Raw genomic sequence first — 230686 nt, forward strand, 5'->3', positions numbered from 1 at the left:
GACAGGGCGTCGGCTTCGGTCTTCAATACGCGCGAGGCGGTGCGCTGGATGGTCGAATCAGAGCTTTGATCGAATGTAACAGTCATGATATTTCCGGCTTACTAATGAATTCAGCGAGGACATTAGCATAGTCGTTCGCCAACTGCCATTGCCGCTTGAACCATTCGGCGGTGACTCTCCGAGGCGCGTTTTGAGCAGTTTTTCAGCAGAACCACCATAGGGGGAGCTGGCAGCGTCTAGCGACTTGCTTTCGAGGTGAGGCGCGTCTAGGAAAGCGTGCGAACGTACACGAATAAGCCTATTTATCCATATCTAGCAGAAGATTTCAAAGGACCAGACAGCATGCTTAACATTGCTCTCGCCGATTCATTTCACCTGCACGAGAGAAATTTTCCATCCCTTTTCAAAGTGCTGGCGTCGAACCATTATGAAGCGAACACATTGCTCGACAAAAAACAGGACGGTTACGGCCTGATCACCAGTTTGGGCAAATACACCGACCTGGCCGACCGGGTAAGCCCGCTGATGGCGCGCTCTATCCAGACGCAGGCAAGCGTTTTTGCGGCCTACGACGCTGACAGCCTGTATAACGCCAAGGTTGCGCACCTTAACCTTTGGCCTTTGTGCCGGTCTGAAATGCTGGCCTACCTGTTGTCGATGGACAACTGGCAAACCGATGTGATGCCCAAAGACGACCGCATGATCTTCGACAAGGCTTTTGCCGAAGACCACGAGACATTGGCGTTGAACATGGCGGTTGCCAGCCACTGGCTGAACCACTGGTATGACATGCGCGGCCAGATATTCAAAAACCACTTCTGCTGTGTGTTCTCTGGTTCGATGACATACGCTCGGACCTTGCTGGAATTGCTACGCCGTAGTCAGACCCGAGCGATCGTGATGGAAAGCACATTCACTGGCAACGATTTCCTGTTCGAAGAGATGTATCATCCGATCGCCAACAACTGTGGCGCCCAACACGCAACATTGCGCAAGTCGCGGCGCAACCCTGATCTGGAAGTGCCCAGCCAATATGACCGCGAGGTTATCAAGGCGCGCAACAAGGTGATGCAGGCCAACAACAAGAATGTCGTCCAGCCACCGGTACGCGATTTGCCACGTTTCCCCGAGGACCGGCCACAAGCGTTGATCGTGGGACAGGTGGTCAACGACTTTTCCCTGATCGAAAACGGCTTTCCCTTTGTTTCGTCGGTGCCCGTCTATCGCGAAATGATCGACCGGCTGCTGGAAGACACCGAATGCAATATCATCTTCAAGGCCCATCCCTGGGAGATGAAAAAAGTACACCTGCAAACCCCGCGCACCTTCGACGCGCTGGCCGAGCATGTTTCAAACCTGCCGGACGAAAAACGCGCCCGCGTGATGCTGGTGGAAGATGTCAACATGCAGGCGTTGTTGGAAGACAGCCAGTTTTGCCTGACCTTCACCTCGCAGACCGGGATCGAAGCAGCGATGCTGGGACTCAAGCCTATCGTCTTGGGGCACGCATTCTACTCTGAAGCGGGCTTTACCCACGATTGCCAAAGTATCGACGAGATGGTGGCGGCAGTCAGCAGCGGTGAGGGACTTCTTGATCTGGAAGGCTATCGGGCCTTTGACCGGTTCCTTGTCGATCTGTTTCAATACGGCACTGTATCCATCCACAGATCGGGCGAGTTGAAGATCTCGAAAATGCTCATACGCGAAACACCGCTGGAACAAAAAACACCGGTGCGCACCGAGCTGGAGCTGAGCGAGATCGAAATAGGCGCGCGGACACCGGCGCACGTCTGGTCAGGTGTGTTGCGCAAAAAGCTGCCCTTGCCGCCCGACAATAAGGTGGCTGAACTGGCAAGTGGGTTGAAGATTTCTTTTCGGGATTTCCCGACGCATTTCGAAATGTGCGGTTCAATCCATATGGTGGAAATGTCCGTCGTCAACGACACAGAGCACTTCTTTCCGATGGTTAGCCGAGGAAAAAGCTTCAACCTTTCGTATCATATTTTCAAAGCAGATGGGGAGCGGGTCGTGTTGAACGGCCTCAAAACAGCGCTGACCAAAGACCTTTATTTCAATCATCAAGGCCCGATTCAGTTCCAAACCCCTGAAGAGCCCGGCGCCTACAAAGCGGTTCCTGCCGTTCTTTACTCTGGCGTGTGCTGGCTGGACAGCGATTCATCTTGGGAGTTTACCGTTGCATAAGATTGCCACACAGGATTTCAAATCCACCTTGCCCGCCAATGTGAACTATCCGCTCACAATCAATTTTGTTATCACTCGTGATCTTAAGTCAAAGATTTTCCACGATATTTTCAAAAGATACGTGCAGTTTGATCCCAGCCTGATCCAGATTAAGATCAGCGAGGAACCCGTGGAAGGGGCGGATGTGTATCACTACCACCGCCCCCACCTTGAGACCGAGTTGAAAGAACCTGCTGTCGTCACGGTGCACCACGATCCGCGCGACGTGGACCCCTGGCTGGACCCCAAGAAATTCTGGCAGGTCTACTGTCAGACAGCGCGGATTGTGTGTCTGAACTCGCTTCAGGTCGAAGACCTTGCTGCGGTGGATATGCACAATACCGTCGTGATCCCGCACGGGTTTGATACGAACATATTCGCGCGTCAGAAAAAAACCTTTGACCCCACGCGCAAACTGAACATTGGCATCGTGTCAAAACGCTATGACCGCCGGTTCAAGGGCGACGCCTATATTTTCGAGAGCCTTGAATTGTTCGATCCCGATCGGGTGCGCTTTACCTTGGTGGGTGCGGGCCGTGCGCTGGATGCTGCACGCATGCGCGAGCTGGGGTTCGAAGTGGATGTCTTTGAATATCTACCTTACCGCCTGTTCGGCTCCTTGTATGCGCAGATGGATTTCCTGATGATGGTGTCCACCTATGAGGGTGGTCCGGCGAACCTGCCCGAAGCATTGTCAAGTTCCACACCGGTGCTGGCCACCATGTGCGGTATGGTGCCCGACCTGATCCGTGATGGCGAAAATGGCGTGATCCTGTCCGGTGACATCCGGCTCGATGCGCCTGTTCTCAAGGCGATCGTGAACAACACAGATGGCATCACCGACCGCCTTTTTGAAGGGGCGCACACCCTTGATACGGTGATCTCATGGGAGGACGTGATTGCCTTGCATATTCGTATGTACAGCGAGATTGTTCAGGAACTTCAGGACGCTTGACGCGGCACTTGAAAAGACCCGCAACATGTAGGCATGTTTTCAACCTATTGTAACTAGGGGCTGTATCTGTAAATTGCCCTACATGTTGCGGGTCCTCGGCAGTGATCGCTCGGGATCAGCAGCCTTTAGAGAAGAGAGAGCGTATGATTCTGTGTAGTGGCTGTTCCAAATCGGGGACGCATTTTCTAACTAGCCTCATGCTTTCAATGGGCAAGACGCAACAGGGTGGTACGTTGATCAAGCGACCTTCGGCTGAACTTTTTTCGACCAGCGTAACCCCGCTGGCAAAGATTTTTGCCTTGGATGACACGCATTTCATACACTGTCACCTTATCCACCGTCCCCAGCTGGCAGAGCGCCTGAAAGCGCATCGGCATCTGTTCATTCTGCGTCATCCGCGCAACATTGCTGTGAGCTGGATGCGCCATCGTATCAAGCAGAACCCGGAACTCGAAGCCAGCAGTGAATATCTCGAGAACGTTATCCGTGGTGGTATGTTTGCCCATTCTGTACCGGATTTCATTGCCATGCACCTGCCCTGGCAACGTGACGAAAGCACATTGACCGTGCGCTTTGAAGACCTCGTCGCGCGGGACATGCCCACACTTGAAGCGATTGCTGCCTATGTCGGGGGCGAACCTGATCCCCTGCATTACGACAATGCCTTCGGGTCAGGGTCGACCTTTATGGGGACCTTCAGCACCTGGGCTGAAAATCCCTTGTGGAATGATGCGGTTGAAAAAGCCTGGGTCGAAACCGGCGGTCCCAAAGTGGAAGCCGACGCAGGCTACTAACTGCAGCGAAAACCAACAGACATCTGTTGCAGCAAAAAAACGGGCCCCGACACAGCGTCAGGGCCCGTTTTCTATTTGCGGGTCAGGGGACATGCCCCTGACCTGTTGATTCATGCAAATGTGAAGTCCGAGAAGTCGGTCAGCGTAACCCCGACAATGGTGATCGAGTCCGAAGTTGCATTCACATCGACGATGGTGTTGCCACCTGCGTTGCTCAACGTCAGATCTCCTGCGGTAAAGCCCTGCATGATGATATCGTCAAAGCCCATCGTGAAGCCTTCGATCGAGTCATTGCCAAAGCCAGCCGCAAAGATAAAGTCATCTGCGCCGATCCCGCCCAGGATGCGGTCGTTGCCCGCACCGCCAGTGATCGTATCGTTGCCTTCGTTGCCAAAGATTTCGTCCGATCCGTTGCCGCCAAAGATCAAGTCGGATCCGTCACCGCCAGAGATCGTGTCGTTGTTATCCCCGCCAGAGATCGTGTCGTTGTTGTCTCCGCCAAGGATGCTGTCGGCACCGCCGCCGCCAATGATGCTGTCTGCGCCAATGCCGCCGTCAATCGTGTCGGCGCCGTTTTGACCGTTCAACGTATCGCCACCAGTGCCGCCAATCAGTATGTCGTTATCGGCCCCGCCAAGCAGGAAGTCGTTGCCGCTGCCGCCATCAAGCGAGTCAAAGCCATTGCCGCCGCGCAGGGTGTCGTCGCCAAGTCCTCCGATCAGCGTGTCTGACCAATCCCCGCCGTCCAGGCTGTCGGCACCGCCGCCTCCGTCCAGCGTGTCATTGCCGATACCGCCCGAAAGCGTGTCATTCCCGGCATCGCCCGAAAGATTGTCCGAGCCATCTTCGCCAAAGATCAGGTCGTTGAAGGAACCGCCCGAGATGGTGTCGTTGTTGCCACCGCCGCGAATGGTGTCGTTACCGGCACCGCCGGTGATGCTGTCGGCACCGCTTTCGCCAAGAATGCTGTCAGAACCGTTTTCACCGATAAGGGTGTCAGCACCGTTGCCACCTTCCAGCGTATCGCCGTTGCCACCGCCGAACATCAGGTCATTGTCATCGCCGCCGTAAAGCACGTCGATGCCGGTGCCGCCGCGCAGCACGTCATCGCCCGCCTGGCCGTTCAGAATGTCACCACCGTTGTTGCCGATCAGCGTGTCGTTCCCGATCGAGCCCTGCAGCACGTCGTTGTCGTTGCCCCCGTCGAGCCTGTCGTCGCCGGCCCCGCCGTTGAGCGTATCGACTCCGTCACCACCCAGGAGCGTGTCATTGCCGCCGTTACCTTCGATACTATCATCGCCGGCAATGCCATTCAGCATGTTGTCGAGAGTGTCGCCGATGATTGTATCGTCAGCCTGGCTGCCGATGGCATTCTCGAAGTTCATCAGAGAAACAGTCCGGGACCCGACGGTTCCCCAGTCCAGGGTTTGCGCCAGAAGGTTGATGGTATAGGACACACTATTTTCGTTGCTGGCATCAAAGACGTCTGTGCCGGTGCCGCCGTCGAACAGGTCGCCGTCAGCGGTATCAGTGTCACCGGTCACGTTGCCATTCAGCACGACGAAGGTGTCGTTACCGGCGTTGCCCTCGATCAGGCCGCCACCGACAGCCTCGATCGTGTCGTTGCCGTTGCCGCCGCGCATCGTGTCGTCGAAGGTGCTGCCGCCAAAGATGATATCGTTGCCGTCGCCACCTTCGATGTAATCAGTGCCGTTGCCGCCGGACAACGTGTCGTTGCCAGCGTCGCCCATAATAGTATCGCTGCCGCTGTTGCCGTCGATCAAGTCGTTGCCACCGCCGCCCTCGATCTCATCACCAATTGAAGAACCGCTGATCGTGTCGTCGCCGCCGTTGCCGTGGGCATAGGTCAACCCGCCGCCCATGATGATGGTATTGCTGCCATCACCGTCAAGATAGCGTTCAATATTGGCGATCGTGGGCGTACCCGTGTCGAAGTCCGAGGTGATCGTACCCGCAAGGAAATCGAAGATGGCACCATTGACCTGCCCGGCGGAAACCGCGCTGTGATCCAGCTCGTCGACACCAGTGCCGCCGTCAACGTTGTCGAGGAAATCGCCCGCGCCAACAATAATGGTATCGTTGCCGTCACCGCCATCAATGCTGTCGGTATTCAGCCCGCCGTCTATCACATCGTCGCCGGCGCCCCCACTGATCGTATCGGTGAGGGATCCGCCAGAGAGGGTATCGTTGCCGTTGCCGCCGTTGATACTGTCGCTGCCGCTGCCCCCATCGACGACATCGTTGCCGTTGCCACCGTCGATACTGTCGCTGCCGAGGCCACCATCGATGACATCGTTGCCGTCGCCGCCAAAGATTGTATCGACGCTGGTTGATCCGGTGATGGTGTCATTGCCGCCGCTGCCCTGGGCAAAGGTCAGACCGTTGCCCATAATGATGGTATTGCTGCCATCACCGTCAAGATAGCGTTCAATATTGGCGATCGTGGGCGTACCCGTGTCGAAGCTTGACGTGATCGTGCCCGTAATAAAGTCGAAGATGGCTCCGTCCACGTCCGTGGCCAGGACAGCCGTGTGGTTCAGTTCGTCAGTGCCTGCGCCACCGTCGACATTGTCGAGGAAATCACCTGCGCTGACAAAGATACTGTCGTCGCCGTCGCCGCCCTCGATGCTGTCGGTGCTCAGACCGCCGTTGATGGCGTCGTTGCCTGCCCCCCCTATGATCGTGTCGATGCCTAACCCGCCCAGCAGGTTGTCGTTGCCATCGCCGCCGTCAATGCTGTCGTTCCCGCTATTGCCGGAGATGTCGTCGTTGCCACCCACACCAAAAATTACGTCACTAGAGCTCGATCCGGCAATTGTGTCGTTTTGCTGTGTGCCAGTGGTCACGCCATCGCTCGCGTCCACGGTGATGAAATTCTCGCGCGGGTCGTAGATGGCCGTCAGCACCTCAACGTTGTCGGACCAGGTGATCAAAATGCGCCCGTCCGAAGTCAGGCCCAGTTCGGGTGTCGTTTCGACACCCGCAGTGGAAATAGTCACAGTACTCCCTACCGCCACGCCCGAGGCATTGAACCGCCGTCCTTCCAACGTGTTGAGCGTGTCATTGTCCCAAACCACAAAGAACCCGCCATCCTCAAGCCCGATGACATCAGGTTCATTCTGGCTGTCGGTACCAGACGCAATGGTGGCAAGCGCCACCGCCGTTGACCCGTTGGCATTGCGAACCGAGGCAACGATATCAAGGCCGACCTGCCAGACCACAACGAACCCGCCACCCGATAGGGCCGCGATATGAGGGTCGCTGTCTTCAGTGGCATCACTGTTGATGTTGATGCTGAAACCGAGCGTATCGTCGGCGTTAACCGCCCTAACCTCAATGTCGTAGTCCGTGTCATCCTTTTCGCGGAAGACAGTAACGACCACATCATTGGTCAGCGTTGCACTGTCAGGGTCGATCGGGTTGGAAGTGCTTCCACTAGTATCGTCATCGGAACGGATCTGGATCAGCGATCCCACGGTGCCATTCGCCTCGACCACGCGGCCGACGATATCCTCGTCGTTCCCGTTGTCGGATTCATAGGTCACAAGGAAAGAGTTGTCCGACCGCATCGCCACCGATGGGTCGCGAAATACCGTAGCCGAACTTGCATCGATTTCGACAAACCCCGACTGCGTGCGCGTACCGGCGGCATCATAGCGTCCAAAGATAATGTCGTTGTCGGCGCCATCGGAGAATTCATAAACCAAAACGAAGCCGCCGTCGTTGGTGGCGGCGATCACGGGATCTGATTCACTGCGGGCAAAGCCGAAGCCGCTGTTCAGAAACAACGTACCGCTTACCGGATTTCCAAGCGCGTCATAGATCACGCCAACGATGTCCGTTCCCGCACCTGAGGCGGCAGTATCATTTGAATCGGTCCAGGTGACCAGAAAGTTGCCATTGGACAAACCGGTGATCACAGGATCGTTCTGGGTGTCCGTGGTTATCAGGTTGGCGGTGAACTCATCGAGCCAGACAAGGGGTGTAGTTGTCATGGGAATATCCTTTGCATCCGAGCGGCGCCCGGTTTTTTGTGTCCAAATGAAGTGCTAAACCGCAAAATTGTCGGCTTTGTTAATATACGATTAAGGTGCAGGGATCGTACTGGTCTGGCAAGTAAGGAATTCCAGTCCAATTTTTTCGGCAAATATTTGCAAAGGTTGGTGGGGCGCGTCAGTTTGCGTTGACGTAGGGTTAAGACCTTGAATCTGTTGATAAGGTCATTTCCGCGCGCCAGATTCTGCCGAGGGAATTCTGTCAAGAAATTCCCCCCTAATTATCGCCATAGCGTGTGTTTTCTGGTCAGGTTCGCTTCGATTTTTCCTGATTCTCAGGCCGTTTGATCTGCTGAAACATGCTTTTTCATTTGGATCTAAGCGCCTTGCATCCGCTGTTTCGGGCGCATCTTAGTGGTCCGCTAAACCTGCCTGGAGCCGCCACATTGGATGGACACTGCGAGACCGCAAAGATAGGTTGCGTCGATCGTTCATGATAAAGGGTGTGCCACTGGTGTTGCGCAGATTGTACCTGATTTTCCTGCGCTACGCGGAACATAACCTGTCCCTTGACCGCCCCGGCGGGCCGATAGTCGACGAAACGGGCGCAGATTTCGGGCGGATCGAACGGATCGCGCTGCGTGGAAACCGTTTGATCGTCGAAGGCTGGTCCGAGGCCGCGCGCATCGGGCTTGTGCTGAACCGCACGCGGCTGTGGACGGTGCCGGAACTGACCCAGCCCGGATCGGATGCGCGTGGCTTTACGCTGGATATCCCGTTCGAGGTTGGAGACCCGATCGTACAGGCCGACGATGGCGGTGGCGCGGTCAGCTGTGTGTTTGCGGGGTTTTCCGGCGGACAGATCGCGCGTGCACGGGCCAGATTGATCTTTCCGTACATTCTTGCTCTGGTCCGGTTGTTGCCGACGATCTGGCAATGGAAACGCAACGGTGATCTGGGCGCGCGCGAAGTGGTCAAGGAACGGCTTGGCCTTGTGCCCGCGTCGACATCGGCCGAGATGATGGGCGGCGCGCTGGTGCCCGCGCAGCCGGTTGCGACGCCGCATCAGGCCGTTACCATTTTGCTCCCTGTCTATAACGCCTTTGACGTTCTTGGCGAATGTCTGGAACGTCTTGCGGCGCACACCGATCTGGACTGGCATCTTGTCGCGGTCGAGGATTGTTCGTCCGACGAACGTGTCTGGCCGATGCTGCAAGGCTGGGCTGCCGATCAGGGCGACCGCGTGACCTTGTTGCGCAATGACCGGAACCTGGGGTTTATTGGCAGCGTCAACCGTGCGCTGAGCGTGGCTGCAGACCGTGATGCGCCGGTGGTGCTGTTGAATTCCGACGTATTGCTGCCGCAGGGATGGGCAACGCGGTTGCTGGCGCCCCTTGCCGACGACACCGTGGCCACCGTGACGCCAATGTCGAATGACGCCGAGATTTTCACGGTGCCGGTGATCTGCCAGCGCCACCCGTTGCAGCCGGGCGAAGCCGATGCGCTGGATCTTGCCGCGCAAGACCTGAACGGGGTGCTTGGGCTGGTGGATGCCCCCACCGGTGTCGGGTTTTGCATGGCGCTGTCGCGCAGGTTTCTGGATCAGTTGCCGCAACTGGACACGATTTTCGGGCGCGGCTACGGCGAAGAAACCGACTGGTGCCAAAAGGCGCGCGCATTGGGCGGGCGCAATGTCTGTGTGCCGAACCTGTTTGTCGAACATCGCGGCGGGGAATCTTTTGGATCAGCGGCCAAACAGGCGCTGTTGGAGCGCAACGGCGCCGAAATCAGCCGACGTTACCCCAGTTATGACGCCGAGGTGCAAGAGTTCATCCGCGCCGACCCGCTGAACACCGCGCGGCTGGCGCTGGGGCTAAGCTGGGCCGCAGCGCGGCAGGACGAAGTGCCGGTCTATCTGGCCCATGCCATGGGCGGCGGTGCTGACAAATACCTGCAAGATTGCATCGGCCGGCATCTGGGCGCGGGGCAGGCCGTGGTCGTGTTGCGTGTTGGCGGCGGGCACACCTGGCGGCTTGAGCTTTACACCGGGATGGGCACGACGCAGGGGCGCACCAACGACAGCGCGCTGGTCGAGCAATTGTTGACCCGCCTGCCGCGCTTGCGGCTGATCTATTCCTGTGGTGTCGGCGCGCGCGATGCTGTGGTTCTGCCACAGGTGCTGTTGCGCATCGCCCGTGCCGAGGGGCGCACCCATCCTGTCGAAGTGTTGTTTCACGATTTCTTTCCGATCAGCCCGTCCTATACGCTGCTGGGCAAGGGTGGGGCCTATCGCGGGGTGCCGGTGGCAGGCGGCCCCCTGGCGGACGATCCCGCGCACAGCTACACCCGCCCCGGACGGCCCGACGCCACATTGGCAGACTGGCAGGCGGCGTGGGGGGCGTTGGTGGATGCGGCGGACCGCTGTGTGGTGTTTTCCGCCAACAGCGCCGAACTGGTCGCCCGCGCCTATCCAAACGCTGCCAGGTCGCTGGTGGTCGTGCCGCACCAGCTGGTCGACAGGGTTCCACAGATTGACGCGGTCGATGACGGTATTCCCGTGATCGGGGTGCTGGGCAACATCGGCTATCAAAAGGGCGCGGCGGTTCTGCAAAAGCTCAGCCGCGATCTGGCGCGGTCGGGCGCTGCGCGGCTGGTGGTGATCGGGCATCTTGATCCGGCATGGCCGCTGGCGGCCCCTGCGCAGGTGCACGGCAGCTACGAGCTGCGCGACCTTGAAGGGCTGGTGGCGCGTTACCGTATTTCAGGTTGGCTGATGCCTGCGATCTGGCCCGAGACCTTTTCCTTTGCCACCCACGAAGTGCTGGCCACGGGCATGCCGGTTGTCTCTTTCGATCTGGGTGCGCAGGGCGATGCAGTCAAAGCGGCCCTGGCAGCGGGAGCGCCCGGTGCCGTGCTGCCGTTGCCCGAGGCGCGCGACATCGACATTGCCGCGCTTTTGACAGCGCTGCGCCCCACGACCCGAGACGCATGATGACGACTGACCACAAGCCCCGGATGATCCTGCACGTCGGCGCCCCGAAATGTGGCAGCTCCGCCTTGCAAACCGCCCTCAGCGCGACCCCTGACCTGTACGGGCTGGATGGTACGCACTATCGCTACACCTGCGCTTCGGGCTCGCTGACCGGCAAGTGGACCGTGCAATCGGGCAACGCACTCACGAGCGTGGCGCGGTTGTCGGCCTATGGATACGCCTCGTGGCCCAATCTGGGCCCTCAGGAGAACCACGCAAGCCTGTTTGATGCCATGCGCCAGACATTGCAGCGGGGCCGGCGCCGCAACTATGTGCCGATCCTGTCAAGCGAGGGCTGGATCAGCCATCACGCAGCCTTTGCCGAGGCGCTTGCAGCCTGGGGGAATCCGCCGGTGGATGTCGTGGTGTTCCTGCGCCCGGTCATCGACTGGACAAATGCAGCCTTTTATCAATGGGGGATCTGGCACCGGCCCGATCTGGACAGCTGGCTGGAACGCTCGAACATGCCCTACAGCTTTGCCGACGATATCGCCGCATGGGCAAAAATCCCCAATGTGCGGATCCGGGTGCGTGGACAGCGCCCGGATGTGGTTGCCAAATTTGCAGACTTCTACGGGCTGCCGCTGAAGGACGACGTACAGCGCAACACGGCCTCTTCCGCGATTCTGACCGGCTTTTTGCTGCGCAACCGTGCGTTCCGGCCCACCGGCCACGCGGGAGCCATCGAATTTGTGGTGCAACGCTGGTGCCCGCCAGTTCCGGGGCGCAAGCTTTGGGCGGTCCTGTCGCGCCATGTACAGGCCCTGCGTCCTGTGCGTCTGGCGGCAGTGGAAACCCTGAGCGCGGTTCTGGAGGCACAGGATCTGGCGGACATCATGTCAGATTCGCGCTGGATAAGGGAATTACCTTATCACGAAGACATTCGTGAAGGGGTGACGCGCCTGAACGATCCCGCGCAGTTCGGACCGCTGTTCGATGCCCTCAAATCGGGCGTTTTGTCGGCTGCTTCAGCCGCGGGCACGACCCCGCCCGATCTGCCCGATCGCCCCCCCGAAGGCTCTGACATCGAGACGTGGGATGCCGCTCTTTTTGTTTTGCTCGAAGCGTTGCAGGCATTGGATGCTGAAGTGCGTCATCAAAGTATCCCGCGCTGGAAGCGGATCTTGATGGCCTATGCGCCAAAGCTGCGGCGCAGTTGACCTGCACGTTACAGCATCAACAGGTCCTGATGGTAGCGGCGCAGCAACAATAAACCCATGGCAAAGCAAGCCAGTGAAATGCCAACAACATAGGGAATCGAGATATAGCTTGCGTCATAGGTTCCGTAAAAACCCGCGCGCATCAGGCCGACTACATGAACAAGCGGATTGTACCACAGGTAATCGCGATAGGGTTGCGGGATTGCGTTGAGTGGAAGAAGCACGCCCGAGATAAGAAACATGGGTCGCATAAGGATCGACCAGAACCGCTGAACGACATTGAAGCGGGTGAAGGTGTAGGCGTTTAGCGTGCCAACTCCCAATGCCAGAAATGCTGCAAGCGCATAGGATTGAATGATGACGGGCAAATCAAGGGTGGTACGGGTTTCGAACAACAAAAGACAGCCAGAGAAAATGATGTAACCGACCAGAAGAAGCGTGACCATGTTCAGGATGAAACGTGCCATAATCGCATCGACAAAGGTCACTGTCGGGTAGGCAAGCAGCTGTTTGGAAAACATCAGACAGGTTGCGATCTTGCCGTGAATGTCGTTGAACATCATGAATGGCAGCATACCCGTCGCATAATACATCGGAAAGCTGATCCCGACGGGCGGATTGCGAAATCCTGCCGAAAAGACCAGCGATAACAGTGCAATACCTGCGGCAGGTTCGATGACAGCCCATGCGTATCCACCCGGCGAACGGCCATAGCTTGTTGACATCTCGCGCATGATCAGTGCCACAACAGACCGTGCGGTGGCAAATCGCCGCATTGGCCGAGCGTTGCTTTGGGGAATGGAACTCATGTCTGTCATTCTTCATCCATATTGGCTATCTGGTATCGAAAGACCAGACGATGTACGCAATGACCAGTAACTACACGAGAGGTCCTTAGTGGCACAAGAACCAACCGCGACGGGCCAACCGGGTCAGGTCGCAAACGCTGAACAGGCGCAGACCTCTCAGGCAGCAAATGTGCAGGCGCCACAGGCCAAGCCGCAGCAGGCCGCCAATCCGGCACCGCAACCCGCAGCGAAACCGGCACCGCAACCGGCGCCACCCCCTCCTGCCAAGCCGGCCGGGAAACCTGTCGCGACGCCTGCACGGCAGGCGTTTGCGCGCAAACGGCACTTTGGGGTCTTGTTGAGCTTCTTGATCTGCGTGCTGGTGCCCAGTGTTGTGACAGGTGTCTATCTCTACAGCGTGGCGGTCGATCAATATGCGTCCAAGGTTGGCTTCTCGGTGCGCCGCGAAGACGCAAGCTCGACCTTCGAGTTGTTGGGCGGACTAACGAATTTTTCGAATTCCAGCTCGTCCGATACGGATATTCTGTATGAATTCATCCAAAGTCAGGAACTTGTCGCGGATATCGACGCCGAACTTGATCTGCGTGGAAAGTGGTCAAAGCCGAAGGACGACTTTGTGTTTGCCGTCGACCCTGACGCCCCGATTGAAGATTTGCTGGATTACTGGAACCGTATGGTGCGCATTTCCTACGGGGCAGGGGCGGGGCTGATCGAAGTCGAGGTTCTGGCGTTCAGCGCCGAGGACGCAACTGCCATCAGCCGTACCCTGTTCGAAAAAAGCTCGGACATGATCAACGAGTTGAGTGACATTGCCCGCCAGGACGGAATTCGCTATGCGCGCGAAGAACTTGACGAGGCGCTTGTCCGGCTAAAGGATGCGCGCGCCGTTGTGACCAGGTTTCGCAATGAAAACCAAATTGTTAATCCCGAGATCGACATCAAGACACAGTCGGGCCTGATCGGAAACCTGCAAGCGCAACAGGCCCAGACCCTGATCGAGATTGATTTGTTGCGCGGCAGTGTGAACGAGTCAGACCCCCGTCTGTTACAGGCCACCCGTCGGCTTGAGGTGATCGAGAACCGTATCGCGCAGGAGCGCAAGAAACTGGGGGTTGGCGGCGCCGGTGATGACGGCACCGCATTTGCGGACCTTCTGGGCAATTATGAACGTCTGGTGGTTGACCGCGAATTTGCTGAAAAATCCTACGTCTCGGCGCTGGCCAGCTATGATGGGGCCGTGGCGGAATCGCGTCGTAAAACGCGTTATCTGGCCGCCTATCTGGAACCCACCAAAGCCGAAACGGCGGTTTACCCCAAACGGTTCACGATCCTTGCGCTGGTCACTTTGTTCCTGACGCTGATCTGGTCGGTTTTGACGCTGGTGACCGTTTCCGTGCGGGACCGCCGCTGAGGTTTTGCAATGATCCGTTTAGAGAATGTGACCAAGATTTTCTCGCTTGAGGGCAAGCATAAATACGTTGCCGACAACATCAATGCGGTTTTCCCGACGGGGAGATCGGTGGCGCTGTTGGGGCGCAACGGGGCAGGTAAATCCACCCTGTTGCAGATGATCGCGGGCACGTTGACGCCGACATCGGGGCGGATCATTTCGACCGGAACAATCTCGTGGCCCGTGGGTTTTGCCGGATCGTTCCACCCGGAACTGACGGGGGCGCAAAACACCCGTTTCGTGGCCCGCATCTATGGTGTGGATACCGATGATCTGACAGCGTTCGTCGAGGATTTTGCCGGTTTGGGGCAACATTTCCGGCTGCCGTTCCGCAGCTATTCCTCGGGCATGAAATCGCGTCTGGCCTTTGGTGTCTCGATGGGCATCGGTTTTGACACCTACCTGGTAGACGAAGTGACCGCGGTGGGCGATTCAGCCTTTCGGGCGCGGTCAAGCCAGGTGTTTCTCGAACGGTTGAAAACTTCGGGTGCGGTTGTCGTGACCCATGCGATGGCTCAGGTGCGCGAGCTGTGCGACGCTGCTGCGGTGCTGAACGATGGCAAGCTGGAGTATTTCGACGACATCGAAGCGGGCATCGCGCAACACGAACGCAATATGGCGGCGCTAAACGCGGCCTAGCAGAACGGCAAGATACAGCGCAGCAGTGCCCAGCCGTCCCTGACGGGTGATCCCGTGCCGACGAAAAACCCGCAGGCGGGCAGGGCCGCGTTTGTGGCTCTGCAAATCCGACAGAACGGTGCGGGCGCTTGGGTTCAGCACGGTCTCGCACCGGCGCAAGGCCGTCGTATTGGCCGCGACCCATCCGCCAAAGGTAGTGCCAAGAAGCTGTCCCAGACGGGTCAGCAGCGCACGCGTGCCCTGATGTGATCCCATCGTATTTGTGCCGTGTTGACGGTACAGCAAAACCTTGTCAGGACGCACGATAACATGCCCGCCGGCACCGGATATCAACTGGTACAGCCACCAGTCATGATAGGGGATGCCGCCGGGCACCCCCGCGGCGCGCACCAGCGCCAGTGCCGCGGCGTTCATCATTGCGGAATGGCCCGACACGATGTTTTGCACCAGCGCATTGCCAAAGCCCGCCGTGCCACCGCCCAGGCTGTGCCCGATGGGCGTCAGGTCTTCGTCCACATGCACGCTTTGCGCGCCGTACAGGCACGGCGCAGCGCCGCCAAGATCACGCAGACCCAAGGCCAGCTTTTCGGGAAGCCACACGTCGTCCTGATCAGACAGCGCAACCGGCTGCGCGGGCAGGTCGGGGTGACAGAGCAAGGACAGAAAATTCGCGGCCACCCCCTGTTGTGGTCCGTCAATGATGCGGATCGTCCGGCCAGCGCCGTGGTTGCGCGCAAAGGTCTCAAGGATGTCGCGGGTGGCGTCATCAGACCCGTCGTCGCTGACCCAGAGATCCCAATCGCCGTGGGTCTGCGCCACATAGCTGTCCAGTTGCGCGCCAAGATGGGCGGCACCGTTGCGGGTACACAGTGCAATTGTGACGCGGGGTGGGGGGCTGACTGACATGACAAAGTGGTGGCGCAAAACCTGTGGGACTGCAAGCGGTACGCGTTCGCATCGGCAAACAGGGCAGCGCAGATCAGGATCGTGGCGGAAAACCGTCAAACCAGCCCGAACTGGGCATAATCCGGCCCAGATTATCGCCGATAACTGGACCGTGGTGTTTTCTTAAGACATCTACCTTAGGAAACCAGCGTCGAAGGGAAACGAATGACATTGTCCGCCGCCGAACAGCTTTTGATCGAGATGATCAACCGGGCCCGTCTTGACCCCGAGGCCGAGGCCGCGCGCTTTGGCATTGATCTGAACGACGGGCTGGACCCCGGCACGCTGGACGGCACGCCGCGTCAGGTTCTTGCGCCCAATGACCTGCTGAATGCCGCCGCCGAAGCGCACAGCGACTGGATGCTGGCCACCGACACGTTCAGCCACACCGGCGTCGACGGATCGTCGCCGGGTGAACGGATAGCGGCGGCGGGCTATACCTTTGCCGGCCGCTATGCCAGTGGCGAAAACATCACCTGGCGCGGATCGACCGGACCTATCGACACCGATACGCTGATGGAACAGCATCACCACCGCGACCTGTTCCTGAGCAAGGGGCATCGGGTCAATATGCTGCACGACTTCTATCGCGAGATCGGGGTGTCGCAGCAGGAAGGGGCCTTTACCTCGAACGGCAAGAATTACAACGCCGGCATGGTGACCGAGAATTTCGCGCTCAGCGGCGCGTCGGTGTTCCTGACCGGCGTTGTCTATGATGACACCGACGGCGACGATTTCTATTCGATTGGCGAGGGGCGCGGCAATGTCGCGGTTTCAGCGGCAGGCAGCAGCACGCGCAGCGCCGCCGAAGGTGGCTATGCGATCAAACTGTCAGCCGCTGCGGATGTCGGCGTGACGCTGGGCGGCATTGCCCTGCGCGTTGATCTGTCGGGGGGCAATGGCAAGCTTGATCTTGTGGGCGCGGATGTGGTGCTGACCTCGGTTGACACAACGCTGGACAGCGCGGCAGGCAGCCTGCGCGCGTTGGGGGCGGGTGACATCGCGCTGACCGGTCACAACGGCGCGGACCTGTTGATTGGCAACGCGGGCGACAATGCCATCGACGGCCGTGGCGGGCTGGATGCGGTGCAATATGACATGGCCCGCGCCGATGCCACGCTGACGCGTGGCGACGATGGAACCATCGAAGTCCGCTCGGGCGCGGGGGTCGACAGGCTTGCCAACATCGAGCAGGTGATTTTCAACGATGAAACGGTCTCGCTAGAGGTGCTTTTCCCGTCCGTTCCGCAGATTGCCCATTCGGGTGAATTGCTGATTGGCGGGCCGGGGAATGACGCGCTTTATGCGGGCGGTTTTGCGGCAGGTTATGCGCCGGAAATCTCGGCGCAGGTGTTCCGTCTGTATCAGGCGGCGCTGGCGCGCACGCCGGATTCCGCAGGCCATGCCGGTTGGACACAGATGCTGTTCGACGGCGCGCGGTCGCTGGAAAATGTGGCGTCGGACTTTGTCGCCTCGGCCGAGTTTCAGACGACCTATGGCAACCTCGATACCGGTGCCTTTGTCGATCTGCTGTATCAGAACGTGCTGGGCCGCGCAGCGGATGCGGGCGGGCGCGCCGGTTGGGTGTCGCGCATTGACGACGATGGCATGACGCGCGCGCAGGCGGTCGTCGGCTTTTCGCAAAGCCGCGAATTCACCAATGCCACCGACGCAGCCGCAACCGGTTTTACCACCATGCGCACCCCGGCGACATGGAGCGACGACATTTTCCGTCTGTATCAGGCGACGCTTGACCGCGCGCCGGATCGTGCAGGCTTTGATGGCTGGAGCGACCAACTGAGCAACGGCACGGCCTTTTCTGCGGCTGTTGCAGGTTTTGTGAACTCGACGGAATTTCGCACAGTCTACGGCGACCTTGATGACGGGGCCTTTGTCGAGCTGCTTTATCAAAACGTGCTGGGCCGGGACTCGGACGCAGCTGGCCGACAGGGCTGGCTGGAAACGCTGGCGCAGGGCGGGACGCGTGTCGACGTGGTGACCGCATTCGTGCAAAGCGCGGAATTCAAGCGTGACACAGAGCAGTCTGTGCACGACTGGATCGCCGGGCAGGGCGTGCATGACGTGATCGTCGGCGGCGCAGGCGACGATGTTCTGGCGGGCGGCGCGCTGACAGATGCCTTTGTCTTTGACGCAGCACAGGACGGCCACAACACGGTGCTGGATCTGGAGGCCTGGGACCAGTTGCATTTCAACGACTTCGGCTATGCAAATGCCGCAGATGTGCGCGCCCATCTGGTTCAGTCGGGCGCGGATGTGATGTTTGACGATCAGGGGGTCGAGGTCACTTTTGTGCGGACGTCTCTGGACATGATCAGCGATGACATGATCCTGACCTAGCCCTGTCTTTTTGTCAGTCCTCGACGTTCTCAAGGAACCACTGATAGGTCTGGGCCAGCCCCTCTTTGAACCCGATGGTGGGGGTCCATCCCAACGCCTGCAATTTCGCCGCACTCATCAGCTTGCGCGGGGTGCCGTCAGGTTTGGTCAGATCGTGGCGCAGCTCCCCTTGCAGGCCCACAACATCCATCACCAAACGGGCCACGTCGGCAATCGACTGGTCGGTGCCCGAGCCGATGTTGATGTGTTCGAAATCCTCGTATTCCGCCAGCACGAACACGGTGGCGTCGGCCAGATCGTCCACATGCAGGAATTCGCGCAGCGGCGTGCCGGTGCCCCAGATTTCCATGCCGCTTTCCCCCGCCTTTTTGGCACGGTGCGCCTTGCGCATCAGTGCCGGAATGACGTGGCTGGATTGCAGATCAAAGTTGTCATTGGGGCCGTACAGGTTGGTCGGCATCGCCGACACAAAGCGTGATCCGTACTGGCGCATATAGGCCTGACACAGCTTGATCCCCGCGATCTTGGCAACCGCATACCATTCGTTCGTGGGCTCAAGCGGGCCGGTCAGCAGGCTGTCTTCGGTGATCGGTTGCGGGGCCAGTTTGGGGTAGATGCAGGAGGACCCCAGAAACAACAGCTTTTCCACCCCGACCTTATGGGCGGTGGTGATGATGTTGTTCTGAATGTCCATGTTGTTGTACAGGAAATCGACCGGATAACTGTCGTTGGCCAGAATGCCGCCCACTTTGGCGGCCGCATCGACCACCATGTCGGGCTTGTTGGCGCCCATCCAGTCTTCGACTTCGGCACGGTTCATCAGATCGCAGCCGTCGCGGCCCACGGTCAGAACTTCGCAGTCTTCGCGTTCCAGACGGCGCAGCACGGCACTGCCGACCATACCGTTATGGCCTGCCACCCAGATCCGCTTGCCTCTGAGTTTTTCCGAGACGCCTGCTGCCAAAGATCCTGTCACTTCACCACCTCGAATTCCATTTGCCATATCGGGTTTAGCTTGCGCTCGAACGGTTGTCTATCAACCCCTCCAGGTGAAAATTCTGTTCTGAGTCACGAGTTGTCGAAACCGGCGAACGGGTGCCGTGGTCATCCCGCGCACAGGCCGGTTTTGGCCGATTGCGACATTTGCCCTGTCTGTTACCCGTCTAAAAGCGGTGTTCGGCCCCCAGCCGCAGGCTGAAATCCAAGCTGTCGCGCCATTGCATGTCCAGAACCACACGGTCGGCGGGGCGGCGGCGGTGGCCCAGGTCAATGCGCAGAAAGACAAAGTTTTCACGAAAACCTTCCGTGCGGTTTACATCCAGCAAGGCCGAACCGAGATGGCTGCGTGCCCGTATCATATCTGTCCCCAGACCAAGGCTAAGGTCGGTGCGCCAGTTGCCCAGATCGGGAAGCGCGGCGCGCAAGGCCATTGCGGGGCTGAGCGCCAGATGATGCAGATCGACCGTCAGATCATCACGCAGCACCCCGACGCCGTCGGCAATAAAATAGCGCGTGCGCCCGTATTCCAGCCGCACCGACCCCACAAGGTCCAGACGCGGTGTCACTGCCGTTGCGTGGTGCCACCGCAGCGCCAGCGCGTGATGACGCTGCACCTGCACAGGCCCGTTGGCCGACACCGAATCCCCCAGGCTGCCCCCGTGGCCCGCACCGCCACCGCCAGATCCGGGCGGACGTCCAAGAAACTGGTCGACCGCACCGTTCACCGCATCGCCATGATGCCAATAGGCGCCACTTCCTGCGTAAATGCTCCATTCTGCCCTAACCGGCACCGTAAGCCATCCGAGAACAAGGAGCGACACGCATAGGTAGTAAATCCCCCGCAGAGCCCAGTTAGGTGTTTTCATCAGCGGAATCATGCCTAAAGTGTTCCGGTAGAAACCTGCAACTGTACAGAACTAATTCATTTTTTCGCTGCTTACTGCGGCAGCCAGATGACGGAGACGTATTAATGACGCGCCCCAATCTTTTTATCAGTTCCCTGATCAACTCGGAAAACAGCGACGTTTCAAGCCTGTTCAACACAGCGGCCATCGATGCATTCGAGCTGGATTTTCAGGCGCAGATTGACGCGTTGGGGTCTGACGGCAGCCTGACCAGCGCCGCACTGGACGGCGATCCGACCAGCATCAAGGCGAACGAGATTATTTGGGGCAACACCACCAACGGTGCGGTGCTGACCGGCAGCGGGCTGGACCAGATCAACAATATGGACCAGCTTGACCAGGCTTTGGAAAACGGCGTGGCGTCCGGTGCTTTCGACACCATGCGGATCTATGCAGGCGGGCAGAATGTTCTGTCACTGAACTTTGCCACCAGCGCGCTGACGCTGAGTTCGGGCAACCAGTCGGTTGCACTGCTTGGCGTATTGCCAACGTCGCTTCAGGACATTTTCGACTTCCTCACGCAACTGGACAATGTCGCTGACGGGGTGGATCTTGACACGGCCGTGCAGATCCTGCGCCAGTTCGACCTTGGCGGGCTGCGGATCGTGGACAATGGCACAACGCTCTTTGATCTGGCCTTTGACAATGACGGTCTGCGCATCTCGGCCGCAGGGGGACAGTTCCGTATCGACGGCAGCTTTCCGGCGGACAGTCTGGGCGACATCATTGACCTTGTCCGGGACCTGGACGAGCTGGACAAGACCGCCGCAGGCTTTGTCAGCCTCAGCCAGCAACCCGATCTTGAAATAAACAGCATCTCGTTGACCGCCGCCGATGGCACCAAGCTGATCCGCACAAGCGGTGCGCTGGACGAGGTCGACCCGCTGTTCAACAACCTGATCATCGAAGGCACCTCTGGCGATGACCGCGACGTTTTTTCCGATGGCGACTTTGCGGACGCCAACCAGATCGTGATGCAATTGGGGGCAGGCAATGACAGCGCCCTGTTCTTCGGGGGACAGTTCGGGCTGGAAAGCGGTGATACGCCGGTGCGCGTGAACGGCGGCGCGGGTTTTGACACCGTCAGAGTTTACGATTTTGGCTCGCAGCAGGTGGTGGCGGATTTCAACAATCAAAGCCTGTCGGGGCGGCAGCTGGAGGACCATTTCAACTATAGGATTGATCTCGAAGCCGTCGAAGCCGTCGAGATCAACACCGCGCAGCGCGCTGTTGTTCTGGGCGACAACGCCGCCAACACCGCCATTGCGGGTGACGTCTTTGGACGTTTCGAATTCTTTGGCGGCGGCGGAACCGACACACTGGATCTGACCAAAGTGGTGCGCATGTCCACCAATGTCCCCGGCCTCAGCCAGTCCGACCTTGCCGGTTTCAGCGCAATCTATGGTGGTAACAACAGCATCGAGATGTCCCACGGCGATCTGCATGTGACGTTTGTTCTGGGCGACGTCGAACAGGTGCGCGTTAAGGCAGCAGGGGGCGGCACGACGACTGTGTCGCTGACCGAGCTGCTGCAATCCACGTCAAGTCTGGCGCGCTTTATGGTTGGCACCAGCGAGGACGACAGCCTTTCGGGTGACTTCGGGGCGGATGTGATTTTGGGGCAGTCGGGGAGTGATTACCTCTATGGCGACGGCATCCAGGCCAACCTGACAGGCGACATCGCGGGGCAGGTGTACCGGATGTATCAGGCGACGCTGGACCGCGCGCCCGATGCTGTGGGCTATGAAGGCTGGGTGACCAATCTGTACGAAGGCACGCAGACCCTGACCAATCTTCCCAACGGTTTCGTCAACAGTGGCGAGTTCAAGAACACCTATGGCGCGCTGGATGACAGCGGTTTTGTAAACCTTCTGTATCAGAACGTGCTGGGCCGCGATGCGGATGCGGGCGGGTTGCAGGGCTGGCTGGACGCGATGGCCGCAGGCACAACCCGCGCCGGCGTTGTTCTGGGCTTTTCGGAATCGAAAGAGTTCAAGCTGTCGACGGCGCAGGCTGCGGCGGAATTTGCGCTCAGCCAGTCGGAAAGCCACTGGACCGACGAGATTTACCGCGTCTATCGCGCCACGCTGGACCGCGACCCCGACGCGGGTGGCTTTGCCGGCTGGGCCGAAATGCTGGGATCTGGCACGACCTACGGCACGATGGTGAACGGTTTCGTGAACAGCCGCGAATTCAAGAACACCTATGGTGCGCTGGATGATGCGGGCTTTGTCGAGCTGCTGTACCAGAACGTGCTGGACCGTGCCGCGGATGCGGGTGGCTTGCAGGGCTGGCTGGATTTCCTGTCAGGCGGCGGCACCCGTGCGGGCGTGGTCGAAGGCTTTGCCCAATCGGGAGAGTTTAAACTGGGCACCGCGGCCGATCTGACCGCCTGGGTCAAGGCGCAGGGCCGTCAGGACGTGGACCTTGTCGAAGGACCCCAGGACAAGCTGATCGGCGGTCCGGGCACGGGCCACGACGTGATGATGGGCGGGCTGCTGTCAGATGTCTTTGTCTTCGAGGGCAATCAACCCAGTCGCGCCACCATCGTCGACTTCGAGGCCTGGGACGTGCTTCAGCTGAACGGTTACAACGACATCAACAATTTCGTCGATTTCCGCAACGCGCTAAGCCAGCAGGGCGCGGATGTCATGTTCGCAAGTCAAGACACCGAGATTACGTTTGAGAATATGAAGATTGCCGACTTTACCGGCGAACAGGTTGAATTTTTCGCGGGCTTTTAGGCCCGCTTCCGACAGGTTGGGTGCACGGGGAGACCAACCTTTTTGTACAGCGGGCTGAGAAAAACCCGCTTTTTATCTAAAGAGGGAACATATGATTAACATTAAATTTTTCGGAAACACGTTTGATATTCTTGAAGATACATTTGGGGATATCGACGTCACATCGTTTAACAGCACCAGCATTGTTGTGCGTGATAACACAAGCGGATTTGTCACAACGATCAACGGTACAAATTTTGTTCAGGACGCATCGGCCGAGTCTGGTTTTCGCGGCACGGTGACCGGCTTTAGCACGGTGACAGGCACGGGCGCACAGGTTGCAACGGTCACGGGGCTGTCGGTTGAGGCCGACACTTTCGACGCAGCAATCGCGGCAGGGGCCGAGGGCAACAATGCGCTGTTGTCGGCACTGTTCAGCACCGACAATGTGACCGTTGACGCGACCATGTCCAACATTGGAATTGATCTTGATCGGTTTTTTCAAGGTGTGACATCAAACATCACCATCACCGGATCCAGTTTCGAGGACCGGCTGGAGGGGGCGGCGGGCAATGATACGATAATCGTTGCGAACCAACCTGTCGAAGGTGATTTGGTTATCGGGTCAGGCGGAAACGACACCATCGACTTTCGTGGAATTGGCGCCGAGCCGTGGAGCGAAATCGCTTACTTCAGGTCAAATGCGATTGCCGCGACAATCAACGGCGCGGCCAATACAGGGCAGGTAGTCAAATCGGGGCAGGGCACCGACACCTTTCTGGGCGTTCGAAATGTGTTGACCAACGAAGGCGGACTGACCTTGCAGGGCAGCGATCAGGCGGACAGCTTTGTCGTTGATGGCGGCGCCAACAGTTGGATGCAGCTTACGGCGCGGGGTGGAAATGATACCTTCGATATTACACTCAGCGGCGACGTTCGGCTGGCCTTTGATTTCGGCGGCGGTGGCCTTGCGACGCAAGGTGCCGTGGTCAATCTGGCTACTGGCACTGTCTCAAACGACGGAACTGGCGGGATCGACCAGATTTCCCTGACCGACGGTCCGGGCCGACTGGAAATTCGCGGCACCTATTTCAACGACAACATCACCGGATCGGCTCGCAACGAACGCTTTATTCTGTTGGGTGGCAACGACACGCTGGACGCGGGCGGCGGCATTGACCAGCTGCGCTATGACCGCAGTCGGATTGATGGCGGCGTGACCGTGGATCTGGCCGCAGGCACCGCGACTGGTGTCTGGAATGGTCAGGCCTTTAACCACAGCATTTCGGGCATCGAAGAAGTACGCGGAACACGTGATGGTGACGACCGCATCACTGGCAGTATGGGTGACGACACCCTGCGTGGCTATGGCGGCGACGACAGCCTGTTTGGCGGTAATGGCAACGATTTCCTGTCTGGCGGTTCGGGCAACGATTACCTGAACCCCGGTGACAACACCAACTTTGACGAGGTTAATGCGCATTCGGGCAACGACACGGTCGATCTGGGGGATATCGTCAACGGCTACGTCGATGTGCAGCACTATGATCTGGCCTATGCCGCAGGGCAGGTGATCATGCTGGATGGCCGGGCCAACACAGGCAGCATCAACAAAGGGGTGAACGGGACCACCACGATCCTTGATATTCAGAACGCGATGCAGGCTGACGGCCTTGGCGTTCTTGCCAGCAACCTGAACGATACGATCAACGTCACCGTGGCCGAAGACGGTTTTGTGCAGGTTGCAGGGGGACGCGGCAATGACAGTTTCGTTCTCGACTCCCTCGGGGGGCTGATCCGCATCGACCTGCGCAGTGATGCGCAATATCAGCACGCCACCCAGGGCGCGGTTGTCGATCTGGGCACCGGGATCATCAGCAATGACGGGTTCGGGTTTCAGGACACCATCAACAGAACCTCCACAGGGCGCATCGAAGTGCGCGGCACCGATTTTGCCGACAGCCTGCTGGGCGGCGGCCTGCGCGACAGCTTTATCGGACGCGGTGGCAATGACACCATTGATGGCGGCGACGGCATCGACCGCGTGCGCTATGACCGTGGCGGAATGACCTCGGGCGTCAAGGTGGACCTTGAAAAAGGGGTGGCCACCGGCATGTGGGAGGGCGCTGCCTTTACCCATACGCTCAGCAACATCGAGCAAGTGCGTGGCAGCAATTTTGGCGACAGTCTTGCGGGCACCCTGGGTGCCGAGGAATTTGACATCAAAAGCGGCGATGACTTTGTCTATGGCGACGGCATCCAGGCCAACCTGACAGGCGACATCGCGGGGCAGGTGTACCGGATGTATCAGGCGACGCTGGACCGCGCGCCCGATGCTGTGGGCTATGAAGGCTGGGTGACCAATCTGTACGAAGGCACGCAGACCCTGACCAATCTTCCCAACGGTTTCGTCAACAGTGGCGAGTTCAAGAACACCTATGGCGCGCTGGATGACAGCGGTTTTGTAAACCTTCTGTATCAGAACGTGCTGGGCCGCGATGCGGATGCGGGCGGGTTGCAGGGCTGGCTGGACGCGATGGCCGCAGGCACAACCCGCGCCGGCGTTGTTCTGGGCTTTTCGGAATCGAAAGAGTTCAAGCTGTCGACGGCGCAGGCTGCGGCGGAATTTGCGCTCAGCCAGTCGGAAAGCCACTGGACCGACGAGATTTACCGCGTCTATCGCGCCACGCTGGACCGCGACCCCGACGCGGGTGGCTTTGCCGGCTGGGCCGAAATGCTGGGATCTGGCACGACCTACGGCACGATGGTGAACGGTTTCGTGAACAGCCGCGAATTCAAGAACACCTATGGTGCGCTGGATGATGCGGGCTTTGTCGAGCTGCTGTACCAGAACGTGCTGGACCGTGCCGCGGATGCGGGTGGCTTGCAGGGCTGGCTGGATTTCCTGTCAGGCGGCGGCACCCGTGCGGGCGTGGTCGAAGGCTTTGCCCAATCGGGAGAGTTTAAACTGGGCACCGCGGCCGATCTGACTGCCTGGGTCAAGGCGCAGGGCACCCATGACACTATCATTGTCGACGGCGGGACCAATGTTGTGATGGGCGGTATCCTGTCGGACCACTTTGAATTCCGCGCTGGTGGCAACACCACGATCGTCGATTTCGAAGACTGGGACGAGTTGGGTATGCGTAACTTTGGCTATGACAGCTTTGAGACCTTCCAGTCGCATCTGACGCAGTCTGGCAATGATGTCGTATTTGCCGATCAAGGCACGACATTCACGCTGATCGGGACCCAGCTGGGTGATGTGACTGCTGCACATGTCGATTTGTTCTAAAGCGATTGCCAGACTTATCTGAACAAGAAACGGCCCCTGACAAAGATGTCAGGGGCCGTTTTCGCATCTCGTCAGATGTTAAAGCGCGCGCGGCTGACTTCGGCCAGATTGCTGTCCTTGAAGGTGATAGCCTGACCTGCATGGTTAAAGACCACATCAGCACCTTGCTGTGTCATCTTGCCGAGCACATCCGCTTTGGAGGCAAAGCCAAAACCAGACAATTGCAGATTGTCCCACGGCTCGAAGCCATGGATGGTGTCATTGCCGCCTTGACCTGCGCGGAACACAAAGGTGTCAGACCCGATACCACCGTTCATCGTGTCGTTTCCTGCACCGCCTTCAATCACGTCGTTCCATTCGCTGCGGGCTTTGCGCATGAATGCATCCAATCCGACTTCGGTATTGCGACGGTATTCACCTGAATCCGAAAACCCGACCATGATCTGCTCGCGGGTGCCACCACCATCCAGGAAGTCGCTCCAGCCTTTCAGACCACCGGCATCAGCGGTCCGACCCAGGACGTTCTGGTACAGCAACTCGATGAATTCGACGTTCTCAAGTGCGCCGTAGGTGGCTTGAAATTCTTTACTGTTCACAAATCCGCTGGCAACGCGTTCGATGTCATGGGTTCCTGCATTCATGGCATTAAACCAGCCCTCAAATCCTTCGGCATTGGGCATGCGGTCGAAAGCTGCGCCATACATGCGATAGACTTGGCCTGACCGTTCGATATGAACGCGCGAGTCCGGGTCCAGGACAGATGCGCTTTCATCTGACAGGATCTGGTTTCCAGCGTTGCCGCGCAATATGCTGGCATCGTTCGGGTTGCCTGTGATCACGGCTGCGCCCGAGCTTGCGCCAAAGGCGGCTTCCGGTCGAATTCCGAATTTTTCACTCAGGTTGCTGAACTCGCGGCTGCCGGTAAAGCCCTTGAGTACCTCAGCCCGGTCAGCGCCGTCAGATAGCTTTGCCATCCAGGCGTTGAAGCCACCTGTATCTGCTGCGCGGTTGAAGAAGGCAGCATAAAGCGTGTTGACGTATTCGGCATCGCTCGTATTGCGGTTAACAAACTCTTTGCTGTTGATGAAGCCGCGCGCGATGTTTTCACCAGCCAGAACGCCGGTGGCAAGGTTGTCCACCCAATAGTTCGAGCCTGTCGGATCCGAGAACCGCCCGAGGATTGTCTCGTAGAACCGTTCGACAAAATCGCTGATGTTATGCAACGACTGGTTGTTCTGATAGGCTGCGGTGCGATAACTGTCCGAGACGACATCATAGGGGGTCTCCCAACGGTAGATGACCGCCTGATCCTGTGACACGGTGGTCCCGCCCGAAATGATGTCAAGCCGCCCGTCGCCGTCGATATCCTTGACGACCGGCGCCCCGGCATAGGTGTTGAACACCTGATCGGCGCGGGTGAGGCTGGAAAGCTGGGTGCCATCGCTGTCGAGGATAATGGTTTGCGACCCCATGCTGATAAGGATCTCCAGATCGCCATCGGCATTGTCGATATCGACCACAACGGGTTGGCGTGCGATTGGCAATTCGCGCGCTTCGCCCGTCAATGGCCCGTCTTTGTAGATGGAAGGGGCGGCTTCAAAAAGCTGCTGTCCATTGGCATTCCATGCGTAAACATAGCCCTTGATGGTTGTGGCGATGATTTCCAGTGTGCCATCGCCATCAAGGTCAGCCAGCACAGGTGCTGCAAGGGTCTGCCCATTTGTTTCGAGCGTATATTTCAATGAACCGTCGGCATTCCATACCTTGATGTGTTGCCCACGTTCGTCCTGGAAGAAGTTCGAGGTTCCCAACACGATTTCAAGTTTGCCGTCGCGGTCGAGATCGGCAATCTTGGGGTTCGACCAAAGCGGTTGTTCCGAGAATTTACCACGGAACTCCGCATCGCTGGAATTCTGCACCTCATCGGTCCAGCCTTCGATGTTGGCCTGCGCGTAGTTCGACAGAACGTGCAAAATGCCGCCTTGGGTCGTAATGCCCGCATTGCCGTTGTCGGTGATGTCCGCAGGAACAATCAGTTCGTAAAGACCGTCGCCGTCAAGATCTGCAATCCCCGGAGAGGTGGAGGTTGTGTCGTGAAGGTTGAATTCCATTTCCAGCGTGCCAGTGGCACCGTCAACCACATACAACCGGTGATCCCAAGAGGTGAACAAAACTTCGCGTTTGCCGTCGGCGTCGATATCAAAGATACGCGGCGTGCCATAGACTCCTTCGGGTCGTCCGTCGGGGCCATCTTCAACCTTGTCCAAAGCAGTGCCGAAAATGTCGCGAGTCTGGAAAAACCAGAGCTCGTTGCCTTCGGCATCGAGCGCATAAACGCCGCCCTTGTCACCGGGCTGGCCGGGAGATTCAAATTCGACAGCGTTGTCGCCGCCAACGCCGATGACGATATCAATCTTGTTGTCACCGTTCACATCCGAAAAGACTGCCTGGGTCGAAACGGAGGTGGAATTGTATTTTTTGCCGGTGCGGCTGTCGAGACCGTCAATCGCAGCAAAGGTTTTGGTCCATTTTACGGTTCCGTCATCTTCCAGAACGATCAGACCGGCAGGGCGAAGTTCATTGCCCTGCGCGTCAAGCGTCTTGGACGTTCCAACAAAGATCTCGTCCAGACCGTCATTGTCGATATCATAGGCCGACACGGACGCGAAACGCACCGGGCCAAAGTCCAGCTTCTGCGACCATGTGTTGACCGGCAGGTCGGTTTCGAGTGTGTATTTCATCGCCACGCCATTGGGCGTGGTGCCATTGGGATAGGCAGGCGCCGAAACCTGAAGATAGTAGATTCCGCTTTCATTGGCCAGGAAACTGATCCGTTCGGTGCCGCCGCTGACGTTGTTCGCCTGTACCTGATTTCCGTTGGCATCAAATAGCACCATGTTCAGCTCATCCGCCGCCATGGGATCACCGCTGCCGGTCGAGGTCATGGCAAAGTTCAATTCGCCCGGTCCGGTGACAATCTGAAACCAGTCCTGCCCGCTGCCCACAACCTGTTGCGTGCCCGATGTCAGGGGCGTTGCGGTTTCGAGGGTTTCACCGGGGTTGTTCGGCCCGCGCACTTCGGCCTCGGGCAGGTCCACATCAAGCGTATAGCTCAGCCGGCTGCCATTGGGCGCGCCATCGGGAAACCCGTGGGCGTAGACCTTGACGAAATATTCGCCGTCTTCGGGCAACACATAAGTGATTTTCTCGGCGCTGGTGCCGGCGGTCATGCTGGTTTCGTACACAGTGGTGCCGTTGGCGGCATACAGGATCATGTCCAGATCAGCCACCTTGCCCGGGACATCCGGCCCCGCGGCGAGCGTCAGGACAGTCTGGCCAGACAGACTGTCAATCTTGTGCCAGTCCACATTCGAGCCGTGAAAGATACTGGTGCCTTCCGCCAGGGTCGCGGCTCCGGAAATGACGTCGTTGGCCTCGCTCACATCTGCGACGGGCAAGCTGATATCGAGCGTATAATCCAGCTTGATTCCGCCCGAAGTGGCGTTCGGTGCGCCGGCCCAGAATACTTTGATAAAAAAGTCGCCACCCGTGGGCAGGTTGTAGTTTACCGTCTCGCGCCCCGTAGACGTATCGGAAGGTGCGGCCACGACACGGCCCAGACTGTCATAAAGCAGCACATTCAGGTTCTCGGGGTTCGCGCCCGCGTCTGTGGTCAGATCGACCGTCACCTGGCCTGAGACGCTGTTGACGCGAAACCAGTCCACAGCCGCGCCCTGGATGCTATGGCTGCCTGCGGTCAGCGTTTGCGCGGTTGCCTGCGTCTCGTTGCCGTCAACGGCGCTGGCATCGGGCAGGCTGACGTTCAGCGTATAGCTCATTTGCAGGTCTACGGGCGGATTTTCAACAAACTGTGCGGTTGTCACGCGCAGATAATAGGTGCCGTCCTGAGACGCCAGAGGACTAAAGCTTTCGGTGGCGTTGGTCTTGAAGTCTGCCTGAATTGCCTGTCCGGCGGAATTGAACAGCACCATCGCCAGATCACGCGCTTCACCCTCTTGCGACATGGTGAAAATCATCTCGCCCGCGCTTACATCCAAGCGGTACCAGTCGACGCCATCGCCCTGAATTTCATACTGTCCGCTTGACAGTTGCGCCGCAGTTTCAAGCGTTTCGTTCGAGTCAAAACTGGTGACTGCCAGCGTGCCAACGCCGTCTTCAAAAATATCCATGTGCTGTAAAGTACCCTCTGCCCGACTGCCCCGCGCGCGGCATGACATGTAATGTAAGAAATTGATTTGCGTATGAGCCACGCTATTGATGAATATTTTGATGGCATTCTTGCGGCATCCCAACGAAAAAGTGAATCCAATCCGAATTACCAGTGCATTGTGGCCAATCTGCCCGAAACTGCGTCTGCAATTGCGACTTTACGACTGGTGCTGCAATCACAGCAGGACAAGCATCTCTTGTGATACATCCACCAGTTGAGAATCCAGAAATGTCACCCTGACCTCCTGATCCTCAAAGACCACGTTGCTGCCCACCTGTTCGAACTGCGCAAGCGCAGCGTTTTCGCTGCCATAGCCGAAACCCTGCAATTCAATCCGGTCCCAGGCCTCCAGATCAACCACCACATGCGCGCCGCCGTCAAAAGCTGCAAAGACAAAAGTGTCGGACAGGGCGCCGCCATACAGCACGTCGTGACCGCCACCTGCTTCCAGCCGGTCGTTTTCGCCCAGATTGCGCAGGTATTCGGTCAGCGCATCAGCTGTACCTTTGATCAACTCGGCCGATTGGGCAAATCCGCGCACAACATCCGGTCGGCTGTAGGTGCCATCGCGCAGCAAGGCCAGCCAACTGTTCAGACCGGCGCTGTCCGGGGCGCGATCCAGCACGTTGTTATACAGCAGCGTGACGAACTGCCGGTCGTTGGTATCGCCATAGGTGTTCTGGAACTCCGCCGAATTGACAAAGCCCGCAGCGACCTGCGCATAGCTCCAGTCGCCTGCCATCCGTTCGGACCAGCCCAGCAGCCCGGCTTCATCGGGATCACGGTCCAGCGTGGCGCGGTACAGACGGAACACATCATCCACCAGCGCGGCCTGATAGCCCGCAAAGCTCATGCGCAGACTGTCGGCTTCGGTTGCGGCCTTGAACTCGCCCGACTCCGAAAACCCGCGCACCACTTCCGCACGGTTCAGGGTGCCGTCGCCAAGGTGGCCGGTCCATGCCGCCAGCCCCGCCGCATCCGGCGCACGGTCCAGCACGTTGTTGTACAAAAGCGTGACAAACCCTTCGTCGGTTGTGGCCCCGTAGGTGCGCTGGAACTCTGCCGAGCCGACAAACCCCGAGATCACATCCAGCAAGCTTTGTGATCCATCGGCCAGCGCCGTGGTCCAGCTTTTGTGTCCGGTCTCGTCGGGGTCGCGGTCCAGCGTGGCCCGGTACAAACGAAAAACCTGCCCCGCCGGGTCGTCAAAGCGGGCGTCCACCGCTTCGCCGCGCAACATGTCATCGCCTGTTCCGCCGACAAGCACATCGTCCCCACCGGTGCCAATCAGCCTTTGCGCTTGCGGAGTCAGTGGCGCAGTGTCGATGTGCCACAGCCCCATCAGGTCTGTCAGGTGGAAATCGGATTGCTTCAGCGACCGGCCATCATCGCTGAACAGGTGCAGTTCTTCGCCCTGAAAGAAGATCTTGATCCCATTGGATGTGCTCTGAAACCGGAAGGCATCCAAAGAATAGGCCCGCCCCATGCCCGACAGGTCGATGGTGTCCACACCCAGCTGAAAATCGGTGATGATGTCGCGGCTGCCATCGGCCCTGAAAATAAACGTGTCGGCACCCTCGCCCCCGGTCAGCCGGTCTGCGCCCCTGCCGTCGGTCAGGATATCGTCGCCGCCCCGCCCGTCCAGCACGTTGTCGGCACCGTTGCCTTGCAGGATGTCATCGCCATTGGTGCCGGTGCGGTTGGCGTTGCTGGCTGTGGCGGTCACAACCGACCCCAGATTGCCCAGATCCACCGCCAGTTCGCTGACCCGCAGCCCGCCTTCCCCCGAGGCAAAGATGCGCAGCACGCCGTTCTCAAGCAACATGCTCAGCCCGGTGACATCTTCCAGCGCCATGTCCATGCTGTCTGCGATGGTGTCCAGATGCACCAACCGCCCGTCCGGCAACAGGGTCAGCAGCGACAGCCCGTCATCGCCGCCGCCCGCCACGATGAACACACGCCCATCGGTTTCGATCACTTCAAGCTGGGTCAGCGCCTGAAAACGCGTGTTCATATCGTCGTTGACCTGATCCACCAGCGTCAGCTTGCCGGTTGCTTCCAGCTGCATTACCGAAATCGACGATGTGCCCGCGCCCGCCATCAGCACAAATGTCCTGCCGCCCGTCTGCACGACTTCGACGGCTGTCGGGTTGGCCACAGGCAGACCGCTTTGTGCGTCCAGACAATGTGTCAGCTGCACCTGACCGCCCGCGCTGACCTGCAACAGGTGCACCGCATTGCTTTGCGCCGACAGTGTCAGCAGCCATGTGGCCCCATGCGCCGCAACCTGCGCCATATCCGCCACATCGCGCGCGCCGGCGCTTGCGCCCAGATCCAGCGTTGCCTCGAATTCCCAGCTGCCGTCGGCGCGCTCTTGCCAGCAGGTCACGCCGTCGCGGTCCTGACCGGCGGTAAAGACCAGAACCTTGCCGCCCGCCGCCTCGATCCGCTCAAAACAAGTGATGCGCGTGGCGTCTGTCGGCAAGGACACGCTTTGTGCCACGCGGCCATGGGAATTCAGAACATGGGCCGTCATCGCCACGCCCTGCGGGCCAAATGACAACAGCGCCAAAGCGCCATCGTGCAGCCCCAGCTCCAGCCGTCCGGGCGCTGTCAGCCCGTCGCCCGAGTCCACAAACACGCGGTGCAACAACGAGAAATCGGTGTCGGGCTTGCGGATCTCGATCCACTGCCCGTCAGCGCTGATTGTGGCCACCCGCGCGCCGTAATTGCAGGTGAAAGATACAAGATCACTGATGCCCGACACGAATGCATCGGAACCGCCGGCACGGGTGCCGACATGTGTAAGATAAGCCACCCCCGGCCCCCTTTTTGATAGACAGGCCCACCCCTGAGCCCGTGCCATCTGTCTAGGGGGCAGCTGTTAATACGCTCGAAACGAACGGTGGCGGAAATGAGGCGCTTGCGTAAAAGTCGACAGAAGTAAACGCCGGGAAAACCGTTCATGGTTTTGTAACTGTGCCGGCCTTGTCGAAACTGGGGGAAGGTGGCGGAGCGCTGGCGAGACTGCGCAACGCACAACTCTGCTTCAGGTTGTCAGGATTTCACAAGAACCATGGCGACATGCACGCCTGGCCGAAGTTGGACTGTCATGAAAATGCCACTTTAACTTGTGAGATTCACACAGGAAAACTGTGACTTATTTTGCCCACCTCCTGTAAATGAGGCGCGGCGAAAGGCATTAATATTAGACAGACATAGGCATATTCTGTATCAACCAGAGATAGCCATCTGCGGTCGCGCCCGAAAAATGTGGTAACAACATGTCGCGCAACGATTGTCAGGCTAACGCAAACAGGACAGGCCCCTTCAGTGCGCAAGCTGGATATTCTACTTATCGCTTTGTTCACGTTGATAACCGTGGGCCTGGCAACACTGCGCTATCAGACCTCGCAAAACGCCGCCGAGACAGAGTTTTCACGGCTGACAGCGGATGGAATGGAAGCGCTTGACACGCGTATGGAGGGCTATGTTCATAGCCTGACCGGCGTGGCCGCTTTTATTGGTGCATCCCAAACTGTCAGCCCGACTGAGTTTGACGCCTATGTCGGATCACTGAAGATCTCAGATTATTTGCCCGGTATTCTGGGAATGGGACTGATCGAGTCTGTGTCCGACGCCGCGCTTGACGATTTCGAAACAATGCGCCGGAACTTCGGTCAGGCAGGGTTTGATGTGCATCCCGAGGTTGATGCGCACGAACATTTCATCATCACCCTTATCGCGCCGCTTGAACGTTACCGGTCAATTCTGGGGTTGGATCTGCGATTTAACGAAGCCCGCTCGCAAGCTTTGGAAGACGCCCGCGAACTTGGCAGGCCACAACTGTCACAGCGTATCAGCCTGGTGCAGGGCGATCCGTCACGGGTCGCTTTCATGCTGGTGATGCCGGTTGAGAAAAGGGCAGGGCTTACACACGATATGTGGGTCTATGCGCCCTTTGTCGGGGCGGACATTCTGTCCTACCTGACACCAAGCCAGGGCGGCAGTTACGAAATCACGGTCTATGACGGTGACAATACCGATGCGGAAAACCTGATATTTTCCTCGGCCTCCGAAGGGAAGAAGGCGGGTGCGTTCTCCCGGATCTATCGGACGACCAATTGGGGGCGTCCCTGGACCATCGTGTTCCGCAGCACGCCTGCCTACGATTTCCTGTTCAAGAAATATGCCCATATCCTGATCCTGATCGCCGGGGCATTGCTGATTTCGATGCTGTATATCGCCTTGCGCAGCCTGCGCCTGCGTGGCGAGGCCCTGAGCGAAGTTGCCGAGATGCGCGCGCGCAAGCTGGACGCACAGGAGGATGAGAAAAGCTCGATCCTTGAAAACGCGGTGTCGGCGGTGTTCATATTGGATGGCGAAAGCAAAGTGCTGTCCGCCAATACGGCGGCGCTTGAGATGTTCGGCTATGACGCCGACGAAATGCCTGCAAAAGACTTTGTGTCACTGGTGCGCCCCGATCCCGAACGCAAGCCGCATGATCGCCACAACGCGCTTGGCCGCACCAAAGAGGGCACGCGCCTGTTGCTGGATGTGCAGCGCAATGACTGGAAATCCTTCGACGGCCACGTGCGCAAGACGATCATCGTCCACGACCTGACAGACGAGATACGCACCCAGAACGAACTGAAGAACACCAAGACATTGTACGACCTGGCCCTGCAAGGCGCGCAGATTGGCGTGTTCGACGTGGATCTGGTGAATGGAACCTCAGAGGTGTCCGACACATGGTGCCGGATCATGGGGCTTGATCTGGGCGCACATGACGCCGACACGCAGTCGCTGTTCATGGACCGTGTCCACCCCGACGACCGGCACATTATGGACGAAGCCGATGCCGGATGTGTCCGTGGCGACACCGAAAGGTCGATTTCCGAATACCGCGTCCGCTTTGACACGCCGGATGGCGTTGTGTGGCGCTGGATGAAATCCGACGCCATCGTTGTTGCCCGTGACAAGAACGGCCGCGCCACACGGCTGATCGGGACGCAAACCGATGTGACCGACCTGCGCCATTCGCGCAACGCGCTTGAAGCCAGCGAAAAACGGTTCCGCAATGTACTGGCCGTTGCACCTGTCGGCATGGTCATGATGGACGACCAAAGCAACATCACTGGCGTAAACAACGCCTTTTGCACGGTCAGCGGCTATTCCGAAGAAGAGCTGTTGGCCCCCATGCGCATGGCAGACCTGATCCCGCCGGACGGGCGGGGGCCGATCTATCGCGCGGTGGCCGAAATGGTCGAGGCGCGTGCCGAGCTGTATCAGGGTGAACATCAGGTGCTGCATTCCAGCGGCGAGTTGCGCTGGTGTTATTTCCGGGTCAGCTGGGTCTATGACAAGAACCAGGACCGCAATTTCTATGTCGCGCAGGTTCTGGACATTACCGATCAGAAAAAGATCGAGCAGATCAAGAACGAGTTCGTGGCAACGGTCAGCCACGAATTGCGCACGCCGCTGACCTCGATCAAGGGGGCGCTGGGGCTGATCAGCGCCACCGCCGGCGACAACCTTCCACCTGCGATGCTGCGGCTGGTGGACATTGCCACAACAAACGTCGACCGGCTGACATCAATCGTCAACGACATTCTGGATCTTGAAAAAATCTCGTCGGGCGAGGTGACATTCAATTTTGACAATGTCGATATGGGCGCGTTGATCCACGATACAGTGACCGAGCTTTCGCCCTATATCAAAAACCACCATGCCATTGTCGAAACAGACCTGCCTGACACCGCAGTGCAGATCTATGCCGATCCGGGGCGCACCAAGCAGGTTCTGGTGAACCTTCTGTCGAACGCCTGCAAATACTCGCCCGATAACAGCACCGTGCGGATCAAGACCGAAGTGGTGAACGGCATGGCCATCGTCTATGTCCAGAACGAAGGTCCGGGCATTCCGGAACAGTTCCGGTCGCGCATCTTCAAAGCGTTTTCGCAAGCCGATAGCTCGGACACCCGCGCCAAGGGCGGCACCGGGTTGGGCCTGAACATCACCCGCCAGATTGTCACCCGTCAGGGGGGCGAGATTGGTTTCGAAAGCGTGCCCAATCGGGTCACGGTGTTCTGGTTTACCTGCCCGCTGGCCACCCCTCAGCAGGTCGCGCCCGAAACTGTGCCACAACTGCCAGAGCCCATGGCCAAACGCGCCCGGATCAAGGTTCTGCATCTGGAAGACGATCTGGATTTCGCAGAAGTCATAGATTCGGGTCTTGGCAAGGTTGCCGACGTAAGCCACGCCAGAAATATTGCCGAGGCCCGCAAGCGGCTGAAAGATGAACGCTTTGACGTGATTATCCTGGATTGGACCCTGCCGGACGGGGACGCATCCGAATTGCTTGATGAGGTGTACAATCGGGACAAAAATGTCAGATTTGTGGCGTTGTCCGCCGATGGCAGCCGTAGCGACGACAGCCGTCTTTCGGCCAATCTTGTTAAATCGCGTACTGATCTGGCAGACATTTCAGCCCGTATTTTAGGGCTCGAAGCGCGCGCATCATGACCTTCTGGCAAAGGGGCTGTTCCGGATAATCGACATTGCCCTATTTTTGCCAATTTGCATTGCGATAGATGATACACCGCATGTGTGGTCGCGGTATTAATCAGTACAGTATGCCGGTAAGCGGCGTTCTTGAGTTCAGGGATGATGAGTGTGTTAAGTGAAGGGTTTACCGAAAAAACGGGCGTTGGCTTCGTTGTCGGCAGTGCATTGGCAATTGGGTGGTACGCGGCAAGTTCCTCCTTTCTGACAGGCACCGCAGCTGCGAGCCTTCCGATCATTGGCGCGATAGCTTTGGCGGGTCTTACCCCTGCTGCGCTGTCACGGTTCAATCTGCGTCGCGTAACAACGGGGCGCGCGTTGTCTATGGCACAGCGTCTGGGGGCATTGGACCGTCATGCGATGGTCAATATCGTCAATGAAAAACACCAGTTAAGCGAAGTGAACGACCTGTTTCTTGAAAGAACCGGGTACACGCGCGACGAGCTGGTCGGTGAACAGGTTTTGAAAATTTACGATGCCACCAACCGTTCGGTGGCGCTTCAGATTCGCACGGCCTTGCAGCGCGGCGAACTCTGGCAGGGTGAAACGCCTCTGCGCCGCAAGGATGGCTCGGTTATCTACACTCACAGCACAATTGTGCCGTTGTTTGACGCCAAAGGCGCATGGAAAGGCTCGATTTCCGTGCGCACCGACATTTCGCGCACGCGGCAGCTGCTGGCTGAACGCGATGTGGCCGAAAGCTTGCACGAACTGCGCGACGATATTTGGATCGTGCACGCCGAGAGTGAAAAATTCGCTTACGTCAACGCTGCGGCCCGCCGTCGTCTGGGCTGGAAGAACGAAGAGATCGAGCAGCACGCCCTGGGCGAATTCTCCCAGGATCCTGGCGGCAAGGCCATTCGGGCCGCATGTCGCCGTTTGGTAGAGCGTCATGAAACCTCGGTGCAGTTCGAAGAAACGCTGCTGGGTGTACCGTTCCACATCAGCATCAAGTTCGTGCAGAACGACCATGAAAAGGCACGCTTCCTGATTGTTCTGAACGACATCTCGGCGCGGCTTGAGCAGGAACGCCGGCAGGGCGAGTTTATCTCGACTGTCAGCCACGAACTGCGCTCGCCGTTGACGTCGATCAAGGGCGCGATGGGGTTGATGTTGTCCAACGCCACGGGCGATCTGCCCGGCAAGGCGATAAGCCTGCTGGAAATTGCGCACCGCAACGCTGACCGGCTGGTTCTGATCCTGAACGACATTCTGGACCTTGAAAAGATTTCGGCCGGCAAGCTGGAATTCACTCTGGACGACGTCGACCTGAGCGATCTGGTCCGCGAAACCCAACAGGCCAATGCCACGATCGGCCAGCGTTTTGCCATCAAAATGGAAATTGAGGGTGCGGATGCCCCCATGCCAGTGACCACCGATCCCAACCGCGTGATGCAGGTGCTGAACAATCTTGTGTCCAACGCCTGCAAGTTTTCGAAAGCCGGTGACACGGTTGCGATCCGTATCCGCGACGAAGGCGAACATATTCGCATTTCTGTACGCGATCAGGGGCAGGGGATCCCGCTGGAGGATCAGCACAAGATTTTTGAAAAATTTGCTGATCTTGCAAATTCGTCCCGCGCGACCAAGGGCGGAACAGGTCTGGGTCTGAGTATTTGCAAGGCAATTGTCCAGAACCTCGGGGGCACCATCGGCTTCAACAGTCAGGAAGGTGTCGGCACGACATTCTACTTTGTTTTACCCAAGCAACATCCTATAAAGGCCGAAACCAGCAACGAGCCTAAATTGCGTGTGGCCTCTTGATTGGAGTAGAATATGATTAAAATACTGCATGTAGAAGACGACGCCGACATTCGGGAAATTGCCCAGCTCGCGCTTGGCCTGTCCGACGATTTCGAGGTTGTGCAAAGCGCCTCGGGCGAGGAAGCCTTGTTGGTGGTTCAGGCCTTTACACCTGATGTATTGTTGCTGGATGTGATGATGCCGGGCATGACCGGCCGTCAGACGCTTGAAAAATTGCGCCAGATTCCCGCGCTGGAAAAAACTCCGGCGATTTTCATGACCGCACGGGCGCAAAACGCCGAGGTTGAAGAGCTGCGCGCGCTGGGTGCGGCCGAGGTGATCAGCAAGCCCTTTGATCCTATGTTGTTGGGCGATCAGATCAAGGCCGCGCTCAAGGCTTTTGCCTGAGGTCGGCGGCAATCATTGCGATGATGTGACAGGCATCCACCCTATGGTGGGTGCCTTTTTTGTGCCCGCATCATCATACAGGGGCGCAAAGCTCTGCACATCAAGGCGCGCACCAGGCATTCACAGGCAAGCCTGCGTCTGCGTGAACCGCAACGCAAAACCGCGCCGGACTGCGGCGCGGTTTCTGGTCAGCTCCGGGTCCAGACCCTAGCGCAGTAAACCCTTGCATTGTTCTACAAACTCGTCGATCTGCACCAACAGTGCATCAGGGCACAGTGCCAGATCATTGTCGGGACCGTTCAGATGCGAAATGATGTCATTCTCGCAGGTGCGTGCCGCGATCCCCAGATCATCAAATCCAAGCGAACCGGCGGTGCCCGCGATCTGGTGCAGAATGTCACGCGCCGCCGCCAGATTTCCGTTCACCTCTTCCAGTGACAGGCTTTCGTAAGCCAGTACCGCGTGGTGTGCGATGCTTTGCTGGCGCGTCACCAGAAGGTCAAGAAACCGTTCCCGGATCTTTTCCAGCCCCGAGACCATGTCCATAGTGCCATCCATTATGCGCGCTGCGGCTCGGTCAGCCAAAAGTCGTGACGGTTGCGTTCGTATTTGATTGCCGCATCCTTGGCGCTGGAATGGGCTTCGCCCAAGGCATCCATCACCGCGTTTCCGCTTTTCCAGATCATGCGCACTGCATCACCGGTGCTGACGCGCGGTTCCAGTGGCTCGCCTGCGTTGTTGAACATCTCCATGCGCGACAGCGCAAGGTTCACATCGTCCATCAGCAGTTCGGGGTCGGGCCGCCAGCCGCTTTCGGTAACACAAACAAAGGTGCCGTCGCCGCCATAGGACATCAGGAACTGATGCGATGCCAATGTGTCCGAGATCACCTCGGCCACATCCGTGATCAGACTGTTGAATTCAAAGGCGTTCAGCGCTGCATGAAACCCCTCGATGTTGCGTATCGAAAAGCCGAACGCAGTGGACCCGAACAGCGCATTGCGCGTCAGCTGGGCCACATAGTTTTCCATCGCAATGAAATCAATCACGTTGTCCACGTCATAGACGGACAGCGGTTCATGCAGCTCCAGCGTCTGGGGGATCGCCGCGACGGTCTTGGCGGCAAAGATTTTCTTGGTACGGGATTGGCGCGTGGCGGCCAGTTTTTCGACCATGCCGACGCGCGCGCGCAGCTCGTTCACTTCAAACGGCTTGGTCACATAGTCGGTGGCGCCAGCCTTGAAGGCGGCGTCGATATAGCGTTTTTCGGACATGGCGGTCACCATCAGCACCGGCGTGTCGGCATAGCGTGCCATGTCGCGGATACGGGTCATCAATTCAATGCCGTCCATCTGCGGCATCTGGATATCCAGCATGAAACAATCAAACGGTGCCGCGCCTGGTCGCTTGAGAACTTCCAGAGCTTCGGGGCCGGATTCAGCAGTTGTCAGTTCGTGTTCGCCAATAGCCGCGACAAACTGCGTTAACAGCTCGAGAATGATGGGATCATCGTCCACAGCAAGAATACGCACCGTTAAAGCATTTCTAATTTAACCTGAGGCATATCCGGCAGCCTGAAAGTAGTTTGTACACTCCTGCGGGGAGTACATTGCGCAGATTTCGCCAAGGGCTTCGAACACCGAGGTGAATGATCGCGCACTGATGCGTCTGAGGTGAGCCTTCAATTTGGAGAAAGCCAACTCAATCGGGTTCAGGTCTGGCGAATATGGCGGCAGATAGAGGAACCAGCATCCATGAGCCTTGAGCGCCGCAGCGGCTTCTTTGTTGTGATGCGTCGCGAGGTTGTCGAGAACCACGGCTGTGCCTGGCGCGATCTCAGGGATCAGGACCTTTTGCACATAGGCCGCGAAGGCAGGACCATCCATCGCGCCTTTGATCACCCAAGGTGCGATCAGAGACTCATGTGTTAGCCCCGCAATCAGGGTTTGGGTTCCCCAACTGCCGAAGGGCGCATCCATCGTCAGGCGTTCGCCACGCGGGGCCCAGCCGCGCAGCCGGGCGAGGTTCGTTTTGACCGCTGTTTCATCAAGAAAGACAACGCGTTCCGGCATCCGCGCAATGGCTGGCAAACGGTGTGTGAACCAGTCCTCACGTCGTCGCCTCACCTTGGCACGGTGACGTTCGGTAGCGACCAGTGACTTTTTTTGTGCGTGAACCCGAGACGCTTTAGCAGATGCCCGATAGCAGAGTGCTGGACCTGCAGTCCGGTTGCATCAGCAAGCGCATCACGCAGCTCAAACAGTGTGATATCAGGGTCTTGAGCAATCAACTCTTCGAAAAAACCAACATGGGGTGCCAATTTTCCTGACCCTTTTGGACGACCCTGTACGGCAGGATCAGCCCGGCCCGTCGTTTGGATCTGATGCCGCCACCGGGCGCCCGTTGCTGGCGACAGCTTCAAGCGTGCTGCCGCCGCTCGCCCGCTTAACCCTTCCTCAATATATCTCTGAAACCGCGCACGTAGCGCTGATGGCAAAGGTGCTGACATTGTTCATCCTCCCAAACAGGATGAATCACAATCAGGCCAGTTTGGGAATCCCCAGCGATTCAGGTTTTGTTAGAAACGCTTTAGTCTCCATTTTCTTGATCGTCAGAGGGCCGCTTGCCCCCACAACTCAATAACAACCCTACGGGGAAAGGTGGCATGAATAGGGCAAATAGCGAAACAATAGAAGAAATTTTTAAAAAATTGTATCTCTTGGCCGGGATAGTTGACACTTAAGACGTGAAGCTGGCCAGGCCTCAAGACGGATTCAGAAACAATTGCGCGACGGTTGCGGGCCCGTTGCCTGCAACCGTCGTTGGTATTTTCGATAGGTCTGTTGCCAATTGCCTAGTCGCGTGCGTCAACATAGCTTTCAAATTTGGCGAACAGGTTGGTTTCTTCTTCTTCCACGCTTTCACGGAAAGGGTCGGTTTTCAGGCTGGTTTCACGCAGCTTTTCGCTGGCCGACATTCCTGACCAATAGCGTTGGTTGCCCACTGAATCTATGCGCACCTTGGGTGGTTGCTTGATCTGGCTGGTTTCATCGTCCCAGTTGCGTTTCAGATCTTCCGTCATGGTGCGTCGCAGTTTGTTCAGGTCCAGACGTCTGCGCCCGATGGTCAGGCCCAGGAACCGTCCCGATCCGACATAGGCCACATGCGCGGCAAAACCGTTCAGTGAATCCAGTGTGATTTCGGCAAGCTGTTCGATCGCATTGCGAAAGGCGGGGGCCGACACCGTGGCGTGTGCGGTTTTCATGCCCTGCGCTTCGACACTGAACAGGTTCATCGCATAGCAACCGGTTTGCAAACGCAGCAGATGGTTTTCCATTTCCAGCAAGTTCGACATGCCCGGCACGTCCAGCTTGAACGCTTCTTCAAAGCGCACCTTGACCAATGCGGTCAGCTCGCCCAGCGTATGCTGTGCTTCGCGTTCGCGCAGAAGGCTGGCGTTCAGCAGGCCCGCAGAGTTGATCCGCGCGCCCAGTTCGACACCTTCCAGCGGCTTCGAGATGTAATCGGTGGCACCTGCGAAGAACGCGCGCTGCATCAGGCCCGCTTCGCGGCTGGCCGTCATCATCAGGATCGGCGTGCTGCGATATGCGGCACAGGCACGGATCATTTCGCACATTTCAATCCCGTCAACACCCGGCAGCATGATGTCCACAAGGAAACAATCAAACAGCCGCGGCGACTCGCGCACAATGTCCAAAGCTTCCTCGGCCGATGCGGCACAGGTCAGCAGGTAGTTTTTTTCTTCGGTCAGGCTGCCGCGTAGCAGGTCCAGAATGACCGGATCGTCATCCACAGCAAGGATATGCATCATAGGTTTCATTCCTCAAATTCGTTTCTACCGCTGGCAGAAATTGATCTGCTTTAAGTTGTTCTTAAGACGTCAGGAAAACGGGGCATTTTTGAGACGCATTCGCGAAAAATTAGTGTCGCCGGACGGATTACGGCAATGATTGCGCTGAAAGTCGCCAATAGACCGGGTTGCAAGCCGTCAATTGTGGCAGCATTGCGTTCAACTATGCGTAGAGAACCTTTGTACCGACACTTTCGCAGAATTCGGCGCAGGCCGTCGAAAGGGGTTGATTGGTAAAGAACACATCAACCTCGGCCATCGACGCGATGCGGGCAGGGGCCTTGCGTTCGAACTTGGATCCGTCCGCCACAAGAAACACTTCTTCTGAATGGGCGATGATGGTTTTGCTGACGCCCACCTCCTGAATGTCAAAGTCCATCAGATCGCCGTTGTCACGCAGCGCCGAACAGCTGATCACCGCATGATCGAACTGGAACTGGCGGATCGTCTGTGTCGCCAGATCCCCGATCAACCCGCCATCAGACCGGCGCAGGTTGCCGCCTGTCACCACCACTTCGACGCTGGGGTTTTGCGACAGGATCATGGCAATGTTGATATTGTTGGTCACAACCAGCAGGCCCTGATGATGCAGCAATTCGGCGGCAACGGCTTCGGTTGTGGTGCCGATGTTCAGAAAGACCGAGCAATCATTGGGGATCTGGCGGGCGCAGATGCGCGCAATGTCGACTTTCGCGGCCTGATTCAGCTCGCGGCGTTCACTATACCCGATGTTGGTGGTGGTGGATGGCAGCACCGCGCCGCCATGCACCCGTTCCAGTTTGCCGGAATCTGCCAGCTCGGTCAGGTCGCGGCGAATGGTCTGCGGGGCGACACCAAAGTGATCGACCAGCCCGTCAACCGTCACACGGCCTTCGCGGCGCGCGATCTTGATAATCTCCGGTTTGCGCAAGGATTGACTCATTTTGCCTCCCAAATCTTCGCGAATCGATCAACACGACCTGCGCTATTGTGCGGTTTTCCCCGTGTACTTGTAAATTGCCGCGCGTTTCTGCGTGAAATTAGGTTTGATTTCAGCTTGTTGGCAAAAAACGAGCAGAAACGAACATTTTTACCTTCCAAACGCGCGTGAAACTTGTAACCTCCCCTCCAAGCGGCGGTAACGTCGCAGGGGAGGCTTTGATGAAACCAGACTGTGACCTGTTGATTATCGGCGGCGGCATCAACGGATGTGGCATTGCGCGTGACGCGGCGGGCCGTGGGTTGTCGGTCTGTCTGGCCGAGATGAACGATATTGCCTCGGCAACCTCTGCGTCTTCGACCAAGCTGTTTCACGGCGGTCTGCGCTATCTGGAATATTTTGAACTGCGTCTGGTGCGCGAGGCGCTGATCGAGCGCGAAGTGTTGCTGCGCGCGATGCCGCATATTGCCTGGCCGATGCGCTTTGTTCTGCCCTTTCACGACTCTGCCCGCTTTGACATGACCACGCCCACGTCGAAACTGCTCAGCGTGGTGATGCCGTGGATGCGGGGCCGCCGCCCGGCCTGGCTGATCCGTCTGGGGCTGTTCCTGTATGACAATCTGGGCGGGCGCAAGATCCTGCCCGGCACGTCCAGGCTGGACCTGCGCAGCGCACCCGAGGGGCGGCCGCTGGACCCGAAGTTTGAAAAGGCATTCGAATATTCCGACTGCTGGGTCGAGGATTCACGTCTGGTGGTTCTGAACGCCCGCGACGCCGAAGCGCGCGGCGCACGGATCATGACGCGCACCAAGGTCATCAGCGCCACGGTGGTCGATGGCCTGTGGCAGGTGACCCTGCAAGAGGGCGACACAACCCGCACCATGACCGCCAGGATGGTGGTGAATGCAGCCGGCCCATGGGTGGGCGACGTGCTGCGCGGCACGCTGAAAAGCAATTCGCAAAGCGGCGTGCGTCTGGTGCGTGGCAGCCATATCGTGACCAAGCGGCTGTTTGACCACGACAAATGCTATTTCTTTCAGGGCACCGACGGGCGGATTATCTTTGCGATCCCCTACGAGACCGACTTTACCCTGATCGGCACCACCGACATGGACCATACGGATGCGGATGTGAAACCGCAGATCACGCCCGAGGAACAGTCGTATCTGATCGACTTTATCAACGGCTATCTGGCGAAACCGATTTCCGACGCGGATGTGGTGTGGACCTATTCCGGTGTGCGTCCGCTCTATGATGACGGTGCCAGCAGCGCCAGCGCGGCCACCCGCGACTATGTGATCAAGACCGACACCAGCCGGGGCGCACCGGCCCTCAGCGTTTTTGGCGGCAAGATCACCACCTACCGCCGGCTGGCCGAAACCGCGATGGAACAGATCGCGCATCATTTCGATGGGGTCGACAAGGTCTGGACCGCAGGCGTGCCGCTGCCCGGTGGCGACTTTCCGGTGGACGGGGTGGACGATCTGGTAACGGGCCTGAAGCAGGCGTTTCCCTTCCTCACCGACCGCTGGGCGCTGCGACTGGTGCGCGCCTATGGCACCGAGGCAGCCGAGATGTTGCAGGGGGCCAAGACGCCCGCTGATCTGGGAACGGATTTCGGCGCGACACTGACAGCCAGCGAAGTCGCATGGCTGATGCAAAAGGAATATGCGCGCACCGCACAGGATGTGGTCTGGCGGCGCAGCAAGCTGGGCTTGCGGATGGATGCAGCGGACATCGACCGCTTGCAGGAATGGATTGAGGCGCATGCGCAGCAGGCAACTGCCGCAGCGGCGCAATAGGGGGGCGACATGACGCTTGAGTTCAAAAACGTGTCGAAGGTGGTGAACGGCGAGGTGCACATTCACCCCACCGACCTGACACTGGAACGCGGCACGATGAACGTGCTTCTGGGGCCGACCTCGTCGGGGAAAACATCGTTGATGCGGCTGATGGCCGGTCTGGATGCACCCACCACGGGCCGCCTGTTCTGGGAAGGTCAGGACGTGACCGGCATGCGCGTGCAGGACCGCAAGGTGGCGATGGTTTACCAGCAGTTCATCAACTACCCGTCGATGACGGTTTATGACAACATCGCATCCCCCATGCGGCTGATGGGCAAATCGAAATCCGAAATTGACGTGGCGGTGAAACAGGCCGCCGATCTGATGCAGCTGGGTCCGTTTCTGGACCGCAAACCGTTGGAGCTGTCGGGCGGGCAACAACAGCGCTGTGCGCTGGCGCGCGCGCTGGTCAAGAATGCGGGGCTGGTGCTGCTGGATGAACCGCTGGCCAACCTCGACTATAAACTGCGCGAGGAATTGCGCGTCGAGATCCCGAAGATCTTTGAGGAATCCGGTGCGGTCTTTGTCTATGCCACCACCGAACCCGAAGAGGCGCTGCTGCTGGGCGGCAATTGCGCGACCCTGTGGCAAGGCCGCGTAACCCAGTTCGGCCCCACGCCGCATGTCTACCGCCAGCCGGTTGATGCAACCACCGCGCGGGTGTTCAGCGATCCGCCGATGAATTTCATGACCATCAGCAAGACCGGCGGCAGCCTGATGTTTGGCACTGGTCAAACCGCAGCGGCCACCGGCCCGCTGGCCGATCTGGCCGACGGGCGCTATCTGGCGGGCTTCCGGCCCAACCACCTTGAAATTGCGCACCACGCCGAGGGCGCCTTGCAATTCGACGCCCGCGTGATCGTTACCGAGCTGACGGGCTCCGAAACCTTTGTCCACCTCGACCACCACGGCGACACATGGGTGGGGCTGGTGCACGGCGTGCATGACCTGAAACCGGGGGCGGAACAGGCGGTGTTCCTGAACCCCGCCCACGTCTACATTTTCACCGAAGCCGGCGACCTAGTTGCGCCCGCTTCTTATGCATTGGCGGCTTGAGACATGGCAAAGATTACCCTCGACAATCTGGCACATTCCTACCTGCCCAAACCGACATCCGAAGCCGACTTTGCGCTGAAAGAACTGAACCACGACTGGGCCGACGGCGAGGCCTATGCGCTGCTGGGTGCCTCGGGCTGTGGCAAGTCGACTTTGTTGAACATCATCTCGGGCCTGCTGCACCCCAGCCAGGGGCGCATCTTGTTTGATGGCAAGGACGTGACACAGGCCAGCACCGCAGATCGCAACATCGCGCAGGTGTTCCAGTTTCCGGTGGTCTACGACACGATGACCGTACACGACAATCTGGCCTTTCCGCTGCGCAACCGCGGCGAAAGTGCTGCCTATGTGGCCGAGCGGGTGCAAAAGATTGCCGAAATGATCGGGATGCAGGACGTTCTGAACAAGCGCGCCCGTGGTCTGACGGCGGATGCCAAGCAAAAGATTTCGCTGGGCCGCGGCATGGTACGCGAGGACGTGAACGCACTGCTGTTCGACGAACCGCTGACCGTGATCGACCCGCATATGAAATGGGAACTGCGCACGCAGTTGAAATCGCTGCACCACGAATTCGGGCACACCATGATCTATGTGACCCACGACCAGACCGAGGCGCTGACCTTCGCTGACAAGGTGGTGGTCATGCACGATGGCCGCGTGGTCCAGATCGGCACACCGCAAGAGCTGTTCGAGCGGCCCGAACATACATTCGTGGGCTATTTCATCGGCTCGCCCGGCATGAACCTGATCCCGGCATCGGTCGACGGCACGCAGGCCACCGTGCACGGCGCGCAGGTTGCGCTGGGGCAGCATTACGGCGCGCTGAACGGTGACGTGAAACTGGGCGTGCGCCCCGAATTCGTGACCCTGACCGAGGGCGAGGGCCTGCCTGTCAAGGTGCGCCGCGTCGAGGATGTGGGCCGCCACAAGATCATCCGCGCCGACCTGTTCGGCAACGAAATCAACATTGTCGCCGCCGAAGGCACCGAGATCACGCCGGACATGACCCGCGTGGCGTTCGATACCGCGCAGGTCAACGTCTATGTCGACGACTGGCGCCAACAGGGGGAGGCCGCCTGATGAACAAGACAGTCAATCAAAAAGCATGGTTTCTGGTGTTGCCGGTGCTGCTGCTGGTCGCCTTTTCCGCCGTCATCCCGTTGATGACAGTTGTCAACTATTCGGTGCAGGACACCTTCGGGCAGAACCAGTTCTTCTGGGCCGGCCTCGAATGGTTCGAGGAAATGCTGCATTCGGACCGCATGTGGGATGCGCTGGGGCGTCAGCTGATGTTCTCGGGGATCATTCTGGCCATTGAAATCCCGCTGGGCATTTTCGTGGCGCTGAACATGCCCAAATCGGGGTTCTGGTCCAGCTTCTGCCTTGTTGTGATGTCGCTGCCGCTGCTGATCCCGTGGAACGTGGTCGGCACCATCTGGCAGATTTTCGGGCGCGTCGACATTGGCCTGCTGGGCTATACGCTGGACAAGCTGGGCATCTCCTACAACTACACGCAGGACATCTTTGCCGCATGGACCACGGTGGTGGTGATGGATGTCTGGCACTGGACATCGCTGGTGGCACTGCTGGCCTTTGCCGGGCTGAAATCCATCCCTGACGCCTATTACCAAGCCGCCAAGATTGATCAGGCAAGCCGCTGGGCCGTGTTCCGCTTTATCGAACTGCCCAAGATGGCAGGCGTGCTGATGATCGCCATTCTGCTGCGCTTCATGGACAGCTTCATGATCTACACCGAACCCTTCGTGGTCACCGGCGGCGGTCCGGGCAACGCCACCACATTGCTGTCGATCGATCTGGTCAAGATGGCGCTGGGGCAATTCGACCTTGGACCGGCGGCCGCGTTCTCGTTGATGTATTTTCTGGTGATCCTGCTGATTTCATGGGTGTTTTACACTGTCATGACAACGCTTGACGCGAAGGAGGGATAAGATGACCGATACCGCAACATTCCCCGCCGACAGGGCCGCCCAACCCGCCGCAAAACGCCGGGTGCGGATCAAAGGCTCTGCCGTGGTGATGACCCTCTATCTGCTGTTTCTGATGCTGCCGATCTATTGGCTGCTGAACATGAGCCTGAAGACCAACACCGAAATCCTGAACAGCTTTACCCTGTTTCCGCGCGATCTGACGTTCGACAACTATGCCACGATCCTGACGGATCCGGCGTGGTACATGGGCTATGTCAACTCGCTGATCTATGTGGTGATGAACACCGTGATCAGCCTGACCGTGGCGCTGCCTGCGGCCTATGCGTTCAGCCGCTACAGCTTTATGGGCGACAAACACCTGTTCTTCTGGCTGCTGACCAACCGCATGGCCCCGCCGGCCGTCTTCGCGCTGCCGTTCTTCCAGCTGTATTCCTCCGTGGGCCTGTTCGACACCCACATCGCCGTGGCACTGGCGCATTGCCTGTTCAACGTGCCGCTGGCGGTGTGGATTTTGGAAGGTTTCATGCGCGGCGTGCCCAAAGAGATTGACGAAACCGCCTATATCGACGGCTACAGCTTCGGGCGCTTCTTTATCAAGATCTTCATGCCACTGGTCGCCAGCGGCATCGGGGTCGCGGCGTTCTTCTGCTTCATGTTCTCGTGGGTCGAACTGCTGCTGAGCCGCACGCTGACCACCGTGGACGCCAAGCCGATTGCCGCCATCATGACACGGACCCAAGGCGCCAGCGGCATCGACTGGGGCGTGCTGGCGGCGGCGGGCATCCTGACCGTCGTGCCGGGGGCCTTGGTCATCTATTTCGTGCGCAACTACATCGCCAAGGGCTTTGCCCTGGGCCGGGTTTAAGAGGAGAGCCGACACATGGACTGGATGGCTTGGACATGGCCGACCGCGATCTTCTTTATGGTCATCGCGTCGCTGCTGGTCACCTTTACGGTGCTGGCGATCAAATTCCCCGAAACGCCGCGCCGCGGCGTGCTGGGGATGGAAACCACGCGCGGGGACCGTTTGTTTATCACGCTTCTGGGCAGTGCCTTTATCAACCTCGGCTGGCTGGGGTTGGTGGGGGCAGCGCAGCCCTATGCGATGATTGTCTGTCTGATCTACGCCGCAGCGGTGTTTCGCTGGGTGTAAGTGATGGGCGCAGGGGCATGTGGGGCCCTGCGACCACGTTAATTTCCACATTCATAAGGGAGGAAACATTATGAATTTATCACTGAAATCCTCAACGGCCGTGGTCGTTGCGCTGGGACTGCTTGGCAGCCCGGCCTTTGCCGACATGGAGGCCGCCAAGGCGTTCCTCGATGCCGAGATCGGCGATGTCTCGACCCTGTCGCGCGCCGATCAGGAAGCCGAGATGCAGTTCTTTGTCGACGCTGCCAAGCCCTATGAGGGCATGGAGATCAAGGTCGTCTCGGAAACCATCACCACGCATGAATACGAAAGCCAGGTGCTGGCGCCTGCCTTCACCGCGATCACCGGCATCAAGGTCACCCATGACCTGATCGGCGAAGGCGACGTTGTCGAAAAGCTGCAAACACAAATGCAGTCTGGCGAAAACATCTATGACGCCTATATCAACGACAGCGACCTGATCGGCACCCACTGGCGCTACAAGCAGGTGCGCAACCTGACCGACTGGATGGCGAACGAAGGCAAGGACGTGACCCTGCCCACGCTGGATCTGGACGATTTCATCGGCACGTCGTTCACCACCGGCCCCGATGGCAAGCTGTACCAGCTGCCGACCCAGCAGTTCGCGAACCTCTATTGGTTCCGCTATGACTGGTTCAACGACGAAAAGAACATGGCCGATTTCAAAGAGAAATACGGCTATGATCTGGGCGTTCCGGTCAACTGGTCGGCCTATGAGGACATTGCCGAATTCTTCACCGGTCGTGACCTCAGCCACATGGATGTCTCGGGCGAAGTCTTTGGCAACATGGACTACGGCAAGAAAGACCCCAGCCTGGGCTGGCGTTACACCGATGCGTGGATGTCGATGGCCGGCATGGGCGATGTGGGTGAACCAAACGGTCTGCCCGTCGATGAATGGGGCATTCGCGTCAACGAACAATCCCAGCCCACAGGCTCGTGCGTGACACGCGGCGGTGCCACCAACTCGCCCGCTGCCGTCTATGCGGTGACCAAGGCAATCGAATGGCTGCAAAAATACTCGCCACCCGCCGCGGCCGGCATGACCTTCTCCGAAGCGGGCCCGATCCCCGCGCAGGGCAACGTCGCGCAACAGATGTTCTGGTACACCGCCTTTACCGCCGACACGGTGAAACCCGGTCTGCCCGTGATGAACGAAGACGGCACGCCCAAATGGCGCATGGCCCCTTCGCCCCACGGTGCCTATTGGAAAGAGGGCCAGAAGATCGGCTATCAGGACGCAGGCAGCTGGACGCTGATGGAATCGACCCCCGTGGACCGCGCACAGGCCGCTTGGCTTTATGCACAGTTCGTGGTGTCGAAAACGGTTGATCTCAAGAAATCGGATGTGGGCCTGACCTTTATCCGTGAATCGACCATCGACAGCGAACACTTCACCGAGCGCGCACCGCGTCTGGGTGGTTTGGTCGAATTCTACCGCTCGCCCGCGCGTGTGGCATGGTCGCCAACGGGTACAAACGTGCCGGATTACCCCAAGCTGGCCCAACTGTGGTGGCAGAACATCGGCGACGCCATGTCCGGTGCGAAAACACCCCAGCAGGCTTTGGATGCGCTTTGCGCCGATCAGGAAAAAGTGCTTCAGCGTCTGGAACGTGCCGGCGTGCAGGGCGATCTTGGTCCCAAGCTGAACCCGGAGGAAAGCGCCGAATACTGGTTCGAACAGCCCGGTGCACCTTATCCCAAGCTGGCAAACGAGGACGAAGAGCCCAAGACCGTCGCTTATGACGAGCTGATCAAATCCTGGGAATAATCCCTGATTGCATGATACTGCGGGGGGCCATATCTGGCCCCCCGTTTGCCCATTTGATCCAGAGCGTGTGACTGCAATGAAATACATCCTGTCGATCGACCAAGGCACCACATCCAGCCGTGCCATCCTGTTTGACGAAACCCTGAACCTCAAAGCGACCTCGCAAGAGGAATTCCCCCAGATTTTCCCCAAATCCGGCTGGGTCGAACACGATCCCTCCGACTTGTGGAGCACCACCGCAGGCACCTGCCGCGCCGTGATCGAACGCGCAGGCATTGACGCGCAGGACATCATTTCCATCGGTATCACCAACCAGCGCGAAACCACTGTTGTGTGGGACAAGAAGACTGGCAAGCCGGTCTATAACGCGATTGTCTGGCAGGACCGGCGCACCGCCGATTTCTGCAAATCCCTGCGTGATGCGGGCCACGCCGACATGGTGGCCGACCGCACCGGCCTGCTGCTGGACCCGTATTTTTCCGCGACCAAGGTCAAATGGATCCTCGACAACGTCGACGGCGCGCGCGCCGCCGCACAGGCGGGCGATCTGCTGTTCGGCACTGTCGATTGCTATCTGATCTGGAAGCTGACAGGCGGCGAGGTGCACGCCACCGACGCCACCAACGCCGCGCGCACCATGCTCTATGACATCCGCAAGGGACGCTGGAGCCAGACCATCTGTGACCTGATGGGCGTGCCCATGTCGATGCTGCCGGATGTGCGTGACAGCGCCGCCGATTTCGGCACCACCCGCGCCGATCTGTTTGGCCGCCCGATCCCCATTCTGGGCGTGGCGGGCGACCAGCAGGCCGCGACCATCGGTCAGGCGTGTTTTGAACCCGGCATGATGAAATCGACCTATGGCACCGGCTGCTTTGCCTTGCTGAACACGGGCGACACGCCGGTACGCTCGAACAACCGGTTGCTGACGACGATTGCCTATCAACTGGACGGCAAGCCGACCTATGCGCTGGAAGGGTCGATTTTTGTGGCCGGCGCCGTGGTGCAATGGCTGCGCGACGGGCTGAAGATCATCCGCGAGGCGTCGCAGACGCAACCGCTGGCCGAAAACGCCGACCCCGCGCAGGACGTGATCCTTGTGCCCGCCTTTACCGGCCTTGGCGCGCCCTACTGGAACCCCGATTGCCGTGGCGCGATCTTTGGCCTGTCGCGCAATTCCGGCCCCGAGGAGCTGGCCAAGGCGGCGCTGGAAAGCGTTGGCTACCAGACCCGCGATCTTCTCGAAGCGATGTATGCCGACTGGGCCGATGATACGGGCCGTGGGGTGCTGCGCGTTGACGGCGGGATGAGCGCGTCGGATTGGGCGATGCAATTCCTGTCGGACATCATCGGCGCACCGGTGGACCGGCCCAGGGTTCTGGAAACCACCGCCTTGGGCGCTGCGTGGCTGGCCGGTATGCAGGCCGACGCGCTGCCCGATCAAAAGGCATTCGGCCGGCAATGGGCGCTGGACCGACAGTTCACGCCAACACTGTGCGAAGAGGCCCGCGCCACCAAATACGCGAATTGGAAACGCGCCGTCGACAGCACGCTGCGGTATTGACGCGATGACGCCCTTTGCCATCGACTGCCCTGTGCAGATTGCCTTTGGCGCGGGCAGCGCTGCCAGGTTGCCGGATCTTGTACATAATCCAGTGGTTTTTGTACAAGGTGCCAGCGGCGCGGCCTCTGATCCGGTGTTGCAGATGCTGGGCGATGTGGCCTGTGTGATCCGCTGCACGGGCGAACCCTCGGTGGACAGCATCAACGCGGCCCTCGATGCGCTGGAGGGCATTGCTGTTGGCACGGTTGTTGCCTGCGGCGGTGGCTCGGTTCTGGACACGGGCAAGGTGCTGGCGGTGCTGGCAGGCACGGGCGTGCGGCTGAGCGATGACTTTTCCCGCATTGATCCTGCGCTGCTGGACCACCGCGCCGATCTGCGCCTGATCGCGCTGCCCACGACGGCAGGGACGGGGGCCGAGGTCACGCGCAACGCGGTGCTGGACGTGCCGACACTGGGCACCAAGCTGAGCATACGCGGCCGCGCCCTGTTTCCCGATCACGCGCTGGTGGACCCAGACCTGATGGCCGGAGCACCCCGTGCCATTGCCCTGCACGCGGGGCTGGACGCGGTCACCCAGCTGATCGAGGCGCAGACATCGGTCGCCGCCACCCCCTTTACCCGCGCGCTGACGGCGCAGGCGCTGCCCGGTGCCTTGCGTGCCCTGCGCGACGTGGTCGCGGACGACAGGGCAGGCTGGCCCGCCATGGCCTGGGCGTCGCTGGCCAGTGGCATGGCGCTCGCCAACGGCGGGCTGGGGGCGGCGCATGGTCTGGCGGCGGTTCTGGGCGCACGGCTGGGCGCGCCGCACGGGGCGCTGTGCGGACGGTTGCTGGTGCCGGTGATGCGCGCGAATGCCACCGCAGGTGCCAGTTGCGTGGCCGGTTGCGCCGCCGAAGTGGCCGATGTCTTTGCCCCCGAACAGGGCGGCGACGCGCTGTCGGGGCTGGCCGCGTGGATGACCGCGCAGGGCTTGCCGCGACTGGCCGACTATGGCGCTACCGATGCAATGCTGCCCGATCTGGCCGCCCAGGGCCGCGCCGCATCCTCCAGCCAGAAGAACGCCGTGCCGCTGCCGGTGAACACCTACGAGGACATCCTGCGGGCGGCGTTGTGAGCAACCAACGCCCCGACAACCGCGCGTGGCTGCTGATGCTGCCCGCGATGTCGGTGCTGGGGATCGTCGGTTTGGTGCCGCTGATCGCGGTGTTCAACTATGCGTTCTTCGACATCTTCACCCTGCAAAGCCGGTTCTGGGTGGGCACAGAATGGTTTGCCGAACTGGTCGGCACGCCCGACCTCTACGCCGCCCTCGGGCGCAGCCTGTTGTTCTCGGCGCTGGTGGTGCTGGTGCAGTTTCCGCTGGGCATCGCCATCGCGTTGATGATCCCGCGCGGGCGGCTGGCGGGCAGTCTGGTGCTGATGCTGGTGGCGATCCCGCTGGTGGTGCCGTGGAACCTGATCCCGATGATCTGGCTGAACCTGCTGCACCCGACCTACGGGACCGTGGCGCAGATGTTCGACGCCATCGGGTTCGATTTCGACTATAAGTTCAACGCCGTTCACACCTATGCGTTGCTGGTCACGGTCGACACATGGCACTGGATCGGGCTGGTGGTGATCCTGGCCTATTCCGGCCTGTCCGCGATCCCGCCCTCCTATTATCAGGCCGCCCGCATCGACGGCGCGTCGCGCGCTCAGGTGTTCTGGCACATCCAGCTGCCCAAGATCCGGCCCGTCCTGCTGATGGCGCTTTTGTTGCGGGTGATCGACAGCCTGATGATCTATGTCGAAGCCTTTGGCATCAACGCAGGCGGACCGATGGGGGCCACTGCATTCCTGTCGCTGGAGCTGGGCGAGGAAATCAACGCCTTCAACTACGGCCCTGCCGCCGCGCGGTCGGTTCTGTATTTCCTATTGGTGCTTACGGTGGCATGGCTGTTCCGCGTTGCCATGCAGCGCGAGGTCAAATGAGCATGCGGGGCATCTTGCGCACGCTGGCCCTGCTGGCGCTGGCCGTGTTCATCATCGGGCCGCTGGTGCAGGCGATTGTGCTCAGCCTGACCGTGACCCTGCCGCATCCGGGGGTAACCGTGGGTGACTGGTCGCTGGTGAACTACCGCAATATCTTTGCCAGCCCCGCGCTGGTCGCATCCTTGGGCAATTCGCTGACCTATGTGACCGCCAATGTGGTGCTGACACTGTCCGTGGCGCTGCCTGCCGCCTATGCGCTGTCGCGCTACCGCTTTGTCGGGGACCGGCATGTGTTCCTGTTGCTGCTGGCCTTTCGCATCACGCCGCCCGTGGTGCTGTCGCTGCCGATCTTCCTGCTGTTTGCGCGGCTGGGGCTGCTGAATTCCCCCTTTGGCATCGCGCTGGTGCATTGCCTGTTCAACATCCCGATCGCCATCTGGATCTTGGAAAGCTTCATCTCTGCCGTGCCGCGCGAGTTTGACGAAACCGCCTTTCTGGACGGACATTCGCTGCCGCGGTTCTTTGTTGGCCACCTGTTGCCGGTGATTGCGCCGGGGGTCGGGGTGGCCTGTTTCTTCTGCTTTATCTTCTCCTGGGTCGAGGTCGTCTTTGCCCGTATCCTGACATCGACAGGGGGCAAACCGATCACCATGGCCATCGACGCGCTGTTTACCTTCCAGACCGACATCGGGCTGGTGATGGCGATGATGGTGCTGTCACTGGTGCCGGGTGTGGCGCTGATCTGGTTCGTGCGCGACCACATCGCGCGGGGGTTCCAGTTGCGGGCTTAGCGCCCCTTGGCATAGCGTGCCAGCCCGTCTGCAAGCCGGCCCACCACAATGTGCAGCGCCACGGTCAGCACTGCCAGCACGATCAGGCTGGCAAACATCAGGTCAATCTTGGCACGCCCGTTGGCCAGCAGCATCAGGTAGCCCAGCCCTTTCGAGGCACCCACCCATTCACCGATCACCGCCCCGATGGGCGCATAGACCGCCGCCAGCTTCAGCCCCGTTGCCAGACCCGGCAGCGCGTTGGGAATTTGCATGTGGCGCATGAACTGGTATTTGCCGGCACCCATCGACACCGCCAGATCGCGATAGCCCTGATCAATGCGCACCAGCCCGTCGTGAAAGGCCGAGGTGACGGGGAAATAGATGATCAGCACCGCCATCACCACCTTGGACCCCATGCCATAGCCGAACCACAGCGTCAGCAACGGCGCCAGCGCAAAGACCGGCACGGCCTGTGTGAACACCAGTATCGGCAGCATCAGCCGCTCGGCGGTTTTCGACAGGGCCAGCTGGATCGCGGTGACGGCCCCAAACAGGGTGCCCAGCCCCAGCCCCAGCAGCACTTCGGTTGCAGTGACCCATGTGTTTTCGGCAATTATCGCACGGCTGCGAAAGGCCGCCTGCGCCACCCGCCACGGCGAGGGCAGGATGAAATGAGGGGCACCCGTCAGCATCACCAGCCCTTGCCACAGGCCCAGCCCCAGCAGCACCGCCAGCACAATGTCACGCGCCCTCATGCCGCTGCCCTCAGATGGGCCAGCAGGCGGGTCTGGCAGTCAAAGGTTTGCCCGTCGTCAATCGCGCGCAGTGCAGGTGTTTCGGGCACCGGCCAGACCTGCGCGCCTGCGGCGGTCATGACGATGATCTGATGCGCCAGACGCGCGGCCTCGGCCGGATCGTGGGTGACCAGCAGCACGGTGCGCCCCTGCAAGGCTTCGGCGGCCAGTTCCTGCATGTCGGCGCGGGTGCCGGCGTCCAGTGCCGAAAACGGCTCGTCCAGCAGCACCAGCGGGCGGTCTTCGAACAGGGTGCGGGCCAGCGCGACCCGCTGGCGCATCCCGCCGGACAACTGGTTCGGTGTCTTGTCCGCATGGGCCAGCAGCCCGACGCGCGCCAGCAGTGCCTGCGCACGGTCCAGATCAGGCGCGCGCCCGCGCAGGCGCGCGCCGATACAGGTGTTCTCCAGCACCGACAGCCACGGCAGCAACAGGTCGGACTGCGCCATATAGCTGATGCGCCCGTCCAGCGCTGCACCGTCCGTGGCGGTGATGGTGCCGGCGAACTGCCCGCCGGTTTCCAGCCCCAAAATCAGCCGCAGGATGGTCGACTTGCCCACCCCCGAGCGGCCCAGAAGACAGGTCCACTGACCGGCGGGCAGCGTGAGGTTGGCATCGAACAACAGCTGCCCGTCAATGTGGTGCCGTCCGGCAAGGTGAATGCCCGGAACCTCGGTCATCGCCCGTCAAATCCCATCTGCCAGAATCCGACCTCAAGCGCCGTGGCCCGTGTGAACCGGTCTTGCACCGTCTGTCTGCGCGGCGAGGTTTCCAGATCGCCAATGCGCCGCGCCACGGCGCTGTCGATCATCGCGCCGACGGTGGTGCAGACCTGCTGATAATCCGCCCCGCCATAGGTGCTGATCCAGTCGGCATAGGGCGTGTCGGGCACCTGTTCGCGGGCCAGTCGCAGGCCGATTTCGCCATAGCCGAACACACAGGGCGCAAGCGCCGCCATCAGGTCGATGAAATCGCCCTGAAGCCCCGCGTCGATCACATAGCGGGTATAGGCCAGGTTCGCGACCTCTTCGGTGGCGTTGAACAGGGTCTGTTCGTCAATGCCTGCCGCCGCGCAGGTGCGCACATGCAGCGACATTTCGCGGTTGGTCAGCGCATCCACCGTGGCGGCGCAGACCTTCATCTCCTCCAAGGTTTCGGATTTGATCACGCCCAGCGACCAGGCGCGGGCATAATGTACAAGATAGACGTAATCCTGTACCAGATAATGCAGGTACGCACTGCGCGGCAGGGTGCCGTCGCGCAGCCCTTCGACAAAGGGATGGGTCATGTAATCATCCCAGGTGCCCGCTGCACCGGCGCGCCACAGCGCGTAGGTGCTGCCATAGTCCGGGGCGCTCATGGTGCGGTCACGTCGATTGCGATGTCCGAAACCGGGGTCATCCGGGTGGTCAGGCCTGCTTCGTTCAGAAAGGTCTCGAACGCGGCGTAGCGGCCCACGTCCATCGCGCCGGGGCGCAGGGCGAAACGCGGCACCGTGTCGGCCCATGCGCGGGCGTTCAGTTCGTCCTGCAATTCGGCGGATGTGCTGGCGAACAGCGCCCAGCTTTCGTCGGGATGATTGACGATATACTGCGTTGCCTTCTCGGTCGCGGCCAGAAAGCGCGCGATCATATCCTTGTCCATGGTGTCGGCATTGGCGACATAGATCAGCTCGTCATAGGCGGGCAGGCCCTGTTCCTCGACGTAAAAGCATGTGCCGGGCACGCCTTCGATCTCCATCTGGTTCAGTTCGAAATTGCGATAGGCGCCGATCACCGCATCGACCTGACCGGACATCAGCGAGGGCGACAGCGACCAGTTGACGTTGACCATTTCAACCGCGTCCATGGTCAGCCCGTTGTGGCGCAGGATCGTGCCCAGAACAGCCTCTTCGACGCCGCTGACGGAAAAGCCCACCTTCTTGCCCGTCAGATCGGCAGGTGATTTGATCGGCCCGTCGGCCAGCACCAGCAGGCAGTTCAGCGGTGTTGCGACCAATGTGCCGACGCGGCGCAGCGGCAGGCCCTCGTGGATTTGCAGGTGCAGGTGCGGTTGATAGGAAATTGCCAGATCGGCCTTGCCCGCGGCGACCAGCTTGGGCGGGTCGGCAGGATCGGCGGGGGCGATGATTTCGACGTTCAGATCCTGCTCGGCGAAATAGCCCAGCTCTTGTGCCACGATGATCGGCCCGTGGTCGGGGTTCACGAACCAGTCCAGCATCAGGGTCATGTCGTCCGCAGCCAGCAGCGGGGCTGCGGCCAGCGACATGGCGGTTGTCAGGGCGGTGAGTTTCATCAGGTTTGCCTTTCGGTGGGGGGCGTGTCGCCCATTGCAATCAGGGTGATTTCTCCGGCCCAGTGGCTGCGCAAATGCGCGCCCGCCTGCCATGCCCGCAGCCCCGAGCGGCAGGCAAAAACGGCGCGCTGTCCGTCTTTTGGGGTGGATTTCTGTTGGCGGAATTCCGCAACGCTGGTGCGGTGCGCGTGTTGGGATACGGGAACAGGCGCTTCGTCGCTGTCGCGCAGTTCAATGACGAAATCCTGCGGTGTCAGGTCACGGGGGGCGATGAATTTCGGGCCGTCCGCAGGCTCGGGGGCACCGTCGAAGCGAAAGCCGCTGCTGCGCATCCCTTGCATGTCGAACTGCATCAACTGGCCCAGCGGTGACGGGGTTTGACCGATTATCACACCCAAAGCCATCTGCGCCTGCGCTGCGCCGATCATGCCCACAACCGGCCCCATCACGCCGGCGGTCGCACAGGTGGCGGCGCGGTCGGGCAGGTCGGGAAACACGGCACGCAGTGACGGCGCGGCGCCACAGAACCCGCCCACATAGCCCGCAAACCCCAGCGCCGAGGCGCTGACAAGCGGCACGCCAAGATCAAGGCAGATGTCTGACAGGATATAGCTGGCGGCAAAGCTGTCGGCGCAATCCAGCACCAGCGTTGCGCCCGCCACAAGGTTTGCCGCGTTCGCCGGATCAAGCGCACAGGGCAGGGGGGTAAAGGTGCAATCGGCGTTCATCGCCCGCAGGGTTTCGGCAGCCGCCTCGACTTTCGGACGGCCCACATCTGCCTCGCGGAACAGGGGCTGGCGGTGCAGGTTCGACAGCGACACGACATCGCCGTCAACCAGCGTCAGATGCCCCACGCCCGCGCCGGCCAGATAGTGCAGAGCGGGCGCGGCAAGGCCACCGGCGCCCACCACCAGAACACGGGCGGCGGCAATGGCGGCCTGTCCGGCGCTGCCAACTTCGGGCAGCAGCATCTGACGGGCATAGCGGCTCATCTTGTGGCCGCCAGCCACGCGGCAATGCGCGCTTCGGGATCGGCGTTCAGGGTGATGTCGGTGACAGCCGAGACCACATCGGCCCCGGCGGCAAAGGCACCGGGCGCACGGTCGATGTTCATACCACCGATGGCGATCAGGGGTGTCGCACCGATCAACTCACGCCATGTGGTCAGCTTTTCCACGCCCTGTTGATGCCATTTCATCTGTTTCAGAATGGTCGGATAAATCGGCCCCAGCGCGATATAATCAGGCTTGAGCGTCAGGGCGCGGGCCAGTTCGGCCTTGTCATGGGTGCTGATGCCCAGTCGCAGACCCGCCGCGCGGATGGCATCAATATCGGCGCCATTCAGATCTTCCTGTCCCAGATGCAGCCAGTCACAGCCGGTTTCGATGGCCGTCGACCAGTGGTCGTTCAGCACCAGCGTGCAGCCATGGGCGGCACAGACTGCCTGAGCCCGTTTCACATGGGCGCGGATGGTTTCGGGGTCGGCGTCTTTGATGCGCAGTTGCACCAGCTTGATGCCCAGCGGCACCAGCCGTTCGATCCAGTCGGCGCTGTCAAAAATCGGATAGAAACGATCCAGTGTCATTGCAAAAACGCCTTGCCAATTACGGGGGTTGAGGGGGCGGCCATATCGCGCGGCTCCATCGGGTCGGCGGCGTGGGCCAACTGGCCTGCGCGCAGGGCTGTGGCAAAGGCCTCGGCCATTGCTGCCGGATCGCCTGCCTTGGCCACAGCCGTGTTCAGCAGCACCGCGTCAAAGCCCAGCTCCATCGCCCGCGCCGCCTGTGACGGCAGGCCCAGACCGGCATCAATCACCAGCGGCACATCGGGAAAATGCGCCCGCATAGCGCGCAGGCCAAAGATGTTGTTCAGCCCCAGCCCCGAGCCGATGGGCGCGCCCCATGGCATCAGCACTTCGCAGCCTGCTTGCAACAGGCGGTCGGCCACCACCAGATCCTCGGTGGTATAGGGGAACACCTGAAAACCGTCCTCGGTCAGGATGCGCGCGGCCTCGACCAGCCCGAAAACATCGGGTTGCAGGGTGTCTTCCTCGCCGATCACTTCCAGTTTGATCCAACTGGTGTCAAAGACCTCGCGGGCCATATGGGCGGTTGTCACCGCTTCTTTCACGCTGTGGCACCCGGCGGTGTTGGGCAGCACCTGCACGCCCAGATCGCGGATCAGCTGCCAGAAATCCTGCCCCGCCCGGTCCTGCCCGCTTTCGCGGCGCAGCGATACGGTGGCCACGCTGGCGCCGCTGCGCCGGAAGGCATCGGCCAGAATGGCGGGCGACGGGTATTGCGCGGTGCCCAGCATCAGGGCGTTGGCGAGCGTGGTGCCGTAAAAATCGCGCATCGCTCAGCCCCCCTGCATCGGGGCAAGAACCTCGATCAAATCGCCATCGGTCAGCCCGCAGGCGGTGCGGGCGCCGGCGGGGACAAAGCGGCCATTGACGGCGGTGGCCACCTTGGCATCGCCAAGGCCCTGTGCCGTCAGCAGATCGGCCAGCGTGTCGGCCTGCGTGTCAATCGGGTCTCCGTTAAGTTGTAGTTTCATCCATCACCTCGGGGGTTGTGTTGTCATAAATCAGGCCGGCCACCATGCGGGCGAGGGCAGGGGCCAGAAGAAAACCGTGCCGGAACAAGCCATTGGCGCGGATCAGGTTGCCGTGCCGGCGGATGCGCGGCAGGTTGTCGGCAAAAGCGGGGCGGCTGTCGACGCCGATCTCGATCACCTCGGCCTCGCCAAAGGCGGGGGTCAGCGCATAGGCGGCGCTGAGCAGTTCCAGCAGGGCGCGGGCGGTGACATGGCGGCCTGCCTGGCCTTCGATCATCGTCGCCCCCAGCATGAACACACCATCGCCGCGCGGCACGATGTACAGCGGCATACGCGGGTGCAGCAGGCGCAGGGGGCGGGACAGCGTGACGTCGGGGCAGGACAGCACCAGCATCTCGCCCTTGACGCCGCGCAGGTCGGGGATTTGCGCGCGGGCCTGAAAGCCACGGCAGTCTATGGTCAGGCCTTGGCGGGCCAGCGCATCGGGGTCGGCATCACCCTGTTCAAAGATCACCCCGTCACGGATCAGACCCGCGCGCAGTTGCGCAAGGGCGTCGCGGGGGGCAAGGTGGGCCTCGTCCTTGAAGAACAGACCGCGTGTGAAACGGTTCGCCAGATCGGGTTCCAGTGCTGCGATTTGTTCTGCGTCCACGGGGCTGTGATTGCGGGTGCGGCGGGCAAAGCGGGTCAGTTCGGCAGTGTCGCGGGCGGGCGAGATCACCAGCGTGCCGTTCCTGTGGACGGCCTGCGTGTGGGCGGCCCACCAGCCGACGGCCTCCTGCCCCAGCCGCACCACGGGTTCTTCGGCGCTTTCGCCCTCGCAGAACGGGGCCAGCATACCGCCGGCCCACCACGAACAGGATTGCGGGCCAAGGGTGGCCTGACGGTCGATCAACGTGACCCGCGCGCCGCGATCCAGCAGGGCGCGTGCCACGCACAGGCCCGCGACACCGGCGCCGATGATGGTAATGCGATGCATCACCACTGACCGTGGAAATGGTGGACGGGACCGTGGCCCGCGCCGATGTCCAATGTGTCGGCAGCGGCAATCGCCCCTTGCAGATAGCCATGCGCAGCGGCGACGGCGGCGGGCAGGTCCACCCCACGGGCAAGCTGCGCCGCAATGGCTGCGGAATAGGTGCAGCCGGTGCCATGGGTGTTGCGGGTGTGCAGGCGCGGCGCGGACAGGGTGGCGATGGTGCCGCTGGCGTCGACCAGCACGTCGGTGCAGGTTTCGCCTGCGCCATGTCCCCCCTTCATCAGGACCGCTCGCGGCCCCATCGCCAGCAGGCGCATGCCCTGTGCGGCCATCTCGTCGGGGGTTTTCGCCTCTGCCGCGCCCAGAAGCCGCGCGGCTTCGGGCAGGTTGGGGGTCAGCAGCGTCGCCAGCGGCAGAATCCGGCGCGCCAAGGCGTCAACCGCAGTGTCATGCAACAACGCATCGCCCGATTTGGCAATCATCACCGGATCAACGACAACCGGCCCGGCAAAGCCCGCTAGTCCCTCTGCCACGGCTGCGATGACGGCAGCGCCCGACAGCATCCCCAGCTTGACCGCCGCCACATCCAGATCATCCAGAACCGCCGCAATCTGCGCGGCGACCATGTCGGCGGGCACCTCGTGAACAGCCGTTACCGCCATGGTGTTCTGCGCGGTGATGGCGGTCAGGACGCTGGCAGCATAGACGCCATTGGCCGACATCGCCTTGATGTCCGCCTGAATACCGGCGCCACCGCCACTGTCGGAACCGGCAATGGTCAAGGCAATCGGGGGTCTGTGGGCCACGGGCATCTCCAACGTATGTGGGACTGCCGACGTGGAAAAAGAGCCTGCGCGATGTGATGCGCAACCTACCCGTTCCCTACGCCGGTATGACCCGGATCAGGTTCGACGGGTCGGTGCATGCACCTCTCAGCCCCAAGGGGCCCCCCGACGGATATTATGTCGTGCGTCGGGCCGCGCGGTGCGGTCTGACGCTGTTCGCCTCTAGGGCTAGAGTGTATTTTCGCGGATCACAACCGGTTTTTTTCGCGGCCGGGTTGTGCCGCAATCAGCCGGTTTCAGCGCGCCCCTTGCGGGTCAGCCGCGAGATGACGACGAAAAAGAACGGCACGAACAGCACGCCGAACACGGTGGCCGAAATCGTACCCGCCACCACGCCGCTGCCGATGGCCGTGCGCCCGCCCGAGCCTGCGCCGGTGCTGAGAAGCAGCGGCAGAACGCCCAAAGAGAAGGCCATCGACGTCATGATGATCGGACGGAAACGCTGTTTTGCAGCGTCTACGGCGGCTTCGATCACCGTCTCGCCCTCGGCGCGGCGGTCGCGCGCGAATTCGACAATCAGGATCGCGTTTTTCCCTGTCAGACCGATCACCGTCAGCAGACCGACCTGAAAGAACACGCCGTTTTCAAACCCCCCCAGCCAGGCCCCTGTCAGCGCGCCCAGCACGCCGATGGGCATGGCCAGCATCACCGCAAAGGGGATCGACCAGCTTTCGTAAAGCGCGGCCAGCGCAAGGAAAATTGCCGCCAGCGACAGCCCGTACAACAGCGGTGCCTGACTGCCCGATTCCTGCTCTTCCAGCGACAGGCCGGTCAGCGCGATCTGAAAGCCGGGGGGCAACTGCTCGGCCAGCCGATAGATCTCGGCCAGACCGTCGCCGGTGCTGACGCCGGGTGCCGGTGCGCCCTGAAGCTGCATCGCAGGCACGCCGTTGTAGCGGGTCACACCCTGCGGCGCAAAAGCCCATTCGGCATCGGCAAAGTTCGAAAATGGCACCAGACCGCCGCTGGCATTGCGCACGCGCCATTTGGCCAGATCCGAGGGCAGGGCACGGGCATCGGCCTCGCCCTGAACATAGACGCGCTTGATCCGCCCTTCGTCGATGAAATCGTTCACATAGCGGCCGGCCCAGGCAATCGTCAGCAGGTTGCCCACATCTGCCGCGGTCACTCCCATGGCGCCGGCGCGACGCCAGTCGATGTCCAGTTTGAACTGGGCGGCGTCCTCCAGCCCGCTGGGGCGCAGAGAGGCGATCAACGGGCTTTGTGCGCCCATGCCCAGCAACTGGTTGCGTGCATCCAGCAACTGTTCATGGGTCTGCCCGCCGCGTGCCTGTACATAGAAATCAAAGCCGGACACGTTGCCCAATTCGATCACCGAAGGCGGCACCACGGGGAACACCATCGCATCCTGTATCTGGCTGAACGCGCCAAAGGCACGGCCCGCCAGCGCCTGCGCGCTTTGGTTTGCAGCTTCGCGGTCGGCCCAGTCTTTCAGGCGCACAAACATGATGCCGACGTTCTGGCCCTGACCGGCAAAGCTGAAGCCGACAACGCCGAACACCGAATCCACGATGTCGGATTCCTGTTCCAGGTAGTAATCCTCGACCTGCTTGAGTACATCCAGCGTGCGTTCGCTGGTGGCCCCTGTTGGCGCCTGGATAAGGGTGAACAGAATGCCCTGATCTTCGTCTGGCAGAAAGCCCTGGGGGGTGCGCACGAACAGCAGGCCCATGGCAACAAAGATACCGATATAGGCCAGACCGGTCAGGAACCGCCAGCGCACCAGCTTGCCCACAGTCTTGCCATAGCCTGTCATCAGCTTGTCAAAGCCCTTGTTGAACAGGCCGAAAAATCCGCGCCGCTTGGCGTGGGTTTTCGGTTTCAGCAGCGTTGCGCACAAGGCAGGTGTCAGGGTCAGCGCCACCAGAACCGACAGCGACATGGCCGAAATGATCGTCACCGCAAACTGTTTGTAGATTACGCCGGTTGATCCGGGAAAAAAGGCCATCGGCACGAAAACAGCCGACAGCACAACGGCAATGCCGATCAGCGCGCCGGTGATCTGGTCCATCGACTTGCGCGTCGCCTCGACCGGGCTCAGCCCTTCCTGCTCCATGATGCGTTCGACGTTTTCGACCACAACAATCGCATCATCCACCAGCAGGCCGATGGCCAGCACCATGGCCAGCATGGTCAACGTGTTGATCGAAAAGCCGAATGCCGCCAGCACCCCGAATGTGCCCAGCAGCACCACGGGCACCGCCAGTGTGGGCACCAGCGTGGCACGCAGGTTTTGCAGGAACAAGAGCATCACCAGAAACACCAGCACGATCGCCTCGACCAACGTCTTGACGACCTCCTCGATTGAAATCCGCACAAAGGGCGTGGTGTCATAGGGGATCACATAATCGACCCCATCGGGAAAGAATTCCGCCAGTTCCTCAAGCCGCGTTTCAACAAGGGCGGCGGTGTCCAGTGCGTTGGCACCGGGGGCAAGGCTGATCGCCAGGCCGGCAGAGGGGTTGCGGTTGTAACGCGAGATGGTGGCATAGCTTTCGGCGCCGATCTCGACCCGTGCAACATCATTGACCAGCACCAGCCCGCCGTCGGTTTCGGCGCGCAGCACGATCTGGCGGAAATCTTCGGGCGTGCGCAACAGGGATTGCGCGGTGATCGTGGCGTTCAGCATCTGCCCGTCGACCGAGGGGCGCGACCCGAAAGCCCCTGCGGAAATCTGTGCGTTCTCGGCAGAGACTGCGGCCACGACATCCGACGGCGTCAGTTCAAAGGCAGCCAGCTTGGCCGGGTCCAGCCAGATGCGCATGGCATATTGCGCGCCAAAGACCTGCGCACTGCCCACGCCTTCGACTCGGCTGAGTTCGTTGACCAGATTGGTGGACAGATAGTCGCCCAGATCGGTTGCGTCATAGGTGCCGTTGTCGGCAATCAGCGACACGACCATCAGGAAGCCGGCCGAGGATTTTTGCACCGTCACACCCTGCCGCTGCACCGCTTCGGGCAGCAGGGCAGTGGCCTGTGACAGCTTGTTCTGCACCTGCACCTGCGCGATGTCGGGGTCGGTGCCGGTTTCAAAAGTCAGTGTCACGCTGGCGCTGCCCGACGAGGTCGACGACGACGACACATAGCGCAAACCGTCCAGGCCGGTCATCTGCTGCTCGATCACCTGCGTGACGGTATTGGCAACCGTTTCGGCCGAGGCCCCCGGGTAGACTGCGCGCACCGTGACCGTGGGCGGGGCAATCTGCGGGTATTGGGCGACGGGCAGCGATTGAATCGCAAGAATGCCGATCCCCATGATAAAGATCGAAATGACCCATGCAAAAATCGGACGGTCGATGAAAAAGCGAGCCATGGCGGGGTCTGATCCTGATTTATTCGGTTGCTGCCGGAGCAGAGTCTGCGTCAGCGGGCGCTTGTTCTTGCGGGGTCACGGTGGCACCGGGGGCGGCTTTTTGCAGGCCAACCACAATGACACGGTCGCCCGGATTCAGCCCGTCGTTTACCACCCAGTCGCTGCCCCGGTCGCTGATGACCGAGAGCTGGCGCATTTCGACAACATTGTCGGCGCCGACAACCAGAACCGTCGGCTGATCACGCCGGTCGCGGCTGATGGCCTGTTGGGGCACCAGATAGACGTCCTTGGCGGTGGTCGTGGCGATTTCGACCTGCACATACATGCCAGGCAGCAGCAGCTTGTCGGGATTGGCGAATTGCATCCGCAGCACCACAACGCCGGTTTGTTCGTTCACGTCCGGTTCGGCGGCGGTCAATGTGCCGGTCTGGTCGAATACGCTGCCATCGGCCAGCGTCAGGGTCACATCGGTTGGCAGGTCTTCCAGACGCGCACCGATGTTGTCGCGCCGCCATGCGATGATTTCGGCGGCTGACTGGGTCACATCCACATAGACGGGATCAATGTTGCGGATCACGGCCATCGGTTCGGCCTGACTGGCCGTCACCAGCGCACCCGGACTGGCCAGCGAACGCCCGATTTCACCGGACAGACGCGCCCGGATCTGGGTGCGGTCCAGCTGGATCTGGGCGGTCTGCAGTTGCGCCTGTGCAGCCTGCACAGCGGCGGCGGCAATGTCACGGTTGGCCACGGCACTGTCCAATGCCTGTTCGCTGGCCACATTGCGCGATTGCAGTTCTTGCAGGCGGGTCTCTTCTTTCTGGGCCGCTTTCAGCTGGGCATTCGCCTGCGCCACCGCCGCATTGGCCTGTGCCACGGCGGCCTGATAGGTGGCGGCGTCGATTGTGTACAAAACATCACCCTCTTCGACAGGCCCGCCCTCTTTGAACTTCCGCTCGGTGATGATGCCTGCCACCTGCGGGCGCACCTCGGCCTGCGCCGAGGCCAGAACCCGGCCCGGCAGGGTCGTCGTCAACGGCACGTCCTGGGGCTGCATGGTCATCACCGTCACGGCGGCTGGCGGGCGGCCCTGTTGCTGGGCAGCAGCTGGCAGAGCGGACGCCATCAAGGCAATGGCCAGCACGACGGGACGCAAGCGGATATGAGGAAATGGCATGGTCAGGATCCAGTCTGGTACAAGCGCGAACAATCAGTCAGCTATACTAACCTAATGCGGCGTCGCAGCAAGGGCTGCGTTCACCCCATTCAAAGTTGGCTGGCCGGATAAATGGGCCCCGACCCTAACGCTACACCGGCTTGCTGATCAGGCGGCCCGCTGTCAGCCCGTTCACTTTTTCGACAATGCCCGCAGCGTCGATGCCAAAGTGGCGGTACAGGTCGGCAATCGTGCCGGTCTGGCCAAAATGTTCGACGCCCAGCGACACGGTCTGATGCCCGATCACCGATCCCAGCCACGCCAATGTGGCAGGGTGGCCATCAATCACCGTGACCAGCTTGCAATCGCGCGACAGCCCGCCCAGCAGGGTTTCGATATGCGACCGCGCCGCCCGATTGCCCCGCGCCCGTGCCCGCTGTGCCGCTGTCCAGCCCGCGTTCAGCCGGTCGGCCGAGGTGACGGCCAGAACCGCAACATCGCGGCGACCCTCGCCAATGATCCCTGCGGCGCGGATCGCTTCGGGTGCGACGACACCCTGATAGGCAATCACCACCTCGCAATTGGGTCCGGGTTTGCGCAGCCAATAGGCGCCGTCGATGGCCCCTTGCCGGAAAGCGTCGTCCACACGTTTGCCCGGCTGCTCAATCGGGTTGGTGGACAGCCGCAGATAGACCGACCCGCCGGTTTCGTCGCGCAGCCAAGTGCGTTCGTCCGGGTCACCGTCGCCGCTGCGTTGCAGGTATTCAAACGCCCACTGCATGATGACCGACAGCTCGTCGACAAAGGCGGGTTCGAACGCGGCCAGACCGTCCTGACTCATCCCGATCAGCGGGGTGCCGATGGACTGGTGCGCGCCGCCTTCGGGGGCCAGCGTGATGCCGGACGGGGTGCCGACAATCATGAAACGCGCATCCTGATAGCAGGCGTAGTTCAACGCATCCAAACCACGCGCGACAAAGGGATCATAGACCGTGCCGATGGGGATCAGCCGCTTGCCGAACAGCGAATGCGACAGGCCCGCCGCTGCCAGCAGCAGGAACAGGTTCATCTCGGCAATACCCAGTTCGATGTGCTGCCCTTCGGGCGTGAATTCCCATTTTGCGGTCGAGGGGATTTTTTCGTTGATGAACGTGTCCTGCTGTTCGGTGCGCGCGAACAGCTTGCGGCGGTTCACCCAAGGGCCAAGGTTGGTGGTGCCCGTCACGTCGGGCGATGTGGTCACAATACGTTCGGCAAGCGTGCTGTCGCCCTTGGACAGATCGTCCAGGATCTTGCCAAAGCCCATTTGCGTGGACAGTTCACGGTCGGTTGCAATCTCGATCTGGGGCACGTCCAGAACATCGTCGGTATAGCGGCGCGGTCCCTTGGCAAAGAACGGCACCTGCCCCAGGAAATCGCGCAAGCCATCGGGGTCCTCGACCGTGGCAAAGGGGTCCCATTCCTGTCCCTGCGGCACGCCCATCACCTTTTGCCATTCGGCCATCTGGGTCTTGTTCATCAAGCCGCCGTGGTTGTCCTTGTGGCCCGCAATCGGCGTGCCCCAACCCTTGATCGTATAGGCCAGGAAACAGACGGGGCGGTCGTGGTCGATGGCGGCAAAGGTGTCGGCCATGGTCTGCACGCAGTTGCCGCCCAGATTTTCCATCAGTTCGGCCAGTTCATCGTCGCTGCGACTGTCGATCAGCTGGGTCACGTCGCCCTGATCGCCAAGGCTGTCCATCAGCCGTTCACGCCACGCAGCCCCGCCCATGAAGGTCAGCGCCGAATAAAGCTGGTTGGGGCAGTTGTCGATCCAGTCACGCAGCGTGTCGCCGCCCGGTTCCTTGAACGCGGCACGCTGCAGGTGGCCGTATTTTACGCGGACCACATCCCATCCGAAGGCTTCGAATATCTTCTCGACGCGCTGGAACAGTCCCTCGCGGACCACGCCGTCCAGCGACTGGCGGTTATAGTCGATGATCCACCACGCATTGCGCAGGTCGTTTTTCCAGCCCTCTTGCAGACATTCGTAGATGTTGCCTTCGTCCAGTTCGGCATCGCCCACCAGCGCCACCATACGGCCCAGGGGGATGTCGTTGCCCCAGCGTTTGGCGTGAATGTAATCCTGCACCAGCGACGCGAACGACGTGATCGCCACGCCCAAGCCCACCGATCCGGTGGAAAAATCCACATCGTCGATGTCCTTGGTGCGCGACGGATAGGATTGCACCCCATGCAGCCCGCGAAAATTCTGCATCTTCTCCAGCGTCTGTTCGCCCATCAGATATTGCATTGCGTGAAACACCGGCGAAGCGTGGGGTTTGACGGCGACGCGGTCCTCGGGGCGCAGGGCGCTGAAATACAGGGCCGACATGATCGACACCATCGACGCAGACGACGCCTGATGCCCGCCCACCTTGATCCCGTCTGCCTTGGGGCGGATGTGGTTGGCGTTGTGGATCATCCAATGCGACAGCCACAGCAGGCGTTGTTCGATTGTTTTCAGGTGGGCGGCGTGTGTCATCTGGATTCCATCCATTTTCAAGCTTTGATGCTGTATATCGCGTGCATTGCCGCGCGTTTCTGCTTTCTTCCGTCAAATTTGGCCGATATTGGCTGATATAGCCAACAAAGATGGATATTGTGATGATTTCAGCCAATCTTGATTCCTTTGACCATGCCATCCTGCGCGCATTGCAAGGCAACGGGCGTGCGTCGATTCAGGACATTGCCGCCAGCGTCGGCCTCAGCCCGTCACCTGTGGCGCGGCGGCTGCGGCTGTTGGAGGAGGCGGGCATTGTCACCGGTTACAGCGCCCTGATCGACGAGGCGGCTTTGGGCTTTGGCTTTTCGGTGTTCCTGTCGGTCAAACTGGAAAAGCAGGTGGACGATGCGCTGGCGCGGTTTGAACAGGCGATTGCGGGCCACCCCGAGGTTGTCGATTGCTGGCTGATGACGGGAAACCGCGACTATCTGCTGCGTATCGCAACCAGCGGGCTGGAAGAGTTCGAGCGGTTTCTGGTTGGCACCTTCACCAAGATTCCCGGCGTGGCTTCCATTGAAAGTTCGATCCCGCTGCGGCGGGTGAAATCGGGGCAGGCGCGGTTGGGCTGAGGGCGCGCGAATACCGCGGCTTACCCCTCCAGCATGGCACGCAGATCTGCTGCGCTCAGCACGTCCTTGGACGGGGCAGCGGCGCGGGCCGGGGTCAGGCTGAGACGCGGGGCAGGGGCGGGCATGGTCAGGCCGTCGGCGGTGACAAAACTGCCGCGTGCAACAGCGTGCGGATGCTCTGCCGCTTCGCGCAGCGACAGCACGGGCGACACGCAGGCATCGGTTCCCTCAAAGATCGCTGTCCAATCGTCCCGGGTTTTCTGGCGGATGATGTCGGCCACGCGCTGCTTCAGCGCGGGCCACGCGGCACTGTCCAGATGTGCGGCCAGGTCTGCGTCGTCGCGCGCCCCGATCCCGTCCAGAAGGGCCGCGTAGAATTTGGGTTCGATGGCCCCGATCGCCATATGTTTCCCGTCAGCGGTTTCATAGACCTCGTAAAAATGCGCGCCGGTGTCCAGTATGTTGACCCCGCGCTGGTCCTGCCAGCTGCCCTGCGCCATAAAGGTGTGCAGCATCGACGCCAGCAGCGCCGACCCTTCGGTCATCGCGGCATCAACCACCTGCCCCTGACCCGTGGCACGCGCGTGCATCAGCCCCGCCAGCATCCCAAAGGCCAGAAACATCCCGCCTCCGCCAAAATCTCCCACCAGATTGACCGGTGGCACCGGCGCCTCACCGGCCCGACCCAACGCATGCAACACGCCGGAAATCGCGATATAGTTGATGTCATGCCCCGCCGTGTGCGCCAGCGGGCCGGTCTGGCCCCAGCCGGTCATGCGCCCGTACACCAGCCGCGGATTCAGCGCCAGCATCGCGTCGGGGCCAAAGCCCAACCGCTCTGTCACGCCGGGCCGATAGCCTTCGATCAACCCGTCTGCGGTGGCGATCAGGTCGCGCAGCGTGGTACAGTCGGCGGCGTCTTTCATGTCCAGCGCAACCCGTGTGCGACCGCGCAGCAATATGTCCGTTTCGGCGGGGCTGTCTGGTCCGCCCAGTCCACCGCCGGGGCGTTCGACACGGATCACCTCGGCCCCGTGATCGGCCAGCATCATGCCCGCAAACGGGCCCGGCCCGATGCCTGCCAGTTCAACAATACGAATGCCGGAAAGGGGGCCTTTGGTCATGTGCGGGTCCAGTCTGTGAAAGGGGTCAGGATGCGGTGAACGCTACGAAACCGGTTGTAATCTGTACACCTTCTTGTCTGATTTGTACCAGACAGGCCAGTGCGCGTGATCCGCGCCATGCCGGCCGCCACACCCGACATGCAGAAAGAGAGAACGCAAAATGATCCGCAGACGTATTTTCGAGCCGGAGCACCAGATGTTCCGCGACACGGTCCGCAAATGGGCCGAAGCCGAAGTGTACCCGCGCAGCGCAGAATTCCGTCGCGACGGTATGGTCGCGCGCGATGTCTGGACCTCGGCGGGCAAACAGGGGTTTCTGGCGATGTATGCCGATCCCGAATACGGGGGGCTGGGGCTGGATGATTTCCGCTTTGACATGGTGTTGATGGAGGAATTGGCCGCGCGTGAAAACGGGCTGTTTATCCCGCTGCACAACCGCATCGTCGGCCCCTATCTTCACCGTTTCGGCACCGAGGCGCAAAAGCGTGCCTACCTGCCGGGTGTGGTGTCGGGCGACACCATTCTGGCGATTGCGATGACCGAACCCGACATCGGATCTGACCTTGCCGGTATGCGCACCCGCGCCGAGGATCGTGGCGACCACTGGCTGCTGAACGGGTCGAAAACCTATATCTCGAACGGCATTCTGGCCGGGCTGGTCATTGTCGCCGCGCGCACCGGCACCGGCAGCCATGACATCGGGCTGTTTCTGGTGCCCGACGGCACTGCGGGGTTCACCCGTGGGCGTCGTCTGGAAAAAATCGGGCTGAAATCACAGGACACCGCGGAGCTGCATTTCGAGAATGTGAAGCTGCCCAAAGACGCGGTTCTGGGCAAACCTGCGGGCGGATTTGGCATGATGATGCAGAATTTGGCCGAAGAACGGCTGGTCGGTTCGATCCAGTTTATCGCCCATGCGCAGCGCGCCTTCGACATCACATTGGCTTATATTCTTGAGCGAAAGGCCTTTGGGCGGCCTATCGGGACGTTCCAGAATTCACGTTTCGTGATGGCGGCGCTGAAAACAAAGATCGACGCGGGCTGGGCCTTTGTGGATCATTGCGCGCAGGAACATCTGGAGGGCGCGTTGCCCCCCGATCTGGCAGCACAAGCCAAACTGCTGTGTTCCGAGACTGAGGGAGAGGTCATTGACGCTTGCCTGCAATTGCACGGCGGCGCGGGCTTTATGGAGGAATACGAAATCGGGCGCATGTACGGCTCGGCGCGGGTCAGCCGCATTTATGCCGGCACGTCAGAGATCATGAAAGAGATCATCGGTCGCAAATTGGGGCTGGGTGATCGTGGTTGAATGGAAACGACGGGACGTCTTTCGCGGATAAGAACACAGGCAAGTTGAATGACGCGGGTTGGCCTGCCACACCGTCCTCAACTTGAACCGGAAAGGAAAAGACATGGATATTAAAGGACAGGCCGCCATTGTAACAGGCGGCGCTTCGGGTCTGGGCGGTGCGACTGCCGACATGCTGGCAAATGCCGGTGCCAAGGTCACGATTTTCGATCTGAACGAAGAGATGGGGCAGGCCAAGGCCGCCGAGATCGGCGGCAGGTTCATCAAGGTCAACGTCACCGATGAAAGCGAGGTCGAGGCCGCCATTGCCGAAGCGGAAGGCGTTCATGGCAAGGCGCGGATTCTGGTAAACTGCGCGGGCATCGGCCCCCCGAAAAAGGTGATCGACCGCGAAGGCAACCCGATCCCGCTGGCGGACTTCACCTCGGTCGTCAATGTGAACCTTTTCGGGTCATTCAACGTGCTGTCGAAATTCGCCGCCAGCCTGCACACCGCCGATCCCATCGGGGAAGAGCGCGGCGTGATCATCAACACCGCCTCGGTTGCGGCCTTTGACGGGCAGATCGGGCAGGCGGCCTATGCAGCCTCCAAGGGGGGTATCGTGGGCATGACCCTGCCGGTCGCGCGCGAACTGGCCCGCTTTGGCATCCGCGTGATGACCATCGCGCCGGGGCTGTTCCTGACGCCGCTGATGGCATCGCTGCCGCAGGAGGCGCAGGACAGTCTTGGCCGTCAGGTGCCGTTCCCGCCGCGTTTGGGGGACCCGACCGAATTTGCCGCCATGGTGCAAAGCATCGTCACCAACATCATGCTGAACGGCGAGACGATCCGTCTGGACGGGGCCATCCGCATGGCCCCCAAGTAAGCTTATTGGGCCGTAAGGACCGGCCAAAGGGTGGTGCGCGGGTCCGTGTCAGGCGCACCACCGGATTTCAAGGGAGAAGAGAACCATGGCTGAAGCATATATCGTCACAACCGCCCGCACCGCAGGTGGGCGGCGCAACGGCGCACTGGCGGGGTGGCATCCTGCCGATATGGGCGGCGAGGTGATCAACGCGCTGGTGGATCGCGCGGGCATCGACCCGGCAGCGGTGGATGACGTGATTGTGGGCTGTGTCACCCAGGCCGGCGAGCAGGCCTTTGCCTTTGGGCGCAACTGCGTGATGGCGTCCAGGCTGCCGCAATCCGTGCCCGCCGTGACCATCGACCGCCAGTGCGGAAGCTCGCAACAGGCGGTGCAATTCGCGGCTCAGGCGGTGATGTCGGGCACGCAGGATGTGGTGATCGCCATGGGCGTCGAAAGCATGACCCGCGTGCCGATGTTCTCGAACATCAAGTTCCACATGGAGAACGGTCTGGGCGAGGGCCCGTTTTCAAACCGGATCGCCGCGCGGTTCGGCACCAAGGATTTCAGCCAGTTCAAAGGCGCCGAGATGATTGCGCGCAAATACGGGTTTGACCGCGAGACGCTGGACCGCTTTGCGCTGGAAAGCCACCGCCGCGCGGTGAAGGCGACAGAGGCAGGCGCCTTTGAGGCCGAGATTGTGCCGCTGGCTGTCGAAGGCGGGTTGCACACCCGCGACGAAGGCATACGCGCCGATGCGTCGATGGACAGCATCGGCAGCGTGCGTTTGCTGGAAGAGGGCGGGGTGATCACTGCCGCCAATGCCTCGCAGATCTGTGACGGGGCTGCGGGTGTTCTGGTTGTGAGCGAGGCCGCTTTGAAGAAATACGGCCTGACCCCGACCGCGCGCATCGTCAACCTGACGGTGACGGCGGGTGATCCGGTGATCATGCTGGAAGAACCGATTGCCGCCACACAACGGGCGTTGGAGCGCGCCGGTATGAAGATCGACGATATCGACCTTTACGAGGTCAACGAAGCCTTTGCGCCGATCCCGCTGGCATGGCTGCAAGCGCTGAACGCCGATCCGGCCAGGCTGAACGTCAACGGCGGGGCGATTTCGCTGGGGCATCCGTTGGGTGCATCGGGGGCCAAGCTGATGACCACGCTGGTACATGCGCTGCACGCGACGGGCACGAAATACGGCCTGCAAACCATGTGCGAAGGGGGCGGCATTGCCAATGTCACCATCGTCGAGGCGGTGTAAGGGCGCGCCTGGCGCCCTTCGGCCTTGGTTCCGCGCGGGGAAAAGGTGGAAAGGGTGCGGGCAAGACTTTTGCCCGCCCTGCGTCGAAAGTCCGGTGAGCGGACGAAGCGGACGTTTGAAATGGAGTGCGAAGCCGCGCATCGTCGGGCCGTGGTGCGGCGATCCGACCTCAGTGACTGGCAGTTTATGGCAGCCAAAAACATCCTAACTACCTGTCAGACACTACAGAAGCCAAATCGCCGTGCCGGCGGACGGCCCGGCGATGCGCGGCGGCCTGCGGCCTTGAATCCGCGCAGGTGACAAACGGCAAGGGCTCAAACCGGCCATTCACCGCGGTCCGCGCGAACGGCCGGTTTCGCAAGCGCGGAAAGCAAGCCTGTCGTTAGGCTTGCCCAGCACTGTCGATTTACGCTGACAACGGGTGATGGATTTGCTGTTGCTCAGCGACAAGCCCTTGAAATTTCGTGAGATCGCCGGTCAGCAGGCCTTGGCGGGGCGGGTCTGGGTCAGAGAATCGGCTTGTTTGAAATTCTGTTATGTGTAACACATATCAAACTTCGCGGGCGTGCCTTTAAGATCAGGCGTATCGAATATGGATGGGGACGTGGTTTTGAAGGATGTTGCGCTTTCGACCCTTTTGGGGCCTGCCGGTCACCTTACTGGTGCGGATATGCCCGCGCGCAATCGCACGGACTGGAGCTTTCTACCTGCGACCAGCCCGCGTGCGGTTTTGCGCCCGACAACCACGCAAGAAGTGTCTTCCATCCTGCGCTACGCCCATGGCAATGGCGTTCCGGTCACCCCGCAAGGTGGGCTGACAGGGCTGGTTGGCGGGGCACGTCCGCTGGACGACGGCATAGCGCTTTCGCTGGAACGCATGGTCGGAATCGAAGAAATCGACGCCGATGGCATGACCATGACGGTGCGCGCCGGCACGCCGCTGGAAACCATCCAGAAGGCGGCTGCCGAGGCAGGGCTGTATTTTCCGCTGGACCTTGGCGCGCGGGGCTCTTGCGCCATCGGTGGCAACCTGTCGACAAACGCGGGGGGCAACCGCGTTATCCGCTATGGCATGGCGCGTGATCTGGTGCTGGGTGTCGAGGTGGTTTTGCCCGACGGTACGGTGTTGCCGATGCTGAACAAGATGATCAAGAACAACGCCGGCTATGACCTGAAACAGCTGTTTTTGGGCGCCGAGGGCACCCTTGGGGTTATCACCCGTGCCGTTTTGCGGCTGTACCCCGCGCCGGGATGTACGCAGGCTGTTCTTTGCACCGCAGAAAACTACGACAAGGTTCTGGCAGTGCTGTCGACCGTCCGGCGGCGTTTGGGGCCGCTGTTGTCTGCTTTTGAGGTGATGTGGTCCGACTATTGGACCCAAGCCACGCAAAGGGTTCCGGGCATGCGCGCACCGGTCGAGATCGGGGATGCCACACATGTCATTCTGATCGAGATGCAGGGGCTGGATGATGCCATTGACGGCGCGCGGTTTGCGCAACTGCTGGAAGACATGATGGAACAGGGGCTGATTGCGGATGGCGCTGTTGCGCAAAGTCTGGGCGATGTCGCGGCGTTCTGGGCGACGCGCGATGCGGCTGCCGAATTTGCCAACCCCGCCGTGATCGGACCGCATATCAGCTTTGACGTCGGACTGACCGTCGCGCGGATGGATGAATTTTCCATCCGCGCCAAGCAAGGGCTGATGGACGCGCTTGACGGCCACTCGGTCTATTATGGCCATGTCGGTGACGGGAACCTGCATGTGGTCGCCTGGGTGCCGGGTGCCGACCCCCAGCCGCTGAGCGAGGCCAGCCGGATCGTCTATGACATCATAGGGGACATGGGCGGCACCATTTCGGCAGAGCATGGCATCGGGACATTGAAAAAACCCTATTTGCCGCTCAGCCGCAGCGTCGAAGAAATAGATACCATGCGCCGCCTGAAAGCCGCGCTTGACCCCGGCGGCATCATGAACCCGACCAAGATTTTCGACTGACCAACCCAAGGTTTGCAAGGGCGGGAGGAAAAGACGCGCGCGCAAACCAAATCCCCGAGGAGGATCCACCATGAAGATGACAAGACAGCACTTTCTTGCAGGCGTGGCCGCACTGATGACATCGGTTGCACTGCCGGCTGCCGCGGCAGACTGGCCCGATGGCCCCGTAACCATGATCGTGCCATGGGGTGCCGGTGGCGGCACCGATGCGACTGCCCGCATGATCGGTTCGATCCTGGAAGAGCAGATCGGCGTGCCGGTTCCCGTGCAGAACCGCACCGGCGGCTCTGGTGTGATCGGCCATGCGGGCATTGCGGATGCGGCCCCCGACGGCCAGACCATCGGCGTTGCCACGCTGGAAATCGGCACCATGCATCACCTTGGCCTGACCGAACTGGATTACACCGGCTATACGCCATTGGGCCTGTATAACGCTGACCCTGCCGCAATCTTCGTTCAGGCCAAAAGCGATTACGCCACGATTGCGGATCTGTTGAGCGCGCTCAACGCGGCCTCTGACGGCGAGATCAAAGGCTCGGGCTCGGCGCAGGGGGGGGTGAACCATCTGGCGCTGGCCGGGATGCTGATGGCAGCGGGTATGCCTGCCAGCCGTGTCACATGGGTGCCATCCGAGGGGGCCGCGCCGGGTCTTCAGGATCTGGCTGCTGGCGGCGTTGCCGTTGCCACCGCATCGCTGCCCGAAGCGGCTGCGTTGATGGAGGCCGGACTGATCCGCCCCTTGGCCGTGTTCTCGAATGACCGTCTGGACATCGCACCGGATGTGCCGACCTTCACCGAAGCGACAGGGCATGAGTTTGCATTGGGATCGTGGCGCGGTCTGGTCGCCCCTGCGGGGCTTGATCCTGCGGTGGCGGACAAAATTACCGCCGCGCTTGGTGCCGTTGTGGCCGATCCACGCTATACAGAGTTCATGGCCCAACGCGGCTATGCAATGCAGTGGACCACTGGCGCGGATTTCGAGGCGTTCATGAAGGCCTCTGACGCAAGGCTGGGCGAGACACTGAAAGCTGTCGGCCTCGCGCCGGAATAAGACAACGGCGCGACTGGCCATCATAAAGATTGCCCGTCGCGCCAGCATCCGTGGGGAGGAGGCGGACCCATGAAGTTTCATGACACGGCGATCGGTGCGGTCCTTGTGGTATTCGGTGTCTGGGTCACGGTGACGGCCTGGGGGTTTCCCAAACTTACCGGTCAACCGGTCGGGCCCGGAACTTTTCCAATATTGCTGGGCGGCCTGTGTACCATCGGGGGGGCGGTCATCGCCCTTCGGGGGCTGGGAAGCGGCGCACCCTTTGCTGCGCTGCACGCAGGATGGCGTTGCCCGGAGCGGGCGCTGGCCGCGATTGTCGCGATTGGCGGGGCCTTTGTGCTGGCGCTGACATTTGAAACGGTGGGCTTTCCTCTGGGGGGCAGCCTGTTGATGGTCGCCATCTATCTGGCTGCGGGCTATCGCAATCCCGGCTGGATCGTCTTCTCTGTCGGCTTTGTCACAACCGTCCACCTTCTGCTGACCCGATTCTTGCAGGTGCCACTGCCGTCGGGCGTCCTAAAGGGGTTTCTGTGATGGCGGACAACCTGATGGCGGCACTGCCGCTGGTGTTCACTTGGAACATGGCGCTGATCATGCTGGCCTGCGCGACCTTTGGTCTGTTCGTGGGGGCCGTGCCCGGACTGTCGGCAACCATGGCCACCGCGATGCTGGTGCCGATCACCTTTTTCATGGAGCCCGTGCCTGCCATTGCCGCGATTGTCACCACGGCAGCCATGGCGATCTTTGCTTCGGATATTCCGGCAGCGCTTGTGCGCATTCCCGGCACTGCCGCCTCGGCGGCCTATATCAACGATCTGGATGCGATGACCCGACAGGGCAAGGTCGGACGCGCGCTTGGGATTTCGGTCACCGCCTCGGCCATCGGGGGCATCTTTGGGTCACTTGTGCTGATGGTGGCCGCGCCGCAGCTGGCCATCGTTTCACTGAATTTCACCTCGTTCGAATATTTCTGGCTGGCGCTGCTGGGTCTTTCGGCGGCCGTTATGCTGGGCAGCGGTTCGATCCTGAAATCGCTGATGTCGCTTTTGTTCGGGTTGATGATCGCCTGTATCGGCATGGACACAACCGCCGGCTTTCCGCGCTTTACCTTCGGCTCAACCACGCTGTTGGGTGGTGTGGCGTTCGTGCCTGCGCTGATCGGCATGTTTGCCATCCCCGAGTTGATCCGCACGCTGGTCAACCGCGACCCGGTGCCGCCGGTGGTGCCGGTCGGCAACCCGCTGCGCATGTTCGCGGGGCTGGGCGGGTTGTTGTGGCGTTCGAAGACCAACCTCGCGCGCGGCTCGACCATTGGCACCATTATCGGCATCCTGCCCGGCGCGGGGTCGGACATCGGGTCGTGGATCTCTTACGCCGTGTCGAAACGGTTTTCGCGCACGCCGGAAAAATACGGCAAAGGCAGCGAAACGGGGCTGGTCGAGGCCTGTGCTGCGAACAATTCCGCCCTGTCGGGGGCCTATGTGCCCGCCATGGTCTTTGGCATTCCGGGCGACAGTATCACTGCCATCGTGATCGGCGTGCTGTACGTCAAAGGGCTGAATCCGGGGCCGATGGTGTTCCTGACCTCGGGGGATCAGATCATGGCCATCTTCCTGACCTTCCTGATCGCCAATATCATGATTGTACCGCTTGGCCTTTTGGCTGTGGCGCTGGCCAGTCAGGTGTTGCGGGTGCCGAAACTGGCGCTGGCCGCACCGATCCTGTGTTTTTGCATCGTGGGTGCCTATTCCATCGATTCCGCGGCCTCGGGCGTTGTCATCATGCTGGTGTTGGGGCTGTTCGCCTATCTGATGGAGGAAAACGGTTTTCCCGTGGCACCCGCCATTCTGGGCATCGTCATGGGCCTGTTGGTCGAGCGCAATTTTGTCACATCGCTGATCAAGGCCGATTCCAGCCTGCTGGGCTTTTTCGAGCGGCCCATTGCGGCAGGGCTGGCGGCGGTTGTGCTGATAGTCTGGATCACGCCTGTCCTGCTTTGGCTGCGTGGCCGTCGGACCGAGGTGCGCGCATGACCCTGTCGCGTATCGCCCCCGCTCCCTCTCTTGCCGAAACCGTGGCCGCGCGCATACGCGAGGCCATTCTGGCCGGAACCTTCCGGTTGGGGGAAAAGATCACCGATGACCGGCTGGTCGAACAGCTTGGCGTCTCGCGCACGCCGATCCGCGACGCAATGGCCATTCTGGCCCACGAAGGTCTGGTGGTTGTGCGTCCCAAACGCGGCAGCTTTGTCTTTGAAACCTCGCCCGAGGATATCGCCGCGATCTGTACCTACCGTGAAATCCTTGAGGTGCAGGCTGTGCGCCTTGCCCTTGATGTCGCCCGCGCGGCGTATCTGAAAGAGCTTGGCAGGATTGTCGAGGATCTGGACAGCGCGCTGGGGCAGGACGATGCCGTGCGCTATGGCCAGTTGGATACCGAATTTCACAATGCCGCGTTCCGGCATTGCGACAATTCCTATCTGCGCGATGCCAACGGGCTGGTGGCGGGACGTATTGCCGCGCTGCGCACCAACATTACCGCGCCCTATGCCGACCGCCGCGTTGAATCGATGGCCGAACATCGCGCCATGCTGGACATGCTGAAAACCGGCAACTGGACAGGGTTCCGGGCGGCAATCGCGACCCATATCGGCCGCACCGAGATCGTTTACAGCAAGGCCCTGAGCGACGGCCACCTTGGCACCCGTCCGGCATCAGACAGGAAACAGAGATGAGAACCACAGGGCTTTTGACAGGTGCAGCGAGGCTGCGGGCGCGGCTGGACAGCAGACAGATCCTTGCAGCCCCCGGAGCAGGCGATCCGCTGACCGCGCGGCTGGTGGCCGAGGCCGGTTTCGAGGCTGTCTATATGACCGGCCTTGGCGCGACGGCCGCGCGTCTTGGCACACCCGATCTTGGCCTGATGACGCAGACGGAAATGGCCGAACAGCTGCGCGCACTGGTGCGGGTCTGTGATCTGCCGGTGATTGCAGATGCCGATACCGGCTATGGCGGGCCGCTGAACCTGCGGCGGACCTTTCAGGACTATGCCATGGCAGGCGCGGCTGCTTTGCATCTGGAAGATCAGGAAAGCCCGAAACGCTGTGGCCAACTGTCGGGTGTGCGTCTGGTGTCGCGCAGCGAAGCGGCGAAACGGCTGGCGGCACTGGTGGCGATCCGTGCGGAAATGCAGACCGACCTTGTATTGATCGGCCGTACCGACGCCTTGCAGCCCGAAGGGCTGGACGCAGCGCTGGACCGCGCGCGTGCCTACCGCGATACGGGCGTCGATCTGGTCTTTGTCGATGGCGTGAAAACCCGCGCCGAGGTCGAGGCCATAGCGCGCGGCCTAGAGGGGCCAAAGGTTGTCAGTCTGGTCGATGGCACCGAGGCCGCAAATGTCACCCAGCGCGAACTGGAACAGATGGGTTTCAGCATTGCACTTTACGCGGTCTCGGCGCTTTTCGGCGCGATATCCGGCAGTCGGGCTGCCCTTGCCGCGTTGAAGCAAAACGGACATCCCGACGCAGACCCGACGGTTTCCTATGCCGATTACGCGCAGGTCGTTGATCTGGCCGGTCACCAAAAGTTTGCCCACGACTACGAGGCTTAGGGTCTGGACCCTAAGCCGCAACACGGGGTGCGCCGCGCGCCCGTCAGGCCCTTTCACGCAAATCGGGAAAACTCCATGAAAACCTCTATCGCGACTGTCTCTGTCCCCGGAACCTTGCAAGACAAGCTGAAGGCCATCGCGGGTGCCGGTTTCGACGGAGTCGAGATTTTCGAGCAGGATTTCATCACCGACGCGGGCAGCCCCCGCGATGTGGGTGCGATGATCCGCGATCACGGGCTGGAAATCACGCTGTTCCAGCCCTTTCGCGACTTTGAGGGCCTTCCGGGCGCGTTGCGCACCAAAGCCTTTGACCGCGCGCGGCGCAAGTTCGACGTGATGGCAGAGCTGGGCACCAATTTGGTGCTGTTCTGCGCGTCCTGCCACCCCGAGGCATTGGGCGGCATCGACCGTGCGGCCGCGGATTTTGCGGAGCTGGGTGAAATCGCGGCCCAGCGGGGCATCCGCGTCGGCTATGAAGCGCTGGCATGGGGGCGGCATGTGAACGACCACCGCGACGCCTGGGAAATCGTGCGCCGCGCGGACCATCCCAACATCGGTCTGATTGTTGACAGTTTTCACACCCTTGCGCGTGGCATTGACCCGGAATCCCTGCGCCGCATTCCGGGCGACCGGATCTTTTTCATGCAGCTTGCCGACGCGCCCCGCATCGACATGGACCTGCTCTATTGGTCCCGCCATTTCCGCAACATGCCCGGCGAGGGCGATCTTGATGTCACCGCCTTCACCCGCGCCGTGATGGCGACGGGGTACACGGGGCCGGTCAGCCTTGAAATTTTCAACGACCAGTTTCGCGGTGGAATGCCGGGCAACGTCGCCCGCGACGGTTACCGGTCGCTGATTGCTCTGATGGACGATGTCCGCCGCGCCGAACCCGATTGCGCCAAAGACCTTGCCAGCTTTCCCGCGCGCACGGCGGTTGGCGGCATGTCCTTTATCGAATTTGCGTCGCAGGGGGCGGATGCCGAAGCGTTGGCAACCTTGCTGCAAAGCCTGGGGTTCACCAAGGTCGGCCATCATGTGTCAAAACGTCTGACGCTTTGGCAACAGGGTGACATCCGCATTCTGATAAATAGCGAAACGACTGATCTGGCGGCGTCGATCTACAACCTTCATGGCACCTGCATTTACGACATCGGGCTTGCCGTTGGATCGGCTGGCAATACGGTAAAACGCGCCCGTGCATTGGGGGCCGAACCCTTTGCACAGCCGCTGAGTCCCAGCCAGACCGACATTCCCGCGATCCGCGGTCTGGGCGGCAGCGTGCTGCATTTCATGGACGAAACCGACAGCGCCGCCGATGTCTGGACGTCGGAATTTACCGCCACGCAACAGCCCGCGCCGGGGGTTGGCCTGACCCGGGTCGACCATATCGCGCAGACCATGACCTATGACGAGATGCTCAGCTGGTCGCTGTTTTATACCTCGCTTTTCGACATGAACAAGGCGCCGATGTTTGACGTCACCGACCCTGACGGGCTTGTGCGCAGTCAGGCCCTTTCGACACCGGATGGCACCTTCCGCATCACGCTGAACGGTGCCGAGTCGCATCGCACCTTTGCTGGTGCCTTTCTGGCCGACAGCTTTGGCGCGCCGGTGCAGCATGTGGCGCTGGCCACCGACGATATTTTTGCCACCGCCGTGGCGCTGGGGGAGGTCGGATTTGAAAGCCTGCCGCTGCCGGAAAACTATTACGCCGACCTTGCCGCGCGTTTCGACATTGATCCCGCGGTTCTGGCCGATATGCGCCGCCTGAACATCCTGTATGATCAGGACGACAACGGCGCGTTTTTCCAGCTGTACTCGAAGCCCTTTGCCGGTGGGATGTTCATCGAAATCCTCGAACGCCGCGCCGGCTATGACAGTTACGGCGCACCCAATGCGGCATTTCGGATCGCTGCGCAAAAACGACTGCGACGCAACAATGCGATGCCGCGCGCCGGGTGAGGCGTTTGCAGGCGTGTCGTCCGTGTCCTGGTGTGATTAATTTTACATAATGAAGATTATCAGTATCAGACTTACAGTCTGGTGGATTCACAAACGAAGTGCAAATTCTTTACTAAAACAGAGAGTTGCACGGAGGATGAAGAATGGGAACCCACTACTGTCACCTGAAGCTGGACGAACGTCGCAAGCTTGCAAAGTGGCTTGAAGGCAAAATGCCGATTTCAGAGATCGCGGATCGACTGGGTCGCGACCCGTCCACGATCTACCGAGACATTAAGCGTAATCGGTACACGGACGACGAACTTCCTGAGCTAAACGGGTATCACGCGCTCGTCGCTCAGGACAAATATGAGCAGCGCCGCGCGATCCATCGCAAGATGATCATTCACCCTGATTTGAAAGCCGCGATCGAAGACCGCCTGAAGGCTGGCTGGTCCCCCGAACAGATCGCCGGCCGGATGCGGCTCGAACGGCACCCGATCCGCGTGAGCCACGAGACGATCTATCGCTTTGCCTATTCCAAAGACGGTCGCGAGGAACAGTTCTACCGCCATCTCCCTGAGCATCGCCGTCGCCGCCGGCCGCGTGGTTACCGCAGGCACAACAGAACCCACATATTCGACGTTCAAAGCCTGTCACACAGGCCTGAGCGCGTCTCAGAACGCCTGGAATTCGGCCATTGGGAGTGCGACTTGATGATGTTCCGCAAGGAGCATGGGAAGGTAAACGTGACGTCACTGGTCGAGCGCGTCAGCCGCTATGCCGTCGTGATGCGTAATGAAGATCGCCAATCCAAACCGATCATGGAGTCCCTGATCAACGGGTTGGCTCCCCTGCCCGCCGACGCGCGCCAGTCGATCACTTTTGATCGCGGCACCGAGTTTTCGGCATGGAAGCATCTCAAGGCCGGGATCGGTGCGGATGCCTGGTTCTGTGACCCGCAAGCGCCCTATCAGAAAGGCACTGTTGAGAATACGAACAACAGGCTGCGCCGATACCTGCCAAGATCAACCGCACCGACGGCGCTGACAAATCGATATTTGAGGTCGATTTGCCACCGCCTCAACGCAACGCCGCGCAAGTGCCTTGGCTACCGGACGCCCGCTGAGGTCTTTGAAAGCAACCTGATGGAAATACAGAACCGGTTGGAGTAAAACGAGATATCAAGAACTGCACTTCACCGTGAGTTCACATCTGGCGAGCGCTACCCTCAACTGCGACTCTTGTTAGAAAACAGTAGTTTATCTAACGAGAGGAATCGGTATGGGAGCCGTTTACAAGCAACTGAGTATCACAGAACGACGTAAGATAGAACGCTGGAGGTACGCAAAGGTCCCTGTCGATGAGATGGCGCGCGTTCTGAAGCGCTGCAGATCAACGATATTCCGCGAACTGAAGCGCAATCATTTCGCGGATGAAAGCATGCCAGGATGTGACGGCTATTACGGTGCCGCCGCCCACCTGATGCAAGCGGAACGTCGTACTCGGGAGCGCAAACTGATCAAACATCATGAGCTTCGCAAGCGCGTGATCGAGGGCGCGCGCTACCTTGAAGTGCGACTTTTGCTGTGTCTTTCCCTTCGGCAACGCCGTTTCAGCCTCCGGGCGGAAGGTCAAGTTCGCAGCGGTGCCCCGCTGGGATTGCAAGATCTGGATTTTCCAGATGCAACCTGATGCCAAAGGTGCCAGAGGCCGCATCAAAGACGCGCTCGACAACGTCGATAGGCACCTCGAAAGCACCTTCGACGGGTGGGCCCGGGCGTACTGTCAGCACATCCCCAACCGCGACGTCGCGAAACAGCGAAACAGGTAGATAGGCCTCGACCTTTAGCGGGTTGATCTGGGCGATGGTCACAACATAGCCGTCTTGCGCCAGGAATTCTCCGTCGAACAAAACCCGGTTTACCACGACCCCGTCAACCGGGCTGATAATCTGGCGTTGTTCAAGCTGCTGGCGCGCACGCGACAACTCCAGACCCGCCACCTGTTGGCGCATCTCGGCGATGGCAAGTTCGCGCTTGATCACTTCGGTCTCGGCTTCGGCGGTGTCCAGTTGCTCTTGCGGTGTCAATGCGCCCTCGACCAATGTGCGCACACGTTCCAGCCGCTTTTCCGCCAGCACCAAACGCGACTTCTGCGCCTCGATTTCGGCGGTGCTTCCGGCTTGCAAGGCCAGCACCTCGATCGCCGTGCGCTCCACATCGGCGCGCAAAGTAGCGACAATCTGACCGGCTTTCACGATATCGCCCTGTTCCACCGAAACACGTTCGATCAAACCGGACACAGGTGCGCCCAGCCGTACCGTGACCGCAGGCACGATCACGCAATCGACGCTTTGCGCCTGCGCGGCGACCGGGGCCAGCAGTGGCAGGGCCAACAGAATGGAATGAATACGGCGCAACATCTCGCGGTCTCCTTGAGAGCAAGTCATTCAGGTTTGCCCGAAAAGGCAAGCATAATACCCATCCGCCGGTCCTGATCCAGCAGAATGCGACGGGCGCGGGCATGGGTTTTTTCGGCGCGTTTTTGTGCCGTGCGGAACAGCACCCGCGCGGCCAAACGGCCTGGAAAGCCCGGCACCAGTGCGAGGCGCGACAAGACGGGGCGGCGGATGCGCACGAGCAAGGGATCGTCCAGCGACAGGATCGCCTCGCTTGATCCCGGCTCGCCCCGCCGTGCGGTCCGCCCCTCAAGCTGGCGGTCGATGCGTTTGGAATCGTGGCGTTCGGTCAGGATCACATGCAGGCCGCCGCTGTCGGACACGCCGGGGCCCAGTTCGATATCAACCCCGCGCCCCGCCATGTTGGTGGCTACGGTGATGCTCCCCGGTTGGCCGGCGCGGGCGACAATCTCGGCCTCTTCGGCATCCAGACGTGCGTTCAGTACCGCATGTGACAGTCCCGCAGCCGTCAATCGTGCAGATGCCTCTTCTGACGCGGCAACGGTGCGCGCACCAATCAACACCGGACGCCCCGCTGCGTGCAAGGTACGGGTCCGGTCGATCACACGCGTCCATTTACGGTCTTCATTCGCAAAGACACGCGGCGCCAGACGACGGCGGCGCGACCGGGCGTTGGTGGGGATGCGGACAACATTCAGACGATAGACAGCGTTCAGCTCTGCCGTGACCTCGCGCGCGGTGCCAGTCATGCCGGCAAGCGTGCGATAGCGGCGGAAAAACCGTTGATAGGTCATACGGGCAAGCACATCCTTGCGCGGCGTGACCTCGACACCTTCCTTGACCTCGACCAGCTGATGAATGCCATCATTCCACGACCGTTCGTCCATGACGCGGCCCGTATGTTCGTCGACAATCACAACCTTGCCATCCTTAATGATATATTCCTCGCCGTTCTTGTACAGAAACAGTGCGGCAAGGGTCTGTGTCACGGCCTGTTCGCGCCGGATGCGGTTTCTCCAGATGCCGCCCCGATAATTGCCCATCCGCTCCAGGGTTTTCTTGCCGCGCGCGGTGAGTTCGATCAGCTGTTCGTCGCGATCAATGGTGTAATCCTTGTCTTCGAACAGACCGCGGGCGAGCGTATGTGCCGTTTCTGCCCAGATCCGTTCGGCCTCGGCGTCGGTCTCGCGCGACAGGATCAGTGGCGTGCGCGCCTCGTCAATCAGCACGCTGTCGGCCTCGTCGACGATGGCAAATGTCAGACCGCGCATCACCAGGCCTGACGCCTCTGACGCGGGCAACAAGAACCGTTGCAGCTTGAGCTGCGCATTGCGTGGTGGCCCACCCAGCCGCACGCGGTCGCGCAGATAGTCAAAAGCAATTTCCTTGTTTGACGCATATACAATGTCGCAATTGTAGACCGCAGGACGTTGAGACGGCGTGACCTCATGTTCGATCACCCCGACCGTCAGCCCCAGACGTTCATACAGCGGGCGCATCGTTGCCGCATCGCGGGCGGCCAGATAGTCATTTACGGTGATGATATGCACAGGTTGACCGGCCAGCGCAGCCGTGCCTGCGGCCAGCGTTGCGGTCAGGGTCTTGCCCTCGCCTGTCTCCATTTCGGCGACCGACCCACGGATCATCGCCAACGCACCCAAAAGCTGCACCTTGTGGTGATACAACCCCAATGTGCGGCGTGACAGTTCGCGGATCAGGGCAAAGGCTTCGGCCACCTCGGCGTCGGTCAGGCCATTGCGCCGGATCGCACGGCGGCACAGCTGCAACCGCAGCGACAGCCCGTCATCGTTCAGCGCGGCAATTGCGCCGGATTTGACCAGCACACGACGCAGCAACCACCGAAGCCGCAGCTTCAGGAACGGTGCGTTCAGCCGGTCGCCGACAAACCGGACAACATTCTCTGCCGGATCAAGCCAATGGTGGCGCGGCTCCTCGCGTTCGGGATACAGCACGACTTTTGAAAGTGTCTGCGCGCCATCCGGATGAATGGCGCGCGCTGCAAAATGCGTCCCCGCATCCAGGTTAAGCATCCGTTGGTTGCGGGACCTCTTTGGCGTCGGTGCCCGCGTCTGCGTCGGCTAGGACTTCGGGCGCAGGTGTTGCGGTTTCCTTGGCCCCACCCGCGTCATCTGCCGAATAGCGTTCAGCAATAGACCCGAAGTGGCGCAGCGACGCGAGGTGCAGATAGATGCACTCAAGCTCTTCCGAGCGCAGCATCTTGCCCAGATCCTCGTCCGACACTTCCTTAAGCTTGTCACGATCGACGGTCAGGAACCCCGACAACGACTGACGCTGTCCCGAAGGCATGCTGAACTGCGCTTCCATCGGACGCAGCAACTCAAGCTCAAGCAGGCGTTTGCAGAAAATCTGCGTGCGTTGGAAACGCTGTTGATAATCCTGAAGGAATGCCAGAACGTTCTTCAGATACTGTGTCTGGCTGCCTTCGGAATCAAACAGCCGCTCGCCAAGGTCCTTCTTGTTCACACCTTCGTATTTTTCGTCGATGTGCAGGATCAGGTTCTTGCTGCCTTCGTCGTGCGAAAACACAAACGGATAGCGGCGTACAAACGCGGGCACATATTTGCCGCCCCAGCTTCCATCTTCCTGAACAAACAGGTTCTTGGTGGCCGTGGCCCCAAGGATCGCGCAGGGCATGACGGACTTTTCGTTGCCGGTGAACACAATCGGATATTCGATCGATGCCTGTCCGAATTCGATCGCCGTCAGCGGGACCGAATTGACGTTCTGGGCAAACTTGTAATTGGCCCCGGTTTTGACCGATGTCTTCTTATGTCGCTCTGCACTTACAGGCGTGGCATTTTCGTAAAATAGCAGCTGAGTCATGAAATTCTCCCTCAAGAATGAATGAGTTAGCAGTTTGACGTAGAGTAACCATGCAACACAGCAATTGCGTTGTAAATGAGGCGTTTAGGTCAGATCTACGCCCCTATTTTGTCACAGATCAAAGTTGCGCAAGAACACCTGTCGTGCGGCCCGGTAAATCTGACGGGCGAGAGGTTCATCTGCGTGATCGAAGCGGACATAGACCCTTTCTCCCAGATATCTAAATGTAGTCCCTTCGGCCAGACTGACGTCAATATGAAGAAGTTTTGACAGGGCCAAGCGCTGCCGCGTCGCGGTCGGGTCCATGACAACCCTACCGCCACCCTCGGTCGACAAAGCCATGTTGGGCAAAGTTGCAGACATCGCAGGCACTTCGCGGGTAATTCTTGCCGGTAAAATTCTATCGGGTTCGGATGCAAAACGCAGACTAATCGCAGGGGTTTCGCTGCGTACCAGGTCACTATGCTCTTCTGGAACAATCACGCGGATCAGAGGATTCGTAAAATCGGTCACATAGGCGATTACATCACCCTTGTGTACGAATCGCCCCAAAATCTCTTCACCGCCGGGAATAATCAATGTGCCCTCTGCGCTGGACCGCACTGTAAGATTTTCCAGCCTGCGTTCGGTCAACTGCTTGTCCCCTTCGGCGGCACGCAGTTCTTCTTGCAATACGCGGGCTGCCGAGCGGTCGGTAAAGCTTTGCGCAACCAGACGGCGGCGCAGCTCTTCCATATATCCGTCCAGCATCCTGACCCGTGCCCCGACCAGCGGATCATCCAGCCGCACAAGCGCCGTGCCCGGTTCGACCTGACCGTTGGGTTGCGCGGCAATCTCGGTGATGATCCCGTCGGCCTCGCTGTGAACGATACGTTCGCCCGACACCCAAATGACCCCCTCTGCGATGGTTGCATGGGGCAACGGCACGGCAAAAAGGCCGCCCAGAACCAGCGCCAGCACCCCGCCGGTGACTGCAAAGGCGCGGCCACGGTGCCGCCGCAATCCCGGGTTCGCAATCAGGAACCAGATTTGTTTGGCAAGTGGCCAGCCGAACATCAGTACCAGCGCCCAGATCGCCATGATGACGCCAAGAAAGAAGAACTTTGTGCTGACGAACAGCACAATCGCAAAGGTGATGAACAGCCGGTAAACAAAGGCCCCAACCGCATAGAATACAAACCAGACAGATTCACCGAAACTGTTGGCGGGCGAGTCCTTCAGCTTCATCCCGAAGCCATAGCGTTTGACCAGATAGCCCAGATAGTTTTTCGACCGCTGTGCAAGGTTGGGGATCTCGATGATGTCCGACATCACATAGTACCCGTCGAACTTCAGCAGCGGGTTGCCGTTGAACAAAATCGTCGAAATGCCCCCGATCAGCATGACGTTGAACGCAAAGGCCCGCACAAACCCGTCTTCGGCACCGACCCAGACGATCATTGCAATCGACGCCAGCAGACATTCCACCAGAATGCCCGCCGCCCCCACAAGCGCACGCTGCCACTTGCTGGGAAAGCTGATCGAATCCGAGGCATCCACATAAGGCACAGGCATGAACACAAGGAACATCAACCCGATCTCGTGAATCTCGCCCCCCCATCGTTTGACGACATAGGCGTGGCCCAGCTCGTGCACCGCCTTGACGCAGATATAGCACAGCACCAGCAGTCCGAGATTTTGAGCGGTCAGCACCCGGTCAAAAACGTTCTCAGTCAGCTCGCCCCAATGCGACAGGGCAAGAAATCCGCCATAGCCGACAATGCACATCCACAGCAGCGCGCCAAACCACGAGATCAGCGGCCGCACCAGCGGCATGGTTGCGGTGACAAAATCGTCCGGGTCAAAGACCGGCAATCGCAAGGCCAGCGGGTTCATAAAGCTGGCCATCAGCATCCGTCGGCGCGTGCGGTCCCCGCGATCTGCAATTTCTTCGATGTCGGGGGGCAGGTCGCCAAACAGAACATCGGCAGAGTGAAGCTGGCCGATCATGCGGATCACTTCGTCTTGCGTCAGCGTCTCGTCGTCCAGCTGTTCGGTGGTGGTGTCCCAGATTTCCTGCATCGTCCGGTTGCCATCCAGCATCGACGTGATGCGGTAACTAGAGGGCGAGAACCGGTGAAACCGTCCCGACGTCCGGTCCTGAAGCACATACCAAAGCTGGCCGCGATAGCGGGTCCGGTGCAACGACGCATGGCGGCGCAATCGTGGTTTCAGATGTGCGACGCGATACCAGTTCTGCGAAAGATACTTGCTGGACATCGGCTCAGGGCCTCCAGCGCCAGAAGGCCAGTTTTGCCCAGTTTATCAGCGGACGAGTCCAGACCTGGATCAGCAGGCGCTCGTCGATATCGGTGCGTGCGACGCCCTCCATGCTGGGGCGCAAACGCGGATCACTGTCCAGCAGCGTGGCATCCACACGAAAGAAATTGCGCCCGTCCGCCTGCGCCGAAATCGGGGTGATCCGGTCGACCCGGTAAGCCAGTGGCACATCGGGCAGCGACGACACGCGCAACAGACCGGTCTGGCCCGCTTCGATTTCAGACAGATCGCCTTCGTCCACTTCCATTACCACGCGGTAGGCATCCAGCGGCGCAATCTGGAACAATTGCTCGCCGCGCTCGACCGTCGCGCCAATGGATTGGCTCAGGTCCCCCGACACCACCACGCCCGAAAACGGCGCCTTGACCTCGGTACGCGCAATCTGTTCGTCGACCAGCGCTATCTGGCTTTCGATCTGGCGGATCTGGGTTTCGATGATATTGGCCTGTGCCCGTTCACGGTCGGCCAGCGCCTGATCATATTCCGCCTGCCGTTGCCCGCGCGATGTCACCAGACGCAGCCGTTCGAGTGCAAGATCGCGGTCATCCAGCCGGGCCAGCACCTGTCCTTTTTCCACCAGCGCCCCGGCCTGCACCATTTCATCGGCCAGATAGCCGTTGAACGGCGCCACGATCGTACGCTGAACCGACCCCTGTATCGCTGCCGGTGCAGTGATCGTGAAGGTTGTTGTCGCGGTGTAGAAATACCAGACCAGCGCGACAAAGATAACCGTGGACAGCTTGTAGCCAAAGTTGCTGGGGCCAAGCAGGCTTTTCAACTGGTTGCCCAGCACCTCGAAGATTTTGAACACCAGCCAGCGGTCATTGCGCCGTTTTTCTTCAAGCACAGGGCCGACAATGGTCGCCACCGCGTCCACCAGTTCGACGGTGTCGTCGTCGAACCCGTCGGAGCCGTGTTTTTCAAGGTTCAGCGCGCCAATGATCCGGCCATCGTATTGAATGGGCACGCTCAGCACATGGTCCGCCTTGTGACTGCGTGCCAGTTCTTCATGGGCCAGCGTCACGCGGTAATCCCAGGTGGCACGCGGCGGGTATAGCACGATGGCTTCCTGATCAATCGCCTCGTCCATCGCGCTGCGAATGTTGCGCATCAGGCTCAGCCGCTTGCCAAACCCCGATGCGTGGCTGACCGCGCGCACCCGCGCACCGCCGCGCCGCACAAAGCCGATGCTGACGGGATCGCAGCCAAGCCTGCGCGCCAGTTCCGTCACCAGCGCATTCGTTGCGCCACTGATACCCTTTTGCTCAAGCACGGTCGCCAGCATCTCAAGTGCCGTCGCGGTGCGGGCCTGTAGCTTTTCAAATGACGCACCCTGATCGCGGCGCAGCAGCACCTCGATCCAGCCCGCACCCCAGCGCAAATGACGGATCACCTCGGCCGGCGCCATGCCGTCTGCCGCGACCGTAATCGCGATGCCGCCATACAGTTGGTCATCCAGCAGGAACGGCAGGGCAATTGCATTCTCGCCCTGTTCCTGCGCCAATACCGGCTGGCGTTTGCCAAGGGCGCGCTCTGCGATGGCCATGACCGCAGGGCCAACCGTTTTCTCTTCGGGCCAATGCGCGGCGGGGGCAAAGGGGCCTGTATCAGGATCGCCAAGAACGGCAACCGCCGACACCGCCCCGTTGATATTGCGGCACAGCAGGGCAAGCCAGGTGCCGACAAACTCTTCGGCCGATGCCGCGTTCGAAAACTGCGTCCACAGCGCCTGGTCGAAGATGGCATAGCTGACCTGTCCGGTCGTATCGGCGCGCTTGGCCTGATCGGCGGGCGTATCGGTCGTCATATTTGTCCGGTTTCCCCCCGATCAGGTGCCATTACTTCTTGAACAGTGACCCAAGCCGCTTGAGCAAGCCATTGTTTTCTGACCATGCGATCACGGTTTCATCTACCGTTTCACCCTGGTCCGCATTGGCGCCCTTGCCTTTACCCTTCACCGGCTCTGATTGCGTCGATGTATCGACAGGCGGAGCGTCAGAGCTTTCGACTTGAACAAGCCCGTCGCCGTCACTGTTCAGATCCAGATCAAGCGTGCGACCCGATGTGCTGTGGCGCAGGCCTTCGTCGGTGACAAAACCGCCCAGCATATCGTCATAGATCAGAACCTGACCGCTGCCGGCTTCTGCGGGTTCGTCGCCAAACATCGACAGGCGGGTGCCCGCAGAGAGTTCTGCCGAATACAGCGAGCCATCTTGTGCCGACGCCAGATGTGGCGAATTCAGCATGTGGTTGAACTCGTGCGTCAGAACACTCAGCAGATCGACACGGCCCGCAGCAACCTCTGTCGACAGGGCGCGCAGCACGCCGTTTACATCGGCAGTGTATTCCTCGTTCGACAGCGGCGTCAGATCGACAAACCAACCGTGGCCCGCCGCATCCAGGTCAATCACAATGCCGCTTTCGTCAGTCTCGCCCAGCAGCGTACCGTCCAGATCGCGGATGCTGATGTTTGTCGACCGCAGCATCGCTGCCTCTTGTGCGTTCAGGCCCAGTTCTTCGACCAGCGCGTCAATCGCCACGTCTTTCAGCGCGTCGATATCCTGCGCCGTCACAAGGTTTGCCGACCCGTTGCTGCCGATGCTGGTGGCATGCAGCGCCTCGGGTTCATTGAACGCAGGATCATTGTTACGGATCACGAATTCCTTGAATTCCGTGTCACCGAACCCGATCAAACCAAACGCTCCGTCCACAAGGACCGAATTAAAGGAATGGCCCCCCACTGTCGCGCCATTGACCATAATGGTCAGCGCCGCACCGCTGGTGGTGAACTTCAGGTCGTGATCCTTGTTGTCTTGCAATGATTTGACAAAGGTCTGGTCGATATACAGCCCGCTTTCCTCGTGGTGGCCGACCATGATCTGGTCAGTCGATGCGTCGAGGATCACGAATTTGAAGCGGGTGTCGTCATAGTAATCAAAGACGATACCGCCGGCATTGCCTGCCGCAACCGTGGCTTCCATCTCGATAATCGAGCTGTAGGCCGGAGTCCTGGCAAGATCGACAAGGCTGATCGCAACATCTGCGCCGTTCAGATCCGCTGCGTAGCTGCCGCCTTGAACGGACCAATCTCCGGATTGAGGCGTAAAGATGTTGGCCGCATCCGGGGTCGAGAAGTCGTCTTCGACCTCTATGGTCCAGTCGGGTGGCAGGATTTGTACGGTAAAGTTGTCAACTGTGGCGACGCCGCCGTCAACGCTGAAGCCAACGAACCCTTTGTTCAGCGGGATCGGCAGACCTTCTTCGTCAAGCACCGGCGCATAGTCATACGAGAACCAGTTCACCCCGTCGATTGCCAGCGTCACGTTGTTCCCGTTCACCGCAAGCAGGACACTGTAGAAAGTGTTCGGCTTGATACGGACCGGTTTGTTCGACTGGATCAGCTCGTGATAGCCGGTGGCGTCGCGATACCCCATCTCGATCTTGTTGTTCGAGATGTTGATGCCTGCGTATTTGAAATCAATGTCCGACTGATAGTCGAAGATGATAAACGCATTGGATTTCGCCCCGCCCGTCGGTTTGGCCGACGAGATTTGCGCCGTAACTTCGTAGTAGATCGGCAGGTATTCATCCAGGTTGTAAACCGCCGAGCTTTGGCTGGTGTTGCTGGATGCGGCCAATGTCATCTGACCACCCTGGACGGTCATATTGCCCGTATCGCGGATGAAGATATCACCGGAATTGTTGTTAAAGTCCGATGTCCGCAGCACGTCGCGCCGTCCGCCGGGCACGTTGCCCGCCTGCGGATCGCTTGGCCCGCCGGTCTGATCCTGCCAGTAACCGTGATCTTTCTGGGTCACCAGACCGATTTCGCCACGAATACCGCCCTGCAACAGCGCCACGTTGGAATAACGGTCGTTGTGGTTGGGCAGGTTGCCATCCGCCGTGCGGGTGATGTCTGCACCATCCGAATAGGCCTGTGCATAGAGGAAGTCGAACAGATGCGGTGGCACCTGGCGGCTGACCGTCGCAATCCCGAAGGGCGCGAAGGGCACGAGGTACGAGTTGAACTCGCCCACCCAGTCAATCAGGCGGTCGCCCTTGGTGTTGCCAATCAGGATATCGAGGCCGGCCCCGCCAAACACGCGGTCTTCATAGGTCCAATGCGTGTCGGGCGACTGGTCGGTTGTGTCCAGCGGCAGCTGCCCACGGTTGCCGATCGGCCCGTTGGGATCAATTGTACCCAGCACGTCGTCGGCGTTCATCAGGTCGTTGCCAAATCCACCATAGATACGGTCGCGTCCGGTGCCGCCGACAAGCCAGTCGTTGCCAAGATCGCCAAAGATCACGTCGTCGCCGTCCGACTGGCGATATTCCATCGCCACGCTGTAGTCAGGCGTGCGGCCGTCATTTTTGAAGGCGACATAGCCCAGTTCGCTGACACCCTCGTCATTGGTGTTGTTCAGGAAGTATTGCAGCAAACCGCCCGTGTTGAACGGATCAGCCGGATCATAGGCGTCACCCTTCCAGACGATGTTGGGATCGCTCACATCGAACAGGATCACGCGGCGCGGATCGTATTCGTCATAGAGGAAGAATTCGCCCAGACGCTGTTGGATCGGCTTGGGATCGTTCCACGGATCGGTGTCGTCGCCGAACCGCAGGATATCTGACGGATTGTACGGGCTGTTGAAGTCGGATTTGTAGAGGCCGACAAAGTTGCCCTGCGCGTCAAAGCGTGGTGCATAGCCGCTCTCAAGCGCCTCGGCCCCGGAAATGGCGTCGTCACCGTCGCCACCGTGCAGGAAGTCCACACCAAGCCCGCCAAAGATGACGTCGTCGGCAAACACCGGATTGGTCGCCAGCGGATCGTCGATGATAAAGGCGTCGTCCAGCGCAAAGGGCGTCAGATCGACCGACTTTTTCAGATCGCCCGCGACGTTGATCAATTCGACCTGAACATTGCCCGGCGTGCGGATCAGCTCGCTCAGCACATTGCCCTGGCTGGTGCGCGTGTCGGGATCGCTGTTCAGCAGATAGTCGATGCCATACAGCGTCTCGTTCTGACCGAACTCACCGGCGCGCTGCGCGCTGGTGTTGCGGCTGGTGAAGATACGTCCGTCATCGCCAAGGATACCGTCGATACCGGTGCCGCCCGAGATCCAGTCATGGCCCCAGCCGCCGATGATATCGTCGTTGTCCGCATCACCAAAGACCCGGTCAAAGCCGCCGCCGACGTAGATAAAGTCGTCGCCGGTCTCGCCGTGCACTTCGTCATGGCCGCCGATATCCATCGACCAGAAGCCGGTCTCGGGATCACAGCATTCGCCCCACATCAGATAGGCGCCCGGCTGTTCTTCAAAGAACTTGTCAGGTGCTGCATCGGGTCCGCCCGGCGTATAGTCGATCAGACGCACACCGCGCACGACGATCTTCTCGCCGCCGTAGCTGTCATAATTAAACTCGACATACTGCGGGCTCGACAGGTCGCCCTGCGGGTTCACATCGATGCCGTTGGTGCCCACGATGCGGATGATATCGCCGTTGTCGCCCACGATGGCATCGCTGTCGCGGCCATGTTTGTCGGCATATGCGACACCCAGCGCGGTCACCACGTCACCACCGTATTGCTGTGCTGTGCCGTCGTTGCCCAGTTCGGGATCGAAACCGTTGTTGCGGTCGATCTGGGTTCCGGCGCCGCCGAACAGCCAGTCGTCGCTGTCGGGTCGCAGGAAGGAACCGTTGTTCAGAACCATATCCTGTTGCTGCTGAGTCAGACCCAGTTGCACCAGCAGGCTCTCGGACCCGTCGACGCCGGTTTTCAGATCGTCGCGGATGCCCAGCCCGAAGAAGTCGGAAGAACCGCCCACAATGTCATCCTGACCGAGACCGCCAAAGATCACGTCACGACCGCCGCCGCCCTCGATATAGTCCTGACCGTCGGTCAGCGCCTCAAAGCTGGGAACAACTGTCAGCGGTCCCGTCGGATCGTGGATGATCCCGTCGATACCCGGCACGCGGGCCGCACCCACATGGGCGATGTTGGCCACCGCATCGTCGATCGAACCGTCGCCCTGGATCCAGTCGTGACCCATCTGGCCAAAGATCTGGTCGTTGCCTGCCCCACCGGCGATGTAGTCGTTGCCGAAAGACCCGACACCAGCCAGCCCGTATTCCACTGCAAAGTTGTGGAACAGCGCATAATCGATGTTGTACGAGGCCCACCAGTCCGCACCTGTCGGATCACGATAGTTCTGCGCAATGCCGTTTGTCAGCAGTCGGCCAGAATTGTCCTCGCCCAGCGAAGCCGTGCCGCTGGTGGTATAAGGGAACTCGGGTGTTGTCGCTGCCGACGTGCCCGCGCCCATATAGGTCGGCGTGTTCCGGTCGGTGCGCGAATACAGCATGATACCTGCCAGCGCCTGGAAGCGCAGGCTGGTGATGTCGTCGCCACGGTTGGTCAGGAACACGTTGTCGCCAAAGATCAGGTCGTCATTGGTGCGCCCGTCCAGCATGTCGTTGCCCGCGCCGCCAATCAGCACATCGGGCTGGTCGTCGCCAAAGATGACATCGTCCCCACCGTTCTGGAACTCTTTCGAGTTGATCGCCAGCACAAGGTCGAGGCTGGTGGTCTGGATCCGCTGCGCCAGGTTCGGTGGCAGGTTCGGATCGTCGACAAACATCAGGATTTCACCGTGGTCGCCAAAGATGATGTTGGGCGTATCAGCAAGGCTGCCGCCATTGCCGTCGATCACGTCCTGACCCGCAACCATGTCGTCGCGCATTGGTGTGGCCGCACGGACCGGTTTGAAGGTCTGGTCGGAGGCGCCCTGGAACCGGTCAACTGTCGGAGCCGGGCTGCGGTCTGATGTGGCGATATCAACCGCCCGTGTCAGGATGTTCACGTTCACACCGCTGTCGCCATAGATGTGATCGGTGCCCGCCATGCCCAGGATGGTGTCGTCGCCCGACCCGCCGGCCAGATGGTCACCCGCCTGGCTGCCAACGATCAGATCGTTGCCCGCGCCGCCATAGGCGGTAAAGCCGACGTTCAGGATACCCGTTGGGGCCGGACGCAGCAGGAACAGGGCGCTGGCGTCGATAACATCGTCGCCTGCATAATCATAGGAGTTCGCCAGCGGGAAGACCCACTCGTCATCCTCGTTCTCTTCATCCGGCAGATCAGGGAACGGGTTGAACGGTTTCGGGCCAAACTCAAGCCCCAGCCGGTCATAGGAATGGCCCGAATACCACACGCCGTCCTGCGAGGTGTCACCGTAGACCACCAGCGGGCTGTTCCAGCCGGCCAGCACGCTGTTCATGTCGATATTGGCCTTGACCAGATCGACAATCGCCTGCTCGCCCGCGTCAAGCCCGTCCGAGGGGTCAACGCCGATACCCTGAAGGTTGAATTGACCCGAGAGGATTGACAGTTCGGCATTGTCGACGCCGTCTTGCAGATCGACACCCGCGATGTTCAAGCCGCCAAGCACGGCCAGTTCCTGCGCGTCGATGCCGTCACTGGTATCAATTCCAAACGCGGTCAGGTCAAACTGCAAACCGACAACAAAGTGGTCGCCGCCAACATGGCCGCCCTGCCCTGCATCCTGCGTGACATCAATGCGATAGACAGTGATTTCCGAACCCGGTTCGATCACGCATTTGTGGATTGCCGCACCCGCAAGCGTGATGACATTCGCCTCGACGCTTTCGATGGTAAAGCCGCCGGGGATGCCTTCGATATAGATCACTTGACCCGCTTCGAAATCGTCCCAGTTGCCGCCAAGGTTGGTCAGCTTGTCCGCCAGCAGGGTGACCGTTGTGGTCACTTCTACCCGTGTGGCGATGGATTTGTGTACGTCGGTGGCAAGCAGGTCACCCGCGGCAAAGGGATCGCCAGACAGGATCAGAATGCTGCCCGTACCCCATGTGGCGGCGGCAAAGTCAGGGCTGTCATAGCCGTATGCCGATGCATTCGCGATGCCAAGTACGGTGCGCGTCTCGCCTTCGGCGCCAAGCTGAATGATCTGTCCGACCTCAAAGCCGTCCTCGGCCCAGTTGCGCCCATCCTGCCGCAACAGGGTGTTGTCACCGTCAATTGTGTCAACCGTGTAATCGCCCAGCGTCTCGACCGCCAGGTTGCCACCACCATGCACTGTGGTCAGCGAGCCATGCGGCCCCTGTACCCAGATGTTGGCGGTATAGCTGCCTGCGGCGATCGGTTCGCCCAGGATTTCCATCACGGTGCCGTCGATCGACAGAACGCGGTACTGCACCGCCTCGTCAAAGCTGCCGTCTTCGCCACCGATGTTGATCAGGTGCCCTTCAAGGAAGCCTTCGGCCTCCCAGTCGATGCCTGCCAGCACAGCGCCGGTTGGTGTGCTTTGCACGGTGTAGTTAAAGTTGCCGATCACCAGTGCGTCGATGGCAATCAGGCGCACCTCGGCGGTAAAGGCACTGGTCAGCGCCTGCTGCTGCGCGCTGCTGAGAACAGCGGGCTGGCCCTGACCGTCCACGGCACGCAAGACTAGGATCGAATTGTCATTGGGGTCACGCAGGATGCCACCCAGGCCATCATCCACCGGCAATCCGTCGCCATCCAGATAGACCGCATCCGCGACCTCGACCACTTCGAACTGGATACCGCTGATGCCTTCGACAAAGACGGTCTGACCGGGCAGGAAGCCTTCGGCCTTCCAGTCGATATCGTCCGAACGGACAGTATAGAAGGCGTCAAACAGGTCTTCGCTGTCGGGATCGGCGCCCGGCAGATACAGATCGAATTCATTCTGCGCCGAAACAAAGGGCGCAGGATCAAGGGTGCCGACGATATCAAGATAATCGTTCCCTGCACCCAGCAGCAGGTTCACCACCTCGATGGTCGATTGCGTGCCATCAGTCCCGACGCTGGACGAACCATAGTTCACCTTGCCAAAGCTGATGCCGCCCGGAACCGTGATCGAGCTGGACCCTTCATCACCTTCGCCGAACAGCGGGCCGGAGAGACCTTCAAAGGTCAGATCCTTTGCCATGCCGAACCCGCGCAGGGTGGTCTGGTCCATGATGCCGCTGGTGTCGGCCTGGCTCGAGTCGTTGAAAATGTTCAGAACGTCGATCTGCTGGCTTTCCGGCGGCTGCGCACCAATGGCGATCAGGAAATCGTCTTTCTCGCCCGGCAGTTTGACACCGGCTGTCAGCGAACGGTCGGCACCGGCAGGGCCGCCTTCAACCGCAAGCGGGCCGCGCAGCTTCGACAGCAGATGTGTCGAGACCGGGAAGATTTTCACACCGTCGCGTGTCGGCGGGATGATATAGTCGTCGTCCGAAGACAGCGTGACCTCTTGCAGATCGTACCAGTTTGCATCGGTAAAGCTGACCTCGGCTGCAATCCGCACCACACGGACATTGTCCGCCGTGCCATCGCCCAGCCACGTCGCATCCAGCGTGCTTTCCACACCGTTGATTGTGACGTGGATCAACTGCAACTTGGCATCTTTCGAGTCGTTGTCGCCACGGATCAGCTGAACCTTGGCTTCAATCGTCTCGTTAACACCGCTCAGGTCATAGACACGCACCCACTGCCCTTCAAGGAAGCCATCGGCCAGCCAGCCCTCTTGCGCGCCGGTCACACCGGTGTCGATGAACTGTCCCGGGAAGGACTGCGGATCGGTTTCCTCACCAAACGAAACGGTGCCCTCGAAGAAGGTGTTCTCGGCCAGATCGGACAACACCAGCGGATCAAGGGTCGCACCTTCCATCCATAGCGGTGCGGCACCGGCCAGCGTAATAACCTTGCCATTCTCCGAGACGGATTCCACCACAAAGTCGCCGTCGTTCGAAACAGCCAATGCCACTTCTTCAACGCTTGCACCGGCCTGCGCCCATGTGCCTGCGGCAGTCAGGGTGATTGTGCCGGCACTGACCGACAGAATGGTGTATGTGCCGTTGTTCACCTCGAACCCGTTGTCGTCATCCGCGATCACAACAAGGGACTGATCGGCCAGATAGCCATCATCGACAAAGCTGCCGACGGCCCGTGTCAGGGTCAGGTTGACCCCGTCGTTGCCAAAGGTCACCACATCTTCGAACGGTGCCACAAGGCTGCCACCAACGCGGACGCGCTGGCCGGGAACCACGGCAAAGTCGGAGAGTTGCACATCGTCCTCGGCACCGGCTTTCGCCCATGTGCCGGTCTGCGCAAGAACGATCTGGTTCGCGGACACCGAAAGCACGGTGTAGTCGTCGTTGTTCAGATCAAACCCGTTCACCGAGCCTGCTCGCACCCGCAGGGTTTCCCCATTCGAGAAGCCTGCGCCAACACCCGTGCCGTTGATGGCAAGGTTGCCGCCCGAGGTGGCAAATGTCAGCGACCCGTCAAAGCGGACAGTCGGTTCCAGGCTTTCGCCAAAGAAACCGTCGTCGTGGAAACTGCCAAGATCCGAACCTTCACCGCGGGTCAGGGTCAGAACCCCGCCATCGGTGCCGAACACCACATTGCCGTTGAACATCTGCGTGGCCAGCAAGCCGCCCACATCCGCGTAGTCTTCGGGCGAGATAGTGATGCCGTTGATCGCCGTCACATCGGCCAAACCATCGGTCAGCACCGCAACTGTCACGCTGTCATCAGGCTGGCGAGTCAGACGGATCTGATAATCGTCATCCTTGCCCAAGGCCTCCGGCACCAAAACCGTGTCGCCAGCGGATTCCAGAACCACAGCACCCGAGGTTTCGTTGTCATAAACTTCAACATCCAGCAACTGGAAGCCCGAGCGTTCGTTCGGGAAGGTGTAATCCTTATCACCCGACTCTGCGACGTTGTATTCAAACTCAAGAACTGCGGTTTCCAGATCCTCGCGGACGTAGTCATCGCGGGCCTGAATACCAACGCTGATTTCATCGTCCCAGTTGGTTCCGTCAAAGGTGATCTGACCGATCACCACCATGCCGTCAGCACGCACCGACGTTTCGGCAAACAGCGTCAGACGGTTCAGCGGATCACTGATTTCAAAGAATTCCAGCGCGTTGTTGCTGTCGATGTCGACAACCAGATCGACCACCACAGTGCCCGCAGGCTGCTTGGCCAGCGACAGACGGATTTCGTCTGTCAGCTTGGTGGTGTCATCGCCCTCGACCACAATGGTGCGCCCGTCTTCGACGCCCGGTGTGGTCACGTCCATTTCGCGGACCCGCACGCCGGGAGTGTCGTTGTCGCGCACTTCCACTTCGACGTTTCGCACGTCGATGCCATCGTATTTGGCCACGTTCGACACAACCGAGTGTTGGATCACGGTGACGCGGTCACCCTCGGCACGGAAATCATCCGGTGCGAAGACATTGACCGAAACTTCCGAGTCCCATTTGAACGTGCCCGGTGTCAGGCCATCCGCCGAGAAGGCGATGGTCACAGCGTTCTGTGACACCCAGACGTCCTGACCGTTCACCTGGATCAGACGCATGAACCCGTCGTCTGCCGTGGTGGCAAGCCCGCCATAATTGTTGGTATGAGCGCCTGACAGCCCGTCCAGAGACAGCCAGATCGATTCACCCTGACCGTTCGGCAGCGGTGCCGCGTTCAGCGGATAATCGTCCTGTTCTTCCTGCGGCGAGCGCGCGGCAGAAACGGTCACATAGACCACCTGACTGCCTGTCAGAGCTTCGGCCAGACGGACGGTATAGGTATCTTCGAACTGGGCGCCAATGGTGTCGCGCTCGCCAACCACAGTGCGGCCCGGAGAGGTATCGCCCGCCGCTTCCTCGTTGATCACAACCAGACCTTCACCGTCGCGTGCCACGTTGTAGTCGAACCCGTCGATCACAACACCGTCGTACAGCGCATCACCCGAGCGGACGAGGTGATCGACCGTTCCGGTCGCCCCTTCCAACTCGCGGGTGACAATGTCCTCGGTCACATCGCCGCCGACGTTGATCACATCGGACCCCAGCCCACCGATCACGCGATAGCTGACACCAAAGGCAGTGGAGAGCACAAAGAACTCATCATCACCTTCCAGACCGTCAACCTCGACCACCTCGACCGTGCTGTAGCGCACGTTCAGGCCGGCGCCAAAGATGCCGTCGGCGCGGATCACGATGTCGTCGGCAAATTCTGTGCCAAGGATCACGATCTTGTCGAACCCGGCCCCGCCATCAATCGACACCGGCGCGTTGACGTTATAGCGCACCTCGTCCTGACCGCCCCCGGCGCGGATGTCCGGTGCCTGCGCAACCGAGAATCCGAGTCCGATCTGTGGCGTCGCAACGCCGTCTTCGTCCAGCACGATGACATCATCGGTGATGTCATTCAGCGTTTTGTAAACATCAAGGAAATTGATACCACCATCGCCGTTCAGGTCGTTGTTGGCGGCGATCTGCACGGCCAGACCCGCTTCAAGGTCGGCCTTGTTGATGACACCGTCACCATTCCAGTCAAAGTCGGTCGTTGCGGCCAGCGCAAAGGCACGAACGATGAACAGGTCGTTGTCGTCATCCCCTTCCAGCCGCAGTTCGGCCTGGTTGGAATAGACGCGGAAGGTGTCGTTACCCGATCCGCCCTGCGCCAGCAGCGGCGAGGACGAGCCAGGGCTCAGCCAGCCACGGGTGGTGGCAACCAGTTCGGGGAACACGTCGTTGGGCAGCATGTTGGCGTCCAGCGTCCGGTTCATGCCAAAGATCTGGCCAACCTGGAACGTATCGTCACCCGCGCCACCGTCGAGTGTGGTGATCACGGTTGTGTCGTCCGAATAGAACTGGTCGTCGCCTTCGCGGCCTTCCACGGTCAAACGCCCGTTGATGCCCGTATCGTATTGAATCCGCTGAATTTCGGCGCTGTCCTCGTTGAACTGAACAACGTCCTGATCGGTGGAAACAGTACCATGCAGCAGGGACACAAAGCCCGGACGGTCGACGTTTTCATTGTCGATGTCCTGCATACCGCGCAGCAGGAAAATGTCGTCAGTGCCGTCATCGCCCGCAGGGCTGAGAACAAACAACTCGTCAACGCCGTCGTTCTCGTGACCGCTGTCCAGTACGTTGATGATATAGTTGCGGGTGTCGGTTCCGTTCGACCCCAGCACATAGACCTCATAGGTGTCAGTGTCGGCCTGACCGTCAAGGGTCAGGGTATGTTCGGCAAACTGGCGGCCCAGATCGGTCAGGTCCGGCCCGTAGGCAGGATCGCTGTCATTGGGGTTACTCAGCATCGACGGCGACGTGACGGTCGCCGTGTCCTGAAGATAGAAGACGCGGAACATGTCCTCGCCATCGTTCCCAAGGGTCAGGTTCTTGCCGTTCTGGCCACCCGCACCCGGCAGATCAGCCGAACCATAAACGCGGGTTTTCGAGCCAAGGTAGATATAGCCGGCGTTGCCCTGCACAGCGCCACCGGCAACCCCGCCCGCATCTCCGAACTGGATCATGTCAACGTCGTCGTTGCCAAAGATCCGCGTCATCACAGACCCAGGTGCGGTATAAGTGGCAACTGCCTGACCCAGCGCAGGATTGCCTGTGCCCGTATAGCCGTCGATGCCCGGCGTCATCACATCGGCATTGGCGATGATCCGGCCGCGCAGGATCATGTTGGTGCCCCATGTCACATCGGGGTCCGCCACCGAGATAGCACCGTCGGTCGCATTCGCATCACCACGGATCGTGATGTCGCCGTTCGCCAGCACATCGGCATTGGCGTCAAAGGCAATATTGTCGCCTACGATCAGCGTCACCGATCCGGTTTCCGCAAAAATCGTGCCATGTGCAAAGGTGCGCAGGGAATCTTGCTGGAAGCCCGGATTTCGCAGATTCGATTCCGCGAACCGCGCCGAACCGTGATCCTGTAGATACAGATGTTCGTCTGTATCCGAAGTCTCGCGTACCGTCAGACGTATGACCCCATAGAACGCATGGGCCAGCGCCAGCCGCAGGGCGCCGTCGGTCTCGCTGAGGAAGATGTTGCTGCTGGCTTCAAGCGACACATCGTCAAGCAGCGTGTTGTTCAGCGCCGCATCGCGGGCTGCTTCGTCGGCAAAGTCCACCTCGGAATTGCCGATGTTCGAGTCGATTTCCAGATCGTTGCCAAGCTGACCGATCGAGGCGCCAAACCCGTTTGCGTCCAGATCAATGGTCTGGCCGATGACATCGGCGGTGGTGTCGTCATCTGCGTCCACAATCGACCCTGCAACCGTGCGCAACGATACATTCTCGACCGTCTGAACCAGGCTGACGCGCAGGTCGCCTGTCAACTCGTCGATGTAGATGCCCGTGTGCGTATCGGTCGCGTTCACGTCGAATGCATTCAGCGTGCCGCCCGCGTTGTTGCGATCCACGTTGATCTCAAGGAACGAGCTTTGCGAACCGTTGGCCGTTTGCGTGCCGATGCCGCCCGCGGACGGGCTGGTTGTACCGGTGGGGATCGTCAGACCACCCGCTGTTGTACCGCCACCCGTGGTCACACCGGACAACAGCGTGATGTTGTTGCCCGTGACATCGACCGTCGCCAGTCCGTCCGCATCAAAGATCCGCCCGCCCGAGCGCAGTACAACATCGTCTGCGGTCGAATGGATGTGCCCGACCAGCATATCACCGATCAGTTCGCTGGCGTGGATATAGCCGTTGGTCGTCAGGAATATCTGTTCGACTTCCGTGGCCTGAACTGTGCCACCGGTCCAGTCAACGTCGCCGTAAACCACGAAGTTGATTGTCGTATCCGGCACATCGCTGCTCAGTGTGATCGGCGTTACTTTGGTCATCGGGTCCATCGCGCCATAGCTGATCGCCGTGGTACGGTAGTTGCGGTTTTCAGCCCCGATATAGTTCTGATTGGTGGTGAGGTGGCCGATGTCGATGTCATCGCCCGCGCGCACCTCGGCAAAGGTATAGGTCGAATCCACTTCGGTCGACGTTGTGCCCAGCGTCCGCGCAAGGAAGTCGTAATAGGATGCCCCGCCATCGGCGTCCGGGCTCCAGTAGCGGAAATAGCTGCCGGTCCGCGCAACCGTGTTTGTCAGGTTCGGCGGGTTGTAGGTCTGAACGGTCACACCGTTCAGCGTCGACACAGCATTACCCGCCTTGCTGTCGTTGATCACCAGATCAACGTCGTCGCCGGCAGTGACTTTCTCGATCTCGACAGACAGCGCGCTGGTGCCATCGGTGGTGCGGTCGTGCAGCGTGATGTCCAGAACCGCGTCGTCGCCTGCTGTGGCAACCAGCGACACTTCTTTCAGCTCGACCGGATCTTCATTCTGTACCGCATGGTTGATACGCATCAGCTCGACCGACATGGCCTTGCGGGCACGTGCATCGGTTCCGGTCACAGCAGCATTCTGATTGCCGATGTCGCCGCTTGCATCGACGGTAATCGTGTTGGTGCGGATCAGCCCTTCGTCAAAGATTGCATCGGGCAGCAGTGTATCCTGCACAACCTGATCGCGCTCATCCACACGAATGTCACCACGTTCGTTGATGATGGTTGTGTGGCCGAATGTATTCTCGATCCCGCCCAGCAGGATGATGTCGCTGGTTGGCTCGTTCAGCGCGGTCCCGCTGAAGCTCGGGCCGGTGTAGAAATCGAAATCGGTCAGCGCGTGATCCATGTTCAGAATACGCACTTCGGTTTGCGGGTAGAACAGGTTCAGGCGGAATTCGAATGTATTGCCAACGGTGCCCGCAGTGTTCGAAGTATTGCCTGCGGCTCCGGCACCGTCATATTTGATATCGTCAACTTGCACCTTGACCACTGCGCCGCCGTCGATGGCGTCGATGTGGTTGATCACCAGATCCCAGTCGGATTCATTGATGATGGTGACATGATCCCAGCTGCGCTGGCTTTCGATCAGACCTTCGTTGCCCCAGATGACACCCTGCGACCCATATGTTGAATCTGCGTTGGCATAGAATGTCGCCTCGCCTGCCTGATCAAAAATGATGTCGTCCAGAATGACCTGCTTGTTGGCCAGACTCAGCCGTTCATTGATCTGCTTGCCGGCGTTGGTGCCCAGGAATGCAATATTCGACAACGACCGGATATAGCCATCCTTGTCGATGTGCAGATAGGGGTTGGGTTCACCCAGCAAGATAACGTGCGCTTCCCAGAAAATATGGCGCGTCAGCGATATCGTATCCGACCCGCCGCGATGGCTTGGCCCGATATACGCGCCGCCCGCACTGCGGCTGCGGTTGTTCGAAATGTTCTGGTCAATGGCATTCACATCCAGATCGGCTGTGCGCAAAATCGACTCCCAATGCCCTTCGATTTTCACATCGTTGTCCACACCGATGGTGGCATCCGCTGTGGTCGACCCGCCAATGGCATACAGGCGTGCCTTGGCCTTGGCATAGTTGTCTGTCTGATTGTTCTTGGCCTGAACCAGAATTGACGTGTTCCCGGTGACCTCGGCACCGTTGTTCAGCACAACGCGGTTTTCGCCGACAATATTCGAGGTCGACCGCGACACAGCAGACCCGCCAGCGGCACCGGCTGTCGTATTGGTGTTCGTATTGGCACGGTTGCGGGCCAGCTCCGAATTGATCTGGACGGTCTCGCCCAGCAGATCGGCACTGCCCAGAACCGTAATCTCGGCCCCGCGGAACGCATCATAATAGGCGTTGATCTTGTTCGCGGTGGACCCGCCCGCAGCTTCGTCGCGCAGCAGCGTGATCCGGTGGTCGCCCCAGAAGCCGTTCGACGCGTCGATCTGGTTCGCACGGCGCACCTCGGCGGTCGCGTTCACATTGGTGCTGACACCGAACACACCACCGCCATAGGCCTCGGCCTTGGCCACTGCGTTGTTGTCGACCGAGTTGGTGATGATCAAAGCGTTCCCGGCGGTGATGTCGCCGTTGATCATCTGGTCTACGCCATAATACAGGCGCGACACGGCCTTGCCGTCTGCGCCGGCCCCCAGGAAGCTGCCGCTGGTCGTCTGACCCTCGGACGAGCTGTAGGATTTCAGGATGCCTGAAATCGTGACGTTATTCAGTGCGTTGATATCGGCGTTCTGGCCGATGTTGATCAGGCTGGTGTTCACCACCGTTGCATAGGCCTGGGCATCCCCGATAGAGATGGCCCCGCCGCCGCCGCCATCGGCATTCGCAACCGCATTGGCGTCGCCATCGGTCGTGATCACGATGTCTTTCGCGCTCAGATGTGCATTTGCTGCGACGTCGAAATTCGTGCTGGCAACTTGCGCGGCATAAGTCTGGCCGGTCGCGTTGCTCCAGCCAAGGCTGCCGCCGCTGCCGCCGGCCGAGCTGTTCACAATGCCGTCTGCGGAACTTGGAAGCTGGAAGCCTGCCGCGCCGCCGACACCGTCAAAGGTGCCCGAGATGTTGTTGGCCGTCAGGTCAAAGACCAGCGTCTGACCCGAGGAGGGGCCGGTGGAGGTCAGGTTGATGCCCTCTTTGACAAACCGGTGGCTTCCGCCGGTTCCGGATACGTTGAAGTTGACCGGATTGTTCAGTGCCGCATCGTAATACAGTTCGAACGACGCGCCGCCGCCGCTGCCGACAAAATAGACGCCGCCTTCGGTCAGGACCTTCGGATTGTCGAGCGATGTCAGTTTGTGGACAGTTTTCGAGGCATTGGTGCCTGTGTTCTCTTCGATGTCGATGAATTCAAAAACACCGGTTTCGTCGGTGCCACCAGTGCCCGGATCATCGGTGCCCGTGGCTTTGTAAAAGTCTGTCGACAGACGGATATAATTCCCGTTCACGACGTTGACGTAATAGACCCCGTTGTTCGACAAGCCGCTCAAAGTGACCGGCGAAACACCACTGGCCGAACGTGTGTAACGCACCCTTTCGCCCGTCACAAAGTCGTGGTCGGGCGCATAGATGCGGTCGTTGTCGTTGTAGGAGAAGCTGAACGGATCCGTGCTTGTCAACGTACCGTCAACCGTCACGCTAGAGAATTCGGCCGGTTCCGGGCCGCGATAGGTGACCGCGTCGCCATTGCTGAAGCTGTTGTTGGCGCTGATGATGTTATCACCCGCCCCGATCTGGGTGCGGCTCACATCAACCTGGGTTTCACTCCATCCGATGGTTTGCAACTTGATGGTGTTTTCATCAATCACCCGGACCTGATATTTGGTGCCGTTCGACAGCCCCCCGATGGGCGTGCCACCGTTCGAGTTATAGATTACCTCGTCGTAAGGTGTGATCGTGCCATCCGAGAACGTATGGCCCGGAATGGTAATTGTGTCTTGCACACTCGAAACCTGGCCCGAGCCGAACTTCGAACCCAGCCGGATTTCGTTGTCGTTGACCACGACAACCGAATATTCCTTGCCGTTCACCACACCGCCATAGGTCGTGCCGCTGTAGGTAATGGTATTGCCATCGATCAGCTTGTGGCTCTTGCCAAAGTTGATGGTGTTGCTACCCGCGTTCGAATTGACGATCGTACCGTCGGAAATGTCGCTGCCTTCACCACCCTGCTCGGCAATCAGCTGGATCAGGTTGCCCGCTTCGACATGGTTGGTGTTGCCGACGTTGAAGTTGACAGTGCCGGTCGCCCCGGCGTTGGTGCCGACAGAGACAGAGCTGGCAAACCCACCAAAGCCACCGCCAGTGCCCGACGCATCCGCGTCCGACAACAGCGAGGCAATGCCTTCGATATTGTCCGTGACATTGATCGTGCTGCCAGTGCCGCCGAAGGTGACATCGACAACGTGCCGTGAGCGGGAATTGGCATCGCCGCCGGCAAAGCTGCCAAACAGCGCCCCGCCACCCGAGGCCATGCTTGATGTTGCCGCAGACAACGCCACAGCATCCAACTTGAGGTTGTCTGCCGCAGCCAAGCTGCCGTCACCGACATCACCAAGGTATTGCAGCGTGGTAGTGCCGTTGGTGTTGGCGTTCACGGTAATGTTGGAGGCCCGGATCGCCAAGGAGAACGACCCGGTGGTTCCCGCACCAAAGGTTTCGTTGCTGTGCCGTGCGCCGACCAGAATATCGCCGGTGTTCGACGTCATGTTCATGCTCTGGCCGACAACCACATTCATCGTCGAGTTGTTGTCGATGTCGATTACTGTGTTATCGATCGCAGCAAGCCCGGCAAAGGATGTAGCCCCAGCCGTACCGAATGCGCCCCAACCATCGGTGTAGCGCAAGAAGGCGTCGCCGGTATGGTTCAGCAGGCCAAGGATCGTGGCGGACTGACCGGCCTGGATGCTACCCGATCCGGTGGTGATGTCGACGCCACCGGCAAAGGTCGAATGGGTTGTCGAAGTCGCGAAACTTACGCCACCGGTGCCGCTGATCGAAGTCGCGGAGGAATCCGACTTGCCGAGCATTTTGCCCTGCAAGTTGAACGTCGTTGCGGCGCTGATTGCAGTACCGTCGCCAATCCGTCCGATGATTTCGGCATTATTTGTCGCAGTTGTGGATGCCCCGCTGAAGTTCCCGCCGAGGCTAAAGGATTTCGACCCTGTGATCGCCGTGGCGTTCGAGGTCAGATCGGCATCGAGATCGATCTTGCCGCTGGTTGAGGTTACAATCGTTGTGCCGGGTGAAACATCGCCCTGCTCGGCCCCAATTCGGATTTCGGCAGTGCCGTCGTCAACCACGTCGACATCCAGCTTTGTGATGGTCGCAAGGCCCGCTATGGAGGTGTTCAGTGACGCGGCTGTCGCGGTATAGTCTGCGTCAGCCAACATGGTGATGCTGCTGGCAGAGGTGGTGCCGCCCTTGCCGATATAAGCGCGCGTATCGCTTGCCAATTCGGTTTTCACCTTTGCATCGCCCAGTGTCAGACCCAGCGCAATGCCGGTGTTCTTGGACTGGGGCGCCGCGGTGGTCTCACCCATCGCGGTCATGTTCAAAGCACCGTCAATATCGACAGTGCTGAAATCGTCCACAAACACTTCGGTGTCATGGGCGGCCTTGGCGGTGATCTTGGTCAGCGAAATCGTCGCCAGACCTGCCACTTGCGCGCTGTTCACATCTGCCGAAACGGTGGTGTCCGAGGTTGCGTTCAGCGTCACCGTGCCGGTGTTTGCCACCGTCACATGGTCCCCGATATAGGAACGCGTGCGCGACGATTGTGTCTGTTCTTCCGGCGTCCCCTCAAGGAAGGTGCCCTGACCGACAGTTGCGATTACGGTGGTATCGGTCACCGAAACGCCCAGCGATCCCGCCAGTGCATCAATCGTGGCATTGGCCATCGACGCGCCGGTGTCGGTGGTCGCCAGGCCGGTCAGATTGGCACCGCCAAGATCCAGCACCGAATAGTCACCCACGAATGTTTCCGTGATCCGGCTCGCATTGGCGCGCGATTCCAGTTTCTGAACCGTCGCGGCGATGCCGAAATCGGTGCTCTTGACGCTGGAATTGGCCTCGGCTTTCGCTTCCGAGGCGGTCAGGTTCACCGCACCCGACGTCAGGTTGGTGTAGCGCCCGACATAGGCGCGTGTCTTGCCCTGCATATCCGCCACCGCCGTGGTCAGCGACACACCGACAACACCCGCGATCCCGAACCCTTCGGTCACCGCCAGCGCTTCGGTCGATCCGGTCGCAACCGCATCGACAGTGCCCCGCCCGGTGCCGTCAACGGTCATGATGTTGACGTTGATCATGCTGGTTTCGGTCGAATCGTCGCTGCGTCCGACATAGGCTTCGACATTGTTCGAGGTCAGCGATGTCGGTGACAGACCTGTCACCTTGGCCAGCCCCGCCGCCGAGAATTCGAAAATCTTGGAGTCGGACTTGGCATCGCCGTTCGCTGTCAGGTTCAGATCGCTGACGCGCAGATCGGCCCCGTCGCCCGCATAGGCGCGTGTCGTCCCGCCTGCAATCGACGTGGGCCGGTAAATACCCACCGTGACCGCCAGCGACCCGGCGCCGCCTTCGGTCCGGGCCACCGCGTCGATATCGCTCAGCGCCGAAACGTTCAGGGAATCAACGCCGCCGGTGACTGTGATCACCGCATTCGGATCGCCCGCTGCCGCCACACCGTCGGACGTGCCGATATAGGCTTGGACGGTGCCTTGGGATTTCGCAACTGCATCCAGAACCGAAGCCGCAATGCCAAGCGAGATGTTCACGCTGAACGATGTGGCTTCGGCACGGTTCACAACTTTGTCACCGCCCGGCACCAGTTTGCCTGCGCTGATATCCAGCGTACCGGCGTTCAGATTAACACCGTCGCGCACAAAGGCCGATGTCGTGCCCTCAAGGATCGCAGTCGGGCGGTAAGAGGCCAGCGAGACAACACCGCCAACGCTGACGCCCAACAGGTTCGCTATCGCCCGCATGTCGCTGTCGGCCACCACGGTGATCCCGCCTGCGCCGACGTTGACATCGGTGGTCACCACCGAGGCGCCCTGCGCCGCACCGGCGCCGATAAAGGCTTCGACCGTGCCGTCCAGCATCGCGTTCGACGTGACATCGGTGACCGAAGCAAGGCCACTGACCGCAACGCTTGCGCCGGCAACATAGGCCCCGAAACCGTAATCATGCGAACTGTTGTCACCGCCATCGGTGAAGGGCGCATCCGCAAGAATGGCAAGCCCGCCGGCATCCAGATCAATTCCCTGACCGACATAGCCGCGCACCGTGCCCGACACTGTCGCATTCTGTTCGATCAACGAAATTGCAACAGCCAGGGCACCGCCAAGCGATACAACTGTCGGTGCGGCGTACATATTGCCGATCGCGGTGACATTCACCTGACCGTCAATGTTAACTATACCGATGTTGCTCAGCGACGGTGACACGCCCGAAGCCGAACCGATATGCGCATCTACCGTACCTGTGACATTCGCATTCGCCGTCACATCCGATACCGTCACCAGACCCGCAACCGACACACCCAGCGTATTCGACAGCGCGTCGTAATCGCCGTAGGCGTAGACATCCAAGGTCGCACCAGTCAGCGTGCCGCCCTGCCCGACAAAGGCCCGCGTGTCACCCGCGACATCGGTCCATGAGTCAAAGACGCTGATGCTGACAAGACCGGCAAGATTGCCCGAGAAACCGTCTTCGCCAAATCCGCCGGTGGCGTTCATATCCGACCAGGCGTCGACGTTGATCGCGCCACCAATGTTGATCGCGCCAGCCCCGCCCGTCACCGGACCGTAGAAAGGTGCGCCAACATAGGCCGCAACCTCGCCGTCAACAATCGCCTCACCCTTCAGGTAAGACACCGATGCAATGCCCGCCAGCGTTCCCAGAATGGTGTTGGTCGTCGCGGTATAGACAACGTCATTGGCTTTCGACGTACCCGCCGACACATCCAGCGTTGCCGCCGACATCGTCACTCCATCCCGCACATAGGCGCGGGTCGCGCCGCTGACCTCGGCCCGTGGCAACGCCGCGCTGACTGAAACGCCAAAGCTTGCCGTAATCAGGATCGAATCCGCCAGCGCGTTCATGTCCGACATGGCGTTGACACTGACAGCCCCGTCACCAATATCGCCGCCCGTCGGCGTGATGGTGATAACAGGTGCCGCAGTCAGGCTTGACCCGTCGGCATTCTGCGCTCCGATAAAGGCTTCGACTTCACCGGTGACCTTGGCAAGCGATTGCAGGATGCTGACCGCCGCAAAGCCCGAAATGGTCCCCGAGGTGACAGAAGTGGTCGCGTCCATGGTGTCACCATTGGCCTCAACCGTCAGGCTGTCAGCGTCCAGAACCGTGGTTTCCCCCACATAGGCGCGCACAACGCCCGAGACATCGGCAGTCGGATTCAGAACGTTGACCGAAACCCCGAACGAGGCCGCAATACCTTCGGCCCGCGCTTCGGCGGTCTGGTTGCCGTTCGCGTCGATAAAGGCCGTTCCGTCGCCGTTCGCGTTGTCGGTCAGCGTGATTGTGGTGGTGGTGTTCGCCGTCGGCGTCGCACCGGCACGGGTGCCGACAAAGGCTTCGGTGCGGCTGTCGATGATCGCATCTGCAATCGTCACGTTCACGGTCAACCCGCCCGCCAGCGCATAGAATTCATTCAGCGAATAGGCAAAATCATGCGATGTCGCGACAACATCCAGCTCGCTTGCAATCACTGTGGTCGCTTCACCGACATAGGCGATGGTATCGCCCACAACACTGGCCGCCGATTTCGTCACTGTCGCACCGGCCAGCAGACCAAAGCCCCCGGCCAGACTGTCCGCTTTCGCGATATAGGTCGATTCCGCGGCGACGTTCACCGCGTAGCCGTTGGTGTTCAGCGTGGTCGCGTCGGGCGCAATGCCCGCGTCAACCGCCAGCGTGCTGGGCGCGAAGCTGACCGACGGAATTGCAAGACGTTGCAACGTCTGGGTGCCGGAACCGGCCCCGGTTACATCAACCAGATTGCCCGCTTGCAGATAGACATCTTCGGGCAGGTCCAAAGTGATATCAAAGGCAAAAGCTCCATGCAGCTGGCGCTCCAGCACATGCTGCGCGCCGCCCCCGGTCGAGGTCAGGTTGACCAGGCTTATGGCCGGATCAAAACTGACATTCGGCTCGCCCGTGCGCTGAAGCTGATGACCAAAGCCCGATCCGCCAGAGGTCAGGTCGATGGCATCGCCGTTCTGCGCATCCAGCAGCGTTGCAGCCAGCTGCACAAGGCCGCCGCCGTTGTCGATAACATAATAGGTCTGGCCAGAGGTCAAACCGCCAATCAGGCTGCCGGTGCCTTTGACATAGGTGATTGCTTCGCCAGTGGTGAACTCGGTTGCGGGCAGGCCCACGTCGATGGTGTTGGCAAAGGTATCGACATAGCCGTCCAGGTTGTCCGCAAGCTGGATGTAGCCATCATCGCCCACGACAACGAAATACTCCTGCCCCTGCACCAGACCGCCAATGCTGGCATTGCCGTTGTTGTCATAAGTGACCCGCTCGCCCGTGCTGAACGGCGTGAAGGCGTCGCCCGTGTAAATCCGGTTGCCCGCAGTATCCACCGCAGCACCTGTGGGTGCCAGTTTGGCCAGCTGGATCGTGCCGTCATCCATCGCCTGAACCAGATAGGTCGCCCCTTTCGTCAACCCGCCAATGGCGGCGCCGGTCGAATTGTAGACAACCTTTTCGCCGGTCTGGAACGGCACGCCGCCGGTTGCGACCGAAATCTGGTCATTGTCGGTGTCAGTGCCGACGACACCCGCCGTTGCTGCACGGGTAAAGCTGTGGTTGGCGCCGGTGCCGGTGTTCGTTAGGTCAACCACCTTGCGTGCCAGGAAATCCTCGTCGCCGCCCGAAGCCTCTGCAAGCTGAACCCGACCGTTCTGACCGGCGATGATGTAATATTGCGCACCATTGACCAGCCCGTCGATCACCTGACCGCCGCCCGAGGAGTAGGTGACAAGCTCGCCGCTGGCGAAGGGGATGTCCTGCACAGGCAGCGTGATCCGGTCCAGACGTGTATCAACCGTCAGGCCCGGTGTGACCTGACTGCCGATATAGGCTTCGGTCACTCGGTTTACTTGGGCATCCATGATCGTGATGGCACCCGCGATGCCACCCACGGCAATTGCCGCGCCATCGGGAAGCGCCTGCGCGGTGCTGTCGGCGGCCACGTCAAGCGTGCCGTTGGCGTTGATCGAGCTGTTGCCGTCGATCAAGGCGCGTGTCGACCCCTCGACAATGCCGGTGCCCACAAGGGCGGTCACCGCAATGCCCGGCGTCGCGCCAAGGCCGAAGATGTCGGCAGTGGCGAAATCGGTGCTGTCTGCATCAACCTTGACCAGTGATCCCACGCCCTGCGCGGTCAGCGCCGAACTGCGCACCCGCGCGGTCACATCGGTTTCCAGAACCGAAACCGCTTCGCCACCCGCTCCGGCCCCGCCGATCGCAGCCGCGACCGAAATGGTGCGCACCACTGTTTCAATATCACCGTTGGCGTGCAGCGCATCCGCAATCACTTCGACATTGCCCGCCTCGGCGGTTACCTGGCTGTCGTCAATGGCCGCAACCACCTGTGTTGCAATCAGGTTCTTGCCGATGGCAACGCTGATTGCCAAACCGACCAGACCCGCCGTTACCGCGACCGAACCCACTTCGGCATTCGCAGTCAGGCTGTCATGGGCTTCGACAGTCACAGCGGACGACGCCGTCAGAATGGCATCCTCTTCCACCGTAGCTGACACCAGACGTGTCACGGTATTGATACCCGAAGCCCCTGCCCCGGATGCTGCCATCGACACAAAGGAAACCGCCGCCGAAATCGCGATGGCGATCGGTTGCGTGTCCAGGTTGCTGTTGGAAATTGCCTTGACCCGAATCTCGCCACCATTCGCATCCACGCGCGAATCCTTGGCCCGCGCGATGGTCGTGCCATTCAGCGTATTGGTCGACACGGCCGCCGAGACTGAAACCGCAAGTGCCGCTGTCCCGATCGAGATCGAGACCGAAATCGCGCGCGAGATCGAGGTCATCATGACCGCGTCTTCCGCTGTCACCAGTATCGCACCCGATGCAGTCACGGACTGGCCGTCTTCCTGGTCTGCACCGTCGATCAGTGCCTCGACATTCTGGCCGATCTGGTTGTGTACAACACCTGCAGCAACGGCCACGGCCCCCGCAACCGTGCCGCCCGAGAAGGACACGGCAATGCCCGTCGCTTCCAGATCAGAGCTGGTTATCGATTTGGCCGACACCTCGACGTTGCCACCCGACGCCTGAACGTTGCTGTCGTCAATCTGCGCGCGCACGGTGCCGTCGATTTCGGTTTCGGCCACAATGACCGTTGCCGAAATCGCAAAGCCGACCGAGCCGCCGGACACGGCCAGCGTGACGCCAAGCGCATCAACATCAATCTCTGTTTCGTCCTGCGCGTCGATCAGCACACCACCGTTCAGCGCGCGGACATTTGATCCGGCGCGGATCGCCGCTTCGACCAGACTGTTTGCACTGACCGAGGTGACAACACCGGTGCCTGCGCCAGAAACCGCAACCGCACCGCCCGCAATTGCAACACCGATGCCGTATCCTTCAACGTCGATGCTGCCCGAAGCCAGCGCCTTTACGTCAACATTGCCCGCTGTGGTTTCGACATCCGATCCTTCGATCAGCGCCTGAACCGCAGTGTCATATTCAACTTCGACCAGCGTGACCGCAACCGAGATTGCCCCGGCACCCGCCCCTGCGCCAACGCTCAGCGCGGCAGCGGCTGTTGTGGAAGAGATGACGGATTCATCCAGCGCATCAATGTCCACGCCGGTATCGGCATCCACATCGGTCGAATTGATGATCGACGCTTCGACCGTGTTCGACATGGTGTTTTTCGACACCGCACCGGCACCCGCACCCGCCACACCGACATAGCCCGCCGCCACCGAAACCGAGGCCGCAATTGCCAGCGAGTCAATGGTGTTCATGTTACGCGCATCGACTTTCAGCAGGCCCGCCGCGTCCACATCGGAATCGACGATTGTGGCCAGCGTTATGCCGGTCAGCGTGTTGGTCGCCAGTGTCACCGAAATCGACAGGCTGATCGACGCGCCGGCACTGGCGGCAATCGACACCGCCGCCGCAACCAGTGTGGAGTCAATGCTGTTGGTGTCATCCGCGTCCACGGTGATACCACCGCCCGTCGCGGTCACGTTGCTGCTGCGCACCGAGGCCTCGGCCCCGCCGCCGATAACGTTTGTAGCCACGGCGCCTGCACCAGCAGCTGCAAGGCTGAAATAGCCCGAGCCCGAAATCGACACCGACACCGCCGCACCGATGGCATTGATGGCCCCGTTGCGCAGGGATTTGACATAGACGGTGCTGCCGTCAACGTCGCTGTCGTCAATCGTGGCCAGCGTTGTGCTGGAAATCGAGTTGGTCGCAATCGGCACCGCGATGGCAACCGAAACCGCCGCCGTCGACCCGCCGCTGATCCCTGCCGAGGCCGCCGACGTGTCTGCGGTGATCTGCGAGCTGTCTCTGGCCGAGACCAGCACTGCGCCGGTCGCATCAACATCGCTGTCCGCTGCAATGCTGGCCTCGACGCTGTTGGTCAGCGTGTTGACCGCGCTGGTGCCCGCACCGGCGCCTGCAGCCCCGAAACCGCCCGACGCCGCGACCGACAGGCCGACCGCGACAGCGCTGGAATCAATCGTATTGTCTGCCGTTGCCTCAACGGTCACACCACCGCCCTGCGCATCGACATAAGAATCCGAGATTCGCGCCGCCATGGCACCGCTGATGGTGTTCTCGGTCAGCGTAACCGCCACTGCGCCCGCAATCGACGCGCTGCCGCCAACGGCAATCGCCGCCGAAACCGACACAATCGTCGCCGAGATGGTCGAAGCATCCGAAACTTTCGCCCGCACAAAGCTGTCTGCGCGCACAAGATCCGAATTGACGATTTCTGCCGCGAAATCATTGGTGATCGTGTTGCGCGCTTCGGCGCCCGAACCCGCGCCTGCAAGACCCAGCGTGCCGCTTGCCGCAACACTGATGGCTGCCGCAACGCCCACCGCCTCGATGGATTTGCCCGAGGTTGCATCCAAAGTGACGCTGCCGCCTTCCGAGGTCACATTCGCGGTGTCGATGGCCGCACGGCCCGATCCGGTGATGGTGTTCTCGGTCAGCGACACCGCAACTGCAAGACTGCCCGCGACACTGCCGCTCGACAGCGAAATGGCGACCGATGCCGCAATGGTATCTGCATAGATCTGCGAGATATCCATCAATGTTAGCGCCACCGCATCGCCCGCAGTTACCGTGCTGTTGACAATGGTTGCATCGGTCGAGCCGGAGATCGTGTTCTCGGCTTTCGCCAGCGCCAGCGCCGCCGCCACGGCCACACCGCTTGATGCCGCGCTGATCGAGATCGCAACCCCGACCGAAACCGCGTCGATTTCATTGCTGTTGGTCGCCGCAACTGAAACCGCACCCTCGACATCCACATTGGTCGAATTGCCGATGCCCGCCAGAACCGCGCTGGTGATGGTATTCGTTGCCAGCGAGACCGAAGCCGTCATCGCCAGCGACACCGCGCCGCTGCCGACGGAAACCGCCGCTGTGACGGCAACCAGCGTCGCCTGGATGCTGCTGTCGCTTAGCGCACCGATGGTCAGGTTGCCTTCGACATCCGCCAGCGGCGCGCCAAAGATGCCCGCCGTGGTCGATCCGCCGATCACGTTCTCGGTGACCGCAACGCCAAAGGCCCCCGCCAGCGAAAGCGAGCCGGACGAGACATCGACCGACACCGAAACCGCCAGTTGCAGTGCTTCGATGGTCTTGGCAGACTCCGCCTGGATGTCCACCGAGCCGTCGACATCAATTGTCGAATTTACAACGTGGGCCGAAACCATATTTTCGATGGTGTTCGAGGCCAGCGAAACCGCCGCACTCAGCGTGATCGACGCCGCACCCGATCCGCCCAGTCCGGCCGCGATGGCCGCCGTGATGACCGTGGCCGAAATCGTCGCCGCATCAGACGCAAATATCTCCAGATCGCCATCAACCGTGGCCTCTGATTCTTCGATAACACCCGCTTCTATGGTGTTTGAAATCGCGTTGACCGCATTGGCCCCCGCTCCGGCACCGCTCAGCGAGACACTGCCACCGCCAACCGTAACACCAATCGACGCTGCAATCGCATCCACCGAAATCGACCCGTCCGAAGACGCCGCCAGGTGCATGTTGCCATCTGTTGACTCGACGTCCGAAGCACCTTCGATCACCGCGCGGGTGGTGTTGGTGACTTCGTTGTTGGCATCGCTCGCCGCAACCGTCAGGCTGGCGCTCGCACCGCTGCCACCACCGACCGAAACCGATGCCGCAACCGCCACGAGGGTGGCCGAAATCTCGGTGCTGTCGACCGCATCCAGCGTCACGTCATCTGTTGCCGTGATCTCGGCATTGCGGATGACCGCCAGGACCGAGTTGTTGGTTTCGTTATACGAACGCGTCCCCGCACCCGTCAGCGCCACCGAGGCCGAGCTGCCACCCGACACGCTGACAGCAACCGATGCCGCAACCACAATCGCCGTGATCGACTTGGTCGATGCCGCATCCATGTCCACCATGCCCGACAGCGCGGCATCGACACTGTCCACCAACGCTTCGGTTGTGGAGGTGATCGTGTTGTCCGATGCCGCAACCGTCAGACCGCCAGAGACCGAGGTCGACCCGCTGGACATCGACACCGACAGGGCTGCCGACACCGCATTGGCGGTGATGTCGCCACTGTCAGTGGCGCTCAGGATCAGATCGGCGGCGTCCAGAATTTCGTCCTGATCCACGACCGTGTCGCTGTCGGTCAGCAGGGCCTGTGTGGTCAGGTTGATATCGTTGTTGGACACCGCCACATTCGCGCTGACACCCACCGCGGCACCGCTTTGCGATGACGTCACCGTCAGGGCCACGCCAAAGGCTGTCGAATTGATAGAGGCTGAATTTGTCGCTGTAATTTCAACATTCTGCCCTGCGGCGGAAATCGTGGTGTCATCGACACGCGCGATGGCCGAAGCGTTGACCTTGTTGATCGTCACCGCGATGCCCAGACCGACCCCAACCTTGGACCCGCTGCCATTGCCGACATTCAGGGACACGGCAATCGAGCCGGTCAGCGCGTCGATGGTCGACGCTTCCGACGCATTCACCCTTACGAGGCCGGTGGCGGTCACCAAGCTCTTGGTCACTTCGGCGGTTACGTCCGAATTGATCTCGTTGCCCGAACCCGAACCGGCTGCCGACAGGGCCAGCGTGCCGCTGCCGCTGGACAGCGATCCCGAAACACCAAATGTCAGCGCGTCGATATCCGAAGTCGACAGGGCTTCGACCGTCAGAGCCGCCGAATGGACATCGCCGCGGTTGATCCGTGCGGTTGTCGTCTTGGTGATATGGTTCACCGCCATCGCAGCGCCAATGGCAATGGCGCCTGCGTTGCTGCCGCTGCTTGCGGTCGAAATTGCCACCGCGCCGGAACCCGCATCGGCATTGACACGGCTGTTGTCCAGCGCATTGACCGAAACTGCCCCGCCTGTGGCGTTCACATTGCCAATGCCCGCACTGTTGGAAATGCTGGCCAGAGTTGTTGCGTTGATAAAGTTGCCCGACCCGGCACCGGCGCCGCCAAAGGCGGTCGAACTGTTCGAGAACGACCCCGCGCCCGCAATGGTCAGCGTGTCGATTTCCGCGTTGTTTGACGCATCCATATCAATGCTTGCGGCACTGATCGGGCTGTCGGTTACCGTGGCGCGGATGTTCTGCGTGATGATGTTCGCAGCGACCGAGGCACCGATGGAACCGGCCGTCTCGCCCTGAGTGTTGCCCGCCGAAACGGCAAAGGCAACGCCACCCGAATCCGAGACGATCGACGAATTGTCCTCGGCGTTCATCACCAGGGCACCGGATGTGGCAATCGTACCGTTCGCGCCGACCTCGGCCAACGCTTCATTTTCGACAAGGTTGACAGTGACCGCACCGGCCCCCGCAAACAGAATGCTGCTCGAACCGTTGCCGCCTTGCGAGCTGCCTGTGCTGACGGTGCCCGCGATCCCGATGACCAGAACGTCAATATCGGTCTTTGTGACGGCCTTCAGCTCGACACCGCCGCCCAGCGAACGCAACGTGTTGTTGCCAAGCGCACGGCCCCAGACCTTTTGATCTGAATCGATCACCGCAACCGACCCGGTCAGCCCCACATCGCCGTTCAGCGCAAAGGTGCCGCCGCCGGTGTCCTGACCGACAATGGTTTCATCCACACCGCGCACAAAGATCCCCTGCAACGCATGGGCCTGCGCATCATTGGCCGCCGCATCGGCGTTCACGTCCACATCGTCGCCCAGCACGGCTTTTGTCTCGCCGTCCAGAACCGCCACGGTGACCGCCCCTGCGATCCCGATGGTCGTGCTGTCGCCGCCACCGGACTGGCTGCTGCCACCGCCACCCTGATTGCTGCCGCTATTGTCCGACCCAAGCGAGGCCGACGCCGCAATGGCCAGCTGGTAAATCTCGTCAAAGCTGGTGGCCGTGACCGCCAGACCGCGGACAGAGTCCACCTCTGGATCGCCGTTGCCGTCAAAGACACCGTTGGAAATCTCGACCGCGGTGCCCTGACCGCGCGCGATGATCTTGGTGTCGTCGCCGACAATCGCCAGCGTGTCGTCCAGATCGACCACCACGTTCACCGAAATACCAACCGCCGAACCGCTCAGGCTGCCGCCGCCGCTGCCGACATAGCTGTCGATGGTTGTTTTCGACAGGGCTTCGACCGCGACACTGCCCGTGGCGGTGATTGACATCGCCCCGTCTGTGCCCGCATCAAGCGGGCTGTTCACCCGCGCCTGCGTTTCAGTGATGTTGACCAGAACCGTCAACCCGCCCGCACCCGACGTGCTGTCGCCCGCGCCCACGTTCACTGCAAGCTGGAAGAAGTCCTCGCTGCCTTCGGCTTCGACAACCACATTGCCACCGGTCTGGATCGTGGTCGGCGTGCCAATCGCGCCGCCTTCGATGATCGCGGTGGTATTGGCGATATGTACTGTAACGTCCAGACCGATGCCCACCCCGGCACCGCTGGTCGAGAAGCCGAGCGAGCCGGCAGAATCCGTGACTTGCGCCGCAGAAAGCGCGCGCACCGACACGTCGCCGGTTGTCGCCGTCACCGTCGACCCTGCGCCAATCGACGCATTGGTGTCGGTGAAAAAGACGTTGATCACAGCCGAACCTGCGCCCGCATCCGAGCCCTGACCCTGCTGGTCGCCGCCACCCGATGCAATCGACGCACCTATGGCCAGACCCGTCACATAAAGGCCGGTTTCAATCTCGCCGATGCCCAGAGCCTCGGGCAGGACGTCGGGAATGATGATCTCCATCGGCAGAATTTCGGCGTCTGCCAGCAGCGTCACGCTGCCTTGCGCCACAACCGTGGCATTGTCGCCAATCGCCACGTTGGTCGAGAACGAATCCTCGGGCAGGATGTTGACCGCAACAGCCGCGCCGACACTGGTGCCGCCGTCACTGCCCGACCCCGATCCACCGCCGCCATTGCTGTTGCTCAGCAACAGCGCCCCGCCGCCTGCGATGTTCTGCAAGCTCAGGCTTTGACGGCCCGCCATATCCACATTGCCGGTTTCCGCAGTGACCGAGGCCCCGTCTGCAATGGTTGCATCGGTGTCGCTGCTGTAAACGTTGACGCCCGCGGCCCCCGCGATGGCCAGCCCGCCGTTCGAGTTGGTGCCGCCGCCGCCCTGGTTCTGCTGCTGGTTGGTCTTCTGCTTGACGCCCGCACCCGCCAGCGCAATCGCCTGGATTTCGTTGCTTTCCCCGTCCGAGGTGCCCGCTTCCACGCTCAGCGATCCGGTGGTGATGGTTGCCATGCCGATGGTCGCCTGCGCGCTCAGCACCGCGACGTTCACTGCGACGGCCGCACCCACGCCAGTGTCGCCATTGTCCGTGTTCAGCGCCAGTCCGGTGGCAAGGGTCGACGCATCGACATCGTTCAGCGCCTTGACCGACATATCGCCCGAGGCGTCGATGGAAATATCCCCCACCGTCGCGGTGACATCGCTGACAACAATCGTTCCGGCCAGTGCCGCCGCCACGTTTACTGTCGCGCCCGAGGTCTGCTGGCTGGCCTGTTGGCCGGTGCCGCCCTGCCCGCCGGGGTTCGAGGTCTGGTTGTTGGCCGTGGTATTGCCGCTTTGAACCTGCGAACCCGGCTGCGGGTTTGCCAGGGTCGATCCCGACGCGCCCGACGCCCGTGTTGTCGCGCCACCTGACTGCTGGTCAGCCGACTGGCCGCCCTGTTGCTGCGATTTCGCGCCTTGCGAACTGCCATAGGACACGGTCAGGGCCGAAATGGTGCTTTCTGCCGAAACCGTAACATCATCTGCCTCGGCGTCCGGCGCGGTGGACACATCGCGCATCAGTACCGCGCTGGTGTCATCCTCGGCCCATGTCAGGGCCAGCGCGATCCCCACGCCGGTGTTGCCACCCTTGGTGTCCGCATCCGCGCGCGCATCCACGTCAAGCGTGTGGATCGCCTTGACGATCAGGTTGCCGTCCAGATCCAGCACGTTGTCGCTGGCCGGAATCGTGGCGTCTGTGTTGTGCAGGGAAACCGTCAGCGCCAATGCGCCGCTGACCGCCGTGCCCGAGTCATTGTCGCTGGATTTAACGCCGGCCTTGGCGCGGCTTACCTCGGCGTGGGTGCCAGTGGCCGCAACCTCGAGACCCGTAAAGTTGATAACCTGCGCGCCCGGATCAACGGTTGCCGTAGCGTTGTGATCGGCCACGTTGATGGCAAAGGACAGGCCAACACCAGTGCTCTTGCTGGTCACATCGCTGTTGGGCAGTGCACGGGCCAGACTATAGCTTCCGCTCTCGGCCTTGACCGCGCTGTCACCGCTTCCGGTGCCGGTCAGAACCGCATTCGCGCCATAGCTGGCGGTCGCATTCCCGAACGAGAAGTTCAGCCCGGCAGAACCGGCCACGCCCACATCACCACCCGTGGCACCGGAATTCGCGGTGGCCCCTGTGCTGTGCGCTTTCTCGGTCAGAGTCAGCTTGCCAGTGCCTGCGTCGGTCAGCTCGATGGCCTCTCCGGCCAGCGCATCCTCGCGGGTTTCGGCCAGCTTCAGACGGCCGGCTTCGTCCACGATGACAAAATAGGTCTCGCCGTCGGTCAGCCCCGTCGGCGCCGTGGTTTCAGCGTCAAAGACCATCCCTTCGCCGGTCTGAAGACCGCCCGGATTGTCCAGCTCGATCTCGAAGCGGGTGGCGTCGGGATCAAAGGTAATATTGTCCGCGCCGGTCCGCTCCAGCACATGCGCATCCCCCGCGCCCTGGCTTCCAAGCGTGATCGCCTTGCCGGCAGTTGCATCAGATTCGCTGGCGGCCAGCTGAATACGGCCATTGTCGCCGGTAATAACGTAGTAATCTGTGTCGTGGGTCAGACCCTCGATATCAGTGCCACCACCGTTTTTGTATTTGACCATCTCACCCGTGGTAAAGGCCATCTCGGGCGTGCCCACATGGATTGTATCGCCATCAGTATCGACCGTTGGCAATTCGGACACCTCGAATTCATTCTCGCGCGCGACCATGAGCGCCTCGACCGAGATTCCGTTGCCGCTGAGGGCCACGTTGTCGACCAGTCCAATGTTGTCGACATGAGCCACGTTCACCGCAACAGCGGCACCGATGGAATCATCGGTTGTCTTGTTTTTCGAGGCCGCATTGCCATTGGCATCGGCACCCGCGTCGGCATTGGCCGCACCGCGCACGGTGACGCTGCCCCCCGCAACAACGGTGATCGGTGTGACAGGGTCACCCAGAATCTGCGCGCTCACTTCAGTATCGGCAATGTTAATGCCGATCGCGGCGGCAACGGTCAGTGCTCCCTGATCGGTGCGCATCTGGTTGCTGCCGTTCTGGCCGGGGCTGGTCGCGGTGTTGTTCGGCTGGGTGGTCCGACTGTTGGCCTCGCCCACCGATGAATCGGTCTGGGTCTGGGCCGAATTGTTGCCTGTGCCACCGCCCTGCGAGGGCGGCTTGCCCCCGACGGAAGAAGCCTGCGCATCAGCGCGGCTGGTGGTGCGACCTGTGGCCGCGACCAATATGGCCCCGCCCGCAGTGACGCTGCGTGCGAGTGTTGCAAGCACTCGGTCAAAAGTCACGGTCAACGCCAGTGATGCACCAAAGGCGGTGCTTGTACCGGTTGTTGCCCCTTTGGCAACCGATGTGGTGGTTCCGTCAAGCTCGGCGTTCAGCGTCAGCGCACCATCAATGTCCAGCATACCACCTACGGGCATGTTCGCTTCGACACGGTTCTGCGCCACGGTGATCGTCAGTACCGGCGTCACAGCTGTACCGCCATCCGCGCCGCCCAGCGTCTCGGTGGCCATCGCGTGGGTGCCTTTGGCTTCCACGGTAAGATCGTTGGCCCCGTTCAGCGCGGCATCGCCCGCAAGTTCGGCCCGTGTCACCATGTCGGTAACATGAATAGCAACCGATGCGCCGACACCTGTGCCGGTGCCACCTTTTGCCTGCGCCGCTTCGGCTTTGGCCGTTGCGTCAGTTGTGGATTCCGCTTTCACCACAACATTGCCGCCGCCGGTGATGGTCACAGCCGCATCAGAAGAAATGTCGGCTGTGGTGTTGATAAACGGCAGGTTCAGCGCAAAGGAACCCGCGATACCCAGCGAGCTGCTGCCGCTGGCACCCGAGATCGACGTGGCACTGAAGGTGTGGGTGCTGTCGCCGTCGCGTTCAAACATCAGCGCTTGAACGGTCAGACCGTTGGCCTCGACCCCGGCGTCTCCGACGGTCGCAGTGATGTCACCAAAGGCAACGTTCAGCGCAACGGCGGCACCGATGGCGGTTCCGCCTGTGGCGGCTTCGCCGCTGGCTTTGGCCGCCGCGTCAAAATTGCCCCGTGCGGTGACTTCAACAGCCCCCTCGGCGTCGACTTGCGCGCCATTTTCAATGGTTGACGTGACCTCAAGATCGGCAATGTTCAGGCTGATTGCCGCGGCGACGGTCATCGACCCCTGCGAGGTCGACGTGCTGCCCTGCGACTGGCCCTGGCTGGCTGACCCAGGCGTAGACCCCGACTGGGTACGGCTTGCCGCCTGGCTGCCGGCCTGCGTGGTCTGCTGTTGGGTGGTGTCGTCGACACTGCCTTGATTGCCACCACTTTCGCTGCCGCTGCTGTTGCCCGAGGTGCCCTTGGCCCCCGCATCCGCTTCGGTGCGGCTGGCTGCCGCGCCCTGTGCCACCAGCGTCACACTGCCGCCCGTTGTCGCATCGCGCAGCAATTGCGTCATCACACTGTCTTCGGCCACTGTCAGACCGAAGGAAATACCAACCGCAGCCCCCGAGGAACCGCCTGTTTCCGCGGCACCTTTTGCCACGGTCACCGTGTCGGCCACATGGGTCGCCATCGCTGACAAGGTACCGCCAAGGGTCAGCGCAACACCGCTTTCAACGGTCGCATGGGTGTCGTTCATCGCGACCGAAATGCCCACCACCGGGGCGACTGCCGTTGCAGTTTCCGATCCCGCACCGCCATCCACATCGGTGCGCATCCCGTAATCGCCGGTCGCGGCCAGTGTCAGGTCTTCGGGCGTGCCAGTCGTGGTGTCGAGGATTGCACCCGTCTGATAGGTGGCATCGGTATTGTGGTCGGTAATGTTCAGACCGAATGAGAACCCGATACCAGTGGTCTTGCCGCCGGTCTGCTGGGCATCCGCATCTGCGCCCGCCATCGTATCGGCCGTGGCCGTAATGGTCAGCGCACCAACGATTCCGTCGCCGCCGGTGCTGTCACGCAGCACGGCGGTCGACCCTGCCGTATGGGCGGCCAGGGTGTTCACTTCGGCAACGTTGATCGCAAGCGATCCGGCAATCCCCAGATTGCCACCCGAAGCCCCCGAAGTTGCATCGGCAGCCGCGCGGCTCTCGGTTTCGGTCAGCTTGTGCGTGGTGCCCGTGCCAACACTGGTCAGGTCGATCGCATCGCCTTTGAACGCCTTGTCGCGGCTCTCGGCCAGCTTCAAACCTTCATCGTCGATAACCACGAAATAGGTCGTACCGTCGGTCAATCCGCCAATATCGGTGTCCCCGCCGTCGTGCGAATAGGTAACGGCATCGCCGGTCCGCAGGGTTGACATGTCATCGCTCGCAAGTGCGAAGACATCCTTGTCCGGGTCAAAGGTGATCGCATCTTCGCCGGTCTTGGTCAGCGTGTGCTCATCGCCCGCGCCCTGCGACTGCAGGTCAACCAACGTGTTCTCAAGATCGTTTTGGTCTGTCGCAAGCTTGATGCGACCATTCTCGCCTTTCACGACGTAATATTTGGTGGTGCCGTCGTCATCGGTCAGCCCGTTAATGCTGGTGCCGCCGCCGTTGTCATAAACAACCTCATCCCCGGTTTCGAGGGAATGACCGCTTAGGAAGATGGTGTTTTCGGTGGTGTCCACCGTCGCGCCCGAAGACACCGTCACCGGCACGTCGCGTTCTTTCACACCGGCGTTCAGCGTGATCCCGTCACCGCTCAGCATGGTGCCCGCCCCCGATGTGGCGGTGGTCGAGACATTGGAATAGGTCAGCGACGCCGCCGCGCCAACGGTGGCACTGGTGCCCTTGGCCGCAGTGCCATCGGCATCGGCAAGCGCATCGACGTTGGACAGCGCGGCAAGGGTCAGCCCCTGGTCGGCGCTGATCGAAACGCCATCTGCCGGTGTGGTGGTGGTTGAAACATTCTGGATGGTCAGCGCGATGGCCGCAGCCACCGACATGGAACCACCACCCGAGCCCGATGCATCGGGTGTCTCGGTGCTGCGCGAGTTGGCCGCCTGGCCGGTGCGGTTTTCGGTCTGGCGATCCGCGAAATTCGCCTGTTCGCTGTTGGTCTCGTTGACCCCGTCCGGGCTTGACCCGTCGTCTTCCCCCGCGCCTGCGGCTGACGCCTTGGCATCGGTGCGCGAACGGATCAGGCTGTTGGCGCTCAGCGCAATGGCCCCGCCGGTCGAGGCCAGATCACGCAGCACCCGAACGAATGTGGTCTGCTCGTCCACCGTCAGACCAAAGGAAATCCCCACAGCCGTATTGGACCCTTCCGAAGCCCCTTCGGCCACGGTCAGCGCCGCTGCGTTGTGGGTTGCCGTAAGGCCGATATCACCGGCAAAGCTTACAGCCCCGCCAAGCGCGCCAATCTCGACGGAGGTGTCGCTCAGCAGAATCGAAGACGCGGCCACAGGCACGACAGCAGTCGCACCGGATGCCCCGCTTTTCGCGGTGGTCTCGACGGTTTGGTTATGGGTCGCGCTCAAGCTCAGCGCGCCGGTGTTGGCAAATGTCGCGTTGTCATCAACCGCGCCCAGAACCTGCCAGTCGATGATCGCCAGGGCCACGGATGCACCGATACCGGTGCTTTCACCGCTGACTCCGTCCTCGCCCGGCAACGCCTTGGTCACGGCAGCGGTATCGGCCAGCGCGCTTACACTCAGGTCCGAACCATTCAGATCAACCGTGCCGCCAACGCGGGCCTCGACCGACCCCAGAACCACATGAATCGCCAGCGATCCGGCAATGCTGGTCTTGCTGCCGTCGCCAATGCCCGACACGGCCTCGATCGAGAACGTCTCGTCGGAATCCATCTGTGCCAGCATCGTAATACCGGTTCCAGTGTCGAAGCTGCCACCTGAAATCACAGCGCTTACGGTCGGGTCCACAATCCCCAGAACCACGGCAATCGCAACGCCGGTTGCGCCGCTTCCGGTGGTGGTGCCATCGGCCTTGGCCGCGACTTTGTCGGTGCTCATGGCGGTGATGGTCAGCGCCTGGTCGGTGGTGATGTTACCGCTCACATCGACAGATGTGGTGGGACGGTAATCCGACACAACAACCGCGCCCGCAAAGGAAACGCTGCCACCCTGTGCTGCCGCCTGATCCGAGGTGTTACCGTCGCTGTTGGGATCGGCAAGACGTTGTTCCGACTGGTTGGTGCTGCCGGTGCCGCCACCAGCTGAATCCGAGCCTTCGGCGGTCGAAATCGCGTCGATCGCAACATCCGATGTCAGAGTCGATGTCACCGTGACATCGCCGCCCGTGGCCGAAATCGTTGCGCCACTGTCAATATTGGTCGCTGTGTTAATGCCGATGGTCGACACCGCCAGCGTCGCCCCCTTTGCGCCCGCATCGGTCGACCCGTCGGCTTTGGTGACAACGTTCAGTTCCGACACTGCACCCAAAGTCACCGCGCCGGCGCTGGCGCTGATCGACGATGTACCGTCCACCGAAACCGCGCTGTCACCATAGATCACTACAACCGAAACAGCCGCATCTGCCGACGTCGTTGACGTGTCACTGGCCCCGGCGTTGTCGGTCACAGCAATATCAATATCCGCCGTGGAGGTCGCACTCACACTGGTTGCGTTCAGGGTTGCACCCGTCAGTGTAATGCCGACATCAGGCACGACGCCCACACCGGTCAGGTCCAGAACACCCGCGCCCGCCAGATCGCCGGGGGCCGTGGTGATGTTCACCGCACCTTCCGCTGTCATTGTCAGGGCACCGCCCGAAGTGATCGAACCGGACACGTCAATCGTGGCCGTGGTCGCAGCGACAAAGAAGCCTTCCAGCCCGATGCCTTGCAGGAACGACGGAGAATCGCCGTCGACAATCACACCGTCGTCCTCAGCCAGCGCATTCAGCGTCACAGCACCCGAGGCGGTGATGCTGCCGGTCACCTCGATGACCTCGGCGTTGACGGTCAGGTTGCCCACGGTCAGGTCGCCCGCGATTTTGACGACGTCCTTGTTGTCCTGACCCTCGATGGTCAGATCCAGTGTTCCAAGGTTTACGGTGCCAAGGATCGACACCTCATCACGCGACAGAAACGGAATCGGACTGTCAAAATCCAGCGGCAGGTCGTGGCTTGCCCCCAGATTGATGGTCAACGAATTCGACGGCAATGTCCCGATGTTGATGGTTTCAAAGGTCAGATTGTTCCCGGCTGCCTGAAAGACCGCATCCAGCAGATCACTGTCGATGGGCGCAACAGGCGTGATGTGCAGGCCGCTGCCGTCCTGGGTAATCTCGGCGGTATCCGAGAAGGCCGACAGGTCGATGACCCGGTCGGCAACGTCCATATTGTCGTTGATCGGTTCAAGACCTGCGTAGTTCAGGGTGCTGCCATCGCGGGTGATGGTGCCCGAATGCAGATCAAAGGCAACGTAGTCGACGCGCTCGAAAGAGCCGCCATTCAGCACGAGACTGTCAAAGCCCCCTGCCCCGCCGTCCATGATACCGGACAATGACCCTGTCTCAGAAACAACAAAAGTGTCCTCGTTGTCGGCCTGACCCAAAAGGTTCTCGACCTGAACGAAGGACACTCCGGCAACCTCACCGGAATTGGCCCCGGTGATGTTCCAGGTTGTATCGCTGGGTGGGCCGGTCACGGCATCGCTGCCCGCCCCGCCGCTCAGCAGGACATTGCCCGCCAGATCCAGCGGAATGCTGTCGATGGCAATGACGTCATCACCGTCGCCGGCCTCGACTGTCAGCAGGTCTTGCGGGGTGATAAAAGTATAGTCGATCATCGTATCTGACGTGATCGCACCAATACCGCTGTTGGTCGCACCACTGCTGGACAGGCGCAGGTTCTGCCCGTGTCCGGTGGCGTCCGAATACAACTTGTTCAAGGCCGCGGCCTCGTCGTTCACAGCTTCGGTGCCAGACAGGTTGATTGTCACCGCGTCGGTGCCGTCACCGACCTCCAGCGTGCCGCTGTCCGCCCCGTTGACCCGCAGGTTCACATGCGACATGCCCGCACCGGTGATGGTCACGGAATCCTTGCCAAGCCCGCCCTCGAAGGAAATCTCGACCGGCGAGACAAAGCCGTCGCTGAAATCAAGCGTCAGGTTGTCGTCAAAATCGGTGCCGCGCACGCGCACGTACGAAATCTCGGCCACAAGCTTTTGGGTGATAAGCGAACTGGTTTCCTGGTCATAAACCGAAATCGACCGCGTCAGCGCGTCATAACGCAGGGAAAAATCATTCCCGTCCGGTGCGTCCATATTCACCAGGAAAGGTGCGGGATCGGCAGACAAAAGGAAGCGCGGTTCCAGCGCTTCCATCTTGAGACCGGGAAGGGACCCCCCGCCTCGCATTTTGGTGGGTTGTCGAAAGTCGGTGCGTTTGTCGGTGTTGAACCAGGAGAATGCCTTTTGCCAAGCAGTGCCTGACCGTTTTTCGCGGCGTTCGTTCATTGCGAATGGAAATGCCATTTCGCGGTCCCCCCAAAAGTTTGCTTCAACTTTGCAACACTGCGTCCGTTTATCCCTGGGCAAAATAATACCTTGGTGAGGCGACCCATCTTGTGTGAGACGCCGAGACGCAGGAACTCATTAAAAATATGAATTGCGGCCAAAACATGCCGGACAGATCTTACGCTACGGAAACCGCTCTCATTTCTCAAGAGAATTTGAGCGGGCCGGATCAAGACGTGACACGAAAAATTTGAATTTTTCTTATATAAATAGGGTATTTAGCATGCAGTCTTTCACCAAGAAAGTATATATTTCCCTGAGCAGCATATTTTCCTTGATACTCAAATTTTTCTAATGAAGAGAGTCCTTTGTTGATGACAGAGAAGCGCTCTACAACGTTGAAATTAATTGATAATATCCCAAAAATCTCTCGTAAAAATTGAATTCTTAACAAATTTTTCAGCTAGTGAGTGATTCCTTCACCGGAACAGTGCCCGCGTCGAATATTACGGCAAAAACACGGCCATTTGATTCCATGCCCTCTTCACTTGGAGGCAAAGAGGCCCCTGCGGTAACATGCAATCGCAGCGACGGGTTCGGGCGCGTCTGGATCAAGGCCGGGTGCTGCTGTCATCGGCCGCCTGTCGTGCAAGATCGCTTGCGGGAAATACGGTTTTCCGAGGGTCTATGATCTGAACGGATCTGCATGCGCCCTCGATGGTTCTGCTGCATACATTGTGTGCAGCTGAGAAGTGACCAAAGACGGCCCTGTTCAGGTCGCCAAACTTGCGAAGATCTTGAACGGGCATCCTTCGCCCATTTGACCTTTCCCCGTCGAATGCGCCGTTTCAATTCCGTCTCATGTTGCCGCTGCCGTCGCTAACGCCTTGAACCCCGTTACCGGTCTGATCCGTCGTTGATGTTGCGGTGGTCTTGCGCGACGATATTGTGAACATACGTCGAACGGTAGATCCTGATCCTGCGTGGTGAACCCAAGTTTTTGATCGCGGCGTCCATAGTTCGCTGGCCCACCTGAGCCAGCGACAGATCCAGTTGGATGTCCGCTCTTGCCAAACGCTGCTATCGGCTCGACGCTTTCGAGGCGTGGAACTCCGCGGCAAACATCGCTTGATGTCCTGTCGGCACCCAATCTCGCAGACCGGGCGCGTTAGGGTCAGGACCCATTAATCCTGCGCCGTCAGCGGCAATTTCACGAAATTTCAGTGGTTTGGGTCGTGCAGCCAATAGTGGTTCTATTTGCAAGCGGCCCAAGACACTGAAATGAAGTGAAATCGCCGCCCGTCGCTCCGAAGGAGCGCCGTGTTATGCTGGCACGCCTTCGGCGTGACGGGTTCGACGGATTTTCCCGGTGCCTGCGGCGCATCTGTTTGAAATAGAACCACTATTTCTGCGCAGATGCTGCTTGTCAGCGGAAAAATCTGTCGAAATGACGGTGCAGGGTTAATGGGTCCTGACCCTAATGTGTCTACCCCCCACCAACCCGCAGGGATTCCTGAAAGTCAGCGTCAGGGATTTCTCTGCTGCGTTTTGTGCATCAGAGCTGATCCCCAAGCCGCTTGCCGGCAGGCCGGGGCGCGCGCGAAGGTTGCGGGCCGGATCGGACCCTGTCCAACCGCTTCCACCTTGAAAACCTTTGCGCTTTTGCCCCGCCATCAGTCGCCATCAGTCGCCATCTGCAACGCCCTCGGCCCGCTTTCGTGCACGATAAGAGCGGAAGCTTGGCAGAACCACCAGAAGCGCCGCGAGCACCAGAAGGCCCAAGGTCATCGGACGTTCCAACACGAAATCAAAGCCGCGATACAGTTGCATGGCGCGGGCAAAGTTGTTTTCCAGCATCACGCCAAGGATAAATCCGATCAGCAACGGCGCGAGCGGGTAGTCGGCGAACCTCAGGAACGTTGCGATCACGCCAAAACCCACAAGGATAAACAACTCGGTAGAATTGTTCTGGCCCAGATAACTGCCCATCAGTGTGAAAAACAGGATGAACGGGATTAAGAATGTACGCGGGATTGTCAGGATCTTTGCAATATAGGGAATCAGCGGCAGGTTCAGAACCAGCAACACCAGATTGCCAAGGTACATTGAAATGATCACGGCCCAGAATACACCCGGTTCATCCACCATCAACCGTGGTCCCGGCGTGACGTTCAGCGCCAACAGCGCACCCAGCAGGATTGCGGTGGTCCCTGACCCGGGAATGCCCAATGTCAAAAGTGGCACGAAAGATCCCGTGCAGGCGGCATTGTTGGCGCTTTCAGGCGCGGCAATTCCTTTCAAAGACCCTTTTCCGAACTCTTCCTGTTCAGCCCCCTTGGCGATGTTGCGTTCCACCGCGTAGCCCAGAAACGATGCGATCGTCGCCCCGGCTCCGGGGAGGACTCCGATAAAAAAGCCCTGAACGGATTGCCGCCCGATGACAGGCGCGATGCTGCGGGCCTCGGCGCGTGAAATGCGCAACCCGCTGATCTTGCCCCCGTCATCCGTGGCTGCGCGGTTGGGGTTCATAACAAGAAACAGCGCCTCGGGCAGGGCAAACATGGCCATGGCCAGCGTGATGAAAGAAAACCCCGATTGCAGTTCCATCATGCCAAAGGTGAAGCGTGGTGTATTCGAAAGTGCTCCCTCTCCCACTGTGCCCAGCATCAGACCAAGGATCGTCATCATCAGCGCTTTGGCCACCTGACCTGTGCCGGCAAAGGCCGCGATGGCAGACAGGCCCACCACCATAAGCGCGAAATATTCGGCCGAGTGGAACAGCAGCGCCACTGTGGACAAAGCGGGTGCGAAGATCATCAACAGGATCGCCCCGATCGTGCCACCTGCGAAGCTGGCAATAGCGGCAATGGTCAATGCCTTGCCTGCCTGTCCCTTGCGCGCAAGGGGATAGCCGTCAAAAGCGGTTGCAACTGTTCCTGCGACCCCCGGCGCGTTCAGCAAGATCGACGAGGTAGACCCCCCAAAGATCGCTCCGTAATACACCCCTGACAACAGGATCAGCGCCGATGTCGGATCGCCGATGCCAATGGCCACGGGGATCATGATCGCGATGATCGACATCGGTCCAAGCCCGGGCAACATGCCGATCAGCGTACCGATCAGGCAACCCGCAACGACCATCATCAGGTTGAACGGGGTAACGGCCGTGGTCAGGCCAATCAGAATACCTTCAATCATTTCCCAGTTCCTTTACATGAACATCGCAGGCCAGGGGCGCAGAAAAATCCCCAACACCTCTTGCACCAGATACCAGATCGAAACGGCGGCAATCGCGGCCACAGGGATCATGATGTGAAAACGCCGTTCGCCAAGGACCAGCGACCCGATCAGCAAAAAGCAGATGGTCGACCCGACAAATCCAAAGGGCCGCAGCGCAATGGCATAGGCAACCATCAAGGCGATCAACGCCAAAGCCTGCCCCACATGGTAGTTACCGAGACGGGTCAGATCGATTGCCCCGTCTTTCTTGGCGTCTTTCTTGGCGTCACCCGCGGCGCGCCTGGTGCCGAACAGGATGACAAAACCGGCAATCAGCCCCAGCACTGTCAAGATTTTTGGAAAAGTCGAAGGCCAGACCGGATTGCGCCGCAAGATTGGCGGCAATTGGTCGTCCATTGTGAAAAATGCGGCATAGCCATAAATGCAGCATAGCATGATAAAGGCTAGCGCGATCCAGCGATCCAGCGTCATCGACGGCCCCTCCTGTTTATGTTCTGTTTTGCTGTCTGCGGATGCCCTGAACGGCGCAAGGCATCCGCCATGTCCTGTTACCAACTGTGGCGAAACAGTTGCTTACATGAACCCAAGTTCACGCATCAAATCGCCAAGCTGCTTTTCCTGAGCTTCGAGAAAAGCGGCAAAATCGTCACCCGGACGGAAGATGTTGACCAATCCCATGCGCGCGCGGATCACTTCCCATTCTGGGGTTTCCATCATCGCGGCAAGCGTATCCTGATAGGCGGTCAGCTTTTCTTCGGGCAGGCCGGGGGCTGCGAAGAACCCGCGCCAGTTCACGAATTGCGCGTCAATCCCCTGTTCGACAAAGCTGGGCGCAGTATCATAGGCGGGCACACGTTCGGGTGCGGTGACGCCCAGGATGCGGATTTCACCCTGTTCAGCCAGCGCGATGGCTTCGGAAAAGCCTGTGGACAGCGCTTTGATCTCGCCCGACAGAAGGCCTGCCATTGCTTCACCGCCAGCGTCATAGCCGACATAGTTGAAGGCGGTCGGGTCTTCACCCGCACCTTGCATGATGATCGCGGCCACAAGGTGGTCCATACCACCGGGAACCGACCCGCCTCCGATGGTCAGCGCGTCGGGGTCTTTGCGGTAAATGGCCAGTGCATCGTCCATTGATTTGATCGGGCTGTCGGCCAGAACCACCAACGCTGCATAGTCGCCCACAGTGCCTGCAACCAGTGTCAGGTCGCGGAAGCTTTGTGAAATTTCGCCGGTCAGGGCGCGGATCACGATTGGCGTGGAGTTCACCATCAGCGTGCCTTCGCTGCTGGCCGCGTTTTCAATCAGGCTTGCGATGGCCACACCGCCGCCGCCACCAGAGAGGTTTTCATAGGTCGCATTGCCCACGAGCCCCGAATTCATCAGCGCCTCACCGGTGCCGCGCGCCGTGCCGTCCCAGCCACCACCGGCGCCGCCGGGGATCAGAAAATGTATGGATTCCATCATCTGGTGCCCGTCGGCCTTGGCCATTCCAGTCATCGCAAAGCTTGCTGTTGCCGCTGCAATCAATGCACGGCGTGTCCACCCATAGGTGTTCATTGGTGTTCCTCCCATTTGACAGGCGGACCTCCGCCGCCCATAGGTAAAGCTAACATGCAAAGCTGACAGAACCCTGACACCGCAAAAGGGCCAGTCATTGTGTGGGAACACAGGGAGGATCAGGTGCGTTATCTCTTGGTCGAAGACAACACCGAACTTGCCGAGGCCGTCCTAAAGCGGCTGGCACTGGACGGCCACGCCATTGACCATGCGCCGACGCTGGCAGATGCCGAAGACTGTCTTGCCGCTGCCAGTTATGACCTGATCTTGCTGGATGTAATGCTGCCTGACGGGGACGGACGCGCGTTTCTTGCCCGCAGTCGTGCGCACCTTGAAACTCCGGTGATCGTGCTGACCGCCCGCAGCCAGGTGTCCGACCGCGTGGGCGCGCTGGATCAGGGGGCTGACGACTACATTACCAAACCCTTCGATTTTTCCGAACTCGAAGCACGCTGCCGCGCGGTTCTGCGCAGGCGGGGCGGGATGGCGCGCAACGAGATTACGCTTGGTCCATTGTCTTTTGATCTGCTCAGGGGCACCTTGCGGCGCGGCGACGAAATTCTGGAATTGCGCAGCCGCGAAATCCGCCTGTTAGAAGTTTTTGCCCGCCACCCCGGCCAGATCCTGTCGAAATCGCACCTTATGGATCGCTTGTTTACATACGACACGACGGTTACCGAAAACGCGATCGAGGTATATGTGGGCCGCCTGCGTCGCAGAACTGCCGACATTGGTCTGCGCATTGAAACCGTGCGTGGTCATGGCTACCGCATAGAGACCGGCGGGAATGATTGAAAGCCGGTCCATTGGCAGACGCCTGACACTGCTGCTGGCGGCAGTGGCCGCCCTTTTGTCGGTTCTCAGCTGGGCCATGGTGACATGGCTTGCACGCGAAGCGACGCAACGCACACAAGATAACGTGCTGGCGGCCTCGGCCACAACGATTGCCGAAACCCTGCGCAGCGAACAGGGCCAACTGCGGCTGGAACTGCCGTATTCCGCTTTTGCCATGTTGGGCGCGATCAGCGAAGACCGCGTCTTCTATCGGGTGGCAGCAGGAGACGCGATCCTGACGGGCTACGAAGATATGCCGCCGCCAACCACGGCAAGGCTGGGACAGGTGATTTTTGACAGCGCTACCTTTCGCGGGGCATCAATCCGGATGGCGACATCCAGCCGTCAGGTTCTTTCCGGTGACGGGCCGGTGCTGGTCACGGTCACAGTTGGCCAGACCCGTGATGGCGTCGGCGCAGTGGCGGCAGACCTTTCACGATTGGCGGCAATCCTGTCGGTTGCCTTTTTCGCGGTGGCGGTGGCGCTTTCGGCGTTCGTGGCGACCACGTCACTGCGACCTCTGAATGAAATCGCGGCAGCGGTGTCGCGGCGTGGTCCATCCGATCTGCGCCCGCTGCAACGACCCGCACCAACAGAACTGGCGCCGCTGCTGTCTGCGCTGAACCGGCTGATGGACCGCTTGCGCAATTCGATCCGCCGGTCCGAGGATTTTATCGCCGAAGCCGCCCACCGCATTCGAACGCCGCTTGCGACTGTACGCGCGCAAGCGGAAATTGCGCTGCGCACGGTGCAGGAGGATACAGAAAAGCAACGCCTGCGACGGATCATCCGCGCTGTGGATGAAAGCTCTCGTTCGGCGGGGCAGTTGCTGGACCACGCCACCGTCGCCTATCGCTCGGAGAACCTGACCCGTGACAGCCTGGATCTGTCCGAACTGGTGGCAAGCACTGTCGCGGCGATGGAACCCACGGCGTCCATGCGCGACATCCGCATGAACCTGGTGGCCACCCCCGCACCAATCGCAGGGGATGCGATCCTGCTGGAAAGCGCGATCCGGAACGTTTTGGACAATGCCATCAAATATTCACCCGAAGATACCACCGTGACCCTTCAGATCACACGCGACTCGTCCGAGGTGCGTGTTGATGTCTGCGACCAAGGGCCAGGGCTGGGTGAAGAACCGTTTCAAAATCTGACGGAACGATTCCGGCGCGGCATCAATACCGGTGGCATCGTCGGGTCAGGACTGGGGTTGACCATCGTCGCCGAAGTCCTGGCAGCCCATGGCGGGCGGCTTGAGCTTGCGACATCAACCAATAGCGAAAGGGGCGGCGCATGCGTTTCCTTGGTCTTGCCTTCTGCCTGATCGTTTGGGCTGCCAGCGCGGCGTCCGCGCTTGAAATCGAAGATCACCGGCTTTTTCCCGGCACTGGCGAACGCGTCCTGCGGGTGTTGTCGACCACAGATCTTGCTCTTTTCGCGCCTTACGTTCTGGGCTTTCAGAGAAACCGCCCAGAGATTTCGGTGGATTACACTGTCGTATCGTCAAGTGAACTGCACCGGGCGATCCGTGGCGGCGCGCAATTCGACCTGGCGATTTCCTCAGCAATGGATCTGCAATTCCAGCTCGCCAATGACGGCTACACGCTTCCTTACCGGTCGGATATTACCCAAGACCTGCCGGATTGGGCGCGTTGGCGTGACCTGATTTTTGCCTTTACGGTCGAACCGGCGGTTATGGTCATCAACACAGACCGTTTTGCGGGCCTTGATCTGCCCGCCACCCGGCAGGATCTGATTGCCCTGTTGCGCGACAACCCTGCACATTTCGCAGGTGCGATTGGCACCTACGATGTGCGCGAAAGTGGTCTGGGGTATCTTTTTGCAACGCAGGAAGACCGCTCCACGGATGCATATTGGCGCCTGAACGAAGTCATGGGCCGACTTGGACCGCAGCTTTATTGTTGCTCGGCGCACATGATTGACGATGTCGGCACCGGCCGTCTCGCGCTGGCCTACAATGTGCTTGGCAGCTATGCGACTGATCGTCTGGCGGCGGTTGAAGACGGGCGGATGCAAATATTGCAGATGCAGGATTTCACCAATGTTATGCTACGCACCGTTCTGGTGCCCGCCACGGCACAAGAGACAGAAGCGGCAGGCGCCATGATCGACCTGCTTTCCGCTGCGGGCCTGCGCGCGTTGCCGGGCGCATGGCCTTTGCCCTCGCTAAGTCTCTCGGGAGAGCTGGAAAGCTCGGGATTTGGTCCGATCAGTCTGGGGCCTGCCTTAATGGTATATCTCGACCCGTTAAACAGGCGTGCCTTTCTGACCGAGTGGGAAAACGCAATGGAGCAGCAATAGGTTTTGACGGTGTTGTCACATCGGCGGGCACGAGGGTCAATGATCAGGGCGCAGGCGGTGTCGATGCGGACAGCAATAATCAGCTACAAACGCCACAGGTGCGGCCCACCGTCGTCCGCACTTGCCCAACGCGACCATCGTCTCGAAGCTTTCAAGGCGTGGAAATCCACGGCAACTGTCGCTTGATGTCCCATGGGCAGCCAATCTTGAATAGGGTCCAGACCCCAATGTAAAAACACCCGGACACAGGCATACGTTGACTCAAAGCGGCAAGGCTCTCATTGTTTTCGCAAACCGCGAGCCGCAAGGAGATCTGATCTGGCAATTGTCCAAAACCCTGAAGTGTCTGTAACGGCAGTTGATCGCGTCAGGGTCATGCAGTCCGACGACGCCACAGAACATGCCGCGTTGCTGCGCGGCTGGACAATGGAGATGGCGCAATTTTCGCCGGGCCGGTTTTCGGGTTCATTGGTCGATATTCGCTGTGACCACGTCCAGTTCATGCGGGAAAAGACAAATACCGCACTGATCAAACGCGGACAGGCCTGGAAAGACGCGCTGGTTTTCAGCATTCCGCTGCAAATGGAAAGCACGGGGCGCTATGCGGGCAGGCCGCTGGCCGAGACCTGTGTGTTGCTGAACGACGGCATGAAACTTGCAGATTTGTGCACCCCCCCCGCGCTTGATCTGATCTGTATCGCGCTGGACCGGAACTGGCTGATCGATCGCGCGGCGGTTCTGGGCTATGATGATCTGGTGGAAAAACTGCGCGAACCGGCGCAAAGGATCGAACTGACCCCCGTAGCCTTTGCGCGCACCCGCGCCGCCCTGTCCGGGATTTTTGACACTGTGTGCGCCACAAGCGCAGCGCTGGATCATGCCCGTGGTCTGGCGGTACTGGAAGAGGCACTGGCGCTCTATGTGCTGGAGGCCAGCGGGAAGGCAACAGAAGACAATCGCCCGATGACACGCGCCGACTGGAACTTGACCGACCGCGCGCGATCCTATGTGCTGGACAACGCCGAAGACCAGCCGACGATTTACGATGTGTGCAGCCATGTCGGCGTAAGCCGCAGAAAGCTGCAAAACTGTTTTAACGAAGCCTTTGATTGCAGCCCCGGTCAGTTCCTGCGCATCGTGCGACTGAACAAGGTGCGGCGCGACCTGCGGGTCATGTCAGACGCCAAGGTTTCTGCGACCATTGGCGATGTCGCGGCGCGCTGGGGCTTTTGGCACTGGAGCCGTTTTGCAAATGACTATTCCCGTTTCTTCGGCGAACTGCCCTCCGAGACGCTGCGCAAGGCTGCACAGCGTCATTAGGGTCCGGATCCTGGAACGCTTTCGAAAGAACCTGCCGGAACCCCGCTCAGATCGCGCAGATTGGCGGCCTGCGACCGGCCCACGGCCGCGCCTCTTCCAACTGGGCGGCAAGCGCGAACAACAGTTCTTCCTGACCAAAGCCTGCGGCGAACTGTGTGCCGATGGGCAAACCTTCGGGCGACCAGTGCAAAGGCACCGACATCGCAGGCTGTCCGCTGGCATTAAACAGCGGTGTCAGGGGCGAAAAGCTGTGGAAACAGGTCACAAGGTTCTTGAAGCTGGCGCTGTCGTCCAGATCAAGCGCGCCGGTTTTGACTGGCGGTTTGGCCAGCGTAGGCATCAACAACACATCAACCCCGGACATCACATGCGCCATCTGCCGTCCGAATGCGTGTATCCAGTCGATCGAGGCCGCATAGGTAGCGCCCGAAATATCGCCCTTTTCGCGCAGGATGACCCGCGTGCGCGCTTCTAGCAGCTCCAGATCGGTGGGCTGGCCCGACATCATTGCCACCAGGTTGAGAAAGCTCTTGGTCTGGGCGCCGATGATGTTGAAAACATTGTGATAAAACTCCCATGCGTCGACAGGCAGGGCAATCGGCACAACTGTATGGCCCAGCTCTTCGCACAGTTTCGCGCTTTGGTTCACGGCCTCGATACATTCGGGATCGGTGGGCCATGGCGCAAGACCGTCCACCCGCCCGATACGCAGCGCCCTGGGCGGGGTCTGCGTGGCCGTCAAGAAACCGGCACCTTGCTGCGGGGCGGCATAGGGCGCGCCCGGTTCCATTCCCGCCGTTGCATCCAGAACCGCAGCGCTGTCGCGTACAGACAGGGTTATCACATGGTTGATGCCCATGCCGCCCCAGCCTTCTCCGACCATCGGGCCGATGGGCACGCGGCCACGGCTGGGTTTCAAACCGAACACGCCACAGCAAGAGGCCGGCACCCGAAGCGATCCACCGCCGTCATTGCCATGCGCAATGGGCAGCACCCGCGCCGCCACCAGCGCCGCAGCACCGCCGCTGGATCCGCCGGGCGTATGATCGGGCGACCAGGGGTTGCGGGTGATGCCGTGCAGCTTCGATTCCGTGGCAAAGGAGGTGCCAAATTCCGGCGATGCGGTTGTGCCCAATATCCCGAAACCGGCCTTGCGCATCCGCGCGATCAATGTGCCGTCAACCGGCGCGATGGCCGCGCGGCACAGCTCTGAACCGTTTGTCATCTTCACACCCTGAAGCGGCATGAACAGGTCCTTGATATAGGTCGGAACGCCCGCAAAAGGGGCGTTTTCTGCGTCGCCTGTCAGGGGCACATCTGCCGCTGCGCGCGCGCTGTCATACAGGGTTTCGCAGATTGCATTCAGTTTCGGGTTTACACGGCTGGCCCGTGCAATGACGTCCTCGACAGCCTCGCGCGGGCTGACCGACTTGTCCCGTATCATCCGTGCCAGATCCAGACCGTCGCGCCATTCGACGGTACTGTCTTTTTCCAATGTGTCGACGTTCTCTTGCTGCAAAGTCATGTAGAGCTCCAAATTTTTCAGACGTGCGGACACCGGGCCGCGTGCGGGGTTTTTGCGCGCGCGGCCCGAAGTGTGGCTTTAGATGTCTTGTGCTTGCTGTAGTGCTGCCTTGTCGCGGCCGCCGGTGATCAGCCAGATCACCCCGTAGACAGCCAGCACCGCGCAAAAGGCGATGATTGCTGCCGGAATGCCTTTGGCGATCCCTGCCAGAACACCTATGATCAGCGGGCTGGAAAACTGCCCCAGATACAGCGCCGAGGTGAACCCACCAACGCTGCGCGCCCGCAGCCGCTCGGGCAACCGTTCCAGCAAGGGGGCAAGCGCGTTGGGCACCAACATACCCGCGCCAATGCCATGAATGGCAACCGCGATCAGCACCATGGTATAGCTTGTCGCATTCGCCAGCAGGTACAGCCCCACCGCATTCAGCGCCAGCAGAACAAAGTTGACCCGCGCCAGACCCAGTTTGGCACGCGCCACGCGCCAGGCCAGTGACCCGACCAACGTGGCCAGAAGACCCCAGCCCGAGGCCAGCCCGATCATCGTGGTCGATGTGATCCCCATGGCAACCAGAAGCCCCGGCGACTGGATGGGCACCACAAAGGCCGAAACCATGCCGACAAAGACCAGCAGATAGGACGCGGCCAGCAAAACCTTGTTGCCGCCCCCCGACACCGCCGGCGCGCTGCGCGCGGCCTGCGTTTCTGGTTTTGCGCGCGTGGGTTCCCACAGCAGACGCACCATGAAGGGCACCAGCAACAGCGGCAACAGATACAGATAGAACGGAAGACGCCATGACGCTTCGCCCGCAGCCCCGCCGATCACAAAGAAAATCGCGCCGACCACACCGATGGTCACAACCTGACGGCCAATATAGCGTGTGCGTTCGGGCCCGTCCCAATAGTCACCGATCAGCGTGGTGCAACAGGTCATGATTGTCGCTTCGGCACAGCCAAAGACCAGCCGGACCAGCAGGATCGCTTCAAGGCTGTGCAACTGGCTGGGCAGAAAGCCGAACAGCGCATACAGCAAAGTGGCCAATATCAGCAGCCATTTGCGCCCCGCCACATCGGCCAGCCAGCCCGCGACCGGCGCGAACAGGGCAATGGCCAGCGCGGGGGCCGCGACGACCAGCGGCACCATCGTGGCGATGTCCGGTGTGGTCGGGGCAAACTCGGCCGCGATTTTTGGCAGAACAGGGGCCACCATGACGGCCCCCATGATGGTCAGGCTGCTCCCCAAAAGGATAATCGCGCCTTGTTTTGCTGTTGCGCGCGGTGCCGCGGAACCGGCTCCCGGAGCTGGATGTGTCTGTTTCAACATTCGTGATCCCCCTGTTATTTTTATAGAGTGGGTCACGATAGACAGAGGATTGCGTTAGGCGTTATCCGATTTCGGCACGATCAGCGGGACGCGTGGAAACCTGTCCCGCCTGTACCCGTCTGCGCAGCCGCTTGGCCCCTTTGTTCAAGTGCCGGCAAAGCTGAGCTGAACCTTGACCGCGCCCGAGCGGTTGCCGGCGGCGTCAAAGGCTTCGATTGCGCGGTCCAGCGGGTAGGTTGCGGTGATGATCGGCCTCACATCAATGCGGCGCTGCGCGATCATGGCGACCGCATCGCCAAATTCGCCATCGAAGCGCTGGGTGCCGCAATAGGTGATTTCCTTGCCCACCAGCATGTTCAGCGGCACCGCCGTGTCGCCCGCAACACCGACCTGCACCAACCGTCCCTGCGGGCGCAGACAGGTGATGGCCGATTTGATCGCAGGGGCGGCGGCCGAGCATTCAAATGCCACGTCAAAGGTGCCCTTGCCCGCGGCATAGACATCCAGACCGGTGCCGTTGGTGGCCACATTGACGGTGCGGGTCGCGCCCATGCGGCGGGCGACGTCCAGCGTGAAATCCTGCAAGTCGGTCACCACCACTTCGGCAGCCCCAGCCTCGATCGCGACGGCAGCGCAAAGCGCCCCGATGGGGCCGGCACCGGTGACCAGCACGCGCTGCCCCGTCAGATCGCCCGCGCGGTTGCGGGCGTGCAGACAGACGGCCAGCGGCTCGGCACAGGCGGCCTCGGCCAGACTGACGCCCGCAGCAACCGGCACGCATTGGCGCGCCTCGACAACGATGTGATCGCGAAACAGCCCCTGTTCGTGGGGCATCCGCATGGCCGACCCGTTAAAACGCATCTCAAGGCAATGAATCGGCAGCCCCTTTTGGCAAAATTCGCAGGTGCCGCAGGGACGGCTGGGATTGATTGCCACCGGATCGCCCTTGGCCAGCCCGCTGACGCCCTGCCCCAGTGCCACCACGGTGCCCGAAGCTTCGTGCCCCAGGATGATCGGTTCGCGCACGCGGATCGGGCCAAAGCCGCCGTGTTGGTAATAATGCAGATCCGACCCGCAGATGCCCCCCGCCGCAAGGGCCAGCAGCACCTCGCCCGGGCCGGGCTCGGCCACGGTGACGGTTTCAATGCGAATGTCGTTTTCACCATACAGGCGGCAAACTCGGGCTTCCATCACGGGCTCCTAGGGAATGAGGACCGACGGCAGCCAGGTGGCCAGCGCCGGAATATAGGTGACTGCAAACAACACAAGGATGTTGGTCAGCAAGAAGGGCATGATGGCCACGATCACCGGTGCCAGCGGCAACCGCGCGATGCCCGCGCAGACGAACAGGCAGACGCCGACAGGTGGCGTCGTCAGACCGATCATCAGGTTCAGCACGGCCACGGTGGCAAAATGCAGCGGATCAATCCCCACCGCGTTCGACAACGCCAGCAGCGGCACGAACAGGATGATCAGCGCGGCGATGGTTTCCAGAAACATGCCGACGCACAGCAACAGGATGTTGATCAGCAGCAGCACCAGAAACTTGTTGTCGGTGATCGACAGCACGCCGTTGGCTATGGCCTGGGGGATGCGTTCCGACACCAGAATCCAGCCGAACACATTGGCAAAGCCCACCAGCGCCAGAATGCCCGCCGCCGACACCGCGCTGTCCACGACGATGCGCGGCACAACACGGATAGGCAACTCGCGGTAGATGAAGGCCCCCACAAGAAAGGCATAGACACTGGCCACCACAGCCGTTTCGGTGGGCGTCGCCAGACCGGACAACAGCCCGTAGATAATCAGAAAGGTCATCGCCAGCGCCCAGGCCGCCCCGCCGAGCGAACGCAAGACTTCACCAAATCCTTGCCACGGCTGGTGCGGAAAGCCTTTGCGCACCGAGATGATGTAACAGGTGACCATCATCGCCAGACCCATCAGAATGCCCGGAATGGCACCGGCCAGAAACATCTTGCCCACGGAAATGCCCGACAGCGCGCCGACGATAATCATCGGCACCGAAGGGGGAATAATCGGCCCCACGGTGGACGACGCGGCCGTGACCGCTGCCGAGAAATCCGCCGGATAACCTGCCTTTTTCATGCCCGGAATCATCACGCCGCCAATCGAGGCTGCATCGGCCACAGCCGTGCCGGTGATGCCGCCAAACAGCATGGACGCCGCGATATTGGTCAGGCCCAGCCCGCCCCTGATCCAGCCCACCAGCGCATTGGCAAAGCGGATGATCCGGTTGGTGATCCCGCCCCGGTTCATCAGGTTGCCCGCAAGGATAAAACCGGGGATCGACAGCAGCACGAACACGTCCATGCCCGCATACATCTTTTGCGGCATCACCACGACGGGAATGCCCACATAGGCCAGATAGGCCAGCGACGAGAGGCCAAGTGTGATCGCCACGGGAATGCCGACTGTCAGGCCAAAGACAAAGACAACAAGCAGGATTGTAACAGCCACGGGCCTATTCCTCTTCGGGTTTTTGGGGAGTGCCGTCTTCGGCACCGGCCAGCATGGCGATGCAGCGCAACACGGCAAACAGGGCAAGGCCGGCCAGCAGGACGAACATGGTCAAATGCACATAATCCATCCGCACACCCAGCGCGGGCGCGGTTTGCATACGCCCGATGCTGACGTATTTCCACGCAGGCATCAGCAGCACCAGCGCCAGACCGGCAGTCGCAGCCGCCGCGAAAAAACGCAGGAATTTGGGCAATCCGCCGGGCAGGGATTCACTGACCACATCGACGTTCACCAGATCACCCGTGCGAAACGACAGCCCCGCGCCAAAGGCAATCATATACAGCAGCGCAAAACGGGTCAGTTCTTCGGTCCAGACCGGAGAGCTGCCGGTGAAACGGCCCACAACCTGCACCAGCACCGCCACCATCAGCACGGCAAAGGCGATACCGGCCCCCAGTCGGGCCAACACGGTGAGGATGCGGATAAGGGTTTCGGCGTGTCGCATGGCGCAGCGCTCCAGAAGGGAAATGGGGAACCGGCGCAGCAAGGGTGCCGCGCCGGTTGGTCGTGTCAGGCAGCGCGCCTTAGTTGGCGAACAGAGCTTCGACAGTCGGGCGGATCTCGTCGCTGACGTTTTTCAGCACCGCGTCTTTTGCAGCGGCGGCAAAGGCCGGGCCGTCCACTTCGATAAAGGTCATGCCGTTGGCCTCCAGATAGGCGCGGTCGTCGGCAAGGCTGGCTTCGAACAGCTCACGCTCATAGGCCTGGGCGCGCGCTGCGGCTTCCATGACAGCGGCCTGATCGTCGGCGCTCAGTTTCTGCCATGTGCTTTCGGCAATGGTCAGATAGATCCACGACCGCACATGTTCTGTCAGGTTCACATGGCTTTGCACTTCGTTAAAGCTGGCCGAGCGGATCAGCGCCAGCGGGTTTTCCTGTGCTTCGATGGTGCCGTTTTGCAGCGAGGTGAAGACCTCGGAGAACGCCATCGGGCCGGGGGCTGCACCAAGCGCCGACCATACGTCGATGAACAGCGGCACGTTCGGCACCCGCATTTTCAACCCGTTGAGATCGGCAGGTGACGCAATCGGGCGGTTCGATGTCAGGTTGCGCGGACCGCGTGCGAAATAGGCAATGGGACGGATTTGCGCCTTTTCGACAATCTGCGCTTCAATCTGGTCACCGATCTCGCCCGAGGCGACTTCGTCCATATGTTCGATGGATTTATAGGCATAGGGAACCGCCAGCAGGGCCGCCATCGGCGCCCAGTTTTGCAGGCTTTCGCCGGTGATGGTCATGTCGACCGTGCCCAGCTGCATGCCGTTGATCAGGTCGATTTCCTTGCCCAGCGACTCGTTGGGGAACACTTCGACCACGATGCGCCCATCGGTCAGTGCGGCCAACTCTTCGCCGAACTTGACCGAGGCCAGATGCCACGGGTTGTCTTCGTTGGCCAAGTGGCCCAGCTTCAGGGTCATGTCCTGCGCAAAGGCAGGCATGGCTGTCAGCGCTGCGATGGCTGCGGCCAGCATCGGGTTTTTCCAGTTGAATGTCATTGGGTGTCTCCTCCTAGGATGGGTGCATTGACCGGCATGGGGATTTCCCCGTCCGGCAATTCGAAAAAATCGGGGTTCGCGGCAAGAATGCGCGGCAGGTCGCTTAGGACTTCGCGCAAATGGCCGCGAATGGCTGCGTTGGCGGCGGGCATGTCGCCGCCTTCGATGCTGTCGACGATGGCGGCATGTTGGGCCACCAGCTTTTCCGCCGGAAACTGGCCCAGCGACAGGAACCGCACACGGTCCATCTGGGATTTCAGCCCTTCGATCCGCCGCCACGCGCCACGCTTGCCTGCGGCATCCGCCAGCGTCCGGTGAAAGCGTTCGTCAAGCTCGATAAAATCGGTTGGCTTGTTGCGGGCCACGGCTTTTTGCGCCGCGAGCTGCGCACGCAACTCGCGGATCAGCGCAGCGTCGGGGGTGGTGGCGAGAATGGCGACGATATCCGCTTCGATTGCCTCGCGCAGGAACCGCGCATTCAGCACATCGGTATAGTTGATCTTGGTGATGACGGTGCCGCGCTGGGGCAGGATCGCCAACAAGCCCTCACCCGCCAGCCGGATAAACGCCTCGCGCACAGGTTGGCGGCTGACATCGCAGGATTTGGCAATTTCGCTTTCTGAAATGCGCTCACCGGCGGTGAATTGATTGCGAATGATCGCGTCACGCAGATGGGCATAGATCTGCGGCGCAATCGGCGCGGATACATCCAGCGTTACGGCTCTATAGCGGTCTGCTTGCATGATTCGCTCTCCTCCCGTCCTTCAACTACCATACTTCCATACTAGTCAGCAATTGTTGAAGCTGATAAGGTTCCACCAACGACGACTCGGAGGGATTCCCAGATGAAGCAGACTTGGCGATGGTTCGGCCCGCGCGACATGGTTTCAATTGACGACACGCTGCAAGCGGGGGTTCAGGGCATTGTCTCGGCCTTGCACCATATTCCGACCGGTGCCGTCTGGACGCCCGAAGACATCGCACAGCGCCAGCGCGAGATTGCGACCATGAAAGACGGCAGCGCGTCGGGGCTGGCCTGGGATGTGGTCGAAAGCCTGCCGGTGTCCGAGGACATCAAGAAACAGCAGGGCAACTGGCGCGCCCATGTTGCCAATTACATCACCAGCATGAAAAATCTGGCTGCTGCCGGTATCGAAGTGATCTGCTATAACTTTATGCCGGTGCTGGACTGGACCCGCACCGATCTGGCGTGGCCTTTGCCCACAGGTGCCACCTGCATGCGCTTCGACCTTGCCGATTTTGCGGCCTTTGATCTGCATATTCTGGCCCGACCGGGGGCTGTGGACGACTTTGACGCCACCCTGAAGGAAGAAGCCGCCCGCCGCTTTGCCGCGATGAGCGAGGCACGCAAGGTCCAGTTGGCCGAAAATGTGGTGTTCGGCCTGCCGGGTGCCGCCGAGAATTTCTCGCTTGAGGATGTGCGTGCGCATCTGGCCGAATACGACTGCATTTCCGAGGATCGCTTGCGCCAGAACCTGCTGGATTTCCTGACCGAGATTATCCCGACCGCCGAACGGCTGGGTCTGCGGCTGTGCTGCCATCCAGACGATCCACCCGTGCCCCTGCTGGGTCTGCCCCGCATCATGTCGACCGAGGCGCATTACAAGGCGCTGGTGGACGGCGTCGACAGCCCGGCCAATGGCATCACCCTGTGCTCCGGCTCGCTGGGCGCGCGGCCCGACAACGACCTGCCGGGGATGATGGAACGTTTGGGCGACCGCGTGCATTTTCTGCACCTGCGCAATGTCACCCGCGAAACCGACGATCTGCGCGGGTCTTTCCACGAGGCCGAGCATCTGGGCGGCGATACCGACATGGTCGCCCTGATCGAAGCCGCCCTGCGCGAAGAAGCCCGCCGCCGTGCCGCAGGCCGCGCGGATTGGTCTATCCCCTTCCGCCCTGACCACGGGCAGGACATTCTGGACGACCACGGGCGCAAGGCGCAGCCCGGCTATCCGCTGATCGGACGGCTGAAGGGGCTGGCCGAATTGCGCGGCATCGTTGCAGCGCTTGAACCACGGGTCCGCGTATGAGGCTGAACGCACAAAGCACCCTGCCCGACAGCGTTGCGCGGCCCGGCTATATGCCGTCGGATCATGGTGTTGGCATTGTGCATCTGGGTCTGGGTGCCTTTCACAAGGCGCATCAGGCCGCCTATACCGACACCGCCCTTGCGCACAGTGGCGGCGACTGGCGGATCGCGGGTGTCAGCCTGCGCAGCCCCGAACCGGCTGCCCAGCTTGCGCCGCAAGACGGGCTGTTCACCCTGATCGAACGCAGCGCCACCAGCAGCACGGCGCGGGTGATCGGCGCGATCGCCCATGCCTGGTGTCTTGGACCGGATCGCGCGTCTGTGCTTGCGGCGCTTGCCGCGCCTGCCACGCGGATCGTGTCCGTTACCGTCACCGAAAAGGGATACGGGATCGACCGCAGCACCGGCGGCGTTGACACCGCGCACCCCGCCATCGCGCAGGATCTGGCCACGCCCGACACCCCTGTTGGCGTTGCGGGCCTGTTGGTCTGGGCGCTGAAGGCACGCCGTTTGGCCGGCCTTGCGCCCTTTACCGTGCTGTGCTGTGACAACCTGCCCGACAACGGTGCGATGCTGCGCGGGCTGCTGGTGGATTTCGCCCGCCGCGCTGTGCCCGAAATTGCCGATCACATCGCAAACGACGTTGCCTTTCCGGCAACCATGGTCGACCGGATCACCCCCGCCACCACCGACGCCACACTGGCGGCGGTTGTGCAGATGACCGGCCACGACGACGCGGCTGCCATCGAGACCGAGGCATTCTCTCAATGGGTGATCGAAGATCACTTTCCCACCGGACGCCCCGACTGGGAAAGCGCGGGTGCGATGTTTGTGTCTGATGTAAAACCCTATGAGGAAATGAAGCTGCGCATGTTGAACGGCACGCATTCGATGCTGGCCTATGCCGGTTTCCTCAGCGGGTGCACACACGTTGCTGACGTGATGCGCAAACCGGCGCTGAACGCATTGGTGCGCCGTCATCTGGCCGCTGCTGCTGCCACCCTGCCCCTGCTTGCCGGTGTGGATTTCGCCGCCTATGCCGATGCGCTGGTCGCGCGGTTCTCAAACCCGCATTTGCATCACCAGACCTATCAGATCGCGATGGATGGCACGGAAAAGCTGCCGCAACGCATTCTGGCCCCCGCAGTCGATGCGCAAACCGCAGGTCAACCGCTGGCCCCCTTTGCCTTCGCCGTCGCGGCATGGATGCGCTACACGCTTGGTCACACCGATGCCGGCGAGCGCTATGCCCTGCGCGACCCGCGCGAAGACGCGCTGACCAATCTGACCCGGGGCCAATCGCCCGCGGCCATTGTTGCAAATCTGGTCACCCTGCCCGGACTGTTTCCCGATGCACTGGCACGAGACAGCGCATTTTTGCAAATGATCATCGACCGGCTGGGGGTCATGATAAGCAAAGGTATGGGGCACGCGCTGGACATCGAATAGGCGCGCGCCCCGCCGCTGGCGGTTAACCGAGGTGGGGCGCAACAACCCGATTGCGCAGGGTTCCGATGCCATCAACCGTCAGCACGACCTCGTCGCCGTCGGCCAGAAATTCGCACCGTTCCAACCCGCATCCGTCATCCACGGTGCCGCCGCCGATGATCTCGCCGGGGTAAAGCGTTTCAGCGTTCGAGATATAGGCGATCATCGCCTCGAAGCTGTGCAGCATTTCGCCCAACCGGCTGTCTGTGACCAACCTGCCGTTGATATGCGCCGTGCAGCGCAGTTCGCGGTAATCGGGGATTTCGTCGCGGGTGACGATCCACGGGCCAAAGACATTGCCGGCATCAAAACTCTTGCCCTTGGCGGGTCCAAGCATGCCCTGCATTTCGTTCAACTGCGTGTCGCGCGCCGAAAAGTCGTTGAAAATGGTATAGCCGAAAATATGGTCCATCGCGGTCCCTGCGGAAATGTCGCGCCCCTGTTTGCCGATCACCACGGCGACTTCCAGCTCGTAATCCATATAGCGCGAATAGCGCGGCCATAGGATGTCTGCCCCGTCTCCGGCCACGGCGAACCGGTTGGTGATGTAGAAAATCGGCTGGGCGCGGTAGATATCGGGGATTGTTCCTTCTGCGGGGCCGGGATCGGGTTGCCCTTGCAGCAGCGCCGCCAGACGGCGCATCCCGACCGGCGCGTGCATGATGTGACGCGGCGCGGTCGACGCATCGCGGATCTGTAGCGGACACGGCAATGGGGCCAGCAAGGTCACGCTCTCCAGCGCAATGCCGGTGCCCGCGGCCAGGGCCGCACGCGCGGCATCCAGCCCTGTATCGCCCGCGTCGATCAGCGCCTGCATCGACGCCAGTTCAGGCTGTCCTGTTACGGTCAGATCGACCAAAGCGTCGCCCGCTTGCGTCAGTGCGCCAAGGTGCGGGCCATCCGGTGTTTGGAATGTTGCCAGTTTCATGCCTGTTTCCCTTCGTTGCGCAGGATCGCGACGGGGCGCGCCCAGCCTGCGGATGCCCCTTTGATTTTCACCGGAAAACACTGCACCTCAAAACTGCTGTCGGGCAGTTGATCAAGGTTGGCCAGCTTTTCCATATGGCAATAGGCGCGATCCATACCCGCGCGGTGGCCTTCCCAGATCAGTGACGCATCGCCGGTTTCGGCCACTTTTGCGGCAGTGTGGACAAAGGGCGCGTCCCAGCTCCAGGCATCGGTGCCGCACACCTTCATGCCCCGCTCGGTCATCCAGTTGGTCGCTTCGCGCCCGATCCCGCAGCCCGTCGCGACATATTCCGGCGTGCCGTATTTCGCACCCGCCGCCGTGTTCACCAGAACAATGTCGCCGGGGGCCAGATCATGCCCGATACGTTCAAACTCTGCTGCGACTTCCGCGGCGGTAACCACATGTCCGTTCGGCAAATGGCGAAAATCCAGCTTGACCCCGCGCCCGATGCACCATTCCAGCGGCACCTGATCGATGGTGATCGCAGGTTTGCCGCCATCCATTGTTGAATGATAGTGATAGGGCGCATCAAGGTGGGTGCCGTTATGGGTCGACAGGGCCACCTGTTCGACCGCCCAGCCCTCTCCTCCGGGCAATTGTTCGCGGGTCACGCCGGGGAAAAACGACAAAATTTGCTCGGCAGTCTGGTCATGTTTGAAATAGGTGATCTTTGGACCAAGCCCCGGGGGATCGGCATATTCTGTGTTCTCAAGCGAGCGAGACAGGTCAATCAGTTGCATGATGGTTCCTTGGTTAACAGTAACAATCAGCGGCCCAGCAGGCCGGTGGCGATTTGCGGATAGAAGATAAGCGCGACAAGGGTTGCGGCCATGATCAGGGCAAAGGGGGCCGCGCCGCGAAAGACCTCACCCAGAGTAAGACCGCTGTCGCGCAGCGTTGCGTGGACGACAAAGACCGACAGGCCCAGTGGCGGGGTCAACAGGCCCACTTCAACCGCCAGAACCGTGATCAGGCCGAAATGCACCAGATCAATGCCCATTTCCTGCGTGATCGGAAAGGCCAGCGGCACCGTCACCAGCATGATTGACGATGAATCCAGCACCGTGCCCAGCACCACCAGAATGCAGACGAACAGCAACAGGAACGCGGTCGGGCCGATGCCGGAATCAACCGCTGCCTGTGTGATCGAGGCAGGCAGCCCCGAAAACGCCAGCATCCGGCTGTAGATCGACGCGCCGATAATCAGGAAACTGACCGCGGCGGTGATGTGTCCGGTCTGCACCGCAATCCGCCAGCTTTCGCGCGCGCCGATCCGGCGCATTGCAAGCCCGATCAGCAAAGCCAGCACCGCACCGACCGCTCCCGCTTCGGTGGGCGTGAAAAAGCCAAGGTAGATGCCCGCCAGAACCGTCGCTGCCAGTCCGATGATCGGCAGGATCGCGCGGGTTGGCACCCGATCGCTGCTTTCGAATTCGCTGGGCATGTTGAACAGGTCGGGGCGCATGAACCCCAGAACGCTGAGATAGACAATATAGGCGGTGGCCAGCAGCAAACCCGGCCCCACGCCGCCAATGAACAGATCGCCCACTGATGAGTCCGTGAGGATTGCAAACAGGATCAACAACAGCGATGGCGGGATCAACATGCCCAGCACCGACGATCCTGCCACCACACCCACGGCGATGCTGCGCGAGGTGCCTGCGCGTACCATTTCGGGCACGGCGACTTTGGAGAACACGGCGGCCGAGGCGATGGACACGCCGGTGATGGCGGCAAACACCGCATTCGACAGCACCGTCGCCACGCTCAGCCCCGCGCGCCAGCGCTGCAAGCCGCGGGCGATAATGGCAAATGTGTCCCGCCCCAGCCCGCTTTCCGAGACCGCAAGCCCCATCAGCACGAACAGGGGCACCACGCCAAAGGTGTATTCTGCAATGCTGTCGGTGGCGGCCAGCGCAACAAAGCTGGTGGCCAGCTTCAGCTTTCCGGTGATCGCCCAGACGCCGAACAGCGATACGCCCGCCAAAGCGATGGCCACATGAATGCCCGCATAGATCGCAACCGCGATGGCAGCCAGCGACAGATATCCGACTGTAATCGGGTCCATTACGGTGTCTCCCGGATTTTGCCGCCGGCCAGCGCGGCGGACATCAGGAACGAAATCGACAGCATCGCCGACCCCAGCACGATCAGCCCCAGAAAGGGCCAGACCGGCATGGTGAAATGCCCGGCGATGCCTTCCATTTCGCCGCGCTCATAGGCGCGCACCACTTTCGGCCAGACTGTCCACGCCAGCGTTGCGCCAAAGGCGGCGCCGCACAGTTGCGCGAACAGGTCCATTGCGGCACCCAGTTTGGGGCGCGCCTTGATCACCATGCCCAGAATGCCATCGGACCGGATCATCTGCCCTGCCCGATGGGTGTGCGAGATTTGCAGGAACACGATCCCGACAATCGAATATTTTACCATCTCGGGCACGCCCGCAATCGGATGGCCAAACAGCTCGCGCCCCAAAATGTCGGACACGATCAGCACCATCAGGCCAAGGATCCACAGGGTCGCCACCAGATTGGCGACCCGCATCATCGCGACAGCGGCCTTGCCCAACAGGGTCGTGCCCGCAATGTCGGCCTCTTGGCTCATTTCGCGGTCCAGTCCCGTGGCAGAACTGCGCCGGCCTCTTGCAGATGTCGCGCATAGGCGGCAACCACCTCGGACCCCGGCAGCCCCTTGGCATCAATATCCGCAGCCCAGTCCTGTGCCACATCCGGCAGGGCGTTGGCCCATGCGTTGCGGGCCTCGTCGCTCAGCTCGGTAATGGTCGCCCCGCCCGCTTCCATTGCGGCAAAGGCGCCGGTCACACGGGCATCAAGCCCGGCGGCATAGGCCTTGGCAAAGGCGGCGGCCCCTACCTGCAATGCATTCTGAACCTCGGGCGACTGATCGTCATACCAGCTTTTCTTGGCCATGATCGCACCGGCATATTGCGCGCCAAAGTGTACGCGGGTGACATAGGGCGCGACTTCGTACAGCTTGGCAGCTGCGGCTGCGGTCGGGAACACGATCACACCGTCCGCCACGCCGGTCTTGATGTCGTTGTAATAGGTGGTCAGGTTGCCCGCCACTCCCACAGCACCCGTACCGCTAAGCCAGTTGACCGCCGCACCCGGCGCATTGATCTTGCGCCCTTCCAGATCGGCAATCGAGGTCACCGGAAAGGATGTCATCAGCATATAGTCTTCCAGCGCGAAACCGCCGCCCAGATATTGCAGGTCAAGATTTTCCCACAATGTCATCATCGCAGGAATTTCGCGGTGCATCGTATCGACCGTCGACAGCACCAAATCCACATCCGGCGACCCGAACGGGCTGACATAGGTGACATTCTGCAAACTCAGCAAGGACGGCTCGAACAAAGAGGCAATCAGCCCCACCTGCGCCAGCCCGTCCTCCATCGCTTCGACTTCGCCGCCCACCTTGGCAAGCGTGCCGCCATAGGCTTCGGTCCAGTCGATTTCGGTGCCCGAGCCTGCAAGGGTTTCGTTCACGGTCGGGATAAAGGTTTCCGACATGGTCTTGACCCACAGGAACACCGGCGGGTGCCCAGCGACCGTCGTGATGTCAACTGTGTCGGCCTGAGCCGTTGCGGCCAGCCCCAGTGTCGCCGCCAGCACGCCGCCGGCCAGATAATGTCTCAGTTTCATGTGGCATCCTCCCGTTGTGCCGGCCCAGAACGTCCGACCTTTTTGTGATAGCTTCTTGGGGCTGTCCTGCGTGCCCCTGCGCGGCCCGTTTCGGCCCCGCCTGACAATCCTCCTACGCTCCTCCCGGTGTTGCAAAGCCTCCCCTCTGCACAGAGAACATGGATTCTATACACTTGTACAACTATAAAACTATACAAACGTTCAAAAAGTCAATAACTTCCTTTTCACCGCCCGAACCCATAGAACGACCGAAGGTCCAGATGCCGCAACAGACTGACAAACCGACCAGTGACACGCCCCCGGACGGCCGGGTTTTGCGGGGCGAAGTGACCTATGGCCGGGTTCTGGATGCCGCCGAACGCTGTTTTGCCGCGACCGGCTTTGACGCGGTGACGATTCGCCAGATTGCAGCCGAAGCGGGCGTGACCCTTGGGGTTGTCGGCTTTCATGGCGGCAGCAAAGAGACGTTGTTTCGCACCGTTCTCAGCCGCAGGGTCGAAACCCTGAACAAATTGCGGCGCGAGGCGCTGGCCGCATTGCTGGATGCTGGCGGCTATACCCTTCGGGATCTGATCGACGCTTATATCACGCCCTATCTCGACATCGCCTCGCGCGGCAATGCGCAGTGGCGGGCCTATGCGCAACTGATTGCCCGCATCGTCGCTGACGACCGCTATTACGCCGAGGCAAAGCATCTGTACGATCCCGTTGCGACGGAATTTATGGATGCGATGAGCGAACTGCATCCAGCAGCAGACCGTCATCAATTGGCGACGGCGTTGACGCTGAGCGTCTCGGCCATGCTGTCGATCGTGGCCAGTCGCGCCCGTATCGAAGGGCTGTCTGGTCACGCGGGGCCGCAGACCCCACTGGGGTATCGCCGCTTGTTGCTGGATTTTTGCGCTGCCGGTTTCATGCAGGTCTTGTCGCCGGAACGCCCTGACACTGACGCAAGATAACTGCGGCGGCCTGCGGGCCACTATCCTGAACTGGTGATCCATCGTCCTGACTGCGGATCAACAGCAAAACCATCACCCGTTTTCAGCATGAACCGACGGTGCTTTGCAGCAAGAACCGATATAGCTGTGCAAGCCAATCGACAGGATTGCTTTCCTTGCTTCTGAAACCGGACCTTCACGCAGATCACAGCGCGCGGCAGGATCGAGCCCTTTCCGCTTGTCGGCAAGCGCGGAATCCAGGCCGCAGGCCGCCGCGCATCATGCCTCAGGCATGTCTGCGACATGACGGGCCGTCCCCCGGCACGGCGATTTGGCTGCTGTGGCATACAACCGGTAGTTCGCATGTGTTTGGCTGCCATCAAGTGGCATGCACGACGGTCGGATCGCCGCACCACGGCCCGTCGACGTGCGGCTTCGCGTTCCGGTTCGAATGCAGACATGTTTGTCTTTACAAAAGTATTAAAGTAATACTTAATCACCCCACATCATGTTTTGGGAGGAACACAATGTCTATCAAATCCATATTGCTTGCCAGTGCCGTGGCGCTGTCACCCTTTGCCGCTGCGGCGCAGGATATGACCATCGGCTTTTCGCAGATCGGATCTGAATCCGGCTGGCGCGCGGCTGAAACCACGGTCACCAAACAGCAGGCCGCCGACCGCGGGATCACCCTGAAGTTTGCGGACGCCCAGCAAAAGCAGGAAAACCAGATTTCGGCCCTTCGCTCGTTCATCGCGCAGGGTGTCGATGCGATCCTGATTGCGCCCGTCGTTGCAACCGGCTGGGACGAAGTGCTGGAAGAGGCCAAGGACGCCGACATTCCGGTGATCCTGCTGGACCGCACGGTGGATGCGCCCGATGATCTGTATCTGACCGCCGTCACCTCGGATCTGGTCCACGAAGGCGAAGTCGCCGGTCAATGGCTGGTTGATGCGCAGGCAGGTGCGGATTGCCGGATTGTCGAATTGCAGGGCACCACGGGGTCGTCGCCTGCAATTGACCGCAAGACCGGCTTTGAAAAATCCATCGCAGGTCACGACAACCTTGAAATCGTGCGCTCGCAAACCGGCGACTTTACCCGCTCGCAAGGCAAGGTCGTGATGGAAAGCTTTCTGAAGGCCGAAGGCGGCGAAAACATCTGCGCCCTTTATGCCCACAATGACGACATGGCCGTTGGCGCCATTCAGGCAATCAAAGAGGCCGGGTTGAATCCGGGCGAAGATATCAAGATCGTGGCCATTGACGGTGTGCCGGATGCCCACCTTGCCATCGCCAATGGCGAAATGAACGCAACGATTGAGTTGACACCAAACATGGCCGGCCCCGCGCTGGATGCACTGGTGGCGTTCAAGACCGACGGCACAGTGCCGCCCAAGTGGATCCAGACTGAATCGCGCCTGTATACGGCGGCAGACGACAATCAGGCGATCTACGAGATGAAAAAGGGTCTGGGCTACTGATCGGGTAAAGGGTTTACAGGACCACCCCTTTCACATCGGATGGCATCACGCAGACCCTGCGGGGTGTCATCCACCGCTGCCAGACCCGAGGACTTTTCGATGACAGACGAACGCCGCCCGATGCTGCACGCCAAGGGCATCTCGAAATTCTTTCCCGGCACCGTCGCTTTGGACAATGTCGAACTGACCCTGCACGCAGGCGAGGTTCACGCCCTTCTGGGCGAAAACGGCGCGGGCAAATCCACATTGATCAAATGCCTGACAGGGGTGTACCGCCGCGATGGCGGGCACATCGTGCTGGACGGTATGGATGTCGATCCGGCATCGACCCATCACAGCCAGACCCTGGGCATCGGAACGGTCTATCAAGAGGTCAACCTGCTGCCCAACCTGACGGTTGCCGAAAACCTGTATCTGGGGCGCCAGCCCATGCGCGGCCCCTTTCTGGACCGCCGCCGCATGAATGCACAGGCCCGTGAAACATTGCGCGGCTTTGGCATTCGCATTGATCCGGCGCAGCCCCTGTCGACCTATTCGGTTGCCGTCCAACAGGTCGTGGCCATTGCCCGCGCGGTTGAAATGTCCGGCAAGGTTCTGATCCTTGACGAGCCGACCGCCAGCCTTGACCACGACGAGGTGCAACTGCTGTTCTCGGTCATCCGGCAATTGAAATCCCGCGGACTGGCGGTGGTGTTCATCACCCATTTTCTGGATCAGGTGTTCGACCTGTGCGACTGCGCGACCGTGCTGCGCAACGGGCAGGTTGTGGGCCGTGTCGATCTGGAAACCACCAGCCGCAATGACGTTATCACCCTGATGCTGGGCCGCCAGTTGGCCGCACAGGTCAGGGCACAAAAGCCAACATCTCAGGGCCGTCCCCTGTTGCAGATCGAAGGTCTGCAGAAAACCGGTATGCTGGGCAGCTTTACCCTGGATCTGAGCGAAGGCGAGGTTGTCGGACTGGCGGGCCTGCTGGGGTCGGGGCGCACAGAAACCGCGAACCTGATTTTCGGAGCTGTGCGGGCCGATCAGGGTACGTTGCGCCTGCGCGGCAAGGACATTCAGGTGCGCAACCCGCGCGATGCGGTGGCCCACGGCTTTGCCCTGTGTCCCGAAGACCGCAAGACCGATGGCATCGTCGGAGAATTGAGCGTGCGCGACAATATCGTGCTGGCGCTTCAGGCGCGTCAGGGCTGGCTGCGCAAGGTGCCCAGCAAAAAGGTCGAGGCCATTGCCCAGCACTATGTGCGCACGCTGGACATCCGCCTTGCCAATCTCGACATGCCGATCCGTCTGCTGTCGGGGGGCAACCAGCAAAAGGCGCTGCTGGCGCGATGGCTGGCCACCGACCCCGATTTTCTGATCCTGGACGAACCCACGCGCGGCATCGACATCGGCGCACATGCCGAGATTATCGCGCTGATCGGACGGTTGCAGCAGGACGGCATGGCCTTGTTGGTTGCCTCGTCCGAGATGGAAGAGCTGGTGGCCTATTCGAACCGCGTCATTGTTCTGCGTGACCGCATGCAGGTCAAAGAGCTGACAGGGGCCGAGATTACATCGGACAACATCATTCGCGCCATAGCCGCCGAGCCGGTCAGCGAGGTGGTCCAATGACCCGCAATGCATTCCTGCGCCGCATCACCCCGCAGCTGGTCATCCTTGCCATCGTGCTGGGGCTGAACGTTCTGGTGTTCCCTGATTTTTTCGACGTGGAAATGAAAAACGGCCGCCTGTTCGGCAATCTGATTGACGTGTTGAACCGTGGCGCGCCCACCGCGCTGTTGTGCCTTGGCATGACGCTGGTGATTGCGACCAAGGGCATTGATCTGTCCGTGGGTGCTGTTATGGCCATAGCGGGGGCAACGGCTGCGTCTTTGGTTGTCGATGGCAATCATTGGAGCGTTGCCGTCATCGGCGCCCTGTCCGTCGGGGCGCTGTGCGGGCTGTGGAACGGGTTTCTGGTGGCGTTCCTGCGCATCCAGCCCATTGTCGCCACGCTGGTTCTGATGGTCGCGGGGCGCGGCATTGCCCAGCTGATTACCGAGGGCACGATCCTGACATTCCTTGACCCCGGCCTGATCCATCTGGGTGCGGGCACGATGGGGGGCATTCCAACACCCGTGCTGATCTGGCTGGTGCTGGGCATTTCGGTGGCGTTTTTTGTGCGCCGCACCGCCCTTGGCATGTTGATCGAAGCCATTGGCATCAACGAGGCCTCGTCCCGTCTGGCCGGAATCAACAGCCGCGTTCTGCTGGTCTGTGTTTATGTTGTTTCGGGCATTGGCGCGGCCATTGCAGGCGTGATTGTCGCAGCTGACATTCAGGGCGCCGATGCCAACAATGCCGGCCTGTGGCTGGAACTGGACGCGATCCTTGCCGTGGTGATCGGCGGCAACAGCCTGTTGGGCGGGCGGTTTTCCATCGTGGCATCACTGCTGGGGGCGATGATTATCCAATCGGTCAATTCGCTGATCCTGCTGTCGGGCCTGCCGCCCGAATTCAACCTGATTATCAAGGCGCTTCTGATTATTGCCATTCTGGTCATCCAGTCGCCCAAGGTCGCGCACCTGCTGTACATCCTGCGCGCCTCGGCGCCGCAAGCCCAGCCCAAACCCCTGCCCCCTTTGAAGGAGAGCCAGCGATGATCCGCTCGACCCATCTGCCGCTGATTGTCACCCTGGCGACCTTTGTTCTGGCCTATGCGCTGTGCGCCTGGCAGTTTCCTGCGATGCTGTCGCTGCGGGTGGTGGCCAACCTGCTGACCGACAATGCCTTTCTTGGCATTGTGGCCGTGGGCATGACCTTTGTGATCCTGTCGGGGGGCATCGATCTGTCTGTCGGCTCGGTCATTGCCTTTACCGGCGTGTTTCTGGCGGTGGTGCTGCGCGATACATCGCTGCATCCGTTGATGGCCTTTGCCATTGTGCTGGTCATCACCGCCGCCTTTGGCGCGGCCATGGGGGCGATCATTCATTACCTTGAAATGCCCCCCTTTATCGTCACGCTTGCCGGCATGTTTCTGGCAAGGGGTGCGGCCTATGTGCTGTCGACAGATTCCGTGCCCATCACGCACGAATTCTATGACGCCCTGCAACAGATCTATTGGAAGACAGCCAGCGGCGGGCGGTTCCGGCTGATTGGCGGGGTGATGATTGTCACCTTTATCGTCGGCATTCTGGTCGCGCACCGCACCCGCTTTGGCCAGAATGTCTACGCCTTGGGGGGCGGCAGCGCGACCTCGCGGCTGATGGGAGTGCCTGTGGCGTCGACCACGGTGGGCATTTACGCCATATCGGGCGGTTTGGCCGGGCTGGCGGGCATTGTCTTTTCGCTCTACACATCTGCGGGCTATTCCCTGGCGACGGTGGGGGTCGAGCTGGATGCCATTGCGGCTGTCGTCATTGGGGGCACACTGTTGACCGGAGGTTTCGGATTTGTTGCGGGGACATTCTTTGGCATTCTGATCATGGGACTGATCCAGACCTATATCGTGTTCGACGGCACGCTTTCGAGCTGGTGGACAAAAATCGTTATCGGGGGTTTGCTGTTTGCATTCATCCTTCTCCAAAAGGGACTGACTTGGGCATCGACAGCACGCAGAAAAGCAGCGACTGGCTTCGTCACGCCATCATGAGCTTTGTCCATTCCGGTGGGCGGGACGAGCGCGCCTCGAACCATACGACATTTGTTGTCGACCAGTTGGGGCGCGGCATCGTTGCGGGCGAATACCCCGAGGGCACAATGATCCCGTTGGACCCGGACCTGTGCGAAATGTTCGGCGTGTCGCGCACCGTGGTGCGCGAGGCCAAAAAGACGTTGATCGCCAAGGGGCTGATCCAGTCTAAGGCCAAGGTCGGCACCCATGTGCGCAAATCCGACGACTGGAACATGTTCGACGAAGACGTGCTGATGTGGCACGCCGCCCAGAAGAACCCGGTAAAGTTCTATGAAGAGCTGTTCGAGATCCGCATGATCTTTGAACCCGCAGCCGCAGCCAAGGCCGCGACCATGGCCAATTCGGTGGACAGCGCGCGGCTGACGCAACTGGTCGACGACATGGAAAATGCCACCGACCGGGCGTCTTTTGCCGTGGCAGATTATGAATTTCACAAGCAAATCCTGAAGCTTTCGCGCAACCGCTTCCTGCATTCGCTGGGCGACATGGTGCAGACGGCACTGTATTCGCTGTTCATGGCCGAAGCGAATGATGCCTTTCCGCAAAACAAGATCGAGGTCGCGCTGAAACACCGCAAGATCGCATTGGCGATTGCCGGCGGCGAGGCCGCAACCGCGCGTGATGCGATGACGGCGGTAATCAGCGAAAGCTATGCCCGCACCCAGCCACAGTACAAGTAACCGGCGTTACGGTTTCAGCTGAAGCCGCGGGTAAGCGCGCAGGGCGCTGCCTGTCTCAAGCGCATATTGATCCTCTGGCGTTTGGGCTTTCAGGGTGTTGTTGAAAACCTCGACCCACCGGCCATAGTCCGACGCCAGATTTACGACGGGCCAGTCGCTGCCGAACATGACGCGATCTGGTGCAAAATTCTGCAAAATATGTACAATATAGCGCCGCAGGTCGGTTTCCTTCCAATCTTCCGCAGCTTCGGTCACCAGACCGGACATTTTGCAATACACATTCTGAAACTGCGCGATCTGCGCCATCTGCGCGGCCCAGGGAACGAACACATCGTTGTGAATATCCGGCTTGGCGCAATGGTCGATGACCACAGTCAATTGCGGATAGCGTGACAGGAAAGTCTTGAGATGCCCAAGATGGCGCGGCAGCACCAAAGCGTCAAAGGTCAGATATTGCGCAACCATCGCTGAAATGGCAGGGGCAAGCGACGCGCGCAGCATCCACTGATCGTCGTCCAGATCCTGTATCATCGGCCGCAAGCCAACCAGCTTGGGGTGGCGCGACAGTCTTTCGATGCTGGCAACCGCGTGGGGCGCGTCCAGATCGACCCATCCGACAACGCCCAGAATCCAGTCATGCCGATCGGCAAGGGACAACAGATATTCTGTCTCTGCCTCGCTGTCTGCCGCCTGTACGGCAATGGTGCCCTGAATGTTGTTTGCTTGCAGAAGCGGTGCCAGATCCTCGGGCAGGAAATCGCGGTAAAGCGGGGCAAGATCGGGTGTCAGCCAGCGATAATCGCCCCGTTCAAGACGCCAGAAATGTTGATGGGTGTCGATTGTCATGCGCGCATCTCCAAAAACGGCGCACCCGTTGGCGTCGGGGCATCGGGATGCAACAGATTGCGGTCTTTCAGGGCCTGCCAAAAGGCGTCCGGGATATCGCAGGCGGCCCATTCCAGCGTGTCGGAGAGTTCTTGCAGGTTGCGCAGGCCCGGAATGACCGAGACCACCACATCATGCCCCAGCGGAAACTGAAGTGCGGCGGCGGCCAGTGGCACCTGAAAGGCCTGACAAAGCTGCGACAACTGCGTGACCCTGGCGCGCACCGCCTCTGGCACCGCGCCATAGTTCCATGTATCGCCCCCCACCAGAACGCCCGAATTGAACGGCCCCCCGACAACAACCGAGACCTTGTGTCTGGCACATTTCGCAAACAGCCCGTCCAGTGGCGTTTGTTCCAGCAGGGTATAACGCCCCGCCAGCAGGAAAACGTCCCAGTCGCCAATCTCCAGCGCGTCGGCGCAAACCTGCGTTTCGTTTACGCCGATCCCGATGGCCTGCACACGCCCGTCGCGCCGCAGGTCTTCCAGAGCGCGATAACCGCTTTTCTCAAGGGCTTCAAAATACTGCGCATTTCCGGCCCCGTGGGTTTCGGGGCCAATGTCATGCACATACAGGATATCAATCCGCGCCAGCCCCAGCCGCTGCAACGACGCCTCGAACGACCGCATGATCCCGTCATAGCTGTAGTCAAACACAGGGTGAAACGGCAATGCTTCCGGCCACCCCAGAGAGGCGGGATCAGGGGCTGCGCCCGGATGCAAAAGCCTGCCGACCTTGGTTGACAAGACATAGTCCTGTCCACGCAAAACGTCTCCGACCCGCCGTTCAGACAGGCCGAACCCGTAAAACGGCGCCGTATCGACATAGCGCAAACCGCTTTTGAATGCCGTGGCCAGCGTGTCGGCGGCTTGTGCGTCGTCAACGCCATTGAACAGCCCGCCCAAAGGGGCCGCACCAAATCCCAAAGTGGGCAATTGCAGCGATGTATCCCTGATGGGCCGTGTGTTGAAACGCATGGCCCTACCCGTCTTTCCCGGCGGGATCCGCCCCGCCGTACATGGCTGTCAGCTCCCTTGCCAGCGCGTGATAAAGCTCTGCAACCTCGTCAAGGGACGGCACATTCAGATCATCGACACGTTCCAGATAGGGGCAGCTGAGAACCGCCGTGACATCACCCGATGGCCCGAAAATCGGAAAGGCAAGGTTCGTCACCCCCACGGCGGTGGCCGATTCCATTTTCTCGTACCCGACCGCGCGAATACGCGCGAGGTGATCGTCGAACACCGCGCGGTTCAACTCCGGCTCGCCGGTGGCGCGCCGGTGCATGGCAATCAAATCCTCCAATGCGTCTTGGGAGCGAAACGCCGCCAAAGTCCGCCCCGTGCCGGTGTTCCACAGTCCGATAACCGTGCCGCTGCGCAGTGCGAGGCTCCAGTTGCCGGGCGATTCAGCCGAGGCCACAATGACAATGTCACCGTTGCTTTCCATGCCGATGTGGCAGGATTGCCAGGCCTTTCGCGCCACGGCGCGCATACGCGGCAGCGCTTCTTCGATGACCCGCCCGATGGGGGGATGGCGCTGGCTGATCGCGAACATCTTGAGGCTGAGCGTATAGCGGTCGCCGGTGATCGAGCGGGTGACATAGTTGCGCCGCACCAAAGTCGACAGCATCCGGTAAATCTCGCTTTGGGACCGGTCCAGCGCCTTGGCGACCTCGCCCTGCGACACGCCTTCGCCGTGGTTTGCCAGATATTCCAGAATATCCAGCCCCTTTTCCAAGGCAGGCGCGCGGTATTTTTCGGTGCTGTCATCCATTGTCGGTCGATCCTGAGCCCAAGACGCTTTTCATCAGTCTTCAAAATAGCCTGTGAATGTCAAGCTTGATTTATAAATGAATAATTGTTTTACTTGCGAATATCGCTGCCAAAGAAAGCGGTGACAAAATTTGCGTCCAGGGAGGAACAAATGAAAAATCAAATATCTTCAAGGTATTGCTTGCCAGCACTGCCATCGCGACCTTTGCAGAATCAGCCGCGGCACAAGATTCGGAAAACTTTGACGGGGTCACGATCGAGGCAAAACTGATCGGTGGGCAGCAGTACGAAGGCCTGTATGGCCGCATCGCCGAGTGGGAAGCCGCCACCGGTGGCACCGTCAACATCATCTCGAAGAAAAGCCATTTCGAGATTGATAAAGAGATCAAATCAGACATGGCCGCGGGCACGACATCATGGTGTGTCGGTTCCAACCATTCGTCCTTTGCGCCGCAATACGAGGGACTTTATGTCGATCTGAGCGACCTTGTTCCGGCCGACGAGGTTGCCGCCTTTGTTCCCGGTGTCATCAAGGCGTCGACCGTGGGGGGCGAGTTGTTGATGCTGCCGCGCGCGCAGTTTGACGTTTCGGTGCTGTACTATCTGAAATCCAACTACGAAGACGCCGACAAGGCCGCCGCCTTCAAGACCGAATACGGCTATGATCTGGCGGTTCCCGAGACCTGGCAGCAAGTGAAGGATCAGGCGATTTTCTTTGCTGATCCGCCGAATTTCTATGGCACGCAATATGCGGGCAAGGACGAAGCCATTGTTGGCCGTTTCTATGAAATGGTCGTTGCCGAGGGTGGCAATTATCTGGACGCAGACAACCGGCCCATCTTCAATTCGGACGCGGGCCAGCGCGCGTTGCAATGGTTTGTTGACCTTTATGCCGCCAAGGCGGTTCCGGCGGGCACCACCAGCTATGTCTGGGATGATCTTGGCCAGGGTTTTGCCAGCGGCACCATTGCGCTGAATCTGGACTGGCCGGGCTGGGCGGGGTTCTTTAACGATCCGGCCTCGTCCAAGGCGGCTGGAAATGTGGGCGTGGCCATTCAGCCGATGGGGTCTGTCACCCGCACCGGCTGGTCGGGTCATCACGGGTTTTCGGTCACCAATGATTGCGAACACAAGGACGCCGCCGTTTCACTGGTGCGTTTCCTGACCAGCGAGGAAAGCCAGCTTGCCGAAAGTGCGGGCGGTTCGCTGCCCACGCGCACAGCGGTTTGGGAGGCAAATATCGCCGCTGCCAAAACCGGCGATGATCCGTACCGCGCCGAGGCGCTGGCAGCCTTTGCTGCGGGGGCTGAATATGCCTTTGCGGTGCCGCAGATCCCGGAATGGGGCGAAAGCACAAATCTGGTGTTCCCCGAGCTTCAGGCCGCCATCGTTGGCGACAAAACCGTCAAGGAAGCACTGGATGATGCGGCCGCTGCCGTGGACGAGCTGATGCAGGAATCCGGTTACTACTGATCCGGCAGACCTTTGGGGGCGGGCAATCTGCCCCCAAGGCACCCCTTTCCATATCCAGATAGGTGCAAAATGACACGCCGCCGCTTGCCCGAGTGGTTTCTCCTGCTGTTGCCCGCGATCATCGTGATTGCCGCAGTTGTGCTGATCCCGCTTATCTTTTCGCTGTACTCAAGCTTCACGCCCTACAAGCTGACGCGGCCCTCGACGCTTTGGAAATGGGTGGGGACCTATAATTACGAAAAAATCCTGTCCGACGCGAAATTCTGGGCGGCCTTCGGGCGCACGGTGTTGTTCCTGACCATTGTGCTGAACCTTGAACTGGTGCTGGGCCTTGGCATCGCGCTGCTGATGAACAAGGTTACATGGGGCCAGCGGACCCTGCGCACGATCCTGATGTTCCCGATGATGTTTTCGCCCATTCTGGTGGGCTTTCAGTTCAAGTTCATCTTCAACGACAATATCGGTCTGGTGAACAACGTGCTGCAATCGCTGGGCTATGACGCTGCCTTGCCGTGGCTGGTGAATGGCAAGCTGGCGATGTTTTCGATCATGTTTGCCGAAATCTGGATGAGCACCTCGGTCTTCGCCATTCTGATCCTTGCGGGCCTGTTCGCCATGCCCCGCGATCCGCTGGAAGCGGCCAGGGTGGACGGCTGCACGCCATGGCAAAGCTTTCGCCACATCACGCTGCCGTTCTTGATGCCGTTCATCTATATCGCCATGACCATCCGGTCGCTGGATGTGGCGCGGGCCTACGACATCGTGCAGATCATGACAGGCGGCGGCCCTGCACGGCGCACCGAGCTGTTGTGGACCCTGATGAGCCGCACCGGCTATGTCGATGCCCGCATGGGGCTGGCCAATGCGATGGGATATGTCTCGATCATCCTGTCGATCCTCTTCACCGTCTATTTCTTCCGCAAACTCAGCGCCGCGCGCGCCGAACTTGGCATGGCAGGGTAAATCTCATGGATCGCAATCTGTCGCATCGCAATCGCAAACGCATTCTGAAGGCGCTGCATTTCACCGCGTTGTTTCTGACCATGGCCATCATCTGCATACCGGGGCTGTGGATCGTGCTGAACTCGTTCCGTCCCACGGTCGAAATCATGGCGAAGCCACCCGTCTGGACCCCGTCGTTCACGCTGGAACATTACCGCGCCATGTTTGGCGGCGCCGGCGAAGGCGGTGTGCCGGTGTTCAGCTATTTCCGCAACTCGCTGATCGTGTCGGTAACCTCGACCCTGATTGCCATTTTGATCGGCATGTCCGGTGGATACGCCTTTGCGCGCTACCGGTTCCGCGGCAAGTCGGGTTATTTTGTCGGGCTGATGCTGTTTCGCGCGGTGCCCGGCGTTGCCCTGTCGCTGCCGCTGTTCATCGTCTTTGCGCGCATGGGGATCATTGATACCCATTTCGGCCTGATCCTGGCCTATGTCGCCATGAACGTGCCGTTCACTATCTGGCTGACCGACGGGTTCTTTCGCCAGATCCCCAAAGAGCTGCACGAAGCCGCCGAGATCGACGGCTGCACCCGTTGGCAGGCCTTTTGGCGGGTCGAATTTCCGGTGGCAAAATCCGGCGTGGCCTCGGCGGCCATCTTTGCCTTTCTCACCTCGTGGAATGAATTCGCGCTGGCTTCGCAGCTGACACGTTCGGTGGGGTCGAAAACCATGCCGGTGGGCCTGCTGGATTTCACCGCCGAATTCACCATCAACTGGGGGGGCATGTGCGCGCTGGCGGTCTTGATGATCGTGCCGGCCCTGATCCTCACATTTCTTGTACAGAAACACCTGATTGCCGGCCTGACGTTTGGCGGGGTCAAAGGATAAGATCATGACAGAAGTAGCTCTTTCAAATGTTGTCAAACTCTACGGCAAGCACAAAGCGGTGCATGGCATCAATCTGGAGATCGAAGACGGCGAGTTTGTCGTCCTGGTCGGCCCGTCGGGCTGTGGCAAATCGACGACCCTGCGGATGATTGCGGGGCTCGAAGATATCTCGGGCGGCACCGTCAGCATCGGCGACCGGGTGGTCAACGACCTGCCCCCGCGCGAACGCAACATCTCGATGGTGTTTCAGAACTATGCGCTGTACCCGCATATGACGGTGCGTGAAAATCTGGGTTTTTCGCTGAAAATCGCCAAATACACGCAGGCCGATATCACCCGCGCCGCAGACGAGGCCGCTGCCATTCTTGGCCTTGGTGACTTGATGGACCGCAAGCCCGGCGAACTGTCGGGCGGGCAGCGCCAGCGTGTTGCCATGGGGCGCGCCATCGTGCGCCATCCCGATGTGTTCCTGTTTGACGAACCGCTGTCCAACCTTGACGCCAAGCTGCGCACCCAGATGCGGGTTGAAATCAAGAAGCTGCACCAGAAGGTTGGCAATACGATCATTTACGTCACCCACGATCAGGTCGAGGCCATGACCCTGGCCGACCGGATCGTGTTGATGCAGGACGGGCATATCGTTCAGGTCGGCACGCCGCTTGAGCTGTTCAACGAACCGCTGAACACATTTGTCGCCACCTTTATCGGGTCGCCCCCGATGAACCTGATTGACGGCACCGTGGCGGGGACGGACATGATCCGGCTTGGCGACGGGCTGAGCGTGCCGGTGCCGCCAAACGCCCGCGGCCTTGTGCGCGACGGGCAAAAGGTAAGGTTCGGGTTCCGCGCCGACAATCTGATGCCCGAGGGCCATTCGGTCGAGGAAGACGGTGAAAGGGTCGCGCTGGAACTGACGGTATCGCTGACCGAACCGCTGGGCACCGAAACCTTGCTGTTCACAACCGTCGCCGGCACCGAAGTGCAGGGCAAAATGCTGAACCCGCGCCCGGTGCGCCCCGGTGAAACGATGGATTTCCACCTGATGCTGGACAAATGCCACGTCTTTGACGCGGCCAGCACCCAAGCGATCAGAGGCTGAGCGATGGCACATATCACCCGCGTAGAACTGAACATGATCGACCTTGTCCCCAAGGTGAAACGGGTCGATGCCATTCAATCCTTTGTCAGTCAGGAAACGCCTTTCGTCACCATCCATGACAGCGATGGCGCCATCGGTGTCGGCTATTCCTATACGATTGGCACCGGTGGCCCGTCGGTCATGGCGCTGTTGGAACACACGCTTGCCCCGGCCCTGATCGGACGTGATCCGGCGCGCATCGACGGACTTTGGCGTGACCTGATGTTCATCACCCATGCCACGGCTGTCGGCGCGATTACATCGCTGGCGCTGGCAGCGATTGATACCGCCCTGTGGGATCTGAAATGCAAAAAGGCGGGGCTGCCTCTGTGGAAGGCAGCAGGCGGCACCCGTGACCGCATCGCGCTGTACACAACCGAAGGCGGCTGGCTGCATCTTGACCAGCAAACATTGGTCGATGACGCGCTTGCGATGCAAGAAAAGGGGTTCAAGGGATCAAAGGTCAAGATCGGCAGTGACCATATCAGTCAGGATGCAGCGCGTCTTGGAGCGGTGCGTGCAGCGGTTGGTGAGGCTTACGAGATTTTCACCGACGCAAATCAGTCGTTCTCGCTGTCCGAGGCGATCCGGCGTGCCCCGATGCTGGAAGACCATGGCATTGGCTGGCTGGAAGAGCCGCTGCCCGCAGATGATGTAAACGGCCATGTCGCTCTGGCACGCAGCACTTCGGTGCCCATCGCGGTCGGAGAAAGCATGTATTCGCTGAGCCAGTTCAAGGACTACCTGCAACTGGGCGCGGCCTCGATCGTGCAGGTGGACGTGGCGCGGATCGGGGGCATTACGCCATGGCTGAAGGTGGCGCATCTGGCCGAAGCCTTTAACGTCACGGTCTGCCCGCATTTTCTGATGGAGCTGCACCTTCCGCTGGTGTGCGCCATCCCCAACGCCAGGTGGCTGGAATACATCCCGCAACTGGACAGCGTCACCGGCGACAATATGCGGATCGAGGACGGTTATGCCATTCCCAGCGGCACGCCGGGACTGGGCATTGATTGGGACTGGGACGCCATTGCCGCAAAATCGCTGGTCTCGCACACCATTACGGAGGCCGCATGATGCAACGAATGGGCATGGTGATCGGGATCAAACCCAACAGGATCGACGACTATAAACGCCTGCATGCTGCGGTCTGGCCCGATGTTCTGACCCAGATCGCACAAAGCAACATCCGCAATTACACCATCTTCCTGCGCGAGCCGGAAAACCTGTTGTTCGGCTATTGGGAATACCACGGCACCGATATTCAGGCCGATCTGGCCCGTATGGCCCAAGACCCCAAGACACGCGAATGGTGGACTCACACCGACCCCTGCCAGTCCCCCCTTGCCAGCCGTGCTGACGGCGAACAATGGGCGATGATGGCCGAAGTTTTTCATACGGATTAAACACATGACACATGAACCGGGCCGTCTGGCCGGAAAAAAGACGCTGATTACCGCCGCCGGACAGGGCATTGGCCGCGCAACTGCCCAGATGTATGCTGCACAGGGCGCAACGGTCATCGCAAGCGACATCAACGACGCCGCTCTGGCCGAACTGGATGCCATCGACGGCATCACGGCGGTCAAGCTGGACGTGACCGACGCGCAGGCGGTTGCGACACTGGCCGCCGATGTCGGCCCGCTGGACGTGCTGTTCAACTGCGCCGGATTTGTCGCCAATGGCACGATCCTTGACTGCGCCGACGCAGATTGGGATTTCAGCTTTGATCTGAATGTGACCGCCATGTACCGCATGATCAAATGCACCCTGCCCGCGATGCTGGACAACGGCGGCGGGTCGATCATCAACATGTCTTCGGTGGCCTCCTCGCTTAAAGGGGTGCCCAACCGCTTTGCCTATTGCGCATCCAAAGCGGCGGTGATCGGCATGACCAAATCCATCGCCGCCGACTATGTCGCCAAGGGCATTCGCTGCAATGCCATCTGTCCCGGCACGGTCGACAGCCCGTCGATGCATGGTCGGCTGCGCGCGACGGGGAACTATGAACAGGCCCTGTCACAATTCATCGCCCGTCAACCGATGGGGCGCATCGGCACAGCCGAGGAAATCGCCGCACTGGCGCTGTATCTGGCCAGTGACGACAGCGCCTTTACCACCGGTCAGACCCACGCCATCGACGGCGGCTGGTCCGCCTGATTTTCTAGGAGATAAAACCATGAAACTATTACGTTTTGGCCCTGTCGGCGCGGAAAAACCCGGCCTTCTGGATGCCGCGGGCGGCATCCGTGACCTGTCTGGCGTCGTGGCCGACATTGCGGGTGAAACCCTTGGCGATCACGCGCTGGAAGCCTTGCGTGCCATTGATCCCGCGACCCTGCCGCTGGTGCAGGGCAATCCACGCATCGGGGCCTGTGTCGGGCAGGTTGGCAAATTCATCTGCATCGGTCTGAACTATGCCGATCACGCCGCCGAAAGCGGCATGGCGCTGCCCGAAGAGCCGGTGATTTTCTTCAAGGCGACCTCGGCCATTTGCGGCCCCAATGATGATGTCGAAATTCCGCGCGGCGCGCTTAAGACCGATTGGGAGGTCGAACTGGGCGTCGTCATCGGCAAGCCCACCAAATATGTCGGTCCCGAAGACGCGCTGGCGCATGTCGCAGGGTATTGCGTTGTCAACGATCTGAGCGAGCGGGATTTCCAGTTGCACCGCTCGGGCCAGTGGGTCAAAGGCAAATCCTGCGATACGTTCGGGCCAATCGGGCCGTGGCTGGTGACACGCGATGAAATCGCGGACCCGCAGGCGCTGGACATGTATCTGGAAGTGAACGGGCACCGCTATCAGAACGGGTCGACCCGCACGATGCACTTCGATGTGGCAACCGTGGTGTCCCACCTGTCGCAATTCATGAGCCTGCAACCCGGCGATGTGATTTCGACGGGCACACCTCCGGGTGTGGGCATGGGCCAATCGCCGCAGACCTACCTCAAACCCGGAGACCGGATGGAACTGGGGATCGACGGGCTGGGCGTGCAGACGCAGAACGTGGTTGCAGGCTGATGACCCGAATTACCGGACTGACAACACGCGACTTGCGTTTCCCCACCTCTGACACGCTGGATGGGTCGGATGCGATGAACCCCGATCCCGACTATTCTGCGGCCTATGTGGTCTTGCACACCGACGGCGCCCACGAGGGCCACGGTCTGACTTTCACCATCGGGCGGGGGACTGAAATTTGCGTCGCCGCCATCGAGGCAATGCGCCATCTGCTTGTCGGGATGGATCTGGACTGGGCGCGCGCGGATATGGGGCGTTTCTGGCGCCATATCACCGGCGACAGCCAGTTGCGCTGGATCGGCCCCGACAAGGGGGCCATGCATCTGGCAACCGGCGCCGTCGTCAATGCGGTCTGGGATGTGCTGGCAAAAGAAGCGGGCAAACCGGTCTGGCTGCTGGTGGCCGAGATGCCCCCCGAAGAGATCGTAAGGCTGGTCGATTTCCGCTATATGTCCGACGTTCTGACCGAAGAGGAAGCGCTGGACATTCTGCGCAAGGCCGCGCCGGACAAATCCGCGCGCATCGAAACGCTGAAACGCGAAGGCTATCCCTGTTATACCACCTCTGCCGGATGGCTGGGATATTCCGACGACAAACTGCGCCAGCTGTGCCGCGAAGCCCGCGATGCAGGATTCACCCACACCAAGTTCAAGGTCGGGCGGAATCTGGAGGATGACATTCGCCGCCTGACCATCGCGCGCGCGGAACTGGGCGAAGACATGAACATCATGATCGACGCCAATCAGGTCTGGGAGGTCGATCAGGCGATCGACTGGGTCAAACAGCTTGCCTTTGCCCGTCCGTTGTTCATTGAGGAACCCACAAGCCCCGATGACATTTTCGGCCATCGCAAGATACGCCAGAAGGTTGCCCCGATCAAAGTCGCAACCGGCGAGATGTGCCAGAACCGGATCATGTTCAAACAGCTGATTGCGAATGAAGCGATTGATTTCGTGCAGATCGACAGCTGCCGTCTGGGCGGATTGAACGAAGTTCTGGCAGTGCAGCTGATGGCGGCAAAGTTCGGCCTGCCGGTCTGGCCACATGCCGGTGGCGTGGGCCTGTGTGAATATGTGCAACACCTGTCGATGATAGATTTCGTGGCCATTACCGGCGAGAAAGACAGCAAAAGGATCGAGTTCGTGGACCATTTGCACGAGCATTTCATCGACCCCTGTGTGGTCGAAAACGGGGCTTACAAGGCCCCGCTTGCGCCCGGTTTTTCCATTCAGATGCACGCGCAAAGCCTGCGCGATTTTCAGTTCGGGGCGGCGGGCTGACGGGGCTTTATGCGCGGCGCAGGTTTCAGGTGCCAACCGGCATTAGGGTCCTGACCCTAAGCCTCGACTTTGTAGGTTATGCGTCCGTCACAAAACGTCATGGCGACAGAGGCCGCGCTGGCGCTTTGTGACAAACCTTCAAGGTCGCCGTCGATCAGTACCAGATCCGCCGCAAGCCCCGATTTCAGCGCCCCGCGATGCGTGTCGGTGAAGTCGGCATAGGCGCCGCCCGTGGTATAAGCGGCCAGACAGTCATCCAGTGTGATGCGCTGGTCGGGCATATCGTCATCCCAAGGGGTTCGCGTCAGTGCGCAATGGATCGCATATAGCGGCGACAGCGGTGACACCGGCCAGTCGGTGCCAAAGGCCAGAGGCACGTTGCGGTCGCGGATCATCCTCCATGGAAAGGCTGTAGCCCAACGCGCACGCCCCATGATGGAGGTGGTCGGTTCCAGCGGCAATCCGGCAGACCCCGGTGGATGCACCGGCTGCATCGATGCAACAATGCCCAACGGCTTCAGGCGGTCCAGATCTTCCTGCGCAATGGTATCGATATGTTCAACCCGGTGGCGCGCATCACGCGCGCCATTGGCACGGGCAGCGGCCTGATATCCATCAATTGTGGTGCGCACGGCACCGTCACCCACCGCGTGGGTGGCCATTTGCAAACCGCGTCTGTCAGCCTCGATGCAGATCGCGTTAAAAACGTCCGGCGCAATTAGCGGTTCCGAGCGATATCCAGTGCGGTCGGGATAGTCGGTGACCGTATAGGCCGTCCATGTGTCATAGACCCCGTCCAGAAACAGCTTGATGCGCCCAAAGTGCAACCAGCCGGGGACTTCCGCGCCAAGCAGCTTGATCCGTTCGATGCCTTCTACACCGTCGTTTTCATCCAGTTTCAACGGCAGGCTGACCCGCACCGGCATGTCACCGGCCAGCGCAAGATCGCGCAGCAAACCCGCGAGGTAGGGGTTTCCGTCCATGTTCACAGCACTTGTGATGCCGTGCTGGGCACAATATTCACCGGCGTTTCGGATCAAGGCACGGTCATGGGCTCGGTCGCTTTCCGAGACTGCGCCAAGCCCCTTGCTATCAAGGCCATCACGGCCTTTCAGTTTGGACAGTTGATTTACAAACGCCATCGCTGCGAATTCGCGCAGCTCGCCTGTGGCAAGCCCGTCTTCGCCCATCACAACATCCGCACCTGTTTCAGGATCGACTCCGTGCAAGATACCGGCCAGTTCCAGCGCGCAAGTATTGGCCCAGGCGCAGTGTTGATCGACCGAAAACATGCAGATCGGTCGATCAGCACAGATCAGGTCAAGCAAGTGGCGGTCGGGGCGGCGGTCTTTGCCGAAGATCGTGTAATTCGCCGCAAAGCCCGAAATCAGGTCATCGCCGGGCGCATCGGTCATGAAGGATCGGAAGGCATCGCGCACATTCTCGACCCCGAATGTGTCGGACAGGTTCAGCATCGAAAGGCTTGCGCCGCCGGTAAAGAGATGCAGATGGCTTTCAATGAAACCGGGCAACAGTTCGCGCCCCTGTGCATTGATCTGCTGCGTTTGCGGCCCAGCCAATGCACCGATTTCAGCGTCGGTTCCCAATGCTTCAATGCGGCCGTTCCTGACGGCAATCGCGGTTGTGCCGGTTGGCGCAAACAACGGGCGCACCGTGGCGTTCAGAATAACGAGATCAGCTTGCATGATGCCCTCCAGCGTCGCGTAAGGGGGGCAATGCAGCCCCCCGATTATTTATTGCAGCAACTGGGTCCAAACCCGTGTCACCAGATCCTGCGCCTTGGGCGAGCAGGTCCGAGACATCACAACCGGAACCGTGGGATAAAGCCCGGGGGCATTTTCCACGGTGTATTTCTTTTCGGCTTCGATGACGTTCATCGGCGAAGAATGCGCGTAATGGTTCATTTGGATGGTTGCGTTTTCGGGTGTCGAAATGAACTCGATGAACCTGATCGCATTCTCGCGGTTCTGCGCGCCCTTGGGGATCACCAGGCTGTCGATCCAGCCAACCAGACCTTCTTTGGTCATCGCGTATTCTACCGGCGCACCGGAAGCAGCCGCGCGCACAACCTCGCCGTCCCACCAGAAGTGTGCAGCAACCTCTCCCGAGCCCATGCGCCCTTCGATATTGTCCGAAGAATAGACCGCGACGCTTTCTTTCTGTGCCATCAAAAGATCCAGGACGCGTTTCATTTCTGCGGGATCTTCGGAACAGAACGGAACGCCAAGATACAGCTGCGCAGCGCCCACGACCTCATCGGGGTAAGACAGCATTGCGATGCGACCGGCCAGTTCACCTTCGGGCTCGAAGAAGTATTTCAGGCTGTCGGTGGGGCCGGTGTATTCGTCGGTGTTAACGGCAAAGCCTGCGGAGCCATAGGCGATCGGGATCGAGTATTCCTGTGTTTCGTCCCACCACTGGTTGCGATATTTTTCCTGGATATTCGCATAGGCATCAAGCGTGTTGGCGCCAAAGTTCTCCAGCAGACCCGCGTCGATCATGATGCGCAAAAAGTGCTGCGACGGCGATGCAATATCATAGCCCGACGACCCTGCCTGAAGCTTGGTCAGCAGGTCTTCGTTCGAGGAATAGCCGTCCACGTTGACCTGAACATCGTATTCATTCGAAAACTTTTCAATCAGTTCGGGGGCGATGGAGTCTGACCAGACGTAGAGGTTCAGCGTCCCCTCTGCTGCCACCGCGCTGCCAAAGCACAGGGCGATTGCCGTTGCTGCGTAAAATTTTGTCATTTCTGTTCTCCTGTTGGATGTCTTGCGGGCCTTTGGCCCATTGATTTTCAGGGATTAAGTTGCGTCCGTTCTCTGGCCACGCGCGGCCACAGTCAGGGCGACAGTTGCCAGCACCAACGATGCAACGATCAGCATCGTCGCGATGGCATTCAGTTCAGGTGACGTGCCCGCACGGATCAATGAGAAGATGTAGACCGGCAAGGTGGTCGTACCGCCCGAGCTGAGCATGTTCGACGTGATGAAATCGTCCATTGATATCAGGAAGGCGAGCATCGCTCCTGAAAACAGCCCCGGAAAAATCAACGGCAGGGTCACGCGGCGAAACACGGTCCAGCGCGATGCGTAGAGGTCTGTGGCGGCTTCTTCGAAATCCAGCGGCATTCCTTGCAGCCGCGCCCGTATCGGCAAAAAGGCAAAGGGCGTGCAAAAGGCCGAGTGCGCAATCACCAGTTTGACCATGCCGTTCTGAAGGCCGATCAGGGAAAACAGGATCAGCGTTGCAACGGCCAGTACAATTTCGGGCAACAGCAACGGCAGGTTCACCATTGTCTCTGAAAGCTTACGGTATCGTACATTTTTGCCCCTGATGATCGACAAAGCAGCCAGAAGTGCGATCGTCGTCGCCATGACGGTGGCGATGGCTGCCACGGTCAAAGACGTTTTGAGCGCAGACATCAACGCGCTGTTGTTCAGCGCAGAGCCATACCATTTGAACGAAAATTCGGTCCAGACACTGGTGATGCGGTTGGCATTGAACGAATACAAAACGACAATGCCCAGCGGTGCATAGAGATAGATGAAAAAGACCGTGCTGATTATGCCAAGCCCCGGATAGCGTTTCACATCATGTTGCTGTTTCATGATTCACCCTCGTTACGGGCGCTGCGCAGTGCCAGACCAATCAGAACCAGCATCACAAACATCATCAGGATCATGGCAATCGCCGCTCCAAAGGGCCAATTGCGGCCCCCGCCGAATTGCAGCTGGATAAGCGATCCCATCATCATCTGCTTGCCCCCGCCCATCAGGGTCGGTTCAAGGACAGCGCCGAATGCAGGTACAAAGACAAGGATCACCCCGGATGCGATGCCCGGAGCCGTCAGCGGCAAGATCACCCGCCGCAATGTTGTCCAGCGGTTGCCGTACAGATCATGGGCGGCCTCGATCAGCGTTCCATCAAGTTTTTCGATGGATGCAAAAACGGGCAGCACCATCAGCGGAATATAGGTATAGACCATTGCGGCCAGCGTCGCGCCATCGTTGTACATCAACGTCATGCCAGAGGGCGCGCCGAAGAATTCGAAAAAGCGCAGCAGCGGACCGTCCTTGCCCAGAATGATCATCCACGCATAAACGCGCAGGATCATCGACATCCAGAACGGCAGCGTCACAAGGAACACCAGAACAGACTTTCTGTGGCCCGGCTGCCCTGCGATCCAATAGGCCACCGGCACGGCCAGTATCAGACACAGCACAGTTGTCACTGTCGCCAGCAAAATGGTGCGCAGAATGATGATCAGATACTGGGGCGTGAACTCCATCTCTCCGGTCCAGCCTTCGTTGAAGAGGATCTGGCGATAGCCCGACAGATCAAACCCCCAATCAAAGCCGCCATAGGCGCCCCTGACTGCGAACGAGACAGCAATGATGATGAGGATCGGAATGATCAACGCAAAGATCATCAGCAGCCATGCCGGTGCAAGCCCAACATACGGCAGGTTGATCTGGCGCCGCCGCTGCGGCGTGTCTGTATGATGTGCCGTCGCTTCGCTCATGCCGCAAGCACCCGTGCAGAGCCTTCGATGAAACCGACGTGCACGGGGCTGCCCACCGCGATGGTATCGCTTTCGCGTGAGGCATTGCGCCGCGACGCGCGGATTTCAACGCCACCCGCAGACAGCAGATAATGGGTATAACCGCCCAGATACTGTTTCTTCACAACCTCCGCCAGAAAATCGACGCCCTCGACCTGATCGCCAAGGTTCAGTTTCTCGGGCCGGATCGACAGCGTCGCCTTGCCGACCGGCACCTGGGTCGGGGACGGCACGCTGATGACCTGGCCAAACGGCGTGCGCACAGTTGCGGTCTTTTCGGTTGCTTTCAGAACATCGACCTCGAAGAAGTTTGTTTCCCCGACAAAATCCGCAACAAACCTGTTGGACGGCTCTTCGTAGATCTGCAACGGCGTACCAATCTGCTGAACCTGCCCGCTGCCCAGAACCGCAATGCGGTCGGACATGTCCAGCGCCTCTTCCTGGTCATGAGTCACGAACACAAAGGTGATGCCGGTGTCGCGCTGAAGTGTGCGCAGCTCGTCGCGCATGGCCTGACGTAGTTTCAGATCCAGTGCCGAAAGCGGTTCGTCCAGCAGCAGCACTTCGGGTTCGGGGGCAAGCGCGCGCGCCAGGGCAATACGTTGACGCTGCCCGCCCGAAAGTTGCGCAGGTTTGCGATTGGCAAAGGCGCTCATGTGCACCCGCTCGAGCATTTCGCCCACCCGCGCGGTGATCCGTGCCTTGTCCCAACCCATATTTTCAAGACCGAAGGCCACGTTCTGGGCAAGTGTCATATGCGGAAACAGCGCATAACTTTGAAACACCGTGTTCACCCGCCGCTTGTGCGGAGGGATGTCAACGATGTCGCGCCCGTGCAGCAGCAACCGGCCGGTGTCGGGTGTCTCGAAACCGGCAATCATGCGCAGCAATGTCGTTTTGCCACATCCCGATGGGCCAAGCATCGTGAAAAACTCGTTCTCTCGGATCTCGAAATTGACCGAGCTGAGCGCCTGGTATGATCCGAAATTCTTTGAAACGTCGATCACTTCAACAGCATTTTGCCGGTTCATACGTCTTGTCCCATATCTTGCTTGCAGTGCCCTGTGACACGCGCAATGTTGGCGTCAGTTAGACGACAGGCCGCCACCGCAGGTAAATGAGCGCTTACAAAAGTGCTGGTTAGGGTATGCCTAAGACCTGTACCGAAGGCGCAGTCCGACTTTTCAATTTGGCAAGGTATTCAATCCCCTAGCCGCGATGCCCTGTTTGGCGCTTCACACGCATTTCTAGAAACCTGCGTTTTAGGTAATTTCCCCGAAATGCCCCTGCCCGAATTTTGTGCACTCGCACCGAAATATTCTTTTGCCGTGGCCATTGCCGAGGCATCCCTTAGCGCCTCATTTGCCCAAGACACTTGCAGGAACGACGAACCAAACGTACCAAAGAGGGCAAAACCGCCGGTCAAAATCGACGATTTTCCGAAATTCTCACGCACCAAACTTTTGTAAAGTCGACATCTGAAATGCCACTGCGCTACACACTCAGACAACTGGAGTATCTCGTCGCTGTGGGCGAAACCGGCAGCATTGCGGGCGCTTCACAGCAGGTAAACGTTTCTTCTCCGTCTGTGTCCGCCGGTGTTTCCCAGCTGGAAGAAGAACTGGGCGTTAAGCTTTTTGTACGCCACCACGCCCAGGGTTTGACCCCGACTGCCGCAGGGCGCGAAATACTTGCCCATGCCCGTTATGTGCTACAGCAGGCCGGTATGCTGCGTGATCTGGCGGGGGATTTGTCGGACAGTGTGCGCGGCCCGTTGTCGATCGGCTGTCTCAGCACCTTTGCCCAAATCCTGTTGCCCGGATTGCGACAAAGCTTTGTCGCGCAACATAGCGACGTGCGCACCACCCAGATCGAGGCCGACCAATCAGGCCTGTTCAGTCTGCTGCGACAGGGCAAAATTGATCTTGCCATGACCTATGATCTGGATCTGCCCCGCGACCTGACCTTTCTGCCGATCCTTGCCTTGCCGCCCTTGGTCGCCCTGTATGAAACCCACCCGCTTGCCCATCTGCCCGAAATTTCGGTCAGCGAACTGGCACCCTACCCGATGGTCCTTCTGGATCTGCCGCACAGCGCCGAATATTTCCTGTCCTTCTTCACCGAAGCCGGCCTGCGCGCGAACATAGCAGAACGCACGCGCGATATGGCCGTGATGCGCGGGCTGGTGGCAAACGGTTTTGGCTATTCGATCATAAACGTGCGTCCGCAAAGTGATCTGGCACCCGATGGAAAACATATTCGTTTCATACCGTTATCCGGTGGGCAGCGTCCGATGAAGCTGGGCATTCTCGCCACTGGTGGGGCAAATCACACCCGGCTGCTAAGCGCCTTTGTCAGCCACGCCCAAAGCTGGATTGAAACGCGGGCTGATACATTGCTGAGCCCACATTCGAACAGCGGCTGACTGTTTCACAGGGCGGTTTTCTGGCCTGAAAGCTCGGCAAGCAGGCGGTCCATCATCCTGTCACAGCGTCCGAGCTGGGAAAGAGCGACGAATTCGTCCGCCTTGTGTCCCTGCCCTTCCATGCTGCCCGGCCCGCAAACAACGGTCGGAATGCCAAGCCCGGCAACAAAGCCCGCTTCGGTGCCAAAGGCCACTTTGGTCACATCCTCGGAACCGCAAAGCCGCCCAACACGTCGCACTGCAAGATGGTCAGGCGCAATATCCAGACCGGGATAGGTATTGGTCACCTCGATATCTATTCCCACATCCGGATATTCGGCCTGAAACGGTGCGCAAATGTGACCGACGGCATGGGTCAGACGCTTCAAGAACGTCGAAAGTTCGTCTTGCGGAAGATGGCGCAGCTCAAATTCCACAACCGCCCGTTCAGGCACAATGTTTAATGCTGTGCCGCCCTGAAGGGTTCCGGCATGAACCGTGCTGTAAGGCACGTCATAGGCAGTGTCCTGTACATCAGACCCGCCATATTCATGCTGAATGATGCGCAATGCGGTGATGAAGTCTGCTGCCAGATGCAGCGCGTTGATGTATTTGGGGGCCAGTGCTGAATGCCCTGCAACCCCGCGACATGTGGCGCGAAGCGCTGATTTGCCCTTGTGCCCGATGGCAGGGCGCATCGACGTCGGCTCGCCCACGATGCAAAGTTCAGGACGCCAGCCTAGACCCGCAAACGCTGGCAGCATCTTGCGCAGGCCCTGACACCCGATTTCTTCATCATAGGAAATGATGAACATCAACGGTGCCCTGAGCGCGGTCGCGTCCACCCGTTGCGCCAGCGACAGCATGGCCGCCAGATACCCCTTCATGTCGGTGGTGCCACGGCCAAAAATCTTGTCGCCCTCTTGCGTCATCTCGAAAGGCGGCCGCGTCCACGCCTGCCCTGCAACCGGCACCACGTCGCTGTGCGCCGAAAGCAGCACGCCCCCCGGCCCGCTGGGCCCGATCCGTGCGACCAGACCGGATTTGGCCAGCACGGGATCAGGAATGCGCCGGGTTGCACATCCGGCTTTGGTCAACAGATCTTCGGCATGGTCAATCAGCGCCAGATTGCTTTCGGCGCTGATTGTGGGAAAGGCAATCAGACGCCCGAGATTTTCGAGCGTCTGAGCATAGGGTGTCATTGCGCAGCCAGTTCGGTAATCTCGCGGCGGAATGGCAGGTCATCACCGATGTCCTCCCCGTCCAGTTCGCGGGCATAGCGATGGCCGGCGTAAGTGGCCCATGCAATTGGCCCCGATGCTTCGGCATCCCCGAACAGTTTGACCGAACGGATACCCGCATCTGCCCACTCTGCCTGACGCGCTGTCAGATCATGGAACAGCTGGTCGTTGCCGGTACGCGAGGCAACCATCACGACAGCATCGCATTCATAGTTGCGGATCTTGCCCGTATAGACGCAATTGCTGACAACATGGTCGACCCCGATTTCCGTAACACCGCGGTTCAGGACAATCTCGACACCCATGTCGTCCAGCCTGGCATGGATTGTCGCCTGTTCCAGCGTGTTGTTGGTCCAGTCCGACACATAGGCCGACGGCGTAATCAGCGTCACTTTTGCCCCCTGTTTCACTAACAGCTCGGCCAATACTCCACCCATGTAATAGTGATCGTCGTCATAGATAACGATGTTGCCTCCCGGCACGGTGCCGTCCATCAGATCGTCGGGGGTGAACACCCTGGCCCCATTGGCAATTGGCATTGGCACCACGTGTTGGCGCGAAACCCCGTCGCGCCGCCATGTCGAACCTGTGGCAATCGCCACGTTCTGGAAACCGAATTCAAGCACGCTTTCCGCGTCCAGCTTGCTGGCGCGATAGATTTCAACGTTGGGGCGCTGCGAAAGCTGATAATCGCGATAATCCACCACGCGCCCCCAGGCCGACAGGCCGGGCAGGGCTCGTTCGCGGGTGACCCGTCCGCCAATCACGTCGCGGGCTTCGGCCACGGCCACGTCATAGCCGCGCCGGCACAGGGCCCATGCTGCCTCAAGCCCGGCTGGGCCCGACCCGATGACCAGAACGTTTTCGCTGTCGCCCTTGGCATTCATGTTTTCCGGGTGCCAGCCCTTGCGCCACTCTTCCATGAACGTCGGGTTCTGGGTGCAGCGACTGATCGACATGGTCATGTCGCCGGTGATGCAAATGTTGCAGCCGATACATTCGCGGATATCCTCGATGCGGCCTTCTTCGATCTTTTTGGGCAGGAAAGGATCGGCAATCGACGGACGCGCACAGCCGATCATATCCAGCGTGCCCGATTTGATCATCTTGACCATGACATCAGGCGACGTGAACCGCCCCACGCCCACAATCGGCTTGTCGGTGAAATCGTGGATCGCTTTCACCAGATCGAACTGTGCCGCCTCTTCCTTGAACCGCGACGGGCCAGAGCAATCCTCCCAGGCGCCATGAGCCAGATCCCAAATGTCTGGAAGGTCGCGGTTCATTTCGATGAAATCCCGCACTTCGGCATTGGAAAACCCAAGCTCGCCGATGGATTCATCCAACGACACCCGCATCGCTATGGCCATTGTGTCACCCACGGCTTCGCGGATATCCGCGACCACCTCGCGGGCAAAACGCGCTCGGTTTTCAAGACTGCCGCCGTATTCGTCGGTGCGGTGGTTTGTGGCGCGGCTTAGGAAGTGCTGGAAAATCCCGAACCCATGCGCACCATATAGGTTGATCAGGTCAAACCCTGCTTCTCTTGAACGTTTAGCCGCGTTCACGAACCAACGGCGCAGATCACCGATCTCGGACTTTGACATGGCGCGCGCCTGTACCGGATCATTGGTAAAGGTGCGGATCGGCAGCGCCGAGGGGGCCAGCGGCACTTCTTTTGAGTAGAGGTTGGGGCCGTTGATACCCGAATATGCCAGCTGGATACCGGCAAGCGCGCCATGTTCCTTCATCTTTTCAGACATCCGGCGCAACTGCGGAATGTCCTTGTCTTCCCAAAGGCGCAATTCGATGAAGGGTGTGATTTCCGAGGTATGGTGCATTTCGCACTGTTCGGTGAAAATGACGGCCCAGCCCCCCTGCGATTTGATGCCACGCATTTCCGCCGCCGCCGACGGATCGCGATAACCGCCGCCATTGCAGTGGGGCACTTGGTAAAACCGGTTCTTCGCGGTCAGCGGACCTATCTTGATCGGATCAAACAGAATATCATAGCGTGCATCGCGCATTTTGGTCTCCTTTGCGGGCGGGGGGCGGACGGACCGCGGCCCACACACCCGGGGCTTCTTTCAGCTTGGGTGCAGGATCAGGCCTGATACTTGATCCAGGTGGTTTTCAGGGCGGTGTATTTGTCCAGTGAATGCAGCGACAGATCGCGCCCAAAGCCGGATTGCTTCATCCCGCCAAAGGGCGTTTGCGCCGAAAGCGCATCGACCGTGTTCACCGAAACCGTGCCGACATGCAGGCGGTCTGCCACCCGACATGCGCGGCTGAGATTGTCTGTCCAGACAGAAGCCGCGAGGCCGTAAATGGAATCGTTGGCCATGCGCACGGCGTCATCTTCGCTGTCAAAGGCGATGACCGAAAGAACCGGCCCAAAGATTTCATCCCGCGCCAGCGCATTGTCCTGCGTGACATCGTCAAAGATGGTCGGCTGAACGAAACAGCCTTTGCCCCCGACCAGAACACGATTGCCACCGGTCACCAGATTGGCGCTGTTCTTGCCGTTTTCAATAAACCCAAGGATGCCCTGCGTTTGCTTTTCGTCAACGATTGCACCCATCCTGGATGCCGGATCCAGCGGATCGCCGGGCTGCATCGCTTCGGCGCGCTGGAGCAGCTTGGCCACAAACTCATCTTTGATCGAACGTTCAACATACAGCCGTGAATTGGCCGAGCAGACCGCGCCCTGATTGAAGAAAATCCCAAAGGCCGCCATATCGGCTGCTGCATCCAGATTGTCACAATCGGCAAAGACGATGTTGGGGCTTTTGCCGCCCGTTTCCGGCCAAACCTGTTTCAGGTTCGACTGGCCCGAGTATTGCATGAACATCTTGCCGATGGCTGTCGAGCCTGTGAAGGCAAGGCAATCGACATCCATGTGCAACCCCAGCGCTTTGCCCGCTGTGTGCCCATATCCGGGCACCACATTGAACACGCCGTCGGGCACACCCGCTTCGGCAGCCAATTCGGCCAGACGCAGCGCGGAAAGCGGTGATTGCTCGGCTGGTTTCAGGACGACCGAGTTGCCCGCGGCCAGCGCTGCCGCGGCCTTCCACGTCGCCATATCCAGCGGGAAGTTCCAAGGCGTCACCGCACCGACGACCCCCAGGGGAACGCGACGCACAAGCGCCAGATTGCCGGGGCCGGTCGGGGCGACTTCGTCATAGATCTTGTCGATTGCCTCTGCGTACCACTGAAAGAAATGCGCCGACCCCGGTGCGTCCACGGTCACGGCGTCGGTGATTGTCTTGCCCATGTCCAGACTGTCCAGCAGGGCCATTTCCTCAAGATTGCTGCGGATCAGGTCGGCCAGTTTCAAAAGCACGGCCTTCCGGTCACCCGGTGCCATGCGTGACCAATGACCAGCCTCGAATGCGCGCCGACCGGCGGCCACGGCGCGGTCGACGTCTTGGGTGTCACAGGCGGCAACGGCCGTCAGAACGGCACCGTTGGCAGGATTGATGTCATCAAAAGTCTCGCCCGAGAGCGCATCGACAAACTGACCATCAATAAAGGCCTTGCCCCGCAAAGTCAGAGCGGCGGCGCGGGCTTTCCAGTCGCGAAGAGAATAGTCTAACATATTGATTTCCTTTTCAATCGTCGCCCGGCACACCGTAGGAAGGTGCTTCGCGCGGATCGAGCGCGCGCTGGACATAGGCGTCAAGCTGCGGCTTGTAGACTTCCCATGCGGTTGCGATGGCCTCGATCGGACAGTCCTCGGTCCAGTCACAACGCAGATCGGCAACAGGCCACGCGACCTTGTCAACAATCTGCATGCCGGCGGAATGCACGGGGCCTGCTTCGCCGCCGGCTGCGAGGCCCGCGCGCAGGGCGGCAATCAACCTGTCACCGATATGGCCGCGCGCCGACAGATATCCGTCGACGATGGCCTGCGGGACGCGATCATTGTCCAATAGGTTACCGCCCGACGCGACATTTTCGGCCTGGGCCTGTGTCCAGATACCAAGCGACTTTGGCCCCGAATGAATCGCCGTGCCACCGTTGATGTCGACGGCCAGAACCTGACGGTATTCAACGAATTTCGCCGACGCCGCGACCTTGGCAACGGCGGCTTCGGCGCTCAGACCGCCCTGCATCAAATCCAGCGTCAGCGGCCCAAGCGTCGGGTCGGTGACATTTTGCGAGGCCACCGACCCGACGCCGGCGCGGGTATAGGAACAGCGCGCCGCCACCGCCGGAGAGGAGGAGGAAATGGCAACGCCGAACATGCCGGTGTCGGGGCAACGGGCAACCAGAGAAAAGGTCATGCGCCGTACCCCTCCGGAATCACCGCTGTTCCGTCGATTTCAACCAGCCATTCGGGCCGCGCCAGCGCCTGCACCACCAGCCCCGTCGAAACCGGATGCACCCCTTTGATGTATTCGCCCATGGTGCGGTACACCGCCTCGCGGTGGCGCACGTCGGTGATGTAGACGACAACCTTGACCAGATGCGCCATCTCGCCACCGGCCTCTTCGATCAACTGCTTGATGTTCTGCATGACCTTGTGGGTTTGCTCGACCGGATCGTGGCTGTTGATGTTCTTGGCATCGTCCAGATTTTGCGGGCACTGGCCACGCAGCCAGACCGTCTTGCCGCCCTGGGTCACCACGGCCTGACACAGATCGTTGTCCAGGTTCTGCTCCGGATAGGTGTCGCCGGTGTTGAATTTGCGGATGCGGGTATGGGCCATTTTATATTCCTCGGATTATTCGACGGCACAGGGCACGATGGCCGCCTCGCCTTCGTATTGCTGATAGGCACGCTGGATGTTGATCTGGTCCGCGACATGTTTGGCGTCGTGCCACACCCCCCAAAGGAAGGACGATCCGCGACGCGATTGCCAGGGCAGGCCAAGAAAGTAGACATCCGGTTCAACCGACGATCCACGCTGGTGAACCGGTGCCCCGCGTTCGTCAAATGCGTTCACCTTCAGCCAGCTGAAATCCTGCCGGAAGCCGGTTGCCCAGATGATCGTGGTGATCCCCTCGGCCACCAGATCAATCGAACGGATCGGGTTTGTCAGGCAATCGGGATCAGGAAAGGAAACGCGCGCTTCGGGGTCTTCCGGCAGGTCCAGCCCCATACGGGCGACATAGGCATCGGCCATGTCCAGCACTTCGTCATAGTTGGCGTCTCCTGCGGCGATGTTATCCTGAAGATCACCGGCGAACTGCATGACACCGTCGCCATAGCTGTCGGTCAGCCCGGTCAGGATCACCCCTTCGCCCGCCAGACGGCGAAAATCCATGGTCTGCCCGCCCCGCGCGCCGCTGACCGAGATGGTGACATGTTCGGTGCCCGGCGTCGGGGCGGCCATATCCCACAATCCCAGTACACCCAGCCACCAGACATTGTCGCGGCCGCGGTAGCGCCGCGGCGGGCGGTCATGCGGGCCGACAGACAGAACGACCTTGCGCCCGGCGCGGTTCAACTCGTCCGCGATTTGCGCACCGGAAGACCCCGCCCCCACCACCAACACAGCGCCGTCCGGCAATTGTGCGGGGTTCTTGTAATGGAACGAATGCAACTGCGTGACATCTGCGGTTTCGGGCACAATCGGCGGGATCACCGGATGCTGGAAGGCGCCTGTCGCGGCAACGATGCGACGGGCGGTGATGTCGCCCTGGCTTGTCTTGACCCGAAAACCACCCGTGCCCGAAAGGCGTTCAACCTCAAGCACCTCGACACCTTCGTGGATCGGCGCGTCGATCATGGCCGCATAATCGACCAGATACTGCGCCATCCGGTCTTTGGGGACAAAGGCATCGGGGTGACAATCATCAAATTCCAGCCCCGGAAAACGGTCATGCCACGCGGGACCATTGGCCACCAGATTGTCCCACCGGCCCGTGCGCCACGCCTCGGCGGTGCGCTGCTTTTCAATCACCACATGCGGAACCTTGGCACGCGAGAGGTGTTCGCTCATCGCGATCCCGGCCTGACCGGCCCCGACGATCAGTGTATCTGTCTTATCAATGAGCACGCAGGCACCCCCCCTAAACGATTGCTAATAATAGCCCATCAGGGCGCTGCCATATGCATAGGGGGTTGTCGCAGGCCGGAAAATTACGATTTCCGACATCATTGCTTAGGGTCAGCCTAAACGGCCGTGCTGCTTTGGCCGTGACTGCGAAAGGTGGCGCGCATCCTGTCAGGGTCGGCAGGGCGACCGGTGAACAATTCAAAGGCCCGCACCGCCTGAAAGATCGCCATGCCTTCGCCTGACAAAACCTGACAGCCAACCGCGCGCGCGGCTTTTAGCAGTGCGGTTTCAAGCGGGAAATAGACGATGTCGGCAACCCATTGGTGCGCTGCCAGACAGGCTGTGTCCAGCGGCACGCCCGGCAGTTTGGCCATGCCCACAGGGGTTGCGTTTACAATGCCGTCGGCCCCCGCCGCCGCCAGTGTCGGATCGGACACGGTCCGGGCCTGACCGCCTGCGGCACGAATTGCCTTCGCCAGCGCCACGGCGGCGTCGGGGCGCGCATCAGCAATCAGAACGCAGCCCGCGCCCAGATCGCTCAGCGCATGAGCCACGGCCCCGCCTGCCCCGCCCGCGCCGATCAGCAGAACGTTGCCGCGCTTGGCATCCGGCAGACCGCGCCGGAAACTTTCGCAAAACCCCCAGTGATCGGTGTTGTGGCCAAAACGCCGCCCGTCCCGAAACACCACTGTATTCACCGCCCCGACCCGTTGCGACGATGCCGAAACTTCGTCCAGCAGGGCCATCACCTCCTGCTTGTAGGGATAGGTGATGTTCAGCCCCGCAAAGCCGTCATTCTCGGCCCGATCAAGACGCGCGGCCAGAGGGATGTCACCGTCTACGTCCGTGTCGATCAGATCATAGCGACAGGTCAGGCCCTGCATCTGCGCCTCGGCCATATGCATCGCCGGGGTGCGCGACAGCTGGATACCACGCCCGATCAGCCCCATCTGAAAGGCGGGCGCGAAAGGATTTGGGGCACCCGTTGCGGATTCATCTATCTCCATCTCACGGTTTCCCCCGGTCGCATTTCACCCCTCCCGCCTTGGCAGTCCTTATACCTGCGCGTTCAAGAGCCTGAAACCACCGCAGAATGCAATTCGTCCGGGAAGTTCTGATAGCAAACAGGGCGCAAGAACCGCCGGATCGCCAAAGTGCCCACCGAAGTGTGACCAAAGTTTGTGCTGGCCGGATAGGGCCCGCCGTGCACCATGGCGTCGGCCACCTCGACTCCGGTGGGAAAGCCGTTGACCAGCAAGCGCCCCGCCTTGCGCTCAAGAATAGGCATCAGTGCATTGGCATCGGCCATGTCACCGGCGTCCATTTGCACAGTGCAGGTCAACTGCCCCTCAAGGCTGCGTGCCACGGCCTGCATCTGGGCGACGTCGCTGACGCGCACAACCAGCCCCAGCGGGCCAAAGACCTCGTCCCCCAAGGCCCTGTTGTCCAGCCAGATTTCTCCTGTGGTTTCAAACAGGTCGGGCACAACGCTGCGTGCATCAGCCGTTTGCGAATGCACATCACATGTGATGGCCAGCGCCGCCAAACGGTCGCGCCCGCTGCGATAGGCTGCGGCAATTCCGTCGGTCAGCATGGTTTGTGCAGGCACGGCATTCAGTGCAGATGTGGCCGCCTTGACAAAGCTGTCCGCCTGCGGCCCGTCCAGCAGCACGACAACACCGGGGTTGGTGCAGAACTGCCCCGCGCCCATGGTCAGCGATCCGGCCCAGCCCTGGGCAATCGCAGCTATACGCGCCGCCGATGCGGCGGGCAGTACAAACATCGGGTTGACCGAGCCCAATTCACCAAAGAACGGGATCGGATCAGGCCGGGCCGCACATAGATCATACAGCGCACGCCCGCCCCCCAATGATCCGGTGAACCCCACCGCACGGATCAGCGGATGTTGTACCAGCGCCGCGCCGACGGTCTGGGTGTTGCCCTGCACCATGTTGAACGTGCCCGGATGGGTGCCGGTTTTGTCCAATGCGGCGGCAATCGCCTGCGCCACGATCTCGGTGGTGCCGGGATGGGCCGGATGGCTTTTGACCACCACCGGACAGCCCGCAGCCAAAGCGCTGGCCGTGTCGCCGCCCGCCGTCGAAAAGGCCAGCGGAAAGTTCGATGCACCGAAAACACCCACCGGCCCGATCGGGCGCTGCACCATTTTCAGGTCGGGGCGCGGCAGGGGCTGACGGTCTGGCAGCGCCGCGTCATGGCGCCGGTCCAGATAGTCCCCCTGTTCGATATGATCCGCAAACAGGCGCAGCTGTCCGGTGGTGCGCCCACGCTCGCCATCAAGACGCGCCGCGGGCAATCCGGTTTCCTGCGTGCCGATCTCGGTGATCTCGGCCCCGCGCGCTTCGATTTCATCCGCGATGCTGCGCAGCAGCGTGGCGCGGGCAGCGCGGGTGGAATAGCCGAAACTTTCAAACGCCGCTTCGGCCGCCTTGCACGCCGCGTCAACTTCGGCAGCTGTGCCGTTCTGGAATGAATGCGCAGGCCCGTGCGCGGGTTGGCTGTCAAAGCTGCCGCCCCCATCAACCCATTGCCCCGCGATCAGGTGTTGGCCGGTAAATGTCTGCTCGCTCATCCGCCTATTTCCCCCACTTCAAGGCAATCAGGTCCATGTCGCCTGCCAGTTGCAGCAGGCGTGTCTTGGTACGCTCCGACATGGGTTTCAGCGGATGGCGCACATGGTCGCTGCGGATCACACCGCCTGCGGCATAGACGGTCTTGCAGGCGCGCAACCCGCACTGTCGGTTTTCGTGGTTGATCAATGGCAGGCATTTTTCCCACTGCTTCAGCGCGCCGTCATGGTCGCCGGCCAGATAGCTTGTGACGATGGGGCGGATGTGTTCGGGAAACAGCCCCGAGGTCATGGTGCCCGTGGCCCCCGCATCCAGATCGGCCAGCAGGGTTACCGCCTCTTCGCCGTCGAACGGCCCGGCAATATGATCGCCCGCCGCCTCGATCAGCGCCGCCAGCTTGTCGGCGGCAAAGGGGCATTCGATCTTGAAATAGCTGACGTTTTCCAGCTCGCGTGCCATCCGTGCCAGCAATGGCACCGACAGGGCAACACCGCTTAGCGGCGCATCCTGTACCATGATCGGGATGCCGATGGCGCTGCTGACCGCATCGAAATGTTCGAATATCCCCGCCTCGGCCGGAAACAGGCCCGACCCGTGATAGGGCGGCATCATCATCACCATCGCCGCCCCCATCGCCTGCGCCGCCTTGGCGCGGGCCACCACGATGTCGGTCGAAAAATGGCTGACCGTGACAATCACCGGCACGCGGCCTGCCACATGCTCAAGACTGATGCGCATCAACAGCGACCGCTCGGCATCGGACAGCACGAATTGTTCCGAGTAGTTCGCAAGGATGCAGATCGCATCCACGCCTTGATCTATCAGGCAGTCCAGCACGCGGCGCATGCCGTCTTCGTCGACTTGTCCGTCATCCAGAAACGGGGTCGGGGCCACCGGCAAAATGCCTGTCAGGGTCTGTTCCATAGCGGGTCCTTTCGGGTGTTCAATATGTCTGCTGCGTTACCAGTCAAAGGCCGCCACGGCCTGTCTGCGCCCCAGCGTAAATGCGTCTGACACATGCAGCATCGGGCGCAGGTCAACGTCGATTTCCCTGCGTTCAACCAGTTCGGCAAAACGGGCATAAAGCGCGCGGTATTCGTGATCCGGGCCGCCGTTGACCTTTTCGCCATCCACCGACAGGTTCGCGCCGCCGTCGCTGAGCGTCGCGGTGCCCTGCGCGGTTTCGATACGGATGTCCCATGTTTGCGGACCCGTCTGACGCCAATCGAATGCGGCGGTCATTTCGGCCCCGCAGGGGTCGTTGAACGTCAGATCGGCGGCAATGGGCGTATCGCGGTTTTCAGGGAAAAACAGGTCAGCCTGCGTCAGGTGAACGGCGCGCGGATAGATTTCCGACAGCACCGACAACGCGTTGATGCCCGGATCGAACACCCCAAGTCCGCCGGCCTGCCAGATCCAGTCCTGTCCAGGATGCCAGCGGCGCACGTCCTCTTTCCAGATCACCTCGACGCGGGTGATATCCTTATCCTGCAGCCATTTGCGCGCGGCCTGAACACTTGCGGCATGGCGTGAATGCCATGTGGCAAACAGGGCCACGCCCTGCGCGCGCGCCAAGGCGATCAGGTCATGTACTTCGCTCAGCGTCGCCCCCGGAGGCTTTTCCAGCATCACATGCCGCCCCGCCAGCAAGGCGCGGCGCGCATCGTCATAGCGGACCTGTGGCGGCGTACACAGCGAGATGCACGAAATCTCAGGATGGGCGTCCAGCAAGTCTTCCAGATGCTCGAAACGGGGGACCCCGTCGACACCGGAATTCCGGCTGGCCGTCGCTTTCAGCGCAAAGGCAGGGGTCGCCGCAATCGACGGAATATGCTGGTCGCGGGCAATTTTGCCAACGCCGACAATGGCGAGATCGGCGGCGAGATCAGAAACAGACATCAGTGTGAATCCCGTGGCACGGCGTTGCCGCGGCAGCCGACCAGAAAGTCAAAGTCCGCCCCCGTGTCAGCCCCCTGCACATGGTCATGGAACAGCCGCGCATAGCCGCTGGCGGGTGGCACCACGGGGTTTTCCCACGCCGCAAGACGGCGCGCGATCTCGTCATCCGGCACGTCCAGATGCAAACGCCGGTTGGGCATGTCCAGCTCGATCATGTCGCCGTTCTGCACGATGGCCAGCGGCCCGCCCGCCGCCGCCTCGGGGCTGGTGTGCAGGATCACGGTGCCATAGGCGGTGCCCGACATCCGCGCATCGGAAATGCGCACCATATCGGTGATGCCCTTTTTCAGCACCTTGGGCGGCAGGCCCATGTTCCCCACCTCGGACATGCCGGGATAGCCGCGCGGGCCGCACATTTTCAGCACCATCACGCAGGTTTCGTCAATGTCCAGATCGTCGTCATTGATCCGCGCCTTGTAATCGTCGATGTCCTCGAACACCACGGCGCGGCCCCGATGGGTCAGCAAATGCGGGCTGGCAGCTGAGGGCTTCAGAACCGCCCCCTTGGGTGCCAGATTGCCACGCAGCACGGCAATGCCGCCCTGTTTGGCCAGCGGTTCGCCCGCGGGGCGGATCACGTCCTCGTTGTAGTTCACCGCATCCTTGACCTGATCCCAGGCGGTGTCGCCCGAGACGGTCAGCGCGTCATTGTTCAACAGCCCCGCCTCGCCCAGACGTTTGATCACCACGGGCAAGCCGCCCGCATAAAAGAACTCTTCCATCAGGTATTTGCCCGAGGGCATCAGGTTCACAATCGTCGGCACATCGCGCCCGAAGGTGTCCCAATCGTCCAGTGTCAGATCAATCCCCACACGGCCCGCAATCGCCATCAGGTGAATCACCGCATTGGTCGACCCGCCAATCGCACCATTGGTGCGGATTGCGTTCTGAAACGCCTCGCGCGTCAGCACGTCCGAGGGTTTCAGATCATCCTTGACCATCTGCACGATGCGCCGGCCTGTCACATGGCTCATGACACGGCGGCGGCTGTCCACGGCGGGGATTGCCGCATTGCCCGACAACGCCATGCCCAGTGCCTCGACCATGCTGGCCATCGACGACGCGGTGCCCATGGTGTTGCACGATCCGGGGCTGCGGCTCATCGCCTGTTCGGCGTCAAGGAAATCTTCGCGGGTCATCTTGCCCGCCTTGATGTCTTCGGACATCTGCCAGAGTGCCGTGCCCGAGCCGACCCGTTCGCCCCGGAACCAGCCGTTCATCATCGGCCCGCCCGACACCATGATCGCCGGCAGATCAACCGAGGCCGCGCCCATCAGCAGCGCGGGCGTGGTCTTGTCACAGCCACACAACAGCACCACACCGTCCAGCGGATTGGCGCGAAGGGCCTCTTCCACGTCCATCGCGGCCAGATTGCGGTACATCATCGCCGTGGGGCGCAGCGCGCTTTCGCCGGTGGAAAACACGGGGAATTCCAGCGGCAGCCCCCCCGCCTCGTAAATCCCGTGTTTCACCCGTTCGGCCAGATCGCGCAGATGCGCGTTGCAGGGCGTCAGTTGCGACCAGGTGTTGCAGATGCCGATCACGGGCCGTCCATCAAACAGATCGGCCGGCAGCCCTTGGTTCTTCATCCAGCTGCGGTGGTAAATATGGTCGCGGCTGTCGCCCCCGAACCATTCCTGCGAGCGCAGTTTGCGGGGCCATGCGGCGGGTTGAAACGTCATCTTGAATGCCCCTTAGCGTTGTTTTTGTTTGTTGTAGACGTCGAAAATCACGGCAGCGAGCAGCACCAGACCCTTGATCACCTGCTGGTAATCAATGCCGATGCCCATGATTGACATGCCGTTGTTCATCACGCCCATGATGAACGCACCCACCACGGCGCCAACAATCTTGCCGACCCCGCCGGACATCGACGCACCGCCGATGAACACCGCCGCAATCACATCGAGTTCGACCGCAAAGCCCGCCTTGGGCGTCGCCGTGTTCAGCCGCGCGGCAAAGATCAGACCCGCCAGCGCCGCCAGAACGCCCATGTTGACGAAGGTCAGGAAGGTCAGCCGCTCGGTCGGAATGCCCGACAGCTTCGCCGCCTTCACATTCCCCCCCAGCGCATAGACACGCCGCCCGATGGTCGTCTGTTCGGTGATGAACGCATAGACGATGGTCAACAGCCCCATGGTCACCAGCACGTTGGGCAGGCCCCGGAACGTCGACAGCTTGTAAATCACGAACAGCAGCGCGCCTGCGACGATGGCATTGCGCACCACGAAAAAGCTGACCGGCTCGTCCTCGATCCCGTAAGCCATGTTGCGCGCGCGTTTGCGCATCCCAAGGTAAACGATGGCACAGGCGGCAATCACCCCCACGGCCAGCGCCGTGGCATTGGGACGGCCCACCCCGAACACATCGGGAATGAACCCCGTCGACAGCAGCTGGAACGACTTGGGGAACGGCCCCACCGATTGCCCTTCAAGCAGCCACAGCGACAGCCCGCGAAACACCAGCATTCCCGCCAGCGTCACGATAAAGCTGGGGATGTTCCAATAGGCCACCCAATAGCCCTGCGCGGCCCCGATCAGCCCGCCAACCACCAGACAGACAGGGATGGTGATGGCCACCGGCACGTCCAGATTGACGATCATCACCGCGGCCAGCGCCCCGACAAAGCCCATGACCGACCCGACCGACAGGTCGATATGACCGCCGACAATCACGATCAGCATCCCCAAGGCCATGATGATGATATAGCTGTTTTGCAGGAACAGGTTGGTGATGTTCACCGGCTTGAGCAACGTACCGTCAGTGACAACCTGGAAGAACAGCATGATCGCGATCAGGGCGAACAACAGCCCGTATTCGCGCAAGTGCCCCAGCAGATAGGTGGCCATGTTCGGTTGCGTGGTTTGGTCGGGTGATACGGTATCGGTCATTGTGCCGCTCCCTTAATGTGTGACAATGAACGACATGATGCGTTCCTGACTGGCCTCGGATGCATCAAGCTCTCCGACAAAGCTGCCTTCGTTCATGACGTAGATACGGTCGCTCATGCCCAGCAGCTCGGGCATTTCCGAGCTGATCATGACCACCCCCTTGCCCTGCGCCGACAGCTCGTTGATGATGCCGTAAATCTCGAATTTGGCACCGACGTCGATGCCGCGCGTGGGTTCGTCCAGGATCAGAACCTCGGGGCCTGCGAACAGCCATTTCGACAAGACCACCTTTTGCTGGTTGCCCCCCGACAGGTTCATCACCCGCTGGAACACGCTGGGCGTGCGGATGTTCATCGCCTTGCGATAACGCTCGGCCACCCTGGTTTCCTCGGCCTCGTTGATGACGCCCGAACTGGACACATCGGGCAGGTTCGCCAGCGTGATGTTGCGCTGGATCGTGTCTTCCAGCACCAGCCCCAGTTCCTTGCGGTCCTCGGTGACATAGGCCAGCCCGCTGCGGATCGCGGCCGCCACGGTCGAGGTGTCGACGGGCTGCCCCTTAAGTTTCACCGTGCCGGTGGTGTTCTGCCCGTAGCTGCGCCCGAAAATGCTCATCGCCAGTTCGGTGCGCCCTGCACCCATCAGGCCGGCAATGCCAACGACCTCGCCGGCGCGCACGTGAAAGTTGATGTCCTTGATGATCTGGCGCGTCGCATGTTCGGGGTGCCAGACGTTCCAGTCCTGCACCTCCATCAGCATGTCACCCGCCCGCCGCGTGCGTTCGGGATAACGTTGCGACATGTCGCGCCCCACCATGTCGCGCACGATGCGGTCCTCGGTGATCTCTTGCGTGCGCGCATCCAGCGTCGACACTGTCGCCCCGTCGCGGATCACGGTAATGGTGTCAGCCACGCGGCGCACCTCGTTCAGCTTGTGGCTGATGATGATCGAGGTGACCCCCTCGGCCTTCAACTCCAGCAGCAGGTCCAGCAACGCCTGACTGTCGGATTCCGACAGCGCGGCGGTGGGTTCGTCCAGGATCAGCAGACGCACGTCCTTGGACAGCGCCTTGGCGATCTCGACCAGTTGTTGTTTGCCCACGCCCAGCCGGTCCACCTGCGTGGCGGGGGCCTCTTTCAGCCCGACCTTTTTCAACAGCGCCTCGGTGCGCCGGAAGGTTTCGGGCCAGTTCATCACGCCCTTGCTGGCGCATTCATTGCCCACGAACAGATTTTCCGCGATGGACAACAGCGGCACCAGAGCCAGCTCCTGATGGATAATGATGATCCCCAGATCCTCGCTGTCGACGATGCCACCAAAGCGCGCGACCTGACCGTCATAGTGGATTTCACCGTCGTAGGTGCCTTGCGGATAGACACCGGAAAGGACCTTCATCAAGGTCGACTTGCCCGCGCCGTTTTCGCCCACAAGGGCGTGGATCTCACCCTTGGCCACCTTCAGATTGACGTTGTCCAGCGCCTTGACGCCCGGAAAAGTCTTGGTGATGTCGCGCATTTCAAGAAGTGTTGTCATTGGCCTGCCCCCCAATATCCAGACCCGCCCCGCCAGCCGGTTACAGCACGCGGAGCAGGCGATTGTTCAATCGCAACCTGTGCTTACAGGTCGTCTTTGGAGTGGTAGCCCGAGTCGATCACGATCGCCTCGTAGTTGCTGGCATCGACCGATACCGGCTCAAGCAGGTAGGACGGCACAACCTTGACACCGTTGTTATAAGTGGTGGTGTCGTTGATCTCCGGCTCGCCGCCTTGCAGCAGCGCATCGACCATACCAACCGTCACACGGGCCAGTTCGCGGGTGTCCTTGAACACGGTCGAATATTGCTCGCCTGCGATGATCGACTTGATCGACTGCAATTCCGCATCCTGACCGGACACAATCGGCATTGCCAGATCGCCAGACCCGTAACCCACACCCTTGAGCGAGCTGAGGATACCAATCGACAAACCGTCATAGGGGCTCAGCACGCCGTTCACGACCTTGTCGGTGTAATGCGCCGACAACAGGTTATCCATGCGCGCCTGCGCGACCGCGCCATCCCAGCGCAGGGTGCCGACCGTGTCCATGCCCATCTGGCCCGACACGATGTTGATGGTGCCGTCGTCGATCAGCGGTTGCAGCACCGACATGGCACCGTTGTAGAAGAAATAGGCGTTGTTGTCGTCGGGCGAGCCGCCGAACAATTCGACATTCCAGGGGCTGACATCGGGAAAGCGTTCCTTCAGCCCGTCAACGATGGAACTGGCCTGTTGCACGCCGACCTTGAAGTTGTCGAAGGTCGCGTAATAGTCGACATATTCGCTGTCACGGATCAGCCGGTCATAGGCGATTGTCTTGATATCCGCGAAATGCGCGTTCTCCAGTGCGTTCGACAGGGTGGTGCCGTCAATCGCGGCAATCACCAACACATCGACGCCCTTGGTGATCATGTTCTCGATCTGGGCAAGCTGGTTGGGAATGTCGTCTTCTGCGTATTGCAGATCAACAGTATAGCCTGCCGCCTCGAACTGCTCGACCATCGAATTGCCGTCGGAAATCCAGCGGGCCGAGGATTTGGTGGGCATCGCGATGCCAATCGTGCCCTTGTCCTGAGCCAGTACAGGCGATGTCAGCAGACCAACGCCAAGCGCAAGGGCACTAAGCCCCGAAATAAGTTTGTTCATGTCTTCCTCCCAAAAGCCGACCAATCCGTTTGCAGAAAAGTCGGGTCCCGCGTGCGGGACAAAATGTCGGACGATTTTCCTATGTCCTGCGCGATGTTTACAATGTGGTTACATAGCAATCAAATTACATAAGTTGACATATACATACCAAAAGTGACATGCAGTTGACATGCAAGACCTGACCTCACGCCTGCAATGGCGCCACCTGCGGCTGATTCATGCCATTGATGAATACGGCCAGCTGTCTGTCGCCGCTGACCATCTGGCGATCACCCAGCCCGCCGCCTCGCGAATGCTGGCCGAGGTCGAACAGATGGTTGGCCAGCCGCTGTTCGCGCGCACGTCCAAGGGCATGGTGCCCACGGCCATCGCAGAGGTGCTGATCCGCCATGCCGGCGGGCTGCTGCGCGCGCTGGCCAGCACCGCCGACGAGGTCGCCGCCTTTGGCGCAGGCAAAACCGGACGCGTGCGGGTGGGATCGGTGACGGGGGCGGCCATCGCCTATGTCGTTCCGGCGGTCCACGCACTGAAACAGGACGTCGAAGGGGCCGATGTCTATGTGGGTGTTGGCCCCAGCGATACGCTGATGGAGGGGCTGCTGAACGGCGAATACGATTTTATCCTGTCGCGCGTGCCCAACGAACTGGACCCGCGCCTGTTCGAAATCATGGACTGGCGTAATGAAACAGCCGAATTTCTGGTCAGATCGGGCCACAAGCTGACACAGATCGCCCGCCCGTCGATCACCGACCTTGCCGGATTTGGCTGGGTCGCGCAGGCCACCGGCACCCCCATGCGCAAGGCGGTGGAAGAGGCCTTTCTGGCCCACGGCGTCCCCTTGCCCGAAGACATCGTGACCACCACGTCGCTGCTGGTGATGATCGCCTATTTGCAGATTTCCGATTCAATCTCTCCGGTGTCCAGCGAGGTTGGCGATCTGGTCCGCAGCACCGGCGTGGGCGGCATTCAGTCGATCACCGTGCAGCAACCCCTGGTCATTTCTCCCTATCACCTGATCCAGCGCAAATCGGTGATGATCAATCCGCTGGCACAGCGCTTGCGCAATCTGGTGGTCGACGGATTGTCAAAGCCGCTGGCGTGACGGGCGGGCGGGACCCTACGGGCGCGGCCCAACCACGCCAGCATCTTCCAATTGTTCCTGATCCGGCAGGTCGCGCAGGCTTTGCAGCCCGAAGACCGCCAGAAACCGGTCGGTCGTCACAAAGGTATAAGGCGCCCCGCGGCGCGGGCTGCGCGGGCCGGTTGCAATCAGGTTACGCTCGTGCAGCCGCCCGATCAGCTCGCGGCCAACCTCTTTGCCGAAAATATCTTTCAACCCGTCCCGTGTGATCGGCTGGTGATAGGCAATGGCCGCCAGAACCGACACATCGAACGGGTTCAGGTCCAGCCCCTGCCCGCCCACATCCGACGCGACACGGATCGTGGCCGCATAGGCCGGACGGGTGCGCAGGAACCAGCCGTCCGCCACCTGCGCCACCTCAAAAGAACGCCCCTCAAGGTCGGCGGACAGATCGTCGATCAACAGATCAACCGACGCCCCCCGCCCCACAACCCGCGCCAAAGCGTCACGCGGCACCGGTGTGGCCGAGGCGAACAGAACCGCTTCGATCCGGCGCATCCATGTGCGCCAGCGCAGGTCGGGCGGCAGATCGGTCAAATCGCGGTCAAACTCTGGCTCTGCCATGTCAGACTCCGTACAGGCGGAAACTGTCCCGCCCCGTCAGTTCGCGCACCGCCCCCAGATCGACCAGACGGTCGCACAGACGGCGCGCAGCGCGGTCGGACATGCCCGCACCCGCAGTCAGCGCAGCCGGGGCCACCGCGTCACGGCTGAGAAACTGCGCGACCGCTGCCGGAGCCGTCTTGGCCCGCAGTTTGGGCGCAACGGCTTGCAAAAGCGCTGCGCGGCGCGACAGGTCGGCGGCCATTTGCACCACCCCGCGCCCCGACGCGACAACGGCGCGATGACAGGCCAGCCGCAACACATCCCCCGTGGTGCGCAAATCCCGCGACCTGAGGCCCGTCGCCAGCAGCGGCAGGATATGCGGCCAGCCCAGAGCCCGCGCCAGCGCCGCTTCGGCAAGGATCAGCGCCGCCGTTTCGGCACGCGGATGGGCGGCCAGAACCGTTTCGAACACGGTCGCGGCCTGCGCAACCGGACCACCCCGCGCGGTGTCCAGCCAGATGGCAATTTGCTCTGGTTCGAAATTGGGCATCGCCTTGTGCAGGCTTTTCAGCGTTCCGGCCCTGACCGTCCCCGCCCGACGCCAGTGTTGAAAGATCACCCCCGCCGGACCGGGCTGGTCGCCCGCACGCAACAAATGCACCTCGTCCCGCAAATCGGCGGCCCGTTCGGAGCGCCCCATGTAGGTGACACATGCCTCGGCTGCCGACAGGGCAAGACGGTCGCGCAGCAAGGCCTGCGGGACCTCGGCACGGGACACCACAAGATGCAGTGTCGCCAGCGTGGCCCCGGCCAGAAACACGACATCTTCGTCGGTCTCTGCGCGCGCAGGTGCGACCCAGCCGGGCATCGGGGCTATGTTGTCTGTGAAAGCGGGCGGATCTTTGATTACCATCCGCCCAGCATAAACATATGCGGCGCTTTGTTCCAATGAATAACGGACAAACCGCCGCTATTCTGCCGCCGCGACCACCTTGTTCTGATCCACAGCGCGCGCAGGTATGGCGGCGCTTTCATCCATCAGCGGCTTGATCCGGCGCAGTCGCAAGGCATTGCTCAGGACAAAGACCGACGACAGCGCCATCGCACCCGCAGCCAGCATGGGCGACAACAGGATGCCGAAAGAGGAGTAAAGCACCCCCGCAGCCACCGGAACCAGCGCGGTGTTATAGCCAAAGGCCCAGAACAGGTTCTGGCGGATGTTGCGCATGGTGGCGCGCGACACGGCAAAGGCGTTTACCACGCCGCGCAAATCACCCGACATCAGCACCACATCGGCGGATTCAATCGCCACATCGGTGCCCGTGCCAATGGCAATGCCCACATCTGCGTGGGCCAGCGCGGGGGCGTCGTTGATGCCGTCCCCGACAAAGGCAACCTTGCGGCCCTCGGCGCGCAGGCTGTCCAGCGCGGCGACCTTGCCGTCGGGCAGAACGCCCGCGATCACATGGTCAATGCCGATCTCGGCGGCGATTGCCTCGGCGGTTTCGCGTTTGTCACCGGTGATCATCGCCACCTGCAACCCCTGCGCCCTGAGCGCGGCGATGGCAGCGGCACTGGCAGGTTTCAACGGATCGGCAACGCCGATCACGGCGGCAATGCGCCCGTCAATCGCGGCGAACAGGGCCGAGCGGCCCCGTTTTGCAAGCCCGGTTTCGGAGGCGGCCAGCGCACCCGTGTCGATCCCTTCACGGGTCATCAGACGGTCGGCCCCGATCAGCACATCATGGCCCGAAACCGTCGCACGCACCCCGTATCCGGCCATGGCGTTGAAATCGGCGGGGTCATGTCGCGCGACACCTTCCGCACGGGCGGCGCGCACGATCGCCTCGGCAATCGGATGCTCCGAGCGGGCCTCGACTGCTGCGACCAGCGCCAGCACTTCGGACCGCTCAAAGCCCTCAGACAGGATGAGCTCGGTCAGCTCCGGGCGCCCTTGGGTCACGGTGCCGGTCTTGTCCAAAGCGACCACATCGACCGCCCCCAGCCCCTGAAGCGCATCGCCCTTGCGAAACAGCACCCCCAGTTCTGCGGCACGCCCCGTGCCCACCATGATCGAGGTCGGCGTGGCCAGCCCCATGGCACAGGGGCAGGCAATAATCAGAACCGACACACCCGCCACAAGCGCATGGGTCAATGCGGGTGCCGGCGCAAACATCAGCCACGCCAGCACGGTCAGCGCGGCAATGCCAAGGATCACAGGCACAAAGCGCAGCGTGATCTCGTTGACCAGCCCTTGAATCGGAAGCCGCGCGCCCTGTGCGTCCTCGACCATGCGAATGATCTGCGCCAGCGTGGTGTCACCGCCCACGCGGGTGGCACGAAATCGGAATGCCCCCGCGCCGTTCACCGTGCCGCCGGTGACTGTGGCACCGGGGCCTTTGGCAACGGGCACGGGTTCGCCGGTAATCATGCTTTCATCGACATGGCTGTCGCCGTCTACAATCTCTCCGTCCACGGCGACACGTTCTCCGGGCCGCACGATCAGGATCTCGCCAGCGCGGATTTCCTCAAGCGCCAGTTCGACGGTTTCACCGTTTCGTTCGACAGCGGCTGTGTGCGCCTGTAGCCCCAGAAGTGCCTGAATGGCAGCACCCGTGCGCCCCTTGGCCCGCGCTTCCAGCCAGCGGCCAACCAGGATCAGCACGACAATCACAGCGGCAGATTCAAAATAGACCGCGCGCACATTATCGGGCAACAGCACCGGCAGCACGGTCGCAACAACCGAGTAAAGATAGGCGGCCAATGTGCCGACCGCGACAAGGCTGTTCATGTCGGGCGCGCCTTTCAACAGCGCGGGAATGCCTTTGACATAGAACATCCGGCCCGGCCCGATCAGCACCAGCGTGGTCAGAACCCACTGTATCACCCATGAGGTTTGCTGGCCGATGGTGTGATGCACCCACATGTGAAAGGGCGGGAACAGATGGCCACCCATCTCGACCACAAAAACCGGCAGCGCCAGCGCCGCCGCCACAAGAACCGCACGGCGCAGGCTGGCGGCCTCTTCTTCCTTGCGGGCGACGCCGGTGTCTCCGGACTGGCCCGAGGTGTGGACCGTCGCGGCGTAGCCTGCCGTGGTTGATGTCGCGGCAATCTCGGCGGGGGTCACGGCCCCGTCGACATAGCCCACAGTCGCGCGCCCCGTGGCAAGGTTCACCTCGGCATGGGTCACACCGGGCAGCGCGCTCAGCGCTTTTTCCACCCGACCGACACAAGAGGCGCAGGACATTTCGGTGATGTCGATGCTGGTTTCGGCAAGGCGCGCAGGATAGCCCGCCTTGTCGAGCGTGTCTGTCAGGGTCGTCGCCAATACACTGCCGTCATGGGTGACGCGCGCGGTTTCAGTGGCAAGGTTGACCTCGGCCTGCGTGACACCGGGCAGCGCGTTCAGCGCCTTTTCCACCCGCCCCACGCAAGATGCGCAGGACATACCGTCAACCCGCAGGTTCAGGTGATTTGTATTTGGCATACTGGTGTTTCCCGTTTGTAATCGACCGCGATGCGATCAACATAGGGTTTCCAGCAACTGGAAGGTCAAGGGGCCGAAGGCCGCTTTGACGGATTATTGCGGCCAGCCCGGCGAAATCGGTGTAACTATCTGATTTTACAGGTGGAATCTCTGGCGCACAAACTGGTCTCGACAAAGGTGTCCTGGGTTGCTTGCGGATGTTCCGACAGCAACAGCCGCACAGCAAGCCGCGCCATCTCGTCTGTCCGCTGCGATACGCTTGTCAGCCTTGGCTCGACCAGTTCAGCCAGCGCGATGTTGTCAAAGCCTGCAATGGACAGTTCTGACGGCACAGATATGCCCAGATCGCGGGCAGCACGCAGCGCGCCGATGGCCTGTTGATCGCTTGCAGCGGCAATTGCGGTTGGCCGTTCGTCCGGGGCCACGGCCAGCAGTTGGTGGGCGATGTGTTCGCCCGAGTCATAGTCAAACTGGCCTTCAACACAAATCAACACGGCGGCGTCGGATCCGGTACATATTTTGCGCAATTGTGTACAAAACCCCAGCTTGCGCAACCGCCCCACTTCGGTGGATTGCGGCCCCGAGATATAGGCAATGCGCCGGTGCCCCAATCCGGCCAGATGTTCAGCCACCAGCCCCGAGCCGGCCCCATGATCCGCAGCGATCAGCCGACAGTCACCATAGCGCCTGTCCAGAGAAATGATCGGCACGCCGGTTGTGACCTGCGGCACCGACTGGTCAGCCGCCCCGACAACGATCAGCCCGCGCGGTGACTGATCGAGCAGCGTTTCGATCTGGCGCAATTCGACAACGGGATCATCGTCGGAATTGGCCAGCATCACCGTATGCGATTGCTTGGCGGCCTCGGCTTCGATGTCTTTTGCAAGCTGCGCGAAAAACGGGTTTGAAATGTCGGGCACCACAAGGCCGAGTATATTCAACTTGTTGGTCCGCAGGGCGCGCGCCGACATGTTGGGCCGATACCCCAACTGTTCGACCGCTTTCGTCACACGGTCGCGCAACGCCTTTTTGACGGTCAGATCCTTTGACAGAACCTTGGAAACCGTCCCGACGGATACCCCAGCTTCACGCGCAACGTCTTTTACGGTGGCCATGTCATCCCTATCACGCTTGCCAGAACCGAACCATAAGAGCCCCGAGTTCTAAAGATCTTTCACCCGAGCGCCAGAACTGCGCACAAATCCTCATAGCATGGAATGGAATCCGTTGCGCCCTTGCGTGTGGTGGTCAATGCGGCGGCATGTACGGCAAATTCTATGGCATCCCGAACGGATTTGCCTGAAACATGTGCAGCGGCAAATGCGCCGTTGAAACAGTCGCCCGCGCAGACCGTATCAATTGCGTTGACACCGGGGGCGGTCATTTGACCCGATTGGCCGTTGATACACCACGCGACGCCCTTGCTGCCCATCGTCACAATGCTGCCCGCAGCGCCGTAATCCTGCAACTTGCGCGCGGCCTCTTGTGCCTCGCTCAGGCTGCGCGGTTCGGCTCCGGTGATCAGTTTGGTTTCGTGGGAATTGGGCGTCACGATGTCGAACTGGGCCAGTTTGTCCCTCTCCCAGAACGGTTCGGGTGCGGGCGCAGGGTCCATCACAACCAGCGCACCTGCTGCCTTGGCGATCTGTGCCGCTTTGAAAGAGGCGGCAAAGGGTATTTCGTTTTGCAGCACGACAACCTTGCTGTTTGCAATGGTGTCTGCATGCGTTTCGATGATCTGCGGCGTCAGGGCATAATTCGCCCCCGCGCTGAGACGAATAAGGTTGTCGCCATCAGGGCCGACATCAATAAACGCCATTCCGGTGGGCATATCACGTTGAACGGTCAGTTTCGCGTCCAGCCCATGCGCCCGCAACTGCTGTTCAATGTCGGTGCCGAAGGTGTCCGCGCCAACGGCCCCGATGATCGTGGTTCTGGCCCCCATTCTTGACGCGGCGACCGCCTGATTGGCGCCTTTGCCACCCAGCGAAATGCGCGTTTCCGTGGTGTTGACGGTTTCACCGATCTTTGGCCAACAGGGCAGATAGGATGTCAGGTCGGTGTTGATGCTGCCGACGATTGTAACCTCGCTCAAAACGCCACTCCGCTTACCAGGATCACATTGCAATAGGGCGTGCATTCGCCTGTTCGAATGACGGCTTTGGCCTGTCGTGTGCGGGCTTTGAAAGCATCATGAGAGGTGGTTTGCAGCGCGATGACCTTGCCATTGTCCTGTCCCCAGTCGGTCATGATCGCGGCCAGCCGGCCTTGCAATTCGGTGTCTGCTTCCTGCGCGAAACAAGCCGCTTCGATGACCATTTCGCTGCGCAAAGCCTGCACCACATCCCAAAACGCCGGAATGCCGTGGCTGACCGCCAGATCAATCACCGCGACACCGTCAGGGACCGGCAGCCCCGCATCTGCAATCACGATTTCATCCATGTGCCCAAGCGATGCCACAAGGCTGCTGAGGTGCCGGTTCAGATTGCCCCCCCGCTTCATGATGCAGACAGTTTTGCGCGGTAGTAATCAAGGATCACTGCGATGATGATCACGATTCCGGTGATCATCTGGCGCACGAAATCGCTCAGCCCGATCAGGATCAGACCGTTGGCCAGAACACCGATGATAAAGGCCCCCAGCAAGGTGCCGATGACCGAACCGCGTCCCCCCGACAGACTGGTGCCACCGATGATGACGGCCGCAATCGCGTTCAGCTCGAACCCGATCCCCGCAATCGGGCTGGAGATGCTGAGACGCGCCATATAGACCAGCGCCGCGATCCCCGCTGTTGCCCCGCAGATGGTAAAGGCTGCGACCTTGTACCAGAACACCGGATGCCCCGCGAGGCGCACCGCCTCTTCGTTGTTGCCGATGCCATAGATCAGGCGTCCGAACACCGTGAAATTCAGCACGAACCAGGCGATGGCAACCAGCACAAGCGCAAGGATAAAGACCACCGGAACGCCAAAGATCAGTTTGGACCCGAAGTCTTCAAACACCAGGGGAAAGGAATAGATCGTTTGCGCGCCAGACACCTGCAACGCCGCGCCGCGCGCGATGTTCAGCATGCCCAGCGTGATGATGAAGGACGGCAGGCCCCAATAGGCGCTGACAACGCCGTTCATCACGCCGCACACAAGCCCCGCCAGCAAACCGGCGGCAATGGCAAACATGATCAATTCACCCGCACCGAACCCCGCAAGCGTGATCGCCTTGCCTGCTATCACGGCGGCAAAGGCCATGACCGAACCCACCGACAGATCAATGCCCCCGATCAGGATCACAAAGGTCATACCGACCGCAAGGATCAGGTTGATCGTGATCTGGGTCAGAATGTTGGTGATGTTGTTCGGCGACAGGAAATGTTCGGACGCCAGCGAAAAGAAGACGATCAGCAGCAACAGCGCAAGGCCGATGCCTGCATTGTTTACGATGGATTTCACCGAAAAACGCGCGGGATTTTCCGGTTCGGCGTGGCTGTCAGCTATACTCATTTTGTGTGTCCCTGCGGCGTTTCGATCTGGCCATAAGCCAGCTTCAGTATGGCCTCTTGTTGATAGTTTTCCGGCGTCAGGCTGCCCTGAATCCTGTGTTCCGACATGACCAGCATGCGGTCTGTCAGCGTAATGAGCTCGGTCAGTTCGGAAGAGACGACGATCATAGACATGCCCTGGGCCGACAGCGCCTTGAGGATGGCGTAGATCTCGGCCTTGGCCCCCACATCGACGCCCCGTGTCGGTTCGTCCAGCAGCAAAATCCTGGGGTTCGAAGCCAGCCATTTCGCCAGGACGACCTTTTGCTGGTTGCCCCCTGACAGGCTGGACGCCGCATCGGATATCTTTCCGTATTTCAGCTGAAGCCGCGCGCCACCTTCGCGCACCATTTTGCGTTCTTCGGCAAAGCGCAGAAGCCCCTTGGCCGACACATCCCTGATGCTGACCAGTGAGGTATTGGCGGCGATGGACATGTCGAGAATGAGCCCCTCGTCCTTGCGGTCTTCGGTCAGAAACCCGAAACCCTGTGCAATCGCATCGCGGGGGGTATTGATGTCGACTGGCGCGCCGTTTCTGTACAGCTGTCCGCCAAGGATCGGATCAACGCCGAAAATCGCGCGCAGCACTTCGGTGCGGCCCGACCCGACGAGGCCCGCAATGCCAAGGATCTCGCCCTGCCGCAGATCAAAGGAAATGCCCTGTGGGTTAGGGTTGGCCGAGGTGCGCAGGTCTTTGACCGAAAACACAATATCGCTGCCAATCGAGGTGTTCAGCTCTTTGGTCTGCTCGGCCAGCTTGCGCCCCACCATATGCCTGACGACGCCGTCGGGTGTGGTGTTTGCGATGTCTTCGGTCGCGGTGGTTTCGCCGTTGCGGAACACCGTCACCCGGTCACAAATCTCGAACACTTCGTCCAGATGGTGCGAGACGAATACGACTGTCACGCCCTTGGCCTTGATGCTTGCGACGATTTCGAACAGGCGTTTGGTTTCGCGTTCGGTCAGGGTTGCCGTCGGTTCGTCCAGGATAAGAATGCGGCTGTCGGTCTGCAAGGCGCGGGCAATTTCGATCAGCTGGCGATGCGCGATACCCAGCCCGTTCACCGGCATGTCGACATCGACCGCACTCAGACCGATCGCATCCAGCGCCTTGCGGGCGCGACGCCGCATTTCTGCACGGTCCAGCAGTCCGAACCGTGTTTTGGGGAAGGATTCAATGGCAATATTCTCGGCCACGCTCAGGTCGGTCAGCAGGTTGAATTCCTGATGAACAACCTGAATGCCCGCTTCTTTGGCAAAGTTGGGGCCGGTCGGTTTATAGATCTCGCCGGAAAGTTCGATGGTGCCGGAATCGTAATGATGCACGCCGGTGAGAATCTTGATCAGCGTCGATTTGCCCGCGCCGTTTTCCCCGACAAGCGCGTGAACCTCGCCCGCCTTCAACGAAAAACTGACCCCGCTGAGGGCGTGAACACCGCCAAAGGATTTGCGCAGGTCTTTGACATTCAAGAGCAGAGTATCAGGCAAAAGCAAAGTCTCAGACGCTGTATTTTGAGTGGGTTGGGCCATTGCAGCAATCCGATCCAGTCGCAAAAGTGACGCCCGACACAAAAGCGCCGGGCGTCGGAACATCAGTCAGCCTTGACCAATTCGATATTGGTTTTGACCCAGCCTTCCAGTTCGGGGCCACCCGCAACAACACCCAGCGCAAGGTCAATCGCATCTGCGGCCATGCGTGTGCCGAACTGGTCGACTGTCGCCAACATGCGACCGTCCTGGATCATTGGGCCCACAGCCGGAATGTTGTCAAAGCCGACAACCTGAATGTCGCTGCGCCCGGCTGATTCCAGCGCTTTGACAACACCCACGGCCATCGAGTCGTTGGCGGCCATGACGCCCTGAATGTCAGGATGGGCGGTCAGCATTGTGGAAAACACCTGGTTCGCCTCTTCGGTTTCCCAATGCGCGGTGCGGCTGTCCAGCAGATCAAGATCATAGGCGGCAACGGAATCTTCAAAGCCCAGACGACGTTCGTTGGCATTGTCGGCACCGGGGTTGCCCTCGATGATGACAACCTTGCCGCCTTTGCCAAGCGCTTCACCCAGTGCGTCGCCTGCCATTTTGGCGCCGCCGCGGTTGTCGGGGCCGACAAAGGCCAGGTCCAGACCCTGCTGCGCCTTGGCATCTGCATCCAGGGCCACGTCAAAGTTCACCACAACAATGCCGGCGGCAATTGCGCGTTTGATCGGGCGCACCATTGCGCGGCTGTCGGCGGGTGCGATCACGATTGCATCGACGCCCTGCGTGATGAAATTGTCGACTGCGTTGATTTGCGACTGAAAATCAGTCTCGTTCTGCATTCCGACGGCAACCAGCTTGAAATCGCCGCGTTCTGCTGCGTGGGCTTCTGCGCCCGCCAGCATGTTCTGAAAGAATTCATTGGCCAGCGACTTCATCACCAGACCCACAACAGGCTGGTCGTCAGCAGCGGCGATTCCAGCAGACAAAAAGATACCGGTCGCTGCCGCAGCAGCGAATTTAACAAACTTCATAAGAGCCTCCCAAGACTATTTTCAGGTTGGATTTGCGCCAGATAACGCCGCGATCAACCTGGCGCCAAACTTGCTCTGATTCTGGAACATGTCAATATGAAACGTTTCATAAATCACAGTCACGACCGCCCCTTCCGGCGTTTTGACAAGGATACCCTGAACAAATTCTTTACGCGCGACAGTGCATTGCACCCCGAAACGTCTGAAGCCAGCGGTACGAAAATGCAGCTTTCCGACTGTCGGCCCAAGGCGTCGATCCTTGCCTTATCGGATCATATGGCCTTTACATGCGGTCCATATGACCTATATCTTAGACGAAGGAGATTCATGATGCACGTCGCCGCAAAGACCCGCGACCCTTCCCAAATCAACGCCGTCGCGCTGAAAGCCTATGCGCGGATCGTTGACGCCTGGGCGCTTAGCCTGAAACAGGCTGCAAACCTTGCGGATATGTCCGACAGCACATGGAAGCGCGCCAGAAAGCCCGATTTCGCAGGAGAGCTGACCAAAGACCAGCTTCTGCGTCTCAGCGCGATTGTGGGCATCTACAAGTCGCTTGAGCTTTACTTTTCAGACCCCCTTGCCAGAGACTGGTTCACGCGGCCGAACACGGGCCCGCTGTTTGGCGGTCACCGCCCCATAGACACGGCAATCGAAGGCGGGTTGCCGCAGATCCTGGCCATTCGAACCTATCTCGACGCGCTGCGTGGCGGCGCATGAGGCAAACCGAAATATCGGATCGCGGTCTGGTACGGTTGCTGCCCGCAACCTATCACAAGCCCCCCACCCTGCGCGGTCTGGTCGACACCGATGACGAGCTGGACATTCTTGCCCAGATCGAAGGGCTGACCAGCGGACGCCTTCAGGCCGAGCGCGGGCGCAACCCGCATCTTGATCCGCGCGAACTGGCCTGGCGACGCCGCAGCCAGGATTTGCACATTTATGGCGACAGCCACATCAACGCCGCTTTCAGCTATACACGGGCGGGCGGAAACCGCTTTAATTCCGGCGAACGCGGTGCGTGGTATTGCGCGTGGAATGTCATGGTTTCTGTCAGCGAAGTTGCCTGGCACCGCACGCGCGAGCTGGGGTTTACCGGCTGTTATCAGGACAGCGCCCGCTATGTCGAACTGCTGGCCGATTTCATCGGGGTGTTTGATGACCTGACCGATGAGCCCGACCACCCGGCGCTGGGTGCCGACCCCGATGTCGGCTATCCCGAGGGGCAGAACCTTGCGCAGCATCTGCGGCGCGCGGGGTCACGCGGGTTGATCTACCCATCGGTGCGCGCGCCTGCGCCGGGGGGGAACTGTCTGGTGTGTTTTGAACCCCGCGCGATCCAGAATGTCCGACCGGGGGCGTCCTGGGATCTTGTCTGGGACGGAACGCCGGACTATGCGATTGTTGCGGTTGCCTGAACGGATTGCCAGACAGACTTGCCAGTCTGCATGAAACCGGATCAACTGGCAGCACTTGTGATCCCGACCGGAAAGCGGCCCCTGTGAACACCCGCCTGCGCATGCGCCACATTCGTTGCTTTCTGGCCGTCGCCAAGGCCGGAACGGTCACCGATGCGGCCACGGCGATGAATTCCTCGCAGCCTGCGATTTCACGGTCTCTGGCCGAAATCGAAGAGATCATCGGCCAGCCGCTGTTCACCCGCACAGGGCGCGGGCTGGTGATGACCGACGCGGGGCAAAAGCTGAACCGCCATCTTGATACGGCCATGGCACAGATCGAAACCGGCACCCGCGCCGCCAGCGGCACAGCGCCACGGCCACGGGTCGCGGTGGGGATGTTGCCGAATGTGGCGCGCACATTGGCAGTGGATGCGGGTGCTTCGTTCAAGGCAGCACACCCCGAAATCGACCTGTTGCTGCATTGGGCCGGAGTGTCCGAGCTGATCACGCGCCTACACCGCAACGAAATCGACTTTATCCTTGGACGTCTGCTGTCGCTGGAACATATGTCGGGCGTCAGTTTTGAACATCTGAACACCGAGGCCCTGATTTTTGTCGTCAGCCGCGACCACCCCTTTGCCGACACCCCCGATGCCATCGACCTGCCTGACCTGATGCACGAGATGATGATCGTACCCATTGCCGACACCATTATCCGGCGCGAACTGGATAAATTTCTGACCGCGCGCGGCATTGCGGATTTTCCCAACAAGATCGAAACCGTGTCGTTTGAATTCACCCGCAGCTATCTGAAGCAGCATCGCGGGGCGGCCTGCGTGCCTGTTGGTGCGGTGCGCCGGGAACTGGCCGACGGGTCGCTGGTGCGTTTGGGCATTCAGGGCGAGGAACTGGTCAGCTCGGTGGGTATCACCTATGCCGCCGGACGCGCGCTTTCGGACAATGCGCAGCGTCTGGCGCAGCATGTGCGGGCCGCGGCAAAATTACGGCGCTGATATACCGGATTGGATATGCTGGCGTGGAAATCACTATTTCCCGAACTCTTTGAATCGCGTTACACCCTTTGCAGAGATTGCGCTTAAACCGCGTAAAAGTGGAGGAATATGTGTGGCCAAGCCAAAGAACATCCTGTTCATCATGTTCGACCAGCTGCGCTGGGATTACCTGAGCTGCTATGGGCATCCGCATCTGAAGACCCCCAACATCGACCGGATTGCCGCGCGCGGGGTGCGGTTCGACAATGCCCGCATCCAGTCGCCGCTCTGCGGCCCGTCGCGGATGTCGACCTATACGGGGCGCTATGTTCACAGCCACGGTGCCTCGTGGAACAACGTGCCGCTGAAGGTGGGCGAGCGCACCATGGGTGACCATCTGCGCGATCAGGGCATGGGCTGCTGGCTGGTGGGCAAGACACACATGGCTGCTGACGCCGACGGGATGCGGCGGCTGGGGCTGGCGCCGGACAGCGTGATCGGCGCGCGGGTCGCGGAATGCGGGTTCGACATCTGGGAGCGCGACGACGGCATGCGCCCCGAGGGGCCGGACGGTTTCTACGATCCGGGCGGGGCGCTCAAATACAACGATTACCTGCGCGACAAGGGCTATGACAGCGACAACCCCTGGCACGACTTTGCCAACTCGGGCGTCGACGACGATGGCAACGTGCTGTCCGGCTGGTTTCTGGAAAACTCCGACAGCCCCGCCAACATCCGCGAGGAAGACAGCGAAACGCCCTATCTGACGCGCCGCGGCATCGAATTCATCAAGGCGCAGGGCGACCAGCCGTGGTGCTGCCATCTGAGCTATATCAAGCCGCATTGGCCCTATATCGTGCCCGAACCCTATGCCAGCATGTATGGCCCCGCCGATTTCCTGCCGCCGGTGCGCAGCGAGGCGGAACGGCAGACGGATCACCCGGTGTTCAAGGGGTTTCAGAACGCCCCCGTGGGCAAGGCCTTTGCCCGCGACGACATCCGCGACAAGGTGCTGACCGCCTATATGGGGCTGATCAAGCAATGCGACGACCAGATGGGCGTGCTGTTCGACTGGCTGGAAAAGACGGGCCGTATGGACGACACGATGATCGTCATCACCTCGGACCACGGGGATTTCCTGGGCGATCACTGGCTGGGGGAAAAGACGTTTTTCCACGATGCCTCGGTCAAGGTGCCGATGATTATCTATGACCCCTCGGAACAGGCCGACGCGACCCGTGGCACCGCCAGTGACGCGCTGGTGGAATGTATTGACCTTGCGCCCACTTTCGTCGACGTGGCGGGGGGCGATTCATCGGCGCTGGATCACATTCTGGAAGGGCATTCGCTGCTGCCCCTGCTGCGCGGCGGCGCGGCCCCGGACCGCGATTATACGATCTGCGAATACGATTATTCCGCCATACCGCTGGCCGGCAGGCTGAACTTGCACCCCGACCAGTCGCGCATGTTCATGGTGGCGGATCATCACTGGAAGATGATCCACTTTGAAAGCGGTCACCGCCCGATGCTGTTCGATCTGCAAGCCGACCCGAACGAGTTGACCGATCTGGGCAACAGCACAGAACACGCCGGGGTTATCGCACAAATGTATGATAAACTGGCCACATGGGCCCGCCGCCCGGCGGCCCGCACCACCATGTCAAACGACGCATTCATCACTTACCGCACCAACGCCCCGCGCAGCGGTGTGTTGATCGGCATTGCCGATGCGACCGAAGCCGCAGGCGAAACCGCTGCCAAATATGTAGGTCGCACAGCCGAGGACAAACGGGAGGGTTCCGGCACAGGCTGAAAATCAGGTCAGGGCGGGCCACTGCCCCGATCCACAAAGTCAAAAGGGAGGAAACCATGACTTTTGTATTCAAGAAGGCCGCCGTCGCACTGGGATGCGCCGCAGCATTTGTCTGCGCCGCCGCTGCTTCGGCCCAGGAAAACCTGACCGCCGAAACATCCAGCCCGGGGAATTCTCCACATCTGGTGACACTTCATCTGGCCGATGTTCTGGCCCGCGAAGGCATTGCCAACGTGCAGGTGCAAGAAGGCCAGACCGCCACCAATTCCATGGTCAGCATCGCCGAAGGCAAGTCCGACATGGTCACCGCGCCGCTGGTGCTGCATTTCCTGCTGGAAAAGGGCCGTGGCCCGTTCTCGAAACTGGGGGAGGACGGCAAGGCACTGGCCGACAATGTGCGCGCGATCTTCCCTTATAACGCAGGTGCTTACGGTCTGTTTGCCCCTGTTGCCAGCGGCATCCAGAGCTATGCGGATATCAAGGGGCGTACAGTCTGGAACGGCCCGCCACGCGGTGCCGCACTGACCGTTGGGCGCCAGACCCTGTTGCTGGGCTCGGGCGGGTTCAAGGACGGCGAGGATTACACCGGCCTGCAAACCAACTGGGGACAACTGCCCACTGCACTTGTCGACGGCTCTGCCGAGGCGTTCATGGTCCCGATCACCTTTCCCTCGGACCGGGTGACAACCGCACAGGCGGCGGGTGACATCAACATCATTTCCTTCCCCAAGGCGATCTGGGAATCCGAAGGGATGCAAAAGTTCCTGAGCGCACCGGGCAACAGCCCGATCGAGATCGAAGGCGCGAAAATGGGCTATGGCGAAGGCAAGGGGGTCAACCTGATTTCGGAAGACGGCATTTTCCGCTCGCCCGGCGTGCCCTTTGCAACCTTCGTGAACGCGGACATGCCGGACGAAATGGTCAAGAAGATCGTCACAGCCTTCATTGGTTCACTGGATGAACTCAAGACGCGGTCGCCATATGCGGCCAACGTGAACTTTGGCGTGCTTGACCAGAAGACCACAGGCTTTTGCGGTGGTCTGTCGCTCAAGTACCATCCCGGCGCTGTCGCGGCCTGGGAAGAGGCCGGCTATGACGTGCCGGACTGCGCCAAGTGATCCACCGTCGGGCGGCGCACCACGCCGCCCGACGCCCTTTGTCACACATCCCAAGGGCAATGCAGCATCATGACAACCCCATCCGACATCCGGCCGCCACAGGCCATCAGATTTCACACCATGGCCCGCATTCTGGGGCTGGTGCTGGTTGTTATCGGCCTGTTCAATACCACCCCGTCGATCCCCGGTTTGGATGCATGGGTTGCGCAAGCGGTTGGCAATCCGGGCTTTGTGATCCGCAAGTTTCCCTACGAATACCTGTACCCGCTGGCCTTTGTGCTGATGATGGTCATTGTGGCCCTGAACCATTCGTTCTGGGTCGATGCGCTTGGCAAGACACGGGGCCGCCGTATCTTTGGGGCGTGCATGGATGTGGCGCTGGTGACGATGGCCATCGCCCTGTCGCTGTCTTACCTGATCGAAATCGATTCCATCTGCCTGATTGACCAGTTCACCGGCGAACGCGCCGAACTGATCGCCCGCGCGCTGATCGAGGAAAAGGAATTTGCCGAGCTGTACGGCCTGCCTGCGCCCACCAGCGTTGATGATCCTTCGTGTATCAACACGCTTGGGGTCTGGCTGTTCGCCGTGGTCGGCGCTGGGATCGCGGTGTTTCTGGGCTATAACGTCAAGGTCTGGGGCTTTCCGCTGGTCGCTGTCGCCATTGTTGTAGCCGCCTATACGTTGATTACGGTGCTGGTCTGGTACTATTTCGGCGCGGATGACACGAACAAATACCTGATTACAAAGCTGGGTGGCGAGCCGCGCACGCTGATGGACGGGCGCCCCAACATCGAAGACGTGCTGGTCAACACATCCCAGGGGTTGATGGGCCGCTTTATGGGCATCCTGCTGAGCACCGTGTTTCCCTATATCGTGCTGGGATCGCTGTTTGGCATTTCAGCGGGCGGCCAATCGCTGATCAAGCTGGCGTTTCTGTGGACCCGTCGTTTGCGCGGCGGGCCGGCCCATGCGGCCATCGTTTCGTCGGCCTTGTTCGGCACCATTTCGGGCGGGCCGGTTGTCAACGTGCTGTCCACCGGCGTGCTGACCATCCCGATGATGCTGAAACGCGGCTTTTCCAAAACCTTTGCCGGCGGGATCGAGGCTGCCGCGTCATCGGGCGGGCAGATCATGCCGCCGGTGATGGGGGTTGCGGCCTTTGTGCTGGCCGCGATGACGGCGGTGCCCTACCGCGAGGTCATCATCGCCGCGATCATCCCGTCGGTCGCCTATTTCGGCTGCCTGTTCCTGACCGTCGTATTCCAGGCCCGCAAACAAAAGATCGAAGCGGTCGGGGACAAGACACCCGACATGATGCTGAACCGTCAGGACCTGCTGAACCTTGTGATGATCTTTGGCCCGATCCTGTTGATCCTGTTCCTGCTGGTGACGCCCAAAGAAGCCATCGGCTGCGGACCCGTCGCCGCCCTGTTCAACATCCAGACCATCGCGACCGACACCACCTGCCGCGCGGTTGACCTGCCGTTCCTGTTCCAGCTGGTGCAGAACAGCGCGGGCGACGCAGGGTCGGCGGGCTGGTGGGCCGTGTTCCTGCTGGCGATCCTGTTCCTGCTGGACCCGGCATTTCGCCGCAAGCCTGCGCAACTGGTCGGCGCGCTGGCCGACGCCGGTATTCTGATCTCGACGCTGTACCTGATGTTCCTGTCGGTTTCGGTCATCGACTTTTGCCTGAACTTTACCGGCCTGTCGGGGTTCATCGCGCGTGATGTGCTGTCAGCCCTGCGTCTGTTCGGGACCGAGCTGCAAACCGGTGGCATTTTCCTGTTTGCGGCGCTGTTCGTGACCATGCTGATGTCGATCCTGCTGGGCATGGGCATGCCCACGGTGCCGGCCTATGTGAACGTCGCCTTGCTGATGGGGCCGCTGGTGATCGGGCTGGGCATCGCGCCGTTTACCGCACATATGTTCATCTTTTTCTTTGCTGTTGCCTCGGCCATCACGCCGCCCGTTGCCGTGGCCGCCTTTGCCGCCGCCTCGATCACCAAGGCCGATCCGATGCGCACAGGCTTTTCTGCCGTGCGTGCAGGCGTGGTGATGTTCGTGCTGCCCTTTGTCTTTGTTTTCTATCCCGAACTGCTGCTGATCGACGCGGCCAAGGTCGACCCCAATGCCCTTGCGGGGACCGAAGCGTTCCTGGCGGGTTACAGCAGCGGCATTGACTGGCCTGCGCTGGCGCTGGTTGTTGTGCGGGTCATGCTGGGCCTCTATCTGCTGGCCAGCGCCCTGTCGCGCTATGACCGTCACCCGCTGGGCCGCGCCGAGATCGGCTTGCGGCTGGCGCTGGGGCTGGGGGTGGTCATGCACAGCCCGATGATCTGGGGGCCTGCCGTCGCGCTCACGGCTGCCTATCTGGCTTGGTACACGATCAGCGCGACACGGCGCGTTGCCACGCCCTGAGGGCTATTCGGCTTCCCCACGGCGCGCGGCGCTGCGCCGGGCGGCCAGCGTTTGCGCACCTTCCAGATCGTCGCTTTCGACTTTCAGGGTTTCGTGGCCTGCCGGGCGCTGTGTGCGCTTGCGGCGTTGGCCGTCCGGGGCGGTTTCGGGTTTGCGGGGCAGGATCAGCCGGTCGACCACTGTGCGGCGCAACCCAAGGGTCGAGGTCAGGTTGAACATTCGTTCCGCCACATCTTCGGATTGGTCGGGGTGCACCAGCAGATCCATTCGCACAACGGGGCGTGACTTTTTCCCCTGCGCGTTCAGCAGCAGCACATCAACCACGCCCGCCGTTGCCCGCAATGCCTCGGTTGCCGCGCCCAGTTCCTCGCCCGTCATGTCGTCGATGTCGCAGGACAGTTGCACAAGCTGGTCGTGCATCATGCCACTTTCGGCGGTGTCGAACATCGTGACGCGCAGGATATTCGGCAGACCTTTCATCACCCGCGTGCCCGCGCCCGAACCCACGCCCGACAGCCGACCGGGCGGGCGGGTGCCGTGGCTGCCGCCGGTGACATGGGCCAGGATCGCGGCCCCCGTCGGCGTCACCCGTTCGCCTGCGATGCCGTCGTCGTGCCAGTCAAAGCCCTGCAGGATCAGCGCCGTCGCAGGGGCCGGCACCGGCAGTTTGCCATGCGCCGTATCGACCAGACCGCCACCCAGCGGCAGCGGTGCCAGGCTGTAGGTCGCCCCGTCCAGTGCGGCGCAAATGCTGCCCGCCGCCGTCACGTCCATCAGCGCGTCCCAATCGGCGATTTCGTGGAAATGCACGCGGTCGATGGGGATGTTGTGGACCTGCGCCTCGGCCTCGGCGATGCGGTGCAGGATGGCACAGGCGGCGTCCGCCGTGCCGTCGGACAGCGGCGCGCTTTCCAGCAGGGCGCGCGTCGCCTTGTAGGTGGTGTCAGCCCCGTGCCGCGCATTTATGCCACCCTTGGCCAGCACCAGCTTGAACTGGCGCGACATGATGCCGGATGCCACATGTTCGGTCAGCTCAGGCCTGCCCACCTCGGCGGGCAAAACGGCTGCGACATCGGCCAGAACGCGGTCAGCCAGGTCGGGGCGTGCGTGCAGCATGGCGGCGATGAACATATCCCCCGCTGCCCCGCCGACGGGGTCCAGATGCAGATGCAGCCCCATCAGTGTGCGTCCGGCCACGGGTTGACCAGCTTGCCATCCTCGAACTGCATCTCTTCCAGATCGCCGATGATCTCGAACCCCGGACGGTCGCGCAGCTCGGGCAGCATCGCCTCGGAGGCATAGAGGTATTCCAGCTTCAGCGTGTTCGGGATGCGCAGCAGGCGCGGCTTGGTGATGTCATCTGCCCCGCTGGTTTTCACCACCGTCTGTATGGCCGAGCGCGCACAGGGCATGACCATGGGCAGTTTGGCCTGCACCAACACTTGCGAGGTCAGGCAGTTGGCATAGACGGCCTCGCGGTCGAAATTCTCTTCGATCTGCGCGGTGATCACATCGGCCCGCGCGGCGCCATTGGCGTTGCCATTGCTGCGCGGCGACAGCCCCAGCGCCACCAGCCGTTCGATGTGCAGGTGGACCTGCATCTTGGGGCTGGAAAAGCGGTGGGTGATGTTGGGGTCCATGCCGGTACCGGAAAACTCCTTGCCGATCTCGTCCACCACCAGCACGTCCAGCGTGCCGGATGCGGTGGGCTGGTCCAGCGGCCCGACCGGCAGGCGCGGCATGTTGGCCATCGCCTCTTGCAACAGCGGTGCCTCGGCCTCGAGCAAGCCGTCGCTGTCCAGAACCTCGACCCGCGCCAGTTCGTCATAGGCGTTTTCGATGGTGCCGATGCCGAACAGCACCTTGCAGCGTTCCAGCTTCATCCGCGCCATCTTGGCGACAAAGATGCCCACGTTGTCGATGCCGCGCGCATGGCAGTTTTCGGCCCCCGACTGTTTGCCCAGCCCGATCGACAGCATCTTGGCCAGACCGCTTTCGTTGGGCGCGCGGAAGGACGTGTGCGGTTTGATCCGGTTGAACAGGATGATGCCGTCGGCGGCATTGGCATAGCGGTCCATGCGCACCGACATGCCGTTGTCCAGAACGCCGATTTCGTCGGTTTCCATGGACGAGCGGATGGGGCAGCCGATCACGTCCTCGGTCACGCCCAGCTTGGCCAGCAGGGCGGTCTGCCCTTCGGCGGTGGCGCCGCCGTGGCTGCCCATGGACGGCACGACAAAGGGGTCTGCCCCGCGTGCGCGGACCTCGGCCACGATGGCGGTCAGCAGTTCGGGGAAATCCGCGATGCCACGGCTGCCGGCGGTGATGGCGATGGACATGCCCGGCTTGACCTTGTCCGTGCAGGCGGCCCGCGCCATCGCATCACGCACGGCGGCGGCAGGGTCACCCGCGCGGGTGGCGGCGAAGGTCTGGCGGCACAGCGCGATGCGCGGCAGCACCGTATCCTGCACCAGCTTTACATAATTGGGTGTCATATCGTGGTCTTCCTTGTCAGCCCGTCACGCCAATTGGCCAGGGTGCGAATTCTTCTTCTCCGACGCCCAGTGCTTCGGATTTGCTGGCCTGCCCAGAGGCGACGGCCAGGATATGGTCGAAAATCTCCTGCCCCAGTTCGGCAATGGTCTTGTCCCCATCAATCACCGTGCCACAGTTGATGTCCATATCGTCCTGCATCTGGGTGAACATGGGCGTGTTCGACGCCAGCTTGATCGTTGGCGACGGATACGACCCAAAGCAAGAGCCACGCCCGGTGGTGAAACAGATCAGGTTGGCCCCGCCCGCGATCTGCCCCGTGGCAGACACCGGATCAAAGCCGGGGGTGTCCATGAACACCAGCCCCTTTTGCGTCACCGGCTCGCCATAGCGATAGACCTCCATCAATCCGGTGCTGCCGCTCTTCTTGGCCCCGCCCAGCGATTTTTCCAGCACGTTGGCCAGCCCGCCCGCCTGATTGCCGGGGCTGACGACGCCGTTGATCTGGGTGTCGCGGCCCTTGGTATAGTCCAGCCACCAGTCCATGCGCTCGACCAGCTTGCGGCCGACGGCCTCGGACTGGGCGCGGCGGGTCAACAGGTGTTCGACGCCAAAGATCTCGGGCGTTTCGGACAGGATCGCGGTGCCGCCGTTGCGCACGAGGATGTCGGCTGCCGCACCAAGACCGGGGTTGGCCGACAGCCCCGACAAACCGTCCGAGCCGCCGCATTGCATCCCGATGGTGATGTGTTCGGCGCTGCACGGCGTGCGCTGCACCTGATTGGCGGCGTCCAGCATGTCGCGCACGGCGGCCTTGCCCTCGGTGATGGCACGCGCGGTGCCGCCCACATGCTGCATGGTGATGGTTTTCAGCATCTTGCCTTCGGCCAGGCTTTGTTCTTCGAAGAACTGCGCCAGATTGTTCCGCTCGCAGCCCAGCGACAGCACCACGGCACCGGCCATGTTGGGGTGCCGGATATAGCCCGCCAGCGTGCGCCGCAGCAGGTCCATCGGCTCGCCCGTCATTTCCATGCCGCAGCCGGTTTCGTGGATAAACGGGATCACCCCGTCGACATTGGCCCAGTCTTCCATGCGCTCTTCGTCGAAATAATTGCCGATCTTGCGCGCCACGGTGGCGGAACAGTTCACGGTGACGAACAGGCCGATATAGTTGCGCGTGCCGACCTGACCGTTGTCGCGGCGGATACCCATGAAGCTGGCGCGCTGGTCCTCGGGCAGGATGTCGGTCGGGACATAGTCGCGGGCAAAGGCGTAATCCTTGTCCACCGCGTCGAACTTGATGTTGTGGCTGTGCAGCCAGTCGCCGGGTGCGATGTCATGGGCGGCATAGCCGATGACCGTCTCGAATTTCAGGATCGGCGCGCCGCTCTGGAGCGGGCGGATTGCGATCTTGTGACCTTGCGGCGTATCGTGGTTGGCAATGACCCCGTGTTCGGGCAGCGCGGTGCCTTGGGCAATCGGTCCGGTGGCCACCACCACGTTGTCGCCCCCAGACAGCAAAAGCACCCTTGCAGCGGGGTCGCGGGGTGTGGTCTGGCTGTCCATAGGATGCGTTCTTTCGGGGCTGCGGAAAAAAGGCTTCGGGTTCGGGGCACGAACTGATATATTAGGATTAACAGGAACAAAGTGCTCTCGCAATGAATGAATCCGCCAAACCGCACCCCCCGGTGTCTCAGACCCGCACCACGCAATTGCTGCCCAAAGGGATGCGCGCCGACGCCCATCAGGCGCTGTTCGAGGGCGGGCCAACGGGGCGCGGCGTCTACGACAGCCTGCGCGACCAAATCGTCAAGCTGGACCTGCCGCCCGGCACCCCGCTGTTGCGCGCCGAACTGGCCGAGGTGTATGGCGTCAGCCTGACACCGCTGCGCGATGCCTTGCAGCAACTGGCCAAAGAGGGGCTGGTGCATATTTTCCCGCAGTCGCGCACGCTGGTCACCCCCATCGACGTGACCGCCATCCGCGAGGCCCAGTTCATGCGCATCGCGCTGGAAACCGAGGTGGTGCGCGAGCTGGCAGCCGGGATTGCGCCCGAGGATCTGGCGCGGCTGCGCAGCATCGTGGCGCTTCAGGCCGGGATCGCGCAGAACCCAGGCGATGTGCCGACGTTTCAGGAGCTGGACGAGGCATTCCACCAGACGCTGTTCGTGGCCGCCCGCCATGTGCAGACCCAGCGCATCCTGCGCAGCCACGCGGGCCATCTGGAACGCCTGCGCCGCCTGCACCTGTCCGACACGGATGACGCAGGCCGGATGCGCAACAACCAACAGGTGGTCGAAGGGCACACACAGGTGGTCGATGGCATCGAGGCCGGAGACGCCGCCCGCGCCATGGACGCCCTGCGCCGCCACCTGCAGCGCACGGTGGACCGCATCGCCGAGAAACGCGCCGCCTTCCCCGAGTTTTTCGCGCCCGAGAAGGGGTAGCTCTGGACCTGTTTATGGGTCCAGTTGCAGGGTCGCCCGGAGCGGGGATTCGTGCATCGCTTGGCGAAGGGCTGCTTAGAGCCTTCTATGACCTCGCCGCACAGGGCAGCGCCCGACCGCGGGTGGGCATCGGAACGTCAGTTAGCACCACTTTATTTCTAAACTTTGGCGTGTGGGTGATGAACCGCAATACGGTGAGAAAGCGCCCGCCCATGGGGCGGTCGGGCGCTGCCCGGCGGTGCTACGCACCTTGATTCCGGGCCTTGGTGGATACACGTCGGCGTGCACGTCCATCCGCTTCTGCCTACAGCCCCGCCAACCCGTTCGCTGTTACAAACCCGTCCAGCGCGGCCTGCTGGCGGTCGGTCAGGGGCCATGCGGAGGGCGGGCGCGTCGGGCCGCAGTCCTGGCCGATGGCCATCAGCGCGGCCTTGACGCCGGTGACGTTGGTGCCGTTCTGCTCTTCGGCGCGGATGTCTTCGAACACGCGCATCTCGTCGATCAGGCGGTTGGCCTTCGGGTAATCGCCCGCGTCCAGTGCCGCGTGAATTTCCATCGACCGTTCGGGCCAGACGTTGATCAGCCCCGAGGTGAACCCCCGCGCGCCCACGGCATAGAGCGGTGGTGCCCAGACCTCGGCCAGCCCGCCGACCCAGACGATATGATCGGGACAGGCCGCGATGGCGCGGGCCAGGTTCAGCGGGTGCGGCGTGGCCCATTTCACGCCCTTGACCCCCTCGACCTCGCACAGGCGGGCGATGCCCTCGGGGCCCATGGCGTCGTTGCGCAGGTACAGCATGACGGGCAGCCCGCCCGACGCCTCGCGCACCGCCTTGATGTAATCCACCGTTCCGCGCGGCGACACGAAGGGATCGGGCGGCTGGTGGATCATCAGCGCATCGGCGCCTGCGTCGGCGCTGGCGCGGGCCAGCACACAGGCGTCGCGGATGCCGCGCCCGACACCGGCCAGAACCGGCGCGCGCCCTGCCACCATCTGCGTGACTTCGCGCACCATGGTACAGGCCTCGTCGGTGGTCAGCGCGTAGAACTCGCCGGTGTTGCCGTTGACCACGGGTATATGCACCCCCGCCCCGATGGCGCGGTCGATGATCGGCGCGAGCTTGTCGGGTGCGATCTCTCCTGCGGCGTCATAGGGGGTCACCAGAATGCCCGAAATACCGGTCAGTGCTTTTGTCAGATCGTGGGTCATGGGCCTGCCTTTAGTAAATGTCCGGTTCAGCCGCAGCCGCACCGAATTGCGTTGTCAGATAGTCGAAATCACAGCCCTGATCGGCCTGCCCGACGTGGCGCTGGAACATATAGCCCCAGCCGCGTTCATAGCGGGGCGCGGGCGCGACCCAGGCGGCACGGCGCGCGGCGATCTCTTCTTCGGGGACCAGCATGTCCAGCGTCCGCGCCTCCAGGTCCATGCGCACCATGTCCCCGGTTTTCAGCAGCGCCAGCGGCCCGCCGATGAACGCCTCGGGGGCCACGTGCAGGATGCAGGCACCGTAGGAGGTGCCCGACATCCGCGCATCGGAAATCCGCAGCATGTCGCGGTGGCCTTGCTTCAGCAGCGCCTTGGGCATCGGCAGCATGCCCCATTCGGGGAAGCCGGGGCCGCCTTGCGGGCCTGCGTTGCGCAGCACCAGCACGTGATCGGGGGTGACATCCAGATTTTCATCGTCAATGGCCGCCTTCATCTCGGGGTAGCTGTCGAACACCAGCGCGGGGCCTTCGTGGTGGTAGAACTTTGGATCGCAGGCGGCGGGTTTGATCACCGCGCCGTTGGGGCACAGGTTGCCACGCAGCACGGCCAACGAGCCTTCTTTATACACCGGATTGGACAGCGGGCGGATCACGTCGTCATTATAGACCGGCGCGCCCGCGATGCCGTCGGCCAGCGGTTTGCCGGTGCAGGTGATCGCGTCACGGTCCAGCTTGTCGCCCAGCTGATCCATCAGCGCGCGCAGGCCGCCCGCGAAATAGAAGTCTTCCATCAGATAGTCCGCACCCGAGGGCCGGATGTTGGCGATCAGCGGCGTCGTGCGCCCCAGCGCGTCCAGATCGTCCAGCTCAAGCGACACACCGGCGCGGCGAGCCATGGCCAGCAGGTGCACAACTGCGTTGGTGGAACAGCCCGTCGCCATCGCCACGATCGCCGCATTGCGCACGGCGGCGGGGGTGATGACCTTGTCGGGCGTCAGATCCTCCCAGACCATATCGACAATGCGCCGCCCGCAGGACGCGCTCATCCGTTTGTGGCCCGCGTCGGCGGCAGGGATCGACGACGCGCCGGGCAGGGTCAGCCCCATGGCTTCGGCAATCGCGGTCATGGTGGACGCGGTGCCCATGGTCATGCAATGCCCGTAGGACCGCGCGATGCCACCCTCGACGCCGACCCATTCCTCGGCGGTGATATTGCCCGCACGCCGTTCGTCCCAGTATTTCCAGGCGTCCGAGCCGGACCCCAGCGACTTGCCCGCATAGTTGCCGCGCAGCATCGGGCCCGCGGGCAGGAAAATGAACGGCACACCGGCGCTGATCGCGCCCATGGTCAGGCCGGGGGTGGATTTGTCACAGCCGCCCATCAGCACCACACCGTCCAGCGGGTGCGACCGGATCGTCTCTTCGGTCTCCATCGCGATCATGTTGCGATAGAGCATCGAGGTCGGCTTGGTAAAGCTTTCGTCGATCGAGATGGTGGGAATCTCCAGCCCCAGACCGCCGGCCTGCGCGATGCCCTTCTTCACGTCCTCGGCCCGGTCGCGGAAATGCAGGTGGCAGGGGTTCATCTCGGACCATGTGTTCAGGATGCCGATGACGGGGCGGCCTTCCCAGTCCTCGGGGCCAAGGCCCATCTGCATCATGCGCGACCGGTGCCCAAAGCTGCGCAGATCATCCGGGGCAAACCAGCGCGCGCTGCGCAGTTGATCGGGGTTTTTTCTGTTCTGGTTCATTCTGCCCTCTCCGGACCGGTTCAGATCCACAGCATTGTGACCGGAGCGTCTCCGGTGCGTTCAAACTAATATATTACCTCATCAGATAAAATGTCGAGCCTGTTTTGGAAGCGAAGCCCCAAAGCCGCCTAGCTGAAGAATTCCCGATGTGCCTCGCGCAATGCTTCAACGCGCGAGACCGTGCGGCTGAGATGGTCACGCACTGCCGTGGCGGCGGCCTCGGCGTCGCCCTGTGCAATCGCGTCCAGAATCGCCCGATGCCCCTGCAAGATATAGGTGATTTTAGCCGCATCCGGCGGGTCCAGCCGGCGCACACGGTTCAAATGCCCCGACCTGCCCTGGATCATCGCATACAGGTTGCCCTGCCCCAGCCCGTCGTACAGCGTTTGGTGAAACACCTCGTCCAGTTCCTGAAACATCTGCAACTGTGCGGGATCGTCGCGCAGCACCTCTTGCATGCGCAGCGTCGCGCCCGCGCGCGCCACCACATCGGCGCTGTCCCGCTGGGCCAGCTGTCGGGCGACCTCGACCTCGACCGACAGGCGCAGGAAATGCGCCTCGTAAATCTCGGGAATGTCGATTTTGGTCACGACCGTGCGCGACTGGGGAAAGACCTTGACCAGTCCCTCCTGCTCCAGCCGTTGCAGGGATTCACGGATCGGGGTCTGGCTGGCACTATAGTGGGCCGCCAGATCGCCGCGCAGCAAAGGCGCACCGGGCGGCAGTTCAAGCGAGACAATGCGCCGCCGCAGATCATCCAGAACCCGCGCCGTGGCAGTGCCCGCAGGCCGCAAGCCGTGCCCTGAAGCTGTCCGAAGCAAGGTCATGGTGCATTTCCTGTGTCGCGCATCTGCATCTTTCTTTCGTTTAGGCCGCGATCCGGACCCGACGCAACCGCGCGCGGTGTCTGGTTGACCTTCCTTTGCAGCTAAAATATTAGTCGATATGAACGGCGCGGTAAAGTTTGCGCTGAAACACAGATACTCTAGGAGAGTCCTGCATGACCGGTTTCGCCCCCCACGGAAAACACCTGATCGCTGGCGAATGGGTCGCCGGAGCAACCACATTTGAAAACGAACCCGCCAGCGGCAAGGTTGATAGGTTTTCGATTGGCACCCCCGCCAACGTCGAAACTGCCTGTGTCGCCGCCGAAGAAGCATTCTGGACCTATGGCTATTCCACCCGCGCCGAACGCGCCGCGTTTCTCAACGCCATTGCGGACGAGATCGAGGCCCGCGCCGATGCGATCACCGACATCGGCAGCCGCGAATCCGGCCTGCCCGCCGCGCGCCTGCAAGGTGAACGTGGCCGCACCACGGGCCAGCTGCGCCTGTTCGCCGATCACATCACCAGCGGGGCCTATCTGGACCGGCGCATCGACGCGGCCCTGCCCGACCGCCAGCCCGCGCCGCGCCCCGAAATCCGGCTGATGCAGCGGCCCATCGGCCCCGTCGCCGTGTTCGGCGCGTCGAACTTTCCGCTGGCCTTTTCCACCGCCGGGGGCGACACCGCCGCTGCACTGGCTGCCGGCTGCCCCGTTGTGGTCAAGGGCCACTCGGCCCATCCCGGCACCGGCGAAATCATCGCCGAAGCCATCCACGCCGCGATCAAGTCCTGTGGCGTGCATCCCGGCGTGTTCTCGTTGATCCAGGGCGGCAAGCGCGACATGGGCCAGGCGCTGGTGCAACACCCGCTGATCAAGGCCGTGGGCTTTACCGGATCGCTGGCCGGTGGCCGCGCGCTGTTCGACCTGTGCGCCCAACGCCCCGAGCCGATCCCGTTTTTTGGCGAGTTGGGGTCGGTCAACCCGATGTTCGTGCTGCCCAACGCCGCCGCCGCACGCGGGGCCGACATCGGCACCGGCTGGGCCGGATCGCTGACCATGGGCGCGGGCCAGTTCTGCACCAACCCCGGCATCGCCGTGGTGGAAAAGGGTGCCGATGGCGATGCGTTCGTGGCGGCTGCCAAAACGGCGCTTGAGAAGGTGGATGGGCAGGTCATGCTGACCGACGGCATCGCGCAGGCCTATCGCGACGGGCAGGCCCGTTTTACCGGACGCAACGCGGTGCAGCCGCTGCTGGAAACCAAAAGCGAAGGGCGCATGGCCAACCCCAACCTCTACGAAACCGACGCCGACACCTACCTGCAAGATCACGCGCTGGGGGAAGAGGTCTTTGGCCCGCTGGGTCTGGTGGTGCGCGTCAATTCCGCCGACGACATGCGCGATCTGGCCAAAGGGTTCGAGGGCCAGCTGACCGCGACGATCCACATGGACGACGCCGATGCCGCCCGCGCGCTGCTGCCGGTTCTGGAGCGCAAGGCCGGTCGCGTGCTGGTCAACGGCTTCCCCACCGGCGTCGAGGTCAGCGAGGCGATGGTGCACGGCGGCCCCTACCCCGCCTCGACCAACTTTGGCGCAACCTCGGTGGGCACCATGGCAATCCGCCGCTTCCTGCGGCCGGTGTCCTATCAGAACGTGCCGACCTCGATCATGTCCGACGATCTGGCCGAAACCTAGGAATCTGTGGCGGAGTGACAGCGGGCTGATCGGGCCCGTTGCCACCCGAGCTTTGCTCTCTGCCGATACGTAGGCAGCGGGATTAATGCCTACCCTTCGAAAAACGGCGCAGGGGTCAGGATTTTGTTGGTCTGGCTGACCAGATACCCCGCCTCGGCGCTGCGGCGCAGGTAGTCCTGCCAGTCGGGATCTGCCATCAGCTGCGCGCGACGGGCAGCGCGGTCGGCGGCGTCGTCATAAGTCCAGACGTGCACGAATGAATTCACGTCCCCTGTTTCGACCTGCGCAAACACAACCGGCGCGCCCAGGATCCGGCGCTGTGCCGGATAGCCATAGGTGCCGTACAGCGTCAGGTGTTTCTTGATCGTGCCGGGGCGACAGACATAGGTGCGGTGGTCGTAGATCATGCAGTTTCCTCAGGTGTTTCGGCTGTGATCCGTGACGCGCTGGCGGGCTTGCAGCAGGTGATAGGACATCGAAACCGCCGCAGCCTCGCTGTCGCCGGATTTAATCGCCTCAAGGATCTGGCGGTGCTCGCGCAGCACTGTGTCGATCCGTTCCTGCGAGCCTTCGCGCGTCAGCTTTTGCGCCACGTCGATGGCCTGGGCCACCACGTCGCGGGTGCTGTCCAGCATGACGGTAAATACAGGATTACCCGAGGCCTCGGCGATGGCGCGGTGAAACAGATAGTCGGCCTCGACCGATGGCGTGCGCGCCTGCATTGAGGCCTCAAGCTCGGCCAGTTTGCTTTCGATCCGCGCGATGTCCTTGGCGCTGGCGCGCAAGGCGGCCATGCGGGCGGTTGCGTGCTCGACCGTCATGCGCGCCTCCATCGCGCGCATCAGACCGGCGACCGACCCGGCGGTGGCAAATTCGATCAGCTTTTCGGGCGGGCGGCGGCGCACGAACGATCCGACCCCGCGCCGCGCCTCGACCAGCCCGTCTTCTTGCAGCTTGCGCAGCGCGTCACGCACCACGGGGCGCGACACGCCAAAGGCGGTGGCGATCTTGTGTTCCGACGGCAGGCGTTCGCCCTGTTTCAGCGTGTTCGAAACGATCTGTTCAAGGATCTGGCCATAGAGTTGGTCCGCAAGCGTCTGGCGCTTCTTGATTGTCAGCTTCGGGTTGTCCATCTGCGGCCTTTCCTGTGTCATGGCGCGGCTTTCGCGCGGCGCATCATGTTGGCCAGACGCACCGCAGCCGTCGCGGCCCCATAGCCGTTGTCGATGTTCACCACCGTCACCCCGGCGGCGCAACTGGCCAGCATCGCGTCCAGCGCCACCCGCCCGCCGGTGGCCACGCCATAGCCCACCGAGGTCGGCACGCCGATCACCACGCCGGGCACCAGCCCCGCCAGCACCGAAGGCAACGCCGCGTCCATGCCCGCAAAGACGATGACGATATCCATCTCGCGCAACTGTTCCTCGCGCGCCAGCAACCGCCACAGACCCGCGACCCCCACGTCTGAAATCGCGGTGGCGTCGAACCCGGCAAAGGCCAGTACCCGCTGTGCTTCGGCCATGGGACCGGCATCCGAGGTGCCCGCGCTGACCAGGGCAATGCGCGGCGTTGTGGCGGGTGTCGGCAATGCGCCCAGAATAGCGGTGCGCGACAGGGTGCAATAATCCAGCTGGTCGCGCAGGTCATCAGGCAATGCCGCGTGCTGCGCCGCGTCCAGTCGGGTCAGCAGCAACCGCCGCCCGTCGTGTATGGCATCGCGCAGGATGGCGGCGACCTGCGTGTCGCTCTTGTGGCCGCACAGCACGGCCTCTTCGATCCCGATACGCGCGGCACGGTTGCGGTCGAATGTGACGTGGGGGTCGGAGTCGTGCGTGCTGTCAGACATGAACGAAAGT

General features: G+C 60.7%; 161 protein-coding genes and 1 riboswitch (2 of these 162 cut by a window edge). Of the genes, 69 read left to right on the forward strand and 92 right to left on the reverse strand.

What is annotated here, in order from left to right; all coding sequences use genetic code 11:
• A protein-coding gene (locus DSM107133_RS18900; protein WP_114294767.1) for a KpsF/GutQ family sugar-phosphate isomerase crosses the window boundary here: on the reverse strand, nucleotides 1–86 show its beginning. The gene continues 892 nt to the left of window position 1, outside the view; the window shows 86 of its 978 coding nt (coding positions 1–86); its start codon is at nucleotides 84–86; its stop codon lies beyond the left edge, outside the window.
• Nucleotides 87–276: 190 nt separating this feature from the next.
• Here DSM107133_RS18900 and DSM107133_RS18905 point away from each other — a divergent pair, with 190 nt between their 5' ends.
• From DSM107133_RS18905 to DSM107133_RS18915, 3 genes are all read left to right on the forward strand, one after another.
• Nucleotides 277–2202, forward strand: a complete 1926-nt coding sequence (locus tag DSM107133_RS18905; protein ID WP_162792116.1) for a hypothetical protein — start codon at nucleotides 277–279, stop codon at nucleotides 2200–2202.
• A gap of 121 nt (nucleotides 2203–2323) precedes the next feature.
• Nucleotides 2324–3196: a glycosyltransferase family 4 protein gene (locus tag DSM107133_RS18910; RefSeq protein WP_162792117.1), complete on the forward strand. Its 873-nt coding sequence runs from the start codon at nucleotides 2324–2326 to the stop codon at nucleotides 3194–3196.
• 143 nt (nucleotides 3197–3339) lie between these two features.
• The gene (locus tag DSM107133_RS18915) at nucleotides 3340–3990 is read left to right on the forward strand and encodes a sulfotransferase domain-containing protein (RefSeq protein ID WP_114294770.1); all 651 of its coding nucleotides are present in this window, start codon (nucleotides 3340–3342) and stop codon (nucleotides 3988–3990) included.
• A gap of 110 nt (nucleotides 3991–4100) precedes the next feature.
• Here DSM107133_RS18915 and DSM107133_RS18920 read toward each other — a convergent pair whose 3' ends face one another.
• Nucleotides 4101–8006, reverse strand: coding sequence for a calcium-binding protein (locus DSM107133_RS18920; protein WP_114294771.1), 3906 nt, complete (start codon nucleotides 8004–8006; stop codon nucleotides 4101–4103).
• A 493-nt stretch (nucleotides 8007–8499) separates the two neighbouring features.
• Between DSM107133_RS18920 and DSM107133_RS18925 the strand changes: the two genes are divergently transcribed.
• Nucleotides 8500–10998: a glycosyltransferase gene (locus tag DSM107133_RS18925; RefSeq protein WP_114294772.1), complete on the forward strand. Its 2499-nt coding sequence runs from the start codon at nucleotides 8500–8502 to the stop codon at nucleotides 10996–10998.
• Nucleotides 10995–12197: a hypothetical protein gene (locus DSM107133_RS18930; RefSeq protein WP_205387870.1), complete on the forward strand. Its 1203-nt coding sequence runs from the start codon at nucleotides 10995–10997 to the stop codon at nucleotides 12195–12197. The genes DSM107133_RS18925 and DSM107133_RS18930 overlap by 4 nt, the downstream gene beginning before the upstream one ends.
• An 8-nt stretch (nucleotides 12198–12205) precedes the next feature.
• Here the strand turns inward: DSM107133_RS18930 and DSM107133_RS18935 are convergent, their stop codons facing one another.
• On the reverse strand, nucleotides 12206–12973 hold the full coding sequence (locus DSM107133_RS18935) for an ABC transporter permease (protein WP_114294774.1): 768 nt from the start codon (nucleotides 12971–12973) through the stop codon (nucleotides 12206–12208).
• Nucleotides 12974–13343: 370 nt separating this feature from the next.
• Here DSM107133_RS18935 and DSM107133_RS18940 point away from each other — a divergent pair, with 370 nt between their 5' ends.
• Nucleotides 13344–14417 (forward strand): capsule biosynthesis protein, encoded by a 1074-nt coding sequence (locus tag DSM107133_RS18940; RefSeq protein WP_240310621.1) that lies wholly within the window; start codon nucleotides 13344–13346, stop codon nucleotides 14415–14417.
• A 9-nt stretch (nucleotides 14418–14426) separates the two neighbouring features.
• Nucleotides 14427–15095 carry an ABC transporter ATP-binding protein gene (locus DSM107133_RS18945; RefSeq protein WP_114294776.1) on the forward strand — a complete coding sequence of 223 codons (669 nt, stop codon included), beginning with the start codon at nucleotides 14427–14429 and terminating at the stop codon, nucleotides 15093–15095.
• On the opposite strand, the gene DSM107133_RS18950 is transcribed toward DSM107133_RS18945, so the two are convergent.
• Nucleotides 15081–16001 carry a glycosyltransferase gene (locus DSM107133_RS18950; protein ID WP_114294777.1) on the reverse strand — a complete coding sequence of 307 codons (921 nt, stop codon included), beginning with the start codon at nucleotides 15999–16001 and terminating at the stop codon, nucleotides 15081–15083. The genes DSM107133_RS18945 and DSM107133_RS18950 overlap by 15 nt on opposite strands.
• Before the next feature lie 204 nt (nucleotides 16002–16205).
• On the opposite strand from DSM107133_RS18950, the gene DSM107133_RS18955 reads away from it, so the two are divergent.
• Nucleotides 16206–18398, forward strand: coding sequence for a DUF4214 domain-containing protein (locus tag DSM107133_RS18955; RefSeq protein ID WP_114294778.1), 2193 nt, complete (start codon nucleotides 16206–16208; stop codon nucleotides 18396–18398).
• A 13-nt stretch (nucleotides 18399–18411) separates the two neighbouring features.
• Here DSM107133_RS18955 and DSM107133_RS18960 read toward each other — a convergent pair whose 3' ends face one another.
• Nucleotides 18412–19374: a GDP-L-fucose synthase gene (locus tag DSM107133_RS18960; protein WP_275890957.1), complete on the reverse strand. Its 963-nt coding sequence runs from the start codon at nucleotides 19372–19374 to the stop codon at nucleotides 18412–18414.
• A gap of 187 nt (nucleotides 19375–19561) precedes the next feature.
• The gene (locus tag DSM107133_RS18965; RefSeq protein WP_162792120.1) at nucleotides 19562–20263 is read right to left on the reverse strand and encodes a hypothetical protein; all 702 of its coding nucleotides are present in this window, start codon (nucleotides 20261–20263) and stop codon (nucleotides 19562–19564) included.
• A gap of 104 nt (nucleotides 20264–20367) precedes the next feature.
• On the opposite strand from DSM107133_RS18965, the gene DSM107133_RS18970 reads away from it, so the two are divergent.
• Complete coding sequence (locus tag DSM107133_RS18970) at nucleotides 20368–23046, forward strand: DUF4214 domain-containing protein (RefSeq protein WP_243253605.1); 2679 nt, start codon at nucleotides 20368–20370, stop codon at nucleotides 23044–23046.
• A 91-nt stretch (nucleotides 23047–23137) separates the two neighbouring features.
• Nucleotides 23138–26320: a DUF4214 domain-containing protein gene (locus tag DSM107133_RS18975; RefSeq protein WP_243253606.1), complete on the forward strand. Its 3183-nt coding sequence runs from the start codon at nucleotides 23138–23140 to the stop codon at nucleotides 26318–26320.
• A gap of 71 nt (nucleotides 26321–26391) precedes the next feature.
• Here DSM107133_RS18975 and DSM107133_RS18980 read toward each other — a convergent pair whose 3' ends face one another.
• Complete coding sequence (locus DSM107133_RS18980; protein ID WP_162792121.1) at nucleotides 26392–30510, reverse strand: DUF4214 domain-containing protein; 4119 nt, start codon at nucleotides 30508–30510, stop codon at nucleotides 26392–26394.
• 72 nt (nucleotides 30511–30582) lie between these two features.
• On the opposite strand from DSM107133_RS18980, the gene DSM107133_RS18985 reads away from it, so the two are divergent.
• Nucleotides 30583–30753, forward strand: a complete 171-nt coding sequence (locus DSM107133_RS18985) for a hypothetical protein (protein ID WP_162792122.1) — start codon at nucleotides 30583–30585, stop codon at nucleotides 30751–30753.
• Here the strand turns inward: DSM107133_RS18985 and DSM107133_RS18990 are convergent.
• Nucleotides 30727–33369: a DUF4214 domain-containing protein gene (locus DSM107133_RS18990; protein ID WP_162792123.1), complete on the reverse strand. Its 2643-nt coding sequence runs from the start codon at nucleotides 33367–33369 to the stop codon at nucleotides 30727–30729. The genes DSM107133_RS18985 and DSM107133_RS18990 overlap by 27 nt on opposite strands.
• 515 nt (nucleotides 33370–33884) lie before the next feature.
• On the opposite strand from DSM107133_RS18990, the gene DSM107133_RS18995 reads away from it, so the two are divergent.
• The 3 genes from DSM107133_RS18995 to DSM107133_RS19005 all read left to right on the forward strand — a co-directional run bounded on the left by DSM107133_RS18995 (nucleotide 33885) and on the right by DSM107133_RS19005 (nucleotide 39266).
• Nucleotides 33885–37076, forward strand: coding sequence for a PAS domain S-box protein (locus tag DSM107133_RS18995; protein WP_114294784.1), 3192 nt, complete (start codon nucleotides 33885–33887; stop codon nucleotides 37074–37076).
• 363 nt (nucleotides 37077–37439) lie between these two features.
• Complete coding sequence (locus DSM107133_RS19000; protein WP_240310622.1) at nucleotides 37440–38879, forward strand: ATP-binding protein; 1440 nt, start codon at nucleotides 37440–37442, stop codon at nucleotides 38877–38879.
• Between the two features lie 12 nt (nucleotides 38880–38891).
• Nucleotides 38892–39266 carry a response regulator gene (locus DSM107133_RS19005; RefSeq protein WP_114294786.1) on the forward strand — a complete coding sequence of 125 codons (375 nt, stop codon included), beginning with the start codon at nucleotides 38892–38894 and terminating at the stop codon, nucleotides 39264–39266.
• A gap of 207 nt (nucleotides 39267–39473) precedes the next feature.
• On the opposite strand, the gene DSM107133_RS19010 is transcribed toward DSM107133_RS19005, so the two are convergent.
• From DSM107133_RS19010 to DSM107133_RS19025, 4 genes are read right to left on the reverse strand one after another with little or no spacing between them, the layout of a single operon-like run.
• Nucleotides 39474–39824 (reverse strand): Hpt domain-containing protein, encoded by a 351-nt coding sequence (locus DSM107133_RS19010; protein ID WP_205387873.1) that lies wholly within the window; start codon nucleotides 39822–39824, stop codon nucleotides 39474–39476.
• On the reverse strand, nucleotides 39824–40798 hold the full coding sequence (locus tag DSM107133_RS19015; protein WP_114294787.1) for a response regulator: 975 nt from the start codon (nucleotides 40796–40798) through the stop codon (nucleotides 39824–39826). Before DSM107133_RS19015 ends, DSM107133_RS19010 begins: the two co-directional genes overlap by 1 nt.
• Nucleotides 40799–40816: 18 nt before the next feature.
• Nucleotides 40817–41392 (reverse strand): IS630 family transposase, encoded by a 576-nt coding sequence (locus DSM107133_RS19020; RefSeq protein WP_243253569.1) that lies wholly within the window; start codon nucleotides 41390–41392, stop codon nucleotides 40817–40819.
• A complete protein-coding gene (locus tag DSM107133_RS19025; protein WP_114294110.1) occupies nucleotides 41389–41586 on the reverse strand; it encodes a hypothetical protein in 198 nt (65 codons plus the stop codon). Before DSM107133_RS19025 ends, DSM107133_RS19020 begins: the two co-directional genes overlap by 4 nt.
• Between DSM107133_RS19025 and DSM107133_RS19030 the strand changes: the two genes are divergently transcribed.
• Entirely contained in the window at nucleotides 41580–41909 is a 330-nt protein-coding gene (locus DSM107133_RS19030; RefSeq protein ID WP_243253607.1) for a hypothetical protein, read from the forward strand. The two genes, DSM107133_RS19025 and DSM107133_RS19030, sit on opposite strands and share 7 nt — an antisense overlap.
• 211 nt (nucleotides 41910–42120) lie before the next feature.
• Here DSM107133_RS19030 and DSM107133_RS19035 read toward each other — a convergent pair whose 3' ends face one another.
• Both DSM107133_RS19035 and DSM107133_RS19040 read right to left on the reverse strand, forming a co-directional pair.
• Nucleotides 42121–43098: a response regulator gene (locus tag DSM107133_RS19035; protein WP_240310652.1), complete on the reverse strand. Its 978-nt coding sequence runs from the start codon at nucleotides 43096–43098 to the stop codon at nucleotides 42121–42123.
• A gap of 202 nt (nucleotides 43099–43300) precedes the next feature.
• On the reverse strand, nucleotides 43301–44059 hold the full coding sequence (locus DSM107133_RS19040; RefSeq protein ID WP_114295116.1) for a DeoR/GlpR family DNA-binding transcription regulator: 759 nt from the start codon (nucleotides 44057–44059) through the stop codon (nucleotides 43301–43303).
• Nucleotides 44060–44277: 218 nt separating this feature from the next.
• Between DSM107133_RS19040 and glpD the strand changes: the two genes are divergently transcribed.
• From glpD to DSM107133_RS19095, 11 genes are all read left to right on the forward strand, one after another.
• Nucleotides 44278–45858, forward strand: a complete 1581-nt coding sequence (gene glpD, locus DSM107133_RS19045; protein ID WP_114295117.1) for a glycerol-3-phosphate dehydrogenase — start codon at nucleotides 44278–44280, stop codon at nucleotides 45856–45858.
• Between the two features lie 9 nt (nucleotides 45859–45867).
• Nucleotides 45868–46956: an ABC transporter ATP-binding protein gene (locus tag DSM107133_RS19050; protein WP_114295118.1), complete on the forward strand. Its 1089-nt coding sequence runs from the start codon at nucleotides 45868–45870 to the stop codon at nucleotides 46954–46956.
• Nucleotides 46957–46959: 3 nt separating this feature from the next.
• Entirely contained in the window at nucleotides 46960–48036 is a 1077-nt protein-coding gene (locus DSM107133_RS19055; protein ID WP_114295119.1) for an ABC transporter ATP-binding protein, read from the forward strand.
• A complete protein-coding gene (locus tag DSM107133_RS19060; RefSeq protein WP_114295120.1) occupies nucleotides 48036–48905 on the forward strand; it encodes a sugar ABC transporter permease in 870 nt (289 codons plus the stop codon). Before DSM107133_RS19055 ends, DSM107133_RS19060 begins: the two co-directional genes overlap by 1 nt.
• Nucleotide 48906: 1 nt before the next feature.
• Nucleotides 48907–49770, forward strand: a complete 864-nt coding sequence (locus DSM107133_RS19065) for a carbohydrate ABC transporter permease (protein ID WP_240310653.1) — start codon at nucleotides 48907–48909, stop codon at nucleotides 49768–49770.
• 15 nt (nucleotides 49771–49785) lie between these two features.
• Entirely contained in the window at nucleotides 49786–50058 is a 273-nt protein-coding gene (locus DSM107133_RS19070) for a DUF2160 domain-containing protein (RefSeq protein WP_114295121.1), read from the forward strand.
• 70 nt (nucleotides 50059–50128) lie between these two features.
• The gene (locus tag DSM107133_RS19075; protein ID WP_114295122.1) at nucleotides 50129–51850 is read left to right on the forward strand and encodes an ABC transporter substrate-binding protein; all 1722 of its coding nucleotides are present in this window, start codon (nucleotides 50129–50131) and stop codon (nucleotides 51848–51850) included.
• A 76-nt stretch (nucleotides 51851–51926) separates the two neighbouring features.
• Nucleotides 51927–53414: a glycerol kinase GlpK gene (gene glpK / locus DSM107133_RS19080; protein ID WP_114295123.1), complete on the forward strand. Its 1488-nt coding sequence runs from the start codon at nucleotides 51927–51929 to the stop codon at nucleotides 53412–53414.
• Between the two features lie 4 nt (nucleotides 53415–53418).
• Nucleotides 53419–54528 (forward strand): iron-containing alcohol dehydrogenase, encoded by a 1110-nt coding sequence (locus tag DSM107133_RS19085; protein WP_114295124.1) that lies wholly within the window; start codon nucleotides 53419–53421, stop codon nucleotides 54526–54528.
• Entirely contained in the window at nucleotides 54525–55385 is an 861-nt protein-coding gene (locus DSM107133_RS19090) for a sugar ABC transporter permease (RefSeq protein WP_240310654.1), read from the forward strand. Before DSM107133_RS19085 ends, DSM107133_RS19090 begins: the two co-directional genes overlap by 4 nt.
• A 2-nt stretch (nucleotides 55386–55387) precedes the next feature.
• Nucleotides 55388–56176 carry a carbohydrate ABC transporter permease gene (locus tag DSM107133_RS19095; RefSeq protein ID WP_114295125.1) on the forward strand — a complete coding sequence of 263 codons (789 nt, stop codon included), beginning with the start codon at nucleotides 55388–55390 and terminating at the stop codon, nucleotides 56174–56176.
• On the opposite strand, the gene DSM107133_RS19100 is transcribed toward DSM107133_RS19095, so the two are convergent.
• The 13 genes from DSM107133_RS19100 to DSM107133_RS19160 form a co-directional block, all read right to left on the reverse strand.
• Nucleotides 56173–56913, reverse strand: a complete 741-nt coding sequence (locus DSM107133_RS19100) for an ABC transporter permease (protein WP_114295126.1) — start codon at nucleotides 56911–56913, stop codon at nucleotides 56173–56175. The genes DSM107133_RS19095 and DSM107133_RS19100 overlap by 4 nt on opposite strands.
• Entirely contained in the window at nucleotides 56910–57632 is a 723-nt protein-coding gene (locus tag DSM107133_RS19105) for an ATP-binding cassette domain-containing protein (protein WP_114295127.1), read from the reverse strand. Before DSM107133_RS19105 ends, DSM107133_RS19100 begins: the two co-directional genes overlap by 4 nt.
• On the reverse strand, nucleotides 57629–58312 hold the full coding sequence (tenA, locus tag DSM107133_RS19110) for a thiaminase II (RefSeq protein WP_114295128.1): 684 nt from the start codon (nucleotides 58310–58312) through the stop codon (nucleotides 57629–57631). The genes DSM107133_RS19105 and tenA overlap by 4 nt, the downstream gene beginning before the upstream one ends.
• Entirely contained in the window at nucleotides 58309–59247 is a 939-nt protein-coding gene (locus tag DSM107133_RS19115; protein ID WP_114295129.1) for an ABC transporter substrate-binding protein, read from the reverse strand. Before DSM107133_RS19115 ends, tenA begins: the two co-directional genes overlap by 4 nt.
• Nucleotides 59247–60239: a HesA/MoeB/ThiF family protein gene (locus DSM107133_RS19120; protein WP_205387896.1), complete on the reverse strand. Its 993-nt coding sequence runs from the start codon at nucleotides 60237–60239 to the stop codon at nucleotides 59247–59249. The genes DSM107133_RS19115 and DSM107133_RS19120 overlap by 1 nt, the downstream gene beginning before the upstream one ends.
• Nucleotides 60236–60832: a thiamine phosphate synthase gene (locus DSM107133_RS19125; RefSeq protein ID WP_114295131.1), complete on the reverse strand. Its 597-nt coding sequence runs from the start codon at nucleotides 60830–60832 to the stop codon at nucleotides 60236–60238. Before DSM107133_RS19125 ends, DSM107133_RS19120 begins: the two co-directional genes overlap by 4 nt.
• A complete protein-coding gene (locus tag DSM107133_RS19130; RefSeq protein ID WP_114295132.1) occupies nucleotides 60829–61602 on the reverse strand; it encodes a thiazole synthase in 774 nt (257 codons plus the stop codon). Before DSM107133_RS19130 ends, DSM107133_RS19125 begins: the two co-directional genes overlap by 4 nt.
• A gap of 3 nt (nucleotides 61603–61605) precedes the next feature.
• Nucleotides 61606–61803, reverse strand: a complete 198-nt coding sequence (thiS, locus tag DSM107133_RS19135; RefSeq protein ID WP_114295133.1) for a sulfur carrier protein ThiS — start codon at nucleotides 61801–61803, stop codon at nucleotides 61606–61608.
• Nucleotides 61787–62782 (reverse strand): FAD-dependent oxidoreductase, encoded by a 996-nt coding sequence (locus tag DSM107133_RS19140; RefSeq protein WP_114295134.1) that lies wholly within the window; start codon nucleotides 62780–62782, stop codon nucleotides 61787–61789. Before DSM107133_RS19140 ends, thiS begins: the two co-directional genes overlap by 17 nt.
• Nucleotides 62782–63588 (reverse strand): bifunctional hydroxymethylpyrimidine kinase/phosphomethylpyrimidine kinase, encoded by an 807-nt coding sequence (gene thiD, locus DSM107133_RS19145; protein WP_240310656.1) that lies wholly within the window; start codon nucleotides 63586–63588, stop codon nucleotides 62782–62784. The genes DSM107133_RS19140 and thiD overlap by 1 nt, the downstream gene beginning before the upstream one ends.
• A gap of 56 nt (nucleotides 63589–63644) precedes the next feature.
• Nucleotides 63645–63745: riboswitch (TPP riboswitch) on the reverse strand.
• 108 nt (nucleotides 63746–63853) lie between these two features.
• Nucleotides 63854–66961: an efflux RND transporter permease subunit gene (locus tag DSM107133_RS19150; RefSeq protein WP_114295136.1), complete on the reverse strand. Its 3108-nt coding sequence runs from the start codon at nucleotides 66959–66961 to the stop codon at nucleotides 63854–63856.
• 19 nt (nucleotides 66962–66980) lie between these two features.
• Complete coding sequence (locus DSM107133_RS19155) at nucleotides 66981–68138, reverse strand: efflux RND transporter periplasmic adaptor subunit (RefSeq protein ID WP_114295137.1); 1158 nt, start codon at nucleotides 68136–68138, stop codon at nucleotides 66981–66983.
• Nucleotides 68139–68268: 130 nt separating this feature from the next.
• A complete protein-coding gene (locus tag DSM107133_RS19160) occupies nucleotides 68269–70641 on the reverse strand; it encodes a transketolase (RefSeq protein ID WP_205387897.1) in 2373 nt (790 codons plus the stop codon).
• A 122-nt stretch (nucleotides 70642–70763) separates the two neighbouring features.
• On the opposite strand from DSM107133_RS19160, the gene DSM107133_RS19165 reads away from it, so the two are divergent.
• Nucleotides 70764–71231, forward strand: a complete 468-nt coding sequence (locus DSM107133_RS19165) for an Lrp/AsnC family transcriptional regulator (protein ID WP_114295242.1) — start codon at nucleotides 70764–70766, stop codon at nucleotides 71229–71231.
• A 20-nt stretch (nucleotides 71232–71251) separates the two neighbouring features.
• On the opposite strand, the gene DSM107133_RS19170 is transcribed toward DSM107133_RS19165, so the two are convergent.
• The gene (locus DSM107133_RS19170) at nucleotides 71252–72355 is read right to left on the reverse strand and encodes a CaiB/BaiF CoA-transferase family protein (RefSeq protein WP_114295139.1); all 1104 of its coding nucleotides are present in this window, start codon (nucleotides 72353–72355) and stop codon (nucleotides 71252–71254) included.
• Nucleotides 72356–72515: 160 nt separating this feature from the next.
• Here DSM107133_RS19170 and DSM107133_RS19175 point away from each other — a divergent pair, with 160 nt between their 5' ends.
• The 11 genes from DSM107133_RS19175 to DSM107133_RS19225 all read left to right on the forward strand — a co-directional run bounded on the left by DSM107133_RS19175 (nucleotide 72516) and on the right by DSM107133_RS19225 (nucleotide 85553).
• Nucleotides 72516–73664 (forward strand): acyl-CoA dehydrogenase family protein, encoded by a 1149-nt coding sequence (locus DSM107133_RS19175; RefSeq protein ID WP_240310657.1) that lies wholly within the window; start codon nucleotides 72516–72518, stop codon nucleotides 73662–73664.
• A 103-nt stretch (nucleotides 73665–73767) separates the two neighbouring features.
• A complete protein-coding gene (locus DSM107133_RS19180; RefSeq protein WP_114295140.1) occupies nucleotides 73768–74529 on the forward strand; it encodes an SDR family NAD(P)-dependent oxidoreductase in 762 nt (253 codons plus the stop codon).
• Between the two features lie 85 nt (nucleotides 74530–74614).
• Nucleotides 74615–75775 carry an acetyl-CoA C-acetyltransferase gene (locus DSM107133_RS19185; RefSeq protein WP_114295141.1) on the forward strand — a complete coding sequence of 387 codons (1161 nt, stop codon included), beginning with the start codon at nucleotides 74615–74617 and terminating at the stop codon, nucleotides 75773–75775.
• 592 nt (nucleotides 75776–76367) lie between these two features.
• Complete coding sequence (locus DSM107133_RS19190; RefSeq protein ID WP_114295142.1) at nucleotides 76368–77771, forward strand: FAD-binding oxidoreductase; 1404 nt, start codon at nucleotides 76368–76370, stop codon at nucleotides 77769–77771.
• A 70-nt stretch (nucleotides 77772–77841) separates the two neighbouring features.
• Nucleotides 77842–78822, forward strand: a complete 981-nt coding sequence (locus tag DSM107133_RS19195) for a tripartite tricarboxylate transporter substrate binding protein (protein WP_114295143.1) — start codon at nucleotides 77842–77844, stop codon at nucleotides 78820–78822.
• Nucleotides 78823–78891: 69 nt separating this feature from the next.
• Nucleotides 78892–79356: a tripartite tricarboxylate transporter TctB family protein gene (locus DSM107133_RS19200; protein ID WP_114295144.1), complete on the forward strand. Its 465-nt coding sequence runs from the start codon at nucleotides 78892–78894 to the stop codon at nucleotides 79354–79356.
• Nucleotides 79356–80855: a tripartite tricarboxylate transporter permease gene (locus tag DSM107133_RS19205; protein ID WP_114295145.1), complete on the forward strand. Its 1500-nt coding sequence runs from the start codon at nucleotides 79356–79358 to the stop codon at nucleotides 80853–80855. Before DSM107133_RS19200 ends, DSM107133_RS19205 begins: the two co-directional genes overlap by 1 nt.
• Entirely contained in the window at nucleotides 80852–81556 is a 705-nt protein-coding gene (locus tag DSM107133_RS19210; protein ID WP_114295146.1) for a GntR family transcriptional regulator, read from the forward strand. The genes DSM107133_RS19205 and DSM107133_RS19210 overlap by 4 nt, the downstream gene beginning before the upstream one ends.
• Nucleotides 81553–82434: an isocitrate lyase/PEP mutase family protein gene (locus DSM107133_RS19215; protein ID WP_114295147.1), complete on the forward strand. Its 882-nt coding sequence runs from the start codon at nucleotides 81553–81555 to the stop codon at nucleotides 82432–82434. The genes DSM107133_RS19210 and DSM107133_RS19215 overlap by 4 nt, the downstream gene beginning before the upstream one ends.
• Nucleotides 82435–82509: 75 nt before the next feature.
• Entirely contained in the window at nucleotides 82510–84399 is a 1890-nt protein-coding gene (locus tag DSM107133_RS19220) for a sugar phosphate isomerase/epimerase and 4-hydroxyphenylpyruvate domain-containing protein (RefSeq protein WP_114295148.1), read from the forward strand.
• A gap of 143 nt (nucleotides 84400–84542) precedes the next feature.
• Nucleotides 84543–85553: an IS30 family transposase gene (locus DSM107133_RS19225; RefSeq protein ID WP_243253598.1), complete on the forward strand. Its 1011-nt coding sequence runs from the start codon at nucleotides 84543–84545 to the stop codon at nucleotides 85551–85553.
• A gap of 220 nt (nucleotides 85554–85773) precedes the next feature.
• Here DSM107133_RS19225 and DSM107133_RS19230 read toward each other — a convergent pair whose 3' ends face one another.
• The 10 genes from DSM107133_RS19230 to DSM107133_RS19275 form a co-directional block, all read right to left on the reverse strand.
• A complete protein-coding gene (locus DSM107133_RS19230; protein WP_240310658.1) occupies nucleotides 85774–86016 on the reverse strand; it encodes a hypothetical protein in 243 nt (80 codons plus the stop codon).
• Entirely contained in the window at nucleotides 85994–86803 is an 810-nt protein-coding gene (locus DSM107133_RS19235) for an efflux RND transporter periplasmic adaptor subunit (RefSeq protein WP_162792150.1), read from the reverse strand. Before DSM107133_RS19235 ends, DSM107133_RS19230 begins: the two co-directional genes overlap by 23 nt.
• Before the next feature lie 23 nt (nucleotides 86804–86826).
• A complete protein-coding gene (locus DSM107133_RS19240; RefSeq protein WP_114295152.1) occupies nucleotides 86827–88851 on the reverse strand; it encodes a prepilin peptidase in 2025 nt (674 codons plus the stop codon).
• Nucleotides 88844–89665, reverse strand: a complete 822-nt coding sequence (locus tag DSM107133_RS19245) for a SapC family protein (protein WP_114295153.1) — start codon at nucleotides 89663–89665, stop codon at nucleotides 88844–88846. The genes DSM107133_RS19240 and DSM107133_RS19245 overlap by 8 nt, the downstream gene beginning before the upstream one ends.
• A gap of 111 nt (nucleotides 89666–89776) precedes the next feature.
• On the reverse strand, nucleotides 89777–91924 hold the full coding sequence (locus DSM107133_RS19250) for a site-2 protease family protein (protein WP_114295154.1): 2148 nt from the start codon (nucleotides 91922–91924) through the stop codon (nucleotides 89777–89779).
• Between the two features lie 4 nt (nucleotides 91925–91928).
• Nucleotides 91929–93791, reverse strand: coding sequence for an HlyD family efflux transporter periplasmic adaptor subunit (locus DSM107133_RS19255; RefSeq protein ID WP_114295155.1), 1863 nt, complete (start codon nucleotides 93789–93791; stop codon nucleotides 91929–91931).
• Nucleotides 93792–93822: 31 nt separating this feature from the next.
• Nucleotides 93823–132579, reverse strand: coding sequence for an LEPR-XLL domain-containing protein (locus DSM107133_RS19260; RefSeq protein WP_114295156.1), 38757 nt, complete (start codon nucleotides 132577–132579; stop codon nucleotides 93823–93825).
• 1665 nt (nucleotides 132580–134244) lie between these two features.
• Nucleotides 134245–135759 carry a tripartite tricarboxylate transporter permease gene (locus DSM107133_RS19265; protein WP_114295157.1) on the reverse strand — a complete coding sequence of 505 codons (1515 nt, stop codon included), beginning with the start codon at nucleotides 135757–135759 and terminating at the stop codon, nucleotides 134245–134247.
• Nucleotides 135760–135771: 12 nt separating this feature from the next.
• Complete coding sequence (locus tag DSM107133_RS19270; protein WP_114295158.1) at nucleotides 135772–136272, reverse strand: tripartite tricarboxylate transporter TctB family protein; 501 nt, start codon at nucleotides 136270–136272, stop codon at nucleotides 135772–135774.
• 102 nt (nucleotides 136273–136374) lie between these two features.
• Nucleotides 136375–137361 carry a tripartite tricarboxylate transporter substrate-binding protein gene (locus tag DSM107133_RS19275; RefSeq protein ID WP_114295159.1) on the reverse strand — a complete coding sequence of 329 codons (987 nt, stop codon included), beginning with the start codon at nucleotides 137359–137361 and terminating at the stop codon, nucleotides 136375–136377.
• Nucleotides 137362–137484: 123 nt separating this feature from the next.
• Here DSM107133_RS19275 and DSM107133_RS19280 point away from each other — a divergent pair, with 123 nt between their 5' ends.
• From DSM107133_RS19280 to DSM107133_RS19295, 4 genes are all read left to right on the forward strand, one after another.
• The gene (locus DSM107133_RS19280; protein ID WP_114295244.1) at nucleotides 137485–138156 is read left to right on the forward strand and encodes a response regulator transcription factor; all 672 of its coding nucleotides are present in this window, start codon (nucleotides 137485–137487) and stop codon (nucleotides 138154–138156) included.
• Nucleotides 138149–139522: a sensor histidine kinase gene (locus tag DSM107133_RS19285; protein ID WP_114295160.1), complete on the forward strand. Its 1374-nt coding sequence runs from the start codon at nucleotides 138149–138151 to the stop codon at nucleotides 139520–139522. Before DSM107133_RS19280 ends, DSM107133_RS19285 begins: the two co-directional genes overlap by 8 nt.
• Nucleotides 139492–140520: an extracellular solute-binding protein gene (locus tag DSM107133_RS19290; RefSeq protein WP_114295161.1), complete on the forward strand. Its 1029-nt coding sequence runs from the start codon at nucleotides 139492–139494 to the stop codon at nucleotides 140518–140520. The genes DSM107133_RS19285 and DSM107133_RS19290 overlap by 31 nt, the downstream gene beginning before the upstream one ends.
• 342 nt (nucleotides 140521–140862) lie before the next feature.
• Nucleotides 140863–141840 carry a helix-turn-helix domain-containing protein gene (locus tag DSM107133_RS19295; RefSeq protein WP_162792151.1) on the forward strand — a complete coding sequence of 326 codons (978 nt, stop codon included), beginning with the start codon at nucleotides 140863–140865 and terminating at the stop codon, nucleotides 141838–141840.
• A gap of 46 nt (nucleotides 141841–141886) precedes the next feature.
• Here the strand turns inward: DSM107133_RS19295 and DSM107133_RS19300 are convergent, their stop codons facing one another.
• The 7 genes from DSM107133_RS19300 to DSM107133_RS19330 all read right to left on the reverse strand — a co-directional run bounded on the left by DSM107133_RS19300 (nucleotide 141887) and on the right by DSM107133_RS19330 (nucleotide 149468).
• Nucleotides 141887–143284, reverse strand: a complete 1398-nt coding sequence (locus DSM107133_RS19300; RefSeq protein WP_243253608.1) for an amidase — start codon at nucleotides 143282–143284, stop codon at nucleotides 141887–141889.
• Nucleotides 143285–143443: 159 nt separating this feature from the next.
• Nucleotides 143444–144688: an MFS transporter gene (locus DSM107133_RS19305; RefSeq protein WP_114295164.1), complete on the reverse strand. Its 1245-nt coding sequence runs from the start codon at nucleotides 144686–144688 to the stop codon at nucleotides 143444–143446.
• A 144-nt stretch (nucleotides 144689–144832) separates the two neighbouring features.
• Nucleotides 144833–145879: an L-idonate 5-dehydrogenase gene (locus tag DSM107133_RS19310; RefSeq protein ID WP_114295165.1), complete on the reverse strand. Its 1047-nt coding sequence runs from the start codon at nucleotides 145877–145879 to the stop codon at nucleotides 144833–144835.
• A 9-nt stretch (nucleotides 145880–145888) separates the two neighbouring features.
• Nucleotides 145889–147166: a TRAP transporter large permease gene (locus tag DSM107133_RS19315; RefSeq protein ID WP_114295166.1), complete on the reverse strand. Its 1278-nt coding sequence runs from the start codon at nucleotides 147164–147166 to the stop codon at nucleotides 145889–145891.
• Nucleotides 147167–147170: 4 nt separating this feature from the next.
• Nucleotides 147171–147674 carry a TRAP transporter small permease subunit gene (locus DSM107133_RS19320; RefSeq protein ID WP_114295245.1) on the reverse strand — a complete coding sequence of 168 codons (504 nt, stop codon included), beginning with the start codon at nucleotides 147672–147674 and terminating at the stop codon, nucleotides 147171–147173.
• A gap of 79 nt (nucleotides 147675–147753) precedes the next feature.
• Nucleotides 147754–148725 (reverse strand): TRAP transporter substrate-binding protein, encoded by a 972-nt coding sequence (locus DSM107133_RS19325; protein ID WP_114295167.1) that lies wholly within the window; start codon nucleotides 148723–148725, stop codon nucleotides 147754–147756.
• Nucleotides 148722–149468: a GntR family transcriptional regulator gene (locus DSM107133_RS19330; protein ID WP_114295168.1), complete on the reverse strand. Its 747-nt coding sequence runs from the start codon at nucleotides 149466–149468 to the stop codon at nucleotides 148722–148724. Before DSM107133_RS19330 ends, DSM107133_RS19325 begins: the two co-directional genes overlap by 4 nt.
• Before the next feature lie 102 nt (nucleotides 149469–149570).
• Here DSM107133_RS19330 and uxuA point away from each other — a divergent pair, with 102 nt between their 5' ends.
• Entirely contained in the window at nucleotides 149571–150779 is a 1209-nt protein-coding gene (uxuA, locus tag DSM107133_RS19335) for a mannonate dehydratase (protein ID WP_114295169.1), read from the forward strand.
• Complete coding sequence (locus DSM107133_RS19340; protein ID WP_114295170.1) at nucleotides 150776–152227, forward strand: mannitol dehydrogenase family protein; 1452 nt, start codon at nucleotides 150776–150778, stop codon at nucleotides 152225–152227. Before uxuA ends, DSM107133_RS19340 begins: the two co-directional genes overlap by 4 nt.
• Before the next feature lie 22 nt (nucleotides 152228–152249).
• On the opposite strand, the gene DSM107133_RS19345 is transcribed toward DSM107133_RS19340, so the two are convergent.
• From DSM107133_RS19345 to DSM107133_RS19365, 5 genes are read right to left on the reverse strand one after another with little or no spacing between them, the layout of a single operon-like run.
• On the reverse strand, nucleotides 152250–153194 hold the full coding sequence (locus DSM107133_RS19345) for a fumarylacetoacetate hydrolase family protein (protein ID WP_114295171.1): 945 nt from the start codon (nucleotides 153192–153194) through the stop codon (nucleotides 152250–152252).
• Nucleotides 153191–153976, reverse strand: a complete 786-nt coding sequence (locus DSM107133_RS19350; RefSeq protein WP_114295172.1) for a cyclase family protein — start codon at nucleotides 153974–153976, stop codon at nucleotides 153191–153193. The genes DSM107133_RS19345 and DSM107133_RS19350 overlap by 4 nt, the downstream gene beginning before the upstream one ends.
• A 26-nt stretch (nucleotides 153977–154002) precedes the next feature.
• Nucleotides 154003–155304, reverse strand: a complete 1302-nt coding sequence (locus DSM107133_RS19355; RefSeq protein WP_114295173.1) for a TRAP transporter large permease — start codon at nucleotides 155302–155304, stop codon at nucleotides 154003–154005.
• Entirely contained in the window at nucleotides 155304–155840 is a 537-nt protein-coding gene (locus DSM107133_RS19360; protein ID WP_114295174.1) for a TRAP transporter small permease, read from the reverse strand. The genes DSM107133_RS19355 and DSM107133_RS19360 overlap by 1 nt, the downstream gene beginning before the upstream one ends.
• Complete coding sequence (locus DSM107133_RS19365; RefSeq protein WP_114295175.1) at nucleotides 155837–156901, reverse strand: C4-dicarboxylate TRAP transporter substrate-binding protein; 1065 nt, start codon at nucleotides 156899–156901, stop codon at nucleotides 155837–155839. Before DSM107133_RS19365 ends, DSM107133_RS19360 begins: the two co-directional genes overlap by 4 nt.
• A 260-nt stretch (nucleotides 156902–157161) precedes the next feature.
• Here DSM107133_RS19365 and DSM107133_RS19370 point away from each other — a divergent pair, with 260 nt between their 5' ends.
• The 6 genes from DSM107133_RS19370 (at nucleotide 157162) to DSM107133_RS19395 (ending at nucleotide 163679) form a co-directional block, all read left to right on the forward strand.
• On the forward strand, nucleotides 157162–157860 hold the full coding sequence (locus DSM107133_RS19370; protein ID WP_114295176.1) for a TetR/AcrR family transcriptional regulator: 699 nt from the start codon (nucleotides 157162–157164) through the stop codon (nucleotides 157858–157860).
• A 506-nt stretch (nucleotides 157861–158366) separates the two neighbouring features.
• Nucleotides 158367–159320 (forward strand): galactofuranose ABC transporter, galactofuranose-binding protein YtfQ, encoded by a 954-nt coding sequence (gene ytfQ, locus DSM107133_RS19375; RefSeq protein ID WP_114295177.1) that lies wholly within the window; start codon nucleotides 158367–158369, stop codon nucleotides 159318–159320.
• A gap of 99 nt (nucleotides 159321–159419) precedes the next feature.
• Nucleotides 159420–160937 (forward strand): sugar ABC transporter ATP-binding protein, encoded by a 1518-nt coding sequence (locus DSM107133_RS19380; RefSeq protein ID WP_114295178.1) that lies wholly within the window; start codon nucleotides 159420–159422, stop codon nucleotides 160935–160937.
• A complete protein-coding gene (locus tag DSM107133_RS19385) occupies nucleotides 160934–161968 on the forward strand; it encodes an ABC transporter permease (protein WP_114295179.1) in 1035 nt (344 codons plus the stop codon). The genes DSM107133_RS19380 and DSM107133_RS19385 overlap by 4 nt, the downstream gene beginning before the upstream one ends.
• Entirely contained in the window at nucleotides 161968–162957 is a 990-nt protein-coding gene (yjfF, locus tag DSM107133_RS19390; RefSeq protein WP_114295246.1) for a galactofuranose ABC transporter, permease protein YjfF, read from the forward strand. Before DSM107133_RS19385 ends, yjfF begins: the two co-directional genes overlap by 1 nt.
• Nucleotides 162954–163679 (forward strand): FadR/GntR family transcriptional regulator, encoded by a 726-nt coding sequence (locus DSM107133_RS19395; protein WP_114295180.1) that lies wholly within the window; start codon nucleotides 162954–162956, stop codon nucleotides 163677–163679. The genes yjfF and DSM107133_RS19395 overlap by 4 nt, the downstream gene beginning before the upstream one ends.
• A 6-nt stretch (nucleotides 163680–163685) precedes the next feature.
• On the opposite strand, the gene DSM107133_RS19400 is transcribed toward DSM107133_RS19395, so the two are convergent.
• Genes DSM107133_RS19400 through DSM107133_RS19410 form a run of 3 tightly spaced genes read right to left on the reverse strand, consistent with a single transcriptional unit; the run spans nucleotide 163686 to nucleotide 166340 of the window.
• Entirely contained in the window at nucleotides 163686–164525 is an 840-nt protein-coding gene (locus DSM107133_RS19400) for an amidohydrolase family protein (RefSeq protein WP_114295181.1), read from the reverse strand.
• A complete protein-coding gene (locus tag DSM107133_RS19405; RefSeq protein WP_114295182.1) occupies nucleotides 164522–165541 on the reverse strand; it encodes an aldo/keto reductase in 1020 nt (339 codons plus the stop codon). The genes DSM107133_RS19400 and DSM107133_RS19405 overlap by 4 nt, the downstream gene beginning before the upstream one ends.
• A 4-nt stretch (nucleotides 165542–165545) precedes the next feature.
• Nucleotides 165546–166340, reverse strand: coding sequence for an IclR family transcriptional regulator (locus DSM107133_RS19410; RefSeq protein ID WP_114295183.1), 795 nt, complete (start codon nucleotides 166338–166340; stop codon nucleotides 165546–165548).
• A gap of 194 nt (nucleotides 166341–166534) precedes the next feature.
• On the opposite strand from DSM107133_RS19410, the gene DSM107133_RS19415 reads away from it, so the two are divergent.
• The 9 genes from DSM107133_RS19415 to DSM107133_RS19455 all read left to right on the forward strand — a co-directional run bounded on the left by DSM107133_RS19415 (nucleotide 166535) and on the right by DSM107133_RS19455 (nucleotide 175084).
• Complete coding sequence (locus tag DSM107133_RS19415) at nucleotides 166535–167812, forward strand: extracellular solute-binding protein (RefSeq protein WP_243253609.1); 1278 nt, start codon at nucleotides 166535–166537, stop codon at nucleotides 167810–167812.
• A 69-nt stretch (nucleotides 167813–167881) separates the two neighbouring features.
• Nucleotides 167882–168775 carry a sugar ABC transporter permease gene (locus DSM107133_RS19420; RefSeq protein ID WP_114295185.1) on the forward strand — a complete coding sequence of 298 codons (894 nt, stop codon included), beginning with the start codon at nucleotides 167882–167884 and terminating at the stop codon, nucleotides 168773–168775.
• Between the two features lie 5 nt (nucleotides 168776–168780).
• A complete protein-coding gene (locus tag DSM107133_RS19425) occupies nucleotides 168781–169644 on the forward strand; it encodes a carbohydrate ABC transporter permease (protein ID WP_114295186.1) in 864 nt (287 codons plus the stop codon).
• 4 nt (nucleotides 169645–169648) lie between these two features.
• Nucleotides 169649–170743 (forward strand): sn-glycerol-3-phosphate ABC transporter ATP-binding protein UgpC, encoded by a 1095-nt coding sequence (ugpC, locus tag DSM107133_RS19430; RefSeq protein ID WP_114295187.1) that lies wholly within the window; start codon nucleotides 169649–169651, stop codon nucleotides 170741–170743.
• A gap of 3 nt (nucleotides 170744–170746) precedes the next feature.
• On the forward strand, nucleotides 170747–171859 hold the full coding sequence (locus DSM107133_RS19435; RefSeq protein ID WP_114295188.1) for a mandelate racemase/muconate lactonizing enzyme family protein: 1113 nt from the start codon (nucleotides 170747–170749) through the stop codon (nucleotides 171857–171859).
• Nucleotides 171859–172188 (forward strand): L-rhamnose mutarotase, encoded by a 330-nt coding sequence (locus tag DSM107133_RS19440; protein WP_114295247.1) that lies wholly within the window; start codon nucleotides 171859–171861, stop codon nucleotides 172186–172188. The genes DSM107133_RS19435 and DSM107133_RS19440 overlap by 1 nt, the downstream gene beginning before the upstream one ends.
• 4 nt (nucleotides 172189–172192) lie before the next feature.
• The gene (locus tag DSM107133_RS19445) at nucleotides 172193–172942 is read left to right on the forward strand and encodes an SDR family oxidoreductase (protein ID WP_114295189.1); all 750 of its coding nucleotides are present in this window, start codon (nucleotides 172193–172195) and stop codon (nucleotides 172940–172942) included.
• A 19-nt stretch (nucleotides 172943–172961) separates the two neighbouring features.
• Nucleotides 172962–173804: a fumarylacetoacetate hydrolase family protein gene (locus DSM107133_RS19450; RefSeq protein WP_114295190.1), complete on the forward strand. Its 843-nt coding sequence runs from the start codon at nucleotides 172962–172964 to the stop codon at nucleotides 173802–173804.
• Nucleotides 173804–175084, forward strand: coding sequence for an L-fuconate dehydratase (locus tag DSM107133_RS19455; protein ID WP_114295191.1), 1281 nt, complete (start codon nucleotides 173804–173806; stop codon nucleotides 175082–175084). The genes DSM107133_RS19450 and DSM107133_RS19455 overlap by 1 nt, the downstream gene beginning before the upstream one ends.
• A 56-nt stretch (nucleotides 175085–175140) precedes the next feature.
• On the opposite strand, the gene DSM107133_RS19460 is transcribed toward DSM107133_RS19455, so the two are convergent.
• The 6 genes from DSM107133_RS19460 to DSM107133_RS19485 form a co-directional block, all read right to left on the reverse strand.
• The gene (locus tag DSM107133_RS19460; protein ID WP_114295192.1) at nucleotides 175141–176790 is read right to left on the reverse strand and encodes an amidohydrolase; all 1650 of its coding nucleotides are present in this window, start codon (nucleotides 176788–176790) and stop codon (nucleotides 175141–175143) included.
• Nucleotides 176791–176838: 48 nt separating this feature from the next.
• Nucleotides 176839–177855 carry an extracellular solute-binding protein gene (locus DSM107133_RS19465; RefSeq protein ID WP_114295193.1) on the reverse strand — a complete coding sequence of 339 codons (1017 nt, stop codon included), beginning with the start codon at nucleotides 177853–177855 and terminating at the stop codon, nucleotides 176839–176841.
• 54 nt (nucleotides 177856–177909) lie between these two features.
• Nucleotides 177910–178716, reverse strand: coding sequence for an ABC transporter permease (locus tag DSM107133_RS19470; protein ID WP_114295194.1), 807 nt, complete (start codon nucleotides 178714–178716; stop codon nucleotides 177910–177912).
• On the reverse strand, nucleotides 178713–179630 hold the full coding sequence (locus DSM107133_RS19475; RefSeq protein WP_114295195.1) for an ABC transporter permease: 918 nt from the start codon (nucleotides 179628–179630) through the stop codon (nucleotides 178713–178715). The genes DSM107133_RS19470 and DSM107133_RS19475 overlap by 4 nt, the downstream gene beginning before the upstream one ends.
• The gene (locus DSM107133_RS19480; RefSeq protein WP_114295196.1) at nucleotides 179627–180700 is read right to left on the reverse strand and encodes an ABC transporter ATP-binding protein; all 1074 of its coding nucleotides are present in this window, start codon (nucleotides 180698–180700) and stop codon (nucleotides 179627–179629) included. Before DSM107133_RS19480 ends, DSM107133_RS19475 begins: the two co-directional genes overlap by 4 nt.
• 170 nt (nucleotides 180701–180870) lie before the next feature.
• Complete coding sequence (locus tag DSM107133_RS19485; protein WP_205387899.1) at nucleotides 180871–181125, reverse strand: hypothetical protein; 255 nt, start codon at nucleotides 181123–181125, stop codon at nucleotides 180871–180873.
• 27 nt (nucleotides 181126–181152) lie between these two features.
• On the opposite strand from DSM107133_RS19485, the gene DSM107133_RS19490 reads away from it, so the two are divergent.
• Entirely contained in the window at nucleotides 181153–182094 is a 942-nt protein-coding gene (locus DSM107133_RS19490; RefSeq protein WP_114295197.1) for a LysR substrate-binding domain-containing protein, read from the forward strand.
• 5 nt (nucleotides 182095–182099) lie between these two features.
• Here DSM107133_RS19490 and argE read toward each other — a convergent pair whose 3' ends face one another.
• The 14 genes from argE to chvE all read right to left on the reverse strand — a co-directional run bounded on the left by argE (nucleotide 182100) and on the right by chvE (nucleotide 199443).
• On the reverse strand, nucleotides 182100–183275 hold the full coding sequence (gene argE, locus DSM107133_RS19495; RefSeq protein ID WP_114295198.1) for an acetylornithine deacetylase: 1176 nt from the start codon (nucleotides 183273–183275) through the stop codon (nucleotides 182100–182102).
• On the reverse strand, nucleotides 183272–185341 hold the full coding sequence (locus DSM107133_RS19500; RefSeq protein WP_114295199.1) for an FAD-dependent oxidoreductase: 2070 nt from the start codon (nucleotides 185339–185341) through the stop codon (nucleotides 183272–183274). The genes argE and DSM107133_RS19500 overlap by 4 nt, the downstream gene beginning before the upstream one ends.
• A gap of 77 nt (nucleotides 185342–185418) precedes the next feature.
• On the reverse strand, nucleotides 185419–186915 hold the full coding sequence (locus DSM107133_RS19505) for an aldehyde dehydrogenase (RefSeq protein ID WP_114295200.1): 1497 nt from the start codon (nucleotides 186913–186915) through the stop codon (nucleotides 185419–185421).
• Between the two features lie 13 nt (nucleotides 186916–186928).
• On the reverse strand, nucleotides 186929–187603 hold the full coding sequence (locus DSM107133_RS19510; RefSeq protein ID WP_114295201.1) for a DUF1028 domain-containing protein: 675 nt from the start codon (nucleotides 187601–187603) through the stop codon (nucleotides 186929–186931).
• Nucleotides 187600–188028 carry a RidA family protein gene (locus DSM107133_RS19515; protein WP_114295202.1) on the reverse strand — a complete coding sequence of 143 codons (429 nt, stop codon included), beginning with the start codon at nucleotides 188026–188028 and terminating at the stop codon, nucleotides 187600–187602. The genes DSM107133_RS19510 and DSM107133_RS19515 overlap by 4 nt, the downstream gene beginning before the upstream one ends.
• A gap of 15 nt (nucleotides 188029–188043) precedes the next feature.
• Complete coding sequence (locus DSM107133_RS19520; RefSeq protein WP_114295203.1) at nucleotides 188044–189321, reverse strand: NAD(P)/FAD-dependent oxidoreductase; 1278 nt, start codon at nucleotides 189319–189321, stop codon at nucleotides 188044–188046.
• Nucleotides 189322–189437: 116 nt separating this feature from the next.
• On the reverse strand, nucleotides 189438–190328 hold the full coding sequence (locus DSM107133_RS19525) for a shikimate dehydrogenase (RefSeq protein ID WP_205387900.1): 891 nt from the start codon (nucleotides 190326–190328) through the stop codon (nucleotides 189438–189440).
• A 62-nt stretch (nucleotides 190329–190390) separates the two neighbouring features.
• The gene (locus tag DSM107133_RS19530) at nucleotides 190391–191914 is read right to left on the reverse strand and encodes an aldehyde dehydrogenase (NADP(+)) (protein ID WP_114295204.1); all 1524 of its coding nucleotides are present in this window, start codon (nucleotides 191912–191914) and stop codon (nucleotides 190391–190393) included.
• 4 nt (nucleotides 191915–191918) lie between these two features.
• Entirely contained in the window at nucleotides 191919–192836 is a 918-nt protein-coding gene (locus DSM107133_RS19535) for a dihydrodipicolinate synthase family protein (protein WP_114295205.1), read from the reverse strand.
• Between the two features lie 36 nt (nucleotides 192837–192872).
• The gene (locus tag DSM107133_RS19540) at nucleotides 192873–193811 is read right to left on the reverse strand and encodes a Gfo/Idh/MocA family oxidoreductase (protein WP_114295206.1); all 939 of its coding nucleotides are present in this window, start codon (nucleotides 193809–193811) and stop codon (nucleotides 192873–192875) included.
• The gene (gene araD, locus DSM107133_RS19545) at nucleotides 193811–195553 is read right to left on the reverse strand and encodes an L-arabinonate dehydratase (RefSeq protein WP_114295207.1); all 1743 of its coding nucleotides are present in this window, start codon (nucleotides 195551–195553) and stop codon (nucleotides 193811–193813) included. Before araD (DSM107133_RS19545) ends, DSM107133_RS19540 begins: the two co-directional genes overlap by 1 nt.
• A gap of 12 nt (nucleotides 195554–195565) precedes the next feature.
• A complete protein-coding gene (gene mmsB, locus DSM107133_RS19550) occupies nucleotides 195566–196762 on the reverse strand; it encodes a multiple monosaccharide ABC transporter permease (protein WP_114295208.1) in 1197 nt (398 codons plus the stop codon).
• Nucleotides 196763–196774: 12 nt separating this feature from the next.
• On the reverse strand, nucleotides 196775–198295 hold the full coding sequence (mmsA, locus tag DSM107133_RS19555; RefSeq protein WP_114295209.1) for a multiple monosaccharide ABC transporter ATP-binding protein: 1521 nt from the start codon (nucleotides 198293–198295) through the stop codon (nucleotides 196775–196777).
• Nucleotides 198296–198378: 83 nt separating this feature from the next.
• Entirely contained in the window at nucleotides 198379–199443 is a 1065-nt protein-coding gene (gene chvE / locus DSM107133_RS19560) for a multiple monosaccharide ABC transporter substrate-binding protein (RefSeq protein WP_114295210.1), read from the reverse strand.
• A gap of 169 nt (nucleotides 199444–199612) precedes the next feature.
• Here chvE and DSM107133_RS19565 point away from each other — a divergent pair, with 169 nt between their 5' ends.
• The gene (locus DSM107133_RS19565) at nucleotides 199613–200545 is read left to right on the forward strand and encodes a LysR family transcriptional regulator (protein WP_114295211.1); all 933 of its coding nucleotides are present in this window, start codon (nucleotides 199613–199615) and stop codon (nucleotides 200543–200545) included.
• A 15-nt stretch (nucleotides 200546–200560) separates the two neighbouring features.
• Here the strand turns inward: DSM107133_RS19565 and DSM107133_RS19570 are convergent, their stop codons facing one another.
• The 9 genes from DSM107133_RS19570 to DSM107133_RS19610 form a co-directional block, all read right to left on the reverse strand.
• Nucleotides 200561–201148 (reverse strand): SMC-Scp complex subunit ScpB, encoded by a 588-nt coding sequence (locus tag DSM107133_RS19570; protein WP_114295212.1) that lies wholly within the window; start codon nucleotides 201146–201148, stop codon nucleotides 200561–200563.
• A gap of 1 nt (nucleotide 201149) precedes the next feature.
• On the reverse strand, nucleotides 201150–202043 hold the full coding sequence (locus DSM107133_RS19575) for a DUF1403 family protein (RefSeq protein ID WP_240310661.1): 894 nt from the start codon (nucleotides 202041–202043) through the stop codon (nucleotides 201150–201152).
• 57 nt (nucleotides 202044–202100) lie between these two features.
• Nucleotides 202101–204620 (reverse strand): heavy metal translocating P-type ATPase, encoded by a 2520-nt coding sequence (locus tag DSM107133_RS19580; RefSeq protein ID WP_114295214.1) that lies wholly within the window; start codon nucleotides 204618–204620, stop codon nucleotides 202101–202103.
• Nucleotides 204621–204745: 125 nt separating this feature from the next.
• Nucleotides 204746–205735 carry a LacI family DNA-binding transcriptional regulator gene (locus DSM107133_RS19585; protein WP_114295215.1) on the reverse strand — a complete coding sequence of 330 codons (990 nt, stop codon included), beginning with the start codon at nucleotides 205733–205735 and terminating at the stop codon, nucleotides 204746–204748.
• A gap of 59 nt (nucleotides 205736–205794) precedes the next feature.
• Complete coding sequence (gene rbsK, locus DSM107133_RS19590; RefSeq protein WP_114295216.1) at nucleotides 205795–206715, reverse strand: ribokinase; 921 nt, start codon at nucleotides 206713–206715, stop codon at nucleotides 205795–205797.
• On the reverse strand, nucleotides 206712–207122 hold the full coding sequence (rbsD, locus tag DSM107133_RS19595) for a D-ribose pyranase (RefSeq protein ID WP_114295217.1): 411 nt from the start codon (nucleotides 207120–207122) through the stop codon (nucleotides 206712–206714). The genes rbsK and rbsD overlap by 4 nt, the downstream gene beginning before the upstream one ends.
• A complete protein-coding gene (locus tag DSM107133_RS19600; RefSeq protein WP_114295218.1) occupies nucleotides 207119–208117 on the reverse strand; it encodes an ABC transporter permease in 999 nt (332 codons plus the stop codon). The genes rbsD and DSM107133_RS19600 overlap by 4 nt, the downstream gene beginning before the upstream one ends.
• Complete coding sequence (locus DSM107133_RS19605; RefSeq protein ID WP_114295219.1) at nucleotides 208114–209685, reverse strand: sugar ABC transporter ATP-binding protein; 1572 nt, start codon at nucleotides 209683–209685, stop codon at nucleotides 208114–208116. The genes DSM107133_RS19600 and DSM107133_RS19605 overlap by 4 nt, the downstream gene beginning before the upstream one ends.
• Nucleotides 209686–209747: 62 nt before the next feature.
• Nucleotides 209748–210668 carry a sugar ABC transporter substrate-binding protein gene (locus DSM107133_RS19610; RefSeq protein ID WP_114295220.1) on the reverse strand — a complete coding sequence of 307 codons (921 nt, stop codon included), beginning with the start codon at nucleotides 210666–210668 and terminating at the stop codon, nucleotides 209748–209750.
• Nucleotides 210669–210998: 330 nt separating this feature from the next.
• Here DSM107133_RS19610 and DSM107133_RS19615 point away from each other — a divergent pair, with 330 nt between their 5' ends.
• From DSM107133_RS19615 to DSM107133_RS19640, 6 genes are all read left to right on the forward strand, one after another.
• A complete protein-coding gene (locus tag DSM107133_RS19615) occupies nucleotides 210999–211388 on the forward strand; it encodes an MbcA/ParS/Xre antitoxin family protein (RefSeq protein WP_114295221.1) in 390 nt (129 codons plus the stop codon).
• On the forward strand, nucleotides 211385–212086 hold the full coding sequence (locus DSM107133_RS19620) for an RES family NAD+ phosphorylase (protein ID WP_114295222.1): 702 nt from the start codon (nucleotides 211385–211387) through the stop codon (nucleotides 212084–212086). Before DSM107133_RS19615 ends, DSM107133_RS19620 begins: the two co-directional genes overlap by 4 nt.
• 5 nt (nucleotides 212087–212091) lie before the next feature.
• Complete coding sequence (locus tag DSM107133_RS19625; protein ID WP_243253599.1) at nucleotides 212092–213081, forward strand: LysR substrate-binding domain-containing protein; 990 nt, start codon at nucleotides 212092–212094, stop codon at nucleotides 213079–213081.
• A 112-nt stretch (nucleotides 213082–213193) separates the two neighbouring features.
• Entirely contained in the window at nucleotides 213194–214873 is a 1680-nt protein-coding gene (locus DSM107133_RS19630; protein ID WP_114295223.1) for a sulfatase-like hydrolase/transferase, read from the forward strand.
• 56 nt (nucleotides 214874–214929) lie between these two features.
• Nucleotides 214930–215991, forward strand: a complete 1062-nt coding sequence (locus DSM107133_RS19635; protein ID WP_114295224.1) for a TAXI family TRAP transporter solute-binding subunit — start codon at nucleotides 214930–214932, stop codon at nucleotides 215989–215991.
• A 69-nt stretch (nucleotides 215992–216060) separates the two neighbouring features.
• On the forward strand, nucleotides 216061–218412 hold the full coding sequence (locus tag DSM107133_RS19640) for a TRAP transporter fused permease subunit (protein ID WP_240310663.1): 2352 nt from the start codon (nucleotides 216061–216063) through the stop codon (nucleotides 218410–218412).
• A 3-nt stretch (nucleotides 218413–218415) separates the two neighbouring features.
• Here DSM107133_RS19640 and DSM107133_RS19645 read toward each other — a convergent pair whose 3' ends face one another.
• The 3 genes from DSM107133_RS19645 to DSM107133_RS19655 are packed head-to-tail and all read right to left on the reverse strand — an operon-like array spanning nucleotide 218416 to nucleotide 222471.
• A complete protein-coding gene (locus DSM107133_RS19645; protein WP_240310664.1) occupies nucleotides 218416–219609 on the reverse strand; it encodes a LarC family nickel insertion protein in 1194 nt (397 codons plus the stop codon).
• Nucleotides 219591–220907, reverse strand: a complete 1317-nt coding sequence (locus DSM107133_RS19650; RefSeq protein WP_114295226.1) for a lactate racemase domain-containing protein — start codon at nucleotides 220905–220907, stop codon at nucleotides 219591–219593. Before DSM107133_RS19650 ends, DSM107133_RS19645 begins: the two co-directional genes overlap by 19 nt.
• Nucleotides 220908–220923: 16 nt before the next feature.
• Entirely contained in the window at nucleotides 220924–222471 is a 1548-nt protein-coding gene (locus DSM107133_RS19655; RefSeq protein WP_114295227.1) for an altronate dehydratase family protein, read from the reverse strand.
• A 122-nt stretch (nucleotides 222472–222593) separates the two neighbouring features.
• On the opposite strand from DSM107133_RS19655, the gene DSM107133_RS19660 reads away from it, so the two are divergent.
• A complete protein-coding gene (locus DSM107133_RS19660; RefSeq protein WP_205387901.1) occupies nucleotides 222594–223352 on the forward strand; it encodes a GntR family transcriptional regulator in 759 nt (252 codons plus the stop codon).
• A gap of 304 nt (nucleotides 223353–223656) precedes the next feature.
• Here the strand turns inward: DSM107133_RS19660 and DSM107133_RS19665 are convergent, their stop codons facing one another.
• The 3 genes from DSM107133_RS19665 to DSM107133_RS19675 all read right to left on the reverse strand — a co-directional run bounded on the left by DSM107133_RS19665 (nucleotide 223657) and on the right by DSM107133_RS19675 (nucleotide 227139).
• Nucleotides 223657–224562 carry a dihydrodipicolinate synthase family protein gene (locus DSM107133_RS19665; protein ID WP_114295228.1) on the reverse strand — a complete coding sequence of 302 codons (906 nt, stop codon included), beginning with the start codon at nucleotides 224560–224562 and terminating at the stop codon, nucleotides 223657–223659.
• A 10-nt stretch (nucleotides 224563–224572) separates the two neighbouring features.
• On the reverse strand, nucleotides 224573–226312 hold the full coding sequence (gene araD, locus DSM107133_RS19670) for an L-arabinonate dehydratase (protein ID WP_114295229.1): 1740 nt from the start codon (nucleotides 226310–226312) through the stop codon (nucleotides 224573–224575).
• Nucleotides 226313–226440: 128 nt separating this feature from the next.
• Nucleotides 226441–227139, reverse strand: coding sequence for a GntR family transcriptional regulator (locus DSM107133_RS19675; RefSeq protein WP_114295230.1), 699 nt, complete (start codon nucleotides 227137–227139; stop codon nucleotides 226441–226443).
• Between the two features lie 173 nt (nucleotides 227140–227312).
• On the opposite strand from DSM107133_RS19675, the gene DSM107133_RS19680 reads away from it, so the two are divergent.
• The gene (locus tag DSM107133_RS19680) at nucleotides 227313–228830 is read left to right on the forward strand and encodes an aldehyde dehydrogenase (NADP(+)) (RefSeq protein WP_114295231.1); all 1518 of its coding nucleotides are present in this window, start codon (nucleotides 227313–227315) and stop codon (nucleotides 228828–228830) included.
• Between the two features lie 89 nt (nucleotides 228831–228919).
• On the opposite strand, the gene DSM107133_RS19685 is transcribed toward DSM107133_RS19680, so the two are convergent.
• The 4 genes in view from DSM107133_RS19685 to DSM107133_RS19700 are tightly spaced (at most 9 nt apart) and all read right to left on the reverse strand, a layout consistent with a single transcriptional unit that may run on beyond the window.
• Nucleotides 228920–229237 (reverse strand): NIPSNAP family protein, encoded by a 318-nt coding sequence (locus DSM107133_RS19685; protein ID WP_114295232.1) that lies wholly within the window; start codon nucleotides 229235–229237, stop codon nucleotides 228920–228922.
• Nucleotides 229238–229246: 9 nt separating this feature from the next.
• Entirely contained in the window at nucleotides 229247–229984 is a 738-nt protein-coding gene (locus DSM107133_RS19690; protein WP_240310665.1) for a FadR/GntR family transcriptional regulator, read from the reverse strand.
• Entirely contained in the window at nucleotides 229981–230676 is a 696-nt protein-coding gene (larB, locus tag DSM107133_RS19695) for a nickel pincer cofactor biosynthesis protein LarB (RefSeq protein WP_114295234.1), read from the reverse strand. The genes DSM107133_RS19690 and larB overlap by 4 nt, the downstream gene beginning before the upstream one ends.
• Nucleotides 230669–230686: the final stretch of an adenine nucleotide alpha hydrolase gene (locus tag DSM107133_RS19700; protein ID WP_240310666.1), read on the reverse strand. 765 nt of this gene lie beyond the right edge of the window; only the last 18 of its 783 coding nucleotides appear in the window; its start codon lies beyond the right edge, outside the window; its stop codon occupies nucleotides 230669–230671. The genes larB and DSM107133_RS19700 overlap by 8 nt, the downstream gene beginning before the upstream one ends.

This window comes from Pseudosulfitobacter sp. DSM 107133, from assembly GCF_022788695.1.
Lineage (GTDB): Bacteria > Pseudomonadota > Alphaproteobacteria > Rhodobacterales > Rhodobacteraceae > Pseudosulfitobacter.

Excerpts from the sequence above, each read along its gene's own strand:
- DSM107133_RS18915 (WP_114294770.1), top strand. The coding sequence starts at position 3,340 with ATGATTCTGTGTAGTGGCTGTTCCAAATCGGGGACGCATTTTCTAACT.
- DSM107133_RS18920 (WP_114294771.1), bottom strand. The coding sequence starts at position 8,006 with ATGACAACTACACCCCTTGTCTGGCTCGATGAGTTCACCGCCAACCTG.
- DSM107133_RS18925 (WP_114294772.1), top strand. The coding sequence starts at position 8,500 with ATGATAAAGGGTGTGCCACTGGTGTTGCGCAGATTGTACCTGATTTTC.
- DSM107133_RS18930 (WP_205387870.1), top strand. The coding sequence starts at position 10,995 with ATGATGACGACTGACCACAAGCCCCGGATGATCCTGCACGTCGGCGCC.
- DSM107133_RS18935 (WP_114294774.1), bottom strand. The coding sequence starts at position 12,973 with ATGCGGCGATTTGCCACCGCACGGTCTGTTGTGGCACTGATCATGCGC.
- DSM107133_RS18945 (WP_114294776.1), top strand. The coding sequence starts at position 14,427 with ATGATCCGTTTAGAGAATGTGACCAAGATTTTCTCGCTTGAGGGCAAG.
- DSM107133_RS18950 (WP_114294777.1), bottom strand. The coding sequence starts at position 16,001 with ATGTCAGTCAGCCCCCCACCCCGCGTCACAATTGCACTGTGTACCCGC.
- DSM107133_RS18955 (WP_114294778.1), top strand. The coding sequence starts at position 16,206 with ATGACATTGTCCGCCGCCGAACAGCTTTTGATCGAGATGATCAACCGG.
- DSM107133_RS18965 (WP_162792120.1), bottom strand. The coding sequence starts at position 20,263 with ATGAAAACACCTAACTGGGCTCTGCGGGGGATTTACTACCTATGCGTG.
- DSM107133_RS18970 (WP_243253605.1), top strand. The coding sequence starts at position 20,368 with ATGACGCGCCCCAATCTTTTTATCAGTTCCCTGATCAACTCGGAAAAC.
- DSM107133_RS18975 (WP_243253606.1), top strand. The coding sequence starts at position 23,138 with ATGATTAACATTAAATTTTTCGGAAACACGTTTGATATTCTTGAAGAT.
- DSM107133_RS18980 (WP_162792121.1), bottom strand. The coding sequence starts at position 30,510 with ATGGATATTTTTGAAGACGGCGTTGGCACGCTGGCAGTCACCAGTTTT.
- DSM107133_RS18985 (WP_162792122.1), top strand. The coding sequence starts at position 30,583 with ATGAGCCACGCTATTGATGAATATTTTGATGGCATTCTTGCGGCATCC.
- DSM107133_RS19000 (WP_240310622.1), top strand. The coding sequence starts at position 37,440 with ATGGCACAGCGTCTGGGGGCATTGGACCGTCATGCGATGGTCAATATC.
- DSM107133_RS19005 (WP_114294786.1), top strand. The coding sequence starts at position 38,892 with ATGATTAAAATACTGCATGTAGAAGACGACGCCGACATTCGGGAAATT.
- DSM107133_RS19010 (WP_205387873.1), bottom strand. The coding sequence starts at position 39,824 with ATGGATGGCACTATGGACATGGTCTCGGGGCTGGAAAAGATCCGGGAA.
- DSM107133_RS19035 (WP_240310652.1), bottom strand. The coding sequence starts at position 43,098 with ATGATGCATATCCTTGCTGTGGATGACGATCCGGTCATTCTGGACCTG.
- DSM107133_RS19040 (WP_114295116.1), bottom strand. The coding sequence starts at position 44,059 with ATGAGTCAATCCTTGCGCAAACCGGAGATTATCAAGATCGCGCGCCGC.
- glpD (WP_114295117.1), top strand. The coding sequence starts at position 44,278 with ATGAAACCAGACTGTGACCTGTTGATTATCGGCGGCGGCATCAACGGA.
- DSM107133_RS19050 (WP_114295118.1), top strand. The coding sequence starts at position 45,868 with ATGACGCTTGAGTTCAAAAACGTGTCGAAGGTGGTGAACGGCGAGGTG.
- DSM107133_RS19055 (WP_114295119.1), top strand. The coding sequence starts at position 46,960 with ATGGCAAAGATTACCCTCGACAATCTGGCACATTCCTACCTGCCCAAA.
- DSM107133_RS19060 (WP_114295120.1), top strand. The coding sequence starts at position 48,036 with ATGAACAAGACAGTCAATCAAAAAGCATGGTTTCTGGTGTTGCCGGTG.
- DSM107133_RS19065 (WP_240310653.1), top strand. The coding sequence starts at position 48,907 with ATGACCGATACCGCAACATTCCCCGCCGACAGGGCCGCCCAACCCGCC.
- DSM107133_RS19070 (WP_114295121.1), top strand. The coding sequence starts at position 49,786 with ATGGACTGGATGGCTTGGACATGGCCGACCGCGATCTTCTTTATGGTC.
- DSM107133_RS19075 (WP_114295122.1), top strand. The coding sequence starts at position 50,129 with ATGAATTTATCACTGAAATCCTCAACGGCCGTGGTCGTTGCGCTGGGA.
- glpK (WP_114295123.1), top strand. The coding sequence starts at position 51,927 with ATGAAATACATCCTGTCGATCGACCAAGGCACCACATCCAGCCGTGCC.
- DSM107133_RS19085 (WP_114295124.1), top strand. The coding sequence starts at position 53,419 with ATGACGCCCTTTGCCATCGACTGCCCTGTGCAGATTGCCTTTGGCGCG.
- DSM107133_RS19095 (WP_114295125.1), top strand. The coding sequence starts at position 55,388 with ATGCGGGGCATCTTGCGCACGCTGGCCCTGCTGGCGCTGGCCGTGTTC.
- DSM107133_RS19100 (WP_114295126.1), bottom strand. The coding sequence starts at position 56,913 with ATGAGGGCGCGTGACATTGTGCTGGCGGTGCTGCTGGGGCTGGGCCTG.
- DSM107133_RS19105 (WP_114295127.1), bottom strand. The coding sequence starts at position 57,632 with ATGACCGAGGTTCCGGGCATTCACCTTGCCGGACGGCACCACATTGAC.
- tenA (WP_114295128.1), bottom strand. The coding sequence starts at position 58,312 with ATGAGCGCCCCGGACTATGGCAGCACCTACGCGCTGTGGCGCGCCGGT.
- DSM107133_RS19115 (WP_114295129.1), bottom strand. The coding sequence starts at position 59,247 with ATGAAACTCACCGCCCTGACAACCGCCATGTCGCTGGCCGCAGCCCCG.
- DSM107133_RS19120 (WP_205387896.1), bottom strand. The coding sequence starts at position 60,239 with ATGAGCCGCTATGCCCGTCAGATGCTGCTGCCCGAAGTTGGCAGCGCC.
- DSM107133_RS19125 (WP_114295131.1), bottom strand. The coding sequence starts at position 60,832 with ATGACACTGGATCGTTTCTATCCGATTTTTGACAGCGCCGACTGGATC.
- DSM107133_RS19130 (WP_114295132.1), bottom strand. The coding sequence starts at position 61,602 with ATGCGCGATTTTTACGGCACCACGCTCGCCAACGCCCTGATGCTGGGC.
- thiS (WP_114295133.1), bottom strand. The coding sequence starts at position 61,803 with ATGAAACTACAACTTAACGGAGACCCGATTGACACGCAGGCCGACACG.
- DSM107133_RS19140 (WP_114295134.1), bottom strand. The coding sequence starts at position 62,782 with ATGCATCGCATTACCATCATCGGCGCCGGTGTCGCGGGCCTGTGCGTG.
- DSM107133_RS19150 (WP_114295136.1), bottom strand. The coding sequence starts at position 66,961 with ATGGCTCGCTTTTTCATCGACCGTCCGATTTTTGCATGGGTCATTTCG.
- DSM107133_RS19155 (WP_114295137.1), bottom strand. The coding sequence starts at position 68,138 with ATGCCATTTCCTCATATCCGCTTGCGTCCCGTCGTGCTGGCCATTGCC.
- DSM107133_RS19160 (WP_205387897.1), bottom strand. The coding sequence starts at position 70,641 with ATGACACACGCCGCCCACCTGAAAACAATCGAACAACGCCTGCTGTGG.
- DSM107133_RS19165 (WP_114295242.1), top strand. The coding sequence starts at position 70,764 with ATGATTTCAGCCAATCTTGATTCCTTTGACCATGCCATCCTGCGCGCA.
- DSM107133_RS19170 (WP_114295139.1), bottom strand. The coding sequence starts at position 72,355 with ATGACCAAAGGCCCCCTTTCCGGCATTCGTATTGTTGAACTGGCAGGC.
- DSM107133_RS19175 (WP_240310657.1), top strand. The coding sequence starts at position 72,516 with ATGATCCGCAGACGTATTTTCGAGCCGGAGCACCAGATGTTCCGCGAC.
- DSM107133_RS19180 (WP_114295140.1), top strand. The coding sequence starts at position 73,768 with ATGGATATTAAAGGACAGGCCGCCATTGTAACAGGCGGCGCTTCGGGT.
- DSM107133_RS19185 (WP_114295141.1), top strand. The coding sequence starts at position 74,615 with ATGGCTGAAGCATATATCGTCACAACCGCCCGCACCGCAGGTGGGCGG.
- DSM107133_RS19190 (WP_114295142.1), top strand. The coding sequence starts at position 76,368 with ATGGATGGGGACGTGGTTTTGAAGGATGTTGCGCTTTCGACCCTTTTG.
- DSM107133_RS19195 (WP_114295143.1), top strand. The coding sequence starts at position 77,842 with ATGAAGATGACAAGACAGCACTTTCTTGCAGGCGTGGCCGCACTGATG.
- DSM107133_RS19200 (WP_114295144.1), top strand. The coding sequence starts at position 78,892 with ATGAAGTTTCATGACACGGCGATCGGTGCGGTCCTTGTGGTATTCGGT.
- DSM107133_RS19205 (WP_114295145.1), top strand. The coding sequence starts at position 79,356 with ATGGCGGACAACCTGATGGCGGCACTGCCGCTGGTGTTCACTTGGAAC.
- DSM107133_RS19210 (WP_114295146.1), top strand. The coding sequence starts at position 80,852 with ATGACCCTGTCGCGTATCGCCCCCGCTCCCTCTCTTGCCGAAACCGTG.
- DSM107133_RS19215 (WP_114295147.1), top strand. The coding sequence starts at position 81,553 with ATGAGAACCACAGGGCTTTTGACAGGTGCAGCGAGGCTGCGGGCGCGG.
- DSM107133_RS19220 (WP_114295148.1), top strand. The coding sequence starts at position 82,510 with ATGAAAACCTCTATCGCGACTGTCTCTGTCCCCGGAACCTTGCAAGAC.
- DSM107133_RS19225 (WP_243253598.1), top strand. The coding sequence starts at position 84,543 with ATGGGAACCCACTACTGTCACCTGAAGCTGGACGAACGTCGCAAGCTT.
- DSM107133_RS19235 (WP_162792150.1), bottom strand. The coding sequence starts at position 86,803 with ATGTTGCGCCGTATTCATTCCATTCTGTTGGCCCTGCCACTGCTGGCC.
- DSM107133_RS19240 (WP_114295152.1), bottom strand. The coding sequence starts at position 88,851 with ATGCTTAACCTGGATGCGGGGACGCATTTTGCAGCGCGCGCCATTCAT.
- DSM107133_RS19245 (WP_114295153.1), bottom strand. The coding sequence starts at position 89,665 with ATGACTCAGCTGCTATTTTACGAAAATGCCACGCCTGTAAGTGCAGAG.
- DSM107133_RS19250 (WP_114295154.1), bottom strand. The coding sequence starts at position 91,924 with ATGTCCAGCAAGTATCTTTCGCAGAACTGGTATCGCGTCGCACATCTG.
- DSM107133_RS19255 (WP_114295155.1), bottom strand. The coding sequence starts at position 93,791 with ATGACGACCGATACGCCCGCCGATCAGGCCAAGCGCGCCGATACGACC.
- DSM107133_RS19260 (WP_114295156.1), bottom strand. The coding sequence starts at position 132,579 with ATGGCATTTCCATTCGCAATGAACGAACGCCGCGAAAAACGGTCAGGC.
- DSM107133_RS19265 (WP_114295157.1), bottom strand. The coding sequence starts at position 135,759 with ATGATTGAAGGTATTCTGATTGGCCTGACCACGGCCGTTACCCCGTTC.
- DSM107133_RS19270 (WP_114295158.1), bottom strand. The coding sequence starts at position 136,272 with ATGACGCTGGATCGCTGGATCGCGCTAGCCTTTATCATGCTATGCTGC.
- DSM107133_RS19275 (WP_114295159.1), bottom strand. The coding sequence starts at position 137,361 with ATGAACACCTATGGGTGGACACGCCGTGCATTGATTGCAGCGGCAACA.
- DSM107133_RS19285 (WP_114295160.1), top strand. The coding sequence starts at position 138,149 with ATGATTGAAAGCCGGTCCATTGGCAGACGCCTGACACTGCTGCTGGCG.
- DSM107133_RS19290 (WP_114295161.1), top strand. The coding sequence starts at position 139,492 with ATGCGTTTCCTTGGTCTTGCCTTCTGCCTGATCGTTTGGGCTGCCAGC.
- DSM107133_RS19300 (WP_243253608.1), bottom strand. The coding sequence starts at position 143,284 with ATGATACGGGACAAGTCGGTCAGCCCGCGCGAGGCTGTCGAGGACGTC.
- DSM107133_RS19305 (WP_114295164.1), bottom strand. The coding sequence starts at position 144,688 with ATGTTGAAACAGACACATCCAGCTCCGGGAGCCGGTTCCGCGGCACCG.
- DSM107133_RS19310 (WP_114295165.1), bottom strand. The coding sequence starts at position 145,879 with ATGGAAGCCCGAGTTTGCCGCCTGTATGGTGAAAACGACATTCGCATT.
- DSM107133_RS19320 (WP_114295245.1), bottom strand. The coding sequence starts at position 147,674 with ATGCGACACGCCGAAACCCTTATCCGCATCCTCACCGTGTTGGCCCGA.
- DSM107133_RS19325 (WP_114295167.1), bottom strand. The coding sequence starts at position 148,725 with ATGACATTCAACTGGAAAAACCCGATGCTGGCCGCAGCCATCGCAGCG.
- DSM107133_RS19330 (WP_114295168.1), bottom strand. The coding sequence starts at position 149,468 with ATGCAAGCAGACCGCTATAGAGCCGTAACGCTGGATGTATCCGCGCCG.
- uxuA (WP_114295169.1), top strand. The coding sequence starts at position 149,571 with ATGAAGCAGACTTGGCGATGGTTCGGCCCGCGCGACATGGTTTCAATT.
- DSM107133_RS19340 (WP_114295170.1), top strand. The coding sequence starts at position 150,776 with ATGAGGCTGAACGCACAAAGCACCCTGCCCGACAGCGTTGCGCGGCCC.
- DSM107133_RS19345 (WP_114295171.1), bottom strand. The coding sequence starts at position 153,194 with ATGAAACTGGCAACATTCCAAACACCGGATGGCCCGCACCTTGGCGCA.
- DSM107133_RS19350 (WP_114295172.1), bottom strand. The coding sequence starts at position 153,976 with ATGCAACTGATTGACCTGTCTCGCTCGCTTGAGAACACAGAATATGCC.
- DSM107133_RS19355 (WP_114295173.1), bottom strand. The coding sequence starts at position 155,304 with ATGGACCCGATTACAGTCGGATATCTGTCGCTGGCTGCCATCGCGGTT.
- DSM107133_RS19360 (WP_114295174.1), bottom strand. The coding sequence starts at position 155,840 with ATGAGCCAAGAGGCCGACATTGCGGGCACGACCCTGTTGGGCAAGGCC.
- DSM107133_RS19365 (WP_114295175.1), bottom strand. The coding sequence starts at position 156,901 with ATGAAACTGAGACATTATCTGGCCGGCGGCGTGCTGGCGGCGACACTG.
- DSM107133_RS19370 (WP_114295176.1), top strand. The coding sequence starts at position 157,162 with ATGCCGCAACAGACTGACAAACCGACCAGTGACACGCCCCCGGACGGC.
- ytfQ (WP_114295177.1), top strand. The coding sequence starts at position 158,367 with ATGTCTATCAAATCCATATTGCTTGCCAGTGCCGTGGCGCTGTCACCC.
- DSM107133_RS19380 (WP_114295178.1), top strand. The coding sequence starts at position 159,420 with ATGACAGACGAACGCCGCCCGATGCTGCACGCCAAGGGCATCTCGAAA.
- DSM107133_RS19385 (WP_114295179.1), top strand. The coding sequence starts at position 160,934 with ATGACCCGCAATGCATTCCTGCGCCGCATCACCCCGCAGCTGGTCATC.
- DSM107133_RS19395 (WP_114295180.1), top strand. The coding sequence starts at position 162,954 with ATGAGCTTTGTCCATTCCGGTGGGCGGGACGAGCGCGCCTCGAACCAT.
- DSM107133_RS19400 (WP_114295181.1), bottom strand. The coding sequence starts at position 164,525 with ATGACAATCGACACCCATCAACATTTCTGGCGTCTTGAACGGGGCGAT.
- DSM107133_RS19405 (WP_114295182.1), bottom strand. The coding sequence starts at position 165,541 with ATGCGTTTCAACACACGGCCCATCAGGGATACATCGCTGCAATTGCCC.
- DSM107133_RS19410 (WP_114295183.1), bottom strand. The coding sequence starts at position 166,340 with ATGGATGACAGCACCGAAAAATACCGCGCGCCTGCCTTGGAAAAGGGG.
- DSM107133_RS19420 (WP_114295185.1), top strand. The coding sequence starts at position 167,882 with ATGACACGCCGCCGCTTGCCCGAGTGGTTTCTCCTGCTGTTGCCCGCG.
- DSM107133_RS19425 (WP_114295186.1), top strand. The coding sequence starts at position 168,781 with ATGGATCGCAATCTGTCGCATCGCAATCGCAAACGCATTCTGAAGGCG.
- ugpC (WP_114295187.1), top strand. The coding sequence starts at position 169,649 with ATGACAGAAGTAGCTCTTTCAAATGTTGTCAAACTCTACGGCAAGCAC.
- DSM107133_RS19435 (WP_114295188.1), top strand. The coding sequence starts at position 170,747 with ATGGCACATATCACCCGCGTAGAACTGAACATGATCGACCTTGTCCCC.
- DSM107133_RS19440 (WP_114295247.1), top strand. The coding sequence starts at position 171,859 with ATGCAACGAATGGGCATGGTGATCGGGATCAAACCCAACAGGATCGAC.
- DSM107133_RS19445 (WP_114295189.1), top strand. The coding sequence starts at position 172,193 with ATGACACATGAACCGGGCCGTCTGGCCGGAAAAAAGACGCTGATTACC.
- DSM107133_RS19450 (WP_114295190.1), top strand. The coding sequence starts at position 172,962 with ATGAAACTATTACGTTTTGGCCCTGTCGGCGCGGAAAAACCCGGCCTT.
- DSM107133_RS19455 (WP_114295191.1), top strand. The coding sequence starts at position 173,804 with ATGACCCGAATTACCGGACTGACAACACGCGACTTGCGTTTCCCCACC.
- DSM107133_RS19460 (WP_114295192.1), bottom strand. The coding sequence starts at position 176,790 with ATGCAAGCTGATCTCGTTATTCTGAACGCCACGGTGCGCCCGTTGTTT.
- DSM107133_RS19465 (WP_114295193.1), bottom strand. The coding sequence starts at position 177,855 with ATGACAAAATTTTACGCAGCAACGGCAATCGCCCTGTGCTTTGGCAGC.
- DSM107133_RS19470 (WP_114295194.1), bottom strand. The coding sequence starts at position 178,716 with ATGAAACAGCAACATGATGTGAAACGCTATCCGGGGCTTGGCATAATC.
- DSM107133_RS19475 (WP_114295195.1), bottom strand. The coding sequence starts at position 179,630 with ATGAGCGAAGCGACGGCACATCATACAGACACGCCGCAGCGGCGGCGC.
- DSM107133_RS19480 (WP_114295196.1), bottom strand. The coding sequence starts at position 180,700 with ATGAACCGGCAAAATGCTGTTGAAGTGATCGACGTTTCAAAGAATTTC.
- DSM107133_RS19490 (WP_114295197.1), top strand. The coding sequence starts at position 181,153 with ATGCCACTGCGCTACACACTCAGACAACTGGAGTATCTCGTCGCTGTG.
- argE (WP_114295198.1), bottom strand. The coding sequence starts at position 183,275 with ATGACACCCTATGCTCAGACGCTCGAAAATCTCGGGCGTCTGATTGCC.
- DSM107133_RS19500 (WP_114295199.1), bottom strand. The coding sequence starts at position 185,341 with ATGCGCGATGCACGCTATGATATTCTGTTTGATCCGATCAAGATAGGT.
- DSM107133_RS19505 (WP_114295200.1), bottom strand. The coding sequence starts at position 186,915 with ATGTTAGACTATTCTCTTCGCGACTGGAAAGCCCGCGCCGCCGCTCTG.
- DSM107133_RS19510 (WP_114295201.1), bottom strand. The coding sequence starts at position 187,603 with ATGACCTTTTCTCTGGTTGCCCGTTGCCCCGACACCGGCATGTTCGGC.
- DSM107133_RS19515 (WP_114295202.1), bottom strand. The coding sequence starts at position 188,028 with ATGGCCCATACCCGCATCCGCAAATTCAACACCGGCGACACCTATCCG.
- DSM107133_RS19525 (WP_205387900.1), bottom strand. The coding sequence starts at position 190,328 with ATGGAGATAGATGAATCCGCAACGGGTGCCCCAAATCCTTTCGCGCCC.
- DSM107133_RS19530 (WP_114295204.1), bottom strand. The coding sequence starts at position 191,914 with ATGAGCGAGCAGACATTTACCGGCCAACACCTGATCGCGGGGCAATGG.
- DSM107133_RS19535 (WP_114295205.1), bottom strand. The coding sequence starts at position 192,836 with ATGGAACAGACCCTGACAGGCATTTTGCCGGTGGCCCCGACCCCGTTT.
- DSM107133_RS19540 (WP_114295206.1), bottom strand. The coding sequence starts at position 193,811 with ATGTCTGTTTCTGATCTCGCCGCCGATCTCGCCATTGTCGGCGTTGGC.
- araD (WP_114295207.1), bottom strand. The coding sequence starts at position 195,553 with ATGACGTTTCAACCCGCCGCATGGCCCCGCAAACTGCGCTCGCAGGAA.
- mmsB (WP_114295208.1), bottom strand. The coding sequence starts at position 196,762 with ATGACCGATACCGTATCACCCGACCAAACCACGCAACCGAACATGGCC.
- mmsA (WP_114295209.1), bottom strand. The coding sequence starts at position 198,295 with ATGACAACACTTCTTGAAATGCGCGACATCACCAAGACTTTTCCGGGC.
- chvE (WP_114295210.1), bottom strand. The coding sequence starts at position 199,443 with ATGAACAAACTTATTTCGGGGCTTAGTGCCCTTGCGCTTGGCGTTGGT.
- DSM107133_RS19565 (WP_114295211.1), top strand. The coding sequence starts at position 199,613 with ATGCAAGACCTGACCTCACGCCTGCAATGGCGCCACCTGCGGCTGATT.
- DSM107133_RS19570 (WP_114295212.1), bottom strand. The coding sequence starts at position 201,148 with ATGGCAGAGCCAGAGTTTGACCGCGATTTGACCGATCTGCCGCCCGAC.
- DSM107133_RS19575 (WP_240310661.1), bottom strand. The coding sequence starts at position 202,043 with ATGGTAATCAAAGATCCGCCCGCTTTCACAGACAACATAGCCCCGATG.
- DSM107133_RS19580 (WP_114295214.1), bottom strand. The coding sequence starts at position 204,620 with ATGCCAAATACAAATCACCTGAACCTGCGGGTTGACGGTATGTCCTGC.
- DSM107133_RS19585 (WP_114295215.1), bottom strand. The coding sequence starts at position 205,735 with ATGGCCACCGTAAAAGACGTTGCGCGTGAAGCTGGGGTATCCGTCGGG.
- rbsD (WP_114295217.1), bottom strand. The coding sequence starts at position 207,122 with ATGAAGCGGGGGGGCAATCTGAACCGGCACCTCAGCAGCCTTGTGGCA.
- DSM107133_RS19600 (WP_114295218.1), bottom strand. The coding sequence starts at position 208,117 with ATGAGTATAGCTGACAGCCACGCCGAACCGGAAAATCCCGCGCGTTTT.
- DSM107133_RS19605 (WP_114295219.1), bottom strand. The coding sequence starts at position 209,685 with ATGGCCCAACCCACTCAAAATACAGCGTCTGAGACTTTGCTTTTGCCT.
- DSM107133_RS19610 (WP_114295220.1), bottom strand. The coding sequence starts at position 210,668 with ATGAAGTTTGTTAAATTCGCTGCTGCGGCAGCGACCGGTATCTTTTTG.
- DSM107133_RS19615 (WP_114295221.1), top strand. The coding sequence starts at position 210,999 with ATGCACGTCGCCGCAAAGACCCGCGACCCTTCCCAAATCAACGCCGTC.
- DSM107133_RS19620 (WP_114295222.1), top strand. The coding sequence starts at position 211,385 with ATGAGGCAAACCGAAATATCGGATCGCGGTCTGGTACGGTTGCTGCCC.
- DSM107133_RS19635 (WP_114295224.1), top strand. The coding sequence starts at position 214,930 with ATGACTTTTGTATTCAAGAAGGCCGCCGTCGCACTGGGATGCGCCGCA.
- DSM107133_RS19640 (WP_240310663.1), top strand. The coding sequence starts at position 216,061 with ATGACAACCCCATCCGACATCCGGCCGCCACAGGCCATCAGATTTCAC.
- DSM107133_RS19650 (WP_114295226.1), bottom strand. The coding sequence starts at position 220,907 with ATGACACCCAATTATGTAAAGCTGGTGCAGGATACGGTGCTGCCGCGC.
- DSM107133_RS19655 (WP_114295227.1), bottom strand. The coding sequence starts at position 222,471 with ATGGACAGCCAGACCACACCCCGCGACCCCGCTGCAAGGGTGCTTTTG.
- DSM107133_RS19665 (WP_114295228.1), bottom strand. The coding sequence starts at position 224,562 with ATGACCCACGATCTGACAAAAGCACTGACCGGTATTTCGGGCATTCTG.
- araD (WP_114295229.1), bottom strand. The coding sequence starts at position 226,312 with ATGAACCAGAACAGAAAAAACCCCGATCAACTGCGCAGCGCGCGCTGG.
- DSM107133_RS19675 (WP_114295230.1), bottom strand. The coding sequence starts at position 227,139 with ATGACCTTGCTTCGGACAGCTTCAGGGCACGGCTTGCGGCCTGCGGGC.
- DSM107133_RS19680 (WP_114295231.1), top strand. The coding sequence starts at position 227,313 with ATGACCGGTTTCGCCCCCCACGGAAAACACCTGATCGCTGGCGAATGG.
- DSM107133_RS19685 (WP_114295232.1), bottom strand. The coding sequence starts at position 229,237 with ATGATCTACGACCACCGCACCTATGTCTGTCGCCCCGGCACGATCAAG.
- DSM107133_RS19690 (WP_240310665.1), bottom strand. The coding sequence starts at position 229,984 with ATGACACAGGAAAGGCCGCAGATGGACAACCCGAAGCTGACAATCAAG.
- larB (WP_114295234.1), bottom strand. The coding sequence starts at position 230,676 with ATGTCTGACAGCACGCACGACTCCGACCCCCACGTCACATTCGACCGC.